Here is a 224177-nt window from a genome sequence, read left to right as displayed (position 1 = left end):
CGCGACGGTATCAATGGTCACCACCTGGCTGGTGGTGGCGCTGATATTCCCCGCGTCGTCAATCACCCGCAGCTGGTAGTTGTAGTCTCCGTCGGCCAGCGTGCGCCCATCAACGTAGGTCCAGCTCAGACCGCTGACGCTCACATCAGTCCAGGTCGCGCCACCGTCCAGGCTGATCTGCGCGTGGTCGCCGCTGCCCAGGGCCGCGCCGAGCGTCCCTTTCAGGCTAATCTGGTTGTCGCTGGTAATGAAGTCGCTGTCGGACAGGCCGGTATCCTGCGAGACGGAATCCACGGTAATGCTCGTCGCCGCAGGCTTCGTCAGATCGATTACCACGTCCTGGCTGTCCGTTGCCCCGACGTTGCCCGCGTTATCAATGACGCGCACCTGGTACGGGTACGTCCCGTCCGGCAGGGTGCGGCCATCGGTGTAACGCCAGGTGGTGCCGGTCACGGTCAGGTCAATCCAGGTTGAACCACCGTCCAGGCTGATCTGCGCCTTCTCGTTATTGCCGAGCTGCGCGGTCAGGGAACCGTTCACCACCACCTGGCTGTCGTTGGTGATGAAGTCATTCGCGCTGAGGCCGGTATCGTTTTGCAGGGAATCAATGCTGATCCCCATCGACGGCGCGGTGAGATCCACGGTAACGGTGTGGTTATCGCTGGCGCTATTGCCGATGGCGTTGCTCACCTGCGCGTTAATCACGTACGAATCGCCGTCCGCCAGCGCGGTCACGTCTGCGCTGCCGACCGTATAGCTCCAGGTGCCGTCATTTTGAACGGTAGCCGTGTAGGTTTTACCGTTAAGCGTAATGGTCACCGTCTGGCCCGCAGGCGCGTCGGTGGTGCCGCTGACAATTAGCGGCGTGCCGTGCTCGGCGGCGTTGACGATATCGTCCTGGGCAAAGGTGTTAATGACGATGGTCGGCACGTCGCCGTTCAGCGTCACGTCGTGTGTTGCGCTGCCCGGGTTACCCGCCTTATCGCTCACCGTAGCCGTAATGGTGTAATCCCCATCGCTCAGGCCGAGGAAGTCGCGGCCCGGCACGAAGACCGACCACGAACCGTCTGCTCCAACGGTCGCCTGATAGCTGTGCCCGTTGAAGGAGACGGTCACCGTCTGGCCCTGCTCCGCGGTGGTGGTCCCGCTAATAGTCTGCCCCGCCAGCTGCTCGGCGTTGTTGACGATATCGTCATCGGCCACGGTGCTGATGGTGACGGCTGGTGCGACGGTATCGACCGTTAAGGTATGGGTCGTCTGGCCGCTGTTACCGGCTTTATCGTTGACCACGGCGGTCACCGTCAGCGCACCCTGGCTCAGTGCGGCCAGGTCTGCCGCCGGAACGTCCAGCGTCCAGGTGCCATCGCTGCCGACAAGCGCAGTGTAGGTTTTTCCGCCCAGCGTGACGGTCACCGTCTGGCCTGCTTCCGCGCTGGAAGAGCCGTGTACGGTGAGCGGCTGCTGAGCTTCCGCCGCATTCAGCACGTCGTCGCCCGACAACGTGTTCACGCTAATCACCGGCGCGGTGGTGTCCACGCTGATGGTATGCGTCGCCGAGGCGCTGTTCCCGGCGCTGTCCTGCGCCGAAGCAGAAACCTGGTAGCTCGCGCCGTCGGCCAGGGTGCCCACGTCGGCGGCCGGTACGGTGGTTGTCCAGGAGCCATCGCTCTGGATAGTGGCCGTATAGCTCTTACCATTCAGGGTGATAGTGACCTGCGTACCGCTGGCGAACTGCGCGCTGGAGCCGTTGATGACCAGCGACGCGCCCGCTTCTGCCGCATTGATCACGTCATCGCCGCTGAGGGTGTTGACGGTCAGCGCGACCGATGCGGTATTTACCACCACGTCATGGGTCTGGGTGCTGCTGTTGCCCGCGCTGTCGGTGATTGTCGCGCTGAGGGTCACGGTGCCGTCGGTCAGGGCAGAAATGTCGCTGGCAGGAACGCCCACGCTCCATTTGCCACTGGCGTCAACGGTGGTGGTGTACTGATTCGAACCGATGGTGATAATCAGCTTATCGCCGACGCTGGCGCCGGTTGCGGTGCCGCTGACGATCTGCGCCTGCCCGTGCTCCACGCTGTTGATGACGTCATCACCCGCCACGACGTTAAAGCTGACGGTCGGCGGCGTGGTATCAAGCGTAATCGCTTTACCCGCGCTGCCCGGGTTACCCGCGGCGTCACTCACGCTCACCTGCACGGTGTAGCCGTTATCCGCCAGGGCGGACAGGTCTGTGCCCGGCACGTTAACGCTCCAGACGCCGCCCTGCTGAACCTGCGCGGTGTAGCTGTTCCCGCCGAAGGTTACGGTTACCGTCTGACCGACTTCCGCCGTGGTGGTGCCGGAAATGGCCACGCCCGCAGCCGCTTCGCTGCCGTTGATCACGTTGTCGCCTGCGACCGTGTCAATCGTCACGGTTGGCGCGGTGGCATCTACACTGTATTCGCGGCCCGCCGAAGCGCTGTTGCCGTGCGCGTTGGTGATGCTCACCTGCACGCTGGCGTCGCCGTCTTTCAGACCCGCAAGATCCGAGGAAGGCACGTTCGCCGTCCAGTTGCCGTCGGCATCGACTTTGGCGGTGTAAGACTTGCCGCCAAAGGTGATGGTAACGATCTGGTTCTCTTCCACATTGGATGTGCTGCCGGAAAGCACCAGATCCGCGCCTTTCTCCGCCGCATTAATCACGTCGTCGGTGGCGATGGCATCGATGCTGATTGCCACGGCTGCCAGATCGACGGTGACGTCGTGGCTGATGGAGACCGGATTGCCCGCCGCGCTCTGGCCCGCTACGGTGACGGTCATCGTGCCTGCGGCCAGAGCGCCCACGTCTGCCGCCGGGATCGCCGCGGTCCAGGAGCCGTCTGCCAGTACCGACGCGGCATAGGTCTTGCCATTCAGGGTCACGGTGAGCGTAGTGCCCGCCGCCAGCCCATCGCTTGAGCCAGTGACGATAAGATTCTGACCATGCTCAATGCTGTTGATCACGTCATCGCCCGCCACGGTATCCACGCGCAGCCCCGGCAGGCTGGCGTCGATAGTGATATCGCGCTCGCCCGTTCCCGAATTGCCATGGTCATTAGTGACGGTCGCTGACACCGTTAAATCGCCGTTGCCCAGCGCCGTCAGAACCGACTCAGGCACGTTCACGGACCAGGTCAGATCGCTCTGCACCGTCGCGTTGTAGCTGTTGCCGCCGATGGTCACCGTCACGGTGTTGCCCGCCTCAGCGTTCGTTACCCTGCCGCTGAGGGTCTGCCCCGCAGCCACTTCCGCCGCGTTAATCACGTTGTCGCCCGCCACTGTGTTGATGGTGACGGTTGGCAGCGCGGTGTCGACAAGCAGGTTCGCGGTATTGCTCACGCTGTTGCCCACGCCGTTGGTGGCGGTCGCGCTCAGGGTGTAGTTGGCTTCGCCCAGGCTCGCCAGATCCGCCGCCGGAACGGTCAGGCTCCAGGTGCCGTCTGCCGCAGTTGTCGCCGTGTAGTTTTTACCGTTCAGAATGACGGTCACCACGGTGCCTTCCGCCAGGTTGGCGCTGGTGCCGCTGACGCTCAGGTCCTGCCCTTTTTCTACCGCGTTCAGTACGTTGTCATCGCTGATGGCGTTAAAGCTGACCGACGGCAGACCGGTATCGACGGTCACATTATGCGTGCCGCTGCCGGTGTTGCCCGCCGCGTCGGTGACAGACGCAGTGACGGTCACGGTGCCGTCGCTGAGGCCTGAAATCACGCTGGCCGGGACGCCCACGCTCCAGTTACCCGCCGCGTCCAGCACGGTGGTGTAAGTCTGGCCGCCGATCGTGACGGTGACCTTATCGCCCGCCGCCGCGCCGGTGGCGGAGCCGCTGACGATCTGCGCCTGATTGTGTTCAGCCGCGTTAATCACATCGTCACCTGCAACGGTGTGGATGGTCACCCCAGGAACGGTCACATCCACCGTCAGAGTGTGATCAACCGATGCCGGGTTACCCGCCTTGTCGCGGACTGAGGCAGTGACCGTCACGCTGCCGTCGGTTAATCCTGCCAGATCCGCCGCCGGAACGTTCAGCGTCCAGCTGCCGTCCGCGCTCACGGTTGTGGTGAAATCTTTGCCGTTCAGCGACACGGTCAGCGTCTGGCCCGCTTCGGCGGTGCTGGTGCCGGAAATTGCCAGGTCTGACTGCGCTTCTGAGGCGTTGAGGATATCGTCTGTGGCAATCGTGTTGATGGTCACGGACGGCGCGGTAGCATCCACGCTGTACTCGTGGCCCGCAGACGCGCTGTTGCCGTTCACGTTGGTGACGCTCACCTGCACGCTGGCGTCGCCATCCTTCAGGCCAGCCAGATCCGCTGACGGCACGGTGTAAGTCCAGTTGCCGCTGTCGTCCACGGTGGTGGTGTAGATCCTGCCGTTCAGACTGATGGTCACGGTCTGCCCGGCTTCCACGTTGGTGGTCGCACCGGACAGCACCAGATCCGCGCCCTTCTCCGCCGCGTTAATCACGTCGTCGGTGGCAAGCACATTGATGCTGATGGCAACGGTAGCCAGATCCACGGTCACATCGTGGCTGATGGTGATCGGGTTACCCGCCGCGCTGTCGCCGGTAACGCTGATTTTCACGGTGCCTTCCGGCCACGCGCTCACGTCGGTGGACGGGATCGCCGCGCGCCAGGTGCCGTCTGCCAGTACCGTTGCCGCGTAATCTTTACCGTTGACGGTAACCGTCAGCGCCGTGCCCGGCGCCAGCCCGTCGCTGGAGCCTGAAACAATCAGGTTCTGCGCGTGCTCAATGGTGTTGATCACGTCATCACCTGCCACGGTATTCACGCGCAGGCCCGGCAGGTTAGCGTCGATAGCGATCTCGCGTTCGCCGGTGCCGGTGTTGCCGTGGCCGTTGGTGACGGTTGCCGTCACGCTCAGGCTGCCGTTGCCGAGTGCGGTCAGCACGTCAGACGGCACATTCACGGACCAGGACAGATTGTTCTGCACCGTTGCGGTGTAGCTGAGGCCGCCGATAGTCACGGTCACGGTGTTGCCCGCTTCGGCATTCGCCACGGTGCCGCTCAGGGTCTGACCTGCCGCCACTTCCGCCGCGTTGATGACGTTGTCGCCCGCCACGGTGTTGATGGTGACGGTTGGCAGCGCGGTGTCCACCAGCAGGTTCGCGGTGTTGCTCACGCTGTTGCCCACGCCGTTGGTGGCGGTCGCGTTCAGGGTGTAACTGGCCTGACCGAGACCGGCCAGATCCGCCGCCGGAACCGTCAGGCTCCAGGTGCCGTCTGCCGCAGTTGTCGCCGTGTAGTTTTTGCCGTTCAGAATTACGGTCACCACGGTGCCTTCCGTCAGGTTGGCGCTGGTGCCGCTGACGCTCAGGTCCTGCCCTTTTTCAACGGCGTTCAGGACGTTGTCATCACTGATGGCGTTGAAGCTGACCGACGGCAGACCGGTATCGACGGTCACATTATGCGTGCCGCTGCCAGTGTTGCCCGCCGCGTCGGTGACAGACGCAGTGACGGTCACGGTGCCGTCGCTGAGGCCTGAAATCACATTTGCCGGAACGCCCACGCTCCAGTTACCCGCCGCGTCCAGCACGGTGGTGTAAGTCTGGCCGCCGATCGTGACGGTGACCTTATCGCCCGCCGCCGCGCCGGTGGCGGAACCGCTGATAATCTGTGCCTGCTTGTGTTCAGCCACGTTAATCACATCGTCACCTGCCACGGTGTGAATGGTCACCGCAGGAACGGTCACATCCACCATCAGAGTGTGATCAACCGATGCGGGTTACCCGCCTTGTCGCTGACGGAGGCGGTGACCGTCACGCTGCCGTCGGTTAATCCTGCCAGATCCGCCGCCGGAACGTTCAGCGTCCAGCTGCCGTTCGCGCTGACGGTTGTGGTGTAATCTTTGCCGTTCAGCGACACGGTCACCGTCTGGCCTGCTTCGGCGGTGCTGGTGCCGGAGATTGCCAGGTCAGACTGCGCTTCTGAGGCATTCAGGATATCGTCTGTGGCAATCGTGTTGATGGTCACGGACGGCGCGGTAGCATCCACGCTGTACTCGCGTCCCGCAGACGCACTGTTGCCGTTCACGTTGGTGACGCTGACCTGCACGCTGGCATCACCGTCTTTCAGACCGGTCAGGTCCGCAGACGGCACCGTGGCGGTCCATTTACCCTCAGCGTCCACCGTGGCGGTGTAGCTCTTGCCGCCGAAGGTGATGGTGACGGTTTGATTTTCCTCCACGTTCGAGGTGGTGCCGGAGAGCACCAGATCCGCGCCCTTCTCGGCGGCGTTGATCACGTCATCGGTGGCAAGCGCATTGATGCTGATGGCGACGTTTGCCAGATCCACCGTCACATCATGGTTCATAGTCACCGGATTGCCCGCGCTGCTCTGGCCTTCAACGGTCACGGTGACCGTGCCTGCGGCAAGGGCACTCACGTCCGCAGAAGGGATCGCCGCGCTCCAGGTGCCGTCTGCCAGCACGGTGGCCGGATAGGTTTTGCCGTTTACGGTGACGGTCAGCGCCGTACCCGCCGTCAGGCCGTCGCTTGAACCCGTGATAACCAGATTTTGTCCGTGTTCGATGCTGTTAATCACGTCATCGCCCGCCACGGTGTCCACGCGCAGGCCCGGCAGATTCGCGTCGATAGTAATATCGCGCTCGCCGCTGCCGCTGTTGCCCACGCCATTCGTGACGCTGGCGGTCACGGTCAGATCGCCATTGCCCAGCGCGGTGAGCACGGATCCCGGTACGTCGACGGACCAGGTGAGATTGTCCTGTACGGTTGCGGTGTAGCTGTGGCCGCCCACAGACACGGTCACGGTGTTGCCCGCTTCGGCATTCACCACCTTACCGCTGATGGTCTGGCTGGTTGCCAGCTCCGCAGCGTTGATCACGTCGTCGCCCGCCACGGTGTTGATGATGACGCTAGGCAGAACGGATTCCACGTTCACGGTGTGCGAGGTGCTGGTGCTGTTGCCGACGCTGTCCGTCGCGGAGGCCGACACGGTGTAAAGCGCTTCACCCAGTTGCCCCACCTCGCTCGCCGGAACGGTTGTAGTCCATTGGCCATTGGTAGCTACCGTGGCGCTGTACGCTTTGCCGTTGAGCATCACGGTCACCACCGCGCCCGCCGCCAGCCCGGAAGCCGTACCTGTGATGGTCAGATCCTGAGTTTTCTCGGTGTTGTTGATCACATCGTCACCGGACACAGTGTCAATGGTCAGCACCGGCGCGGTGAGGTTGACTTCAACCTCGTGCGTTGTGCTGTTGCTGTTTCCGGCTTTATCGGTCAGCGCCGCGGTGATGGTGTGATCCCCTGCGGTCAGAGCACTCACGTCCGCCGCAGGCACGCCCACGTTCCACTTGCCGGAAGCGTCCAGGGTCGCCGTGTAATCTTTGTTATTGATGGTGACGGTCACCACGTCACCCGCCGCCGCACCGGTCACGGAACCGGTGACAATCAGCGCCTGCGCATGCTCGGCGCTGTTGATCACGTCGTCGTCGGAAACGGTGTTAATGGTCAGCTGTGGCACCGTGGTATCCACCAGCACATCGCGATCCGCCGAGGCCGGGTTACCCGCTTTATCCAGGACGGCTGCCGTGATGGTGTAATCGCCGTCGGAAATCGCGCCGACATCCGCAGACGGTACGGTGACGCTCCAGCTGCCATTCGCCTGCACGGTGGTGGTGTAATTCTCGCCGTTCAGGGTCACGGTCACGGTCTGGCCCGCTTCCGCATCAGAGACGCCGTTGATGACCAGATCCTGCTGCGCTTCGGCAGCATTGATGATGTTGTTGTCGCTGACGATTTCAATCGACACCGTCGGCGCGGTGGCATCCACGCTGTACTCGCGGCCCGCAGAGGCGCTGTTGCCGTTTACGTTGGTGACGCTGACCTGCACGCTGGTGTCGCCGTCTTTCAGTCCGCCCAAATCGGCAGACGGTACGGTCGCCGTCCAGTGGCCGCTGGCATCCACCGTCGCGCTATAGGTCTTACCGCCGAAAATGATAGTAACGGTCTGGTTTTCTTCCACGTTGGTGGTCGAGCCGGACAGCACCAGATCCGCACCCTTCTCGGCTGCGTTAATCACGTCGTCGGTAGCTACGGCGTCGATGCTGATGGCGACCGGCGCCAGATCCACCTTCACGTCATGGCTGATGGAAACCGGATTACCCGCCGCGCTCTGGCCGTCAACGGTCACGGTGACTATACCTGCGCTCAGCGCGCCGACGTCAGCCGCCGGAATAGCCGCCGTCCAGGTGCCGTCCGCCAGCACGGTTGCCGCGTAGGTTTTGCCGTTGACGGTGACCGTCAGCGCCGATCCGCTCGCCAGCCCGTCGCTGGAGCCGGTGATAATCAGGTTTTGAGTATGCTCGATGCTGTTGATCACATCGTCGCCTGCCACGGTATCCACGCGCAGGCCCGGCAGGCTGGCATCAATCGTGATGTCGCGCTCGCCGGTGCCGGTGTTGCCGTGGCCGTTGGTCACGCTCGCTGTTACGGTGAGATCGCCGTTACCGATAGCGGTTAAGACGTCAGACGCCACGTTAACCGACCAGCTCAGATCGTCCTGAACCGTCGCGGTATAGGTGTTGCCCCCGATACCGATCGTGACAGTGTCACCGCTCGCCGCGCCGCTCACTTTCCCGCTCAGGGTTTGTCCGGAAGCCACTTCCGCTGCGTTAATCACGTCGTCGGTGGCAACTGCATTAATGGTGACCTGCGGCAGCGCGCTGTCGACCAGCACGCTATGGCTGGTGTTCGCGCTATTACCCGCGGTATCGGTCACGCTGGCCGTCACGCTGTAGCTCGCTTCGCCCAGTGCCGAGACGTTTGCCGCCGGAACGGTGACGCTCCAGTTACCGCTGGCATCGGTGGTGGCGGCGTAACTGATACCGTTCAGGGTTACGGTGATGCGGGTCCCGTCCGGCTGGTTGCTGGTGCCGGAGACCAGCAGATCCTGACCTTTCTCGGTCGCGTTGATCACGTCGTCAACCGCCAGGGTAGTGATGGCAATCACCGGCGCGGTCAGGGAGACGTCAAACGCGTGCGTCGCGCTGGTGCTGTTGCCCGCTTTATCGGTGAGCGTGGCGGAGATCGTTTGATCGCCGTTAGCCAGCGCGCCCACGTCCGCCGCCGGAACGCCCACGCTCCAGTTACCGGCACCGTCCAGCATGGCGGTGTAGTCTTTGCCGTTCAGGGTCAGGGTTATCACATCGCCCGCCTGCGCGCCCGTCACCTTGCCGGTGACAATCAGCGCCTGGCCGTGCTCGGCAATATTAACAATGTCGTCGCCCGCCACAATGTTGAAGGTAATCTGCGGCACGGTAGTGTCGACCAGCACGGACGCCCCCGCGCTGGCCGGGTTGCCCGCTTTATCGGACACGGTCGCCGTGACCGCCGCGCTACCGTCTGCGATCCCCGCCAGATCCGCCGCCGGTACATCCAGCGTCCAGCTGCCGTTTGCCTGCACCTGGGCGGTGTACTGATTGCCGTTGAAGGTCACGGTGACCGTCTGGCCTGCTTCGGCAGTAGACGTCCCGCTCAGGGTCAGGTCCTGCGCCGCCTCTGCCGCATTTAGCATGTTGTCGCCGCTGATGGTGTTGATGGTGACCGCTGGCGCGGCGGTATCGACGCTGAATGCCTGCGAGGAAGAGGCCGCGTTGCCGTTCATGTTGGTTACGCTAACCTGTACGCTGGCGTCGCCATCCTTCAGGCCGCTCAGTTCGGCAGCCGGTACGGTGCAGGTCCAGTCGCCGTGGGCATCGACCATCGTGGTCCAGGTTTTACCCGCAAAGATAATGGTAACGGTCTGGCCCGCTTCAACGTTCGAGGAGGAGCCGGACAGCACTAGATCCTGGCCTTTTTCTGCCGCGTTCAGCACGTTGTCGTCCGTCACGCTGTTGATGCTTATCGCCACCGGGGCGAGATCGACATCCACCACGGTACCGATGTTCACCGGGTTGCCGGAGGTATCCTGCGCGCTGGCGCTGATGGTGAGCGCTCCATCCGCCCACCGGGAGACGTCCGCGGCCGGAACCGCAGCCTGCCAGGTGCCGTCCGCCAGTACCGAGGCGGAATAACTCTTGCCGTTGATGCTCACGGTGACGGTGCTACCCGCCGCCAGGTCGGTGCTGGTGCCGGAGATAACCAGGTTCTGCGCGTGTTCAATAACGTTAATGACGTCGTCACCAGCGACGGTATCAATGCGCAGGCCGGGCAACTGGGCGTCAATGGTGACATCCAGGGAAGACGATCCGGTATTACCGTGCGCGTTCGTCACGCTGGCCGAGACGGTCAGGTCGCCGTTGCCGAGCGCGGTTAACTGACTCTGGGTTAACGGCAGGCTCCAGGTGAGATCGTCCTGTACGGTAGCCGTGTATGTCTGCCCGCCGATGATAATGGTGACGGTATCGCCCGATGCCGCGTTCGATACTTTCCCGGTCAGGGTTTGCCCTGCGGCCACTTCCGCCGCGTTAACGATATTGTCGCCCGCGACGTTGTTGAGGGTAACAACCGGCAGCGAGCTGTCCACCAGCACATCGTGCGTGGCAGAGGCGCTGTTGCCCACATTATCGGTGACGCTCGCCGTCACGGTGTAATTGGCTTCACCCAGCGCGCTCACCGCAGAGGCGGGTACGGTAACGCTCCAGTTGCCACTGGCGTCGGTGGTGGCTGCATAGTTGATACCGTTCAGATTAACGGTGATGGTGGTTCCTTCCGGCTGGTTGCTGGTACCGGAAAGCAGCAGATCTTCGCCCTTCTCTGCCGCATTGATCACGTCATCCGCTGCCAGCGTATTAATACCGATTACAGGCGTGACTGTATTGACCACCACATCCACTGAACTGCTGCCGGTGTTGCCGGACCGATCGGTCACGGAGACGTTAATGGTCCAGGTGCCGTCCGTCAGCCCCTGAACGACGGACGCAGGCAGGCCGAGGCTCCAGTTGCCCGCCGCATCCACCACGGTGGTGTAGTCCACGTTATTGATGGTGATGATGACCAAATCACCCGCCGCCGCGCCGGTGACGGAGCCGCTCAGGATCTGCGCCTGTGAATGGGCCAGCTGGTTAACGGTGTTGGTGTCGGTGACGAAATCGTTGATGGTCACCTGCGGCACGGTGGCATCCACCAGCCCAACGCGGTCCGCGCTGCTGCTGTTGCCCGCCACGTCACTGACGGTGGCCGTGACGGTGACATTGCCATCGGTCAGCGCGCCAACGTCGGCGGCAGGCACGTTCAACTGCCAGCGACCGTCCGCCTGGACCGTGGTCTGGTAAGATTTACCGTTCAGCGTCACGGTGACCGTCTGGCCCGCTTCAGCGGTTGTGCTGCCGCTGAGCACCAGATCCTGCTGCGCTTCTGCCGCATTAATGATGTTGTCGTCGGTCAGGTTATCAAGCGTAATGGCTGGCGGCTGCGTATCGACGGTCACCACGCGTGAGGCGTCCGCGCTGTTGCCGTTGACGTTAGTCACGCTGACGCTCACCTGCGCCCGCCCGTCGATCAGCGTTTCCATCGCGCTCGCCGGAACGGTCAGGCGCCAGGAGCCGTCCTGCTGCACCTGTGCGGTAAAGGTTTGATCCGCGAATTTCACCACCACGGTCTGCCCGGCCTCTACGCCCTGCGTCTGACCGGAAAGCGTGACATCCGCGCCTTTTTCCGCCGCGTTGAGCATATCGTCAGTGGTTACGGTATCGATGGTGACGGCCACCGCGTTCAGGTCAAGCTCGATCGGGTGTTCAGCCGCCACGGTGTTGCCCCAGGCATCTTCCGCACTGACGCTGACGGTCATGCCTCCCGCCGTCCATGCCTGCAGGTCCGCTGACGGCACGCCAATCTGCCAGCTGCCGCTGGCGTTAACCGTGGTGACGTATTCAACATTATTGATGGTGACGGTGATCTGTGTGCCTTCGGCCAGATGAGTGCTGGAGCCGGTCACGGCCAGATCCTGCTGCTGTTCAATGGCGTTAATCACGTCATCGCCAGAGATCGTGTTCACGCGCAGGCCCGGCAGTTCGGCGTTGATGTTGATATCACGTTCGCCGGTGCCGGTGTTGCCGTGCGCATTCGTGACAGAGGCGCTGAAGGTTAACTCGCCGTCGCCAAACGCCTGAAGGTCGGCCGATGGGATGGTCACGCTCCATTTCAGGTCGCTGCCAACCGTCGCGGTGTAGCTCTTGCCGCCCACGGTGACAGAGACGGTATCGCCCGCCGCCGCGCCGGTGACGCGTCCGCTGAGGGTTTGGTCAACCGCCGCTTCGGCGTTATTGACCAGGTTATCCCCGGCAAAGGTGTTGAGGATCACCTGCGGCAGCGCGGTATCGACCAGCAGATTCGCCTCGGCGGAGCCGCTGTTACCCACGCTGTCGGTGCCGCTGACGCTCACGGTGTAAAGGGTATTCGCCAGATCCAGCACGTCGGAAACCGGCACCTGAACGGACCAGCTACCGTTCTCAACGGTGGCCTGATAGTTAACGTTGTTCAGCGTCACGGTGACAGCGCTGCCGTTCGGCAGATTACTGGTCCCGCTCAGGCTCAGGGGCTGCATGGCCTCCTGCGCATTCAGGACGTTATCCTGGCTGATGGGGGCAAGGGTGAATTCCGGCGGGTTGCCGCTGAGCGTAATGCCGTGCGTCGCGCTGCCGGTGTTGCCCGCCGCATCGGTCACGGAGACCGAAATGCTGTGGCTACCTTCACCCAGCGCGCCAATGACAGAGGCAGGCACGCCGACGCTCCAGCTGCCGTCCGCCTGGACGACACCAGTAAAGGTCTTGCCGCCAACGGTCACGGTGACAACGTCGCCCGCCGCCGCGCCGTTCGCCTGGCCGGAAATAATCTGCGCCTGCCCCTGCTCGCTGGTGTTCAGAATGTCGTCGCCCGCGACAGTGTTGATAGTGACCACTGGCGCTGCGGTATCGACCGTGAAATCGGCGGTGGTGGAGGCCCCGTTACCCGCTTTGTCGCTGACGTTTGCCGTCAGGGTGTGCTCGCCGTTAGCCATCGCCTGTACTTCACTGGCCGAAAGCGTAACGGACCAGGTGCCGTCGCTGCCCACGGTCGCCGTGTGATTTTTGCCGTTCAGCGTGACCGTCACAATCTGGCCCGCTTCCGCATCGGTTTTTCCGGTCAGCGTTAGCGGCTGATTATGTTCAGCCGCGTTGATGATGTTGTCCTGGGCGATCGTGTCGACAGAAATCGCTGGCGCAGCGGTATCGACGCCAATCGTCTGGCTGCCGGTCACGGTGTTGCCCGCCGCGTCTTTGCCGCTGACGTTGACCGTCCAGGTACCATCGCCCAGCGCCTGCGCGTCAGCAGCAGGCACCTTCACGCTCCATGCGCCGTTTGCCCCCACTTCTGCGGAATAGGTTTTACCGTTCAGCGTGACGGTAAGCGCCGCGCCCTGCGCCAGGTTTTTGCTGGTGCCGGACAGCGTAAAGCCAGCGGCCTGCTCGCTGGCGTTGATCACGTTATCGCCCGCCGTGGTGGCGAGCGTCACGCTGGTATCCGCTGTAGAAACGGTTACGGTAATACTGCCCGCAGAGGTCGTTTTACTGCCGTCGATCTGGACGACGGACCAGGTATGTTCCCCGTCCGCCTGGGTCGGAAGTGTTACCGTCCAGGTGCCGTCCTTTGCGACCATGGTGCTGGCGATTGTGCTGCCGCTGCTGTCTTTAACCTGAATGGTCGCGCCCGGCTGCCCGGTACCGCTGAAGGTTGGGGTGTTATCATCCGTGACCTCTTTTGCACTCAGCACCCCCTGCTTGTCACCCGCGTTATCCGTCAGCAAAAATGTTGGCGTGGCGCTTTCGACTTCTTTCGTATTATCAATAACTTTTGTTTTGGTCTCGCCGTCACCGCCGTGAGCCAGCAGTGCGCCAATCGCACCGCCTCCCAACGCCGCTCCGGCAATCCAGCCCCACGGCGCATCGCTTAAGACGCTTCCCTGCTCCAGAAAAGGTTCAATGCTGCTAATGGGTGCAGCCTGGGCGGTTAATTCGGTGGCGGCAACGCCTGATGCTTCCCCGGCATCGGCAAATGAAATATGCGTCAACTCCTGGTTATCGTTAAATACCAGTTCGGAATGATTATGGGTTTCCGTGTCTTCGACAAAATAATTATTGCAGCGGATCACGCTGCCATCTTTCATATAAATGAGGAGGTCATTCCCCTGGCGGACATAACGCACCACGTCCTGAGCAGAACCCTGAATTTCAATCACGCTCGGCGATGAAATAGAGACCGAGAGATTCCCTTCACCGGTTAATTTCGTTTTTTCTGCCGTTTTTCGAATGATAACATCAACAACTTTTGCGTTACTCATATTCTTCTCCTTGCAGGTGCGCGTATTCCTGTGGTTATGTCCACCAGAGGGATGTAACTATCCCTGGGAAAAACCACCCATTATTGTCTGACTTATTTCGCGCAGAAAGGCGCGCCTTTTTTAACTCAAATCAGGTAATTTCGCGGCAGCGTTTTTCTCTATTCCGATAAGCGGCATGAGATTATCCACCGCGGAGGCGTAATTAATCGCCGCGCTCCAGCCATCGTATTCAGCCATTATTTTCGCTGAGGTGGCAGACCAGACATCCTGCTCCACGCTGAGCAGATCGTTAATGCTGCGCTTGCTCAGGGTATATTCATTTTTGTAGACGTCGCGGGCGCGCAACGCATTTTCCAGCTGACGTTTTCCGGCCTCCATACGTCCTTGCGCCCCGGTCCAGTCGGCCTGTGCGACGGAGGCTTTTTGCAGGACATCAAAACGGGCCTGATCGACCTGAGACGATGCCATTGCCCTTGCGCCCTCGGCCTGACGGACGCGCGCCGAGACCGCGCCGCCCTGATAAAGCGGTGCATCAATATTGAGCTGGATCTGATCATCCCAGTACGCGCGATTATCAGACTCGTACCGGGTGCGGCCCCCTTTCAGGCTTAAGGTTGGCCAGTGCTGAGACTTCGCGGTTTCTACGCCGTACTGGGCTGAACGCTCCATGTTCTGCGCGGCCATCACCGTTGGGATCAGTGAATAATCAATTCGATTGAGAGAATCCGACTCCACGGCCAGACCTCCCGGAACCGGTGAATAGCGTTCAGCCTGTATGCCAGTTAATACCGCCAGCCGCGCGCGGGCGCTGTTCAGTGACGCATTGTACTGCTCTACCGTCGCCTGCATTCCGGCAATACGAGTGCGGGTCTGAAGCTCATCAGAGGTGGAGCTTACGCCTGCATCGGCGCGGAGTTTTGCCAGTTGCTCAACGTTTTTAAGCGCCTGCACGTTCTCTGTTGCCGCCTGTAGCAGATCGCTGTAGCGTTTCACTTCCACATAGCTGAGGGCCGTTTTTTCCGCGACGGCAGACATCGTGCTCATCAGCTGGTAGCGATAGCTGTCACGCTGAGCTGAAGACTGGCTGATGCTGTTATTGGTCTTGCCAAAATCGTACACAAGCTGCGTCAGGCTCAGCCCCCAGGCTGCGGAATTTCGCAACGAGCCGCTCGAATCGGTGGTCTGGCTGTGACCCGTACTCCCGTTCAGGGCTATTTGTGGCATCCAGCCACTACGCGCTTCGTCTATTTGTGCCTGGCCAATCCCCAGCTGTGCAGCCTGCTGACTCACCGACGGGTCGCGGTCAAGAGCGAAAAGAATACTTTCTTTCATCGTCATTGCCGCAACGGGAGATATCCCTACCAGACCGTTAGTTGCATGAGCCGCAGTCACCACCAGTGAAATTAAGGTCAGGGAAGCAGATAATCTGAGCATCCTGTTATTGCATTTCATCTTTATAATCCCCCCGGACTTCAGGTGATGGCTAAATAATTACCAGGAAGAGGTACAAATAATTCACCCTATTTTCCCCACTCCTGTTTGATAAATTCCGCCAATAGTCGCCCACACCCATTTCAATTGAGATGAGAGCCGTACAATCTCTTTTTTTCTTTTAAGAATTTACTTAAATATTTATTGATTCGCAGCATAACAAAATGTGATATGAGCGACCACATCCGTAATGTTAATGTGGTGTTACAAATAAGAAAAAAGATGGGGTTTCTGGACAAATGGCTATTAGATGCGTTTACGCTGAAACATATAAACCCTCTGTAATTTAAGGAAAATTCTGAAAGACCTTGATGTACATTTTTGCGTTTATTTCATCTCGAATCAGACACAAAGATTTTCAAAGAACTGTCAATTTAAGTCATTCGCTGATTAATATTAAATTATTTTACTTTAAAAAGAATATCTAATAGATATAAGCACCAATTTATATTTATAATCTGGTTTTATATTCTTATTCGAACTCCTTATTCGGTAGCTTTAACCAAATTTCTATGTAAAACATAGCGTTAACATCAGGTCTAAACGATACATACATGTTTTTGATGACTGATTAATGCTAATTCAATATTCACCTTATTAAACTGTTTTTGGACAACATCCCCCTCCTGTTACGATTCCCTTTCCTGTAAAATGCTGTAAACTGCATAGTATTGCGACATTTTGCAGGATACTGCACCCATGCATAAAACCGCCAGACAGAAATATGTACTTGAAATTATTACTGAACAAGGCCAGGCCAGCATCACTGAGCTGGCAGAAAAGTTGCAGGTTTCGGCGGATACCATCCGTCGCGATCTGACCGATCTGGAAAAACAGGGACTGGCGCAAAAAAACCATGGCGGCGCCATCGCGCTGAATCTCTCGACGATGAACCGAGTTAGCAGGAATACCTTACTGCCTGAAATCAAGCAGCGGCTGGGTAAACAGGTTGCGCAGTGCGTACCTGCGGGCTCGACGCTTTTTCTGGACGCCGGAAGCACACTTCTGGCCGTTGCCTCTTTCCTGCAGGGACCGCTCACCATAATCACCCCTTCTCTTGATATCGCCCAGCAGGTTAGCGATCGGGAAGATATCGATCTGATCCTGCTTGGTGGAAAGTGGGATCAGAAACAGCGCCTGTTTGCCGGAAGCGCCACCCTTTCGCTGCTCTCTCGCTACCGGGCGGATATCGCCATCCTTGGCGCATGCGCCATTCATGCCGAGCTCGGATTGAGCGCCAGTCAGGAGGCGGATGCCGAGGTGAAGCGTGCCATGCTGGCCGCAAGCCAGGCGCACTGGGTAGTCGCCGATCATCTGAAACTCAACCAGTGCGAACCTTATCTGGTTTCAGGGTTATCCCAGATTCATCAACTGTTTTTAGATCGTCCCTGGGCAGAGCTCGGGGACCATAGCGCCGTGCAGGTTACCGTTTGCGCGCATTAACGTGGAGAAGGTCATGAATAAAGTGAAGACAATGAATATTGCGCTGATCGGGTATGGTTTTGTGGGTAAGACGTTTCATGCCCCGCTGATCCAGTCCGTCGACGGCCTGAAGCTGGCGGTGGTCCCATCCCGGGATGAAGAAAAGGTCAAACGCGATCTGCCGGACATCCTCGTTGTTGCCACCCCTGAAGAGGCTATTCAGCACCCGGATATCGACCTGGTGGTTATCGCCTCCCCTAACGCGACCCATGCGCCGCTGGCCACCCTGGCGCTCAACGCCGGCAAGCACGTAGTGGTGGATAAGCCATTTACGCTGGATATGCAGGAAGCGCGAGATCTGATTGCGCTTGCGCAAGAAAAACAGCGCCTGCTCTCTGTCTTCCATAACCGCCGCTGGGACAGCGATTTTCTCGGCATTAAGCAGGTGATTGAGCAAGGCAGTATCGGCAAGGTAAAACACTTTGAATCGCATATCGATCGTTTCCGCCCGGAGGTTCGCGTGCGCTGGAGAGAGCAAAATGTTCCCGGCAGTGGCCTGTGGTTCGACTTAGGCCCGCACATGATTGACCAGACGCTACAGCTTTTTGGTCTGCCGCTGTCGGTACAGGGCAACATCGCCACCCTGCGTGACGGTGCGGAAATTAACGACTGGGCGCACGTGGTGCTGAACTATCCTGAACACAAAGTGGTCCTCCATTGCAGCATGCTGGTGGCAGGCGGCGTTGCCCGCTTTACCGTCCACGGCGATAAGGCCAGCGTGGTGAAAGCGCGCATCGATCAGCAGGAAGCCCAGCTTCTGGCAGGCGTCATTCCGGGTAGCGAAAGCTGGGGTGAGGACAGCGACGCTATGGTGCTGTTTAATGCCCAGGGTGAAGCCAGCGCTATCCCTGCGCCAAAAGGCGACCAGCGGCAGTACTATATAAACGTGCGCGATGCCCTGAACGGCAAGATTGACAATCCGGTCCATCCGGTGGAAGCCCTGGCGGTGATGGCGGTGCTGGAAGCGGCGGTAAAATCTTCAGAAACGGGTACAACTCAGGAACTGGACTTAACGGCGCAGGAGCGCGCGCAACTGCAATAAGCCGCAAAAAAAATGCCCTGCGGGTTGGCAGGGCATTATCGGTCACTGACGCTTTTTCGGCATCATGCGCAGCAGCGTATTGTCTTTCCAGAAATAGTGATGCATCAGCGCGGCAAAGGCGTGCAAACCAATCACAAAATACCCCAGATTCGCCAGCGTTACGTGCCACGCTTTTAGCGTATCCACCAGGTCAAAATTCCCCTCCGCCGCATGCGGCATCGTCAGGCCAAACGCAAACCAGTCATTTCCCCGGTTATACATCATCACCATGCCGATCAGCGGCAGCGCAATAAACAGCAGGTAGATAACCAGATGCCCCAGATGGGACAGCCCGGTGATCATCGCTTTTGGTTTCGGTTGAATGGGCGGAGCCGGGAATTTCAGGCGGATAAACAGGCGCGCCACCATCAGCACCAGGATGCTGATCCCGCAGGAAACGTGGATCATATTAATAAGCGGACGATCGGTTCGCGGGAACCAACCTCTGAATTCCATGGCGCAATAGGCCATAATCACTAACAGAAAAACCAGCCAGTGAATGCTGATTTGCAGACCCGTATATTTTGTGCGCATGTTGTTTCCCGATAAATAACAGTTATCGCGCCAACATAACCACCTTTCCTGAAAATGTGAACCCCCTTTTACGGAGGGCCGAGTATTCCCAGTTATTTGAAATCAGAAGCATTAACGTGCCTTCAGAATAACGGAGGGATTACAGGGATGTTACCTCCGCCCGTCCCCGATAAGCCGGAAGGAATAAGCTGAAGGGACCGCGAAGCGGCGATTTACCGCCGGGAGCCCGGGTCGCCAGGGTGGTGGCGACTGAGCCACCCTGGCACGTTCACCGGTCATTTTGTTACAGAGTAGCAAGGAACCTAAAGTGAACGGAATGACCACCAGAGCCCTATGTTCCCCTCACCCTAACCCTCTCCCCAAAGGGGCGAGGGAACTGCTCCGTGCACACATTATCTCGCATGGAGGGGGCTCCTGATTACGACTGCAAATAGACTACCTGCGTCTGCAAATACTCATTCAGTCCGTGTTTGCCATCCGCCCCGCCGATCCCGGATTTCCGCCAGCCCGCATGGAAGCCCTGCATCGCTTCAAAGTTTTCACGGTTAATGTAGGTCTCGCCGAACTTAAGCCCTTTAATGGCTTTCATGGCGACATTCAGATCCTGCGTATATACAGACGAGGTTAAACCGTAGTCGCTGTCGTTGGCCATTTTCAGGGCCTCTTCCAGGGTGTCGAAAGCCACTACCGGCAGTACCGGGCCAAAGGTCTCTTCGTGCATGATGGCCATGTCCTGATGTACGTCCAGCAGCAGCGTTGGGGGATAAAAATACCCTTTGCCCTCTGCCGCTTTACCGCCAAGGACCACTTTAGCCCCTTCCTGCACCGCGCGCGCCACCTTCTGCTCCACACGCTCCAGCGCGGCGGCGTTGATCAGCGGCCCCATGCCGATATCCGTTCGCTCAGCCGGATTGCCAAACTGGACGGCTTTCATTGCCTCGCCCAGACGATTCACAAAGCGGTCGTAGATCCCCTTCTGAACATAGACACGTTCCGCGCAGTTACACACCTGTCCGGTATTGATGACGCGTGAATCCACAATGGCCTTCACGGCCAGCTCGAGGTCGGCATCGTCCATCACGATGGCCGGGGCTTTACCACCCAGCTCCAGCCCCACTTTGGTGATGTTTTTCGCAGCCGCAGCCATGATCTTTTCACCCGCCCCGACGCTGCCGGTCATGCTGACCATCGCCACTTTCGGGTTCCCGGCCAGCTCCTGTCCGACGGTTTCACCGCGGCCCAGCACCAGGTTGAAGACGCCTTTCGGCAGGCCAATCTCGTCGACGATTTTGGCAAACGCAATGGCGTTGTTTGGGGTAAATTCGCTCGGTTTGATAACGATGGTGTTGCCGGTGATTAGCGCAGGAGCGAGCTTACGGGCAATCAGGAAGAAGGGAAAGTTCCACGGCAGAATGCCGGTGGTGACGCCAAGGGCGCGCTTAAACACCAGAATATTCTCGCCCGGACGGTCGCTCTGAATGATTTCCCCTTCATAACGGCGCGCCCACTCGGCCATATAGTCGATATAGTCAGCTGTAAAGTTAACTTCCACTTCCGCCAGCTGCTGGATCTTGCCCCCTTCGGCCACAATCAGCGCGCTGATTTCGCTGACGCGCTCGCGGATCCCGGCGGAAATTTTGCGTAGCCAGCTGGCGCGTTCAATGGCAGGCAGCGCCTCCCAGCCAGCCTGCGCGCGCTCTGCCGCGTCAATGGCCTTGCGGGCGTCCTCGGCGGTGCCGTCGGGAATACGGGAAATGACCTCTTCCGTGGCCGGATTGATCACGTCAATCCAGGCATCACCCTGCCAGGCAACAAACTGTCCATCAATATACATAGGATGTTGTACGGGTACTGTCATAACCTGCTCCTGTAATCACACTGTTTTTAACAAGTAAACTTAATGTTAAAAACTATAATTACCGGGGCAATTGCCTACTCTATGAGTCTGTTTTTGTGAGATATCTCATAAAAGAAACGGGTCAGCCCGTTTCAAAAATCACAAATCGGCAACAAAGGCTGCCCGTTTGCGTAAAAGATGGCGCAAACGGGCAAGAGCATTACAGCAGAGAACGGCTCACCAGCGCGTCGGTGAGAATGACGTCGTTTCGCAGGATCTGCCACGCGGCGTCCACGTCGGCAGGGATATCGACATGGGCAATGAAATCACGTCCCGCCGGACCGTAGCCGTTGATGTCGTCCCTGAGTCGCGGAAATTCACCCAGCACCAGCGACAGGTAACGTTCTACCGGCCATAACCCCTCGACCGGGCCGCTGAACGCCAGACCGTCGTCACTGTTTTGCAGCACGGGCGTCAGGCCGGGATGACTCATCCATGCGGGCGATGCAGCCTCGTCGCGGCAAACGCGGGCAAACGTAGCCATTGTGCGACGCTGCATCGTCGGGTCCTGCACTACCAGCACCCGGGCGGCGTTCAGTCCGGACTGTTTCATCAACGCCCGGCTGAAGCGGGCGTTTTCGCCACAGTTGGTCGACTGATCCTCAACGTGAAGATGCTCAGCCGGAATGTTCCAGAATTCACGGGCGATGTCGGCCAGAATAGCCGCCTCTGCCCGCCCGGTGGTGGGTATCCTGTTATAGCGGGGGTGCTTAGCAATCGCGGCGTAGAGGAAGGTCGTCGAGTGACCGATCCCGCCGCTGATGATCAGAGGAACCCCCTGTTCAGCCGCGATTTTACAGGCAGCATCAATCGCGGGGATCACCGCGTTACCCGCCAGAATCACCAGATCAACGGGCTGGTTGTCCTGATAGTCGTCCTGAGCAAGCCACGCCCCAACGGTATTCACGGCGTCGAGGGTTGTGCCAGGCAGACAGGGGAAAAGTGCCATTGTCATCGTTACCTCCTTACAGCATTAATCTTTAGAGTACTTCACACAACGGGGTTGAAAAGGAGATCACTCTGAAAGCCGAGGTGCTCATTACGCTGCATATTTGTCATTTTGATGAAATAACCAGAAACATCCAAAAACAATTGGGTTGCACCCTGAGTTTGTGCTTTTGATTATCTGCCCTTCAACACATCCTGCCACAACAGCGTGCTGAAAAAGCACCAGTTGCTGCTTAATCCATCGTGATCTGACCCGTTTTAGTTCTGGCTGACTTGCCAAACGTAACATCCAACCCTAAGTTGCTTAACAATTTCACAACCATTACACACCGACAGGTTGCACCTGAAGCGCGCCAGGTAACACCTCTATTATCATCCACGTGGCGGAGTTTTGAGTCATGACACAACATGAGAGCACGGCAACGGTATTACGGAAAAACAAAAAGGTATTAATTGCCAGTCTTACGGGAAGTTCTATTGAATGGTTTGATTATTTTCTCTATGGCACCGCTGCCGCGCTGGTGTTTAACAAGATTTTCTTTCCGATGGTCGACCCGGTAATCGGGCTGATCCTCTCCTATCTCTCCTTCTCGTTGACCTTTTTTATTCGCCCCATTGGCGGCGTTCTCTTTGCACATATCGGGGATCGTATCGGTCGCAAAAAAACGCTTGTCCTCACCCTTTCATTGATGGGAGGTGCAACCGTGATGATTGGCCTGCTGCCCACCTACGACATGATCGGGATGTGTGCGCCCGCGTTGCTGATCCTGATGCGTATTATTCAGGGGATGGGTATCGGCGGTGAATGGGGTGGCGCGCTACTGCTGGCTTACGAGTATGCGCCAGAAAAACGCAAAGGCTTCTTCGGCAGTATTCCGCAGGCGGGCGTTACCATCGGCATGTTGATGGCGACATTTATCGTCTCGCTAATGACGCTGTTCAGCGAAGAGGATTTTCTCTCCTGGGGCTGGCGCATTCCGTTCCTGCTCAGTTCCGTGCTGGTAATATTGGGGCTTTGGATCCGGAAAGATATTGACGAAACGCCTGATTTCCAGAAAGTGAAAAAATCCGGCCAGGTTGCGAAAGCTCCGCTGCGCGACACCATAAAACACCACTGGCGTGAAGTGCTAATTGCCGCCGGGCTTAAGGTTGTTGAGACAGCACCGTTCTATATTTTCTCCACGTTTGTGGTGAGCTACGCCACTACCACCCTGACCTATCAGAAATCCCAGGCGCTGGAGGCAGTAACTCTTGGCGCACTGGTCGCCACTATCATGATCCCGCTGATGGGGCTGCTCTCCGACAGGGTTGGCCGCCAGCGTATGTACGCCGTCAGTGTCTTCGTGCTCGGCCTGTTTATCGTGCCCTGGTTTATGCTGCTGAATACCGGTACCACCTGGGGAATTGTGCTCGCGACCGTTATCGCTTTTGGCGTACTGTGGGCACCGGTGACGGCAGTTCTCGGCACGCTCTGCTCTGAAATTTTCAGTGCCAACGTTCGCTACACCGGTATCACGCTGGGTTATCAACTTGGGGCCGCGCTGGCGGGCGGAACGGCACCGCTAATCGCTACCGGACTGCTGGCGAAATACGACGGCGACTGGGTACCCGTGGCCTGGTATCTGGGCGTGACGGTCGCTATCTCCCTCATTGCAATTTTTTGTGCCAGCCGCATCAACCGTGAACGCCACCTTCAGGCGCAGCCGGAACAGCGATAATATTATTGCGGCTCCGTTCGCGAGCCGCACTTTTTCTTCATCATTCCCTCTACATTTGATTAACATACAATATTCGTATTCACTTGAATTATGATTTGCGTCAGCCGTAGAATCATTAGCCCGCTCACAATTCAACATTTTTAAAGGTAAACCCCGTTATGCGCCTGCCCCAACGCGATCCTTATGCTCCTCGCGAGTGGCAGCCACACGAGAAACCCGCTCTGCTGGGTTCCCCTTCCACCCCGGAACATCCAACGTCGAAACGGATCGCCTATGGCGTGGTCGGCCTGCTGGTGTGTCTGACCGGGGCGCTGGGTAACGCGGTCGTCACCGCCAATCTGCAAAATCTGCAAGGCACCTTCGGCGCCTGGTCGACTGAAATCGCCTGGCTGCCTGCCGTCTATGTCATGACCAACGTCTCCATCAACCTGCTGCTGGTAAAGTTTCGCCAGCAGTACGGTTTGCGCGCGTTTACGGAAGGCTTCCTGGTGCTGTATGTGCTGGTCACCTTTTTCCACCTGTTTGTGAACGATCTCAGCTCGGCGCTGATGGTACGGGCGGCACACGGGATGGTCGCCGCCGCGCTCAGCTCGCTCGGCATTTATTACCAGATACAGGCCTGGCCCGCGAAGCACCGACTCAAGGCGCTGACCATCGGCATTACCGGTTCGTCGCTGGCGATACCGCTGGCGCGGCTGTTCTCCACCGAGCTGTTGCAGCTTGATGAGTGGCGTGGGCTGTACTTCTTCGAGCTGGGTTTGGCCCTGATCTCACTGGCCTGCGTGATGGTGCTGAAACTGCCCCCGGGCGATCGACGCAAAGTTTTCGAGAAGAAAGATTTCATCACCTTCTTTTTGCTTGCGCCCGGTATGGCGCTGTTGTGCGCGGTTCTGTCGCTAGGGCGTCTGGAATGGTGGTTTGAAACACCGTGGATCGGCTGGGCGTTGGCTCTCTCGCTGGTGCTAATTGTCTGTGCAATCGTTTTTGAACATAACCGCAGCAACCCGCTGCTCAATACCCGCTGGCTGTCCAGCGGCAGCATCGTACGCCTGGGTTTGATTATGCTGCTGATCCGCATCGTACTGGCGGAACAGAACACCGGCGTCATCGGCTGGCTGCAATATGCGGGCCTACAGAATGAACAGATGACCCATCTGGCGTGGTCTATTTTCGCCGGAATCGTCTGCGGTATCGTCACCAGCTGTCTGACGATCAAACCCACTAAGCTGGCCTGGCCGATTATCACCTCGCTGGCGCTGATGATTGTTGCTTCGCTGCTGGACAGCCAGTCCAACAACCTGACCCGGCCGGATCAGCTGATGTTCAGCCAGTTCCTGCTTGGTTTCGGCAGCGCTTTCTTCCTCGCCCCTGCGATGCTGGCCGCCATTGGCGGGGTGATCGCCGATCCACGCAATCTGGTCAGCTTTTCCGTAATGTTTGGCATGAGTCAGAACCTTGGTGGCCTGCTGGGTTCTGCAATCCTTGGTACCTTCCAGACCTGGCGCGAGAAGTACCATTCCAGCCTGCTGGCTGACCAGCTCACCACCCTCAACCCGCTGGTGAACGAACGCATTCAGCTTTACACCCAGATGTATAAAAGCCTGGTTGGCGACAGTTCCCTGTTGGGAACCCAGGCCATTATTCAGCTTCAGACGGTGACGACGCTTGAGGCAAACATTCTGGCTTACAACGATACTTATCTCCTGACGGCGAGCATTGCCACAGCCACGCTGGTCTGGATTTTATGGCGCTTGCTGCGCCTGCGCATCACCGCCCGTATGGCCCTTAAGAACGCCACTGGCAATAAGTAATGACTATTTTTCAGGAGAAGTTATGAGTCAGCAGGATGCCGCCAAAGAGCAGGCCAACACCCGCAAAAATGTACGCGTCGTTTCCATTTTCACCGCCGCGGCTATCGGCATTGTCGGGGTGCTGGTGATCCTTTATGCCTGGCAGTTGCCCCCGTTCACGCGTCATACCCAGTTTACTGATAACGCCTACGTGCGCGGCCAGACCACGTTCATCAGTCCGCAAGTCAACGGCTACATTACTGAGGTCCATGTTCAGGATTTTGTGCAGGTTAAAAAAGGCGACCTGCTGTTGCAGATTGATGACCGGATCTATCGCCAGCGCGTCCATCAGGCCGAGGCGCAGCTGGCAATGAAAATTGCTGCGCTGAACAACAACCTGCAACAGCGTAAAAGCGCGGAAGCGGTGATTGCCAAAAACGAAGCGGCACTGAAAAACGCCCGTGCCCAAAGTCTGAAAACCCAGGCGGATCTGAAACGCGTGAAGGATCTGACCGCAGACGGCTCCCTGTCCATTCGCGAGCGCGATGCGGCGCTGGCCAGTGCCGCCCAGGGGAGCGCCGATATCGACCAGGCGAAAGCAACGCTTGAGATGTCGCGCCAGGATCTACAAACGGTTATCGTCAATCGCGCTTCGCTGGAAGCGGACGTTCAAAATGCGAAAGCCGCGCTGGAGCTTGCGCAGATCGATCTGCAAAACACCCGCATTGTCGCGCCGCGTGACGGTCAGCTCGGGCAAATTGCGGTGCGTCTTGGAGCGTACGTCACCGCCGGGACGCACCTTACCACGCTGGTCCCGCCGCAGCACTGGGTGATCGCCAATATCAAAGAGACGCAGCTGGCGAATTTACGCGTCGGACAGCCAGTGAAATTCACCGTCGATGCCTTAAACGATAAAGCCTATCAGGGCCGCGTGGAGAGCATATCCCCGGCCACAGGCGTCGAGTTCAGCGCTATCACCCCGGATAACGCCACGGGCAACTTTGTTAAAATCGCCCAGCGCATCCCGGTACGCATTGAGGTACTCGGTGAGCCGGAGGCGTACCGGCTGCTGCGCCCTGGCATGTCGGTGCAGGTCACCATCGACACGCGGGAGGCGAAACAATGACGCTTCGCCCGATAGCCGGCCTGCTGATGATGGCTATCCTTGCGGGTTGCCAGTCGGTTGACGTTGAGCCCGCCACATCGTCCCTGCACATCCCGGCCCAGTGGCGCGCGACGTCGGGGCCAACCAGCCCGACAGAACAGCTCTGGTGGCGCAATTTCCACGACAGCAATCTGAACCGCTATGTGGATCAGGCGCTGAAGAACAACAGCGACGTGCTGATTGCCCGCGAGCGGATTAACGAGTATCAGGCCCGGGTGTACGCTGCCGACGGCAGCCTGTTCCCGTCGCTTGACGCGGGCGTGACCGGGACGCGCGCGCGCTCGCAGTCCGCCGCAACAGGCCTTCCGGTATACGGTACGTTGTACAAAGGCAGCCTGACCGCCAGCTACGACGTGGATATCTGGGGGGTAAACCGCAGCACCTCCCGTGCCGCCGAAGCGTCGCTGGAGGCACAAAAGGCGGCGGCCGCGGCGGCAGATCTCACGGTCGCATCGTCGGTGGCCTCCGGGTACGTCACTCTCCTGTCGCTGGATGAACAGCTTCGCGTTACCCAGTCCACGCTGAAATCGCGTGAAGAGGCGTTCAATCTTGCTAAACGACAGTTTGAGACGGGATACAGCTCTCGCCTTGAGCTGATGCAATCGGATTCTGAGCTGCGCGCCACCCGCGCTCAGGTTCCACTGCTTCAGCACCAGATTGCGCAGCAGGAGAATGCGCTCAGCCTGCTGCTGGGCAGCAACCCGGGTGACGTTGTGCGCGGTGAAAGCTTTGATGCCCTGATGCCGCTGAAACTGCCCTCCCAGTTGCCGTCGACGTTACTGAACCGGCGTCCGGATATCGTCCAGGCTGAACGTCAGCTGATTGCGGCGGACGCGACGCTGGCGGCATCGCGTGCCAGCCTGCTGCCGTCGATCAACCTCACGGCCACAGGATCGGTGCAGGATCGCACGCTGTCGGGATTGCTGGATAACCCCCTCCAGCTCTGGAGCGTGGGCGGCAGTATTCTTGCGCCGCTGCTGAACCGACAGGCGCTGAATGCACAGGTGGATATCTCCCAGTCTCAGCGTAATCAGGCGTTGTACAGCTACGAAAAAACCGTACGTAATGCGTTTGCCGAGGTGAATGACAGCCTTGATGCCATCACCCGTTATCAGGAACAGCTTAACGAGCTGCTGGCTCAGCAGGCGGTCGCGCAGGAGACGCTGCGGATAGCGCAAAACCGCTACCGCAACGGGTACTCTTCTTATCTGGATGTGCTCGATGCACAGCGCACGCTGTTCTCGGTGCAGACCAGCGTGGTACAGGTGAAAAACAACCTGCTGCTGGCGCAAATTGATTTGTATAAAGCGCTGGGCGGCGGTTGGGTCAGTGCGTGAAAACATGCCGGGTGGCGGCTACGCCTTACCCGGCCTACATTTCGCCTCTGGCGATACCCCCATGGCGCGCGCCCTGCCGCCGGACGGAAAGTTGATTACGCTAGAAGCGGACCCGACACATGCCGCAGTTGCACGACAAAATATTCATCTTGCGGGACTCGGCGATCGCATAGAACTGATTGCAGGCCCGGCGCTAAAGTCGCTCGAGAATTTCGGTGACGTCCCGCCCTTTGACCTGATCTTTATTGATGCCGATAAGCCAAACAATCCCGGCTACCTGGAGTGGGCGCTGCACTACTCTCGTCCCGGCACGGTAATAATCGGCGATAACGTGGTGCGCGACGGCGAGGTGGTTAACGGGCAAAGCGACGATGCACGCGTGCATGGGGTACGGAAGTTTATCGAGATGACTGGAGATAACCCACGCTTAACCGCCACCGCGCTGCAAACGGTGGGCGTTAAGGGGTGGGATGGGTTTACGCTAGCGATGGTGGAACGATAAAAAAGCCGGGTGGCGGCTACGCCTTACCCGGCCTGCATGTTCTCCCGTAGGCCCGGTAAGCGCAGCGCCACCGGGCAATGGTTTTAGCCGGAGATCTGCTCCATCGCCTGCAAGATACGCTTATCCGAAATGGGATACGGCGTACCGAGCTGCTGGGCGAAGAAGCTGACGCGCAGCTCCTCGATCATCCAGCGGATCTCCCGCACATCGTCATCATCGCGACGCGCTGGCGGCAGTTTGTTGAGCCACTGCTGCCACGCCTGCTGCACGTTTTCGACTTTCAGCATCTGCGCTCGATCGCGATGCGGATCGACCGCCATTTTCTCCAGACGCTTCTCAATCGCCTGCAAATAACGCAGCGTATCACCCAGACGCTTAAAGCCGTTGCCGGTGACAAAGCCGCGATACACCAGCCCCGCCATCTGCGCCTTCACGTCCGACAGACCCAGGGCCATGGTCATATCCACCCGCCCCTTCAGGCGCTTGTTGATATTGAACACGGCGGTGAGGATCTGCTCGACCTGTTTCGCAATCTCTACCACGGTATCGTTCAGCTCCGCGCGCACCTTTTCATGAAGCTGAGCAAAGCCCTCTTCCGTCCAGACCGGACCGCCCGCCTCGTGGATCAGTTTGTCCACACCGCAGGAGATGCAGTCGTCGATCAGATCCAGCACCTTACCGTACGGGTTAAAGTAGAGCCCCAGCTTGGCTTTGTTCGGCAGCTTCTCGTGCAGATACTTAATCGGCGACGGGATGTTAAGCAGCAGCAGGCGACGCAGCCCGCGCCACATCATCTGCTGTTGCTCCTGCGGATTGTCAAAGAGCTTAATCGCCACGCTGTCGCGCTCATCTACCAGCGCGGGCCAGGCTTTCACCTTGTAGTTCCCGCGCTTCTGCTCATAGCTTTCCGGAAGCTGACCAAAGCTCCAGATGTGCAGCCCGCTCTGCTCAATACCGTCATCGGCCACCGCAGAGAGCGTCTCCTGGACTTTACCTTTCAGCGCTTCTTTCAGCTCCGTCAGAGAACGGCCTTCGAGCAGCTTTTTGTTTTTATCGTCCACTACGCGGAATGTGATTTTCAGGTGATCGGGCACCTGATCCCAGTTCCAGTCGTCGCGGTCAATGGTGGTCCCGGTCATGCGTCGGAACTCACGCTCCAGTGCGTCCAGCAGCGACAGTTCCAGCGGCGTGACGCGGCCTAAAAACGCTTCGGCGTAGTTCGGCGCCGGTACAAAGTTGCGCCGCACTGGTTTAGGCAGGGATTTGATTAATGCAATGACAAGCTCGCGGCGCAGGCCGGGAATTTGCCACTCAAACCCGCTCTCATCCACCTGGTTTAACAGCGGCAGCGGAATGTGCACCGTCACGCCATCGGCGTCCGCGCCCGGCTCAAACTGATAGGTCAGACGCAGCTTCAGGTTGCCCTGATGCCAGAAGTTCGGGTAGTCGAGTTTGCTGACCGACTCCGCGCCCTCTTTGATCAGCATGCTCTTTTCAAAGTTGAGCAGGTCCGGGGTCTCTTTGCTGGCTTTCTTCCACCAGCTGTCGAAATGGCGCGCCGAGATCACATCGTGGCTGATGCGCTGGTCGTAAAACTCAAACAGCGTCTCGTTGTCCACTAGAATGTCGCGGCGGCGGGACTTGTGCTCAAGCTCTTCCACCTCGGCGCGCAGCTTGAGGTTTTCGCGGAAGAACGCATGGCGCGTCTGCCAGTCGCCTTCCACCAGCGCATGGCGGATAAACAGCTCGCGACTCAGCGCCGGGTCAATCTGGCTGTAGTTAACCTTACGCGCTGCAACCACCGGCAGGCCGTAAACGGTGACTTTTTCCGTCGCCATCACCGCGCCCTGCCCGCGCTCCCAGTGCGGCTCACTGTACGAGCGTTTCAGCAGGTGCTGCGCCACCGGCTCAACCCACTCTGGATCGATACGCGCGGCGATACGCCCCCACAGACGGCTGGTTTCCACCAGCTCGGCGACCATGGTCCACTTCGGCGGCTTCTTGAACAAACCGGAGCCCGGGAAGATGGAGAAACGCGCGTTGCGTGCGCCGGTAAATTCCTGTTTATCCGCATCCTTCATCCCGATATGAGACAGCATGCCGGTCAACAGGGCAATATGAATTTCGCGGTACTCCGCCGGTTCACTGTTCACCGGGATGCCCAGCTCTTTCACCACCTGGCGCAGTTGGGTGTAGATATCCTGCCACTCGCGCACGCGCAGGTAGTTGAGGAAATCCACCCGGCACTGACGGCGGAACTGATTCGAAGAGAGCGCTTTTTGCTGCTCGCCGAGGTAGTTCCACAGGTTGACGAATGCGAGGAAATCGGACTCTTTATCGTGGAAGCGACGGTGTTTTTCATCCGACGCCTGCTGTTTGTCCATCGGACGCTCGCGCGGATCCTGAATGGAGAGCGCCGAGGTGATGATCATCGCCTCGCGCACGCAGCCGTGTTTTTGCGCCTCCAGCACCATGCGCGCCAGCCGCGGGTCGACCGGCAGCTGGCTAAGCTGGCGGCCCAACGGCGTTAGCTTGTAGGCCGTCGCCTGCTCGTCGGTAGTAATGGCCCCCAGCTCTTCCAGCAGCCGCACCCCATCCTGAATATTGCGCTTATCCGGCGCTTCCACAAACGGGAAGGCGGCGATATCGCCCAGCCCCAGCGCGGTCATTTGCAGGATAACGGATGCCAGGTTGGTTCGCAGGATCTCCGGATCGGTAAACTCCGGGCGCGACAGGAAATCGTCTTCCGAATAGAGACGAATACAGATCCCTTCCGACACGCGGCCGCAACGGCCCTTACGCTGATTAGCTGACGCCTGCGAAACCGGCTCGATCGGCAGACGCTGAACTTTGGTTCTGTAGCTGTAGCGGCTGATGCGCGCCGTACCCGGGTCGATCACGTATTTAATGCCCGGTACGGTCAGCGAGGTTTCGGCCACGTTGGTCGCCAGCACGATGCGGCGCCCGCTGTGCGGCTGGAACACGCGGTTCTGCTCGCTGTTGGACAGGCGCGCGTACAGCGGCAGGATCTCGGTATGGCGCAGATCGCGCTTGCTGAGCGCATCGGCGGTATCGCGGATCTCACGCTCGCCGCTCATGAAGATCAGAATGTCGCCAGAACTCTCGTTGCCCAGCTCGTCGACGGCATCGAAGATGGCCTGAAGCTGGTCGCGCTCGGTATCGTCCGCCTTTTCAACAATCGGGCGATAGCGCACTTCAACCGGGTAGGTTCGGCCTGAGACTTCAATGATCGGCGCATTATTGAAATGTTTTGAGAAGCGCTCCGGGTCGATGGTCGCGGAGGTGATGATGATTTTCAGATCCGGACGCCGGGGCAGCAGCTCTTTCAGGTAGCCGAGCAGGAAGTCGATGTTCAGGCTGCGCTCGTGCGCTTCATCGATGATGATAGTGTCGTACTGCATCAGCAGACGATCCTGCTGGATTTCCGCCAGCAGGATACCGTCGGTCATCAGCTTAACCATGGTGTTATCGCTGACGTGGTCGCTGAATCGCACCTTGTAGCCGATGCAGCCGCCCGGCTCCGTTTGCAGCTCGTCGGCAATACGGTTCGCCACGGTGCGCGCCGCCAGACGACGCGGCTGGGTGTGACCGATCAACCCTTTCACCCCGCGGCCTAATTCCATGCAGATCTTCGGCAGCTGAGTGGTTTTACCTGAACCGGTTTCCCCCGCGACGATCACCACCTGGTGGTCGCGCACGGCCTCAAGAATGTCCTGTTTTTTCTGGCTGACGGGCAGGTTTTCCGGATAGGTAATCTCCGGGCGTGCGGCTTCACGCAGCACAACTTTCCCTGCCGCCTGTTCAATCTCTTTGGCCATCTCCTGGTAGATGGCCTGTTGTGCATCAGGATTTTTAACCTTCTTAACGCCGTGCAGACGGCGCGCAAACCGCTGTTTATCGCGCAGCATCAGCGAATCAAGCTGTTGCATCAGCATCGGGAAGGATAATTTCTGTTGTTCTGTCATAGCGTTAACGGGCAGTGCACTGCCGGATAAAATCTCTTTTTAATGATTGCTATAGAGTACCACATCAGCGCTTTTCGCGCCTTATTCAAAAAATTCGAACATAGGCTTCGATATATTGCGCTATCCCTGTGGCAGGATTGTGAATAAAGTGTCAACAAGCAACGGGGCACCCCCCTCAATCAAATACAAAACAGGAAATTCCCATGAGCAAAGTATTAGTGTTGAAATCCAGTATTCTGGCAGGGTATTCACAGTCTGGTCAGCTGGCTGACTATTTCGTTGAACAGTGGCGTGAACAGCACAGCGCGGATGAAATCACCGTGCGTGACCTGGCGGCAAACCCGATTCCTGTGCTGGACGGCGAGCTGGTTGGCGCGCTGCGTCCGAGCGATGCGCCTCTCACCCCACGTCAGCAGGAAGCCCTGGCGCTCTCCGACGAGCTGATTGCTGAGTTGCAGGCCCACGACGTTATCGTGATCAACGCCCCAATGTATAACTTCAACATTCCTACGCAGCTGAAGAACTACTTCGACCTGGTGGCGCGCGCTGGCGTAACCTTCCGTTACACCGAGAACGGCCCGGAAGGTCTGGTGAAAGGTAAACGCGCTATCGTCCTGACCAGCCGCGGCGGTATTCACAAAGATACCCCTACCGATCTGGTCGCACCGTACATGACGTTGTTCCTGGGCTTCATCGGCATTACCGACGTGAACTTCGTGTTCGCTGAAGGTATCGCTTACGGCCCGGAAGTGGCCACCAAAGCGCAGACCGACGCGAAAGCCGCTATCGACAGCCTGGTCGCAGCCTAAATTTTCCCCCTCTCACCGCCCGGTGGGAGGGTTTTTCTTTCCCCCGTATTTCGTTATCATCCGCACCCACTCTCCAGCCCGGCGGCCTGATGTCTGTCATAATCGATACGTTTATTGCACCCCCCTGTCACGACGACATTGAGATCCTCTGGCAGGACGAGCATCTGCTGCTGATCAACAAACCCTCTGGTCTGCTCAGCCTGTCCGGGAAAAATCCGCAAAACCGCGATTCCGTCCACCACCGTCTGGTGCAAACCTTTCCCGGCTGCACGCTGGTGCATCGTCTTGATTTTGGCACTTCGGGCCTGATGGTGATTGCACGTAACAAAGCGATTAACGCCGCGCTTTGCCACCAGTTCAGCCAGCGCGCCGTGACCAAGGTTTACACCGCCCTGTTGTGCGGACATGTGGAACAGGACGAAGGGACCGTGGATGCCCCGATTGCCAAAGATCCGGCGCTGTTTCCGCTGATGACGATCTGTGCGCGCACTGGTAAGCCCGCTCGCTCGCGCTATCGGGTGGTGGAACGTATTTACCAGGATACGATAATGCCGTTGACGCGGGTTGAGCTTACCCCGGAGACCGGGCGCACCCACCAGCTGCGCATTCACTGCCAGCAGTTAGGCCACCCTATTTTGGGGTGCGATCTGTATGGGGGTCTGGAATGGCCGGGGGCGGAAGAAACGCCCCGGCTGATGCTGCATGCAAGCGTTCTGAGTTTTATTCATCCGCTGAGCGGCGAGACCATGAATGCCCGTCACGCCGCGCCATTCTGAACGAGGTTTACCACATTAAATCGTCAGGGATTTTGAAGTCTGCGTACGGATCGTCTTCGTCCTGCTCTTCCTGACTCAGCGCGCTGTTTAGCACAATGCTGTCCGCATCGCGCTGGGCAATTTTATCCGCCACCACCGCCGGGATAATCGCGTAATCACAGTCGCCATTCGCGTTAATCACCAGTCGGGCAATCGCCAGACGACCGTTGATCAGCTGGGTTTGCGTCTGCTTATCGACGTCGATTTTTTTGATCAGGCTGCCATCGGTAAAGTTAAAGGTAATGTTGCCCTTCGCCACGGTGATGCGGTTCATCTCAATCAGCTGCTTCACCTGCGCCCTGAACTCTTTTGCCAGCACCGCCTGTTTTTGCTGTTCGCTCAGCTGCTTATCACGCTCCAGCTGGGCTTTCTTGTTCTCTTCAACAGCCTCTCTCGCCTCGCGAGCCTGGACGCGGGATTTTTTCGCCGTGCGCTGAACCTTCGCCATCTTTTTACTGCTGACTAAGCCCGCTTTCAGCATCTGCTCTTGTAGGGTGAGTTTTGTCATGATCGTTTAAACCGGTTGGAAATGTCGGGGGATTATACCTGAATCGCGCAGTTCATGAAGAACCCTCATGACGCAGTGAAATTAAGTCACTTCCCCTGCGCCAGTGGCTCAGGCATAAATTATGCATTGATAACGTTTAGGCAACATGAACTTAGGATGCATAACCAAATGAGTCAGGCTTTCACATTTACCCTTAAGCGCAGTTGCTTTGATGAAAATTATAACCCGTCAGAAAACACGCGCACCACCACCAACTTCGCCAACCTGGCGCGTGGCGAGAAGCGTCAGGAGAACCTGCGCAATACGCTGATGATGATCAACAACCGCTTTAACGCGCTGGCGAGCTGGGATAACCCGAAAGCCGACCGCTATGCCGTCGAGCTGGAGATTATTTCAGTCGATATGAATATCGGCGGCGATTTTACTTTCCCGGCCATCGAAATTCTGCAAACGACGATCGTGGATAAAAAGACCCACGAGCGCATCGAAGGCATCGTCGGGAATAACTTCTCATCCTATGTTCGTGACTATGATTTCAGCGTCCTGCTGCTGGAACATAATAAAGATCAGCCCCGTTTTACCCTCCCCGAGAATTTTGGCGAGCTGCACGGCAATATCTTTAAAAGCTTCATTCATTCTGCGGAATATCAGGCGAACTTTAAAAAAGCACCGGTGATCTGCCTGAGCGTCTCCAGCAAAGACACCTATCGTCGTACCGGTAACCACCACCCGGTGCTGGGGTATGAGTACCAGCCGGACGGCGAGTCGCTAACGGAACAGTACTTCGCGAAGATGGGCCTCAAGGTTCGCTATTTCATGCCGGAAAACAGCGTCGCGCCATTTGCCTTCTTCTTCACCGGCGATTTACTGCGTGATTACACCAATCTGGAACTGATCGGCACCATCAGCACCATGGAGACGTTCCAGAAGATCTATCGACCAGAAATTTACAATGCCAATTCCGCTGCGGGACAGTGCTATCAGCCCGACCTGAATCAGCAGGATCACTCATTAACAAAAATCGTCTATGACCGGGAAGAGCGCAGCCGGCTGGCCATTGAACAGGGTAAATATACCGAAGAGCGGTTCATCAAACCCTATAAAACCCTTCTTGAGCAGTGGTCTCATCACTTCACGCTTTAATTTAATACGAATAAAAGGTTCTTCTTATGAAAACATTGCTCCCGACATCGACGGCTGGCAGCCTGCCGAAACCCACCTGGCTTGCGCAGCCGGAAACGCTCTGGTCGCCGTGGAAACTCCAGGACGAGGAATTACTGGCAGGGAAACAGGATGCGCTGCGTTTGTCTCTGGATGAACAGATTCGCGCCGGGATTGATATCGTCAGCGACGGGGAACAAACCCGCCAGCATTTCGTCACCACCTTTATTGAACATCTCAGCGGCGTGGATTTTGAAAATCGTCAGACGGTGCGCATCCGTAACCGTTACGATGCCAGCGTGCCGACCGTGGTAGACGCGGTGGCGCGCCAGAAACCGGTGTTTGTAGACGACGCGAAATACCTGCGCCAGCTGACGGATAAGCCGATCAAGTGGGCGCTGCCCGGCCCGATGACCATGATCGACACGCTATACGATGCTCACTATAAAAGCCGCGAAAAGCTGGCCTGGGAGTTCGCTAAAATTCTCAATCAGGAAGCCCGCGAGCTGGAGGCGGCCGGCGTTGACATTATTCAGTTCGACGAACCTGCCTTTAACGTCTTTTTCGACGAAGTGAATGACTGGGGCATCGCCGCGCTGGAGCGCGCCATTGAAGGGCTGAAATGCGAAACCGCAGTACATATCTGCTACGGGTACGGCATCAAAGCCAATACGGACTGGAAAAAAACGCTCGGCTCCGAGTGGCGCCAGTATGAAGAGGCGTTTCCTAAGTTGCAGACCTCAAAGATCGATATCATCTCACTGGAGTGCCACAACTCGCGCGTGCCGATGGATCTACTGGAGCTGATCCGCGGTAAAAAAGTGATGGTCGGGGCAATTGATGTTGCCACCCAGACCATCGAAACGCCGGAAGAGGTTGCCGATACGCTGCGCAAGGCGTTGCAGTTTGTGGATGCAGACAAGCTCTATCCGTCCACTAACTGCGGCATGGCTCCCCTTTCCCGCCAGGTCGCCAATGGTAAGCTGAAGGCATTAAGCGCCGGGACTGACATTATCCGTCGCGAGCTTGCCCGCTAACCTTCAGGTTTGCCAGTACAGCGGCGTACCGAACCGCTCAATATAGTAGTCAATCACCGCCCTGACGTTCAGGGGCGGATGACGCGCGTTCGGGTAAATCGCCGCAATCGTCAGTGGCTCCGTATTAATAGAACACTCCATTTCCGGCAGCAGTGCCACCAGCTCACCGCTTTTGAGCCGTTCGCTCACCATCCAGTCCGGGAATAGCACAACGCCCATGCCGCCCAGCGCCGCAATCAGGAGCGTTTCCGCGTTATTGGAAGTCATCAGCGGTACGATGGGATAGTGAACCCACGCCTCGCCCGGCTGCCGGATTAGCCAGCGGTTAGGCCCGGACGAGCCGCGGTAAACCAGACAGTGGTGACGGCTGAGATCGTCCGGCCCCTCGGGTGCGCCATGTTTTTGCAGATAGTCCGGCGAGGCCGCCAGATGGTAGAACTGCTGACCGAACACCCGGGCGTGAAACGAGGAGTCCGTCAGCACGCCGATGCGGAAGATAACGTCCGCGGCGTCGCGGTGCGGATCGATAAAATCGTCGGTGAGGGTCAGTTCAATGGAGAGACGAGGATAACGCGCCAGAAGCCCCGGCAGGCCCGGCGCGATGTGCCGTTGTCCGAAAAAGACCGGGCCATTGATACGCAGCGTGCCCGACGGCTCGCAGGCGCGTTCATCCAGCTCGCGTCGCGCATCCTCCAGATTTCCGGCCATCGCCCGGGCATAGCGCACAAAAAGATGCCCGCTCTCTGTGGGCATAATCGCCCGCGTGTTGCGGTAGAAAAGCTGTTGCCCGAGGGCGTCCTCAAGCTGGTGGATCATGCGGGAAACCTGCGACGCAGAAATTCCTTCCCGCCTCGCCACCACGGAAAAATTCTGCGTTTCATAAACGTCGATGAAGATCAGCAGCGCGCGAATGCTGATATGTCCGGCATCCATCATTAATGCATTTCCTGCACAGGTGTTTCCTGCATTATGGCATTTTTCTCAATGATGTTCAGACGTAATCTTCTCCGCCTGGAAAAAGGAGAAAAAGCGTTATGCACATTATTTTAATTTTACTGGTGATTGCCGGCGGCATGGGGCTGTCCGTGGAAGCCGGGCTGCTGGGGCCGCTGGGCGCGGAGGTGGGCGACCTGTGGGCGGCGTTCAGCATATTTAGCGTGGGAACCGGGCTGACGTTTCTGCTGATGCTGTTTTTCAGCCCCCGCAACAGTCCCTCATTTTTTGCGCAGCCGTCATGGCACCTGCTGGGCGGCGTGCTCGGCCCGGTCTACGTCATCATTCTCACCATTGCCACGCCAGCGATCGGTATTGCTATGACGATGATCGGCATTCTGGCAGGCCAGGTCTTTAAAAGCCTGATTATTGACCACTATGGCCTGCTGGGTACGCCGCACCGCAGGATCGATACAAAACGCATTATTGCGCTGGGATTTATCATCGCCGCGCTCATTCTCGTGGCGCAGGGGTAACGTTATGACAGTGATTATGATTATTCTGGCGGTGATTGGCGGCGCGACACTGAGCATTCAGGCTGCCATTAACGGGCAATTAGGCAGCAGCGTGGGGGTATTCAAAAGCGCGTTTCTGACCTTTTCCGTCGGCGCGCTGGTAACCGCCCTGCTCATTTTCTTTTTTGAGCCGAAACAGGCGGTCAGCCTGATGGATGTGCCCAAGTGGCAGCTTCTGGGCGCCCTGTGCGGCGTGCCCTATATAGTGATTATGGTGCTCGCGGTGCAGCGTATCGGCACCGCCGTTGCCACGGTAGCGGTGATCCTGGGTCAGTTGGCCATGAGCATGCTGATTGATAACTTTGGCTGGCTGAACAATGAAGCCATTCCGTTTTCAGCGAGCCGTTTCGGGGCCGTGGTCTGCCTGAGTATCGCGCTCTTCTTCATCTACTCAAGCAGTAAACCTCAGCCCGAAGAGGATTAACCGCCCTCTTTGCGGGTAAAGAACAGCGTCACCGTGGCGACGGTGACGCCAAATTTCTTCATCTCGGTTTTATTGAATAGGCGGGTGCTGTCCTGCAAATACATCCAGTCATCAAAGTGCAGCAGCCAGGTTTTACCGTCCGCCTTCACGTTCATGCTGTAGCGCCAGTTAAGGGCGTTGCCCGAAACCTGACCTGTCGCGACACCTTCTATGTCACCCGCCGTGCCTTCGTAACGATCGTGGCTAATGCGGCGGATATGCCAGACGCGCTGCTGCTTCTCGCCGTCGTCATAGACAAAATGCTCGTTCAGCGTCAGCGTATCGCCGATGACATCTCCGGCGATCTCGACGTGAAAACGGCGGATCTGCTTACCGCTGCGGTCCTGCACCATCCCCCACGCCTCGGTTTTGCCCTGGAAGTAGTGGAAAATATCAAGCCTTGGCTGCTGCTGACGATACTCGGTCACTTCTGTGCTGCACCCGGCCACCAGCATTGTCAGTGTAAGCGCCATTAACAGGACTCGTTTCATTGTGGTCCTCCGATTAACTGCTGACGCAGTTCAGGATACTCGGTGCGGGGATCGAGCCAGATCGCCAGAAAGCGCGAGCTAAACGCTGCCGACTGGCGCGGCCCGAGGGGCGTAAATTTTTTCTGCGACGCCGTGGGGCGATACCAGAATTGCCCCTGACCGTTATTAACCACAAACGCGAGCTGCGTGCCGGGCGTGACGTCGGGCCAGAGCGCTTTTAGCATCCGCAGCCAGGCTTCAATCTGCGGCTCCTGCTGCAAAATGCCCTGCGCCTGCCACTGGTCGCGGGTCGCCTCGACCAGGTCGTCGCCATCGATATCCCGGGCATAGGTGATAATCAGCGCGTTATCGCTGTCTGTTCCTGTATAGCTGCCGTCGGGCGTCAGCAGTTGAGAGGTATAAACGGTAAACGGCCCCCAGGTGAGGGTGGCATCGCCTACCTTGCGCCAGCTCAGCCAGTCTGCCGCCTGCGCGTTACAGGCCATAACGGTTAGCGCGAGCGCGAGTAACAGATGTCTCATTGTTGTCTCCCCATCAGCAGGTGGAAAAACAGCATCAGCACCAGCCAGCCCGGGATCATCCAGCTGACGACGATAAAAGTCGGCTCCAGGAACGTGATGGCCCCCAGACGCTCGCCAAACAGGTAGGCCACCGGCCCGCCCAGGGTCGCCAGCGCTGTCAGCAGCCAGCCCGGCAAGGTGGTCGTGCGGGTCAGTTGCGTCCAGACGGTGGCAAACATCAGCCACAGCGCCACCATCCATAGCGGCATCAGAGACGTGCCAGTGAATGAAATCAACCCCGTCAGCGCCCAAAGGGCGTCCAGCATCGCGCCCGACGCCGCCAGCACAAGGGCGTATACCCGGTGTGATGGCGGTAACAGCAGCCAGGCAATCAGCGCCAGCGAGATCCAGATGACCAGCCCCTGCTCGCGAAACAGCACCACCAGCGTCCAGTAGAGATCAAACCCGATGGCCAGCAGAAAGACCTGCCCGTAGCGCTTCATACGCGTTCCGCAGTCAGTTGCACCACGCTGATGGTGCGGGCGTTAAACCCGGCTTCACAGTAGCCGAGGTAGTACAGCCACATCCTACGGAAACGGTCATCAAATCCGAGCTTTTCAATCTCCTGCCAGGCGTGAACGAAGCGCTGACGCCAGTGCGCCAGCGTGCGGGCGTAGTCCGGCCCCATATCGAAGAGGTTACGCACGACAAAATCGGTATGGCGGGTCATCAGTTCATTCATGGCGGTGATGCTGGGCAAAAAGCCGCCGGGGAAGATGTAGCGCTGAATAAAATCGACGCTTTTGCTGTAGTCGCGATAGCGCTGATCCTGAATGGTGATGGCCTGAATCGCCATCCGCCCGCCCGGACGCAGACGCGCCTGGCAGGTGCGGAAAAACGTTGGCAGGTAGCGTTGGCCGACGGCTTCAATCATCTCAACCGACACCAGCTTATCGTACACTCCGGTCAGATCGCGGTAGTCACAGAGCAGCACCTCAACGCGATCCTGTAAACCTGCCCGCGCGATCCGCGCGGTGGCCCAGTGGTACTGCTCCTGCGATAGCGTGGTAGTTGTTACCCGGCAGCCATAATGACGGGCGGCATATTCCGCCATCGCCCCCCAGCCGGTACCAATCTCCAGTAGATGATCGTTTGCGGTGAGCGCCAGTTGGTCGCACAGCCTGGCCATTTTTGCCTGCTGAGCCGCCGCCAGATCCTGCTCTTCCCCGGTAAACAGCGCGCTGGAGTAAAGGAGTTGTTCATCAAGGAAATGGGCGTAAAAGGCGTTGCCCAAATCGTAATGGGCGGCAATATTTTCCCGTGCCTGCGCGCGGGAGTTGCGCCGCATCCAGTGCCGTAGCCGCTCTACCGGTTTCCCGAGCAGGCGAAACCCTTTTTCCAGTTGCCCGAGGATCTGGCTATTGCGCGCTATCAGCTCCAGCAGCGGCGTCAGGTGGGCCGTCTCCCAGTCGCCATCTATCCACGCTTGTGCCGCGGCGAGGCTGCCCCCGGTTAAAATGCGCCAGTAGACACCCGGAGCGAGTACCTGCACCTCAGCGTGAAGCGCGGTGGAGGCGTCGCCGAACTGGAATGTCTGCGCGCCTTCACGCAGCGTCAGCGAGCCGCCGCGCAGCCCGTTCAGCAGGCGAAAAAGCAGCCATCGCGCGACGCGGACGTTGCGCGGGATATCGGGTTCAAGCGCAAAGACGGGATCGGTCATGAGCGTTCACTCCTGCTTAGGGGATGGTTATGCAGCGGCACGCGCTTCAGCCACAGCCTGAGCGCCTGCCAGTAAATAGCGAGAACGGTTTTGAGGGTCATCAACGGGATCCGCGCCAGCAGCGACCGCAGCGCTGCGCGCGTCAGCGGCTCCCGGCGCAGCGTCAGAGTGGCATCAAACACCTTCGTCTCCTGATGGTTTTCGATATGCATGCGCAGCGTGCTGGCCGGACTGTTGAAGCGCCAGTGGTAGACCATGTCCATCGGATTAAAGGGCGAGACGTGAAACGCTTTTTCCGTCGGCGGGGCGTCCCGCCCCGCTACCGCGTAGTAGTGTCGTTCATTCCACGGCGTGTTGCGGACTTCGGCGAGAACCCAGCGCAGGGTGTCTTCCCTGTCATAGCAGTAGTAAAAATTGACCGGGTTAAAATGAAAGCCGAAATAACGCAGTTGGGTTAGAAGCATGACCCGCCCCGCCGGGCGTTCGCCGGTCAGATTTTCCAGACGCTCAAGGACGCGCTCTTTGAGCGGCGTGCCCAGCGGGTAGTCCGCATCATAAAATGCCGCGGGCGCAACGCGGTTACGGCGCACACCGACGGAGGGCAGCGCGTCCAGCTCATCGAGATCGAGCCAGGCCATAAAGACGCTATAGGTAAAGTGGTGCGCTTTTGGCGAAAGACGGCGATGGCGCAATGTGCCGTGGTAAAGGCAGCTGTTCATCTCAGTTGCCCTCCCCGGCCGCGATGGCGTTTACCACATCCAGCGCACTGCGTACCCCATCTTCGTGGAAGCCGTTGTACCAGTACGCGCCGCAGAACCAGCTCCGCTGGCGACCGTTTATTTCTCCGCGTCGGGCCTGGGCTTGCCAGCTTTGCGGGTTAAAAAGCGGATGCTCATAGACAAAGCGGCGCAGCACATAGCGTTCTTCCACCGGCGTTTCCGGGTTGAGGGTGACGCAAAACAGCGGGCTACCCGGCGGCAGTCCCTGCAAGATATTCATGTTGTAGGTGACGCAGGCGCTGGCCCGATCCTGCTCGCTGAGGCGGTAGTTCCAGCTCGCCCACGCGCGCTTGCGCACCGGCAGCCAGCGCGGATCGCTGTGAAGCACCACCTCGTTACGCTGCCAGCCGATATCACCCAGCACCTCACGTTCAGCCTGCGTTGGGCTGGCGAGCATCGCCAGCGCCTGAGCGGAGTGGCAGGCGAAGATCACCTGATCAAAGTTATCTGTTACGCCCTCACGCGTTATATCAACCCCGCGAACGTGGCGAATAACCTGCTGCACCGGCGCATTGAGGTGCAGCGTCAGGCGATCGCCAAGCTTGTCCAGCATCGCGCGGATGTACTCCCGGGAGCCGCCCGGCACCACGTACCACTGCGGACGATGGGTAATGTCCAGCAGACCGTGGTTCTCGAAAAAGCGTAAAAAGAGCGGCAGCGGGAAGCGTTTCATCTCCTGTAGCGAGGATGACCAGATAGCCGCCCCCATTGGCAGAATGTAGTGACGGGCAAAAAAAGGCGTGAAGCGGTGCTGGTGCAGGAACGTCTCCAGCGTGGCGGACTCGCTGACGTCACCCCGGAGCGTCTGTCTCGCCAGCCGGTTAAAGCGCACGATCTCCTTCAGCAGCGTCCAGAAGGCAGGGTTTAACAGATTACGACGCTGGGCGAACAGCGACGTCAGCGTGTGGCCGTTGTACTCCAGCCCGCTCTGCGGGTTATGTACCGAAAAACTCATCTGCGTTTTTTGCCCGCTGATGCCCAGTTCGCTCAGCAGCCCCATGAAGCGCGGATAGGTGCGGTCGTTGTAGACAATAAAACCGGTGTCGATGGCAAAGTTGCCCTGCGGTGTGTCGACATCCACCGTTGCGGTATGACCGCCCGGCGTGGCCTGCGCTTCAAACAGCGTGACCTGATGATGTCCGGCGAGCCGCCAGGCACAGGTTAACCCGGCGATACCGCTGCCGATAATCGCGATCTTCATGGTCGCACCATCCTGCGCAGCAGTGCGCGCTGAAGTATATCGGGCAGACCGGAGAGCAGGCGCAGCGCCAGGCTAAACCCGGCGGGAAACGCGATATGATCCTTCCCTTTTGCCAGACCGCGACGAATGGCATGGACGGCGTCCTCCACGCTGACCCGGCCCGGCATCGGGAAATCATTTTTTCGGGTCAGCGGCGTGTCGACAAAACCAGGTGAAACGACCGTGACGGCGATCCCTTTCGGCTCCCAGTCGAGGCGCAGCGTGTCGGCAAACCAGGTTAACGCCGCTTTAGAGGCGCCATAGGCTTCGGCTCGCGGGAAGTGAAGCCAGTGCGCCATCGAACTGATCAGCACCACGCGGTTGCCGGATATCAGATGCGGCTGCAACGCCGCAAGGCAGTTTACCGGCCCCATAAAATTGGTGGTCATGACCCGCGCCACCAACGCGGCATCCACCTCGCCACGGTCGAGATACTCGCAGGTTCCGGCGCAAAGAATCACCGTGTCGGCAGCACAGTCCGCCAGCGCCTGGCGACAGGCGTCCCTGTCTGTCATATCGAACAGGCGCACCGTAATGTTGGGGCTGTGCTGATGCACGGCTGCCAGACGTTGCGCATCGCGCCCGCAGGCAATCACCCGGTAACCATCGTCGGCAAACGATTTCGCCAGCCCGGCCCCTATGCCCGAGCTTGCGCCGGTGATCAGAACCGTTTTCATGATTTCACTCTCCGCTTCACGCCGCGTACGGCCCAGCCGAGCACCGGAAGATGTTCGTAAATCATCTCTCCGGCATCGTAGTAATCCCGCTGGCGAACTATGCGATCGTCGCGCATGTCTACCACAGAGCAGCCCGGCAGCTGGCGCATTGCCCCCCGGGCAATACGCGGGTGCGACCAGTGCATCATCCAGGTAACAACAAAGCGATCGCCCTGCTGCAACGGTGCATCGACGGTAAAGCGGCACCGCTGGACGTTAGCCAGCAGGTGAGTGAAATAGCGCTGAATCGCGAACAACCCGCTGTGTTCGCCAAAGGGATCGATAAGCGTGGCATCGGCGCGATAAATCTTTGCCAGAGCCGAAGGTGGCTGGGTATCCAGCGTGGCGTAATAATCAACGAATCGACTGATGACGGACGGCAACGTGCTCATGGGTCACATCCTGGCTGTAAACAACGTAGCGAAATCGCATAATTAAAACTTACACAATTAGCGTTATTTGTCCAAGTTTGTGCAGATATATTTTTTATACCTCTTTTAATTCAGTATTTTAAAAACTTTCCCTGAGGTGCCAATTTGAGTCAAAAGCAGATTCTCACCGCCGTGCCGTTATTTTTTAGGGATAACCTTAAGGCAAAGGTGCCATTTATCTTCCAGACTTATCCTTTTAATTCATAAGGATGTCACGCGATGAAAAATTTACTGATGGCGCTCTTTTCCAGCCCGGAATCCTTGTTGCAGGTTATGAGTCACCAGGAAATTATCGAAGCCGTAGAGGATGGCGACCGCATCATCATCGATCAGGATGGAAACGCCTCGGTTAACTACAAAAGTAACGAGGTTCGGCAGGACTTTCTGCGCCATGTCAACGCGCTGAAGAGGGCCTGAAATGGGAACGGCAATATTCATGGTATTGATGGTATGCGGCTACTGGTACACCAGCCGCGATCTCTCAACCCGGTTCAAAATTAAGCGTTCATTCGGCTGGGATGTCTATTTCCTTGTGGCGCTGTATGGCTGCATTTTCGTTCTACAGGGCGTGATCGCCACCGGCCTGCTCTGGCTGCTGTTGTTCGCCCTCTCCGCCGCCGACAACACGTTCCATTTCACGTCCGCAAAATACGCCGACTGGCAAATTGATTTTATGAACTGGAGCTTTTTAGGGATTCAGGCTCCGGTCGTGGTGATGCTGGCCTTTGCGATCCTGTTTTGTCTCTATCGTTCTAACTGGGCCGGCAGCGCGCGGCTGGACGGCGAAGGCCGGAAAAAGCTCTACAAGCGGCTGGCGCAATCGAGCGGGATTGAACAACTGCTCTATCAGTGCATGGAGGAAGGTGAACTTGCGCACGTCACGCTGAAGTCGCGGCGGATTTATATTGGCATGATCCATACCGCCACGCTGGAGTATGAAAAAACCGCCAATATCGTGCTTATCCCGATGCTGAGCGGCTACCGCGACGGGGAGAACATGCAGCTGTGTATTGAGCACAACTACAGCAAATGGTACGCCGAGCATGAGGTTACGCTCGACTCAGAGCCAAAAAGCGCTATGGATTTCCGTAAGGTGATCATGCTTGATCAGATCGAGAGTATTTCGCTGTTCGATCCGGCAAGTGCCAGCGCGCTGGCGATGCGTGAATAAAAAAATGGCGCCTTATTTCTAAGGCGCCAGGATTATGTGGATGAAACCTGAACTTATGGCGTTACGATATTGAACCAGAAGTCAAATTTGTCCATGTAGCTCAGCATCTCTTCCAGCTTCGCCCCGTTTCCGCTCACCTTCACGTCACCTTTATCCATCGCCTGCTTCAGCGTCTCTTTCTTAAGGATGATGTTGTTCAGCGTGGTGCGGTCAAGCGCGATAGTTGCGTCGGCATCCTTCGCCTGCGCGTTGGCGGTATGGTTCAGCACGCCGTTTTCCAGCTCCAGCTTGTATTTGCCGCCATCCTTACCGAGATCGACATTGAAGACCGCCTTCGCGTTACCGGCCCGCACCCCGTTGATGTGCACACCCAGGTAGTCGAAGAACATTTCCGGGGTCATCGCTCGCACGGTATCCGGGCTGGCGGTGTTCGGCGTCGGCAGCTTCTTCACGCCATTACGCAGTTCTTGCGCGCCGGTCAGGTAGAAGTTACGCCAGGTGCCCGCTTCCGCCTGGTAACCTAACTGCTCAAGCGCGTCGGCTTCCAGATTACGGGCAGCCTGGTTGTTAGGATCGGCAAAGACCACTTTGCTGACCACCTGAGCAACCCAACGGTAATTACCCTGCTGATAATCCGCTTTGGCTTTCTGCATGATGGCATCAGCGCCGCCCATGTACTGCACGAACTTCTTCGCAGCCTGTTCAGGCGGCAGCTCGTCGAGGGTTGCCGGGTTGCCGTCGAACCAGCCGAGATAAAACACGTAAGTGGCTTTGACGTCGTGGCTAACGGAGCCGTAGTAACCGCGGCTTGCCCACTGTTTCTCGAGCGATTCCGGCAGCTTAAATTCTGCGGCGATCTCATCGCGAGTCAGGCCTTTGTTGGCCATACGCAGGGTCTGGTCGTTGATGTAGCGGTACATATCGCGCTGGCCTTTCATCAGCTTGACGATATTCTCGTTACCCCAGGTCGGCCAGTGGTGCTGCGCAATAATCACTTCCGCGTCCGCGCCCCAGCGCTCAATGGCGGCGTTAATGTACTTCGACCAGGCCAGCGGGTCGCGGATTTTCGCGCCGCGCAAGGAGTAGGTGTTGTGCAGAGTATGGGTCACGTCCTCTGCGGCCTCGATCATTTTCTTCTCTTTGACGTACCACAGCATCTCCGACGGAGCTTCTGAACCCGGCGCCATCATAAAGTCGTAGGTCAAGCCGTCGATCACTTCTTCCTGACCGGTATGGGTAATGTAGTCGGTCGGCGGGATGAGGGTGACAGTACCCGCAGAGGTGGTGGTGCCAAGGCCTGCACCCACCTGGCCTTTTGCATCCGGCTTCAGCAGGTTGCCGTACATATAGCTCGCACGGCGGCTCATCGCGTTTCCGGCCATAATGTTTTCGGAAACCGCCTCTTTCATAAAGCCATCCGGCGCGTAGATTTTCACTTTGCCAGACTTGACGTCAGCTTCGTCAACCACGCCGCGCAGGCCGCCATAGTGGTCAACGTGGCTGTGGGTGATCACCACAGCCACGACCGGTTTCTTGCCGCGGTTTGCATAGTAGAGATCCAGCGCTTCTTTCGCCGGTTCAGCGCTTAACAGCGGGTCAATAACGGTAATGCCCTTCTCGCCCTCAATGATGGTCATGTTGGAGAGATCGAGATTACGGATCTGATACACGCCGTCGGTGACCTTAAACAGCCCGCCAATGTTGATCAACTGTGACTGACGCCACAGACTCGGGTTTACCGTATCCGGGGCTTTTTCACCCTCTTTGACGAAATCATATTTCGCCGGGTTCCAGATAACGTTCCCCTGTTCGCCTTTGATCATGTTTTGCGGCAGCGGGGCGATAAAGCCTTTATGGGCATTTTCAAAGTCGGTTTTATCGGCAAACGGTAATTTGTTATACAGGGCGTTATTAGCCTGCTGGGTTGTAGGAGTGGCATCCTGCGGCTGTACTTCCGCAAACGCGGAAAGCGACAGCGACGTCAACACACCGGCCAGCGCCAGATGTTTAGCGATTATCGTTAATTTCATTAAATGGCCTCATAGATTAATTGCGCCGCCAGCGATATTTAATTGTGGCGGATAATTTTAATGCGAACTCATTGAGGACCATTCTAACCAGAATACCTTCCCTTCATAGTCCCATATGGGACTGGTTATTTATCGATTCGTAATCCGTGGGCTATTGCTGCTATACTCGCTACCATAGCAGACGTTGCGGGGAGAGGCTTAGCGTGAATTTTCAGGATATCCATACCTATTATCAGCAACTCAATATTGGGCAATTTTTTCCGCAAATGCTTTGTGAAGGCGAGGTCTTAACCGTTGCCGCAAATAAAAAACTCACCGTTGAACCTGGCTATATTTATTTCTGTACTGAAGGGTCGCTGACGATATTAATGCCTGATGATGGGCTGAATATTGGCAATACTATTGAGTATATGCCGATCGGTTTAATGGAAAGGTATTGTCCACTGGCGAAGTATGAATATCGCAGCAGTGCCAGGGTGAAACTGGTGAGAATATCCTGGGCCGACTTCGACCAGTTTTTTTTCCAGGGTGGGCCTGAGCGCATGCAGGCGCTGGCCACCATACTGACCTACATGTCGATATTCACCATCGACCTGCATAACGAACGCAGGCAGGTCACCAGCTACCAGACCATTAAACCCATGCTCTATCGCTATCTTTATCGGCAGGAAACCCACACGGGAGAGAATGAGGGTCTGGCGCTGTTTATCATCAAGCGCACTAACCTGTCGCGAACGCATGTCTTTCGCGTGCTGGCGGATCTTAAAGCCGGGGGCTATATCACCATGAAGCGCGGAAAGCTGGTGTCGATAGACCGTCCGCTGCCGGAGGCGTATTAAATTACGCCCCTGAAGCGAATGCTTCAGGGGCTGGCTGATTAACGCACCAGGTGCAGGAAGTGCAGATGTTTTTCATACTGGTCCAGGATATCGTTAATTAACTGCTCCTGGTTCCAGCCCATCACATCGTAATTTTGCCCACCTTCCTTGAGGTAGATTTCTGCCCGATAGTACCGGTGCTGTTCTGCCTGATTCTCATCATTCTCCATGGCCGCTAGCGCGAAGGTCGGCGAGTTATAGCCACGCAGCCTGACTTCATAAATGAAATTCAGCTCATTGCCTAAATCCACCTCAAGGCGAATACGATCGTCCGACGCGTCGCTGATATGGCTCTGCGTTCCCTGCTTATTCAGTTCATCCTGCACCAGCACCATGGCCGGTTTGATCACCTCTTCCATAAAGCGTTTCACCAGGGAGCGTTTAGGTAAGTAGGCGATGTTACGCAGTCTGCGCTGCCACGGAATGGGGTTACGGGCCGCTGTCGGCGCGATCGTGGCCATACTCAGGCTCTCGCGTTTGGTCAAATCGCGTCGGAGCGCCTTCAGCAACCCATAGATTGAGACCAGCAGGATCATCGAGAACGGTAGCGCGCTGGCGATAGTCACGGTTTGCAGCGCACTCAGTCCGCCCGCGAGCAGCAGCGCGATAGCGACTACGCCCATCAGCGCGGCCCAGAAGATGCGCTGCCAGACGGGGGTATTGGCCTCGCCGCCGGACGCGAGGGTATCCACCACCATCGCCCCGGAGTCGGCTGAGGTCACAAAGAAGACGATGACCATCGCCATGGCAATAAATGACAGCACGGAAGAGAACGGGAAATGCTCAAGGAAATTAAACAGCGCCAGCGCCACGTCCTGCTGGACGGTATTCGCCAGATCGGACGCTCCCTTGTTCATGATGAGGTAAATGGCGCTATTGCCGAACACCGTCATCCACATCAGGGTAAAGCCCGCCGGGACAAACAGCACGCCGGTGACGAACTCGCGGATGGTTCTGCCGCGGGACACACGGGCAATGAACATCCCGACAAACGGCGACCAAGACAGCCACCAGCCCCAGTACAGCAGCGTCCAGCCTCCCAGCCAGTTGCTGGATTTCGGTTCATAAGCGTACAGGTTAAACGTCTTGCTCACCAGCTCGGACAGGTATCCGCCGGTATTTTCCACAAAGGATTTCAGCAGGAGTACGGTTGGCCCCAGGCACAACACCAGCACCAGCAGCAGTACCGCCAGCCCCAGATTGAGCTCTGATAAAATGCGAATGCCTTTATCCAGACCGGACACCACAGAAATGGTCGCCAGCCCGGTAATCAGGACGATCAGGATCACCTGCACGGTATCGTTGATGGGCACGCCAAAAAGGTGGTTCAGCCCGGCATTGACCTGTAAAACGCCGTAACCTAACGAGGTCGCCACGCCAAATACGGTGCCGATTACCGCGAAGATATCCACCGCATGACCTATCGGGCCGTAAATACGGTCGCCGATAATCGGATAAAGCGCCGAACGAAGCGTCAAAGGCAGGCCGTGGCGGTAGCTGAAGAACGCCAGAATCAACGCAACGATGGCGTAGATAGCCCAGGCGTGCAGCCCCCAGTGGAAGAATGTCAGCCGCATGGCCTCTTTGGCCGCAGCGACCGTTTCAGGTGTCCCCACCGGCGGGGAAAGGTAGTGCATGACCGGCTCCGCCACGCCGAAGAACATCAGTCCGATCCCCATCCCCGCCGAGAACAGCATGGCGAACCAGGAGTGGTAGCTGAAGTCAGGCTGGGAGTGGTCGGGCCCGAGTTTAATATCGCCGTAGCGGGACAAGCCGAGGAACGTCACGCTCATTAAAATCAGCGCGACGGCAAGAATGTAAAACCAGCTGGCGTTGGTGAATATTTGCTGTTGCAGTAGCTTAAAGTTTTTATCGGCAACGTGAGGGAAAATCGCGGCAAAGGCGACAAGAAGGAAAATTAACAAAGCAGATGTGTAAAATACCGCTTTGTTAATCTGGCTTTTGGACTGCTTTGGGATAGTGTCGTTTTCACTCATATAGTGTCTTCCATAAACGCATTGACCGCTCTGAATGAGAGGCGTGATCTGCGTCAGGGTAACAAAATCCCTTTATGAATGCAGGTCTGAAACGTTCAATTATACACTATCCCCAAAGGGTATTTGTTGCGCGTTAACGCATCCCTATGCCATTGCATTATTTCGCAGGCAAGAAATGGTTAATTATCCCGGCCAGCCGACTTGGGCCGTAAGTTCTCATCGAATACCAGCCGTTTGCGTCCGGGCTCTTCTTCCCGCAGCGGCTCTACCTGATGCAGCGTCTGCTTACAGCGATCCACCAGCACCTGATACTCCCGCGTGCCCTGCTTTTTCCACTCTATTTCCTGCACGCTTAGCTCACGAATCGCTTTCGCCGGACTGCCAAGGATTAAGTGATTCGCAGGCATTTCCGCTTTGGCCTTCACAAACGCCGCCGCCCCGACGATGCTGTTTTCGCCGATCGTCGCCCCGTCCATCACCACCGCATTCATCCCCACCAGCGCATTACGGCGGATAATGCAGCCGTGCAGGATCGCGCTGTGGCCGATATGCCCGTCCTCTTCCACCACCGTGTCCTGCTCCGGAAAACCGTGCATCACGCAGTTATCCTGAATGTTCGCGCCGTCTTTCACCACGATCCGGCCAAAATCACCGCGCAGGCTGGCGTTGGGGCCTACGTAAACACCTTTGCCGAGGATCACGTCGCCAATCAGCACCGCGGTCGGGTGAACATAGCTCTCTTCAGGCACGACCGGCGTCAGACCATCAATTTGATAAACAGGCATACCCTCTCCTTATGTGATATTCAGACCACCAAAACGCTGGTGATAAAGCGTGCCGGGCGCGGGCAGCTCGCCGACGGAGGTTTCCCCCTTCTCACTGACAAACGCCAGGGCTCCCGCTGCCACGCGCTGGTAGATGTTAATGCACAGCTGTCGCGCGCTCTGTCCCGCCCAGTGCGCCGGGAGTAACTCCTCCGGCAACAGCGGATCTTTCAGCACCACGCGACGATAAAAATGAATGAGTAACAGCTGGATCTGAAAGCAGCGTTCCGGGGTTAAATCCTCGGGCGACGCCTCTTTCAGCAGCGGCAGCAGCGGACGGAACGAGTTGATAAACGTTTCGTACATCGCGTTTTGTTCGGTCAGCTGCCAGCACTCTTCCACGCGGGATCGTAATGCCGCGCGTGACAAAGCCAGCGGCGAATGAGCTTCAAAGAAAATGACGTTTTCCGCCACGCCCGCGTCATGCAACAGCGACTGCACGTCCGCGAGGTTCTGCGACGGCGAGGCCATCAGGCTCGGCGCCAGCGTGCCGAACCCTTGCCAGATGAGCTGTTTTTTCACGTCCGCGAGCGTGGTTTTATCCAGCCCCTCGGAAAGCAGCAGCAGCCATTTACCATCCCACGCCGGCAGTTCTGCACGGTAGATTTTATTTTCCGCGCGTCGGGTCAAACGCAGCCCCTTGTCGCTGAGACGGTAAAAGCTGCGGCGGCCAATGCGGGACACGTCCAGCCAGCCCTCTTTGTTGAGGCGAAACAGCGCGGTGCGCACAAAGCGCTCCCCGAATCCCATCCCTTCCAGCAGGGCCGCCAGACTGCCGAGCCAGATCTCTCCGCCGCGATGGGAAAGCGCGTCGCCATACAGCGAGGAGATAAGCGACGTTCCGCTGACGGGAACAGAGCTGACTGCGTGCTGGATAAAGGCATCAAGTTTATTCATGTGATTCATTCTGTTGTTATTTTTTTCCTGGATGAATCATAGCATACGAATCTGGGGTTTCCCCCTCACCCTAACCCTCTCCCAAAGGGAGAGGGAACTTAATATACCCTCTCCCTTTGGGCTGAGGGATCCCCAGTAATTTTTTTATGCAGAAGCAATAAAGTTGCTTTCTAAATGACTGAGGGCTGTCAGCGATGCCCTGGTCCGGCTGTAAATCGCTGAGGCGTTTCCTGCAGGCCGGGGCGAGGCGCAGGGATGCGCCGAGAGGGCGGCTTTACAGGGACGTTGCCTCCGCCCGTACCCGATAAGCCGGAAGGAATAAGCCGAGGGCACCGCGAAGCGGCGATTTACCGCCGGGAGCCCGGGTCGCCAGGGTGGTGGCGACTGAGCCACCCTGGCACGTTCACCGGTCATGTCGTTACAGAGTAGCAAGGAACATAAAGTGAACGGAATGACCACCACCGCCGTATGTTCCCCTCACCCTAACCCTCTCCCCGGAGGGGCGAGGGGATTGCTCAGTGCTCGCATTAATTTGTGGGGAACCCTCAGCCCTTTGGGAGAGGGCTGGAGTAAGGGAAATTCAACCGTTGGCTGCTACTTTACGCAAATCAAACACCCGGCAGGCTTTACCCTCGGATCGCGGTATGCTGCCGCAGTTAACGATCATCACATCGGTTGAAATCCCCACCATCGATTTAATCCGATGACGCAGCTGATGGCAGACCTGACAACGCTGTTCATGCGTCAGCGTTAAGCTACTCTGTTTCAGCTCGACCTTCACCGAAAGTGAATCAAGATGCCCGCGGCGGTTCACCTCCAGCTGATAGTGCGGCGAAAGATGTTCGAACTTGACGATCTCCTCTTCCAGCTGTGACGGGAAGACGTTAACGCCGCGAATGATGAGCATGTCGTCGCTGCGCCCGCTGATACGATCCATCCGGCGCATGGTGCGTGCGGTACCCGGCAGCAGGCGCGTCAGGTCGCGGGTGCGGTAGCGGATCACCGGCAGCGCCTCTTTGGTCAGCGTGGTGAACAGCAGTTCGCCCTGCTCGCCGTCGGCCAGCGGCGTGCCATCATTCGGGTTGACGATCTCCGGGTAGAAGTGATCTTCCCAGATGGTCGGGCCGTCAGCGGTTTCAAGACACTCCATCGCCACGCCCGGCCCCATCACCTCGGAGAGACCATAGATATCCAGCGCGGTAATGCCCAGCCGTTTCTCGATCTCGCGGCGCATCGCCTGCGTCCACGGCTCGGCGCCAAACACGCCGACGCGCAGGGAACAGGCGCTGGCATCACCGCCCATCTGACGCTCCAGCTCTTCGATCAGGTTCAGGCAGTAAGAGGGCGTCACCATGATCATATCCGGCTGGAAATCGCGGATCAGCTGCGCCTGCTTCTCCGTCTGGCCGCCGGACATCGGGATCACCGTCGCCCCCAGACGCTCTGCACCGTAGTGCGCCCCCAGCCCGCCGGTGAAGAGCCCGTAACCGTAGGCGACGTGAATTTTATCCTTCGCGCTGCCCCCGGCGGCGCGCAGGGAACGGGCGACGATATTGGCCCAGTTGTCGATATCATTCTGGGTATACCCCACCACGGTCGGCTTTCCGGTGGTGCCCGACGAGGCGTGAATACGCACCACCTGCTCCATCGGCACCGCAAAGGTATCGAACGGGTAGTTGTCGCGCAGATCCTGCTTGGTGGTGCACGGGAATTTTTGCAGGTCCGCCAGCTCGTTGAAATCGTCAGGGTGAACGCCCGCGGCATCAAACTTGCGTTTGTACATCGGAACGTTGTTGTAGGCGTGGTTCAGCGTCCACTTCAGGCGCGCGGTCTGCAACGCCTGCAATTCATCAATGGACGCGGTTTCGATCGGATCAAGCTTTGTTGTATTTATCATCGCAGGGTACTCACATTATTGTTCGCTCAAACACGCTCAAGGATCATGGCAATGCCCTGACCCACACCGATGCACATCGTACACAGCGCGTAGCGCCCGCCGCGTCGGTGCAATTCATTGCTCGCGGCCAGCGCCAGTCTGGCACCGCTCATTCCCAGCGGATGACCTAGCGCGATCGCTCCGCCGTTCGGGTTGACATGCTCCGCGTCATCCGGCAAGCCCAGCTGACGCAGCACCCCCAGCGCCTGTGCGGCGAAGGCTTCGTTAAGCTCAATGACGTCCATATCGGTGATACTGAGTCCGGCACGTTCCAGCACCTTACGGGTGGCGGGAACCGGGCCTAATCCCATCAGACGCGGCTCGACGCCCGCGGTCGACATGGCCACAATGCGGGTGCGCGGGGTTAACCCCTGGGCAAGCGCCATCGGCTCGCTGGCGATAATCAGCGCCGCCGCCCCGTCGTTGACGCCAGAGGCGTTCCCCGCCGTCACCACACCGTTCTTGCGAAACGGGGCTTTCAGCGCGGCAAGCTGTTCAAGGGTGGTTTCGGCGCGCGGATGCTCGTCTACGCTCACTTCCGTTACCGCGCCTTTTTTCCCCGTTACCTGTACCGGGATTATCTCCTGCGCCAGAACGCCATTCTGCTGCGCCAGCGCGGTGCGCTGCTGGCTGCGCAAGGCAAATGCGTCCTGATCGGCACGGCTTATATTTAACAATTCCGCTACATTCTCTGCCGTTTCCGGCATGCTGTCAGTTCCGTATTGCTGATGCATGAGCGGATTCACAAATCGCCAGCCGATGGTGGTATCGAAGATCTCCGCCTGACGCTGAAACGCCGCGGTGGCTTTACCCATCACGAACGGCGCACGGGACATGGATTCGACGCCACCGGCGATCAGCAGATCGCCATCCCCGGCCTTAATGGCGCGCGCCGCAAAGCCAAGGGCATCCAGACCGGAGCCGCACAGGCGGTTAATGGTGGTACCGGAAACGGTCTGCGGCAGACCGGCCAGCAGCGACGACATGCGCGCCACGTTGCGGTTATCCTCTCCGGCCTGATTTGCGCAGCCGAAGATCACGTCATCTATGCGCTCCAGATCGAGCTGCGGGTAACGCGCCAGCAGCGCACGCAGCGGAACGGCCCCTAAGTCATCGGCACGCAGGCTGGATAATCCTCCACCGTAGCGACCGACCGGGGTACGCACACCCTCACAAATAAATGCGTTACGCATCAGGCTTCTCCTGTCACACTGCCGCCGGTGCGGTGGGATTTCCCGCGAAAAAGAGCGACGGTTTTATGTTGTTGATTCTGAATTTCGATGTCGTAGACGCCGGTCAGTTTGCCCTGATGCTTCACCCGCGCGGTAGCGGTCAGCTTATCGCCAGCAAAGCCCGGACGCAGAAAATCGATGGCGCAGCCTGAGGCCACCGCCGCCAGCCCCTGACTGTTGCAGGCGTAGGCAAAGGCGGTATCGGCCAGCGAGAATAGCTGTCCGCCGTGGCAGGTTTTATGCCCGTTAAGCATCTGCGGGGTGATGGTCATGGTCACCACCGCGTAGCCCTCGCCCATCTCGATAATGTCCATCCCCATCGCCTGCGCGCAGGCGTCCCGTTCGTACATCGCGCGGGCGTTATGCCAGGCGTTATGACTCATAACTACTCTCCAGAAGCGCACGCTGGCGCAGCAGTGAACAGGGGCGATAACGTTCCTCGCCGTAGTGACGTTGCAGGTTCTCCAGCAGCGTTAACAGACGCTGCCAGCCAAGGCGCTCGCCCCAGGCGATGGGGCCGCAGGGATAGTTGACCCCTAAGCGCATGGCGGTATCGATGTCTTGCTCACTGGCGACCCCTTTTTGCAGGGCATCCAGCGCTTCGTTGGCAATCATCGCCACCGTGCGCCAGATCAGCAGGCCGGGGTAATCCGCAATCTGGACCACACGTTTCTCCTGGTGCTGCAACCAGTAAATGGCTTTCTGCGTGGCGGCGTGCGGGTTGCCGGGCGCGGCGGCTATAACGGCCACATCCCGCTCGATGCGGTCGACCACCACCACCGGACAGCCGTGGCGCAGCGCCAGCGACTGCGCGGTTTCACCCTGCGTTTCGATCAGCAACATATCGTCAATTTCCGTGACACCGTCACTTCTTCGCTGTGCGCGCATCGGGCTGAAGCTGTGGCTGACCGGGGCGAGCCAGCTGACGGCGGGTTTGTCCTCCTGCCAGCGGTAAACGCCCTGCCCGCTTTTCTTACCCAGACGCCCCGCCAGCACCAGCTCCTGCTGCACCAGCGACGGCAAAAAACGACGCTCCTGCCAGAAGGCGTTAAATACGGAGCAGGTCACGGCAAAGTTGACGTCCTGACCAATCATGTCCGTCAGCTCAAGCGGCCCCATCGGGAAACCCCCGCCGTCTCGCAGGGCGGCGTCGATCACCTCGGGCGCTGCCACCTGCTCTTCCAGCGCGCGCCAGGCTTCCGAGTAGAAAGGACGCGCTACGCGGTTGACGATAAACCCCGGCGTGGACTGGCAGCGTACCGGCTGCTTTCCCCAGCTCAGCGCCAGCTCGCACAGCGCATCGGCCACTTCGGGTGAGGTCGCCAGCCCGCTGACCACCTCCACCAGCTTCATCACCGGGGCAGGATTGAAGAAGTGCAGCCCGGCGACGCGTTCAGGGTGGTTTATCTCCGCCGCAATCGCGGTAACGGAAATGGACGAGGTATTGCTGGCGAGTAGCGTCTGCGGCGGGCAAACCTCTGCCAGCTGGGTAAACAGCGCCTTTTTCACGTCAAGCCGCTCGGAGGCCGCCTCGATCACCAGATCGGCTTTCGCCAGAGCACCGATATTCGTCACCGGCGTCAGGCGGGCGAGGATCTGTTCCCCGGCGTCGGCAGAGAGTTTTCCGCGCGCAACGCGAGAGGACAGCCGCTGGCGAATACCGTCGACGGCGCGGGAAATCGCCGCAGCGTCAATGTCGTACACCAGAACCGGATGACCGTGGCTGGCTGCCACTTCGGCAATCCCGGCGCCCATGGTGCCGCTGCCAATGACGGCGACCGTATGGATATTCACCATCTTATTTCCCCGTAAAGTTCGGCGCGCGTTTTGCCAGGAACGCGCTGACGCCTTCCCGGTAGTCGTCGCTGCGTCCGGCCAGACGTTGATAGTCGCGCTCCAGATCAAGCTGGGCGTCGAGGGTGTTGGTTTCGGCGGCATTGATTGCCTGCTTGATCAAGCCCAGGCCATAGGTCGGCTGCGAGGCAAAATGCAGCGCCATCCGCTGTGCGGTGGCGGAGAGCTGCTCGTCGTCCACCACCTGCCAGATCATTCCCCAGGCCTGTGCCTGCTCGGCGCTGAGCTTGTCGCCCAGCAATGCCAGCCCCATGGCGCGGGCGCGTCCGGTCACGCGCGGCAGCAGCCAGGTTCCGCCGCAGTCCGGTACCAGCCCGAGCTTGCTGAAGGCCATCACAAAGCTGGCTGAACGGCCCGCAATCACCATGTCACAGCCGAGGGCCAGCGTGGCTCCTGCCCCCGCCGCCACGCCGTTAACCGCGCAAATCACCGGCTTCGGCAGTTTTGCCAGGCGGCGCACCAGCGGGTTGTAAAAAGTCTCAACGGACATGCCCAGATCCGGCGCGGGGCCGGTCGGGTCCACGTTACGGTCGTTGAGATCCTGCCCGGCGCAGAAACCGCGTCCTGCCCCGGTGATCAGCAGGCAGCGGATAGCGTCATCGCGCTCGGCCTGCTTCAGGCATTCGGAAAGCTGCTGGTGCATGACGTCGTTAAAGCTGTTCAGGCGCTCCGGGCGGTTCAGCGTAATGGTCATTACGCCCTGCTCAACATGGCTCAGAATAAATTCCACAATTAGCGTCCTTTAAAGTCTGGGGTGCGTTTTTGTAAAAAGGCGTTGATACCTTCCCGGCGATCGTCGGTGGCCGCGAGTAGCGCAAACAACTGACGCTCCTGCGCCAGCCCGGCCTGAAGCGGCACTTCCTGCGACTGGCGAAGCGCCTGCTTCGCCGCCTGTAACGCCAGCGGCGAGTGGCGCGCCATCAGCCCCGCCTGCTTCAGGGCGTACTCCAGCGTCAGCGAGGCCGGGTAGACGTCGCTGACCAGCCCGGCGCTGTGCGCCTGAACCGCCGTGATGCTTTCGCCCGTCAGCACCATTTTGCTGGCCAGCGATTTGCCCACGCTACGGATTAGCCGCTGTGTGCCGCCTGCGCCCGGCATGATCCCGAGGGTGATTTCCGGCAGGCCAAAGCGGGCGTTATCACCGGCAATCACCACGTCGCAGAGCAGCGCCAGCTCACAGCCTGCCCCCAGCGCGTAGCCGTTCACGGCGGCAATCAGCGGTTTGGTGAAGGCGTTTATCCGCGCCCACAGCTGCGGGCGGATATCGTTCAGTGTGGCGGGCAGGTCTTTCTCCGCCATTTCGTTGAGATCGGCCCCGGCGGCAAAGCAGCGTTCGTTGCCGTAAATCACACAGACGGCGATCTCCGCATCCGCGGCGGCGGCTTCAAGCTGCTCCGCGATTTGCGTGAGCAGCGCATTGTTGAGCGCGTTGCGCGCCGCCGGACGGTTAAGCGTCAGCTGCAACACGCGGCCATGACGGGTGACAATCAGTTCGCTCATGCCATCCCCTTCGCATCAAAATCGACGATAACGTCAGCGGTTAACGGCAGCGCCTGACAGCTCAGCACATAGCCTGCGGCCAGCTCGTCCGGCTCCAGACTGTAGTTGGTCGCCATGTCCACCTTCCCGCGAAGCACTTTGCATTTGCAGGTGGCGCACACGCCGCCCTTGCAGGCGTAAGGCAGATCCGCCCCCTGACGCAGGGCCGCGTCAAGAATGCTCTCGTCGTCCGCCGTCAGGGTGATCTCCCTGTCGCGCCCGTCCTGACGGACGGTGACCTTCTGCCCGTCGGCTTGCACGCTGACTGTCCGTTTAACGGGGGTTCCCGGCGTGTTAAAGCGTTCAAGATGGATCGCTTTTTCCGGCATACCCAGCGCTTTCAGCGCCGCCTCAGCCTCGTCCATCATCGCCGACGGGCCGCAGATGAAGGCTTCATCGTACTGGCGGAAATTCACCAGCGTTTTTGCCAGCGCCTGGAGCTTTTCCCCGTCAATACGGCCATGGAGCAGATCGCTGTCGAGCGTCTCCTGGCTGAAGATGGAGATCAGCTGCAAACGCTGCGGGTATTTATCTTTCAGGTCCGCCAGCGCCCGGCGGAACATCATGCTCTGGCTGCTGCGGTTGCCGTAAATCAGGGTGAAGTGGCTGTGGGCTTCAGTGGCCAGCGTAGCGGACATAATCGCCAGCATCGGGGTGATCCCGGACCCGGCGGCAATCGCCAGATAGTGGCCTTCGCGTTCGGCCTGCGGCTGGTAGCCAAAATGCCCCTGGGGCACCATCACCTCCAGCGCCATGCCCGGTTTGATCTCGTCCCGGGCATAGCGGGAAAAACGTCCGCCCTCGATGGCTTTGACCGCCACGCTGATCTCACCGCACGCGGTGCTCCGGCAGATGGAGTAGCAGCGGCGCAGTTCATCCCCGCCAGGACTGGCTTTCAGGGTCAAATGCTGACCGGGACGGAAGCGGTACGCCTCCTGTAACGCCTGCGGCACCGCGAAGGTAATGGTCACCGCGTCGCGGGTTTCGGGTTCCACTTTTGCCACTGTTAATGAATGAAACGTTGTCATGGCAGCCTCAAATACATTTGAAATAGTCGAAGGGCTCACGGCAGGTATTGCAGCGGTAGAGCGCTTTGCAGGCCGTGGAACCAAATTCACTGATGAGCGAGGTATCGGTGCTCGCACAGCGCGGGCAGCTCACCTCCGCGGGAACGTGGGCATGGCAGCTATGGCCGACAGGCGGGCTGATGCCATATTCACGCAGGCGCCTGCGGGCATCGTCGGTCATCCAGTCGGTGGTCCAGGCGGGCTCCAGTTGCAGCACAATATGTACCGGGCTAAAGCCGTTCCCGGTCAGAGTTTCGCGGATCGCCCCCAGCAGATGCTCCGTTGCCGGACAGCCCGAATAGGTTGGCGTGAAGCCGATGATCCAGCCTTCCCCCTGCGCCTTCACGCTGCGCACCATGCCTAAGTCGGTGATGGTCAGCACCGGCACTTCCGGGTCGGGGATCTGGCTTAACAGCGCCCAAATCTGCGGGATTTGTGCAGGCGCGATGTCGACGAGGCGTTGCATGGCGTCCTCCTTTACCACTGCTGGCCGGGGTAAACGCGCTGGAGATACTGCATCTCTGCCAGCATCGGCCCGAGGTGTTCGGTATGTAGCCCCTTCTTACCGCCCGTGCGATACGCCACCTCTTCGGGCACGCGGAGGGTGGCTTCCGCCAGGCCAGCAAACACTTCGCGCTCCCACGGGTCCCGCAGGTCGCGCGGATCAACCGCCACGCCGTCATCAATTAGCGCCAGCTCGACCTCGTCAGCGTCGAACAGTTCAGCCGTAAAGCGCCACAGGCTATCCACCGCCTGCTGCATTTTTTGTGCGGAGGTTTCTGTTCCGTCCCCCAGCCGCACCAGCCAGCCGCGGCTAAAGCGCAGGTGATAGCGCGCCTCCTTAATGGCTTTTGCCGCGATGGCGGCAAGCTGACTGTCGCTGCTGTGGATCAGCCGCTCGTAGAGCGCCACGTTCCACGCATCCATCAGATACTGACGGGCAATGGTGTCGGCGAAGCTGCCGTTTGGCTGTTCCACCAGCAGCAAATTGCGGAACTGACGCTCATCGCGGCAATAGGCCAGGGTGTCTTCATCGCCCTTACCCTCCCGTTCAGCGGCGTAGGTCAGGAAATTGCGCGCCTGCCCGAGCAGATCAAGGCCGATATTGGCGAGCGCCAGGTCAATTTCCAGCTCCGGCGCATGGCCGCACCAGGCGCCCAGACGCTGTGAGAGCACCAGACCGTTGTCACCCAGACGCAGGGCATAAGCAGATACGTTGTTCATCCCCAACCTCACATATGCTCAATGCCATCAGGGATGGTGTAAAACGTCGGATGGCGGTAGACCTTGCTTTCCGCCGGATCGAAAAACTCCCCGCTCTCTTCCGGCTGGGAGGCGACGATTTCACTCGCCTTCACCACCCAGATGGAACAGCCTTCGCTGCGGCGGGTATAGGCATCGCGCGCGTTTTCCAGCGCCATGCGGTCGTCGGCAGCGTGAAGGCTGCCCACATGGCGGTGCGACAGCCCCTGCTTCGAACGGACAAAAACTTCGTATAACGGCCAGTAAACATTGCTCATGGTTGATTCCTCTTATGCGGCCTGGCGGGCGCGTTGTTTTTCCGCGTGGGCCAGAGCGGCTTCACGCACCCATGCGCCGTCGTCCCAGGCTTTACGTTTTGCGGCCAGACGTTCGTGGTTGCAGATCCCGCGCCCGTTGATCACCTCGTCAAATTCGTGCCAGTCGATTTCGCCGAAGCGGTAGTGGCCGCTCTCTTCATCGAAACGCAGGTCGGGATCCGGCACGGTCATGCCGAGCATCTCCACCTGAGGCACCGTGTTGTCCACGAAGCGCTGGCGAAGCTCATCGTTGCCAAAGCGTTTGATCTTCCAGGCGAGACTGCGGGCGCTGTTTGGGGAGTTGTCGTCGTTGGGTCCGAACATCATCAGCGCGGGCCACCAGAAACGGTTGATGGCGTCCTGCAACATTTGCCGCTGGGCTTCGCTGCCCTGCGCCAGCGCCATGCAGGCCTCAAAACCCTGACGCTGGTGGAAACTCTCTTCTTTACAGATTTTCACCATCGCCCGGGCATACGGGCCGTAAGACGTACGGCACAGCGCCACCTGGTTCACAATGGCCGCGCCGTCCACCAGCCAGCCAATGACGCCGATATCGGCCCAGCTCAGGGTCGGATAGTTGAAGATGGAGGAGTATTTCATCTTGCCGTCGAGCATCTTTTGATAGATGTCCTCCCGGGCGCAGCCCAGCGTTTCCGCCGCGCTGTAGAGGTACAGGCCGTGTCCGGCTTCGTCCTGCACCTTCGCCAGCAGAATGGCTTTCCGGCGCAGCGTCGGCGCGCGGGTGATCCAGTTTCCTTCCGGCAGCATGCCGACAATCTCAGAGTGGGCGTGCTGTCCAATCTGGCGGATCAGCGTCTTGCGATAGGCATCCGGCATCCAGTCCTGCGGCTCGATGGCCGTCTCCTGTGCGATGCGTTGCTCAAAGCGTTGTTCTTGCGTCACATAACCACCTTTGTGATTCGTTAAATCACCAAAAACAGCATAATGGTGAATCATTTGGTTTCTTAAAAGTTACACAAAGGTTAAATATAACCCCAAGAAGCGTTTGTTTATTTTGTGACGACGCTCGCAAGCCTTTTCATGAAAGGCCGATTATACAAGGCTTTCGGGTGGTCAGGCTAAGCAATAGAGATCACAACGTTAACAATTCATTAAAACTCAGCTTGCTTTTTATGATTCGCGGTCAAACTATTTATAGTGAAATCACGAAACACCTGGAGAGAAGAAATGCAGCAGTTAGCCAGCTTCTTGTCCGGCACCTGGCAATCAGGCCGGGGCCGCGAGCGCACCATCACCCACGCCATCAGCGGGGAAACGCTATTTGAAGTCACCAGCGAAGGGCTGGATATGGCGGCCGCGCGCCGTTACGCCATTGAACACGGCGGAGAAGCGCTCCGCGCAATGAGCTTTATCGAGCGCGCCGCCATGCTGAAGGCGGTGGCCAAACATCTGCTGAGCCAGAAGGATCGGTTTTATGCCCTGTCAGCCCAGACCGGCGCGACGAAGGCCGACAGCTGGGTGGATATTGAAGGCGGTATCGGCACCCTCTTCACCTACGCAAGCCTCGGCAGCCGTGAGCTGCCGGACGATACCCTGTGGCCGGAGGATGAGCTGATCCCGCTGTCGAAGGAAGGCGGCTTTGCGGCACGTCACGTGTTAACGTCGAAATCCGGCGTGGCGGTGCATATCAACGCGTTCAACTTCCCGTGCTGGGGGATGCTGGAAAAGCTCGCACCCACCTGGCTTGCCGGGATGCCCGCCATCATCAAGCCCGCCACCGCCACCGCGCAGGTGACTCAGGCAATGGTGAAAGCGATCGTCGAGAGCGGACTGGTGCCGGACGGCGCCATCAGCCTGATCTGTGGTGGCGCGGGCGATCTGCTGAACCAGCTCGACAGCCAGGACGTGGTGACGTTTACCGGGTCGGCCAGCACCGGGCATAGCCTGCGCGTACATCCGAATATCGTCGCGCATTCCATTCCGTTTACCATGGAAGCAGATTCCCTTAACTGCTGCGTGCTGGGTGAGGACGTGACGCCGGAGCAGCCGGAGTTTGCGCTGTTTATTCGCGAAGTAGTGCGCGAGATGACCGCCAAAGCCGGGCAAAAATGTACCGCCATCCGCCGCATCATCGTGCCGGAAGCGCAGGTTGAAGCCGTCAGCCAGGCGCTGATTGCGCGGCTGGAGAACGTGGTCGTCGGCGATCCGGCCCAGGAAGGGGTGAAGATGGGGGCTCTCGTCAACAGTGAGCAACGTGCTGACGTGCAGGAAAAAGTCGATCATCTGCTTGCCTCGGGCTGCCAGATCCGTCTGGGTGGTAAAGCCGATATGCAGGCGGCTGGCGCATTCTTCCCGCCCACCCTGCTGTTCTGCCCGCAGCCGGACGAAACTCCGGCCGTTCACGCCACCGAAGCCTTTGGCCCCGTCGCCACCCTGATGCCCTGCCGCAACAGTGAACACGCCATGCAGCTGGCGCGGGCGGGCGGCGGCAGCCTGGCGGGAACGCTGGTCACGGCAGATTCAAACGTGGCGCGGCAATTTATTGCCGGTGCCGCGCGCGCCCACGGACGCATTCAGATCCTCAACCAGGAATCCTCGAAAGAATCCACCGGCCACGGTTCACCGCTGCCGCAGCTGGTGCACGGCGGCCCGGGACGTGCGGGCGGCGGCGAGGAGCTGGGCGGCCTGCGTGCGGTGAAGCACTATCTCCAGCGCACGGCCATTCAGGGCAGCCCGTCCATGCTCGCCGCCATCGGCAAACAGTGGGTCCGTGGCGCGGAGGTGCTGGAAGATCGCGTTCATCCGTTCCGTAAATACTTCGAGGAGTTACAGCCGGGCGACAGCCTGCTGACCCCGCGTCGTACCATGACGGAAGCGGATATCGTGAATTTTGCCTGCCTGAGCGGGGATCATTTCTATGCCCATATGGACAAAATTGGCGCGGCGGAGTCGATTTTTGGCGAGCGCGTGGTACACGGTTATTTCCTGATTTCCGCCGCGGCGGGGCTGTTTGTCGATGCCGGGGTTGGGCCGGTCATTGCCAACTACGGCATGGAAAACCTGCGCTTTATCGAGCCGGTCAAGCCGGGCGATACCATTCAGGTGCGCCTGACCTGTAAACGTAAAACGCTGAAGAAACAGCGCACTGCCGAGGAAAAACCGACGGGCGTGGTGGAATGGGCGGTGGAGATCTTCAACCAGCATCAGCAGGCCGTGGCGCTTTACTCCATCCTGACGCTGGTGGCGCGCCAGCAGGGTGACTTTTAATCAAAGCAATGGCATTAACCTTGCTGCCTCGAGTGTTTGAGCGCATCAAAATAAACGGAAGGTAATACAGGGGCTGGTTGGCTTTGATTAATCGAACCATCCAGTCTGCCTGGTTTGGATAAGTTACAACCGGAAACACTAAGCAAATTGACCGTATAGTTAGCATAGTTATTATTTATCGCCGGGAATATTCCCGCGTTAAATTACATGGATGATTAACAGACTATGGCAATTCCTGTTTACCTTTTCTTGACTGACGATGGTGGTACAAAAATTACAGGCTCGGTGGATGTTTGTTACCGTGAGGGAAGCATTGAAGTCACTGGCTTTACACACAATCTTCGCCTCCCAACCGATCCATTGACCGGGAAAATTACCAGTAAACGTAACCATGCCCCAGTCGTATTTCAAAAAGAAATCGATTCCTCCTCCCCTTACCTGATGAAAGCGGTTGCGACTGGCCAAACCCTTAAAACGGCCGAGTTCAGGTGGTATCGCATTAATGACGCCGGACAGGAAGTAGAATATTACAATATGCGTCTCGATAATATTCGCGTCGTTTCCGTTACGCCATTGATGCATGACATTAAAGACCCGACGAAAGAAAAACATAATCATCTTGAAGTCGTGGAACTACGCTATGATAAAATAACATGGACATATTGCGATGGTAATATACAGTTTGCAGACTGTTGGGCTGAGCGTTAAATATGCGAAATCCTTCCTATTCAACACCCTATAATATTGCATCCTTTGCACCACCTGGCGTGGACGTCGTTAGCCACATGATAATAGCGCGATTTCATGGTGGCCCCTCATTAATGACCTACATATGGTTTTATCAAATGGTCAGAAACCATGGTCCCTGGGATTATAAACAAGGCCGTGCAGAGTATGCCAATTTTGGCAATTTTCATTACGGTGCCGTTGGTGCGGCAGCAGGCATTCCTGAGGGAATTCTGCTCCGGGGGGCAGGCACTGCACAGATTCTTGCCGGGACAAGCGATCCTGCCGAATTTGCAAAATTCCAGAACAATAATAATTACGGTGATGATTCAGTCGATCAGTTATGGATAAGGGCAGGAATAGATTATGCGCGACGTTCGGGTTTTTAACTGGCGAGCTGGAATTATTATCTTTAGTTTTCTCATATTCATTGCATACCCTTTCCGCGATCTTTTTACCGTGTATGAAAATTTGCAGGAAAAAATTAAGGTTAACGATCGTTTAACTCTTTACATCACCCAGGTTGAGACGGGCTCACTGTCTAAAAACAGGTCTCATATTTATCTCTTTGATGCGAAAAAAAGTCCGGAAGAATTCATGTCTAACATTAAGAATATCAATCCCGTCATGATCACCGATGATGATAAAGCTTCAGTGGCAATTAAAAATGGAGACATTTATCTTCGCGTTCGCGGTACGGTTTATTCGTTCACGACGGTAGGTTTCGATGTCTGCATTCATCTCGACAGTTCACCTTACTGAAGCACACTTTCACTTTCACGGGGTGTGATGCACCCCCGGTCTTTTTTTAACCTGGCAAGACTGACAAACAACCTGGCAGATGCAGGCAAACGCTTTTCGCGCGCGCCTGTCAGGATAAGGCTGACACAACACAATAAACACAACAAGATGAGGTCTGCGATGGGAAGCAATTCTTCTTTTTCTGCCCGTAGAACGGCACTGGCCATGGCCGTTGCGCTCTGTTGCGCCTGGCAATCCCCTGTTTACGCTCACGGCAGCGAGGCGCATATGGTCCCGATGGACAAAACGCTTCAGGCGTTTGGCGCGGACGTGCAGTGGGATGATTACGCCCAGATGTTCACCATCGCTAAAGACGGTGCCTTTGTGAAGGTCAAACCCGGCGCCAACACCGCCATCGTTAACGGCAAACCGCTGACGCTCCAGGTGCCCGTGGTGATGAAGAACAATAAGGCCTATATCCCGGAGACTTTTATCAACGATGTCTTTCAGTCCGGTCTTGATCAGACATTCCAGGTTGAAAAACGCCCCCACCCGTTAAACGCGCTGACCGCTGATGAAATCAACCAGGCCGTAGCCATTGTGAAAGCCTCTGCGGATTTTAAACCCAATACCCGGTTTACCCAGATTGCGCTGGCGGAGCCAGAAAAAGCCAAAGTCTGGGACTTCGTGCTTAACGGCACGGCGGTGGATGCGCCCCGCCAGGCCAATATCATTATGCTTGACGGCAAACGCATCATCGAAAGCCGGGTGGATCTGAAGGACAAAAAGATCCTCCGCTGGGAGCCGATCAAAGACGCGCACGGCATGGTGCTGCTGGATGACTTCAATACCGTGCAGCAGATCATCAATGAAAGCCCGGAGTTTGCCGCCGTGCTGAAAAAGCGCGGCATTACCGATCCGAAGAAAGTGATCACCACCCCGCTTACCGTCGGCTTTTTTGACGGCAAGGATGGGCTGAAACAGGAAGACCGCCTGCTGAAAGTGATCAGCTATCTCGACGTGGGCGACGGTAACTACTGGGCGCACCCGATCGAAAACCTGGTTGCGGTGGTGGATCTTGAGCAGAAGAAAATCCAGAAGATTGAGGAAGGCCCGGTCGTGCCGGTGCCGCTCACCCCGCGTCCTTATGATGGCCGTAACCGCGTTGAAACGGTGAAAAAACCGCTGGAGATTATCGAGCCGGAAGGCAAGAACTACACCATTACCGGGGATATGGTGCACTGGCAGAACTGGGATTTTCATCTGAGCCTGGACTCGCGCGTCGGCCCGATGATCTCCACCGTGACCTATAACGACAACGGCAAAAAGCGACAGGTGATGTATCAGGGATCGCTCGGCGGAATGATTGTGCCGTACGGCGACCCGGATATCGGCTGGTACTTTAAGGCCTACCTGGACTCCGGCGACTACGGCATGGGTACCCTGACCTCCCCGCTGGTGCGCGGCAAGGATGTTCCGTCTAACGCCGTGATGCTCAACGAAACCATCCCGGACTATACCGGTGCGCCAATGGAGATCCCCCGGGCGATCGCCATTTTCGAGCGTTACGCCGGGCCGGAGTATAAGCATCAGGAGTTAGGTAAACCCAACGTCAGCACCGAGCGCCGCGAGCTGGTGGTGCGCTGGGTCAGCACCGTGGGTAACTACGATTATATCTTCGACTGGGTATTCCACGAAAACGGCACCATCGGCATTGATGCAGGGGCCACGGGCATTGAAGCGGTGAAAGGCGTGCAGACGAAAACCATGCATGATGCCACCGCGAAGGATGACACCCGATACGGTACGCTGATCGACCATAATATTGTCGGCACCACCCACCAGCACATCTACAACTTCCGTCTGGATATGGACGTGGACGGCATCAACAACAAGCTGGTGGCCATGGATCCGGACGTCAAACCGAACACCGCTGGCGGACCGCGCACCAGCACCATGCAGGTGAATCAGTATGATATTGATACTGAACAGCAGGCGGCGCAAAAGTTTGATCCGGGCACCATCCGCCTGCTGAGCAACACCAGCAAAGAGAACCGCATGGGCAACCCGGTCTCGTATCAGATCATCCCTTACGCGGGGGGCACACACCCGGTGGCGACGGGCGCGAAGTTTGCCCCGGACGAGTGGATTTATCACCGCCTGAGCTTTATGGATAAACAGCTGTGGGTGACGCGTTACCATCCCGACGAGATGTACCCGGAGGGAAAATACCCGAACCGTTCCACGCACGATACGGGCCTAGGCCAGTACAGCAAAGATAACGAGTCGCTGAACGACCAGGATAACGTCATCTGGATGACCACCGGCACCACCCATGTCGCCCGCGCCGAGGAGTGGCCGATAATGCCGACGGAATGGGTGCACACGTTACTCAAGCCGTGGAACTTCTTTGACGAGACGCCAACGCTCGGCAAGAAAAAAGAGCAGAAATAACACGTTGACCGGGCACGATGCCCGGTTTTTCATTCGCTTTCTTGCTGAATACCACTCCCCGATTATAGTTAATGTTACTTCGCTTAATGCTTTTGCAACATCTGAAACATTTTGTAGATATCGAAGTATCCATGAACAACGCTATACATAACCGAGAGGTTTTAGGATGAAAGTCAATGAGATAGTAAGAAGCCTTGCGCTGGCCGGTTTTTTCATTTCCGCCAGTTCAGCCTGGGCCGCAGAAGCCCCTAAGGATGCAACCGCAGCAACTCAGCAGGCCAACAACGCACTCTTCAACCAGCTTCCTTTCTCTGATAACACCGATTTTACCAATGCCCACAAAGGGTTTATCGCCCCGCTACCTCAGGAAATTATCAAAGGGGAGCAAGGCAACACCGTCTGGGATCCACAGCAGTACGCCTTTATCAAGGAAGGCGATAAAGCGCCCGATTCGGTTAACCCGAGCTTATGGCGTCAGTCCCAGCTGATTAACATCAGCGGCCTGTTTGAAGTCACCGAGGGCGTGTACCAGATCCGTAACCTCGACCTGTCAAACATGACCATTATTGAAGGTAAAGAAGGCATTACCGTGGTCGACCCGCTGGTGTCGGCGGAGACGGCCAAAGTCGGGATGGATCTTTACTATAAAAATCGCGGCAAGAAACCTGTCGTCGCTGTTATTTACACCCACAGCCACGTTGACCACTATGGCGGCGTGCGCGGCGTGGTGGACGAAGCCGACGTGAAGTCCGGCAAGGTTAAAGTCTACGCGCCAGCCGGATTTATGGAGGCCGCCGTCGCGGAAAATATCATGGCGGGCAACGTCATGAGCCGCCGCGCCAGCTATATGTACGGCAACCTGCTGAAGCCGGATGCGAAAGGCCAGGTGGGTGCGGGGCTCGGCACCACCACCTCCGCCGGGACGGTGACCCTGATTGCCCCGACCAATATCATCGAGAAAGATGGTCAGAAAGAGGTGATCGATGGCCTGACCTATGATTTTATGCTCGCGCCGGGCTCCGAAGCGCCTTCTGAGATGCTCTGGTATATCGAAGAGAAAAAGCTGATCGAGTCTGCGGAAGATGTCACCCATACCCTTCACAACACCTACTCCCTGCGCGGTGCGAAAATTCGTGAACCGCTGCCATGGTCGAAATACATCAACCAGGCAATTGTACGCTGGGGTGATAAGGCCGAAGTTATCATGGCGCAGCACCACTGGCCGACCTGGGGCAACGAGAATGTGGTTAACCTGCTGAAAAGCCAGCGCGACCTCTACCGCTACATCAACGACCAGACCCTGCGCATGGCGAATGAAGGGCTGACGCGTGACGAGATCGCCGCCAACTTCAAGCTGCCGAACTCCCTGGCCAATACCTGGGCCAACCGAGGCTATTACGGTTCAGTCAGTCATGACGTCAAAGCCACCTACGTGCTCTATTTAGGCTGGTTTGACGGCAACCCCGCGACCCTGGATGAACTGCCGCCTGAAGAAGCCGCGAAGAAATTTGTGGAGTATATGGGAGGCGCGGATGCCATCCTGAGTAAAGCTAAAACCGATTTTGACCAGGGCAACTATCGCTGGGTGGCTCAGGTGGTCAGCAAAGTGGTATTCGCCGATCCAAACAACCAGGCCGCACGTAACCTTGAAGCGGATGCCCTGGAGCAGTTGGGTTATCAGGCTGAATCCGGCCCATGGCGTAACTTCTACCTGACCGGCGCGCAGGAGTTGCGTAACGGCGTGGTGAAAGGTCCCACCCCGAATACCGCCAGCCCGGATACCGTGCGCGCAATGACGCCAGAAATGTTCTTTGACTATCTGGCGGTGCATATCAACGGTGAAAAAGCAGCGGATGCAAAATCGGTGTTTAACATCGACCTCGGCAGCGACGGCGGCAAATACAAGCTGGAGCTGGAAAATGGCGTGCTGAACCACACGGCGAACGCCGAAGCGAAGGATGCTGACGCGACCGTGACCCTCAACCGCGATACGCTGAATAAAATCATCCTGAAAGAAGTGACGCTTAAACAGGCTCAGGATAATGGCGATATCAAAGTGACGGGCGATGCCGCAAAACTCGATGCCATGCTCGGTTACATGGATAAATTTGAATTCTGGTTTAACATTGTGACCCCGTAAAGGCATGCACTCGCGGGCGGTCTTTCCGCCCGCCACAGGGACATTCTCTCTCATGGAAAAAAGACACAACGCCACTCCGGAGCCCGCGATCTGGCCGACCCGTAACGCCATGGTTGTCCACGGGCTGGCCATGAACCTGCCGTGGCTCGCCTTCGTCAACGCGAGCTTTGCGCTCATGATCCTGCTGCGCAATTCCCTGTTCGGCCAAATTGATACCCTCTTACACGTCAGCCCACCTCTCACACAGATGATTGACGCTTCCATGCTGGGGGTAGTCATCCTTTCCGTGGCGCTGGTAATAATGGCCTGGCGCCACATCCGCGGCGTCAGCGCCGTGCTGTTAATGTGTAGCCTGCTATGGTCGATAAGTTGTTACTGGTTTATCAACGTGATACAGCTTCCTCATCCCTGGCCGATATTCGTTACCCTGCTGATGGCCGGTATGACCGCGCTCTATTTTCATCCGGTGGGGCTGGTGTGCTTTATCGCGCCGCTGTGGATCACCATGCCCGTTGCCAGCATGCTGCTGAATCAGGAGATGAACCTTCGCTTTGCCGGGCTGTGGGTGGTGTTCACGTTCATTCTCGTTTGCGGACGCTACATCCTCTTAAGCTGGTTTGAAGAGGCCTGGCGTCGCAACCAGCAGAATCAGCGTTTAATTTCGCGGCTGGATGCGCTGGCCCATCAGGATCCGCTGACGAAAACGGCCAACCGCCGGGCGATGGAGCTGGTGCTGGAAAACGCGGTGGAGCAAGGCAAACGCTTCACGGTCCTGATGCTGGATGTCGACTACTTCAAACTGTATAACGACACCTATGGTCACCAGGCGGGGGACGCGTGTCTCGCGCGGGTCGCGGAGGTGCTGAACTCCTCGGTGCGCACGCCAGAGGATGTGGTTTCGCGCTACGGTGGTGAGGAGTTCGTCGTGATCCTCTTTGACTGTGAAGAAAGCGTTGCTGAGAAAGTCGCCGCGCGGATCCAGGCTGGCCTGCGCACCGCAGCCATTGCGCACAGCGCGTCGAAGGTGAGTGAATGTGTGACGGTGAGTATGGGCATTGCAGGCTATACCCCAGGACTGGCCGGCCCGGAAATCATCGCCCGCGCCGATGCGGCGTTGTATCGGGCGAAGGAGTCCGGGCGGGATAGGTGGTCGCTGTAAGTTACGCCGGGTGGCGCTGCGCTTACCCGGCCTACAAAACCAACCTTTTCCTTGCTCCCGTAGGCCGGGTAAGGCGTAGCCGCCACCCGGCGTTTTTTTAATACCGCACACACCGACTTGGTTTCACACCAGCCGTCCAGCCAGTCGGGGCGGAAATCATTGCCCGCGCCGATGCGGCGCTGTACAGGGCGAAGGAGGCCGGGCGGAATCGGTGGTCGCTGTAAGTTACGCCGGGTAGCGCTGCGCTTACCCGGCCTACAAAACCAACTTTTTTCCTCGATCCCGTAGGCCGGGTAAGGCGTAGCCGCCACCCGGCGTTTTTTTAATACCGCACACACACCGACTTGGTTTCACACCAGCCGTCCAGCCAGTCGGGGCCGAAATCATCGCCCGCGCCGATGCGGCGCTGTACAGGGCGAAGGAGGCCGGGCGGAATCGGTGGTCGCTGTAAGTTACGCCGGGTGGCGCTGCGCTTACCCTGCCTACAAAACCAACCTTTTTCCTCGATCCCGTAGGCCGGGTAAGGCGTAGCCGCCACCCGGCGTTTTTTTAATACCGCACACACACCGACTTGGTTTCACACCAGCCATCCAGCCAGTCGGGGCCGAAATCGCGCCCGGTGCCAGACTGCTTCATGCCGCCGAACGGCAGGTTGGCATCTATCAGCGTGTGGCTGTTCACCCACACGGTTCCGGCTTGTAGCCTGTCGGTGTACTCCAGCGCTTTACTGATGTTCTGCGTCCAGACGCTGGCCGTTAAGCCGTATTCAGTGTCGTTCGCCAGCTGAAGCGCCTCTTCCCCGTCAGCTACACGGACCAGATTCACCACCGGCCCGAAGACCTCTTCACGCGTCAGTCGCAGATGATTATCCGGGTTGACCACCAGCGTTGGCGAAACGTAATAGCCTTTGCCGTCTGGCCCCCGGTTCCCGGCGATCAGCTCCGCATTGTGCGCCTTCGCCTCATCCAGAAACGCCTGGACCTTATCGCAGTGGGCGCGCGACACCAGCGGGTTGATAAACGCATCCGGCGACATGCCCGGCCCGACGCTCAGGGATTTCACGGCCTGTTCAAAGCCGCTGACCAGCGTGTCGAACAGCGGAGCTTCAATATATATACGTGAACTGGCCGCGCAGACCTGCCCCTGATTCAGGAAGCTGCCGGTCATCAGCCCTTCAATCACCCACGCCGGATCGGCATCTTTCAGCACGATGGCCGGGTTTTTGCCCCCCAGCTCCAGCGTCACGCCCGTTAGCGTATCCGCCGCCGCGCGGGCAATCTGCTTGCCCGTCGCCGTCGATCCGGTAAAGCTCACTTTGGCAATGCGCGGGTGCGAGGTCAGTGCCGCGCCACAGACGGCGCCACTGCCGGTCACCACGTTGAATACGCCATCCGGGATCCCCGCCTCGCTCGCCAGTTCCGCCACCCGTAACAGGGTGAGCGGCGTGGTTTCCGAGGGTTTGATCACTATGGAGCAACCTGCCGCCAGCGCGGGCATCACTTTCCACATGCCAATCATCAGCGGGAAGTTCCATGGCACAATCCCCGCCACGACCCCAACCGGCTCTTTACGCGTCCACGCCTGATAACGCGCGCCCTGCGGCAGTGGAATCGAGAGATCGAGGGTTTTACCGGCAATTTTGGTGGTCAGCCCTGCCGTGTAGCGCATCCAGTTCAGGGTGCAGCCCACCTCGAAGGCGCGGGAAATGTTAATCGATTTCCCCTGCTCCAGGGTTTCGAGCTGTGCCAGCTCTTCGCCATGCTGTTCCACCAGATCCGCAAACCGCAGCAGGATGCGTTCCCGCTCTGCCGGAAGCCGCCCGGCCCAGCTTCGGGCGACAAAGGCGCGCCAGCCAGACATCACCGCACGATCGACATCATCAACGCTGGCATCGGCGGTGGAGGCAATGACCTCTCCGGTCGCCGGGTTGTAGACGTTCAGACGCTTTTCGCTATCGGATGCCGCCTGACGCCCTTCGATCCACAGGCCGTGCTGGCGATCTAAAAACTGCTGCACGCCAGGCAGGACGGCGACGTGTGATTCGGACATAGGATACTCCTTCGTTATGCTTCGCAGGGTGTGTATGCAGTCTAAGAGGGGATTCGCATTCCTGCTTTTGTCTGTGTGACATTCGCTTTGCCAGCTGTGACAGGCTCCGCAAATCGTGATAATTCCCGCTTATATCGCTGTAACCGTTGAGTGTTCTTTCCTATAGTCAGCCTCGTAGCCCTGACAAAATGCAACATAAATGCAACAATGCGAAAACAGTGACGGTGCAGCGAGAACATCAATGGCATGTGCAAGCGAACAGGACAATTTTCAGCAGTGGCTGGCGCAAATTAACCAGGTTTGTGGGCGCTTTGCGGCACGTCCGTTAGAGGGGGCGTTTCTCGGCGAACTGGAAACCAGCTACACCCAAAGTCTGAAGCTGAGCACGGTGACCGCCGCAGGCGTTAACCTGTTTCGCACCCGTCAGGAGATCAAAAACGGCAACGATGCCTGGTTCTACACCGTCTTTCAGCTGGAAGGCAGCGCCGGAATCGAACAGGACGACCAGCGCGCGCTGCTGAAAGCCGGGGATATCACGCTGATTGATGCCTCCCGCCCGTGCTCCATTTACTGGCAGGAGCGTTCCCGCCAGATTTCGCTGCTGCTCCCGCGACAAATCATTGAGCAACACGCGCGTTTTCAGGAAGTGAGGTGCGCGCTGCCCCTCTCCCGCAGTCTGCCTACCGTACAGCTGAGCTACCGACTGTTACAGGAGAGCATGGGCAATACCGATCTCAGCGCCAGTGAAAGCGAAGCGGCGCTGGAGGCGATGGTGTGTCTGCTGCGTCCGGCCTTCCAGCAGCATGACGAGGTGCTGCCGCGCAAGGAGCGTCAGTTCCGCCACGTTCTGTCCCTGATTGACGATCATATTCAGTCGGAGGCGTTAAGACCGGAGTGGATAGCCTCAGAGAGCGGCATGTCCGTGCGTAGCTTGTACCGCATGTTTGCCGGGAAAGGGCTGGTGGTGGCGCAGTATATTAAGAACCGTCGCCTCGATTTATGCGCTCAGGCGCTGCGTTCCATCGGCGATGACGAAAAGCTGGCGGGCATTGGCTACAGCTGGGGCTTTACCGACCATAGCCATTTTTCCACCGCCTTTAAGCAGCGTTTCGGGGTTTCGCCGGGCGAATACCGTAAGCGTTACCGCTAGTTACTTTTTCAGCCATTTGCCGTTAATCCCCTTCACGTACTCACCCGGCTGCGCGCGGGCCACCAGCTTTTGCCCCGCCATTTTCGCCACCTCGTCGACGGGCAAATTATTGCTGTCAGCAAGCTGCTGGTAACTTTCCGTGCGTGCGGCGTTGATACGGTTCACCAGCGCCAGGGTTTCAGCGTCGTGCTGAACGGGCGCAAGATAGCCGCTCAGGGTTTCCCCTACGCGCCCCTGGGTGCGCGCATCGTTGAGCGTAAGCGTGGCGGCGTGAACGTTCATCCCCAGCGCCAGTAACATCAGAGCTAATCGTTTCATGGCATCCTCAGAACAGATCGCTGCGGGATTTCAGCAGGGCTTCGACGTCTTTATCCACCTTGATATGGATTTCATGCTCGATTTTCACGTTCATGTTGATGGTGATCGGCTCTTTGGGCGCCGCTACTTCAATGCGCGGCGTGCAGCCTGACAGCAGCGCGACGACGGCCACGGTGAGTACACCAGCCCTCTTTTTCATTGTTGTTCCTCACTTTCCTTGCCTGTCGAACCGCGGAGAAGGGGTATCGCCGCATGTTGCTCAAACCATGTTTGCAGATTGTCCCCAAAGCGCAGGCTGCGCCAGAGGGTAAAAATGTTCTCTTCATGGGTGTAATTCAGGTTAACGAAACTGCTTTTGCCCTCGACGCGGCTGGTGCCTTTAATGGCCGCCTGCATGGTTAACACACCCAGATTATCCACATTGAGTTTTGTCCACGACTGCGAAATTTCCATATAGCGGAGCCAGTTGATCGCCGCCCCGGCAACCACGTTGTCTTTCACAATGGCATCCGCCGTGTCTTGGTCGATGCGCAGCGTCATCGGCCCCGGGTTGGTCAGCCAGCCATCTTTAATGATCCATTTCTCATTGTCCAGCCAGAACGGCAGCGCGCCGCTCACCGGGCCGGACATGGCAAACTGCTTCGGATTTACCGCGCTTATCAGTTCGCTGGAGGAAATATTATCCACGCGCAGTAAAGCCGGATCGTGCTGCGGCATTCTCAACTGCTGCATGGTGATTTTCCCGCCGAGCGCTTCCACCTTCACGTTGGTGAGCAGGAGCGGGTTCGCTTCGGTCCAGGGATAATCGCCCTGAAGATCCGCGGTGAGATTTCGGGCTGTGACCAGGTTTTTCACCTCGTCGATTCGTAACGTTACCGGTCCGCGCGTGCCCAGTGACCAGGTGCCCTGGCTTAAGCGGAACGGCAGAACAAAATCAACGCCGTTGATTTCGTTATCCGGCATCCACGCGCTGCCCGCTTTCAGCACGCCGTGCCCCCCGGCCTCAAACCCCTGGTCGGGGGCCGCCGAGAAAGCCACCTGCGCGTACATTTCGCCGCCGCGCAGGGTCATTTTCCAGTCTGGCGGGATCAGCGGCTGGAACACTGTAAGAGACTGTTTTGGCCACCAGGCCTGACCGCGGAGGCGTTCGCCGTCCCAGCGTCCATTCACCTGGACCGGGCCGATGTCATCCGCATGAAGGTTCCCTTTAAACTGGAACACCGTCGGGTCTGTCCCGTCAACGCTGAAGGTCAAAACGGACGGCGGCAGCACGCTTCCGCCCGAAAAGCGCGTTTGGCCGGCATTGAGCGCGAGCGCACCGCTAAAGTTGGGGTTATCCGGGTCCCGCGACCAGCGCACCGGGTGATCCAGCACCAGGCGCGGTTTGCTGACCAGCATCGTGCCGTACTGCAATTTGTCGAACCCCGTGGAAAGATCGGTCAGTTCGATAACGTTGTCGCGCCACTCCCCGGTTCCCCGGACATCCCAGCGCGCGTTCATCGGCGTGAAGTTCCCTTTACCCCAGTAGCGCCACTGCCACAAACCGTTGTCCGGTAAAAAGTCGTTAGCCTGGCCGTCCAGATGCAGCTCAAAATTGCCCATCTCGTTTTCATGCGCCCGCAGAATGGCTTGCAGGCGGCCGTCCACGCCCTTTTGCGTGAGCTTCACGCCCGCCAGCGGCCAGCGGATCTCATCGATATCCAGCGAGTCAATGATGCGTCCGCGCGAGCGCAATAGTGCGCCGGGTTCAAACGTAAGCTGCGGATCGTAAAGGCTGCCGGTCAGCTTCGCCGGGAGTCTGGCATACAGGATCAGATCGTTTTGCTTGGCTTCCCCGCTCAGGTGCAGCGGCATAGCGCTGTTTTCCATACTGAGCGAGCCGGGACCGATATTCAGCACCGCGTTGCCCTTACCCGCGTCCCCCTGGGTCAGCACGTTGAGCCGCCCCGTGAAGGTGGCTTTCTCCAGCCCCTGCTGCCAGTTATCCACCTTCAGGCCGATGCGACCGCTCATCGGCATACCGGAGGCTGACCAGTTCCAGCGCCCGTCGCTGATGGTCAACTGCTGAGCGGTGATCTGCCACGGTAAATCGAGCAGCGGATCGGGGTTGTCCCGCGCCATAACCACCAGCTGGCCCTGATTATCCTCCCAGTCCAGATCGGCATCGACCAGCGAGGATAACTGTGGCACGTTAAAGGTCGCGACCGTATGCCCTTTCACCGGTACGCCGTCCGGCACCAGCGGCAGGGTAAATTCACCGACCAGCTTCACGGGCTGCGACTGGTCCGGCAGCTGCACATCGAACTGGCTGATGGAGAGCGTCTGGCCGCGCAACTGCCCCTTAATGCTCACCTGCTCGCCTTTATAGGTGATGTCCTGGCGGGCTGGCGTCAGTGAGGCATGCAGCTCACCCTCCCACTGCTGCCAGGGAGAAAGGGTAAAACGGTGGATGGTCAGCCAGGTGTTGGGCAGGATGGCCTGCCACTGCGCCAGCGTTTTCGGCGCCACCGTAGACGGCGCCGATTGCGGTAATTTGCTCAGGCAGACAGAGTTAAGTTCAAGTGCGTCAATATCCAGATCCCAGCGGCTGGGGTGTGACAGGGTCACGTTTTCCATGCGGGCAATTTCGCACTCTTCTACCAGATAACGGAGATCGGGGATGATCAGGGCGTGGCGCGTGAGCCGTGGGCTTTTTTCAAACGCGATGCGTGTTCCAACGGGAAGCCAGATCCCGGCGAGCGTGGGCACCCACTGGGCGAGCGTCATCAGCAGCGTCAGCGGCACAAGAAATAGCAGCAGTAATAGCGCGATTGCGGCTTTGTATTTACCCTTCATGGGCAGTTAATATCCTGATTTTGCGAAATAAATAAGCCGTTCTTGCCGCTCATTGTCGCATGTTTAGCCAGTCGGTTGAAGGTAATGCCATTTTTAAGAGTAGATGCTCTACAATAATTCATAGAACTTATTGATTTCAATGAATTTTGAAAAATTGTAAGATAATTTTAAACATGTTAACGTGGTTCCAAAATCACTGGAGAAAGTCTTATGAAACTCGCGGTATATAGCACAAAGCAGTACGACAAAAAGTATCTGCAACATGTTAACGAGACGTACGGTTTCGATCTTGAATTTTTCGACTTTCTGCTGACTGAAAAGACGGCTAAAACCGCCCACGGCTGCGAAGGCGTGTGTATCTTCGTTAACGATGACGGTAGCCGACCGGTACTGGAAGAGTTGAAAAAACAGGGCGTGAAATACATTGCCCTGCGCTGCGCGGGCTTTAACAACGTCGATCTCGATGCCGCCAAAGAGCTGGGTCTGAAGGTTGTTCGCGTTCCGGCCTATTCTCCGGAAGCCGTGGCAGAACATGCGGTCGGGATGATGATGTCGCTCAACCGTCGTATTCACCGTGCCTATCAGCGTACCCGTGATGCCAACTTCTCTCTGGAAGGGCTGACCGGCTTTACTATGTACGGTAAAACCGCAGGCGTGATCGGTACCGGCAAAATTGGTGTGGCCGCCCTACGCATCCTGAAAGGATTTGGCATGCGCCTGCTGGCGTTTGATCCGTACCCAAGCGCCGCTGCGCTGGAGCTGGGCGTGGAGTATGTCGATCTGAAAACGCTCTTCTCGCAGTCTGATGTTATCTCCCTGCACTGTCCGTTGACCCCGGAAAACTATCACCTGCTTAACCAGTCGGCGTTCGACCAGATGAAAGACGGCGTGATGATCATCAATACCAGCCGCGGCGGACTGATCGACTCTCAGGCCGCTATCGAAGCGTTGAAAACGCAAAAAATCGGCGCGTTGGGTATGGACGTGTATGAGAACGAACGCGATCTGTTCTTTGAGGATAAATCTAACGACGTGATTCAGGACGACGTGTTCCGTCGCCTGTCGGCCTGCCACAACGTGTTGTTCACCGGCCACCAGGCGTTTCTGACCGCCGAAGCGCTGATCAGTATTTCGGAAACCACGCTGGGGAATTTACAGCAGCTTGAAAAGGGCGAAGCGTGCCCTAACGCGATCGTTTAAGACCGTCAGGCCGGGTGGCGGTAACCTCTGCCCGGCCAATAATAAGCCCATCAGAAAAATAAGCACAGGTTAACTATTACGATGGGTAACGTTCATCGTAAATATAACAATCAAGGATATGACTGTTCCGGTGTGACCATATCAGAATGAGGCTCTGCTGAAGGCTGCGTGATTTGCTGCACTATCGTAACCAGTTGTTCAAAAACAGCTCTCATTTGCGTCGGGTAGGTTAAAGACAACCAGGTTGCCAGCACTGCTCCAGCCAAAAAGCCCAACTTCATACACCATCCCTAATAAATTCAGCGAGATACAAGCTTTAACGTATGTGTGGTGCCGGGTGCCTCCCGGTGAGTCGTTGGTCAGCCACCTTGACCCGCTACTGATTGCCTAAGCTACACGTGCTGTTTAGCCCCTCCGCACAGGGGGATTCACCACGCGAGAAAAATAACACAGTGCCCCGGCTGGTTTAGGGGATATTTCGTTTAAAAATAAATAATGACCATACAAAATTAATCTATAACTGTTTTCAGGAACCCTTCTACACTTTAAGCGGATATATCAGTAATAAGATTAATATAAGTCAGTTTTATTACGTCCCTAAATGCTGGGCTATTTACTTAGCCTTCACACATGTTGCCATTAGCAGAGGAGTCTGAAATATGGCATTCGTAACAACGAAAGATGGTGTCAGTATTTATTACAAAGACTGGGGTCCGAAGGATGCGCAGCCGATCGTTTTCCATCACGGCTGGCCGCTGAGCGCCGATGACTGGGATAACCAGATGCTCTTTTTCCTTGCAGAAGGCTTCCGCGTCATCGCCCTCGACCGTCGTGGTCATGGTCGTTCCGATCAGGTAAGTGAAGGTCATGATATGGATCATTATGCCTCCGACGCATCAGCCGTGGTCGAAAGCCTTGATTTGCGTAATGCCGTGCACGTCGGCCACTCCACCGGCGGAGGCCAGGTCGCCAGATACGTTGCGAAGTACGGCCAGCCTCAGGGGCGGGTGGCCAAAGCGGTACTGGTCAGCGCCGTTCCTCCGCTGATGGTAAAATCAGACACGAACCCCGGCGGTACGCCCATTGAGGTGTTCGACGGCTTCCGCCAGGCGCTGGCCGCTAACCGCGCCCAGTTTTACCTCGACGTCGCCAGCGGTCCTTTCTATGGATTTAACCGAGACGGAGCAGAGGTTTCGCAGGGAACAATCCAGAACTGGTGGCGTCAGGGTATGATCGGTAGCGCCAAAGCCCACTATGATGGCATTAAGGCATTTTCAGAAACCGACCAGACGGACGATCTCAAAGCCATCACGGTTCCCGTCCTGGTGTTGCAGGGTGATGACGATCAGGTCGTCCCGTATAAAAATGCCTCCCTTCTTCAGGATAAGCTGCTCGCAAACAGCGAGCTTAAAATCTATCCAGGCTTCCCGCATGGGATGCATACCACGCATGCAGATACCATAAATGCCGATATCCTGACGTTTATTCGCTCATAAAGACGTTGATTATCCATAAAACAACCGGGCACCACGCCCGGTTCTCTTTTGCGGCAAGAATTGAGCGACCATTTCAGGAAGAAACGCTTACAGGAGTTTGATTTTTACTTCATACCCCTCCAGGCCTGTCATGGCCTCACGAGCGATAAACTCAATTTCAGATACTTCCTGCCCTGTTTTTTTTCGTAATTCTGCAATTTTTTTGGCTATAAGCGCTGAAATTTCTTCCTCTGCCTTTTGCGTCATTGCGTCAACTTTCATATTTACCTCTTGCGGCCGTTTACTGTTTCCAGTATCTAACTGGTTTTAACCATAACCCTATGTAAAGCGTAGACTATCTGCGTTACGTATGCTGCCTTCACCTTGAGATGAGCAGCAGATGGGGCCATTGCATTTAAATATGCATTTAGATTGCATTATTTGAATAAGCTGTTATTGTGCCAACGCCTTAGAGCACATAAACATAAGAAAAGATTTGACTCAAACTCGCCCCGCACCAGGGGCATTTTTTTTGCTCCCTATAAGCAAAAACCCGCCATGAGCGGGTTTCTGCGTTATTCGGAAAGATTATTTGAAGACTTCTGCTACGGCCTGGAAGTTAGGGCCATGCTCTCGAGCAGCGATGATGACATAGTATTTCCCGCCCTTCTCATCTGCCAGTTTCGAGAGTTTTTGATGAAGATCTGAAGGTGAAGAAATTTGTCCACCTGAAGCCCCTACAGATACATTGCCCAGGTATTCAAGTTTGAAGTGGTGCGCTTCATCTTTGGAAATCATATCTGCCGCAGATGCGCCAAAGCTTGCAACTGTTAAAGCCAATACACTCCCTAATAGTGCTTTTTTCATATCATTCCTCCTGTTAATAAATCTATCTATTTAACATTAGCATCAAATATGGGAATGATCCGTGCCAATGTCGTAGAGAGACTGAGCGATAAGCGTCGCCTGTTGAGCATTATTACCTGCCCTCTCTGACGCAACCTGCGATTACAGCAGGTTCATCTACTATACTGACCTGTGCAGTTAGCATTTATCTGCCCGGTTGCGCGTAAGGTAACCGAAACTTACCTGTACCATGACCATCAGGAGAACAATATGCACACGAGTAAAACCCTGAAAAGGCTGCTAGCCGTATCAGCAGTTGCAGCAATGTTCAGCACCGTTGGCGTACAAGCCCAGACGACAAGCGCCGCGCAAACTAACGCTGCGGGCCAGGCTCAACCGGACGCCAGACTCAGCTCCGGCGACGAGAAAGCGTTAAAGGACATGGCGCAGGCCAATATCAACGAAGTCGCCGCCGCCAGGCTCGCCCTGGACAAGGCCCAGACCAGTGAAGTGAAAACATTCGCCCAGAAAATGGTCGACGACCACGGCGCCGCCCTGACCAAAGTGCAGGCCGTTGCCCAGAAAAAGGGCGTAGAGCTGCCGACCGAGCCAGACGCCGCCCATAAAGCCCTGAACTCAAGGCTTGAAAACCAGCGCGGTGACGCTTTTGACAAAATGTATATGGAATATGCTGGCGTGAAGGACCACGAGAAGGTGCTGTCGAAGCTTAAGAGCGACGCCAGTAAAATCGACGATCCGGATGTGAAGGCTCTGGCCAACGAGCACACGCCAGTCGTTGAGCAGCATCTGAAGTCCGCCGAGCAGATGTCAACGCGTGCTGGCGCATCAGCCGATAAATAAGCGCGTCGGTGAAACGACTACTGCAAAATAAAGTGGGGCCCGCAGGCCCCACGCTTATTTCACCTTCCTGATGAATTATTCCGGCAACGCGTAGACAACCACCTGATCGCCTACCTGATCCTTCAGGATCGTGTTCCCGCCAGCCACGAAGGCCACATACTGCCGACCCTTATATTCATACACGGACGGGTTCGCTACCGCTGGCGCTTCTGCCTGATCGGACCACAGCTCTTCACCGCTCTCTACCGAGTAGGCACGCACTTTGGCATCCATTGAAGCACCGATGAAGATCACGCCACCCGCCGTCACTGCCGGGCCACCAATGGTAGGCGAACCCCAGCTTTCCGGCATGAAGAAGCCATACTGCTGTGAGGCGCCAACCGGACGACGCCATTTCACATCGCCCGTGTGCATGTCTATCGCCACGATTTCACCAAACGGCGGTTGCCAGCACGGCATGCCCAGCCAGTTGCTCGCCACCAGCAGACGCATACCGTACGGGGCGCCTTCCTGTGGGGCAAAGCCGCTTTCGTTGCCGGAGTCTTTGTCCGCGTTATCGTAATCCTCACGGCTGTAGAGCTTCACGTACTGAACGATATGCGAGGTGTTGACGATGGCGATCTGTTTTTGCGGATCGAACGCCACCCCGCCCCACTGCACGCCGCCGGCGCTATCGGGATAGGTGAGCGTGCCTTCGCCTTTGGTGGTAGGCGGAGTATACATTCCCTCATAGGTCAGGTTATCCCACAGGCGAGAGCACTGGCCGCCACCGACGATATCCGCCAGCTTCCAGATTTCCGGCTTTTTCGACTGGTCGAGTAGCGGCGCAGGTTTGGTCGGGAACGGCTGTGTAGGCGAGAGAACTTCGCCCTGGACCGAACCATCACCCTGCGGAACCGGACGCTCTTCGATTGGCCAGACGTCCTCCCCGGTCAGGCGGTTAACCACAAACAGGAAGCCCTGCTTGGTGGCCTGAACCAGCGCCGGGATCTGCTTGCCGTCTACGGTGATATCCATCAGCGTCGGGGCAGAGTTGATGTCGTAATCCCAGACGTCGTGGTGTACCCACTGACGGGACCAGACCACTTTACCGGTGTTGATGTCCAGCGCGGTGGTGGAGGTGCCAAGCGGAATTGCGTCGACGCGGTTGCCGCCCCAATAGTTGGGAGACGGCGATGAGACCGGGAGATAGACCAGCCCATTGGCCTCATCGGCGGACATGTGCGTCCAGACGTTGGCGGTACCGGTACGCTTGCGGATCTCTGCCGGTATCGCCTCAAAGGTCCATTCAAGCTTGCCGGTCTGGGCGTTGACAGAAAATACGGTACCCGGAGGCGCTTCGGCATAGGCCCAGTCTTTCCCGGCCCAACCCACCAGCAGATGGTTGCCGACGACGGTTGGCGGTTGCAGGACAGAGAGCGGATACTTGGCGTTAACGGTGTTCCACTGGTTCAGATCCAGCACCCCGTTGTCCGCAAAGCCGCTGCACGGTTTGCCTGAATCGGCGTCCAGCGCAAAGAGCTTGCCGTCAACGGTGCCCATATAGACCATCTTCTGGCACGCCTCTCCCTTCACCGGATTTTTGGCCTGCCAGTAGGAAACGCCGCGGTTTTTCAGCACCGGCTGGGTCAGTGCCTTGCGCGACGATTTGGTGTCATAGTGCCACTTCTCTTTACCCGTGCCCGGATCCAGCGCAATCAGGCGATCGAAAGGGGTGCCGATGTAGAGCGTGTCGTTAGCGAAAATGGGCGTTGCGGACCACACGGTCGCTGGCGTATCACCTTTACCATCCGAGACGTCGCCGGTATGGAACTCCCAGACTTTCGTTAATTTACTGACGTTATCCGCCGTGATCTGGGTAAGCGGGCTGTATTTCTGCGCGTTAAGCTGGCCGTGGAAGCTGTCCCAGGTTGGCGTGCCGGGCACCAGCGGCGTCGCTGGCTGGCTGGCCGAGGCGACTTTCTTTCCGTCACCGCTACCGGTTGAGGCATCGTCTGTGGTTTTTGTGGTTCCAGGCGCCTGCTGATCGGCCGCATCAATATTCAGTGATTCCTGGGTCCCCTGAGAGGCCTCAGCGGCTTTATCCTGCGCCTGCAGCGCGAACGGGGTGACCAGCAGCGCCAGCGCCGTCATGCTGACTTTTATGAAGGGATAATGCTTATCGTTATGCACGGGCGGCTCCTCAGGTTCTGACGGAATGGTTGTATCGGGTGGAATGGCTGCTCAGCATAATCAGACCAATCAGGCCGACCACCATGGCTGCCGTTATGATGTACTGGTGCAGCAGCGCGGCGGCAAAACCAATACCCGCCAACACCACCAGGGTGACAATAATCAGGAAAACACGCGCCCCGCGCCCCGATGCCGTACGTAACACAAAGATCAGTATCGCCAGCACCGCGCTGGCAATGGCCACGCCCAGTGCGCCAATGGTGCCTGTGACGCCGGTAAGCGGCGTCCACCAGGCGTATAGCGCCACCGCGAAGCCTATAACCGCGGCCAACAGCAGCAAAATAGTGCCGACGCGCGAAGATTGAGAATGCAACATACCAGGAATCCCCCTCTAAAAAATGCAAAATGGACCAACATTAAGGCGTTTTCGTGGATATATGTCCCTGCTGTTCGCGCGTGCAATGGCTATTAAAACAACGCGACGTGAAAAACGGCGGCATATTTCCCTAAACGTAACTGAGTATAGAAGAGGATTTTTTAAAGGGGCGTTTATCCGGCGAGTACCCTTCCTCACGTTGAGCCCATAAGGCAGTGTGTTTCGCTAAAAACGCACGGGCGAGGTTTATTGTCTGCTTTGAGCGAGGGACAAACGCTGGGGTGTAAAAAAAAATCGCCAGATGGGGTAGTAAAGGCTAGATTTAATTCAGGCATAACTGGTATGACCACATAAATAAGGCTCTATGAATGCGTTCAGTCATAATACCCGTAAATGAAGGTGGATTTCTGGCAGCCACAATTTGGGAAAGAAGCGATGCCAAAGCGATAGTGCTCCTTCATCCGGCAACGGCGGTTGTACAGGGGTTTTATAAGGGATTCGCAGAATATCTTTTTAACAGAGGATTCAACGTCCTCACATACGATTATCGCGGCACCGGCCTCTCTAAATCCGGGCTGGTCCGTACTTACCGCGTTTCTATGTCTGACTGGATCGACCAGGACGTCGGATGTATAACCGCCTGGGCTAAAGCACATTTTCCAGAGCTTAGCCTGTTGGCGGTAGGACACAGTGTGGGCGGGCATGCCGTTCTGCTTTCAACAGCCACCCACGCCCTGCAAGCTGCGGTCATTGTAGCCTCACATGCCGGGGTGACGAGCACCATCAAACGCACTACAGAAAAGGTGCGTGTCTGGTGCGTATTGCGTGTTCTGGCTCCGATTCTGTGTCGTATTTTCGGTTACATGCCTGCCAGGCGCCTGGGGCTGGGTGAAGATTTACCGGCGCCAGTCATGCTTCAATGGGGGCGCTGGAGCGCAATGCCTGGTTATTTCTACGATGATCCACACTGGAATGCACGCCAGCGGGCAAGTGAGATCACCCTACCCGTGCTGGTAATGGGATTTGATGACGATCCCTGGGCTAACCGTGAAGCTATTACGCGGCTGATGGAGCCGGTGCAACAAGCAAAAATAGAACGCTGCGAGATACGGCACGCAGAGTTTGGTCTTTCGTCCATTGGGCATATGGGATTTTTTCGTACACGATGTGCGGAGAAATTATGGCCCGTCGTCGGTCAATGGCTGGAGAGTCAGTGCCCGGATTGAACGACGCGTGAACATGACCTTTCTGAGTATTCAACATATTAAAACCTGCCGGCATAAAAATTTGGAAATTTAACGGAAATGGTTAAGCTTCTTAGACACATGCTTAAGGGATAGTCAGGAAATGATTGTTAACTGTATGGTCTACCGTTCAGGCCACCCCGCCGAAACCGTAGATATTGAGGATATCAGTGAAGTCATCCAGGATACCGATGCGTTTATCTGGCTGGGGCTTTGGCAGCCTGAACCTGCGTTTATGTACAAAGTCCAGGAGGAGTTCGGTCTGCACGATCTGGCCGTTGAGGATGCGCTTAATGCACATCAGCGGCCTAAAATAGAGCGTTATGGCAGCTCGGCATTTATCGTTGTAAAAACCGTCAGTGGACAGGACGACAATATTGAGTTTGGCGAAACGCATTTGTTTGTGGGCCGAAACTTCCTCATTACGGTGCGCCATGGTGCTTCAGTGAGCTATGCACCTATACGCGCCCGTGCTGCTGAGGCCCCGGACATGCTTTCGTACGGTCCGGCTTATCCTCTTTACTGTATTCTGGATTTTATTGTTGACAGTTATGCAGAGCTGACTGCGCGCCTCAACACCAAAATTGGTGATATAGAAGCGACACTTTTTCACAGTGAATTTGACCGTGAAGCTATTCAGGACGTGTATTCCCTCCGCCGTAATCTACTCGGGCTTCGCAACGCCGCTCAGCCAGTAGAAGAAATCTGTACAGAGCTTATCCGCATTCATGAAGAACTTATTCCAAAACCCCTCAGGGCGTATTTCAGAGATATTCAGGATCACGCAAGCCATGTAGTAACGGATGTAAATGACATGCGTGAGCTGCTAAGCAGCGCGATGCACGTTAACCTGGCACTGGTTTCAGTGCAGCAAAACGAAGTCGTGAAGAAACTGGCCGGTTGGGGGGCCATCCTCGTGATCCCGACGGTAGTCTTTAGCATGTATGGTATGAACTTCGAACATATGCCGGAACTGAAGACGCTCTTTGGCTATCCGGCTACGGTCGCTGTCACGCTGGGAGCCTGTGTATTACTGTGGCTTCGGCTCAAACGCTCTCGCTGGCTTTGATTGATAAGCGATCTGATAGTTTTTGGTGTCGTGAAGTACAGTAAAGCCTCACGCTTATGTCGATTATGCCACGACACCATACCCTATCCGTTATTTCCCCTGCATATGTCGGTACATTCCTGTTCACCGGGACCCGGTTGCTCAATCCGGGATCGCCCGCTCCACCGTTTATAAAATCCTGAAAAACGAGGCTATCACAGGGCAAGGTCACTCGTTATTCTAAATTATCAAACCACATCGATAATTATTATATTTGTTTATGATTCATTGAGCTCAGATGTGAATTTATATTGACGGACGTAAACATTATTTTTTCACACAAGGATGGTTAATATGAAAAGGGTTTTTATGACGGCTGCATTAACGGGTTTATTTGTCAGTAATAATCCGTATGCAGGAGAAAGCTATCTGGTCTATAACCCACATAATATTGCGGTATTTGAAGTGCGTTTCTTTAATGTTGGCGACGGCCCCTTTATGCCGGACTGGCCGAATGCGTCTGTGTCAACCTGGGATCTTGGCCAGCAACAAAAAGAAAAAATACTCGATGCTATGCATTACTGGGCTGAGGTTATTACCCCCAGCCCAGGGCAACTGCCTGCCATTATCAATGTGGGGACGTTTAACGACGAGAATGCCGCAGGTTCCAGCGATTCAGTTACCGACGGCATTATAAGTCTGACGCAGTTGCAAGGCGCATTGAACGGTATTGATACCGGAGAGCTGACCTTTGGCTCCCACGCCCAGTTCATCATGGGCAAACTGGATTTTGATAACGTTCCCTATGTGCCCGCGCAATTGCCGCGCACTGGAAGGCCGATCTGGTCAGCGTCGCTGTTCATGAGCTGGCCCATGGACTGGGAATATCCAATATGGTTACCGATCTGCAAGGAAGTGGCACATTCACGCCTGCTTTTGATACCGTGCCTTTTGGCTCCTGGACCAGCCATCTGCGCGATGACCGTGGCAATCCTGCCCGGCCAGGGCAAGTAATATTGTGTAATGGATGCAATAACAGATGGGATCCACAAGGCTTTGATGTACGGCTTGATAAAGGCTATTTCACCGGCAGGCATGTGGATGAAGTCCTTGCAGGCGCCATGCCTGGCGTGCCGGTGAAAATGTTAGCAGACGACGGCTCGGTCGATGATAACTACATGAGCCATATCGAGCTGAAAAACAGCATGATGAGCCATCAGAACTACCGCAATTACACCACGTTTATGGAAGCGGAACTGGCGTTGCTGCAGGATATGGGATATCAGATTGACCGGCGTAACTTTTTCGGTTTTTCGCTATATGGCAACGGGCAAACGCTCGTTAACCGCAATGGCTATTTTCAGCGTAATCAGCAGGCGGATGGCTATCTGGCTGGTCAATACAATACCGCTAATCTGGGAGTTGGCCTGCATGTGTATGGCAGTAATAACCATATCTTTCAACAAGCGGACCTGTTGACGTCAGGGGCTGGCGGCGCGGGCATCCGTATAGATGGGCAAAATAACACCCTGAGCATCGATCCCGGTGTACGGATATACGCCGATGGCGTTAATGGCCGTGGGGTGATGTTTGCCTACGGTAAACAGCACAGCCTTATTCAACGTGGCGACGTTCAGGCACTGGGAGCCAGTGGCGTCGGTATCAGTTTTGAATTTGGCAATAACCTCCTGGGTAACGAGGTGGACTATCGTGGATCCTGGCTTCATATCGTGGACGGCTATTACGATGCGTTATTACCCGAGTTGCAGGGAGCGCTGGTAGACAATGCCGACATCAGCGGACGGGTTGCCGGTAAAGGCGCGGCGATTTATATATCACCGAACGCGCTGGTCGGTAATATAAATATATTAACGGGTGCCCGGCTGGAGGGTGATATTTATTCGGACTACGCCCAGCGGGATGACTATGGCCAACAGCGGTTAACGCTTCTTACCTTCGGTCGGAAGGCAAATGCGTACGGGCAAGCGACGGAAGCTGCCGATGCTGATTTCAGCTTTACGTACCGCGGAAACATTGAAGGTATCAATAATCTGGCACTGGACGCGCACGGAGGGAAAACCTCGCTTAACGGCGATTTTCAGATTTACAGCATGACTATCGCGCCAGGTGCCAGCCTGTCCGGCAACGCCAGCTATACGCTTAATGAGGAAGGCCGCTTTGTAAATAACGGGATCCTTGCGCCGGGTAATTCACTTGGGCAAATCAATATATCCGGTGCTTATCAACAGGGGAATACCGGGCAGTTGTTGTTGGAAGTCGACGGGCGCGGCAGGCATGATACTCTGCGAGTGGACGGTCACGCACAATTTGACGGTCAACTGACGTTTGCGCCGCAGCCGGACTGGTACGCAACAAACTGGCGTCTGAATACGCAAGATTTGCTAAAAACGGACGCTTCCGACGGCAATTTCAGTGCGGTGAACAGCGTGCTCCGTTCACCCACGCTAACGCTGCAAACAACGCCACAGGGAAAGAATGGCTGGCAGCTCTCAATGCTGCGCGCTTCAAACGCATACAGCAGGTATGCGCAGGACGCTAATGCGCGGCAGGTAGGGCAAGCGCTGGATAAAATTGTGGCGGAAGCTAAGTCGGATATACAACCGCTGTACCGTACTCTGGATTTCTCAGCCACTGATGGCGGGAGTATCAGCAATGCCTTGCCGCAACTTTCTGCGGGCGCCTACAGCGCCATGTTCGCAAGTTCCCTGCAGCGTGAACAGCAGATAGCGCGGATCGTTGGCGGGCCAAATCCTGTGGTTATGCCGAAGCAACTGACGGAAGGCGAATGGCGCAGCTTTGCCATACCCTTTGGCGGCGGCTTCTGGCAACAGCGTCAGGGTGACAGTGTAGGGTACGACGCCAGCAGTTATGGCATTGTATTCGGTGCTGAAAAACAAAACGATGAGAATCACAACTGGATTTATGGCTTTCATGGTGCGGTCAGCGGTCAGTCGGTGACGGTGAAATCACCAGAAACCGCAACCGGGAAAACCACTGCTTTCGATCTGGGTGTTCATGCTCGTTACGGCGCTGAAAGGCCCGAAGGAATGTATTTATTCGGCACTGGCCGATTGGGTATTGAAGACAGCTGGCTGGACAGAAACATTAATGTAGAAACTTACGGAGCAAGCTACCATGCCACCTGGACCGGATTGTCAGGTTCTGTTACGGCCGGCGGAGGCTATCGATGGGCGCTGAATAATAATGTGAACGCCGGACCGGTAACGTCATTGAATTACACCACATTACATCGTCCCGGCGTGAAGGAAAGCGGCAATGACGGCAGCCGACTGATGCTGGGTTCGCAGACCTTCGATTCTCTGAGATCAAGTATCGGGGTGAATGGTAACTGGAATGTACCCCTCGCTTCAGGGGCATCGTTCGCAGCTGAGCTGCAGCTCACCTGGGATCATGAACTGCTTGATGGCAACGTAGTGCAACAAGCCTCTTTCGCCAACTATCGAAGCACAGGGTTTAGTTCCAGGAATCAGGTGACTGGTCGTGACACTCTGGGTGTTAAGGCAGGTATGAGCTATAAAATCAACGCTGATGTCGAATTGGGCATCGGGGTTGAAAGCGAAATGTTTCGTTCTGGCTATGACTCGATTGCAGGTACTCTTTCAGCCACATGGCGTTTCTGATGCCTGAGGACGAGAAAATAATAGGACTGGCCCTATCCCCGGCGTTGCCGGGGTATTCCTGAAGGCTTTTGATATCAAAAATGGCTTGTGTCGCCCTGGCCATGCTCACCTGAACCTCTAACCCGCTTAAGCTGGATCTCTTCACCACGTTGCCAGGCATCCGCTCCCTTAGCAACTGGGTGCGCCACAATATCCTTACGTTCTTCTTTGATGGCTTGCGTGCTCACGTCAAAGCGTCGATCTCTGTCCGCCAGAAGTTTAGGGTCTAACTGCCCTTCCCCGGTAAAGCCCATCATCAGTGCCGGAATGCCGAGCGGCAGCTTTTTATCGCGGTCGGTGTGCCAGGTATGCCAGGTCTTGCCGTAGGTATTCACAATTTTGCTCATCAATGCTTTGTCAGCCACTGCAGGTAAACCTGGAGCAATCAGGCTGCCGGATTTCACTTCATATTGATGGCTGTGCCACAATTTTTTTTCTTCCGGCGGCAGTGTGTTAAACAAACGCTCACTAATGATGTACTCAACGCCCATTAAACGGGCATCTTTGGTGTTACCGTCGTAGATCACCGCCTGCATCACGTCTTCATTCAACACGGTTACATAATGATGGGCTTCCATCTGGCCATTTTTATCCCCGCTATAAAAATGGAAACCGTCAAGGTAGGCACTCATTGCATCAATGGGCGGACGGGACTGGATAAGCTGAGCACCGGCTTCAAGCGTGCTCGTCCCGACGGAGGTTTTTACACCCGGAAGAGGCGTATTTGAAGGGGTATTGTTCGCGCCACAACCCACTAACGTCAGGCTCGACAATAATAAAAGCGATAATGGTTTCATTGACCCTCCCTGTAAAAGTCACTTTACTGAAAGTAGTACATTCGCGCAGACACGCCAGGAGAGTTTTTATTAAACCATCCGGCAAACTGGCGTACGTTCCGTTTAAGAACACCATTTAAATACTGGCAGAAAGAGCATCAGAGATTTTTCAGCCGCGAAGGCCATTTTTCTGAAGATATGGAGTTGATCGCAGAAGAGTTTGAAGTGGTTGAGATCCTGTAGGACAAAGTAAAGGGGCTGGCGTTTGATCAATTGCCATTTATATCAATGTCCGCTTCTGGCACAAAACAGCCATTAACATTCATCGAATTCTCAGTAAATCTGAATACCGGGTCGTATACCGCGGCGAAAGCATTTCACGCTTCATCTGCCATTGCTGCTGTATGCCCTGCCCGGCAAAATAAAGCGTACCCTTTCCATCTTTCGCGTTCAGACGATCCAGCACTTCCATCAGCTTTTCACTTCCGGCACGCGGCGCGCTATTGTCAAACAAATTGAGCTGGGCAACGCCCTGGCTGAAGAAGTCCCCGAGCATAATGCCGGCTTTCTGGTAGCGGTGGCCCTCCTTCCAGATTTTGTCGAGGCACTTTACCGCGGCGTTGATAATGTCGCGGGAGTCCTGAGTGGGTGTGAGAAGCGTCATTGAGGCACTGTTGCCGTAATAGGGTTCGTTCAGAGCGAACGGAGAGGTCTTTACGAACGCCGAGATAAAGCGGCAATACTGGTGCTCGCCACGTAACTTCTCAGCGCCACGGGCCGCATAGCTGCATATAGCCTGGCGCACCTGCTCGTATTCTGTCACGCGCTCACCGAATGACCGACTACAGACGATCTCCTGCTTTGTCGGTGCAAACTCTTCCAGATCGAGGCACGGCTCGCCGCGCAGCTCCCGGACCGTTCGCTCCAGCACTACATTGAAGTGCTTGCGGATAATCCACGTGCTCTGCTCTGAGAGATCCAGCGCCGTTTTGATACCCATCGCATTGAGCTTCTTGCTGATGCGCCTGCCCACGCCCCATACGTCCTCTACAGGCACGATAGCCAACAACCGGCGCTGGCGGTCGATATTGGATAAATCAACCACCCCACCCGTCTGCTGCTGCCATTTCTTCGCCGCGTGATTTGCCAGCTTCGCCAGCGTCTTCGTCTGGGCTATGCCAACGCCGACCTTCAGGTGCGTACGCTTCAAAACCGTTTCGCGGATCTCCTTGCCAAAATCAGTCAGGTCCCGGCAATTACGAACCCCGGTGAGATCACAAAAGGCCTCATCAATGGAATATATTTCGACGCGAGGGCTTATTTCTTCCAGCGTGGTCATTACCCGGCTGGACATGTCAGCGTAAAGTTCGTAGTTACTGCTGAAGCAAACCACGCCGGCGCGCCGGAACAGGTCTTTCTGCTTAAAGTATGGCGCCCCCATGGTAACGCCAGCGGCTTTGGCCTCTGCGCTGCGCGCTATCACGCAACCGTCGTTATTTGAGAGGACAACCACCGGTCGGCCTCTCAAATCTGGCCTGAATACCGTCTCGCATGATGCATAGAATGAATTCACATCACAGAGCGCAAACATATCAGCTGGCCGATTTAACAATAAAAGTGACCACACCAAAAACGTCCAGCGTGTCTTCACTGCCAACGATAATCGGTGAATAAGCGCTGTTCATCGGATTGAGTTGAACATTAGGCCGCAGTTGCAGGCGCTTAACGGTGAATTCCCCTTCCACCGCGGCGATGACGATATCGCCGTGCTCAGCCGTTCGGGAACTATCGACCACCAGTAAATCGCCGTCGCTTATTCCCCCTTCAATCATTGAATCACCCGCGGCTTTAACGAAATACGTCGAGCTGGAGTGGGCAACCAGAAGTTCATTAAGATCAATGCGCTGCTCCACATAATCGGCAGCCGGGCTTGGGAATCCGCACTGAACTAAATCGCTGAAAAGTGGAAGCGCGATAATCTCACGCAGTTCTGTAGGTCTGATAAATTCCATTACGCATACCTCTAATACTGTTTTTATATACAGTAGTTTTGTTTTGAAGCACGCGCAAGGCAGCTGAACCGTAGCGACTGTTTAAACCTTCACCGTTTCGTTTGTAAGTTTCTCTCTGGCTTCAAATTATGGTTTTTGTAAATTTTACGATTAAACGCTTCGACTGCTCGTTTTAAAGGCTAAATGAATAGATTGTCATCAACATAAACAAGGTGAAGGGCGGCATGGCATTTCTTTAGCCGGAATGCCGTTTGACTGTACCCATATACAGTAGTATTTTTACGTGCAGACAGAATCGCACAATTAATATTCATAGGGAAAAAATAATGTTTGTTGAACTGGTTTATGACAAGCGAAACGTACAGGGGCTGGAGGGAGCCAGGGAGATAATTCTGGCTGAACTGACAAAACGTGTGCACCGGATTTTTCCTGATGCCAGCGTGACGGTTAAGCCAATGCAGGCGAATGGCCTGAATAGCGATGCCAGCAAAAGCGACCGGGAAAAGCTGAACCGTATGCTTGAGGAAATGTTTGAAGAGTCGGACATGTGGCTGACGCAAGAGTAACAAGGTTAACAAATACCAGCCCACCGGGGAAAAACCGGGCGCAATGCCCGGTTCTGTTTTCAGCCAGTAATGCCTTTAATCACTCACCCGCGGTTCTCCAGCATCGGTTCATTTCTCGGATCGTGCCCGCAAGATAAAAACGCCTCCCGGAATTTCTGCCCATTTTCTCGCGTTATCTTGTACAAAATACAGCTTTTGCATGTCGATCAAGTCACTTATCCCTGCCCTATACTTTGAGTATGACATCCGACTGGAGGTTTCTATGTGTGGACGCTTTGCACAAGCCCAAACCCGTGAAGAATACCTGGCCTACCTTGCCGACGAAGGCGATCGCGACATCGCGTATGACCCGGCCCCCATTGGCCGGTACAACGTCGCGCCCGGTACCAAAGTCCTGCTGCTGAGCGAACGCGACGAACTACTGCACCTCGATCCGGTGTTCTGGGGCTACGCACCTGGATGGTGGGACAAAGCACCACTGATTAACGCACGTGTAGAAACCGCGGCCACCAGCAGAATGTTTAAACCTCTGTGGCAACATGGCCGGGCGATCTGTTTTGCCGATGGATGGTTCGAATGGAAGAAGTCAGGTGACAAGAAACAACCCTACTTCATCCACCGGGACGACGGTCAGCCAATCTTTATGGCGGCGATCGGAAGCACACCGTTTGAGCGCGGCGATGAAGCCGAGGGATTTCTGATTGTGACGTCTGCGGCTGATAAAGGCCTCGTCGACATTCATGACCGCAGGCCACTGGTTTTGTCACCAGAAGCGGCACGCGAGTGGATGCGCCAGCATGTTGGCGGGAAAGAAGCTGAAGAGATAGCTTCAGATGGTGCAGTGCCCACCGATAAGTTCGTCTGGCATGCGGTAACGCGTACAGTAGGAAATGTAAAAAACCAGGGGAGGAATTTGATAGAGCAAATAGAAATCAAATCTGAACTTAGTTAGACCTGCACTTTTTAGATGGGATAATAAAACCCTTCCCTCTATTGAAGTCAAAACCTTTGACAGCTTCTGTCATTTTACGAGACAAATTATTTCCTTGCTGTAAATCAAATTCGACGACACAGGAAAAATTTGGATTGGCTAATCTAATCTGTATGGCCTCCCAGATGGCTAAAATAAGATTTGCTTAAAAGATCTACACGTGCCTTAATGATGCGGTTGGTTCGATGCAATGTGAATCTGACTTTTCCAAAGTAGTCCTCATAACCAGGTGCTATCTCTGATATCCCCTCCTCTTGAGTCCATACGTATGCCATCATGCGTTTCTTTTCATGAACTTGTAACTTTTAAGTGTTCAAGTGGAGTTTTTATGTCATCAAAAATGATAGGTCTTGTTAAGTGGTTTAACGATGATAAGGGCTTTGGCTTCATCTCCCCACTCGATGGAAGTAAAGATATCCTTGTTCACTCTTCCTCTCTACAGGGAGAGACATTCAAAACTCTTTTTGAAGGCCAAAAAGTTAAATTTGCTGTCATTGCCGGTACCAAAGGTCCGACAGCTGCAAATGTTACGCTTTGCGATAAATAACCCCCCTCAATGACCGCTTAAGCTTCTGTGAATTAAATAATCAGAAGCGTCATTTATCGTTTGCGAATATCATTACAACAGGCCAGCATATTTACAGCACCGTCAAATTTGCTGACCGATGTGATGAAATGCAGGACTGCTGCATGAATAGTCTCAAAGCAGAAACTAACTGCTTATAAAATATTAAAGTGCGTAAGAGGTTAGGCAGCCTCCAAAAGCATCACTTCTTAGTTATTATATGAGATTTTTTAGTAATGTTGAGGGGATTTGAACAACGCGTTGCAGTAAGGGCAAACCAGTTGAGCTCCCTTTTGTACACGATTGTAACTATGCTCCGAGTCTCTTGTGCAGTTTGGACAAGGGCATTTGACTAAATAATTTCGGCGGAATTGCGTGTTTTTACGTGCAGACATAAGCTTCTCCAGTACAAATGGACTGCTACAGTACACGTTAAGGCAGAATATTGCTTGTTTTAATTTCGAAAGAGGTAACTAAACGTCAATAAATCAACCCCTTTCGAACAACCCCGGGCCATAAAACCCCCTGAAATACATGGTGATACATGAAAAAAGTAATTATTTTCTTTAATAGTAAACCAGGTAAAGTAATCACCGTACTTAAGGGCGTGACATCAATACGCGAACAATACCCTAATGGAGAAGGGATAAACCTTCCGATAATGTCAGCCGGTTTTCCCTCTTTAACAGGTGACCATGAAGTTGTCTATGTTGCATCAGATCGAGAGCTTACATCTCAGGGAATATTAGATGCAGCCAGGAAGTATCTATAAGCTTCAATATCTTCTACCAACACTGCAGATAACCTTTAGTAACAAGCATTATTAAAACAATTAGGAATTATCAGTATTGCCTACCTGGCGTAGGCTTTTTTTTTCATTTAGCAGACGATACATTCCTGTCTAATGTCATATATTTTTTAGGACTCGGAACATTTTTTGATTCAAACAGTCTAAAAGATATACTCACAAAGGGGGCCTTTATGACAACGCTTATCATCTCTACTATCGTGGCAATGGTACTGGCATTGATGATTTTAAGTCTGATCAAGATCGGGATCAGCGTATCGAACAATCCTGATGAACTGTAATGTATTCAAGTTTCCATAACCTCTTTATTTACTGGGCAGCCTATTCACCTTTCCTCGCAGGCAGCGCCACTCCAGCCCCGGGTACGTTCCACAATTAATTCCCTCTCCATTGGCGCAGCAGGAAGCTGCCCAGTCGTTCGCCCTGATATATAGGGTCAGCCATAAGAAAGTTATCCTGCAAATTTCGCAGAATTTAAGGATTCATTTTGGGGAGGAATTTGGAGGAGTTTCGGGGAAGAAAAAATCGAACAAAAAACCGGGCATCGCGCCCGGTTCTGTTTCCACACTAAAAAGCCCTTAAACACTCAATCCACGATTCTCCAGCATCGGTTCGATCCTCGGATCGTGCCCGCGCCAGTTCCGGTAAAGTTCAGCTAAATCAGTGCTGTTGCCGCGCGACAAAATCGCCTCGCGGAATGTCTGTCCGTTTTCGCGTGTCAAACCGCCCTGCTCGACAAACCACTGATAGCCATCGTCCGCCAGCATCTGCGTCCAGAGATAGGCGTAATAGCCCGCCGCGTAGCCGCCGCCGAAGATATGGGCAAAATAGCTGCTGCGATAGCGCGGCGGTACGGCTGGAAGATCCAGCCCTTCTTTTTTCAACGCGGCGGCTTCAAAGGTTTCCACGTCTTCAACGGGCTCCTGAATGCCGTGCCAGTTCATATCCAGCAGCGCGGCGCTCAGCAGTTCCGTCATGTCATAACCCTTATTAAACTGGGTCGCATTGAGCATTTTTTCCCGCAGCGCATCCGGCATCGGCTCGCCGGTTTGATAATGACGGGCAAAGTGCGCAAACACCTGCGGATGGCTGGCCCAGTGTTCATTGATCTGCGACGGGAATTCAACGAAATCACGCGGCGTGTTGGTGCCTGAAAGCGTGGCATAGCGCTGGCTGGCAAACAGGCCATGCAGTGTATGGCCAAACTCGTGGAACAGGGTAATCACATCATCCCAGGAGATCAGCGCGGTCTGCCCGTTCGCTGGTTTTTGATAGTTGCAGACGTTATAAATCACCGGACGCGCGGCAAACTCGTAAGACTGCTCAACAAAATTCCCCATCCACGCCCCGCCCGCTTTGGAATCACGCGCGAAAAAGTCGCCGTAGAACAGCGCCATGCCTTCACCCGTGTGGTCGAAAATCTCCCACACGCGAACGTCCGGGTGATAAACCGGAATATCGAAACGCTCGACAAAACGGATACCGAACAGCTGCGTGGCGGTCCAGAATACGCCATCTTCCAGCACGGTATTGAGCGCAAAATAGGGTTTAATCTGCGACTCATCCAGCGCGTATTTCGCTGAACGCACGCGTTCGGCATAAAACGCCCAGTCCCAGGCCTGCACCGTAAAACCGCCCTGCTCGTCGTCAATGACCTTCTGAATATCCGCCTGCTCCAGCGCGGCCCTGCTGCGCGCCGCAGGAACTATCCCGCGCATGAATTCGAGCGCGGCATCCGGCGTTTTCGCCATCTGATCGGCAATGCTCCAGCTGGCATAGTTGTCAAAGCCGAGCAGCTGCGCCTGTCTTGCCCGCAACGCGGTAAGCCGAAGGATCAGGTCGCGCGTATCGTTTTCGTCGCCTTTTTGAGTGCGTTCCCAGCCCGCGCTAAACAACTTTTTACGGGTCTCGCGCAGAGACAGCGCCGCCAGCGCGGGCTGTTGCGTGGTATTCAGAAGCGGGATCAGCCAGCGATCCGTCAGCCTTTTTTCTGCGGCAGCATGAGCCGCGGCAGCCATCTCCTCCGTACTGAGTCCGTCAAGCTGGTGAACATCATCCACCACCAGCCCTCCCGCCTTATTCGCCGCCAGCAGGCGCTGGTTGAACTGGCTGGTCAGGGTGGCGGCTTCGGTATTCAGGGCTTTCAGCTCGGCTTTTTCATCGGCGTTCAGACGCGCGCCCGCAAGAACAAAGTGCTGATACGTCTCCTCCGTCAGTCGGCGGGATTCGGCATCCAGCGTGTCGCGATCCTGCCAGACGGCTTCCACGCGGGCGAAAAGCGTATCGTTTAGCCAGATATCGTTCGCCAGTCCGGCCAGTTCGGTGGAGAACTGCTCGTCCAGTGCCTGAAGATAATCGTTGGTGTGTGCGGACGTCATGGCGAAGAACACGCTGCTGACGCGCGACAGCATGGCCCCGCTCATTTCCAGCGCCAGCACGGTGTTGTTGAAGTCCGGCGCGGCGCTCTGCGCGATAATCGCGTCAATGTCTGCACGCTTGAGGCGTATTGCTTCATCAAACGCCGGGCGATAGTGGCTGTCTTCTATCACATCAAAACGCGGAGCCTGATAAGGCAGCAGGCTAACGTCAAAGAAAGGGTTGTTGACCGACATCGTTTACTCCTGAGCACGGTATTTTTCACCAGAGTAGGCCAGCCTGCTCCGGCCTGCAATGGCGTCATACAAATGTTGCCTTAACGACCCGCCCGAGAGCGTGCTATGGTAGTACAACACAAAAAGCGTTGAGGAACAGTGAGATGATTATATTAGTTACCGGGGCGACAGCAGGTTTTGGTGAAAGCATCACGCGTCGCTTCGTCGCCAACGGACATAAGGTGATTGCAACGGGTCGTCGTCAGGAGCGTCTCCAGGAGCTGAAAGACGAGCTGGGCGACAGCATCCTGACCGCACAGCTGGACGTGCGCAACCGCGCCGCCATTGAAGAGATGATTGCCAACCTGCCTGCCGAATGGCGTGAAATCGACGTGCTGGTCAATAACGCTGGCCTGGCGCTGGGCATGGAGCCTGCCCACAAAGCCAGCGTGGAAGACTGGGAGAACATGATCGACACCAACAACAAAGGCCTGGTGTACATGACCCGCGCCGTGCTGCCGGGCATGGTTGAACGTAACCGTGGTCATATCATTAATATCGGTTCCACCGCAGGCAGCTGGCCTTACGCGGGCGGCAACGTCTATGGCGCAACCAAGGCCTTTGTACGCCAGTTCAGCCTGAACCTGCGCACCGACCTGCACGGTACCGCGATCCGCGTGACCGATGTTGAGCCGGGTCTGGTCGGTGGAACGGAATTCTCCAACGTGCGTTTCAAAGGCGATGACGCGAAAGCGGATAAAACCTATGAAAATGCGAATGCGCTGACGCCGGAAGATATCACCGAAACCGTCTGGTGGGTCGCGACGCTGCCGAAGCATGTCAACATCAACACGGTTGAGATGATGCCCGTCAGCCAGACCTATGCCGGACTCAGCGTGCATCGCGGGTAATTCACCCTTCCCGGCCTGCGGGCCGGGTATGTGATGACGGTTAAAAGAATGGTAGTATGTTCAGGTTAACTCTCTGAGAAATCACAACCCATGGCCGCTGAATCGCAACTTAATCCTACCCAGCCTGTAAATCAGCAAATTTATCGCATCTTACGCCGTGATATCGTTCGCTGCCTGATCCCACCGGGAACGCCACTCTCAGAAAAAGAGGTTTCGGTACGTTTTGACGTTTCCCGTCAGCCCGTGCGCGAGGCGTTTATTAAGCTCGCAGAAAACGGCCTTATCCAGATCCGCCCTCAGCGCGGCAGCTATGTAAATAAAATTTCGCTTTCGCAGGTACGGAATGGCTGTTTTGTTCGCCAGGCCATTGAGTGCGCCGTTGTGCGTCGCGCCGCGTCGCTCATCAACGATAACCAGTGCTACCTGCTGGAGCAAAACCTGCATCAGCAACGCATTGCCATCGACCGCAAACAGTTAAACGACTTTTTCCAGCTGGACGACGAGTTTCACCAGAAACTGGCGCAGATCGCCGAGTGCCAGCTCGCGTGGGATACCGTCGAAAACATCAAAGCTACCATAGACCGCGTGCGCTACATGAGCCTCGACCATGTTTCTCCGCCAGAGATGTTGCTGCGCCAGCATCACGATATTTTCAGCGCACTGGAAAAACGCGACGTGGAAGCCGTAGATAAAGCGATGACGCTTCACCTTCAGGAAATTAGCGAGTCAGTTCAGTTAATTCGTCAGGAAAACCGCGAGTGGTTTAGCGAAGAATAAAGCTTCGCCGCCCCCTTTCGGTTGCGGCGAAGTGATTAGCGGACCACTAATACCGGAATAGTGGCGTAGCGCAGGATAGTTTCAGCATTCGAGCCCAGCAGATGTGTTGTCATGCTCGGGTTTCTTGATCCAATAACAATAACGTCATATTTCCCCTCTTTGCTGAGCTGGATGATTTCATCGCGTACGTTGCCGAAACGTACTTCACAATCAATATTTTCTGGGGACACATCAAAGAGCCGTTTCAGTGCCTTCATCTTCTTATCCGACTCGGCGGTCATATACTCTTCGAACTTCTTAATATCGGCATTGAACCCCCGCAGTAACGAACGGCTGCTGTTAGGGAGAATGTTGACCAGGGTGATCGTCGCGCCTTCCGATTTCGCGAGGTTGACCGCGTGGCGTACCGCTTTATCGCTTAGATCCATTTCAAACACGTCAACAGGCATCAAAATTTTCTTATACATAAGCCTGACTCCTTTTCCGATGAAGGGTTATTTTCTGCCTCCAGAATGGCATTGTGGATATAAACAAAGCCTAAACACTTGCGTCTGGAAACTATCAATTAAGGAAAATAACTGTCCGCTTTGTAAAGCGGTGTCCTGAACCGTCAACGCCATCAGGAAATAAGAAAAAAGTGTGAGCTTGATCAAAAGCAAATAATTTCGTTTAAGAGAGGCGTATTAATAGTGCCCCGTGAACGGCAGCCGTTGAATTAGCGCCGTAACGGATAAGTGCGAGAGGAGAAAATACCATGATGACATACGACCGTAACCGAAATGCAATCACCACTGGCAGCCGCGTCATGATTAGCGGCACAGGTCAGTTCGGCGTGATTAAAGCGATCCACAGCGACGGCCTTAATGCCGAGCAGGTGCGTCGTGGTAAAACGGTTGAAGTGGAAGGATGCGAAGGTAAGTTCGAACCGATTGAGCTGATTCGCCTGGGGATGCACTAAGCTGTGCCCCGACATGCCGCCGCGAACGGCGGCATGTCAAAGCGTTAAAGCCGGGCTGCGTACTCAGCAACCGTGGCCTTCGCGCCTTTTTGCAGCAACGTTTGATAGGCCTGCATGACGGCAGCCACGAATACCGTGTCCTTCGGCAGCTCGTTACCGAAAATAGCCTCAATGCCCAACAGCGCGCTAACGCGGCTTTCACCTTCAGCGCTACCGTTTACCGCCGCCTGAATCACCGCCAGCTGCGGATCGCTCACCTCAATCGCGTTACCCTGCTCATCCACACCGCCGACATAACGCATCCAGCCCGCCACGCCGAGGGCCAGCAGCGGGAAGGGTTTCTGGTGGACAAGGTGCCAGCGCACGGAATCGAGCATGCGCTGCGGCAATTTCTGGCTACCGTCCATGGCGATTTGCCAGGTGCGGTGACGCAGGGCCGGATTGCTGTAACGCGCAATCAGCTGGTCGGCATAACGACCCAAATCCACGCCCCGCACTTTCAACGTCGGCGCCTGCTCTATCAGCATCAGCGCATGCGCGGCTGCGCGATAATGTTCATCTTCCATGCAGTCGTTAATGTGCTGATAACCGGCAAGATAGCCGAGATAGGCCAGGAACGAGTGGCTGCCGTTAAGCATTCGCAGCTTCATCTCTTCAAACGGAATGACATCAGAAACCAGCTCCGCACCGGCCTTTTCCCACTGGGGGCGTCCGGCAACAAAATTATCTTCCACCACCCACTGGCGGAACGGCTCGCAGGCGACACCTGCCGGATCGCGTACGCCAGTCAGCTGTTCGATTTTATCCAGCGTATCAGCCGTGACGGCGGGCACAATGCGGTCCACCATGGTTGACGGGAAGGTGACGTTCGCTTCGATCCAGTCCGCCAGATCGCCGTCTACGGCGCGCGCGTAGGCACAGGTCACATTGCGCATCACGTGGCCGTTTTCCGGCATGTTATCGCATGACATCACGCTGAATACCGGTAGCCCCGCCGCCTTGCGACGCGCCAGCGCCTCAACCACCACGCCCGGCGCAGATTTAGGCTGATGCGGGTTTTGCAGGTCTGCAACGATTAACGGATGATCGAACATCAGTTGTCCGGTTGCCGGGGAGTGGCAATATCCTTTCTCGGTGATGGTCAGGGAAACAATGGCGACCTGCGGCTCGCACAGCGCCGCCAGCACGGTTTCCAGCCCGTCGATCTGCGCATGCAGCGCGTTTTTGACGACGCCGACCACGCGCGCCGTCCACGCATCGGCAGACATCTCTGCCACGGTATAAAGGTTATCCTGTGCCTTCAGATCGGCGATCTGCTGTTCGCCGCCAATCAGGTTAACTTCGCAGTAACCCCAGTCGCTGCCCTGTTCTGCGGCGAGTATATCGGTGTACACCGCCTGGTGCGCACGGTGAAACGCGCCAAACCCTAAATGAACAATGCGTGCGTTGAGGCTGTCGCGATCGTATTGAGGATGCGTTGCCTTCGCCTGTAATAACCGGTTTTCCATGATTGAGACTCGTTAATTAATGAAAGCTGTGATCCACTGCCGCTTCCTTTTAAGAGCGGCAGCGCCTGCTGACTACACCAACTAGAATGGCAGTCGGAGTCAAAAAACGCTGCCATTAACCATACTGATACATCGTTTTCAGATCTTGATTTACATTAACTTTTCGCCATGTGGTGTGACATCAGTAAAAAGTTGTGTGACAGGTAACGCAAGATGTAAACCACTAGCGGCGTGAAGAGAGCGCGCCGTAGGCTACCGATTCCTTATGAGGAGCCTCCGCAGCATCTTCGGCTTCACTCAAATCGCGGTCGCGCACTTCCGGCATCAGCAACGCGGAGATCAGCCCAATCAGCGAGTACGCCACCAGCATCACCACAATCGGCCACCAGGACCCGGTCATGTTGCAGAAGATCCCCGCCAGCACCGGACCAAAGCCTACAGCTACCAGCCCGCCCGCCTCTTTCGAAATAGCCATGCGGGTAAAGCGGTTCCGCGAACCAAACATCTCTGCCATGGTGATGTTTTCCAGCGCGAACAGCCCGAGCACCGCAAAGTTATGAATAACGATGATAGAGAGCATAATCACGCCCGGCGCGTAACTCTTATCGACGATAATCGACAGCATCGGGTAAGCCAGAATAATGGCTGAAATGTTAAGGAGGATATACGGCAGACGGCGCCCCACTTTATCGGACAGCCAGCCCAGCAGCGGGATGGAGAGGAAGCCGAGAATCGAACTGATCATCAGCGCATCGGTTGGGATCGCCTTATCAAACAACAGCGTCTGCACCAGATATCCGGCAAGGAAAGTCTGAATCAAACCTGAGTTGCCGGCCTGACCAAAGCGCAGCCCCGTCGCCAGCCAGAACGATTTGCTCTTAAACATCGCGCCTAATGAGATATCCTGCGCAGCAACCGGCGCAATGGTTTCAGCGTCGTTAACCTTCTCAAACACCGGGCTCTCTTTAAGGTTCATACGCAGCCAGATGGCGAAGATCATCACCACCACGCTGGCGAGGAACGGCACGCGCCAGCCCCAGGCAATAAGTTCTTCACGATCGAGGGCAAAGAACATCACGGCCCAGATCGCCGTGGCGCTCAGCGTCCCGCAGTTGGTTCCCATGGCCACCAGCGAGGAGATGATGCCGCGTTTACCCTTCGGCGCGTACTCCGCCAGCATGGTACCTGCGCCGGAGATTTCTGCCCCCGCGCCCAGCCCCTGAATAATACGCAGCGTCACCAGCAGCACCGGTGCGAAAATCCCGATCTGCGCGTAGGTTGGCAGGACGCCGATTAAGGTGGTGCAGATCCCCATCATGGTGATGGTGATAAACAGCACCTTTTTGCGGCCAATTCTGTCGCCCATTCTGCCGAAGATAAATGCCCCGACGATACGCGCGATGTAGCCTGCCCCATAGGTCCCCATCGCCAGGATCAACGCCATGGCCGCGGACTGTTCAGGGAAGAAGATTTCATGGAATACCAGCGCGGCGCCAAGGGAGTAGAGCTGGAAATCCATAATATCCAGCACTTAAAGAAGGTTCTGAGTTGAGGTGAGTTAAAAGCAGGTCTCAAACAAAGCATTAGCGCAAGATGAATCACTACCTTCAGAGGTTTTGAGTTGTTTTGCGCTAATTTTTTGCCCCATACATGCCCCATCAAACCACCCTGTCGTCTTCGATCACGCTGTTGATGAAGAACGTCACCCGCCCCATCACCTCAACCTCTTCCGCAGCCTCCCCCTCGATCGCTTCGCCATCATCCGTGATTAACGCCCGACCCATGACCCGGGCAAACTGAGTTCGACCGCCGGACAGAATCAGCAGAACCTGATTCTGTACCAGTCTGGTGCACGGCTCGATAACCGCAAAGCCAGACGAGGTTTCGAGGATGCGGCTGTCCATGCCGATCCCGCAGATAATTTCCGGAGATAAACGCGGTGCTACGAAATCAGCCGCCGGTGAAGGAAATCCCATCAGTGCACCCTCCCCATGTTACGCAAGATCCAGTAACGGTTATCACTGCCGTCCGTCGTCTTATCAGCAAAATCTGGCTGGTATCTCTCAATCCATGCGTTAGCGTCTGCCTGGCTGAAATGCCAGTTCTTCTCGCGCAAATTATTGATGAATTTGTTCGTTTTGAGACAAAGGTAACCCTTTGGATTTTGCTCTATAGAGGCTAAAAAAGCTGCGTGAATATCATATTGACGAGGCATAGCAGCACCCACACTTGCTTATTGACTGTATGCATATGGGTCTTCCCCGATCATGGTGGGAAGGCTCAGAACGCCATATTCAGCTTTCCGTAGTGGAACATCACCCCCAGTTTAAAGCGCTCCCGGTTTCGGTATCCCCTGGCTTTTATCCTCAGCAGCCTGATCTTGCTGTTAAGTGCCTCCGCATTTCCGTTTGAGACACTGTGTCGCATCGCATTCAGGATCCCGTACAGCCTTTTTCCTATCGTTTTCGCGGCATTTTTCATCATGGGAACGTCACTGTTAGCCGCCAGCGCCAACCATCTCTGCCAGTCACTCCGTCTTTCCTCGCTCCATGGCCTGTTCCAGATATCCTTTGCCAGCTCTTTCAGCGCCCAGCACTGGCTCGTCAGCTTCATCTGTGCACGCAGCCACATCAGCTTTTCCTGCCGGGATTCGGTCATCCACTTATCGCTGTACTGCCACAGGAAGCGGGTTCCTTTTGCCTGGTGTCGGCTTTCAACAGGGAGGTGCGGATGTTCATTCTGACGGGTTTTATCAACTACCTCGCCCAGTTGCTTCGCCACATGGAAGCGGTCAAAGGCGATTTTCTCAACCGCACTGGGTAAGTGGATACGCGCTGCTCTTATATAGCCCGCGTTCATGTCCATTGAGAGCGTTTTGATAGCCAGCAACTGCCCATCAGTGAGCGTGCGAAGATAGCCGGCAAGACTCTCTGTGCCGCGATCATCCGTTAAGGCCAGCGCCCGACCATCGCGATCGGAGATCACCGTTATGTAACGATGTCCTTTTTTAAAGGCGACCTCATCCACATTCATATGACGGGCGGATAATGGCTTTTTTATCCGGGCAAGACCTCGCTTAACTGCCCGGGTCATAATGCCGTCAACCGCATTCCAACTGAGCTTAAGTTGCTTCCTGACAGCATCAACGGTGCTGATTTTCAGCCATGAGAGAACGAACGATTCGAATAGCAACGTATACCGGCTTCCGGGGCCAGCCCACGGAACAGGCAACGTCAGGCAGCCATGCTCCGGACACATAATTCGTGGAACATCGGCTTCAACAATAGTGGTGAACTGGCAGGTATCAAGATGGCGCCATTTACGATGACGGTGATCGTGAACAGAACAGGATTTACCGCAGGTCGGACAGGCTAGCCGGGTGTTTTCAGCGATCTCAATAGTGACAGTAACAGAACCGGCATTTTCATCGAGAGAAAGGGACTTTACCTGCCACGGATCGGACAGGTTGAGAATATGAGCGTAGAGGGACTTTTCGTCCATGGCGGTGACCTCTGGCGATTAAATACACCATTATCATGCCTTCAGCCACCACAACAAGGGAAGACCCATGCATATACAGTAGTATTTTTGTATCAACAGATCAAGTCAGCAAGGATGGAGAGTGATGTTCGTTGAGCTGGTTTATGACAAGAGAAATGTTGAAGGGCTCGAAGGGGCCAGAGAAATCATTCTGGACGAGCTGACGAAGCGGGTGCACCAGATTTTCCCTGATGCCGAAGTGAAGGTGAAGCCGATGCAGGCGAACGGCCTGAACAGCGATGCCAGCAAAATCGATCGGGAAAAACTGAACCGCTTGCTGGAGGAGATGTTTGAAGAGTCCGATATGTGGCTGGTTTCTGAGTTCCCGACCGTTCGCCAGGTTGGCCTGTAGATATTGTTCGGGTAATATTCCCGACGTTTGCTCGGGCATGAACACTGAGCAATCAGCCGCCGCTCATTCTTACACAAAATGGGCGGCGGTTTTTTACGAGCCCTGTTCCTGCTTTAAAGCCTCTTCCGTTTGTTTCTGATTCCAGATGCTGTCAACTGGCATTTCTACACGAACGCTGACGAACTGGTGAGCCGGGATGTCAACCGGCTCACCATCTGCCAATCCATCACGCTCATTCCTGGCAAATGCTGGCGCATCAGGGTGAGTTCGGTGGTAGGTTTTCACCAGCACAGAACCATCCGCGCTAACCTCATAATCCAGCCATATGAGCGGTTGCTTATTCCTGTCTGTGGGGATTTCAAATCCTCCGTCGATACCGCCCCAGGCAGCGTCTGAATTGAGTGCTTTACAGCCTTCAATAAGATATTGCCCGACATCCAGACGAGTCACCGTGACGCCTTCTGATTCGTCGTTAGTTTCATACTTACCATCAGTGAAGATTTTGACGACCGGGGATGCCTGCTTTATAAAGCCATTGCTATCCACGACTGTGTTTTTATCATCGTATAATATCCTGCTGTGATTCCATCCAGTTGCTGCTGCACCACCAAAAATACGAACTTTGCCAGATGACTGAAAAGGCATTGAAAAAAGGCTATACGTATCACCTGTCCGGGCAAATATTGTCGGTGAATAGTTCCATATATTCCATGGCTCTGGTATCTGTGCATTATTTCGAAGAACTGTAAGCCCATATCCTGTCAATCCAGTAAGAAGATCATCCTGGCTCGTTGTGTTGAATATTAATGCCCCATCCGGACGACCAAGCCCAAACATGCCGGGCTGCATGACATTGTCGCTCGTTGTTCCTGTGTTTTTTGTTGCAGAGCTTCCCAAACCGAGGTTTGTGCGAGCGTCTGCATCATTCGTTGCGCCGGTTCCGCCGTCTGCGACAGCAAGCGCACCGTTGCTCCCTTTCTGTGCCAGTTTACCAATGCCAGGGATAGTTACGGCGGTGCCGTTGATGGTAACGGTGATATTCTGGTTTGCTGAGGTCGTGGCGAACGTCTCCCACGCGCCGATGTTCTCGTCGTACTCGTTGATCAGCTGAGACATGCTCTGCGCCAGGCCGTCGACCGAGAGACTATCAGTAACAAGAATGCCGTACTTCTGGCCGCTCAGCGCCGGAGACGCGGCGGGTGTAATCGTCAATGACGTCGCACTGTTAATGGCGGTGATCTGAAACATCTGTACCGGGTTAGAAAGAACAAACAACGTCTGGCCAACCCGAATCTGGCTGGCTGGCGCCGTCCAGTTCGTACCGGTGCCGGTGGCTGTATTTCCGTTAATGTCGATGGTGCCAGTGTTATAAAGCATATTTTCTCCAGGCAATAAAAACCCCGCCTAGGCGAGGTTTGCATTCAAAGTCGTGAGTTATTTACATGTCGTGCTTGTGAATGTGTTCGCACTTACCCAACGCCAGTTGAAGGGATATCCGGCCCGGTATTGAGTCTGGTTGTTTTGTTTTCGAACGCCGTAAATCATAACGTTATTCTCATGGTCACCCATATATGCCGTGCCGCTGCAAATAGGTTCCTGTTTCTCAAGTACACCAGCACAACCAGACAGCATTAAAGCGATCGCCATGCTGATAATTAGCCTTTTCATTTTGAAAGTATCCAGAGGAATTCAGTAGGTTCGAAGATATCAATACAAAATCGATGGGTATAATTGATTATGTAGATCAATTATTTGTTATTGATCGCTCAAAACGATCAATCAGTCATAGGCTGCGGTGTTGATGGCCGTCAATGCTATTCCTGTGGTTGTCCCTCCCGCTGCAGAACCAGTAGCTGTTGTCGAAGGCGCGGCATTTATCCTGGTCGACGAACCGTTAAAGCGGCAGCCTGCATAGGCTGTTATATTCACGATTGTTGGAGGCCTGGTATTGTTGTTCTGTACGATTTGTGAGCCCAGAATTGCAGGTGCTACCGCATAACTACCCTGCAACGTAACATCAATGTTAATCCCTCCCGTTGAGGCTCCTGGTGTTCCGACAGTAACGAGGTCAGTAAGCACGCGGCTTTCGTTTGTCAGTACCAGCTTTCCGGCTTCATCCCAGACAGCAAATCCCCAGTCGGGCAACGTTTGTGGAAAGATGGCAAAGATGTACGCCGTCAGAGTGTGTGACTGACCATAAGCGTTGCTTGAACCAACAAGAATGTTTCCTCCTGACCGGGTTGCCCCGACTGTAGTGGGCTGGGCTGTATCACTCGTTTTGCAAAAAACCATCGCCGGATAAGAAGCATCCAGAGCTACCGTCGCAGAAGCACCGTGGTATGCCCCATTTGCCACTGAGTTAACCACTACCTTTCTGTACAGACAAAACGGCGTTGACTGAGGAGTAATAAACGGATTTCCACTTTCCAGCGCAATCAGTGCGCCATAATCTGCCATTATGCATTCTCCACGAAAACCACCAACTCACATTCCGAAGCGGGATAATTTCCAATGCCAACTTCGCTGGCAGTGCTGAGAGTGATGGTGTTCCCGTTAGCGATAATGCGTCGGCCCACCGAGACCGCGCCTTTATCAAGGGACACCGCAAATCCGACTTTCATCCCTGCCGGAATGGTAAAGGACCAACTTCCCGAAGTTTGACCTTCGGAAAGCTGAACACGCCCTACCACTGATACGGGTTTGATACCGTAGTTGTTGGGGTTGCCGTTGGCGTCCCAGGTCTGAATACCCCAGGCCATTAAAATACTCCTGTAAGTTTGCCTATCTGAACACGGAGCCTGTTAGCATCCCGAATGCTGATGGTGACGTTAGTCTGCTTCATGCCTCCGGAACTGTCGCTCCCGTAGTTCTGCATCGTTCCGTCTTTACCCCAGCGCCAGCCAGCGCTTCCGGCAACATAATTATTAGACTGCAGAGAATCCGTAATTTTGCCGAACTGGATACTCGCATCACGGAAGAACGCATCATTGATGAATGTCTGCCCGTTCTGGATAACAAATGGCAAAGAAACAGTGCTGCCAGCTTGGGAGGTAACAGCGAACCGGTCAGCCAGGAAGATTACCTGCGACTGCATCCCTGATGGCGTATTCTCCACCCCGATCCCCATTCCTGCAGCGTAATACTGGCCATTACTCGTTACCCCAACCTTGATGTTGTACATCGCGCTGAGTTGGCCGTTTACGTTCGCTATCGCCTGAGCGTTAGTTGTGATGGCTGAGGTATGCCCATTAACCGTGGCTGTTATGCCGTTTATCTGAGTGGCCGTAGCCTGCTGGTAGTTGGAGAACGTCTGATTCAGGCTGTTGATGGATGCCTTGTTGCCGTTCACGTCAGTCTGCAAACTCAGCAGCGAACGCGCCGTTGCCTCCTTCTCGTTGACGATCACCTCATCAATGCGGTCCAGCTGCGCGCTGTTACCGGCGACCGATGCCGACAGCGTTTTGCGCGCGGCCACCTGCGCCAGGTTGCCCTGAATAATCGCGATGGCGGAGTTCTTCACTCCTCCCGTCATACCGTCCACAGACACGCTGATGTTATCGATGCGCTGGCTCAAGGCGGTATCAGCCGTCGCCACTGTCTGCTCAAGCTCAGAGAGGGAAGACGACACTTCACCGACTGTGCTCGACAGGTTTGTAACGCTGGTCTGAACCTTCCCGATATCCTGGGCGTTTTTGGCGATTTCCTGCGCCTGTTGCGCCAGTTCGTCGTTGGCCTGTTTGATGTCGTTTGCCATGTCAGCAATTTTTTCATTGCTGTCCACCGCGTTCTCGATCAGGTCTTTGAACGTATCGGAGCCTTTCATGTCCTCCAGGATTGCATCGGTGATATCGCTAAAGTCATCCGTTGGCTTTCCTGAAGCCTCAACAAAATCAGAAACCCCGAACGCGTTGCGTGTCCGGACATAAACGTAATAGACGTGGTCAAACTTGAGCTTTTGAATGGTCCACTGGTTCCCCCTTCCGAGGAATTGAGTTTTGTTCTCAATATCATCGGTTAATGGGATTGGCGTCTCGCCAGCGTACCAGAACTCAAAAGAGGTATCTGATGTTGCCGTTACAGACATAACTGGCACCAGAGTGGCCTGTAATGGTCCGGGTATCCACTGAACGGAGTTAGGAGCCTTTGGCGCGCCTATAATAAGACTCACCTGAGTTTCGGCGCCTTTCATCCCGTTTTCATTGCGCCCACGAACGCCAAGCGTGTAGCTACCGGCAGCAAGGCCGTAAAAATCATAACGGAACTGGTCTGTTTCGTACTGAGATACCAGCTTCCCATCAGCACTGTAGATGTACAGCTCAAACACCAGCTTTTTAGTAGTGGTTGCCGTCTCCCACGTTGCTGTAACCTGGACGGTCTCGGTGTTTGTGTTCAGGATTCGCAGGTTTTCCACGTTAGGCACGCGGTAGCCGTTCAGCGTATCGCTGGGAACTTCAAACACTGCACCCTCGTCAACGATGGCCTGTTTGTTGGGGTCGTGCAATGAGGCCGTTATGCTGTATACGGAGTTGTTTTCCGTTTCGGCGACGCTCAGTATCCGGAAAAGGCGAATCGCAACGCTTGCGGTTGAAATGGCAAATACAGTTCCCGCCCTCACCCATTCAGGTTCGTTTTTGAGTGTGACGTTGTTTCCGTTAACGCCATCAATCTCATAGCGAGAGAACTTTCCGTCCCTCCCCATAATCGACATAGTGGAGCCGTCCGTTACTACCGAGGAATCAACCGCGTCAACCGTTATCACCCTCCCGGAATGAGAAACAATTCTCCCCCCGAGGCGAGTTCCTGCGTAGTCATTATCCATGACCTCAACGATATCACCCGGCGTGAAGTGGATAGCATCGCGTGCCATCTGGAAAGACAGTCTGCTGCTTTCACGCTTTGCTGTTTCCAGCAGCCATTTACCTGCCCGCCATGCCTGTCCGCGAGAGGTGCAGCCAAACGCCTCCAGAGTGGTTTCGTTGTAGTTCCCTTTGGCTATCATCTCATCGTCGGAAACGTACTCTTTCACCTGCTCCCACCCGTTATCCGGATCGGTCCATGACACCACCACTGCATTGTATTTCTCAGAGCGCTTCACCGAGCTGCGCTTGAATTCCCCGTCAACTACGTTAGCGTTAGTGATGGTGGCGATCGCGTCCTGAGGCGCGTCCAGCATGACGGTGAGACGCATCCCGTCCCACAGCGCTATGCCACGGAACATGCCTGCAATCTTGTCCAGAATGTCACGCGCGCTGGCCTGCTCTGTGATGTAAGCGTTAAGCGTCATGCGTGGCTCTTTGCCACCGTACCCATCATCAACAAGCTGATCGCAATACTGAGACAGAATATACAGCGCGCCGTCATCCACATCGATGTATCCGGCACGTTTAGCCAGTCCGAAGCGGGTATTCTTCGCCAGCTCTCTGAACAACCATGCCGGGTTGTTAGTCCATGCCTGCTTAAATCCACCCAGCCATAAACCGGAGTAGGTGCGTGCTATCGGATCATAGTTGTCTGGTACAGACACAATCAGTCCGCGAAGATGGTAGGTGCGGCTTGGAGTGTCAGTGTACTGGTCGCGGTCAATAACGGCTCCAGCGATGGCTGAAAATGGATAGCTCAGATTGTCGTCGGTGATTTCACTGTAGCTATTCCAGGTAGTGCCGTTGGACAGCAAATCGCTGCTGCTGTCCGGTGTAATGCGGCGAACGCGAATATCAAACGGCTTGATATCTGGAGCATCAATAAGATGGGCCTCAAGATATTCGCCTGATATCTTCCCGGTGATGGTCACGGTCTTTTCAATAACCCAGCCTGAAGCGCCAGTTCTGCTCTCCAACACCAGAGTGACGGACGTGTTTTTCTGATTGCCTTTGGTGTCCTGCTCGACCAGTCCGGTCACACCAACGTTAAACCGCACCCGGGTAACGTCCTGATCGGTTATGGTGCGAACCAGCGGAGTATCATAGGTTACTTCGGTGTTTACGATGGTGGTCGCTTCAATAGCAGAGAAGCCATTAATGGGGGATTGCGTTTCAGAGCCGGGGCGCCAGGCGACGCTGACACCATTTACGCTGACACTGCCTGTCGCATCAGTTACGGGAGTCTTATTGAGCTTGAACGATGACAGGTGTTCCTGATCAACGGGCCCATAGATAGGCCCTTCACTGATGAGATCCAGCACCCGGTAAAATTGCTTTGACTTGAGGTTATCGTCGAGGAGTTTGGGGGTTGATGCTTTGCCGCCGCCTGAAGACATAATGCCACCTTAGCTAATAGATTCCGTCCAGTCCTGGTTGTTGCTTGTGTCGATGCCGAGTGAAATAACGTTCGAGCCGACCTCCATTTCTCCAAGGAGGAGTGGCACCGCCCGGCCCTGGCCTACCCGGTTCTCAGCACTGGTAAAAGAGTTGTTTGTGAGCGTATTGGTCTCAGCGGCTTCTGCGGAGGTTTTGGTTTTCATGTTGCGTGACATGTAGACCGAGTAAGCTACCGAAGCCACGCTGACAGCCACCGCAATCCATGCGGCCGCAGCAGCAGAAATGGCCCCCTCCACCACCGGCACGAACAGAACCACTGAGCCATCTTTAAGGTGGCGGTCCAGATGCCATTGCATCGCTGATTCCTCAACATCCTCGCCCGCCACCCGCACCCGCAGCTTTGTATTGAGAAAGGCTTTTTTGAATTCGAAATCCTGCGCCAGCAGAAGGCGTAAACCCTGCGCGGGAGTATCAACATTCAGGGATATCTGGCGGTAAAATCGGCGTAAATTGCCTGCAAATTTAAAGATGAGCACTGTTCGTGTCTCCAGATTGAATGCGTCTGCTTGATGTATGCCGGTCGCATTTGTTCTCGTCTGCTGAGGTGTCCGGCATGGTCATGGTGAAGCACCAGGTTGTCATGAAGGAGAATCATTGCGTGGCAAGGGTCAGCGCCGGGGAATGGTTGCCTGATGATGACGTCACCAGGTTGCGCTTCGCCAGGCGATACCTGGCGGAAACCATTGAGCGGCATGTTGTTCAGATAGAGATTTTCACCTCGTAACCACCACCCGTTAGTTCTCTCAAAATCAGGAAGGTTAATACCGCACAGGTGATACGCATCCCTGAAAAGGGTGTAGCAGTCCATGACGCTATGTTCGAACCTGCGCCCCAGCAGGAATGGTACGGGCCTGAATTTCAGAATTCTGCCACCGCACGCCAGCCACCACGGAAGCCCTGTAACCTCTTGCACCTGACGATCAGCGCCAGACAGGAACGGTACGTTTTGTGGGTGCGAGTGAAAGACCGCCATCACCTCTCCTGCTTCCTCGGCTGCCAGCCAGTCATCATCACTGATGCGGAAATGCTTACCTGGATCGGGGTGCACGTTTCGACAGCGGAACAGCCGATCGCCATCAAGGATTAATCCGCACACTTCATCCTGCGACGATGCCGCATAATCGAGTAATTCTTGCATCAGGAAACCTTCTGAGAGCCGGGGAAGCTGCTGATTGGCATTGGTTCCGGTCGCGGATAACGGAAGCGGCAGCCGCTCCGCCGGTGAGAGCACTTGTCTTTCGCCGGATCCGTGGTTGGATTGTCGCGCTCATCTGCAACAGGAGGCCCGTCATATCCGCACCCGACGCCGCGATACTGCCACTGGCACACGTCGGCGAGAATGGTACGAGCCGGGATAATGGCGTTGTCGCAGTCAATCGGTGTCGCCAACGTGTAGGTCACCTGCTCGAACGTCTCTTCCGTCATCTCCTCAACAACGTAGCGGGAAACTGCTTCCTGCGTCGGATCGGCATCAGGGTTGCCGTTCGGAAAATTCACCGCGTCCAGGTATTTCACAGGAACCTGTCTTCGGGTGATGACCACTCCCAGCATGTCATCAAAGTCATGGTTGATACCCGTCAATAAGCCGGTAACGTTCGCCACCGCCATTGACGGGCGGGCATATGTACCTTCGTTCTTTGACTCGAATCCTTCCACTGCTATCGGGTACGCCTGGTACTGGTTACCTTTCCAGATAACATTGCCGTAATAGCCGTTTGTGCCGGAATGGAACCGGATAAGGTCGCCACCAAAGGGTTGTAGGTCAGCTTCAAACAAATCGATGAATGCACCAACTCCGGCGTCAACGCTCTCGATGATTAGTTCTGCTGGTATGTCTCGCATATTGCGCCCATAAAAAAAGGCCGCCCGTAGGCAGCCCTCTAAATTAGTCGTGGTTTCTGGTAATTACAGGCCGGGAAGGTCGCTATCCTCCGCTTTCTTTCACGCCCTTGCTAAAGAGCGGCACCTGCATCTCTCCAGAATCCCACTCGGTTATTGTAAGCCAAATAGATTACCTTGGCACCTGTTCAAATGTGGCCGTAAGTTCATAAAGCGGCCCTGTCTTTGTCATGCTCCATGAGCGGCAGACAAACAGCTTCCTCACTCCCGTATCGGATGGCGTCCAGTAGAAAGATTCAACCGCACCTCTCGCCTTGAGGAATGCCTCAGCATCCTTCGCAGGGTTACTGCGGCACGCTCCGCTGACGCCGCGAAAGGTGAGCGAGTATTTATCCATCAGTGGATTGATACCCTTCACCTGTCGCTGTTCGTAACCGTCACCGAGCTTAACAACGGCTACGTTTGGGGTACGTTCAACCTGGTAAGCTCGCTGTGGTGTCCATGTGAATGTTTCTGGCATTATTTCCTCCGAAGCAAGCCGTTAGGACGCTGCTGGTCAATCATCATTTTCATCATGTCGGTGTTCCATGCCTTTCGCAGCCTTGCGATATCATCGTCGCCAATACCTCCTGTGGTGTTTATCGTGAGGTTCATTACAGGATTAAACGACCTACCCCCTCCGGCCTTGTCAGCAGGAATAATCTTCCCTGACTGGTTCGGGATGAATGCCTGCTGCCCACCTGTAGTCTGGAAGATTTCAGAACGACCATCCTCGTTGATGCGATAGGCGTTACCAGCAGAAACCGTACCGCCGTAGCGACGACCGCCACTCATGGTGACACTTGCAATATTCGAAAGCAGGGAAGCACCGGCCGAGGCGATGGCTGCGTAGTTCGCCATTTTTTGTGCTGGCGTAAGAGCAGTCGGATCGGCCATGGCTTGCATAATCGCCGTGTTAAGACTCAGGGTTGATTGCGCTATCGCGAATGCTTTTGCAGCAGCGAACATGGCAACATATGCACCACTGCTCTTTCCAGACGTGCTTTCGATAATTGACGCCAGGCTGTCAAAGCCCTGCGATGCCGAGCCGAGAATGGAACCTATCGCCTCAGTTTGTGCATTGGCCTCATCTACAGCAATTTTCCTCCTGGCGTTTGCTGCCTGCTCCTGAATGGCCGTCTTGGCATCTTCGTAAAGCTGTGTATTTTCCTTGTCTATGGTCTGATACTTAGCAAGTGCCGCTAACTTCTGCTGCTCCTGCAAATCAATAAGAGCCGTTGGATTTTGCACTGCGCCCGTTACGGCGTCAGGGGTGGTCACGTTTGCAACGATCTCCTGCTGTGCAAACTTTTTACCTTGCTCTGCCTGCTGCCGCATCTTCACCGCATTGGCTGCGTCCCATTCAGCGGCAGCATATTTTCTTATTTCATCAATTTGCCCAGCCGTAGCGCTTTTATTAAGAGACTGCTCAGCCCTTAGCATGGCCTGTTCGCGTGACAAATCCTGTGTTGCCCCGGCAGCAGTTTCTGCGCGCTGCTTATAATCAGCAATTTTCTGGGCGTTGGCCTCCATCTGAGTGGCTGCGCTTTTTCCCTGCTGTTCATTCTGCTGCTGCGCTTTGCGCCGTGCCTCCTCAGCTTCCTGTAGATCGTAATTCTCTGCAGACAGACGCTCAGCAGACGCGATCTGATTAGGGTTGTCAGTAACCTTAGATGCCGCCATTCTGGCTTTTGCCACTGCCCGCTGGCGTTCATCCTGTATTTTCAGAAGCTCGTTCTGCTCTTCAAGGTTCAGGATTACTTTATCGCCATCTGCAGTTGGAGGGGCGATCTGTAATGACTTGGGGTTGAAATTCTGCCCGGCCTGATTGGCCCGGTTAATCTCATCTGCAGTATTACCGAAGGCTTTCGCAACAGCTCCTTGAACTCTCTCCAGAGTGGTGCCTTTTTCAATGAGTTGATCATGCACACCCATCGATGAAAGCATATTATTAGTAAGCAAACGGTTCGCTTCTGAGGCAGTATTTTCTGTTCTAGCAAGCTTATCCTTTTTGTTGGCGAGATCCCGAATCTTCCCGTTCAGTTCATCTGAAACCTCAGCCTGCCGTTGGCTGAACTCTGCTCCCTGCCCCATTGAATCCGCATAAGCTTGGGCGGCTGGAGTAAAGCTCTTGTAGCGATTTTGAAGCGATGCGATATCCGACTCTAAATCAGCTATTTCATCTTTTTGCGCCCGGATTGACACATTGGCATCAGCAATGGTTCCTCGCAGTTGAGTGTTGCTCAATGATTTTAAAGATGAGTTGAGCTTGTCTAAACCATCAGCAAAGGCAATTGCCTCTTGTTTGGCTTGCTGAGCTTTCTGCCAAAAATAGAATATGGCTCCAGCCGCAATCATGGCTGCACCAGCAGGACCACCAATAAGGGAAAGAGCACCTCTCGCCAAGGCGGCTGCAGCTGAAGCCGCGCGTGATGCCACTGCTGATGCCTCTTGCGATGCGATAAATCTACCATTGGCTGCTGTTGCGACGCCAGTGGCATTAGCCAAGGCGATTCTTGCAGCGGAAACCTTAGCTTCTGCAGATGCAATTGCAGCTGCCCGGGATTGAGAGGCAGTAGCCTCGGCAGCCGCAAGTCGCGTAGTTAATGCAGCAGATGCCTGCTGCAGCTGAGCCATGCGAGTTACAGCCTGAATCCGGCCTTGTTCGGTAATTTGAGCGCGTAAACGCTGAGCCTCAAGCGCTTTCTCAGAGTTAATTTGCGCAAGCTGCGTTCGGATGGTTTGCGCTTCCGCAGTCGCTAGTCTGACCTCTTCTACGGAAGAAGCAGCAGTTGCTTTAAGAGTGTTTAATCTGGCCTGAGCAAGATTGAGATCAGAGGTTGCTGCGTTCTTACTAGACTGAGCAGAGCGTAATTGCGCAGCAGCTTGAGCTTCAGCAGCTGAGGTAGTTACTACTGCTGCTTTGGCAGCAGCAATTTGCGAGGCAGTGTTACGAACTTGCGCAGTAGTAGCCATAATCAGAGCGCCAATATATCGACTTCCCATTACAGCAGCGACTGCGGTCAAAGCCATGCTCAGACCTGAAATATTATTGCTTGCTGTGATTATGGCGTCATTGAAGATAGCAACACCCGCTTTCACAGAAGAGCTCTCTCCAATAAATTTAGTAATATTATTGCCAGCAACTTGCATTGCTTGGCTGATTGTTGTCGTAGTTTTGGCGAATTCAGCTCCAATGGTTGCTCCCTGGGATAGCAGGCCATTCACAACAACATCGGTAGTAAGCTTACCTTCAGCGGCTAACTGGCGCATCTGGCCAATTGTCACGCCCATTGAATCCGCAAGAGCGACAATTAGACGATTACCCTGCTCGTTTACAGAGTTGAATTCTTCCCCGCGTAATGCACCAGACGCCAAGCCTTGAGATAGCTGAATAATCGCGTTCTCTGCTTCTTCAGCGGTAGCACCTGAAACCACAAAACCTTGGTTGATTATCGTTGTGAGTTTTACAAGGTCCTGCGCACTCGTGCCGTACTGGCGGGTTGCACGCTCCAGTCGGGCATAGAGAGAGGCAGTAGCCTCCAGGCTAGAACGCGTTTGCTGAGTAATGTTGAATACCCGCTCTGTAACGTCCACCAACTCTTCATTTGGCCGCAGCGCATTCGCTAATTTGTTGTTCAGTTCGGTCCATGCATCGGCATATTGCGACACTTGGTTAACAGAAAGGATCGCCATTACAGCCGCGGCAATTTTACTCAATTCGCCCAGAGAAGAAGAAAGTGATTGCGCCGCATCATCAGCTGCGTCAAAACCATCCTGCATATTGTCGGTGGCTTTGACCACCTCCTTATCAGCACGCAGCAACTGTGCCGTATCGGCCTTAATCACATATTCAATATCGCCGACGTTCTGGGTCATTTCAATTTCTCCAGGCAATAAAAAACCCCGCCGGAGCGAGGTCTTGGGGGTAAGATGAGTCTTACTATTTTAATAAACCGAACATAAAAAGAATGAACATCAGCAAAATACCAGCGCCTATCCACTGGCCAATTGCATGACCTGTCGCCTCGCTTGATGCGGCTTGAGCGTTGAGTTTGGTAGTTTCATCATTTATTGCTGATGCTGAGGCTAGCATCTCTTCAGCGAGCGTTTCAAAAAGCACAACTTGTGCTTCTACCGGAGCTTCAGAAAAAAAGTCACTAACCTGATCTTGTAAATCTAAGGATGCGGTATGTATGTTCCCCCCATCAGCGATCACTTGCTGAATTTTCTGGTTCCGTATTTCAACAAGCGCCCTTATTCTGCTTCTGTTTGATTTATATGTTTTTTCTTCCGAGCCACTAACTGTGAAATAGTCATTGATAGCGCCCGGTATGTCGATATGCATATCCCTATCCCCATCAGTAAAAGATGGTCAAATCCTACCACCAGTTGACGGAGAGGTCAGCAGGGATCTGGCGACGACAGAACAGTTACAGATCACTTGGTGACTAAAGCAATGAATAATGGAACGAGTATTGCCGATACTAAAAGGCCAACCAGCCACTTTTGGTTGTCGTCAATCTTATCAATGAACCGCTTTTCCATTGATGATAGGTTTTGGTTGATGCTTTTCAGCTCAGATTCAATGCCTCTGATGTTTCGCTCTCGCAGTTCGTCTGTGGCTTCAAGTCTTGCAAGTCTCTCGCGTGTGTACATATCGCCTCCGTCACCGCCGCTACCGCCACCACCATGTTTTGGGAAGTCTACAACGTGAATATTGTCATCCATCTTGCTATTCATTAGTCCCTTTCCCTGAATCTGAAAGCTTCTGCTCCACCCATTTCAATACCGGCCACGTTGCAAAATGCATCGAATAAGCACAGTTTTTGCATATCAATCGATACTCATATTTCACCAATGAGTATGGTGGCCCTTCTGTGTCGAGTTTGACTGGTATGGCATAAGTGCTGCTTTCGCACCCTTCAGGCCCTACAGTCATCGAACTGGCGTTAGGGATAGAAATATCATCACTACCACAAATTGGACATATGACTGTTTTGACGCCGCGTTCGAAAAGATATTCAGAGAATAGCTCTGGAGTGACTTTCTCCAGTCGTCGCTGAAGTGTCAGTTGAAGCTGCATTTGGCGCTGCTTTTCATCTTCCACGTTGATTCACCACGAAATGTATTTCCGTAAATTTATCACGCGGAACATCGCTATATAAACTGATCATCCATCCATGGCGAAGACAAAACCCGCAGTTAAGCGGGTTTGGATGTGCGCTTCAATCAGGCAGATTTGGTTGGAAGGTCGTTACGAATCTCTGGCTTCTTGTCGCAGGTAGTGCTGGAGAAATTGTTCTTTGATACCCACTGCCAGTTGAACGGATAGCCAGCGCGATACTGGGTCTGGTTGGCTACGTTACGGATACCATAAATCTGCACGATGGTATTCTGTCCACCTAACATCGCCACGCCCTCGCATATTGGTTCCTGCTTTTCCAAAATTCCTGAACAACCAACAAGAAGCCAAGCACAGATCGCAATAATTGGTAGTTTTTTCATTCCTTTATCCCTCTACGCCATTTTAGGCATTATCCTATAGCCATAGACTAAATGAGTAAACGACAACCACCCCCTCAATCTTTGTGGTTTTCAAATGCTCTATCACCGATTTTCCGCGCCATTGCGGATCTCTGATGGCCGTCAGTTTTCTGGCGGCTTCTTTTTCTCAGTAAATACCCGGCAAATGCATCTGCACCTCATCAGCAACGCGATCACGCGCTGCATGGAGTAGCTTTTTGCGTCCGCCAACTCCCCACCGGGCCATCTGGCTGGCGCACTGACTGATCGCTTTGGTTTCGGTGTTAATAACGTGGTCGATTTTGTTGAGACTGGACATGGCATCGAACCCGCGACGCATCAGCATTTGAAATGTCTCATAGACTTTGATTTCAAAAAGTGAATTGAGCCAGGCTGCATAGCGTATAGCGATAAGCTCAAGCCCCCAGGAACCCTGAAGTGGGCCACCCTTAATGGTCATAACCGATGCGATTTTCTTCGCATCGCTCAGGGCTTGCACGAACCGCCTTACTTGCTTGGTTTTGAGAAACTCACCTGGTCGCTGTGATTCAGTGGCTTTACCTTCAGCCACAGCCGCTGTATGGAGATCAAGGAGATTAATGCGGTCCGTTCCGTTGCGCGTCGATAGCCAGCATTTGCTCGGCCCAGTCCATAACCTCGTCGTATTTCTCCTGAGTCGGCACTTTTGCTTTTTCCTTCTGCGGGAACTTGGCATTCATGGCGGCGCGGAAGCTGGTCATTGTCATGTTCCAGGCATCAGACTCGCTCATTCCGAGGTGAGCAACAGCGGTGTAGACGAATGACCGTACATCGAATTTGTCGCTGTACTCGCCCTTCTTGCTCTCGAACTCTTCTGGCGGCTGATCCCCCATCACGCCATGCAAAATCAGATGCCGCGCCAGCTGGATAACGTCTTCAACTGGCAACAAGCCAGGCTTAAACAGGAGGCGCCCCGCCGTAGTCACCGAGTAGGAGCCGATGATTTCAGCAATGTCGCCTTCAGAACAGTGTTTGACTACACTAGCTGCGGCCGCTGCCATATCCGCAAAGCAGCGTGCATTAGCCGCTTTCAGAATCTGGGGGTCCGCAATTCTGTGCTTTGGGTAATGGCCTGCATGAACTTTCACGAAAGCATCAACAATCTGTTCAGGCGTTCCGATCCGGGACATAGCCAGGAATGAAGGGTTGAGGAATATCTCTTTGCCGCCAGCGCGAATGACGGCCTGGCCGATATCGGTGATTGCTTTCATGGAAAATCTCAATAAAAGGGAGGCTTAGCCTCCCATGGTTCTAGGCTGCGTTTACGGTCACAGTAGCTGAGCTGGAGGTCACTGAACCGGCGGTTGAGGATGTTACCTGGCAGGAGTAAGAACCCGCGTCACCAGTAACGACGCTCGCCTTCGTGTATGTAGCGTTTGTTGCGCCGGTGATGTCAGTGCCGCCCTTCTTCCACTGATAGGTCAGAGTGGAACCATCAGAGACATTTGCCGCCACTGACAGGTTTAGTGCATCACCAACCGTGAGCGTGCGGTTCTGCGGCTGCGTAGTGATAGTGATTACGGCGCCGACATCACGTACATCCACCTGGCCCGCGCTTGACGCCTCAATAGACCATGTGGCCACGTCATCATGAGGGGCTTCATCTTCCCACGAAGTCACCATAAACGGGCCTTCGGTAATGTCGTTTGGAGAGATGATTTTCAGCCAGACATACGGCTGATTGCTGGTCTCTGCCGGCGGGTTGTAAACGTGACGCTTCAGCGCGTTCTGCGCATAGACATCTTCTTTTCGGGTTACGCCATCTCCAGAGAACGAGATGTTTTTGTAGGTTACGAGATTTTCCTGCGTGTACGCCGCGCTCATATCAGCAGTAGCGTCTGCGGTATCCCATTCGGCGGAAACAGTCTTCCCGCGCATCATGCCAAGGCGCTTATAGTCACCGTTGGCGGGTTGTGATTCGGGGCAGCCAATCGCGTAGTAAACGACGACATCACGCCCTGTGAAAGCACCAGCTTCACATGCCATGTCTTTATCTCCGTGTTATCGGGAAATGATGGTTTGAAAGGAAATATCGAAGAGGTAACGACCTTCTTCGGTCTGGATGGCGGTGATACCGCCGATTGGCTGCATCGAGATGATGCATTCAGTCTTGTAGTCGTCGATCATCGCCTGGCGTATTGCATCAGCGCGGTCTTCAACTTCGTTGATGTCACTGTCGTTCTGTCCTGACAAAACAAGGATACGGAAAAAGTCGCGCGTAATGGCTTCCTCAGGCTTGCCACCGCCGTTTTGCTGGATGACAAGGTATCTTTCCCCTTCAGTACCTTCCAGCTCGTTCCAGAAGCGTTTCTGGACGCGGTAGCCGACATCAAACCCGTGAGACTGTAACCACGCTCTCAGCGCGTCATACACTTCGCTGCGCGTCATACTTTGTACCCTTGTTTGATGATGGCCTTAATCTCGTTGAGACCGTCACGCTCAAAGCCTTTGGTCAGGAACCCCGGCTCGGCATCGGGATCCCAGTAATTCCCCTTCCCGGTGCCGCCGCCGAATTCTTTTCCAGCGCGAGTTCTTCCGAAGTGTTCACGCGGCTGACCTTTTAGCTTACCGGACATACCGTGAACGGCGGCAGCGTATGCAGCCGTGTACCCGACCTTTCCCTGCATCCCGCCGGGCATTGGGTCAAGCTTTCTGTACTGGCTGTTGATAAGCGTGGATGTGTCAATGGGAGTAAGTAGCGCAGCGTGAGACGATCCGACAATCATGACCTCAGTCAGCACTCTTTCTGTGCGTGGCCCGGCAATTTCTGCCAGCACCTTGCGGGTGTTCATTTGAACACGCTTGATACCTTTTACGGGCATGATCGCCTCACGTCAGAATTTTGTAGTCCGGCTCCTCGCCGAATGGTGACATATCCCATTCCGTCACCGCCTTGATGACGTTTGCACCAGCTTTCAGCGGATCGGCCTGTGCCGTTGTGTCACCTCTGGCGATATACCAGTCACGCTTCGGCATGGTCGCATCGATGCCATTGCGCTTCAGCTCAGTGAAGAAAATCAGGTTCGTGGTGAACTCTTTCCCGCTGGCATCTACCGCAACCTCATTGTTTGCCGTCCAGGTGCAGTCAATCAGGTAGGGGGTTCCGGTTGTCCAGGTGCTGTTCCAGTCGTCGTAGACTCGCGGGTAAACAGTGGCAACATTGGTATAGCTCCATGCAGCTGTTTCAGACACCGTTATCCTCCCACCGGATCACCTCCGGATTCTCCGCCGCAACCTTCCGGCACAGCAGATACCAGTCACCGTTGCTTTTGACGTATCCGGTAACGCGTTTACCACTGTCGGTCATCACCCAGACTTTGACAAAAGGCTCCGGCAGCCGCTTCTTAACCGATATCCAGGCCATTACCGACCCCCGCCACACATGCATCCACCCCTGGCAATCCATATGCCAGCAAAAGCTGTATTGGTCGGGTCTGGAGGAATCAGACTGGTAGCGCAACCATACTTATCCAGTCCCCTTAGAAGCCCCAGAGAGGCCTTCCATCGGTCAGCAAAAGACTGATAACGGAATGACCGCGATGCGCCGTTAGGCGCTGTCTGAGAGCTGATGTATTTGTCTCCCTGCCCCAGCGCCATTAAGCCCAACAGGTAAGACTGAATTAGCAGCGCTGTAGCCGGAGAGTAATGAGCATCAAGGCATTCCTGAATACTGTTAGCTTGCTCTACTAGCGCCTCTAAGATGAAATCAGGCAGCGTGATACCGACTGACTTCAGATATTCCCTGGCCTGTTCTGTGGTAATCATGCGAGCCTCTTAATAAGCCCTCCGCAGAGGGCATAAAAAAACCGCCTTAGCGGCGGCTGTTATTCAGCAGGGAAAAGCTTTTCAAGCTCGCCTTTCGGCAACAGCTCGCCAAGCTTTTCAGCACCCAGATTGCCTTTGTACTCAATACCCAGTTCGGTCAGCCGCGCCTGGATAACCTCTTTTCGGGATTTCACATCCGTGCCAGCCTCTGGTGTCGCCGGAGTTAGCGCAGCGTCAGAGAGTTTCATAACATGAGGCTTCAGCGCAGGATGCAGTTTCTCAATTTCAACCACATCACCGACCTTCACTCCATGCCACGCCCTGGTTACCTGGTATTTAGCCATGCTGTTCTCCTTATGCCAAATTCGCGCCGTACAGCACGCCAGAACGACCTTCGTCATCACGTTTAATCTGCAAACCTTCAGCAGACATGATCTGGAAGTTGTAGTTGCTCTGAGGCATAGGACGCGGCAGCGGAACAACACCAACGGCCATGCCAACAAGCGGGGAGATCACATCTTTGCGGCGCTCATAAGCCAGGAACTCATTACCGCTCAGCGCATAAGTCTGGCGGATGTCTTTCACCGGAATAAACTTGCGAATAGCATCCAGCACAGAACCGCTGATGATCGCGTTTGTACCGTCACCCACCTCAATAGTGTATGGCTTGGAGAGGTTCGCCATGATTTCAGGAGACAGCCACAAAACGTCATAGGCCGTAACCTGGTTGGCGCGGGCAGTCACACCAAATGCACCGGTTGGACCGAAGAATGCCAGCGCCTGCGCCGGGGTTGCAGTGGTCAGGTTGATGTTAGCGCCACCTGCGCCAGAGCCAAGGTTGATTTTGGCGGTGTTGCGGTGGTTGCGAAGGCCCTGTGCCGGGTAGTTCTGAACCTGAATGGTCGGATTACCATCCAGATAACCAGTTACTCGGCGTTTATGGAACTTACGGTTTTTTGCTGTCTGCGAATCCAGAACCAGATCAATGCCGACGGTGTTCAGTCCTGCGGCAAGACGCCAGTTAACACCGAAGCCAGCGGTATAAATCGGAACTGGGTCACCATCGCTACCGTAATCAGTGTGGTCAAAGGAATACGGCGCCTGACCGTCAAGACTCACAGAGACATCATCAGCAATATCGCCAATCGTGTTGTAAAGTTTGGCAGTCTTGCCGATCGGCAGAACGGTCTGCACAGCCATCAGGTCGTTGACAATTTCCATGCCGATCACCTGATCGCGAGACTGGACGGTTTCGCGGTCAATTTCAGCCCAGAACTCACGACCCAGCCCATCACCTGCCAGCGCATTGGCCGCCAGCGTTTCTGCATCCATCGCGCCACGGTACTGGTTAACCATGATGTTATGCGCGGTGTCCCAGATGTTGCGCTGCGCCCACAGAGAGTTCCAGTGAAGGCGCAGGCGGCTATTCGTGGCAAGCGTTTCTTTAGTGAAGTACATTCATATTCTCCTTTTACTCGCCGCCGCCAGTTGCCGGGGCTACAGTACCTACGCGGAAGCGCACGCGGATAAAGTCGGTAGCGCCGGCAGCGATGGTTGCATCGTCCTGGCTGTAGCCAAGAACGGTGTCGGTGTCAGAGTCGGCAATCGCCCCCTGACCATTTGCGCCCAACTTGATCGGGGTGTCTTTGGCGTAAGTTCCCGCAGGACACAGGATTGCCAGTTCTCGGCCTTCTTCCACGTAGTTACCAGATGTGGAGTGACCAGCAGGGATAGAGTCAGTAATACCAAGCCCTTCGCTGAATGCTGGGTCGAGAACATACAGGCGACCAACTGTTGCTGCGGCTACTGCAAACTCATCGTCACCGTTGATGGTAACGAAAGTTCCCGGCAATGACGCGGCTGCCACTTTACGGGTTTCGGTCTTGTACAGAGACTGACCGTCGATATTAACGCGACGATAACGTGCCATTAGTCTGGCTCCTTATTTGAAATATTCGTCAGGGTTCGGCGCACCGGTTTCTTTCTGCTGTTGCGCAGAGTTGGTGCCCAGCGGTGCGGCTTCGCCCAGCGACTTGAACATCGCATCCAGAGCTTCGCCAGACAGGGCGTTAGCCACAATATCGCCGTGAACTTTTGCCACCGCTTCACGCTTCGATTTCTCTTCGGCGCGAGAGTTGGCAGTCAGGGTTTCTGTCAGATTGTCCTGGTTGGCCTGTAGCGCGTCAACCTTCTCCGCGAGAGGCTTGATAGCCTTTTCGGTATTGGTGGCGACGGCCTCGCTAACCATGCTGCCGATTTGTTCCAGTTCTTCTTTGGTTAAAGGCATGTCGCCCTCCGTTTTGTGGTTTGGTGCAGGCTGTTCCTGCGGTGTGAAAAATGATTTGAGCTTGTTGACGACGGCAACCCATGAACTCTGGCGCTGAACCTCTGTCCCGGTATCGTCAAAGACAATCTTTCCGCCCTCAGATTTGTATCCGTAAACCTTCGGATCGCCATTGTTGAGGATGATTACGGCCTGTGAGTCAGTGAAATCAGCCACCCAGGCGTATTCTTTCTCGCCGGGAGCGAATTTATCTTTCGCAGCCTTCTCCAGTCGGCGCTCGCGCTCGCGATATGTTTCTCCCACCAGAGCGCCGGAATTAGCCTTCAGTGGCGTGGCAAGGTCAGCATTCACCATCATCCCTACCCCCTGCTCTGGCGTGGCCGCGCCAACCTCATCCAGAAGGATGGCGTCATGGTCCATCGCGTGAATTTTCGCAACCCATGAAGCCCCCTGAGCTTTTTGCTCATCGTTCGCTTCAAGCTCCTCCAGGAATACGGCAACGCTGGTATGGATTGGCGGAACATCCTCGCCTTTCTCCAGCGCTTCAAGACGCTCAAGGAGGCGCTTTCCGTCATCCGTGCGCTTTGCCACTTCTGTGTCGATCCACTTCTCGACGTAGACGCGGTTGCCGGACTTCTTGACGTTTTTGTTCCATGCCCCGACGTAACCCACATTCAGCCCTTCAGGACTAAAAGCAGAAACAAACTGACCGTTGACCTGTGGGTGTCCAAGCGGTGCCAGCGTCCCCTCCAGGCCGCTGTAGTGCTGGTCAATCTCACTGGCCGGATACAGGCCGCCGTTCATGACCACGTTCGCCGGAAGGGTGTAGGAAGGAACAACCCAGTGCTCGCGTCCGTTGTGCTGTTCGCGCCGGATGGCCTTACTGTTCACCTTCGAGGTGACATTAACTTGCATTGGCATGAGTTAACCCTTAGCCCATTGGTAGCCACGGGCTTTCATTGTGTTAAATGTTTTCTGAGCTTTTTCGATGATGGTGTCGCTTAACGGCTTGCCGCTTTCATCGACCATCACCGCGATTGTGGAGCATTTACAGTTCACGCTGTTTGCATCCTTAGCCCACCACTCCCGCTGCTCTTCTGCGGTATACAGATGGGCGTGACGCGCGGCATGGGTGCTTCGTGTCGTCGGGCTGAGCGCTGATATGTGCATCTGCTTTGTACGGATGCCATATTGCTCCCTGGCTTCGTCGTCCTCGTCCAGGCGCCCACGGCGCAGCGCGGTGGTAATCTCCGTCCGGGCAATACGATTAGCCCGACGAGACTCAATTCCCGTCTGCTCAGTGATGCGTTTCGCTATTTCCAGCGGGTTCTGTCCGCGCCCAAGCCCATCGGTCAGTATCCTCGCCATGTCGGCTTTCACAGTGGCGCTGAGGTTCTTCATTTCCTCGAAGGTACGCGCCCGAACCAGAATCAGCCTGCGCCGGTACGGCTCACTCAGGAGGATTGTCGATATGCTTTCCTGTCCTGCCGCGTACACGGCAGACTGCTGTGACAGATTGGCGAACTCCTGCGCCGTGCCGCGTTGATACGCCGGGTTGACGTAATCAGCCCAGAACCAGAACCCCGTCTCGTTATCTGCACCCAAAATCTCATCCACCAGCAATGAGGCATTGCTGAGTAGCATTGATAACTGTGTGGAATCGAGGTCGAAGGTATAACGCTGGTTTACTGATGGTGATGCAGGAATGCGGTCGAGAATGTCCTTGTAGGCTTTGCCAATGCGTTTCATTCGCCTGGCGAACTCGTTCATTGCGCCGCGCTCAAGGCGGTCAGCGCCTGTCGGATCTTTAAGGTTTCCGGGTAGTATCGGTGACTTCGCTTTCTTCTTCTTCGTCATCATCTACCTCTGGAAGTGGTTCGGGTGAACCCTCATACCCGGCCGCTACACGAATCTCTTCACCAGTAAACACCTGCTCGCCTGTCGCCAGCGATGCGCTGTTTATTTGCGACATCTTCTGCGCGGCATCCAGTTTTTCCGATGAACTTTGTTCGTTCAGGTCATCCCAGATAACCGTTTTCTTTGCCACAGCATCAATGACACCAAGCTCAATCAATTTGTCGCACAGATCTTCAATGTCGAATGACAAGTCCTCTCGCCGGGACTGGCAGCGCGTGTTGAAGTATTTCTGGTCTTCGGTGCTGGCCCGCTCACCAGTCTGCATGCCAACAAGTATTTTTGTCGGTATATCAAGTGCGGCAGCAGCGGTTTGCAGGTTAACGTTATAGGTTGGAGAGGGATCGGATACAGCAGCCACAATCGGAGCGACATTGGCCCCTTGGGTAATAAGAACTGAGTCGTTTCCGATATTCATTTCACGGGCTACTTTATCGTAGATTTCGTTCAGTTCGCTGTAATCAACCCCGTATGCCCTGGCTATTTCATCCAGTTTCGCCTCTTTATCAAAATTAATACTCAACTGGCGTGCTGCGTTCTTCAGGAATGACTCGCCTGAACCACCTTCCACCTTCTCCAGACTCACAAAGGCGTTATAGGCGGGCTCGAGAAAGCCAATAGCATCGTCGGCATAATCACCCAGAATGAAAATGCGGTCGGGATGGATGTCAACGCGCCGGGTCGAGCCATTAGGCAACCTCTCGGTGTACTGCCACATCTTCGGCTGCCCGTAGGCCCTGGAGTTCAGACCGGTGTCCCACTCCTTAACTTTCACTGAGCCAGCCCATGCGACTGTTATTTTTTCAAGCCCTCGCCCTTTCGTTGCCTGCTGATTCCATGCTTTACCATCGCGGATATGAAGCAGGATGGCAGAATAGCGCCCAACCAGACGGCGCAGGTCAGCGTCAGCAAACGATCGCCAGAAGCGATGAGTAAACACAGGAAGAAGACTTCTTTCCCACGCGGTAATGTCGCGAGTTTCGTCCTCCTCTTCCCCCTCGATAATCTCTGGGCTGGTATGCCAGCAAGCGGAAATGATTTTGTTTATCGCTCCGTGGGCGATGCCGCCGCGTCGATATAAGTTGTACAGATCGCCGAAGGTTAATTCTTCTTTGAAGCCGTATTCGCACCACGCTGAATTACGCTTGGCGTCCAGCCCCATCGAAGGGTTAAGCAGCCCCATACGGGCGCGAGCAAGCCTGGCATCGTTAATCGCGTGATTAACCGCCATCTGTAGCTGTTTGTTCATGTCGTGTCCGTCAGATTAAAGCAGGCGCTTAGGTATCATCATGCCAACCCCCTGCTGTTTACGTTTGATATGTCCATCAAGGGAATAGCGGACTGCGTCCCAGGTATGCTCATCCCCGTCAGCCAGTTTCGGCAACACCTCACCGGTGATGCGGTCCGTTTTGTACGACCACATGCGGGCCTCGCGTGCCACATTCATACAGCGTGGATGGATAATGATTTCGTCGAAGCCGCGAAGGTGTGCTATCCCATCCTCAACGCTACCCTGCCACTTCTCAGCAGCTGAGATATTGAAGCCCTGCCGCTTGAGATAACTGATCGTCTCGGGTCGCGCGGAGTCGGCCTTGATGGGCCAGTCACGCGAACCGGGAATTGTGTCGTACAACTCTGGCATGTGGTCGAGCTCTGTCTGCTGCCCGTATGCCTCGTACTCAATGTACAGCCGGTTATGCAGGATGAACGAGCGCACCAGAGTGTTCGGGTCTTTAGCGAAACCGAAGTCGGCTCCGAAGAACAGGCGATCGGCCTCTTTCCATAGTTCGTCTGAGAACTCAGCGATCCGGTATTTTCCTGCCAGCACCTGCTTATCGGAGTTTTCGAGGTAAGCGCCTTCCCACACCCATGCGTATGTCGCCGGGTCTAGGCGGCGCTGATCATTCTGTCGCTCACCTTCCAGCACGTCGGGGAACCACGGGTTATCCGTATAGTTCATCTCAACGGTTATGCAGTCGTCACCAGCCTCTTTGCGGAAACGCTTATCCGTGGCGCTACCGTCGCGCTCCGGATTCCACGTCACCCAGATCTCTGAACCTTCCTCGCGAACTGTCGGGCTCAGCTTCTGCCAGGCTATTTCGCTGACTGATTCAGCCTCGTCGACCCAGCACAGCAGAATGCGCGCTTTCGACTTGATGCTGTCGAGGTTATGCCGCAGACCGCAGAACACGTAGTTAACGCTCTTGTCGATGGTGCGGATGTACTTTTCGCCGATATCAAAGTTGGAAGCCAGCCATGGAACAGACAGGATCGCCTGTTTCACCTCCTGCATACTCGACTCTTCCAGCGAGTTCATGAACTCACGCGCGCAGAGCACCACGCCGCTTTCACCGTTCATCATCGACTGATACGCCTTTACTGCAGTCATCAGTGCGAATGTGCGCGTCTTGGCGCTGCCACGTCCACCGTGCGAGCACCGGTAACGCTTATTCACGGCGGTGAATAGTGGTGCAAGCTTCGCTGGGATCGGAAGTTGAACGGCTTCACTCATGCTTTCGGCTCAACAGGTAGTAACTGGATGATTGTCGGCTGCGGAGTCATAGTTCCGTCTGAAGATTTGTGGTCGATTTCCTGGCTGACTTTGTCTCCGTACTTTTTCGGGTTCATGCGAGCCAAGGCCCATTTTCGCGTGTCGATGCGAAGACGTGCTTTGGCTACTGCGGCAGCCTCTTCATTCACACCGTCAGCGATATCGAACATATCTTCGAAAATCGCATCAGCGCGTGTCTCAGTGGCTTTCGCGTATTGGTCGCGAAACTCTGCATGTTGTGCCAACCAGCGGAATACCGTCGCCTTGTTAGGCATCCCTGGTCGGTCACAAACTTTGCGCAGGCTTTCCCCATCGGCAAGCAGTGAACAGATGTCAGCAGCCACCTCTGGTAGATAATCAGAAGGGCGGCCAGTCTTTGGTTTGGTCGCCATAGTTTCGTTACTCCGCTGTTTGTTCTGCTGCCTGCTCGGTCTGCTCTTCAGGTACTGGCGTGAACTCCACGCGCTTCACATCGGCCGGAGCAAAGTAAAGCCACTGTCCCGTCTCCGTCGCCAGCGGCACAAAGCCGTTAACCAGCTCAGGCTGACGTCGTGACATCTTGCCCGTGTACTCGCCGCCGTCATTCGTAGTCAGTTTGATGATGTAGATATCAGACATTGAGAGCCTCTTTATCCGCGCGAAGGGATATTCGCATTATTATCCGCTATAGGGGATAACGTCATTGCGATGGGTTGCCCCATGGGGATGGCAATAAAAAACCGCCCGGAGGCGGTTAAATCAAATCTTCAGCTTATTTCTAATGTGTTCTTTCATGATTAGCATATGCTCTTCTAAATCTATTGAGGACTGGTTAATAATCCTTGAGCTTTCTTCGACATCGGTGATTAAACCCCTACGGTAATTTTCGTAGAGTTCATTGCATTTTTTCATCTCAGACTGAATCAATCCAATGCGCGGGGTAAGCTCATAAAAATAGATGTGCAACAAGGATTCTAAACGATCAAAAACTCCAGGGCCGAGCGATATAGTATTGATGTAATCATTGAATCCATCCCACTCACGCTGGCTCTTGATATACCTTATCTGAGCCATTTGGATCAGAAACAGCATCTTCTCCCAGCGACAGCAGAGAGTGTATAACTCCTCACCTTTATCCCTGACAACTTTCGAAGATTCCTTACTCGCCTCATATTGGACTTGTTTCTGCCATCTTTCATCGGCGAAATGATTGGCAAGAAGCGCCCCGCCAAATGCACCAACAAGCCCTACGATTGGCGTAATAATATCTCGCCATGGGAAGGATATAACTGAGGTTGATAGTGATCCGGACATTAACCCTCCTTATCAAGAGAGATAATGTTACACCATTTAACTATTCCATTTACGGTTTAAAATAGTTACCAGCCAAAAGTTCTGGTTGCGTCACCTGCATGATGTGCTCATGCTCGAGTTCCAGAACTCGCTTCTCTTTCTTCCGCTCGTTCATCAAACGGCTGCCGATCGTTCCCTTCAGCTTTGAGCGCGTTTCTTTGATGGCGTAGCGATGCTGCAATTCTTCACCCATCGCCATGCGCCGGTTTAGCTGCTCGCCCATCCAGTTGAAGGCATTGATGTAACACTCCTTCACTGCGGCAGCTGTTTTGCCAGTGAACCCCATCACGAGCATCATGCATCCGTCACGGGTGATGTTATACATAGGCTGAACATCGCCATTTTTATCAATGAAATCAATGGGCGCAAAATTGCGCTGGGTGAAGTCATCGGAGCATTTCAGGTTACGTATGGCACGCAAAACGTCTTTGTGTCGCTTGCCAAAGTAATTCGCCACCTTGAGTGATGTGGTGATTATCTTGTTGTCGAGGGTCGTGACCATTTCGCGGAAGTCGAAGGCCGGAATAACTGACGGATTATTCATAGCGTCTTTACCTTTTAGAAAGTGAGCCTGTCTCACAGAAAAGCCGCCCGAGAGAGGTCGCCACCTATAACGGCATTTCTCAGGCTCGCTTACTGAAAGGCTCTCGTTGATGTGCGCGTGAGATGCGCATGAAAAAGCCCCGCTATTGCGAGGCTCTATGTTTGTTTTTTGGCTAACAGTCAGCGTCTGGACGGGCTACGGCACGACATGCCCACATGCAGGCTTCCTGCATTTTGGTGCGCGCAATGGCGAGACAGCGGGCAGCTTCGTTTGCTTCAGCTGAGTGGTTGCCGGTAGCAGATAACTCATCGTTGACATGCTCACGTTCTGTATCAAGTAAATTACAGAAGTGTCGGCTGACACCCTTCAGGCGATTCATACGCTCAATATCACCAGGCGATAAGGTTCGATAGCCTTTAACGGTAGTGCCGTCCTGCGGTTTAGCTTCGCTCATATTTTTTTCTCTGTTGGTTTCTGACAGTTCGCCTGCCACGCTTTGTTATGCGCCAGGATGTCTTTCTTCGTCTGGCGGTCCATAACGTCGATATCGTGATCGGTCAGGTAGATCGGCTTTACCCAGTCACAGGCGGTATCAACCACCACCGGGACGCTTCCACGTGTCACGCAGCTCGCGATCAACATCGTCATCAGGCATGCGGTTAACATTCTGCTGTACATTACTGGCCTCTTTCGTTGCTTCTACCCGGCGTTCGGCTACTGACTCAATGGCTGCGGCCTTTTCTTCTGTGCGCTGCCGGTCTGCTTTTTCTTCAGCCTGTTCACGCCCGCGGAAACGGCCCACACCAAACGCACCAAGCACCATCAGGATCGCAACCCCGATTGCCGCCAGTACAGATTTAAGTGTCGTCATAGGCTCACCCGCTCGCGCATCCAGCCATAAACGAATGACTCGTTAGCCGGACGCTGTTCTGCCAGCTCAAGATAACGCTGGCCCTGGCTACAGTTCAGTGCGCGAAGCAATACGATTTCCCCTTCTCCGCCTCGTTTCGCCAGGAAGGACTTCAGCGCGCTGATGCTACGCGGCCCGATCTGGCCATCGGCGATCAGATCCGGATAGAACTGCTGCTGGTTATTGAAAACGTTCAGCCAGCGCTGGAACCATTTAACCTGCACCGATGGCCCCATGTTCACACCGCTATCGCAAAGTTCGGCGGCAATGGAAGGGGATACTTCTGCCACCTGGTCAAAGCGCGGGCCATACCAGTAATCAGACTCCAGGATCGCCAGAGCCTGCTCACGTGTAAGGTTTCGCATATCACCGGTATAACCATGCGCGCGGGCAGTTGCCTGAGTAATTCCCCAGTTCGTTGGTCCGCCCTTATCATTCGGGTGATCAACATAACCACCCTCTTTGCCGAGGATGGTGTTAAAGATATCGTCTTTGGTCATGGCTATTCCGTAATGACGACCTTCGCCAGGTTCCCGCGCGCCAGCCACACCGCCATGCAGATGACGGAGTTAAGCAGCAGATCGCCGAGGTTAACCTGAACGTAGTGGCCGAGCAGAATGTTGAAGGCGTTGAATCCGGCGGAAAGGATGACCAGATAGGCCAGCACCGCGACACTCAGGCGATGACGCTTTCCCTCTTTCCGGAAAAACATCAGCCTGACCATAATTAAAAGGCAAACTATGGCGTTTGCATCCATCAGAAGAAGCTGCCATGTCATTTATCTTCCTCCCCCAGCCCCGGCATCTTCCCGCTTTTGGATTTGCGGAGAATACGCAGCAGGACTGCCACGGAAATGGAAGCAGTGACAATTGCACCGACAGCTGGCGATACCTCAATGCTGGCCGGTGGCTTCATCAGGCTTAACGGCGTGTTGATGATTCCGGCCATGATTTTCGCCATGGGTACGGAGAAGAACACGCCACTGATAAACGATATCAGCGCAAAGATAGCCTGCTTCCAGAGTTGATGGGGATCTGAGGTCAGAACGTATAGCGCCGTTCCGGCGAGTGATCCGAGCATCACTGCTGGAGTCGCCTCCGGAAACAGCGTGGCAAAGGTTACACCGACTGATGACGATGTAAGACCAACGCCTACGATAGTGAAGGTCTCAGACATATTTATTCCGTGTGTAGTTGGTTCAGGCCCTCAGGACGATTTAACAAGAAGGCATGTCGAGGATGGTTCCCGGGGCCTGGAATAAAAAACCTGGCGACAAGCCAGGAAGATGAGGGTAAGGCAATGTCGGCTCTCTTGCCGTAAATACCCTGGCTGGGTTTGGCTCACCTGGCTGGATTCGAACCAGCGACAAACCGCTTAGAAGGCGGTTGCTCTTTCCTCTGAGCTACAGGCAAATAAAAAGCCCAGAGCCGTTATGCAGATATTAACAATTGTCTGCGAACGGGGCTGGGCTTGATGTTTATATGCGGTTCTATGGCTGAGCCTCCGACTTGACGCATCCCAAGTCCTCATAACGGCTTATCTCAGCTAGCCTACACGTCTTTCCGTAGTGTCAGCAGACCTCTCAGCCTGCGATGGTTGGAGTCCCAGACGAACCGTCGAAGTTACCAACTAGGCGGTATCAATGGTGAGCACCGCCTCTGTTATCTCACCACTCCGCTCTTTCGCCTTTGACGTCCGAGCATACCTGAAAATATACACTTCTATTTCGCCAAATCAAGTTATTTGAGAAATATTTTTCATTTAAGCAGCAATTATAGAAATCTCATTCTCCATTTCGCGCTTCATTGCATAGAAAAATTCTGCTTCGAATACTTTTTCACACCAGACAACCCGGCGGCGGCAAGCCTGGATATCTAATCCGGTGATCAGGTGCATCTTCCTGGCTATATCTTGCGTGCAGTTGCGTTCGCAGTATCGTTTAATGGCGTAATCGCGGACTGGGCTTTCACGGTGGAATAACTTGACCATCACCTTTTCAACGAACGCTGCATCATCTGATTCTTTGGCGAGAGCGATGATGTTGCTGGTAGAGGATTGAGGGATGACCAGTTCGCGAGCTTTCTTATAGAGTTCCTCACCTCTCAGCGCCCCACCCTCGTCGCTATAAAGCCAGTTGACCATTCTCTCGATGTGTCCACCCATATCAGGATTCCATTGAGTCCGGATCATCAGGCGGCCAATAACGTTAACAGCGCCAGCTGGTGAGTCATCGCCGCGATTAATTCTGCCCCACACTGACATCATGTACTGCACCCAGGCTCGTTGCTTGGTTGTGATGGTCTTCTTAGGATGCTTCCAGACACGCCGGAAATGGGCGTCATCGACAAAGTTAACCATGGTGTAAATTGGTGTGAGCTTTCTCATGCTGCTTCCTTCTGAGGTTGTTTGGTCTGGCTGTGCTTTGCTACAGGCGGCAGATTGGCGCGCTTAACGCTTTCGGCCTGATACCGCAGGAAATCGGCATGGTTCATGCGGACTCCTTCTGCTTTGGTCCGCGATATTCACCATACAGAGGTGCTCTTCCTCTTGGCCTGGTATGCCTGTGGGTTACTTTGGGAGAAAAAAGCGCATCCTCTACATTCATTCCATTTTTTAGTCGACGCTTGATGGATGTTTCTGATACTGAAACGCGAGGATCCCTTGACCATTCTGTGGCGGTTTTCGTTTCGCCATTGAAAGTTATGGCTGTGCGTCCTTTTTTTGTGTGCTCAGGGATATGCACTCGAGAGCGCATGACATTACACGCCCGGCAAAGCACCCTAAGGTTTGAGTCCGCATTGTTATCGACAACCTCATCGATGTGATCAATATGCGCGGTTTTCCATGTGACCTTCTTGCCGCATTTTTCGCATGGTGGAAGTGTTTCTCCATAGCGGTCGTAAACAACTTTTCGGTGCTCATATACGCAACCATTCGCCATTGATAGTGGGTGATCAGGAATTTTGAGCATTTGATATCCCTTCGCATTTTTATGCCTGAATTTCCCTTTACCGTTTTTTGTGAGTTCGTAGGTCCCGTAGCGCATCATTCGGAAGTAGTGCATTTGACAGACACCCTTCCCTGGGTAGTGTTTGCATTCACGATCACAACCTTCAACTTTGCATTTCATGCTGCACTCTCCTGTAATTTTTGACGGCGCTTCATCAGTGCATTGGCCCTGCGGGAAAAAATTGCTTTCACGCGCTTCAGGTAGGTAACGTCAAACCGACGTGGGGCATTGTCAGCTTCGAGCCGCTCTACGCGCTCAAGGCCGATGCGATCAATCAGGCGGATCCGGTACTCAACAGCATTACCGCTCAACTGCCGGTTACAGCGGGTGCAAGCGGAGTGGACGTTAAACACGTTGAATTTGAGATGCGATGCAGCGCCGCGCGAACGGTAATGGCTGGCGTCAATGGCGCTGCCTGTCAGGTAATTGCTCTTGCCGATGAGTGGATTGCCGCAGCTGACGCATTCTTTTCCCTCGTCCCGGATCCGTATGTAGCGGTTGAAGGCCGATTGGGCCTCTTTATCCCACTGAGCTTTAGTCTTGAATGACTCGCGCTTGGCCTTGCGACGCTGGCGTCCTGCCTTCTCTTCGGTGCGCTGGCGCTGCGCCGCCTTCTGCTTAGCGGCTTCACGGGCTTTTGCGGTCTGTTCTTTGCCGATCGCGCTGGCGCACTCGAAGCTGCAAACTATCTGCCCCTCGCGTTGCGGGTGGAACCACTGGCGACAGGCTTTATGGGCGCACTTGCGGCGCTGTAACTTAGCCATGCGCTCTCCTCGCCGCGAGACGCAGCCATTTCTGATCCACCAGGCGGGCGGTGTAGCCTTTCAGTGTCGTGATGTCGGACGGCTTAACCGCTGGTTTGCGCTGACGGCGAGTCGGAACGCGGAAGATTTCATTGGTGATGACGCGGGAAAGTGGAGTAGACATCAGGCCTCCTGCTTATCGCGCAGCTGCTGGTATTCACAGTTGGATGTGGAAGAGCAATAACTCCACTGCATCCCCCTGTGCTCACCCTGCTTTCCGTTGATCGACGCGTGGACTAACGCCGGGTTGCATCCGTACTTCTTGGTCGATTGCATTGATGGAAACCAGTATCCAAACCCATCTCTCTCTGCAATTACAGGCATTTTATTCTTGTTGGATAGCCCGGTTTCATTGGCGTGCTTCATGTTCATGGCATGCGTGCACCACTCAAGATTCTCTGGCAGATTGTTGTGCTTATTTCCATCGATGTGGTTAACGTGCGGGTAGTTATTAGGATTTGGCACAAACGCGAGCGCCACGAACCGATGTAGCATTTCGTGTTTATTAGAAAGTGATACCCTGATGTATTGGGATGATGTGCATCCCTTAAGAATCCGCCCAGCGATAGTCCTAGTGGTCCACGTCTTCTTATCGCGCCCGCACGTAGTAACTTTGCGAGACAAACTACGGACGCGAGCAAGAGAGCTAACCTCAAACCGGCCTTCATACCCCGGCACCGGCTTCCAAATTTCATTCTCAAACATGATCGTGTCCTTTTTCGTGATATTCGGAGTTGGCGGGGATCCGCAATTTGATACCGCGTTCAGCACACCAGACTTCAATGCGGCGCAGGTAGAAGGTCATCTCTTCGGTGTCGAGAAGCTTGGTGGACTTCACCATCTTGGTTTCACCAAGAACGGTTACGGGCTTGGCGGGGCAGAACATATCCTTCAGAAACTCATGAAGGTCTTCCTCGGTTAACTTGTTTTCGGAGTGGTGGTTGACGGCAGATGCAACGTCGCCATACCACATCCAGAGAAGGGCATTTTGGGAGAGACTGCGCTTGTCCTTCCAGGGCTTGATAATGAGGCGATAGCAGTCGCCAGATTCCAGCAATGGCTGAATCTGCTGGCCAATGGCCGCGAAGTTACCGCGATGGAGTTTGATGCCGTCTACTGGCAGCGTCATGCGGCCTCCTTAACGGAAACCGCGGAATGCAGAAAATCGCAGGTGCATTTCTGCATCTGTGACAAGGTGAGGAGTTCATATTGTGGTCGCATTTAAGTCCCCTTAAATGCGCAGAAGTCGCTAACGGTTGTTCAGGCCGTCAGCACAGATAGTATGGACGGTTGATTCAACAAAATCAACGCGAGAAAAAGGCCTCCGGAGAGGCCCTGGCTGTCGATATGGGGATTCCCATATCGCTTGTATGGCAGTTACACCAAATCGGGCAATTTGAAGCCTGCCATGTCTTCCGCCCGGATTGGAGGCGATAGGCAGTCAGCAAACACCAGGGTGCCATCGAGCAAAATCACGAAACCCCACCCCATAAACAGGTTGGCACTACACCAGTCAGCCTTTAGGGGCACATCTGGCATCTTGTCTGGAAAGACTGGGTAATGCTCAGCCAGCCACTCCATTGCGTCGCAGCGATTGAGAGTATATTTGTCGTACATCATGCCTCCTGCTGCGGTGCTGCTGGCAGCGGCATCCAGTGGGTTGGCTTGCAGTAGCAATCAAAGCCGTGTCCGTGTGCTGACCCGCCAACGTACGTTGCCATCTTGATTAATGGATCATTACTTTCCGGCGCGTCTGGACGGTACGCCAACACTTGTTCCCCTGCGGAAGGCATCCGCTCAACGCAAGCCACCCAACCATCCGGAATCACCGGAGAGTTGAGTTGTTCGGAATTACCGAACGACTGAAGCATGGCGGCGCGATAGGCGTTCCAGCCAACAGCTTTTCCGTGTTCAAACGCGCTGTCAAAGTCATCATCCATTTCCATCGCAGCGGGCACAGATACCTGCGCTGGAGGGGCGGCGTAGACCGGTACGTAAACATTAACATCGGTGTCGGCACCAGGCTGTTCTTCAAGCGTAAATACACGACCTGTAAACCTGTTCATGTAGCCCACAGCCTCCGCTTCGAGCGATGCCAGCGCCAGCTTCATCGCCGCCAGCGCCATGGCCGCATCTTCGTTTACTGCGCCTGGCGTCGCATCGCGCTCTTCTTCAAGCTCCGCGATAGTCTTCAGGAGCCATTCTTTGGTAAGTGTGCTCATGCTGCGCTTCCTTCTGTATTGTTAACTATTACGCCGTCATAAACCTCTTTGAGGTGTCCGCGCAGGTCCATCCGGCGCAGTGCGCTGTACATGTAATCGCATTCTGCCTGTTTGTTAGCCTGAAACGGCTTATGGTCTCGCGAACACCACATAGCGTTCCCCGGCCAGCCGTGAACTTTGTATACGCGGCCGTTTCTGACGTGCAAGAGACCCCATCCTGGCGGCAAATCAGAAACCTCGATAAAACCGGGCTCAGCCATGAAAAAGCGCCAGTCTCCCATGCCCTGACTTGGCATTCTCCTGAAGGGCTTTTTCTTATCGGCAAAAAAATCAGCTCGCGAACACTTAACCTCAATCAGGCAGGAGGCAAGATTACGGAAGCCGATCGCATCCGGCTGCTCACCAGTGGCAACAGCAGCGACAAAGCGATCGTGAAACGCCACCTTAAAACCGTTGTTTTTCAGAAAACGGCAAGCTATCTGGCAAAGTTCATCGTGTGTTAAAGCCATATCACTCTCCTTTACCGGCTGCGGCGACGTTGACTCCAGCATCGTGCAGTGCCTCAAGCACCTGATGCTGCTTGTAAACCATTTCCGTGTGATACGGCTCATCGAAATCGACGCGATGCAACATGCTATAGCGCTGTGGAAGTAAAACCTCCCGCGCCTCCAGCTCAGCAATCCGCTTGCGTGCCGCTGTGAGTTCAGCCATGTGCTCACGGAGGCTGTAAGTTGCTGCTTCCAGCTTGTCCCAATCAGGATTGAAGTTTGCCAGCTGCGCGAGCTGGTCTTTCAGGAAGCTGATGCTCTTGTCTTTGGCTTCCAGCTCATCCAGCAGCGCCAGCACGGTGGCGGGGTCACATAACCTGAAGAACAGCTCATCCTCCAGGCTGTTATCACCAACAAACCCATAATCATCATGGTTGTCGGTTGAAAGAACCAGTGCTCCATCAGTGCCTCTACAGGTGTATTTGATGCTTCCATCTACGCGATCGCCAATACGACCCGGTGTCGCATTCTCCGCCGCTTCACGCAGCTCCTGTTTGTTGATGTTGCTCATTGGGCGGCCTCCCCGACACGTTTATTCCATGCAGCAATCGCCATGTTGATTTTGTTCGCTCCAACCATCTGAGCAGACTGCGCGTCGCAAGAATGGCAGCGAACAATTGCCGACTGGTAAGGGCAATCCTCTTCGTACTGCGCGAATGCCTCTACGTCTTTACTTCCGCAGAACGGGCAAGGTTTGATTTGAGTGCTCATTGTGCGGCCCCTTCAAATTGGTAAGAAATTTTAATTCCCAGCTTTTTAGCCATGGCATGCTCAGCGACAGCACCATCCGACTCTTGCCACCCATGCAGCATGTGAATGGCGTCTGCGCAGCGAAGCATAGCCAGGCAGATGTCCATATACTCACGCTGAGATAAACCATCCGGGAGCGTGGCCGGATTTAATGCCACATGACCACCTGATAACATCTGCTGTGCTACTGCGTTAAACATCGGACGGTTGTAGTTTTCGTAACCCGTCATTGGTCCTGCGATGTAAATTTTCATACCCCTACCCTCCCCCAAACCATCAATACCCTTCTCATCGCCGGACTGTTGCGGCATTCCTGGCAGATCACGTTTGCCTCTGTACGCTGCACCAGCTTCGAATTTCCCTTTGGCATGGCCGGTATGGTTTCCGGTGCGTATTTCATGCCGTAGCTGGTCAGACGATACAGCCGCTGGCCGTGCTTACCTTCGAACTCGATCAGGCCGTCTGCAAACAACGTACTTAACGGGCCGGAAATCTTTTTGGTGGTCATGCCGATCATGCTGGCAATACGAGCACTGTTCAGGCCCGGGTTATTACGCAGGGCTGCAAGAATCTTCCCACGAATGGTTATGGTCATCAGAATCCCCCTTTCTTTTTCGGCTGCTGCTCACGCCCGCGGCGTTCTGCGGCGGCGGCCTGCTGATCTGTGTCGTAAATTGCCCCGTTGTTCTGATTGCAATAAACCGTTCCGGTACTGCCGTGGCGGTTGAGTCGCAGGATTAACTCGGTTTCTCCCGGCGGCACGCTGTCATCGAAAGCACCTTCCCGGTGGATACCAACCCAGTAGTCGCAGTCCTGCTCAATCTGCCCTGTGTCGCGGGAATCGCTCGGCAACGGGCGTTTATTCACTCGCTTCTCCAGTTCTCGGTTCAACTGGGTCAGCAGCACGACGACGCAGCCAAGCTCTTTGGCGAGGTTCTTCAACCCTTTGGTGATCATCCCGTAGGCCAGGTCATTACGGTCGGCTTTTTCGGCGGTCATCAGAGTCAGGTAGTCAACCAGAATCATTCCTACGCAGCCCTTCTCGCGCTTGATTCGGCGGCTTTCGCTAACGATGTGCGCCAGTGACAGGCCAGGAGTATCGTCGATGTACAGCATGTCGATTTCACTCAATCGCCCGGCGGTGGCGATCGCCTTCTTAAAGTCGCCGTCGTAATCGCCCTGGTACTGGTCATCGGCGTCATCCGTGGCTGGCATGTAAAAAATGCTCGGGTTAACTCCAGACTTCTGACCAACCAGTTTTTCGAGGATCTGGTCGCCTGGCATTTCCAGGCTGAACATCAGCGCTGGCTTTTTCTCACGAACCGCGCAGTTGATCGCCATCTGCCCGTACAGGGTTGTCTTGCCCATCTTTGGCCTTGCGCCAATCACGAACAGAGAGCCTTTAACCAGACCTTTCGGCGCCAGCAGTCGGTCGAGTGACGGGATACCGGTACTCATGCCGCGCTGTTCGCCTGAAGGGTCAAAGCGTTTCTCCAGATCTGCTACCCAGTCATCCATAACCTCGCCAAACGATCTCAACCCACGGCGACTACCGGTTTTTGAATGGTCTGCGAGCTGGGTGAAAATACCCTGAATGGCCTCGTACTTCTGCGTAGCGCTCATGCCGTTACGGGAATACAGCAGCTCAGTAGCTTCGGTCAGGCGGCTGATACCGTAGCGCTCCATTGCGGCTTCCCGGACTGACGCAGCGTATGCCACGATGTTTGCAGCGCTGGGAGTGTTTTTGGCGATCTCCGCAAGGTAAGCAAAGCCACCTACCTGCTCAGCGATCCCTTTGCCTTCGAGCGCGTCGAACAATGTCAGACCATCGACTGGCTTGTTGTCGCGGAACATCTGGCGCATCTCGGCAAAGATCAGCTGGTGAGGTCGGCTGTAGAACGACTCAGGCTTGAGCATCGCAAGAACCTTCTGGACTCGCTCGCTGTTGTCATCATCCAGCAGCAGGCCACCGATAACGCTCTGCTCTGCTTCGAGGTTTTGTGGTACAGCCATGAAATCAGCGGTCATCACGATCCCCCTCGCGCACTTCGATGTAGAGCTTTTCGGTCAGGAACTTATCGAATTTCATGCGGCGCCAGGTCTTCCCTGATTTCTGGTCTGGTCGGTCTTCAAGCATCCAGCGGCAGTTCTGAGCGATGTAACGCAGATAACTTCTGAAACCGTCCATGTCCATCGGCTTGCCGTCCAGGTTGCGGGCAATCTTGTTAGCCTTACCCCAGAAGGTGCGGATCAGATTGCGTCGCTCATCAGTGAGGCATCTCCACCCACGGGCTTCAGGCAGTTCGTCTTTCAGGCATTGCCATACTTCATCGCATGACAAACGGGACTTTTTCTCTTCAGCTGGTTTCTGGTCATTTGCGACATACTTACTACCGTTAGGTAGTAAGTTATTTAATATATTGTTATCTGTGGACACTGGCTGGACACCGGCTGGACACTCCACCTCCACAGGCATTGGTACTACTGCGTTTGCGCTGGACACCGGCTGGACATCGGCTGGACAAAAATTTGACTGATATTCGTCATATTTGACCACTTTTAGAACAGTAAAACGGTTGTTCGATTTGGTGGTGATCATGCCCAGATTCTGGAATTTACGGAGCAGTGATTTAACGCGATCAGCGGTCAAACCCGTTTCCATTGCCAGCGTGTTACGCCCGGTGATGAACTCGCCGCGCTCGCAGATCACATCGCCAACATCAGTCGATACCAGTGTCTGTTCGTGATTAGCGCGCAGGAGCAAGTGAACCCATAAATGAGCCGCCTCAGCGTCCTTGTAGAACGGCACATCCATAATTTTACGGTGCAGCAAGGCAAACCCCTTACCGTCATTCGTGCGCGGTTTCTGGAGCCTTCTGGCCTCTCTGGCTTCGGCTAAATTGGATACGTTACCCACGGCCACTCTCCTTACGTTTCAGTTCTTCCAGGATGGCGCGCATCTTCTCTGCCACAATCGGATTAACCGAGCGGATGAAGCGGTCGCGGGTTATGTTTTTATGTACAGCGGTATGGTAATAGCGTGGATTTTTTGCCATTATTCCTCCTGCAATGAGTGCACACGATTTGCATCTGAAGGCCATTTCTGTTCGCGCAGACTGGCTTTCGCCATTTTTGAAACTTCCCATCACATAACCCCCAGCATCGACGTCACCATCGTCATCAGCGGGCCTACCTGCTCAGGCATAAGGCGAAACAGCGACGCTATACCCTCGCTTACCTCTTTCAGCTTTTGATGCTCTGGAGCGTCCAGGAGCACGGCCTGTTTAGCTTCAGCGCACTCTTTCATCGCAGAGGCGATCAGCGACATGGTGTCGTTCTGCGGCGCCAGGCGGTTTCGATACTCCAGCGGCAGGACGGCCATGATTGCCGGTGCCAGCTGGCGAATGTTGTTGGTCGCATATTCGGTATCGCCGTCCATCCAGCGGAACACCTTCTGCATCTGGCGGTGTGAGTCAGTCGGGATATCCAGTCCGGTTCCGCCGGTTGCCCGCCACTCTTCAACAATCAGAGCGGCGACAAATTCACGGCTGCGACAATCAGCTGCCCAGGCACGAACAGCTGCGCGGATCCCATCGATGTTTAACGCCGTGGAATCAGGCTCCCGGCGATTCTGGTAAATCATCGCCGTTGGCGAAAATTTGTTACCTTGTTGATACGCAAGTGAATGCATTGCTTTCCCTTTCGTGGTTAGGGCCGCCGATTAGGCGGCATGGTTCTCTGGGTGTGGAAACAGGTCGGGAAGATCAGGTCGAATTTCGTGTGCCTTAATCTCGCCACCAGTAGCGTTTACGATGGCTGTTACTTTTTCCGGAGATACGGAGCCACCGTTAAGCCACTTGTGAACCGCTGGCTGGCTAACGCCGCAAATATCTGCGAGTCGCTTCTGGCTGCCAACGATTTCTAAAGCTCGTTGAATAACTTTGTTCATGGATTTTACCTATCCGATTACTGGATTAATGAAAAGATAACCCAAGTTATGGGTATTGTCCATAACCTTTGTTATTTTACTCTACATAACCTCGGTTATATATTGATAAGATGAAAACATTTGCAGAACGACTGAACGCGGCTATGTCGGCCGCTGACATATCTCAAGGACAGTTGGCTGATAAAGTCGGTATATCCCAGCCTGCAATTCAAAAGATGACGTCAGGTAAAACGAGCGGCAGCCGTAAGATGGTCGAGCTAGCTCATGCTCTGGGTGTAAGGCCGGAATGGCTTAGTTCTGGAGTGGGGGAAATGCGGATTGATGGTAATGTGCCATCGGCGGCCCAACCGGTCTCGGAAACAATTGATGTCTTTCGGGTTGATGTTTTAGACCTGAAAGTAAGCGCTGGTCCGGGGTCTTTTATGATTTCTGAATTTGTTGAGGTCCTGCATGCTATTGAGTTCACAACTGAGCATGCCAGATCTCTTTTCGGGAACCGCACTCAAAATGATGTGAAGGTGATGACCGTAGACGGTGACAGCATGTGCCCAACGATTCAGTCGGGAGATCGCCTGTTCTTTGACGTTTCGGTGAGGAACTTCAAGGTTGACGGAGTATACGCATTTGTCTTCGGGCAGCACTTCCATGTCAAGCGCCTGCAGATGCAGGGCCTGCAGTTAGCCGTGCTTTCAGATAATCCGGCTTACAAAGATTGGTATGTGACAGAAGAAAATCAGGACCAGCTATACATCATGGGTAAAGCGCTTATTCACGAATCGATAGCTTACAACAAACTGTAACAGTGGCCGGAAGAGACGTTTGGTTAAGGATGGCGAATTTTTCATACAAAACAATTACACTGTATAAAAATTCAGATTAATAAACCCCACTCCTTGACATTTACATTTTTATCTATTTTTTGAGTTGCCTAAAATCACCTATAGGGTAAACTTCACTTAAGCTCCTATATGAGAGCTTCTGAGGAGATACAAAATGAAAACCTTACGTTGCATGGCCTACCAGCAGAACGGCGTTTACGTAGCTGCGTGTTTAGACCTGTCATTGGCAGCGCAAGCAGATACCATGCAGGACGCCGTAAAAAAACTGGACGAACAGATTAAAGACTTTTTCACTGAAGCACTATCAGAACCGGAATATGCAAAACAATTACTTAGCCGTAAAGCACCGCTATCTATGTGGCTAAAGTATTGGGTGATCGCCTTTCAGGTCTTTGTCAGAAAACGAGGTGAAGCAAAGCTCTTTGCTGAACCTTGTGATGCTCATGCTTAGGACTGCATTACATGTTCTTGAAAAAGCTTACCCCTTTGAAATACGACGAGGTAATCAGAGGGCTTAAGAAAATGGGGTTTGAAATGAAACCCAAAACAGGAACCTCTCACGAACAATGGGTTCTCAAGAACAGCAAAGGGAAATGGGTGGTTACAGTTGATAAGCATCACGCCCCATTTTCCAGAGATTTGATAAAATCCATGGCTAAACAAGCCGGGCTGAAAGATCGCCACTTTCACGCATTATGCAGAGGTGACGCTACGCTTGAAGATATAGGATTTCAAATCACCAGCTAAAACCCGGCCACAGTGCCGGGTTTTTTATTGCCCTTTCCGCACTATCTCCGCTGCATCCCTGTTCACGCCCTTCCCTATCACGTTTCCTGTTTCCTTCCGGTACTGCTTCAGCTTGTCGATGATGTTTTGCTGGGTCATGGGTAAATCAGCCAGTGACAATTCCATCACCGCCCGCCCCATCGCCTGAATTTTCATGCTTATACGCTCTTCATCCAGAACCATGCACATCCCTCCTGCTGTTTTTTTAAGCATAGCACTCATGATTTACAAAAATAAATTCATTTAGTTATCATTAATTTATAACTTATGTGATTGATATTATAAATTAGGTTATTGCCATCACTCATAACTAAGGTTATCTTTAATCCATCGAAACGAAACATCGACAGCTGAGCGAAGTTAGCCAGCGGCGGACAGCAAGTCGCCTGCTTTTTAACAACATGCAGATTTACAGCGTCAATGACCTGTTAAGACCCCTACACGTAAACGTGCTGTATCACCGGGTGCGATCCGGTCGGTGAGAGAGTATCCCCGCGCGAGAGCGAGAACGGCGTGAGAACGGGCAACACTGGCAGAGAGTTGGCGCTGACCAATACAGGGAATGTTTTGGGGTGTGGTGAAACAGGTCATAGATCCGCAGGCACTGAAAAGTTATTGGGGCTGGCAGCGCTGCCGCTTGATGGCTTGTTGGTGGTGCTGTGATTGATCAACACAGCGAAAAGACCAGCGGAACTTGGGGTTCGATTCCTCATTCACCACACCGACCAAAACATTTCTCCCGCATCAGCGGGTAACTACAGAGGGTAAGGCGATGGGATGGGGTGGAATTACAACAACGCGGTTCGATGAGGTCTCAACTTTTGCTGAGAAATCCGGAAAGTGTGATGTATGCGGTAAAGCATGCAAAAGACGGGAAAAGTTTTATCAAACGCTAAATCCATTCAATAAAAACCCGGATGGCTCCGTAAAAACGCATCAGGAAATCAGGAAGGAAATTGAGCCTAAGGCCATTGAGTGGAAATTAAAACCAGTCAGACATGCAAAGTGCGAATGACCCGCTCCGGCGGGTTTTTTATCGGCCATACATAGGCAGATTTTCGAGTCTGCCCATTTATGACAACCGGCGGCCATCCGCCGCCCATTGAAACACTGAATAAATGCGTTGAAGTCTTGTATTAACCGTTCCGTTCGCCGCGATAAGGCCAAGAGGATTTATGACAATTGATTTTGAAGTGAATGCTACAGGTATTGATGTTTCAACAAGTGGTTACCGTGACCACGTAAATTTAGAAGTCCGCGGCGTGGAGCTCTCAGATCTTATCTCTGAAATTGAAGGGAAAGCGCTCTTTCATGAAATCGATCTTGATGACTACATAGACTGGGCTGAGGCCGCTGGGCATACCGATGACATTCTGGATCGCCTTGACGCTGATGAAGTAATTGAGTGGCTTCGCAGGAAAGGTCATCTGGAGGCTGAGTCATGACAGTCACCCACAACGGCAAGCAGTACACAGCCAAAAAGCTCAACGATAACGAGTGGCAGCTGACGTCGGTATCGGCACCACGGGAAAAACTGGTGCTGAACCGCTGGCAGATGCATATCGCTGGCCTCCTGAAACAGGTTGAGGTGAAGGTATGGCCGTAATCGTCGAATGCATTGAGACTAATGGCGACTGGACTGTCGGCCATCGTTACGCCGGGGAATTGGTCTCTGGCGGATTCTTGGCTCTGAAAGATGATGATGCTGAAGATGATTTCGAATGGACCGCTGATTCTCGACAGGAATATGACCGGGAAACAGATGAGTTCGAAACCATCTGGTTTTTACCGGGCATAGAAGGTGTTTCGTTCAGGGAGATTGAATGATGGTCAATCACTACGGCACCACCCCGCTCATTCGCCAGTGCGTAACGCCCGGCATGATGGCAATGCATGAAGGCCGCACCTATCGCGTCTCAGCGGTCATTCAGGAGCGCAAATGGGTGTATCTGCACACCGATGCAGAAATCATCCGCCTCAGTGACTGCGTGATTGACGTTCTTCTGGACGGTCACGGAAACCCTATCCAGCACTAACCACCCTATTCAACCGATCGGCCTGGCTCAATGCGGGCGGGATCTGCACATCCAAATTTCAGGAGTTCAGCCATGAACGCATTCCTCACTTACGACCGAATCGAAGATCGGTGCTGGGTTGAGCAGCAGCTCACCGACGAAAAAGAGAAGTGGATCGACGACCGGGCGCGGGAAATCATCGACATGATGCCAAAAGAGCCCTCCGGCCTATTCCACTTCACGGTCCCGATTGACTCCAGCCCATACGAAGGACTTCGCAGCGATAAAGCTGGCGAAGCCTACAACGATTTCATTTCGGCAGTTGCTTACGCCCAGGCGGAATACGACTGGGACCACCGTACCGGCTGCCCGTTTTAATTTTTGAGGGATTTAACAATGAGTACTGCACTTTCCACCATGGCCGGGAAACTGGCCGCACGTCTCGGCATGGATGCCGGTACAGACCTGATGAATACGCTGAAGAATACAGCATTCAAAGGCGGCAACGTCACGGACGAGCAATTCACAGCCCTGCTGATCGTCGCCAACCAGTACGGCCTGAACCCATGGACCAAAGAGATTTACGCATTCCCAGATAAAGGCGGGATTGTACCGGTCGTCGGCGTTGATGGATGGGCTCGCATTATCAACGAACATCCTCAGTTTGACGGCATGGAGTTCTATTACGACAAAGAGGAAGGCGCGTGCACCTGCAAGATTTACCGCAAAGACCGCAAGCACCCGACAATCGTCACCGAGTACATGGGCGAGTGCAAACGCAGCACTCAGCCATGGCAGTCCCACCCTACCCGCATGCTTCGCCACAAGACGCTGATCCAGTGCGCGCGTCTGGCCTTTGGTTTCGCTGGCATCTTCGACCAGGACGAGGCCGAGCGAGTGATTGAAGGAACAACGGCAGAGGTTCATGCAGGCCATGAATCAGATAGCCGTCGTCCGGACCTGATCGCAAAAGGCGAGTCTGCCGCGCGCCTTGGAACCGTTAAGTATCAGGAGTTCTGGGTGGCGCTGAGCGCTGAAGAGAAGCAGGTAATTGGCGCAGTTGAGAAGCGACGCATGTATGACATGAGTCTTGCTGTCGACAACGCCGAACCTGTCAATGTCGCAGATGCGGAGGCTGAATAATGGAGCAACGCACCCCTGAATGGTTTGCTGCGCGCTGCGGCAAGGTCACAGCCAGTCGACTGGCTGATGTCATGGCCCGGACTAAGTCGGGCTACTCCACCAGCCGCCAGAACTACATGGCCGAGCTGATTTGCCAACGACTGACCGGGAAGCTGGAGGAAGGTTTTTCGAATGCCGCGATGATGCGCGGCACTGAACTTGAGCCAGTGGCGCGCGAAATGTACGCGCTGAATGAGTTCGATGCAGAAATCACTGAAGTTGGACTCATTGATCACCCAAACATACCCGGATTCGCAGCCAGCCCGGACGGACTTGTTAACGACGACGGGCTTATCGAAATCAAATGCCCCAACACCTGGACCCATCTTGAAACGCTGAAAACTGGCGATCCAAAGCGCCAGTACATGCTGCAAATGCATGCACAGATGATGTGTACCGGGCGGAAATGGTGTGATTTCGTTAGTTTCGATGATCGCCTGCCGCCTGACCTCGCCTATTTCAAGAAGCGCATCCATTTCGATGAAGCGCTGGCGCGCGAAATTGAATCTGAGGTTAAGAGCTTCCTTGCAGATCTGGAGTCGGAAATTCAGAAAATCACAGAGCGTGCAGCATGAAACGCACACCCTTTTACCGCCGTCCCGGGCGAACCGGGCAATTCTCCGGCCTACGTGAACGCGTTATCTGGATGATTCAGACGCGCGGCCGCCCGGTAACCGGTAGCGAAATCGCTGAGAAGTTTGGCGTAACGCTGATTGAGTTTAACCGGGTCGCCAACGGCATTACCCGCGGCTCAGGACAGATAGCGCAGATCGTTGAGTCGGAAAAGTGGATCAACGAGGACGGCATCTGCGACCGGACATTTAGTCTGGCCAGCAAGCCAAAGGTCGTAACGCCGCAGGGTAAATCGCGGCTGTTCACCCGGCGCGCCATAGAGCAATCGCAGGAAGGCAGACGGCAGGAGTGCATAGCTCGTGCCGCCCGCCGTAGCCGCCTGATTGCTCAGGGCCTCTACATCGACGAAATGGAGTCAGTGCTATGAAAGCGTGGTCACTCGAAGAGCTGGCGCTGCTGTGGCGATACTCAAACGCCGAAGTCGCAGAGATTACCGGCCGCAGCATTGAAGAGGTCGGAGATAAGCGCCTGCAAACGAATATTGAACGTAATGGCTGGGATGTTAACGATCCGGAGCGGGAGGATGTATGACCGAAAAATACTCTCTTATCTACGCTGATCCTCCCTGGTCTTACGGCAACACCATCAGCAACGGCGCTGCCGCCGATCACTACTCCACCATGAAGCTCATCGACATCAAGCGCCTGCCAGTGTGGGAACTTGCCGCCGAAAACTCGGTGCTGGCGATGTGGTACACCGGCACGCATAACCAGGAGGCTATCGAACTGGCCGAGGCCTGGGGATTTACAGTTCGCACGATGAAGGGCTTTACCTGGGTGAAGCTGAATCAGAACGCCGAGTTGCGCATCAACAAGGCGCTGGCCGAGGGTGGAGTCACCGACTTTTACGACTTCCTCTATCTGCTTAACGCCGAGACGCGCATGAACGGCGGCAATCACACCCGGGCCAATACAGAAGACCTGTTGATTGCCACCCGCGGCGCCGGGCTGGAACGAAAGCACGCAGGGATTAAGCAGGTGGTATACAGCCCGCTCGGCGCGCACAGCGAAAAGCCGTGGGAAGTTCGGCACCGGCTGGAGTTGCTTTACGGTGATGTGCCGCGCATTGAGCTGTTCAGCCGCAGCGCGGCGCCAGGCTGGGATGCTTGGGGGAATGAAGTTGATGGCGATGTGAAGCTTGTTCCGGGGAGATATGAAAATGCCGAGTAGAAACTGCCCTGAATTAACTGCCGAAATGGTTAGAGAGCTTCTGGAATATGACCCCACAACAGGGCTGCTGACCTGGAAGACTTGTCGCAAAAAAGTCCAGAAAGGTAGTGTTGCTGGCTCGGTTTGTGGGAACGGTAGAAAGCTTTACGTCAAAGTTAGGATTGGCCGCCTCTATCGCGCGCATCGTCTCATTTGGCTGATAGTGACAGGTGAATGGCCAAAGTATCACATCGATCATGTTGATAATGACGGCACGAACAACCGATGGTCCAATTTGCGTTTGGCTACGCTAAATCAGAACCAGCACAACCGAGAGTTAAGCAGAGCGAATTTAACGGGATATAAAGGCGTCTCTCGGGCCAATAACTTATCAAAACCATACCGTGCAAATATCACAATAGGCCGTGAGCGCCGCCACCTTGGCTACTACCGTTCGGCTGAAGAGGCCGCTCATGCTTACGACGAATCTGCTCGCGAGCTATTCGGCGAATATGCGCGACTTAACTTTCCGCATGAAAACGAGTTAGCCGCCAGAAAATTGCTGCCCGGCTGCGCCATCGACGTCGTGAAAACGGAGGCCGCATGACGCCAGCGAATGAAAACGCCGTCCGCGCCGCCTGCCGCCGGTGCACCGAAGAAATCCAGCAGGCCATGCGCAAGAAGCCAAAACCTAACTGGAACGAAACGGTGCCTCCCATCATCAACAAGCATCACAAGAAATTGAAGCTCTGGGAGTTAGCCTTCTGGAGTTTGTCGTATAAACAGGGCGGCTTAATCGCCGCTTCGGAGTTGAATCGTGAAAGTTTATATTGCCGGACCGATGAGCGGCCTACCTAATTTTAACCGTGCCGCTTTTAACCATGCGCATTTTCATCTCTGGTCGAAAGGCCATATTGTTCTGAATCCCGCCCGTCTACCAGATGGATTAACCCAGGCCGAGTACATGGACATCTGCCTGTCTATGCTTCGCTGTGCTGATGCTATCTACATGCTTGAAGGCTGGGAGCACTCCGCTGGTGCCCGAGCGGAGAATGCGTTGGCCGAGAAGCTTGAAATGGAAATTATCTTCCAGGAAGAGGAACGCGCCGCATGAACCGAGCCGCACCCGTTGATTTGAGGAAAAGCCTCGAAATTGCCAACCACCTGGCGCACATCGGGATTCGCTTCGTGCCGATCCCGGTGGCGACAGAGGAAGAGTTCCAGACGCTGGCCGCCGAGCTATCTCGACGGCTTGAGCAGATGGCTGTCGAAGCCGAGAAAAATGAAGGCGGTGCAGCATGAAGGCACTAATCACCCGGGAGCTTAAGGCTCCCTTTTTATTGCTGGCGTTCACCTTCAACCGAATTAACCGACAGTTCCGGGAGTACCCATGAAACGAGCATCAATATTTTTAGCTGCCATGGCCGGCACGCTGGCTTCGATTAAACCGTACAGCATCGCAGAAATTTCCCCTTCCCTATATACCGGAAATAGCTACCCGGTTAGTGGTGGGAAGACTGGCATTGCCGCGGCACGCAGAGCCGCCAAGAAACGCAGGAGAGCACGAAATGGCTGACATCATCGATACCGCAGCAGAGATTGAAGAGCTTCAGCGTAACGCTGCCCTTTCCGCTCACCGCATCGACCGTAACGCCGTATCAGCAGAGCACTGCGAAGAATGCGGAGAGGATATCCCAGATCCGCGGCGCGCTGCCGTTCCCGGCTGCCAGACATGCGCCAGTTGCCAGTCTGATTTGGAACTTATCCGTAAGCAAAGGGGGTTGTGATGTGTGATATGCCTGCAGTCTTTGGTCAGGAGCAGCGAAAGGCCCGCAAAGAGCATAAGTGCTGCGAGTGTGGAGCCATAGTTAAGCCTGGCGAGCATTACACGTATTCGCACGGCGTCTGGGATGGAAGCGGACAGAGTTTCAAGCAATGCCTCGACTGTGCAGAGGTATCGAGCGCCGCAGCCGCATTTGTCGATGATCCGGAAGATGGCCCTGCATTTACCGGTTTGCGTGAATGGTTCATGGGTTATTCATGTCGAGAGTTTAACGGTGACGAGCTTGTTAAAAGTTTCTCCACCGAACTGAATGTAGACGAAAACAAAATACGCAATGTGTTGCGAATGGTGCCTGTCAATGTTCCAGCTAATTCAACGGGGTCAGATTTACGCTGACCAGCACGGTTGGCCCGTCATCATCCACAGCTGCACATCACAGATAGTCCGCTACTGGCGACAGGGCCGGATCAACACAGCTTCAATCGACCGATTCAACAATGACTTTGAGCACCTCGATCACCGTGAGGCGACGCAGATACGCGCCGAACTGGAGACGAGCGAGCACATTAAATTGCTGCGCGCCCAGCGTGCGGCGTAAGGAGAACTATGAGCACCATTCAGGACATCCGAAACCAGCTATCAACTCTGGTCACCGAGGCGCACAAGGTTGCATGCGCCCTCGATATCGGTGACGAGCGAACCGAGGCTTTCGAGCTATACGAAGCGCTTCGTCGACTTCAGCGCCAGGGTGCCTCCGGGGAGATTCTCTCAGCAACCAACCCGCTTCTCGCCTCGCCATATTACGACGAGGACTGGGAGGAAGATGAAGACGACTGACGCAACTGATAGCCAGTTATGAGCTGGCTATTGGTTGCGAAAGCACTGCCACGTTATCCCCCTTTCAGCCCTCCATTGCGAGGGCTTCTTTTTGACTGGAGAAAACCATGAGCGACATTATTCATCTGGTACCAAACAAATGGGTTTCTGAGGAGTTGCTGATTGCGCTGACTGGCCTGACAAAGAACGCGATTAAGTCAGCCCGCACCCTGTCATGGATGGAGGGGCGCGAGTACAAGCACTACTCCGGCGACTGCCAGCCGAAGGATAACTCCCCTATCCTTTATAACCGACACGAGGTCGATAACTGGGTGGAGCGTCAGCGCCCGGCGATCCCCCGCCAGAAATCTGATTAAATAGCCATACCTTTAACAGCGAGGAAAAGGCATGTCTAAATATCCAACCGGGGTTGAGAACCACGGCGGCACATTGCGGCTGTGGTTTATCTATAAAGGGGTCAGGGTCAGGGAAGGCCTTGGCGTTCCGGATACACCAAAGAACAGGAAGGTTGCTGGCGAGCTTCGCACATCAATATGCTATGCGATCAAGACCGGCACCTTCATCTACTCGGCGCAGTTTCCTAATTCGAAAAATTTGCAGCGTTTCGGGGAGGCCAGGCAAGAGGTGACTATCGGTGAGTTATCCGGGAGGTGGCTTGCACTGAAGGAAATGGAGGTGGCTGAGTCATCACTCAACACTTACGGGCGAGTTATTGCTAACGTCATGGCTATCCTGGGGCCAGGCACGCTGCTCTCCTCAATAACCAAAGAGAGCATTCTGGAGATTCGAAAAGAATTGCTGACCGGTTATCAGGTCATGAAGAAGGGCCATAAAACTGCGAAGAAGGGTCGTTCATCGGTCACGGTGAACAACTACATGACCGTGTGGTTCGGTATTTTCCAGTTTGCAGTTGAAAATGGCTATATCTCAAGGTCACCTATGACTGGTGTCGCGCCTCTGCGAGAGTCCCGCCCCGATCCAGACCCCATCACAAGAGAAGAATTCCCTCGCCTGATTGTCGCCTGCCACCATCAGCAGAGCAAAAATCTTTGGGCTATCGCCGTTTACACCGGATTGCGGCCGGGTGAACTGTGCGGACTGGCCTGGGAGGATGTGGACTTAAAGGCAGGGACTATCACTGTCAGAAGGAGCCTGACTCAGAAAGGGATATTCACGCTACCGAAAACTAATGCCGGTACTAACCGGGTTGTGCATCTGATCGGACCGGCTCATGAGGCATTTAAAAGCCAGTATGAAATGACGCGCCTCTCTCAGGAGCATACCGTGCCGGTAAAATTGAGGGAGTACGGAAAGAAAGAAATGAACAAGTGCACGTTTGTCTTCCTGCCATCACTTACAGCCAGGGCCGGGAATTACGGAAAGCACTTCTCTATTAACTCAATCGGGAACTCGTGGGATGCCGCGATGAAAAGAGCCGGCCTTCGCCACCGAAAATCTTACCAGTCGAGACACACCTATGCCTGCTGGTCACTTTCTGCCGGGGCTAACCCAAACTTCATTGCTAACCAAATGGGCCACGCAGATGCTCAGATGGTTTTTCAGGTTTACGGTAAGTGGATGGAGGAGAACAATCTGGATCAGATAGCAATGCTGAGTTCTAAATTAAGTGATTTTGCCCCAACCATGCCCCAAAGAAACAGACCTGCTGCATAATATCCATATATATCCTCTACATAACCCACTTAGCGCTGGAAATCCATAAACTCCAGGGCGGTGCCCAGCCAGCCGGGTACGGCGGCTTTCACCAGGTCTGACGTACTTCTTTGAGGTTGTGCTTGAGTCATAATGGCTATCTCTGCAAGGTAAGATGCGTACCACTGAGAGCCTGTCTTCGCAGGCTCTTAACCGCGTGAATTATTATTGGTCGAACGTGAGCAAGACTTTGCAGCACTGCCGCTGGTCTTTTTCAAACAGTTCGATGGCGTCTGTAACGTGGTGATAGTCAAATGTATGGGTGACCAGTTTTTCAGGGTCGATCAGCCCTTTTTCCAGCCAGTCAATGACAACCGGGAATTTGTTGGCATTCAGGCGCGAAGAGAAGATCGACAGCTCTTTGCCGGTGATCCCCTGCTGCACGATCTGGCTCGGGTCGCTGGAGAAGCCCATCAGCACGATGCGCGCTGCCGGAGACGCCAGCGTAATCGCTTCCTGCAAAATGGACGGATGACAGGCAGCATCGATGATTAACGTCGGCTTGATGCCTTTTTCATCCAGCGCGGCCTGTAACGAATGCTCGCTGTTGTTGAAGACCCAGTCTGCGCCGCTGCGTTGCGCCATCCCCAGCCGCTCATCAATGCGATCCACCACGATGACCTGCTTCACCTTGTAAACGCCCTTCAGCGCCCGCACGGTGACCAGCCCCATCGGGCCTGCGCCGTAGATCAGCGCCACGTCCTGTTCGGTGGGTTTCGCCTGCCCCGTCACGTTGGCGGCAATGGTGAAGGGTTCAACCATCACCGCGTGTTTGTCAGGGATCGCATCCGGAATGTGCCAGGCATTTTTCGCCGGCACGACGGCGTATTCGCTGAAGCCGCCGTCACGGTGGACGCCCAGCACCACCAGCGAGGTACAAACGTTCGGTTTTCCGACGGAACACGGGTAGCAGTGCCCGCAGCTGATCACCGGATCAACAGACACGCGCTGGCCCAGTCGGGTGCTCTCCACGCCTTCGCCAACCGCGTCTATTTCGCCAAAGAACTCGTGACCGATTACCCGCGGGTATTTCGCAAACGGGTTATGCCCGCGATAGATATGGCTGTCTGAACCGCAGATACCGGCGAGTTTAATTCTGACGCGGACGTCGCCTGCGCCCGGCAACGGGAGAGGACGCTCCTCAATCACCAGCGCATTCGGCTGTTGGATCACTACGCTTTTCATTATTCGCTCCTCGTTTACCAGTTCCAGAGGGTGCCGTCTTCCAGACGGGCCACCGGCAGACAGGCCGGTTCGTACGGGTATTTCGCTGCCAGCTTCTCATCAAACTCAATGCCCAGCCCTGGCTTGTCGCCCGGGTGCATATAGCCGTTATCGAAGCGCCAGCTGTGCGGGAACACTTCCAGCATCTGCTCTGAATACCCCATATACTCCTGCACGCCAAAGTTCGGTACCCACAGGTCAAAATGCAGTGCCGCGGCGTGGCAAATCGGCGACAGATCCGACGGGCCGTGTGAGCCGGTGCGCACCTGGTAGAGTGAGGCAAAGTCAGCAATGCGACGCATCCCGGTGATGCCGCCCGCATGGGTTATGGTGGCGCGAATATAGTCAATGAGCTGCTCTTCAATCAGCTGCTTGCAGTCCCAGATGCTGTTGAACACTTCCCCCACCGCAATGGGCGTGACGGTGTGCTGGCGGATCAGGCGGAAACACTCCTGGTTTTCAGCGGGAGTCGGATCTTCCATCCAGAACAGGCGGTACTCTTCAATACTTTTGCCGAACCGCGCCGCTTCGATGGGCGTCAGACGGTGGTGCATGTCGTGAAGGAGATGTTCACTGAAACCGAACTGGCTGCGCACTGCGTCGAACAGTTTGGGCGTGAAGTCGAGGTATTTCTCGGTGGACCACAGCTGCTCTTCCGGCCAGGCGCCCTTGGTCGCAGGCTCATACGCCAGCCCTTTGCCTTTAGCCATGCCGTAGGTGGTTTTCATTCCCGGCACGCCGCACTGCACGCGAATTGCCTTGAAGCCCATCTCTTTATGACGGGCATAATCTTCCAGCACGTCGTCAATGGTGTGCCCGGTGGTGTGACAATAAACCATCACCCCTTCCCGGGAAGCCCCGCCCAGAAGCTGATAGAGCTGCATGTTCGCGGCTTTCGCCTTAATGTCCCATAGCGCCATATCCACGGCAGAAATCGCTGACATGGTGACCGGACCACGACGCCAGTAAGCGCCTTTATAGAAGAACTGCCAGATATCTTCGATGCGGTGCGCATCGCGGCCAATCAGCTGAGGGCACAGGTGATCTTTCAGGTAAGAGGCAACGGAAAGTTCGCGTCCGTTCAGCGTGGCATCACCCAGGCCGACAATGCCTTCATCGGTCGTAATTTTAAGGGTGACAAAGTTACGCCCCGGGCAGGTGACAAATACTTCAGCCCCGACAATCTTCATAATCCATTTCCTTACATCGCTCGTTGTGATGCAGGAAATTTACGCAACTACACTACTACCATACAAGTATAATGATCGTAAAATCAGCGGGCGATCACACTATAAGGACGCTTATGCGCGTCCCCAACCGGCCACGATGATCAACATGCCGCACAGGGCAATCAGCGCGCCTGCCCAGTCATACAGGCTTAGCCTGACGCCATCGACAACGCGCAGCCACAGCAGCGCGGTACAGACGTACACTCCGCCGTAGGCCGCATATACCCTCCCGCTGGCGGCCGGATGCAGGGTGAGCAGCCAGACAAAAAGGACCAGGGACACACCCGCCGGGATCAGCAGCAGCGCGGAAGCGCCCCGCTTTAGCCAGAGCCACGGCAAAAAGCATCCGATGATTTCACACAGCGCGGTCGCGAAAAAAAGCAGCGTCGTTTTGAACATTTTTCTCGTTTCGTGAGGATTGATTTAGACATCATACGCGATAATGCTCTCATCGTTCCCATACCTGCCGCGCGGGTATGACACCCTTTCGGATTGGTGTAGAATCCAACGGGGTAATCCGATTGTCTGCACCCGTTTAAAGGAAACGCTATGACTACATTAAGCAAACGCCTTTGTCTGACAGCCGCACTGGCGCTGTCCTCGTTCGCCTTCACCGCAACGGCATCAGCCGAAACCAGCAAACTCATCATTGAGTCTGGTGACAGCGCGCAAAGCCGCCAGAACGCCGCCATGGACAAAGAACAATGGAATGACACCCGCAGCCTGCGTCAGAAAGTGAATAAGCGCGTGGAAAAAGAGTGGGATAAAGAAGACGTCGCGTTTGATGCCCGCGACAAATGCCAGCAAAGTGCCAACGTCAACGCTTACTGGGAGCCTAACACCCTGCGCTGTCTGGATCGTCGCACTGGCCGCACGGTAGCACCGTAATGTCGACGCCGTGTGACGTAAAGCTCCGTCCGCTGGAGCGCGAAGATTTACGCTTTGTCCACCAGCTCGACAACAATGCCAGCGTGATGCGCTACTGGTTTGAAGAGCCTTACGAGGCCTTCGTCGAGCTGTCCGATCTCTACGATAAGCATATCCACGATCAGAGTGAACGCCGGTTTGTGGTGGAGTGCGAAGGTGAGAAAGCCGGGCTGGTTGAACTGGTTGAGATCAACCATGTTCACCGTCGGGCGGAATTTCAGATCATTATTTCACCGGAGCACCAGGGGAAAGGTCTTGCGTCGCGGGCGGCAAAGCTGGCGATGGATTATGGGTTTAACGTCCTGAATCTCTACAAGCTTTACCTCATCGTCGATAAAGAGAACGAAAAAGCGATTCATATCTACCGTAAGCTCGGCTTTATGGTGGAAGGTGAACTGATCCATGAGTTCTTTATTAATGGCGAATACCGTAACACCATCCGCATGTGCATTTTCCAGCATCAGCATCTGGCCGGGCATAAATCTTCCTCCGCCAACCTGCTTAAACCCACCGCGCAGTAACCTGCGCGGTTTTATTCTTAATAATATTCAATGCTGTTTTTGATGGTGTACTTGCGCTCAATGGCAGGTTTAACGCTGTCATCGACGATAACCAGCTCGCAGCTCACCGGGTTGTTGTGGCGATCGTAATCGCAACTCTGCTTTACATTGCCCATCGGTTTATCGTTCAACAGGCTTACCGCCGTATAATCCATGCGCTTACGCAGATCTTTCGACGGCATCGATTTGACCGATAAACGCTGGTCGCCGGAGACCGTGGTTTTACCGAGCGGGTAGCCGTCGGTATCATACTGGTACTTCACTTCCATCTCTTTGCTGTGCGCGGCAACCACAAACCCGTTATCGTCGGTGTCCCATGTCAGGCCGGCAGACGGCAGTTCCGCCAGCTGACATTTTCCCTGCAACTTCACCTTCTGCTGCTGGGTTTCCGCATCGACGTAGTAGTTAGCATCCAGCACCAGCGCAACGCCCGTGTTAGCCTCCAGATCGTGCAGTTCAAGGGTATCGAAACACCCCTCCGACGACATCGTTCCGGTCACGCGTTTAGAGACTTCACCCTTATCGTTCAACAGCGTCTGGGTAAAATCTTTCACCGGCCCGCACAGAGGGTCAAAGTCAAACTCGTTCGAAAAGCTCGCCATCTCCGGCGTAAATGACAGCGGCGCGGTGTTGTTGTCACATCCCACCAGTACCGTTGCCAGTAGCGTTATCGCTGCGTATTTATTCACATCATTTACCGTTCAGAGAGAGATACAATCATATTAGCAAATACAGCAACTTACATAACAGCACTTCATTTGACTCTTTACGCTGTATAAATCCGTCGTTTGCATTGACGAGACCTGCCAAAGTGGCTACTTTGGGCGCGGAAGATTCCACATTATTATAAAATTAGATTCTTAACTTTTCAGGTTAACATCATGATTTACGACTGTTTTTTGTACTATGACGAAGATATGTTGCTCGACATCAGATTACATACGCTCGCTGATGTCGTTGACCGTTTTGTCATTGTAGAAGCAACACACTCTTTTACGGGCATACCGCGAGAATTACATTTCGATATTACGAAGTTTGCCAAATTCAGAGACAAAATTATTTACGTGCCTTTTGACGCGCAGCCTATTTTAAACAGTGCTGACAATAACCAGGTTGATGCCTGGGCAAATGAAGCAGCGCTTCGCAACTCCATTATGAATGGGTTAAAAGACGCGGCAGACGACGATCTGATTCTGGTGTCAGACGTTGATGAAATTTTCTCTCCCGAGACGGTCAGGGCCATTAATCCACGCGCGCTCTGCACGACTATTCATCAAAACGTGTTCAACTATCAGTTTAATCTTCAGGTTCACAACATGGATGGTACGCCGAGAAAATGTACCTTGCCCCGCGCGACGTCCTATTACAACCTTAAGCATTTCTTCCACGGTGAGCCTGAATCTTTCAGAAACTGGAAGCGGACACGCAAAGATAAAAACTGGTCATGGTTTAAATGGAACTGGCTAAAAATCAATAATAAGGTTGTGAAAGATGGCGGCTGGCATTTCTCCTGGGTAATGACCCCAGAAAGAATTTCCGAAAAAATGTCTACCATTTCTCATACCGAATACGATCTGCCGGAATTTAATAACCCGGAACATATTATGAAGGTTATCACCAACGCCGAAGATATCTGGGGACGAGACCGAAAACTGGTCAGGCAAGAGGTATCAAAACGCACCCTGCCTTCTTATCTGGTAGACAATCAGCACCATTATTCGCAATTTATTTTATGACGCAGGCGGGGCTCCAGGACAATTCAGAAAGAGAGACACAAAAACAAAAGCTTACCCTAACCCTGCTATGCTTACAGTCTACACAGTGAAAAGGAGCTACAGATGAAACGGTTACCCTGGATTACCGCCCTGCTGTTAATGAGTGCTTCACCTGCTATTCTTGCGGCCCCGGACTCCTGCGAGCGCGTGAAAAGCGACATTCAGCAGAAGATTATCAACAACGGCGTACCGGAGTCTGGCTTTACCCTGAACATCGTGCCGAACGATCAGGCCGACCAGCCGGATGCGCAGGTCGTTGGGCATTGCGCCAACGATACTTTCAAAATTTTGTACACTCGTACCAGTAGCGGAAACTACCCGGTAAGCGGTGCAGGTACGCAGGAGAATGCACCCGCTGAGCCGCAATGATTTTCCCACTCAATTCCCCTGAGTTGACGAGGATTAATATTTAATACCTCTAAATAAGTAACACTCCCCCCATCATTAGCCCGGTTGTAGTCACGGGTGAAAATAATTATTAACAATGATGGGGTGAGTTATGTCCGAAGTTGAACATCACGACGGGATAAGCCGTCGAACTCTGGTTAAATCTACTGCCATAGGATCTCTGGCGCTTGCCGCCGGTGGGATCGCATTGCCTTTTGGTCTGAAAAGCGCCGCCGCCGCAGTGCAGACCGCTATTCAGCCAGCGGAAGATAAAGTCGTCTGGGGCGCCTGCTCGGTAAACTGCGGTAGCCGCTGCGCGCTGCGTCTGCACGTTCGCGATGACGAAGTCTATTGGGTTGAAACGGATAATACCGGCGAGGATGTTTACGGCAACCATCAGGTTCGCGCCTGCCTGCGAGGCCGTTCAATTCGCCGTCGCATTAATCATCCAGACCGTCTGAACTATCCGATGAAACGCGTGGGCAAACGCGGAGAAGGCAAGTTTGAACGTATCACCTGGGAAGAAGCGCTGGACACCATCGCCGCGAGCCTGAAAAGCGTGGTCGAAAAATACGGCAACGAAGCGGTCTACATTAACTACTCCTCCGGAATTGTCGGCGGCAATATCACCCGCTCCTCCCCTTACGCCTCGCTGGTGGCACGCCTGATGAACTGCTACGGCGGCTTCCTCAGCCACTACAGCACCGCGCAGATCGCCTGCGCAATGCCCTACACCTACGGCAGCAACGACGGCAACAGTACATCAGATATCGAAAACACCAAACTGGTGGTGATGTTCGGCAATAATCCGGCAGAAACGCGCATGAGCGGCGGCGGGATCACTTACTACCTTGAACAGGCACGTGAACGGTCTAACGCACGGATGATCGTTATCGATCCGCGCTACACCGACACCGCCGCAGGCCGCGAAGACGAGTGGATCCCGATTCGTCCGGGCACCGATGCCGCACTGGTGGCAGGTATTGCGTGGGTGCTGATTAATGAAAACCTCGTCGATCAGCCCTTCCTCGATAAATACTGCGTAGGTTATGACGAAAAAACCCTGCCGGAAGGCGCACCTGCTAATGGTCATTACAAAGCCTATATTCTCGGCCAGGGTGATGACAAAACCGCGAAAACTCCGGAGTGGGCGTCGCGCATTACAGGCATTCCTGCCGATCGCATTATTAAGCTGGCCCGTGAAATCGGTTCGGCAAAACCGGCCTACATTTGCCAGGGTTGGGGCCCGCAGCGTCAGGCCAACGGCGAGCAGACATCCCGCGCCATCGCCATGCTGCCGATCCTGACCGGCAACGTCGGCATTAACGGCGGCAACAGCGGCGCGCGCGAATCGACCTACACCATCACCATCGAACGTATGCCGCTGCCGGAAAATCCTGTGAAAACGCAAATCTCCTGCTTCAGCTGGACGGATGCCATCGTGCGTGGACCGGAGATGACCGCCCTGCGCGACGGCGTACGCGGTAAGGATAAGCTGGATGTGCCGATCAAATTCATCTGGAACTATGCGGGTAATACCATCATCAACCAGCACTCTGATATCAACAAAACTCACGACATTTTGCAGGATGAGAGTAAGTGCGAAACGATCGTCGTTATCGACAACTTCATGACCTCGTCCGCGAAGTATGCCGATATTGTCCTGCCGGACCTGATGACCGTTGAGCAGGAAGATATCATCCCCAACGATTACGCCGGCAACATGGGATACCTGATTTTCCTCCAGCCGGTAACCGCCCCGAAGTTTGAGCGCAAACCCATCTACTGGATCATGAGCGAAGTAGCGAAACGTCTCGGACCGGATGTCTATCAGAAATTCACCGAAGGCCGTACGCAGGAGCAGTGGCTGCGCTACCTTTACGCCAAAATGGTTGCCAAAGATCCGCTGCTGCCGTCCTACGACGCGCTGAAAAAAATGGGTATTTATAAGCGCAAAGATCCAAATGGACATTTTGTGGCCTATAAAAAATTCCGTGACGATCCGGATGCCAATCCGCTGAAAACCCCGTCGGGGAAAATCGAGATCTACTCCAGCAAGCTGGCGGATATTGCGGCAACCTGGGAACTGCAAAAAGACGAAACCATCACCCCGCTGCCAGTCTATACCTCAACCTTTGAAGGCTGGGACGCGCCCGAGCGCAGCAAATTCCCGCTGCAACTGTTCGGTTTCCACTTTAAAGCCCGTACCCACTCCAGCTACGGCAACGTGGATGTGCTCCAGGCCGCCTGTCGCCAGGAGGTGTGGCTTAACCCTGTAGACGCCGAGAAGCGCGGCATTAAAAACGGTGACACGGTGCGCGTGTTTAACGATCGCGGCGAAGTGCGCATTGCCGCCAAAGTCACCCCGCGCATCATGCCTGGTGTGAGCGCGATGGGCCAGGGCGCCTGGCATGACGCCAACATGAACGGCGATCGTGTCGATCACGGCTCCTGCATCAATACCCTGACCACACACCGCCCGTCACCGCTGGCGAAAGGCAATCCGCAGCACACGAACCTGGTGCAGATCGAGAAGGCATAAGGATTAACCGATGACAACCCAGTATGGATTTTTTATTGATTCCAGCCGCTGCACCGGGTGTAAAACCTGCGAGCTGGCCTGCAAGGATTATAAAGACCTGACCCCGGACGTCAGCTTCCGTCGTATTTATGAATACGCGGGCGGCGACTGGCAGGAGGATAACGGCGTCTGGCATCAGAACGTCTTCGCCTATTACCTGTCGATTGCCTGCAACCACTGCGAAGATCCGGCCTGCACCAAGGTCTGCCCGAGCGGGGCAATGCACAAGCGCGACGACGGTTTTGTGGTGGTGAACGAGGATGTCTGCATCGGCTGTCGCTACTGCCACATGGCCTGCCCGTACGGCGCGCCGCAGTATAACGCGGCTAAAGGCCACATGACCAAGTGCGACGGCTGCCACAGCCGCGTGGCGGACGGCAAAAAGCCCATCTGCGTCGAGTCCTGCCCGCTGCGCGCGCTGGACTTTGGCCCGATTGAAGAGCTGCGCAAAAAACACGGCCAGCTTGCTGCGGTCGCGCCGCTGCCGTCTGCGCACTTCACGAAGCCGAGTATTGTGATTAAACCTAACGCCAACAGCCGTCCGACGGGTGACACCACCGGCTACCTGGCAAACCCGAAGGAGGTGTGAGATGGGAAGTGGATGGCATGAATGGCCGCTGGTGATCTTCACCGTTTTCGGGCAGTGCGTGGCTGGCGCATTAATCGTGATGGGCTTCGCCTGGCTGAATGAAGGTGATGACAAGGCCAGAATACGCATCGTGCGCAGCCTGTTTTTTCTCTGGCTGGTAATGGGTATTGGGTTTATGGCCTCGGTACTGCATCTTGGCTCCCCGCTGCGCGCCTTCAACTCGCTTAACCGCGTGGGAGCGTCAGCGCTGAGTAATGAGATCGCGGCGGGTTCGATCTTCTTTGCCGTGGGCGGTTTCTGGTGGCTGGTGTCGGTTATCGGTAAAATGCCCCCAGCTCTGGGCAAAATCTGGCTGGTTGTCAGCCAGCTCCTGGGTGTCGTTTTTGTCTGGGCGATGACCCGGGTCTATCAGATCGATACCGTTCCGACCTGGTATACGGGCTACACCACGTTGGCCTTCTTCCTGACGATGGCTCTTACTGGCCCGATGCTGGCCGCGCTGCTTCTGCGGGTCGCAAACGTGACATACAAAGGTACCCTTGCCGCGTCTGTCAGCGTACTGGCACTCATCGCCTGCGTGGCGGTCGTCGTGTTGCAAAGCAATACGCTGGGGACGATCCAGAGTTCTATCCAGCAGGCTAACGCCCTGCTGCCGGATTATGGTTCGCTTCAGGTATGGCGCATCGCGCTGCTGGCGGCGGGTTTAGGCTGCTGGATCTGTCCACTTATTCGTCGTCAGGAACCGAAAACGCTCGGCCTGTTTGCAGGTTTCGTGCTGGTGGCTGTGGGTGAAATGATTGGCCGTGGGCTATTTTATGGTTTGCATATGACCGCTGGGTTAGCAATTGCAGGTTAACACAGGTGCGCGGGCTACCCCCGCGCACAAATAAGGAAAGTTGTAATGAATGACGTCTCACACCGCGAATCGTTCGCGTTCAGCGCCCGGGTACTGGGCGCGCTGTTTTATTTTGCCCCTGACAGCGAGCAGACCGCACCGCTGGTGAGTGCCCTGACCGCAGGTGACTGGATGCAGGACTGGCCGCTGGCGCAGGAAAGCCTGCAGCCCGTGGCCAGTATGTTTAAGAACCCGTCGGACGAAGCGTTGAAAGACGCCTGGCAGCGTCTGTTTATTGGCCCGTATGCCCTGCCCGCCCCCCCGTGGGGCTCCGTCTGGCTCGATCGCGAGTCCGTGCTGTTTGGCGATTCGACCCTTGCATTGCGCCAGTGGATGCGTGAAAACCATATCGCCTTTGAGATGCAGCAGAATGAGCCGGAAGATCACTTCGGAACGTTGCTGATGCTGGCGGCATGGCTTGCCGAGAACGGTCGCGACACAGAACGCGACCAGCTTATGGCCTGGCATCTGCTGCCGTGGAGCACGCGTTTCCTTAGCGTATTCGTTGAAAACGCGGCCCATCCGTTCTACACGGCGCTGGGTAAACTTGCCCAGCTGACGCTGGCAGAATGGCAGTCCACTTTGCTGATCCCGATTGCAGAAAAAACGCTGTACCGATAACAGCTCCTGGCTTGTACATCCGTTGTGTAAGCCAGGTTCGGACATTTTTGCTGCAACGCAGATCCGGAACTGCTATACTGTATATAATTACAGTACTGGAGGTGCAAAATGGCTGTTGAAACAAAATTCGTGGTCGTAAGAAAAGGTGAAGAGAAAATGACTTTTGCCAGTAAGAAAGAGGCTGACGCTCACGACAAACTGCTCGACATGGCAGAAGCGTTCACCGACTGGCTGCTGCAAAGCGGAATGCAGATGGATGAAACGCAGGCGGAAAACCTTGGTCTGTATCTTGCCGAGCAGAAAGAGTCCGTGCAGCATATCCTGCGTACCAGCAAGCTTCCCGAGCTCAATGCTGCAACGGATAAAACAGCGCCAGAGGCGGATAGCAGCAAAAAAATCCGGGCCGTCAAAGCCGCCTGATCGTCAGAACGACTCATCACCTGTCCTGCTGCCGCGGGCCGGAAACGGCTCGCGGCTTAATAGTGCGGTAAATTATCACACAACTCTTGCAACTCGTTGATTAGTCTGGCCACATGGAAACCATCACAGACAGAATGATGAACCTGAACGGCGAAAGGCAACAAGACTTTTCCATCCTGGTTAAAGTATTTTCCAAACGTGAACATGGGCGCAAAAAAGTTCTGCATGTTAGCCACGTTGATATTAAAACTGGTAAAACTGACCCACGGAATATCCGATATGAAGAATATATTTTCCCGGTACTCTTCTTTGGGCCAGTAGGCAAGATTATCACCATAGAGAGAAACGTCTTCTGCATAAACGTTCTGAAAGTGATGAATATTCCCGTCGAAGTGACTCCATAATGATGAAAACGTCTCCGTCTCTTTATGGAAAAGGGTATAGCTGGGATGCACCTCATTCCATATTACAAGCTCATTATTCTTCATAGCCATACGGAACTCAGAATGGCGGTTAACGACTGTCGAAATAAGGGAAATAATCGAAGGATAAAATTTCCAGCCAACCTGTTTGATATGCTTCAGCAGCGCAGTGATATCCAGCTGAACCGTTTGGTTAATCGTGCATTGAGCAAAGCTCTGAAAGACTTCAAAATGTTCTTTCCTTGCCCAACTCGATAAGTCTACAGCCGTATATTCTGGCGTTATTTTTGTCATTTCTTTGCCTTAATTAAGCAGCGCTATATAAAATAGTAGCGTACCACAAACCCAGGAGCTGTATAGACCGTCGAGCAGAGGCTGCCTTAAATTTTCAACGTATCAATAACCGCTCTCAGCGCCGGGGACACGTTGCGGTGCGGAAAATAGAGGTAAAGCCCTTCCATCCGCAGGCTGTAGCGCTGTAAGACGCGTATAAGCGTGCCACGCTCCAGATCGTCAGACACCAGCTCAACCGGGACATAGGCCAGCCCGAGTTCCAGCCGGGCCGCTTCGGCCTCCATGTAGCTGTCGGAAAAGGCCCATTGCCCCTCAGGCCGGTGCGTAACTCGTTTCCCGTCCTGAACAAGCTCCCATTGATAGTGGTTACCGTCTGCAAACTGGTAGGCAATGCAGGGATGAGCATCCAGATCGGCGGGCGTCTGCGGGAAACCATAGCGCCGAAAATGCGCCGGGGCGGCAACCACAGCCATCTCCATATCGGGCGTGATGCGCACCGCAATCATTCCTTGTCCCACCTCCGGTCCCAGCCGGACGCCCGCGTCGAATCGCTCCGCAATGATATCCACGAACCGGCTCTCATTCATCAATTCCAGACGGATATCCGGGTAACGCTGTTTGAAGATAGCGAGCTTTGGCAGAAGACATTTCTCGATGGCGTGCTGGCTGGCATTAATGCGCACCGTGCCGGACGGCGTCTGGCGGTAATGCGCCAGTCTGGTCAACCCGGTATCAAGCGCATCAAAGGCGGAACCGGCGGTCTGGTAAAGCTGTTCCCCGGCGTGTGTCAGCGACAGCTTGCGCGTAGTACGCACCAGAAGCTGAACGCCCAGCCGCTCTTCCAGCTCGCGAACCGATCGGCTGATGCCGGATTGCGCCAGCCCGAGCCGCTGTGCGGCTGCCGTAAAGCTTCCCTCCCGCACCACCTGGATAAAGAGATACAGCTCATTATAGTTTTCCCGCTTCGCCATCATGCCTCGTCAATTCATAACAAAATGATATTAATCCTAGCAGCTTCAGGCCTCTAATCAGCACTATTTCTGCTAACTATAATGGCCTCATTACAACAACACACGGTACCTCTTATGAAAACATTCACCCAAAAACTGTCCGTTGCGCTGCTGTTATGCGCATCATTAAGTGGAGTGACAACAATGAGTTATGCAGAAACGCTAAATCCTAACGCCCCCGTTTCGATGGTGACAACCTGGGATAAAACCTTCGCCGAGAGCAATAAAGTCAACCACCGCAAAGTGACGTTCCAGAACCGGTACGGGATCACCCTGGTGGGCGATCTGTACATTCCCAGGAACAACGGCGACCATAAACTGGCGGCGATAGCTGTCAGTGGGCCGTTCGGCGCGGTTAAAGAACAATCCAGCGGTCTGTACGCCCAGACTCTGGCTGAGCAGGGGTTCGTGGCCCTGGCCTTCGACCCATCCTACACGGGGGAAAGTGGCGGCCAGCCGCGTAACGTTGCCTCCCCTGACATCAACACCGAAGACTTTAGCGCCGCTGTGGATTTCCTGGGGTTACAGAAAGAAGTCGACCGTAACCGTATCGGCATTCTTGGTATCTGCGGCTGGGGCGGTATGGCGCTGAACGCGGCATCCATGGATACCCGCGTGAAGGCGGTCGCCACCAGCGTAATGTACGATATGAGCCGCGCGATGGGTCACGGCGTGGGCAACGGGAAAGATCGCTATTCAGCGGCCGATCGTCGGGCCGTATTGCAGTATCTGAACGCGCAGCGCTGGAAAGATGCTGAAAGCGGCACTTTCGCCCATGGCGGCCACGATATTAATGTCGATGAGAATGGCAAGGTGACGGCGGCCGAGCGCATTCTGCCGGAAGCACTGCCCACCGATCCGCATCCGGTACTGAAAGAGTTCTATGATTACTACCGTATGCCGCGCGGTTTCCATGCCCGTTCCGTAAACTCCACCGGCGCGTGGACTGCGACCATGCCGTTATCCTTTATGAATATGCCGCTGCTGAGCTATGCCGGGGAGATCACTATCCCAACGCTGATTGTGACCGGTGAAAACGCACACTCTCGTTATTTTGCGGAGGATGCGTTCAAGGCCGTCGGCAGCAAAGAGAAAGAGCTGGTGATTGTTCCCGGTGCAAACCATGTTGATCTCTATGATAACGTCGAAGGAAAAATCCCGTTCGCGCAGTTTGAGCAGTTCTTCAAAACCAGTCTGAAATAACACTCTAAGCCCCCGGAAATCACGGGGGCATCTCTTCTCATCGTCGTGAATGACACCTATGTCTACACTGAATCAAATCCCATCCCGCTACAGCGAGCATGCACACTGGGACGGTATTTTTGCCCGTCAGTCTGCTCGTGGTATCAGCAATAAGGCATTATATTAACAGGGTTATTTTATTTAATTACAAAACCTCGAATACCTCCCGTTGAAATAATAATTAAGCAATATCCTGGTCAGTCGGCGACATCGCTTTGTTAGCTTGAGAAGTCAGGCAAAGCTCAAACTGGAGGTATTCTTTGCTGATTAAATTAAAGAAAGAACGAACGCATCTGGAGGATCGTCGTCTTGCACTCTGGCTGGCGACCTCCGCGGGACTGCTGAATGCCATTGCGCTGGGCGCGTTCGGCTTTTTCCCCTCTCATATGACGGGTAATACATCGCAGTTATCCAGCGAAGTTTCCTCCACCGATCTCAGTGATATTCTTTTTTTTGGCGCCATTATTCTGTCGTTTGTCACTGGCGCCATTGTTGCGCGGATTATTGTTATCTGGGGAATTATCCATAACGTCAGGCTGATATTCAGCCAGGTTTTATTTGTTGAAGGGCTATTACTTGCCGGGGTATCCCTTTATGAAATGTATTTTCACTCCTTCGCCACGAATAAAGAGATTATTCTTTTCCTGTGCGGTTTGATGGGAATTCATAACTCCACCTCAACTCAGCTTTCCGGCGGTCGGGTGAGATCCACGCACATTACCGGTACGCTGACCGATGCCGGCATTTCGCTGGCCTCCGTCATGGTCGCCATGCTGCGCCGGGATTATTCCAAAGACACGGCCGCGCAAAAGAGCCAGCTCAAAACCCATTTAACCACCCTTTTCTCGTTTATTACCGGCGGGATTGCGGGGCTGATCCTCTTCAGAGAGTTTGGATTCCACGCGATGCTGGCACTGGGCCTGATGCTGGTGTTTATCGCTGCCTTTTCAATCGTTCGTATCTCGTGGCGCGTTCGAAAGGTACGCGCCGCGCTTAGTCGATAGGGTGATCAGCACGCCTCAAGTGACGTTGTCACTTGAGGCGTGCTTCTTTAAGACTATTCTGCCTTCCCACTGACAGCCCTTACGCCATAAGGCTTAACTCAGGTTGTCACTAATTTCATAGGGTTACTGTTTTACCCCCTTTGCTGGAACCCTTCCGTTTCGCTTGCTATAGGTGAAGTACCCCTGCCGAAACATGGCATAACAACAGGCAACCGCAACAGGTGGTTGCTATAACGCATGCGCACAGGGAGACACACCGCAATGCACCCATTACTTAAACGTTCGCTGCTTTTTGTCGGCGCGATTATCGTGGTCCTCGCTCTCCTCACCTGGGGAATTGGACTGGAGACAATTAAGGCGCGCCAGGTTGACCTGCTCTACCTCGGTCAACAACACCTGATTCTGGTCTTTTCATCAATGTTCTTTGCCCTGCTGGTGGGCATTCCAAGCGGTATTCTGCTGAGCCGTCCAGCGGCACGGGGTATCGCCGAATACGTGATGCAAATCTTTAACGTGGGCAACACCCTGCCGCCGCTGGCCGTTCTGGCGCTGGCGATGGTGGTGATTGGCATCGGTGATAAACCGGCCATTATCGCCCTCTTTCTCGCTTCTTTGCTGCCAATTGTGCGTAACACCTATGCCGGGCTGTGCTCTGTTCCCGCGTCGTTGCTGGAAGCGGCAAACGGCATCGGCATGACCAAATGGCAGCGCCTGCATCAGGTCGAAATTCCTAACGCCTGGCCGGTGATGCTTTCCGGTATTCGCATTGCCACTGCGATTAACGTCGGTACCGCACCGCTGGCATTCCTGATTGGCGCCAGCAGCTACGGCGAGCTGATTTTCCCGGGGATCTATCTGAATGACTTCCCGACGCTGATCCTGGGCGCGGCGGCCACCGCCCTGTTCGCCCTGATTCTGGATACGCTGCTGGCGGCACTGGGTCGACTACTGAGCCCGCATCTCGCGCGATAATTATAACAAGGAGCTTCTATGAGACTGTTTTCCGGCCTGACGGCGCTGTGCGCCGCCGCGCTCTTCACCAGCCAGGCGCTCGCCGCGCCGCTGATCCTGGCAACAAAGAGCTTTACCGAGCAGCACATTCTCTCGGCCATGACCGTACAGTATCTGCAAAAGAAAGGATTTCAGGTGCAGCCGCAGACTAATATTGCGACGGTGATTTCCCGTAACGCGATGATTAACAAGCAGATTGATATGACCTGGGAGTACACCGGCACGTCGCTGATCATCTTCAACCATATCAACAAACGCATGTCGCCGCAGGAGTCATACGAGACGGTGAAACGCCTCGACGCAAAGCACGGTCTGGTGTGGCTTAAACCTGCCGATATGAACAATACCTATGCCTTTGCCATGCAGCGCAAGCGCGCCGAGGCTGAACATATCAATACCATGTCTGAGATGGTGGCAAAGATTGAGCAGATCCGTAAAACCGATCCGGATAACAACTGGCTGCTGGGCCTTGACCTGGAATTTGCCGGGCGTAGCGACGGGATGAAACCGTTGCAGGCGGCCTACAACATGGAGCTGGACCGCCCGCAGATCCGCCAGATGGATCCGGGGCTGGTCTATAACGCGGTGCGCGACGGGTTTGTCGATGCCGGGCTGATCTACACCACCGACGGGCGCGTGAAGGGCTTCGATCTTAAAGTGCTGGAAGACGATAAAGGCTTCTTCCCGAGTTACGCCGTGACGCCAGTTGTTCGAAAAGACACGCTGGAGGCTAACCCGGGGCTGGAGGAGGCGCTGAACACCCTCTCAGCCCAGCTCAACAACGACGTTATCACCGAACTGAATAAGAAGGTGGATATCGACCATCAGTCACCGCAGCAGGTCGCCCGTGATTTCCTGCGTAGCAAACAGTTGCTGTAGGAGGCGCTATGGAGACGATTCACTATATTCTCGACAACTGGGACTATCTCTTAACCCTGACGCTGCAACACCTCTGGCTGGTGGCACTCGCCGTGGGCCTGGCGATTGTTATTGGCGTGCCGCTGGGTATTTTAATTGTCCGCCATAAATGGCTGGCAACGCCGGTGCTGGGGATTGCCACCATTGTGCTCACCATCCCGTCAATTGCGCTTTTCGGCCTGATGATCCCGCTCTTTTCGCTGATCGGTCAGGGCATTGGCGCCCTGCCCGCGATTACGGCGGTGTTCCTCTATTCACTGCTGCCGATTGTGCGCAACACCCACACGGCGCTCGACAGCCTGCCACCCGGCCTGCGCGAAGCGGGACGCGGCATCGGCATGACCTTCTGGCAGCGTCTGCGCTGGGTGGAGATCCCGATGGCGCTGCCGGTCATTTTTGGCGGCATACGCACCGCCGTGGTGATGAACATCGGCGTCATGGCGATTGCTGCCGTGATTGGCGCGGGCGGTCTGGGCCTGCTGCTGCTTAACGGTATTGGCGGGAGTGATATTCGTATGTTAATTGCGGGCGCGCTGATGATTTGTCTTTTAGCGATTGTGCTCGACTGGTTGCTGCACCGTTTGCAGGTGGTACTGACTCCGAAGGGGATTCGATAATGATAAAACTGGAAAACCTCACCAAACAATTTTCACAGAAGCACGGCCAGACGTTTAAGGCCGTCGACAACGTCAACCTGAACGTGCCTGAAGGGGAAATGTGCGTCCTGCTCGGCCCGTCCGGCTGCGGGAAAACCACTACCCTGAAGATGATTAACCGTCTCATTACGCCAAGCAGCGGGACGATCCTGATTAACGGCGAAGACACCAGCGGGATGGACACCGTGACCCTGCGCCGCAACATTGGCTACGTGATCCAGCAGATTGGCCTGTTCCCGAACATGACTATCGAAGAGAACATTACCGTCGTGCCGCGCATGCTGGGCTGGGACAAAGCGCGCTGTAAATCCCGTGCCGAGGAGCTGATGGATATGGTGGCAATGGATCCACATAAATTCCTTCACCGCTATCCGCGCGAAATGTCCGGCGGTCAGCAGCAGCGTATCGGCGTCATCCGCGCGCTGGCAGCGGATCCTCCGGTCCTGCTGATGGATGAACCGTTCGGCGCGGTCGACCCGATTAACCGTGAGGTGATCCAGAACCAGTTCCTGGAGATGCAGCGCAAGCTGAAAAAGACCGTGATGCTGGTGAGCCACGATATTGACGAAGCGCTGAAGCTGGGCGACCGTATTGCCGTCTTCCGTCAGGGACGTATCGTTCAGTGCGCCAGCCCGGACGAGCTGCTGGCGAAACCCGCCAATGAGTTTGTCGGCTCGTTTGTTGGTCAGGACCGGACGTTGAAACGCCTGCTGCTGGTATCCGCGGGCGACGTCACCGACCAGCAGCCGACGATTACGGTACGCGAATCGACGCCGCTGCCAGAGGCCTTCGCCACCATGGATGACAACGATATTCGCGCCATTACCGTGGTTGATGATCTCGGCAAACCGCTGGGCTTTGTGAAGCGCCGCGAAGCGCGTAATGCCAGCGGCAGCTGCGGTGATATTCTGCATCCGTTCCGCATGACAGGTAAGGCCGAGGATAACCTGCGCGTGGTGCTTTCTCGCCTGTATGAGAGCAACACCAGCTGGATGCCGATTGTGGACGAGGACGGACGCTATAACGGCGAGATATCCCAGGATTATATTGCGGAGTATTTGAGTTCCGGGCGTACGCGCCGGGCATTGAATATTCATAGCGAGAGTTAAGCATTCAGGCCGGGTACTGCCCGGCCTTTTTCCGCACGCATACCTTTTGCTAACCTCACGTTTTCCCGCCACAATATCGTATCGTCCCCGTTAATCACGACTTCATGCAACGTCTTCACGCATACCCCGACATCCGCGCGATGTTTCGCCGTCTCCTGATTGCTACCGTCACCGGCGTGCTGGCAGCGCTGGCCGTTGCGGTGTTCCGCCACAGCATGTATCTGCTGGAGTGGTTGTTTCTCAGCAACGAAAGCGGAAGCCTGGTGAACGCCGCTGCCGCGTTATCGCCCTGGCGGCGGGCGCTGACGCCTGCGCTGGGTGGTCTGGCCGCGGGAGTGCTGCTGTGGGGATGGCAGCGCATGACGGCACAACGTCCCCACGCCCCGACCGATTATATGGAGGCGCTGGAGACGGGTGATGGCCAGTTTGATTACGGCGCCAGCCTGGTGAAATCCCTCGCCTCGTTGCTGGTGGTCGCCAGCGGCAGCGCCATCGGCCGGGAAGGCGCCATGATCCTGCTTGCCGCCCTCGCTGCCTCCTTTTTTGCACAACGTTGTACGCCGAAATCCGAATGGAAACTGTGGATCGCCTGCGGTGCCGCCGCCGGGATGGCCAGCGCCTATCATGCGCCGCTGGCGGGCAGCCTGTTTATCGCAGAGATCCTGTTTGGCACACTTATGCTGGCCTCCCTCGGCCCGGTGATGATTGCCGCTGTGGTGGCTCTGCTGACCACGCGCCTGTTAAGTCCCGGCGCGAATACACTTTATGATGTCCATCTCAGCGAGATGCTTACGGCGGTGGATTATTTCCTGATCGTTGGCGTGGGTCTGCTGGCTGGGCTGTGCGGCCCGCTTTTGATGTGGCTAATGGCTTTCAGCCATTCTCTGTTTCTGCGTCTCAAACTTTCACCGCCGTGGCAGCTGGCACTGGGGGGGCTGATCGTCGGGCTGCTGTCGCTGCTGACGCCGAAGGTATGGGGGAATGGCTACAGCGTGGTTCAGGCGTTTTTGCAGTCGCCGCCGCTGCTGTCGGTAATTGCCGGCGTCTTTATCTGCAAGCTCCTGGCGGTGCTGGCAAGCAGCGGGTCCGGCGCACCGGGAGGCGTGTTTACGCCAACCTTGTTCGTTGGTATGGCAACGGGAATGCTGTTTGCGCAGATCTTTGCGCTGTGGTTTCCTGGCTCTGAGACGGCGATCCTGCTTGGGCTGGCGGGTATGGCGACGCTGCTCGCCGCCACAACGCATGCGCCAATCATGTCGGCCTTGATGGTATGTGAGATGACCGGGCAGTATTTTTTACTTCCCGGTTTGCTGGTTGCCTGTGTTGTGGCGTCGGTATTGTCGAGAACGCTACGCCACGACTCGATCTACGGCCAGCATACCGCCGAAAGCCGAGAGATCGATATAGTGCGCTAATTCGCGCTGCTCGGCGCGGGGCAGATAAGGCAGTTCGCCTACCAACGGGCCAGGCAGCTTTTTGCTCAGCACGTCGATGATTTCTGCGTAGTGCGCAAGGCCCGGGTTAATACGGTTCGCCACCCAACCAATCAGTGGCAGGCCGTCATTAGCGATAGCCTGCGCCGTCAGCAAGGCATGGTTGATGCACCCTTCCTGAATGCCCACGACCATAATCACCGGCAGCTGCTCCTGCACCACCCACTCGGAAAGGGGACGTAAATCGTTCATCAGGCTGCGCCAGCCACCGGTCCCTTCAACGACAACGTGGTCAACCTTTTCACTCAGATTTGCCAGGCCGTCAGAGAGCAGACTGTAGTTGATAAGCCCACTGTGAGCGACGCTGCTTTCCTCTTCGCTTAACGCGATGGGATTGACGGCATCATAAGGCAGTTCCAGAGACGAGACGCTTTGCAGAACCAGGGCGTCCTTATTGCGCAGCCCTTCTGGCGTCTCTTTACTGCCTTTTGCTACCGGCTTGTATCCTGCAACGCGTTTACCGCTTGCCGCCAGGGCCTGAAGTAACGCGCGGGATACGACGGTCTTCCCGACAGACGTATCCGTACCAGTAATAAAGAAACGCTTAAGCATGACTCATTCCACCTCTTGGGTATGCTTCAAAAAATATAAACCAGGTAAATAATTCAGTGGGGAAAGTCTACGGGAAGCGTGCGCTACCCGGCTTGAGATAGCGCAATTTTTCGTACATCTATGGAAAAGAGTTAGCCCTGAAGCAAACGAATCAGTAACGAGCCGTTGTACATCGCATCTTTTACCAGCGCGGCGCCAGCCATCGTACCCTGGTTGGAAAATTGCGTACTTTCGACCACGATGTTTTTACTGTACGCGGGAAGCGCCTGCTGGTTGATGCAGGCGGAAATTGCCGGAAAGAGGATATCCGCCGCCTGGCTGAGCGGGGAGCCGATCAGTATTTTTTGCGGGTTAAACAGGTTCACCATAATGGCCAGAATGCGCCCGACATTATTGCCCACGCCGGTAATGATGTCCTTCGCCAGCAGATCGCCCTGCCTTGCCGCAGTGCACAATGCCTCGACGCTCAACGGTTGACCGTGCAGCGTGGAGCTCATTGACTGGCTGAGCCGCACCTGCGCCAGCTCCAGCACGCTTTCGACGCTGGCAATCGTCTCCAGACAACCATGATTACCGCAGTAGCAGCGTTTTCCGTACGGATCGACCTGCGTATGGCCAATCTCCACCAGGCTACTGCTGCCAGCATGCAACAGACGCCCGTCGGTGATCACACCTGCGCCAACGTTATGATCAATCACCACCTGAATTACGTCGCGCGCGCCCCGGGAAGCGCCAAATAACGCCTCAGCCATCGTCCAGGCGCTGATATCATGCTGAATGTAGACCGGCACACCGGTGTGGTTTTCCAGCACGTCGCCCAGCGGCATCTCTTTGACGTTTTCATAAAACGGCATGCGGTGCACAATGCCATTTTCGGTATCAATAATTCCCGGCAGGGTGATCGCAATCGCCGTTAAACGTTCAAGGCGCTGCTGGTGACGAATAAAGAACTGGTCGATGTGGGTCAGAATGGCATCGAGGAGTGGTTGCTCTGCATCGAGCGGGAGTTCCAGCCGGTCTTCCACCACCAGCTTGCTGCTGAGGTCGCGCAGCGCGAGGAAGATTTCCCCGCGGCTAATTCGCAGCGACAGGTAGTGCCAGGCTTCCGTTTCCACCACCAGCCCTACCGCCGGACGGCCACGGCTTCCCGGCTCCTGAATTTCTGTCTCCTGAACCAGATGGGCTTCCAGCATTTCGCGGACAATCTTGGTAATACTGGCGGGTGCCAGTTGTGCCAGGCGCGAAAGATCGATACGCGAAACCGGACCCAGCTGATCAATCAGGCGATAAACGGCGCCCGCGTTGGTCTGCTTGATCTGATCGATATGCCCTGGCTGACTATCAGCAACCACCTCGTACTCCCTTATTTTCGAGCTTCGAAATAAACTGAGGGCTATGGTGAAGCACTTCAATGGCTGACGTCAAATTTTTACTTAGCCATGTGATTTACTGCACATTTTCGCCCGCTTTTCCCTATAAATAACGCCCGTGAGAAGCGGTAATTAATTGTTCTTTGAAACGCTGTGCCGCATGGCTCTGTTCATGATGTTTAGACCACACCAGCCACATCTCCGAGACCGCATCCTGCTCGGCAATATTCACCCAGCGCATTTCCGGCAGTTGTACCCGTTTAAACGAGGCCGGAAGAATCGACACGCCAAGTCCTGCGGCAACGAGACCAATGATCGTCATGGCTTCCCCCACTTCCTGCGCGATAGTCGGGACAAGGCCATATCGCCGCATCAGACCAAGAATATCGTCATACAATCCGGTACCCACCTGTGGGTCAAAAAAGACAAAGGGTTCTTTCGCCAGTTCAGCCAGCGTGACGCTATGCTGCGCGGCGAGCGGGTGATCCCGGGGGATCATCGCCATCAGCGGTTCGCGGAGGATCACCTGCCACGCCAGGGTATCAGGCAACTGCGTGTTACGCATTAGCCCCAGGTCGAGCGATCCTTCATTAAGCGGCGATATTTGCTCCCGGGTATTTATTTCGCGCGTCTGAATATGCACATCCGGAAAGTTACTGCGAAACGAGGATAGCGTTTGTGAAACAGCGCTGATGAAGGGGGCCGACGAGGTAAACCCGATGCGCAGCTCTCCCGTCTCCCCGAGATGAAGCCGTTCCGCTCTGGCGGCGGCGTCCACCACCATACTCAGGATCTGTCGGCTATCGGCGAGAAACTGTTTTCCCGCCGCCGTCAGGCTCACGCTGCGGTTGGTTCGCGCCAGCAGACGCGCCCCAACCTGCTGCTCAAGGATCTGGATCTGTTGGCTCAGCGGTGGCTGGGAGATATTCAGCCTTGCCGCAGCACGACCAAAATGGAGCTCTTCGGCGACGGCGACAAAATAGCGCAGATGGCGCAGCTCGATATTCATATTTTTAAAGTATCATTTGAGATTATTAATATATTAGACAGAATATTTACATTTTCCTACCCTAATCTTGTGGTCATACCCGTCACCAGAAACCACGGGGAAGTTTAAGCAAGGATTATGTGTGAGCCGTACAACGACCGTTGATATCGCGCCGGCCAGCGACATTGATGATTTACCCGCAGTACCGCAGCCGGTTCAGTTTATAAAACGTGGTACCCCCCAGTTTATGCGCGTCACGCTGGCGCTCTTCTCAGCGGGTCTCGCCACTTTCGCCCTGCTCTACTGCGTTCAGCCGATCCTGCCGGTCCTGTCGCATGAATTTGGCGTGTCGCCAGCCAGCAGCAGTATTTCGCTCTCCATTTCAACCGGGATGCTGGCGATCGGTCTGCTGTTCACCGGGCCACTTTCAGATGCCATCGGGCGTAAGCAGGTCATGGTAACGGCGTTAATGCTGGCCTCCGTGTGTACCTTGCTGTCCACCATGATGACCAGCTGGCACGGCATTCTGGTCATGCGCGCGCTGATTGGGTTATCCCTCAGCGGCGTGGCGGCGGTCGGGATGACCTATCTCAGCGAGGAGATCCACCCGAGTTTCGTGGCCTTCTCCATGGGGCTGTACATTAGCGGGAACTCTATCGGCGGGATGAGCGGACGCCTGCTCAGCGGTGTGTTTACCGATTTCTTTAACTGGCGCATTGCGCTGGCCGTAATCGGCTGCTTCGCCCTCGCTTCGGCGCTGATGTTCTGGAAAATCCTGCCGGAATCGCGCCATTTCCGCCCGACTTCCCTGCGTCCGAAAACACTGTTTATCAACTTCCGTCTGCACTGGCGCGACAAAGGTTTGCCGCGACTATTTCTGATGGGATTCCTGCTGATGGGGTCATTTGTCACGCTGTTTAACTATATTGGCTACCGGCTGATGCTTTCACCGTGGCATCTTAGCCAGGCATTGGTGGGTTTGCTCTCTGTGGCGTATCTCACCGGGACGTGGAGTTCGCCAAAAGCGGGCGCCATGACTGCGCGCTTCGGCCGTGGTCCGGTGATGCTGGTGTCCACAGCCGTGATGCTGTTCGGGCTGCTGATGACGCTTGTCTCTTCCCTGTGGCTGATTTTTGCCGGAATGCTGCTCTTCTCTGCGGGATTCTTTGCCGCGCATTCCGTTGCCAGCAGCTGGATTGGCCCACGCGCGCGCCGCGCTAAAGGTCAGGCTTCGTCACTGTATCTGTTCAGTTACTATCTTGGTTCCAGCATAGCCGGTACGCTCGGCGGGGTGTTCTGGCATAACTACGGCTGGAACGGCGTGGGCGGATTTATCGCGCTGATGCTGTGCGCGGCACTGCTGGTGGGCGCGAGCCTGCATAAACGACTGCATTAACATTCAGCCCTCTTCGTGTTTAAATCGAGCCGATGCTAATTTTTGTCATCGGCTGATTCAGACACGAGGACTTCATGAAAAACAATAACTATCAACAACTCACCCGCACCTTCCAGCGTCTCTCCCGCTTCTCTCACCTCTCCTCCATCGCCAGCTGGGACATGTTTACCATGATGCCGCCCGGCGGCAGCGCCGCGCGCGGTGAAGCGCTGGCGGAGATGAGCGTCCTGCAACATCAGATCCTGACCGATAAAAAAGTGGGTGAATGGCTGGCGGCGGCAGCAGAAGAAGATCTGAACGACGTTGAGCAGGCCAACCTGCGTGAAATGACGCGCCACTACCAGCAGGCCACTTTACTGCCGGAATCGCTGGTGGAGGCCAAATCGCTGGCGGGCAGCAGGTGTGAACACGCCTGGCGTACTCAGCGTCCGGCCAACGACTGGCAGGGCTTTTCAGCCAACCTGAAAGAGGTGGTGAAGCTCAGTCGTGAAGAGGCCCGCCTGCGCGCCGAGGCTAAAGGCTGCACGCCTTACGACGCGCTGCTGGATATCTTTGAACCCGACATGACCAGCGCTCGCCTGGATGTGCTGTTCGGCGATCTGAAGTCCTGGCTGCCGGAGCTGCTGGCAAAGGTTGTGGAAAAACAGGCTCAACGATCGTTCGTTCCGCCACAGGGTCCCTTCCCCACCGCCACCCAGCGCGAGCTGGGCCTGGAAGCGATGAAAATGCTTGGCTTCGATTTTAACGGCGGTCGTCTGGACGTTAGCGCCCACCCGTTCTGCGGCGGCGTTCCGGAAGATGTGCGTATCACCACGCGTTACGATGAAGATGAACTGCTCAGCGCGCTTTTCGGTGTGATCCACGAAACCGGACATGCCCGCTACGAGCAAAACCTTCCGCGAGCGTGGGCCGGCCAGCCCGTTGCGTTGGCGCGCTCTACGGCGATCCATGAATCCCAAAGTCTGTTCTTTGAAATGCAGCTGGGCCGCAGTGAAGCTTTCCTGAAGCAACTGCTTCCGGCGGTCCATGCCCGTTTCGGCAGCCAGGCGGCATTCGGTGAAGAGAATTTTATTGCCTGGAACCAGCGCGTGAAGCCGGGCTACATCCGCGTTGACGCGGATGAAGTGAGCTATCCGGCGCATGTGGTGCTGCGCTATGAGATCGAGCGCGCGCTGATCAATGGCGAAATTGAAGTGGATGATATCCCCGCGTTATGGGATGAGAAAATGCAGGCCTGGCTTGGATTATCCACCAAAGATAACTACCGCAACGGCTGTATGCAGGACATCCACTGGACCGACGGCGGTTTTGGCTACTTCCCGTCTTACACGCTGGGGGCAATGTATGCGGCACAGCTGTTTCATGCCGCCAAAACTGCGCTGCCCGGGTTGCAGGCATCCATTGCCGGGGGCGATTTCTCGGCGCTGTTTGACTGGCTGCGTCAGAATATCTGGCAGCACGGCAGCCGTTTCAGCACGTCGCAGCTCATCACCCAGGCCACAGGTGAAGATCTGAATATCCGCTACTTCCGCGAACACCTGACGTCCCGCTACCTGTAAACGAACGCGCCGGGGGCCACCCCGGCGTTGTACATATGGTTACACGCCGATACCAATCACTCACGGAAACCCCGAATTTACAGGGATATAGTTATTTCAACGGCCCCGCAGTGGGGTTAAATGAAAAACCAAATTCGAGGGTATGAAAATGAAAAAAGTATTAGCTCTGGTTGTTGCCGCTGCTATGGGTCTTTCTTCCGCTGCATTCGCGGCTGAAACTACCGCCACCGCAGCGCCTGCGGCATCCACCGCTGCTCCGGCCAAAACGGTTCACCATAAAAAACATCACAAAGCGGCTAAACCAGCGGCAGCACAGAAAGCGCAGGCCGCGAAAAAGCACCACAAAAAAGCGGCAAAACCTGCGGTAGAGCAGAAAGCCCAGGCGGCTAAAAAGCATCACAAAAAAGCGGCAAAACACGAAGCGGCTAAACCTGCTGCACAGCCAGCAGCGTAAGAGTACAAGCTTAACCGTGCCCTTCGGGGCACGTTGGTAAACCGGCGCTGAACGGGATTGCGGTCAGCGCCGGTTTTTTATCCGGAGGGCGTATGCTGCGGCGCTATCGGTTTGAGTTCATTCTTATCCTGCTAATTTTATGCGCGCTCATCGCCAGCCACTTTTATCTTTCCTGAATGTAGCACGCTGATTTTACTCCCACTTTCTCGCCGTCGCGTCTATAGTATTTTCATAGGGTTCACTTTTAATAATCATAATTACCCCCACCAGAGTGTGATATGCGTAAATCTGTTGTGTTGTTACTGGGAACGTTTAGCCTTTTTGCAGGCTTTTCACATGCGGATGAGGGCGACGATGACGCCATCAGCGCCAAAGAGATAAAGACGCTGTTTTTTGGTCATGACGATCGTACGCGTGTCACCGATCCTACCGAAGCGCCCTGGGATGCCATCGGGCAACTGGAAACCGCCAGCGGCAATCTATGTACCGCAACTCTCATAACGCCACGCCTTGCGCTGACGGCGGGTCATTGCCTGTTAATGCCGCCCGAAGGCAAACCGGATAAAGCGATCGCCCTGCGCTTTGTCTCGCAGAAAGGGATTTGGCGCTACGAAATTCACGGTATTGAGGGGCGGGTGGATCCGTCGCTCGGGAAACGCCTGAAACCGGATGGCGATGGCTGGATTGTGCCGCCCGGGGCGGCCTCCTGGGATTTCGGTCTGATCGTTTTACGTTACCCGCCGTCCGGGATCGCTCCGCTACCGCTCTTTAATGGTGACAAAGACGCGCTCACCGCCGCCCTGAAAGCCGCCGATCGAAAAGTGACGCAGTCAGGCTACCCTGTTGATCACCTCGATTCGCTGTACACCCATACGGACTGCGTGGTGACGGGCTGGGCGCAAAACAGCGTGCTTTCGCATCAGTGCGATACGCTACCGGGTGATAGCGGATCGCCCCTGATGTTAAAAACCGTTAACGGCTGGCAACTGATTGGCGTTCAGAGTTCTGCTCCGGCAGCGAAAGACCGCTGGCGCGCCGATAACCGAGCGTTAGCGGTGACCGGTTTTCGCGACCGGCTGGAAGCCCTGGCGCAGCAGTAGGTCACTCAGGCCAGTTTAATCATGATCATGCCAGCGAGCAGTAATACCAGCCCTATCCAGCCTTTATGGTTTAAACGCTGCCCGAACATAATCCAGCCTGCCGCCAGGGTGGCGGCAATACCGAAGCCGCCCCACAGCGCGTAGGCCACGGAAAGATCGATGCCTTTCACCGCCTGCGACAGGGCGCTAAACGCCCCCAGAACCGCGGCAATCGATAACAGGCCGTAGGCTTTGCGACGAAAGCCGTCGGAGAACTTCAAAAAGACGTTCGCAATAATTTCCAGAACGATGGCGAAAGCCAGCCAGGCCGCGTGGATCCATTCAAACTGCTGCATGGGTCTGCTCCTTCTGCTGTTTGGCTGGTTTGCGCGTACCCGATTTAATCAGCACGATACCTGCGACCAGGGTCGTCAGCCCGGCAATTTTCATTGTCGTCAGGGTTTCATCAAATATCATGACGCTGAACAGCGTGATCAATAAAATACCAACACCTTCCCACAAAGCGTATGCCACGCCCAGCGCGATTTTTTTAACCGCGAAAGAGAGGAATATATAGGAAAGTGTAATCATGACCAGCATCAAAATAAATCCGGTGTTGCCGTCACTCACGCTCGCCCATTTCATCGACAAGGTGCCGGTAATTTCAGCAACGATAGCCAGAGCTAATAAAATCCAGTAAAACATGTTTTTCTCCTGCTTGAGAATATAATCCATCGAGGCTCGCTGCGAACAGCAAACCAAAAAAGTGGGAATTAAATCAGTTAGCTAAGCGCATAGCGCCAGCTCAGGCAGAAGACGTGACTATAGCGCGGAACGCCAGTGTTGTTCACCGGAAAGCGTGCAGAGGGAGGTAGAAAACAGAGCAGAGTTGTTTGAAAAATACGTCCTGAACAAATTGTCCATAAAATTACAATTATCCGCGGTGTTGCTTCTCGTCTTTGCGGATGAAAATTGTCCTCAGTAGTTGAACACGCCTGATTTGTATCATAAGCCAGGAATTTACTCAAAGCCTTTTCATTTCTTTACCCAGTCTGTTTGATTTTGGTTAGTTTTTTTAATCCGCTTTCCCCTCTATTATAAATAAAAAACTGTTCAGGAACGTCCATGGCCAAACCCATTATCACCCTCAACGGGCTTAAGATCGTCATCATGCTGGGCATGCTGGTGATCATTCTGACCGGCGTTCGTTTTGCGGCCGATATCATCGTGCCTTTTATCCTGGCGCTTTTTATCGCGGTGATCCTTAATCCACTGGTGCAGCGAATGGTGCGGCTACGCATCCCGCGTGTGCTGGCGATAAGCCTGCTTATCAGTATTATTATCGTTGCGATGGTGCTGTTAGTCGCCTATCTGGGAACCTCCCTGAACGAGCTGGCGCGGACGCTGCCGACATACCGCTCTTCCCTGGCGACCCCGCTGCTGCAAATTGAACCCTGGCTGCAACGCGCGGGTATCGAAGTCTCGGTTGAGGAACTGCTTAAATACATTGATCCGAATGCCGCCATGACGATTGTCACCAGCCTGCTGGCACAGCTCTCCAACGCCATGACCTCGATTTTCCTGCTGTTCCTGACGGTTGTGTTTATGCTGCTGGAAGTTCCACAGCTGCCTGCAAAACTCCAGCACATCATGGTGCGTCCGGTAGAGGGAATGGGTGCTATTCAGCGCGCGCTCGACAGCGTTTCACGCTATCTGGTGCTGAAAACGGCCATCAGCCTGGTGACGGGATTAGTGGTTTGGGGGATGCTTGCCGCGCTGGATGTGCGTTTTGCCTTCGTCTGGGGGCTGCTGGCCTTTGCGCTCAACTATATTCCTAACATTGGCTCCGTGCTGGCGGCGATCCCCCCTATCCTTCAGGTGCTGGTTTTCAGCGGTTTGTATGATGCCCTGATTCTGCTGGCAGGCTATCTGGTGATTAACCTTGTCTTCGGGAACATTCTCGAACCACGGATAATGGGACGCGGGCTGGGGCTTTCAACTCTTGTTGTGTTCCTGTCCCTGATTTTCTGGGGCTGGCTGCTCGGGCCTGTCGGCATGCTGCTCTCCGTTCCGCTGACAATTATTGTCAAAATTGGCCTGGAGCAGACCGCGGGTGGACAAAGTATCGCTGTACTGCTGAGCGACATGAGCCATAAGGCCGATTAATTGTCCATCGACAGCATAGGCTTGCCCGTTCTTCCCGCTTCGCGGTAGTTGCCCACTGCCCGCTGCCATTCCGACAGCGGGTAGAGGGTAACATCGCTGCACTGGCTGGCGCGCAGTTTAGGCCAAATGCGCCGAAACTCCGCCTGCCACGCCTCAGCGCTCAGCGCGTCCAGATAGTTACGAATGTGAAACCACGCCACGCGCGGCAACGGCCGCTGCTGCCGGAAGGTCTGCCCGGAGAGTAGCCCGTAGCAGACAAAGGTACCGGTTTCGGGCATCACGCTCAGGATCGCCTCCGCCAGGCTGCCGCCCGTGGCGTCGTACACCACCTCCGCTTGCGCGGCGGCAGCGTTGACGGCGGCCGTATCATCTTGCGCAATCGGGACGATCCCCATTTCAGCCAGACGTTGAGCGTGCACGGGCGAGCGATGGATCCCGTAAACCGCCTCTGCACCCGCCTGGCGTGCCCATTGCCCGAGCAGAACGGCGCAGTCAGAACCGGCAGCGGTGAGCAGCACCGTTTTCCCGATCGGAGGATAGCGGTCCAGCATCATCTGAGCGGCAAGCGGGTTGATATACGCCCGCGCGGCAAGAAGCGAGTCGATGTCGTCCGGGACGGGAACCGCATACGCCACCGGGCAGTCGACATAGCGCTGCCAGGTTCCCTGCCCCCGTAACGGCAGAACCCGCTTGCCCAGCAGCGCCGGGTAAGCGGCGGGCGTTTCGGTCACTATTCCGACCCCTTCATAACCGGCTATTGCGGGCAGCGGCGTGCGATGGCGATATGCCCCGGTGATGGGGATGAGATCGGAGGCGTTCACCGGAGAAAAAAGCATGCGCACACGTATCTCTCCCGGCTGTCGCGGTGACAATGGTGTGGTTTCCGCTTGCAGTACCGATTCAGGCTCACCAAACCGGCGATACCAGAGGGCCAGATTACGCATTGCGATCGCGCCATCCCATTTCCGGTGCGACATGTTTCAGGATGGACTCGATCACATGTGCGTTGTATTCCACACCCAGCTGATTCGGCACGGTAAGCAACAGCGTATCCGCTTCCGCGATCGCTTCATCCTTTTTCAACTGTTCAATCAGCTTGTCTGGCTCTGCGGCATAGCTGCGTCCGAAAATGGCCCGCGTTTTCTCATCCAGATAGCCAACGCTGTCGCTCTCATTGCGGCTTGAACCGAAATACATCCGGTCGCGATCGTCCATCAGGGCAAAAATACTGCGGCTGACCGAAACGCGTGGCTGACGGGTATGCCCTGCCTCGGCCCAGGCCTGTCGGTAGGCACGGATCTGTTTTGCCTGCTGAATATGGAACGGCTCGCCGGTTTCATCATCTTTCAGCGTTGAGCTTTGCAGGTTCATCCCCAGTTTTGCCGCCCATACTGCCGTTGCATTGGAGCCAGCCCCCCACCAGATACGATCGCGTAAGCCCTCTGAATGCGGCTCCAGACGCAACAATCCCGGCGGGTTTGGGAACATCGGCTGTGGGTTAGGCTTCGCAAACCCTTCACCGCGTAATACATCAAGCAGTACCTCAGTGTGGCGGCGCGCCATATCAGATTCGTTTTCCCCGTCCTGCGGCACGTAACCAAAATAACGCCAACCATCTATCACCTGCTCCGGGGAGCCCCGGCTGATACCAAGCTGTAATCGCCCGCCGGAGATGAGATCTGCCGCGCCAGCATCTTCCGCCATATACAGCGGATTCTCGTACCGCATGTCGATCACGCCCGTACCGATTTCGATGCGTTTGGTTTTCGCGCCTATCGCAGCCAGCAAGGGGAATGGCGAACTGAGCTGGCGGGCAAAGTGGTGCACGCGGAAATAAGCCCCGTCCGCGCCCAGCTCTTCAGCGGCGACAGCCAGATCGATGGACTGTAGCAGCGTGTCAGCTGCGGTTTGCGTGCCGGACTGGGAGGACGGCGTCCAGTGACCAAACGACAAAAATCCGATCTTTTTCATAGTGGAGTATCCTGATAAAGCATTGCGTTATCCCTACTCTACGCATTAACCGATGAGAATAAATGGTGATTATTTAACGGAATGCTTCAAATAAACTGACAGAAATACGCAAATCGCACGCTGCCTTCCCGCAGAGGAGGCATTCTCCTGGCATCTCAAAATGGGATATAGTGTGAACTATTCTCTTTTTTAACAGGTAACATCAGCAATGGCTCTGATCCCCAAAAACTACGCACGGCTGGAAAGCGGCTACCGTGAAAAAGCGCTAAAAATTTACCCGTGGGTCTGTGGACGCTGCTCGCGGGAGTTTGTGTATTCGAATCTTCGTGAACTCACGGTCCACCATATCGACCACGATCACACCAATAATCCGGAAGATGGCAGTAACTGGGAGTTGTTGTGCCTGTTTTGCCATGACCACGAACACTCAAAGTACACCGAAGCGGATCAGTATGGCACCACCGTTGTCGCAGGTGAGGATGCGCAAAAAGACGTGGGTGTCGCCACGTTTAACCCCTTTGCCGATCTCAAGGCGATGATGAACAAGAAGAAGTAATATCGGCGGCTTTACTGCCCATACCTGCCGTATGGGCAGTCAGAAAGATAAAGGTAATGTATTCCAGTCACAGATTGAACAAGGAGACGGCCTTAATATCGGCTTCAGGATTCACGCGTTTTACAGCCTCTAAAAACGCAGCAAAGTTTTGATTAAACACCGTCAGATTATTATAAAATTGCACCTGTTTTTCACGGGTTCCCTCAAGATAGCTCACAGACCAGATCCGCCTGTTATTTACCACTGTCGAGCCCGGCTTAATTTTTACGATAGCGGCCAGCTCAATTTTACGGGTGACGCTATTTATGACCTCGTATAAATACTGCTCATCATAAAAGTAGGTTTTACCTGACGATCCGCCAAACCAGGAAGGATGGGTAGAGATTTTTTTCATTCCCCGGCTGTCGGCAACGATGCGCTTTGGATGCCGAATACGCCTGATGAAAAAGCGCATCAGCATAATCAGTGCCGTGAAAGACAGCACCACGAAAAGAAAATTAATGCTCTCCCGCATATTTCATTACCTGCCACGCATAACTCAAAGTGGCGAAGTATAGCGTAGCCCTGTAGCTCAGGGAACGTACGCGATGCAATCGCAGATGGAACGGGAAATGCTCTTACCTCGCCACGCAACATGATGTGCGGATCTCCTCACGGTTAAGTGATATTAACAATTGCTGCTAAGTTGTAAGTTTCTCCTTGCCGGACAGGACAAATCAGTTATCGTGCCAGGCAACTTTTTCAGCAATAAAAAACAGTGGGATGCGCTATGGCGATTTTTGATGGTCACAATGACCTGTTGCTTAATTTATGGCTTCACCATCGCCAGGATCCGGTAACGGCCTTCTTCTCCGGCATTGAGAACGGACACCTCGATTATCCGCGCATGCAGCAAGGCGGATTTTCCGGCGGGCTGTTCGCGCTGTTCGTGCCGCCGCAGGAGTATATCGCCCGCATGGCGCCGCACTACGCCAGCGAGCCGTGGCAACCGATCGACATTCTCTGGCAGCAGTTGACGATCCTCAAGCAGCTTGTCGCACACTCCGATGGGCGGGCGCGATTGTGCCTGAGCGCGGCAGATATCGAACGCTGCCGTCAGGATAAGGTGCTGGCGATGGTGGCGCATATTGAGGGTGCGGGCGGTTTTGACGGCGAGGGTGGCGATCTACAGGCTTTCTATGCCGCTGGCGTGCGCAGCATTGGGCCTTTCTGGAACATTGCTAACCGTTTTGGCACCGGCGTTAACGGGGCGTTTCCCGGCAGCCCGGACAGCGGCCCAGGGCTTACCGCAGAGGGTATCGCCCTCATTAAGCACGCTAACGCCCTGAACATGCTGATTGACGTTTCTCACATGAATGAAAAGGCGTTCTGGGATACTGCTCGTCATTCCTCTTCACCGCTGGTCGCCACCCATTCCAACGCCCATGCGCTGTGCCCGCAACCGCGTAATCTGACCGATCGGCAACTGCTGGCTATCCGCGACAGCGGCGGCGTGGCAGGGGTCAATTTCGGCAACGCCTTTCTGCGCGCCGACGGTAAACGCGATAGCGATACCCCGCTGAGCACAATCGTTCGCCATATCGACTATCTTATTAACATCATGGGCGAAGATCATGTTGCGCTGGGCTCCGATTTTGACGGCATCACGTTACCTGATGATTTGCATGATGTGAGTGGTTTACCGCGGCTAATCAGCGCGTTGCGTGACAGCGGCTATGATCAATTTGTGCTGAATAAGCTGCTGTGGGGCAACTGGCAAAAGGTATTGCAAAATGTTTGGCAACAATAGGTTACGTTGTAAACATTACGTTAATTCCTTACATCTTTCGGGTTGAGCTTTGCCCCACTGTGACGCATTATTTGATGACCATCACAAAACTGGCACAAACAATGGTGTTGGTGCTGCATTTTTAAAGAGGAAAAAACGATGTGGAAGAAACCTGCTTTTATTGATTTACGTCTTGGCCTGGAAGTGACGCTGTACATTTCCAACCGCTAATCGCTCAGCCCGCCATCCGTGCGGGCATTTTTGTTTTACTACCTGGCCTATCTTCATGTTTATTAAAGTCCTCGGTTCCGCCGCCGGCGGCGGTTTCCCTCAGTGGAACTGTAATTGCGCCAACTGTCAGGGTTTGCGCAACGGTACCCTTCAGGCGACCCCCCGCACCCAGTCGTCGATCATCGTCAGCGATAACGGCGAAGAGTGGATACTGTGTAACGCCTCGCCCGATATCAGCCAGCAGATTGCCCATACGCCAGAACTGAATAAGAAAGAGGTTCTGCGCGGCACGCATATTGGCGGCATTATTCTCACCGACAGCCAGATTGACCACACCACCGGGCTACTCAGCCTGCGCGAGGGGTGTCCGCATCAGGTATGGTGTACGCCAGAGGTGCATGAAGATCTTTCCAGCGGATTCCCGATTTTTACCATGCTCCGGCACTGGAACGGCGGCCTGGTTCATCATCCGATTGCGCCGCTCACCGCCTTTAGCGTGGAAGCCTGCCCTGATTTGCAGTTTACCGCTGTACCCATCGCCAGTAACGCACCGCCCTATTCGCCGTGGCGCGACCGCCCGCTGCCGGGGCATAACGTGGCGCTGTTTATCGAAAACCGCCGCAACGGTCAGACGCTGTTCTACGCGCCGGGTCTCGGTGAACCCGATGCCGCCATCCTGCCGTGGCTTAAAAAATCGGACTGTCTGCTGATTGACGGCACCGTCTGGCAGGACGATGAACTGCAGGCCGCTGGCGTCGGGCGCAATACCGGCCGCGACATGGGCCATCTGGCGCTCGGCGATGAACACGGCATGATGGCGCTGCTGGCCTCACTGCCGGCAAAGCGCAAGATTCTGATTCACATTAATAACACTAACCCGATCCTTAACGAGCAGTCGCCGCAGCGTCACGCCCTCACGCAGCAGGGAATTGAAGTGAGCTGGGACGGGATGACCATCACGCTTCAGGACTAACTATGCACATTCGTGAAACGCTCTCGCCGCAAGAGTTTGAACACGCCCTCCGGGCGAAAGGCGTCTACTATCATATTCACCATCCGTACCATATCGCGATGCATAACGGCGAGGCCAGCCGCGAGCAGATCCAGGGCTGGGTGGCGAACCGGTTTTACTACCAGACGACGATCCCGCTGAAAGATGCGGCCATTATGGCGAACTGCCCGGATCCGCACACGCGTCGAAAATGGGTGCAGCGGATCCTCGATCACGACGGCAGCAACGGTCATGACGGCGGGATCGAAGCCTGGCTACAGCTGGGCGAAGCCGTAGGGCTTAGCCGCGACGACTTAATCAGCGAACGCCACGTGCTGCCCGGCGTCCGTTTCGCCGTGGACGCTTACGTTAACTTCGCCCGCCGCGCCAACTGGCAGGAGGCGGCATGCAGTTCGCTCACCGAACTGTTTGCCCCGCAAATTCATCAGTCGCGTCTCGACAGCTGGCCGCAGCACTATCCGTGGATCAAAGAGGAAGGCTATTTTTATTTTCGCAGCCGCCTCAGCCAGGCCAGCCGCGACGTTGAACACGGTCTGGAGCTGGCGAAGAGTTACTGCGATAGCGCAGAAAAGCAGAATCGGATGCTGGAGATCCTTCAGTTCAAACTCGATATCCTGTGGTCGATGCTCGACGCGATGACCATGGCCTACGCGCTACAGCGTCCGCCTTATCACACGGTCACTGACAAAGCGGCCTGGCACACAACCCGACTGGTATAAGCATGCAAAAAAACTCCATCGTCGCCTTTCGTCGCGGCTATCGCCTGCAATGGGAAGCCGCTCAGGACAGCCATGTCATCCTTTATCCGGAAGGCATGGCTAAACTCAATGAGACCGCGGCCGCAATCCTCGAACTGGTCGATGGCCAACGCGACGCGGCGGCCATCATTGCCATACTCAACGAACGGTTCCCGGAAGCCGGCGGCGTGGATGACGACGTCGTAGAATTCCTGCAAATCGCTTATCAACAGAAGTGGATTATTTTCCGTGAGCCAGAATAAACCCGCCGTCAACCCACCGCTGTGGCTGCTGGCGGAGCTGACCTATCGCTGTCCGCTACAGTGTCCTTACTGCTCTAACCCGCTGGACTTTGCCCGGCAGGATCAGGAGCTGACCACTGAACAGTGGATTGAGGTTTTCCGCCAGGCGCGGGCGATGGGCAGCGTGCAGATAGGTTTTTCCGGCGGCGAACCGTTGACGCGTAAAGATCTGCCGGAGCTGATCCGCGCCGCCCGCGATCTCGGTTTTTATACCAACCTGATCACCTCGGGAATTGGCCTGACGGAAAGCAAGCTCGACGCGTTCAGCGAGGCCGGTCTGGACCATATCCAGATTAGCTTCCAGGCTAGCGATGAAGTGCTCAACGCCGCGCTGGCGGGGAATAAAAAAGCCTTCCAGCAGAAGCTGGCGATGGCCAAAGCGGTCAAAGCGCGCGATTACCCGATGGTGCTGAATTTCGTCCTGCACCGGCACAACATCGACCAGATCGATAAAATCATCGAGCTGTGCATCGAACTGGACGCCGACGACGTCGAACTTGCCACCTGCCAGTTCTACGGTTGGGCGTTCCTTAATCGTCAGGGCCTTTTGCCGACGCGAGAACAGATCGCCCGCGCGGAACGCGTGGTTGCCGACTATCGGCAAAAAATGGCCGCCAGCGGCAATCTGACCAACCTGCTGTTCGTCACCCCTGATTATTACGAAGAGCGACCAAAAGGCTGTATGGGCGGCTGGGGGTCGATTTTCCTCAGCGTGACCCCGGAAGGCACGGCGCTGCCCTGCCACAGCGCGCGCCAGCTACCGGTGGAGTTCCCCTCGGTGCTTGATCAGAGTCTGGAATCCATCTGGTATGACTCTTTCGGCTTCAATCGCTATCGCGGGTTTGACTGGATGCCGGAGCCGTGCCGCTCCTGCGATGAAAAGGAGAAGGACTTCGGCGGCTGCCGCTGCCAGGCCTTTATGCTCACCGGGAATGCTGATAACGCCGATCCGGTGTGCAGCAAATCGCCGCATCATCATAAAATTCTGGACGCGCGACGCGAAGCAGCCTGTAGCGATATGAAAATCGGCCAGCTTCAGTTCCGCAACCGTACCCGTTCGCAGCTTATCTATAAAACCCGGGAACTGTAGCGATAATGACCACCCGCATCGTGGAGCTGGCAGGCGGTTTACGCGCAACGCTGGTGCATCAGTCGCAGGCGACACGCGCGGCGGCGCTGGCGCGCGTGAGTGCCGGAAGCCATCACGAGCCACCGCGCTTCGCCGGTCTTGCGCATTTACTTGAGCACCTGCTGTTCCGCGGTAGCCAGCGCTATCAGGGCGACGATCGACTCATGGCCTGGGTCCAGCGTCAGGGCGGTAGCGTCAATGCCACCACGCTGGCTCGCCACAGCGCATTTTTCTTCGATGTGGCCGCCGATAACCTGTCCGACGGCGTCGCACGACTGCGGGATATGTTGCAGGCGCCGCTGCTTTCATGCGATGACATACAGCGCGAAGTGGCGGTCATTGATGCGGAAAACCGGCTCATCCAGCAGCATGATTCCGCCAGGCGCGAAGCGGCGGCACGCCACGCGATGGAAGAACCCACAGTTTTTCGCCGTTTTCAGGTAGGTAGCCAGGATTCTCTGGGGCAGGACACGGGATCGCTGCAAACCGCGTTGCGCGACTTTCATCGGCGCTATTATGTGGACGGACATCTGCAATTGTGGCTGCAAGGGCCGCAAACGCTGGATGCGCTGGCCGAGCTTGCCCATACGTTTGCGTCCGGTTTTGCTTCTGGTGGCATTCCTGAAACTGCTCCCCCGTTGCGTCTTAGCGCTGAAGCAGATTTTCAGCTGGCAGTGACGGAGCGACCCGCACTGTGGCGTTGTCCGTTGACTCGAAAAAGTGACAACGTCACCTTATTTCGGGAGTTTTTACTGGACGACGCCCCCGGAAGCCTGATTGCCGGGCTGCGGGCGCGAGGGCTGGCAGAAGATGTCACACTGAACTGGCTTTATCAGGATAACGATAACGGATGGCTGGCGCTAACGGTTGATAGCGAACGACCTGAGGAGATTGACCCGCATATTACCCACTGGCTACGGGCGCTACAGCAAACGACGGATGAGCAGCAGCGGCATTATTATCGGCTGGCACAGCAGCGTTTTAGCGCCCTGCCGACGCTGGAGCAGCTGCGCCAGCGGGCGTTCGGTTTTGCGCCCGGTGCGGCGCCCGTAAGTTTTTCCGCCTTTTGTGCCGATTTACTGGCGGCGCCCACCTCGTATCTGGCCTGCAAAAAAATTGAAACCGCTGAAATTATCGCCAGCCAGAGGTTTGCTCTGCCGCTTAGCCATTGGCGTCGCCAGCCGGTTGCAGATGATAGCCCCATCGCGTTTTCCTTCTACCCGCAGACTGCCAGGTATGTTACGCCAGCCCCGACGTCAGAAGCCGCTCCGCTGCTGCATTTGTCGGCGCAGACACAACCGCCAACGCTGATCCTGCGCAGGCCTTTTTATTCGTGCCTGGAACGGGCGCAGGGGGTGGCGATGGGCAAACAGTTACGCCCTCTCCTTGCTGAACTGCGCCATATTGACGGCAGCGGCGAGTGGCAAACGGTTGACGGTAGCTGGCAGCTCACCCTGCGGCTTCCTGACGCCGTAGCTACGGCGGAACACATCATCGGGGCGATAATCGATCGCCTCTCCCACCCCGCCCCGGCTCTTACGCCAGTGCCAGAAGGCATTGCCATCCGTGAGCTGCTTCAGCAATTGCCTGAACGTCTGGCATCGGATCCGCCACGGGACGGCTGGCTGGCGGCGCTAGTTGGCGGCAGCGTCGCACACGCGCACGGGTTAGCCCGGCAGCTTGGCCTGCTCCGGGCGCCGGTTAACGCTAAGCCGACGCCATTAAGCGGTTGTCCCGGCGGGATCGAACACATTCCGCACGCCAGCGCGGATTCGGCGCTGCTGGTGTTTATTCCCCTGCCGCCGGGCGCGTCGCTCGCCGCGCTGCGGCTGCTGGCATTATGCTGCGAACCGCAATTTTTCCAGCGCCTGCGCGTGGAACAGCAGATTGGCTACGTGGTCAGCTGTCGTTATCAGCGTATTGCCGATCGCGATGGCCTGCTGCTGGCGTTACAGTCGCCTGACCGCTCTCCCGTGAACCTGTTGGGTTGCTGCAAACAATTTTTGCGTGAGCTGACGCTGTGCGATGAGACGGCGTTCAGCGTATTGCGACAGCAGCTGGCGATGCAAATCCGGTCACCGATGAATGCCAGCGCCACGGCAGTAGCCGCCCTGCGCCAGCGCTATGGTTTACCGGTGTTAACGCCGCAGGCTGTTGATGCCCTGCAACATGACGAGATAATCGCACTATGGCGCGAGATGACTCGCCATCGCCGTCGCTGGCGGGTGCTTTTCACGGGCTGACCGGACCCGCCGCTTTCTTCATATCCGTGGTTTTTAGTCAAAAAAAAGCCCCGTACTTCGACGGGGCCAGGTTGCTTATTTCGCTGTTATTTATCCAGCGCGTAGGCAATCACGTAGTCACCACGATCCGGCGACTGGCGTGCACCGCCAGCAGAGATCAGAATGTACTGTTTGCCGGTTTTCGGTGATACATAGCTGATAGGTCCGCCCTGGCTACCCACCGGAAGACGCGCTTTCCACACTTCTTCCCCCGTAGAGGAATCAAAGGCGCGCAGGTAGTAATCCTGGGTTCCCGCAATGAAGACCAGACCGCCCTGCGTGGCCAGCGTACCGCCCAGCGTCGGCATACCGACAGGCATTGGCATACGCATTTTTACCCCAAACGGACCGGTATCCTGTACGGTACCGACCGGCACCTGCCAGACGATTTTCTGCGTTTTCAGGTCAATGGCGGAGAGAGAGCCAAACGGTGGTTTCTGGCACGGAATGCCCAGCGGTGACATGAAACGGTTTTTGTTGACCGAATACGGCGTTCCTTTCATCGGAACGGCGCCCATCCCGGCGTTCACGGCTTCACCGCCCGTGTTTGCCACCGCGCTCTGCGGATCTTGCTTAATCAGCTGAACCCACAGGCCCAGACGCATGTCATTGACGAAGATATACTGGTTGTTCGGATCGGTGGACAAACTGCCCCAGTTCATTCCCCCCAGCGAGCCCGGGAAGCTCAGGGAAATATCGGTTCCCGGCATCGTGTACAGACCGTCATAACGCATTGATTTGAAGCTGATACGACAGGCCAGCTGGTCAAACGGCGTCGCCCCCCACATATCCGATTCTTTCAGGGTTTCTGCGCCAATCTGCGGCATCCCCACAGAGCGAGGCTGCGTTGCCGGGTACTGTTCACGTGGAATATCCGCTGGTTTTACCGGAACCTCTTTCACTTCAGTGAGCGGTTTACCCGTCAGGCGATCGAGAACGTAAATTTGCCCCGCTTTAGTGCCCACTACCACCGCGGGCTTGTTGCCCTCTTTCGTTGGGAAATCAACCAGGCTCGGCTGCATCGGGATATCGAAATCCCAGAGGTCGTTATGCACGGTCTGGTATACCCACTTCTCTTTCCCGGTAGTCGCATCCAGCGCGAGGATTGAGGTGGCGTATTTGTGATCTTCCGGAATACGGTCAGCGCCCCACAGGTCGACAGAGGAACTTCCCATCGGGATAAACACGGTATTCATCGACGCATCCCAGGACATAGGGGCCCAGGAGTTTGCGGAGCTGCGTTTGTAGTGTTCGCCCGGCTTCAGAACATAGTTCGGATCCGGATTACGCGGATCGAACGCCCAGCGCAGCTGGCCGGTGATCACGTCATAACCACGTATTACGCCGCCCGGCATATCGGTGCTGACGTTATCCGCAACGCGGCCGCCAACCACGACCGTGGTACCCGCCAGCGTCGGGGCCGACGTCAACACATAGGTTGGATCTGACGCGTCGCCCATTCCTTCATGCAGGTTAACGCTGCCGTTAGTACCGAAGTCCGGGCAGAATTTGCCGTTATCGGCGTCTAACGCGATCAGCTTACCGTCAATGGTATTCATCAGGATACGGCGCTGGCATGCCGCGCCCGGTGCGACCTGCGCTGGCAGAACCGGTGTGGAGCCGGCTACCGTTGGCTGTGCCAGCGGTTTGGTGGCATCAAAGTACGCCAGGCCACGGCAGCGCATCCAGATGGCAGACTTAGCGTTGATTTCCGCTTTCCAGATTTCTTTCCCGCTATCGGCATCCACGGCGATCACGTTGTTATGCGGCGTACAGAGGAAGACACGATCGCCTACCTGTAGCGGCGTTTGCTGATCTTCTGCGCCATTGCCATCCGGACTTTGCGGAATATCACCGGTATGGTAGGTCCAGACCGGTTTCAGGTTTTTCACGTTGTCACGGGTTATCTGGTCCAGCGCCACAAAGCGACTACCGCCAGCCGTATTACCGTAGTGATCCCAGTTCTGCTGTTTCGCCTCTTCTTTTACCGGCACCAGCGGGCGCTTTTCGCCGCTAAACGGCACGGTCGGATGGGGTTGAAACATCTGAACAAAGGTGACGCCCATGCCGATAATAAGGACCGCGCAGACCGCCATCGCCCCTTTCGTGGAGGACGGTTTTCCTTCACGCTTACGCAATGCAGGCCAGGTGGCTGCTGCCAGCACCATCAGCCCGGCGGGTACCATTAATCGGGAAACCAGCGGCCAGAAGTCGGGTCCGGCATCGAAAAATGCCCAAATCAGGGTGCCAAGAAACACCAGAGCAAACAGCCCTACGGCAGAGGATTTGCGGCGGAAAAACTGAATTGCAGAGAGCAGCGTGAAAACCCCGGCAATGAGAAAGTACCAACTCCCCCCCAGGGAAGCCAGTTTAAAACCGCCGATGGCAAAAAACAGCCCCGTCACAAGAAGTACCACACCCACCAGCAGGCACCACGGGCCTAACCAGCCCAATGGGCGGGGATTATTGTCTGACATAAAAATGAATCTCCTGATTACTTTATATAAAGCAGGGTCTTATTAACTGCCACGATGTTAAAACCCTGCACAACACTAATTGTTCGTATGCGAAGCATAAATTAAAAAGAGAACGTAGACAAAATCTATTATGTCGGAAGAAATGAAAACCAGCGCAATTGCATGGGTTTAACAGGGTTAAAATAGCGAATATCGCTAACTACGTCACCGATGCTGGAATATATGACCAGCCGGAAGTTGCTTAAAGGATTAAAATCAGGATTCCCCCAAGGCCGGTCTTATAGCGTCAGATTTTTACAGCTGAGCCTTCAAACAGAAGATTTAATTAAGCAATAACCATGAATAAGCACAGGGATAAACCTGAGTTAAGTTTCAGGAAGAAATTATCAATAATTTTAGAGCGTCTGGTGCGTTGAACATTCCGTCATTATCAGCACTGAAAATGTGACTTTCCGCATCAAAGCGGACTCACAGCGTGACAATACAAACACTATCAAATCACTTAATGAAGTCTTGAATCGCAGAAAATCCAAACAGCAATTCACTGTGCCTTCACTACACATTGACTTTACACCAAGACTAGCGCATATTTTACAGCACAAATTAACAAGACAATTTTTGGAGGACGTTTTCTATGCCAGCCCGTGATTATCCCGACAAGCGTGTTGCTCGCGGTGTAGCAAAGGAGGCCGATCTCAGGATGTTAAGTGCGCGCATCGATCCAGCGCTGATGGAATACATCCGCATTACTGCGTATGAAACACGGAAAAGTAAGCAGGAAATCGTGGCGGAAGCGTTAGCACTTCACCGCCAAAGGAATCAGATTGCGTCATAAACACCAAAAGCCCGAAAAATCCCCCGGGCTTTTGCTGCTGTCTGGATTATTTCACCAGCGTATTTAACGTCTCCAGCGCCTCAGGCGGCAATACCAGATCGGCTGCCGCCAGGTTTTCACGCAGATGCGCCACCGAAGAAGTACCCGGGATCAAGAGGATATTTGGCGAGCGTTGCAGCAGCCATGCCAGCGCCACCTGCATAGGCGTCGCATCCAGTGAATCCGCCACCGCCTGTAGCCCGGAAGATTGCAATGGCGTGAAACCACCCAGTGGGAAGAACGGCACCCAGGCAATCCCCTGCTGCGCCAGCGAATCTACCAGCGCATCGTCACCGCGATTCACCACGTTGTACATGTTCTGTACGCATACCACGGAAACCATCTTCTGCGCTTCAGCCACCTGCGAAGCGGTGACGTTGCTCAGCCCAATATGGCGAACCAGCCCCTGTTGTTGCAGCTCCGCGAGGGTGCTTAGCGGCGCGGCAATCGAGCCTTCCGCTGGTCCGTGGGCGCTAAACATGATCCGCAGGTTAACCACGTCCAGCACATCTCGCTTCAGGTTGCGCAGGTTGTCATGCACCGCCTGCGTCAGCTCCTGGGCGGAAAACGCCGGCAGCCAGGAGGCGTCCTCGCTGCGTCGGGCTCCAATCTTAGTCACAATCGTAAGGTCGTCCCGGTACGGATGAAGCGCCTCGCAAATAAGCTGGTTGGTCACATGGGGGCCGTAAAAATCGCTGGTATCAATGTGATTTACCCCCGACTCTACCGCTTCACGCAACACCGCCAGCGCCGCATTTTTGTCTTTTGGCGGACCAAAAACGCCAGGTCCGGCAAGCTGCATCGCGCCATAGCCAAACCGTTTAACCGTACGCGTTCCGAGCGTGAATGTTCCGCATTTATCTATGCTGCTCATGCTGACCTTCCTCATTAAAATGATCCGGGTTTACAACAGGTTCCGCAACGAAACCATTAGTTAAGCAATAGTAAAATTAAAGTTTAAATTGGCTACGACGATAGTATTGATGTAACCCTGCCTCTTCTATTACGGATGACCGCCATGCTGAAAAATCTGCACGTGATTACCGGTATTATCTTTGCCCTCACCATATTCTGTCTGCTGCAAGTTGTCACGGGAGGGTTGTTCTACTCTGCCGTTAACAACGATCGTCACAACTTTCAGAACTCCGGGTTGCTCAATGCCCAGCAGGAGAGCCTGAGCGACAGTGTGAACACCCTGGTGAAAACGCGCGTTACCGTCACCCGCGTGGCGATCCGCCACCTGAAAAACCAGCGCGACCCGGCCTCTCTCGCAGCGATCAACACGCTGCTGGGCACCGCCAATGGTTCGCTGGCCAAAGCCGAAGACTATTACAAAAACTGGCAGGCGATTCCGCAGGTGAAGGGGCAAAATGCCGCGCTCACCGAAGAGATGCAGAAAGCCTGGAAGAACATGCACGAGGTAATGCGCTTGTCCATTGCGTACTTGCGCGCCGATAACTATCAGGCCTATGGCGACCTGGACGCCCAGCAGGCGCAGGATGAGATGGAGGCGGTCTATACCCGCTGGCGCGCGGAAAACAACGTCCTGCTGAAAGCCGCCGCCGAAGAGAACCAGAACAGCTTTACCCAGATGCAGTGGACGCTGGCGGCGATCTTCCTGGCCGTTATCGCCGTGCTGGTGGTGATCTGGCAGGGTTTACAGCACCTGCTCCTGAGACCGCTCAACGCCATCATGAACCATATTCGCACCATCGCGAGCGGCGATCTGACGCAAAACGTCGCGATTACCGGGCGCAACGAAATGGGCCAGCTGGCCGCCGGTCTGCATGAGATGCAACAGTCGCTGGTCAGCACCGTCAGCGCCGTGCGCGGCAGCACAGATTCTATCTACACGGGCGCAGGAGAAATTGCCGCCGGGAGTAACGACCTTTCCGCCCGAACCGAGCAGCAGGCAGCCTCGCTGGAAGAGACCGCCGCCAGCATGGAAGAGCTGACGGCCACGGTGAAACAGAACTCGGATAACGCTCGTCAGGCGACGCTGCTGGCAAAGAATGCGTCTGAAACCGCCGCACGCGGCGGCCAGGTGGTGAATAATGTAGTGCGTACCATGAATGACATTGCCGACAGTTCTCAGCAAATTGCGCATATCACCGGCGTTATCGATAGCATTGCCTTCCAGACCAACATTCTGGCGCTCAACGCGGCGGTTGAAGCCGCCCGTGCCGGCGAACAAGGCCGCGGCTTTGCGGTGGTGGCAGGCGAAGTACGGACGCTGGCCAGCCGCAGCGCGCAGGCGGCAAAAGAGATCAAAGGGCTTATTGAAAACTCCGTCAGCCGGGTGAATACCGGCTCGGAACAGGTGAGCGAGGCGGGTGCGACCATGAAAGAGATCGTCGCGGCCGTGACACGCGTAACCGATATTATGGCTGAAATCTCGTCGGCGTCTGACGAGCAAAGCCGCGGTATTGAACAGGTCAGCCTGGCGGTCTCGCAGATGGACAGCGTAACGCAGCAAAACGCCGCGCTGGTACAGGAGTCGGCAACGGCGGCGGCGGCGCTGGAAGATCAGTCTGAACAGCTGCGCCAGGCCGTGGCGGCATTCCGGCTGAACATGCAGGAAAACACCGCTCCGCGGCCAAAAAATACAAAAGCACCGCAACTGTTGCGTCTCGCCACGGTCAGTGCCTCAGGTGACACAAACTGGGAGACGTTCTAGGCCTTACCGTTAACGGCTGTGCTTGGCGTGACGTTCCCAGTTCTCCTGTTTCGCCTCATCGGATTTTCGGAGTGAAACATAACATGCCCCGCTGCCGCCGTGATGCGGCAGCGCCACGCAGAAAGCCTGCACGTCCTCGAACTCGGTTAACCAGCGGGCAAGATAACTGCGCACCACGTTCGGGTGCGAATTCTGCTCGCGGCCCTTCCCGTGAATGATAATCAGGTTACGTAAACCGTCGCGGCTGGCCTGGCGAATGAAGGCGTACAGCATCTGGCGGCAGCGTTCGGCGGGCTGACGCAACAGATTTAAGCTGGCCTGTCGGGCGTATTTACCCGAGCGCAGCTTGTCAATAACGCCCTGCTGAACGCCCTCGCGCTGGAACATCAGCGGCTCTTCAAGCGGCAAGAGTTCCAGGAAACCCAGTGTGAGAAAGTTGTCGAGCTGCTCGGTATCGATCTCCTGGCGAACCCGGGTATTACGGCTTTGCTGCCAGTGGATATCGGTGCAGCGTTTCAGGGGCTGGACATCCTCCATGGCGTCAAGAAAAAGTGATTTGTCGTCAGGGTTCATGGAAATCCTCCGGGCACATCGGGGCTTGTACTATACCTGCACCGGGCAGGGGCCTCAATAACCCTTACCGCAAGGGGCAAGATAAATATTAATCTGATGAATATATATAGCTACCATTAAAGTTATTTAAATATTACTTAACTAAAACCACAGCAGAGTTAAAATAAGTGATTTGCGTTGAAATTTTGTAAAACCAATGACGTGCCGCCTTTCTTTTTTCAGGAAAGATGTTATACCTAAATATACCTGCCTCATGGATATAATACCCAGGATTTGCGAAAGGACGCACTGCTGTGTGTACTGTAGGGTCTGTCTGATGTCGGACAGGCTCTATTTTTTCTTTGGCAATTTCACGATAAAACTATTTTTCTCGCATCCCTTCTGAATTGTGTAATTAATGATTCAGCCAGGGGCGTCTGGCGTGCATCACGGCGCTGAATTAAATAATAGGCCGCTCTGGGAAGTGTTTCCACAACCGGCAGCATGACCAGCCGGTGCGCCAGCAGCGGGTCGCAGCCCAACTCCTGCGGCAGCACGCTCAGGAAGTCACTTTGTGCGACAAGGCTAATACAGGACGAAAAGGTTTCGCAAACGACGCCAATACGCGGTATCTGCGAGCGATGATGAAATATATCCTCAAGCTGCTTATAATAACTTCCCCGCGGCGTTGGCATTGTCCAGTTATAATGAAGAAGTTCATTAATAGAGGTAGCCCCCAACGCCGGATGTCCTTCCCGACAAAATACCGCAAAAGGTTTCTCAAAGAGTTTTTCAAACGTAAATTCGTGATCGTAAGGCCCCTGATAATAGGTGTTGATGGTAAAGTCCAGCTCACCCTGGCGTAATTCATTGATCATTGATACCAGCTGACCTTCCATAATCCGCACCTTGATCTGAGGATGCTGCGCATGAAAACGGGAGATAACGGCGGGCATCAGGCTGCGCGCCACGCTGGCACCCATCCCAATATTGATCTGCCCGGTCAGCTCCCCCTGACGCTGACGGATATCATCCTGCGCTGCGCGAAGCTCTTCCAGAATCAAATTAGCGCGGTGATAAAACCCTTCCCCGCACTCGGTCAGGGCGACACCTTTACTCCGGCGCACAAACAGCTGTGCCGCCATGCCCTCTTCCAGCTCTTTAATGGATTTAGTCAGCGCGGGCTGCGAAAGATTCAGCACCCGGCTGGCTCCGCGAATACTGCCCTGACGCGCCACTTCGACAAAAGCCCGAATTTGATGAAATTTAATCTGAAATGACATAACCCGACCGATAACCGTTGTTTATCAGAGTAAAGAAACTGTCATCTACTTTAATGGAATCGGATGTGCGAGGGTAATTCCTGAACGGTTAAAACTGTGAAAAATCGCTTAGTGATAAGTAAAAACTATCACAGCGTGAAGCAGTTCACATATTTTAATGATGACAGGAAAAGATATGAACGCACTGGCGCAGTACATCCACACATTAGCCCCCCAACTGAGCGCATGGCGTCGCGATTTTCACCATTTCGCGGAATCCGGCTGGGTGGAGTTTCGCACTGCCGCGAAAGTCTCGGAGATCCTGGACTCGCTGGGTTACGAGCTGGCGATGGGTCGCGATGTCGTGGATGCCGAAAGCCGGATGGGGTTGCCCGATGACGCAACCCTGGCGCAGGAATTTGCCCGCGCCCGCGCGCAAGGCGCACCGGAAAAATGGCTCGCGCCGTTCGAAGGCGGGTTCACCGGCATTGTCGCGACCCTGAATACCGGTCGCCCCGGCCCGACGCTGGCCTTTCGCGTGGACATGGATGCGCTTGATCTGAGCGAAGCGCATGACGACAGCCACCGGCCGTACCGCGACGGTTTTGCCTCCTGTAACCCGGGCATGATGCACGCCTGCGCGCATGACGGCCACACCACCATTGGTCTGGGGCTGGCGCAGGTGCTTAAGCAGCATGAAGCCCAGCTCAACGGCACCATCAAACTGATCTTCCAGCCTGCCGAAGAGGGTACGCGCGGCGCCCGCGCTATGGTCGCTGCAGGGGCGCTGGACGACGTGGACTACTTTACCGCCATTCATATTGGAACCGGCGTTCCGGAAGGGACGGTGATCTGCGGCAGCGATAACTTCATGGCGACCACTAAATTTGACGTGCGCTTTACCGGCGTTGCCGCACACGCTGGCGGTAAACCGGAAGAGGGCCGTAACGCCCTGCTCGCGGCGGCCCAGGCCGCTATCGCGCTGCATGGCATCGCGCCCCACAGCGAAGGCGCGTCCCGGGTTAACGTCGGAGTCATGCAGGCGGGCAGCGGACGCAACGTGGTTCCGGCTAATGCGTTACTTAAGGTTGAAACCCGCGGCGAAAGCGAGGCCATTAATCAGTATGTCTTCGATCGCGCGCAGGCGGTGATTACCGGCGCGGCAGCGCTCTACGGCGTAACAGCCGGGATAAACCTGATGGGGGCGGCGACCTCCAGTGCCCCCTCCCCGGCCTGGGTCGATTATCTGCGCGAACAGGCAAGCCAGGTGCACGGCGTGACTCATGCCATTAATAAGGTCAAAGCGCCTGCGGGCTCCGAAGATGCCACGCTAATGATGGCCCGCGTGCAGCAGAACGGCGGCATGGCCTCGTATATGGTCTTCGGCACCGAACTGAGCGCCGGACATCACAACGAAAAATTCGATTTTGATGAGCAGGTGATGAACGTTGCCATCGAAACACTGGCGCGAACTGCGCTTAATTTCCCGTGGACGCGAGGTGTGTAATGCAGGAGAACTACGCTTTTATCGCTGATGCCATCGACACGCGATGTCAGACGTTTACCGATATTGCCGACGACATCTGGGATCATCCCGAAACGCGCTTTGAAGAGTTCTGGTCCGCCGAACGGCTTGCCAGCGCGCTGGAAGCCGAGGGCTTTACCCTGATGCGGGAAGCCGGAGGCATTCCCAACGCCTTTATTGCCAGCTACGGCAGCGGCAAGCCCGTTATCGCCCTTCTGGGCGAATACGACGCCCTGGCCGGGTTGAGCCAGCAGGCGCACTGCGCGACGGCGCAATCCGCCACCCCGGGGGCTAACGGCCATGGCTGCGGGCATAACCTGTTGGGTACTGCTGCCTTTGCCGGTGCGGTGGCGGTGAAAAGCTGGCTGGAACAGCACGGCGGCAGCGGAACGGTACGATTTTACGGCTGCCCCGGCGAGGAAGGCGGCTCTGGTAAAACCTTTATGGTGCGTGAAGGATTATTTGACGACGTGGACGCTGCCGTGACCTGGCATCCGGAAGCCTTTGCCGGGATGTTTAACGTCAGCACACTGGCCAATATTCAGGCCGCCTGGCGGTTTAAGGGGATCGCCGCCCATGCCGCAAACTCCCCACATCTGGGACGTAGCGCGCTGGATGCCGTGACGTTGATGACCACCGGCACAAACTTCCTCAACGAACACATCATTGAAAAAGCGCGCGTTCATTACGCCATCACCGATACCGGCGGAATTTCGCCTAACGTGGTGCAGGCTCAGGCAGAAGTGCTGTACCTGATCCGCGCTCCGGAGATGGCCGATGCGCAGCAGATCTACGCGCGCATCGAGAAAATCGCCCAGGGCGCGGCGATGATGACCGAAACCACTGTCGAGTGTCGCTTTGATAAAGCCTGCTCCAGCTATCTGCCGAACCGTACGCTCGAAGCGGCCATGTACCGCGCATTGCAGCATTACGGCACGCCGGACTGGACGGAAGAAGAACGCGAATTTGCCCGTGAAATCCGCGCCACGCTCACGGCAAACGACCTGCAAAACAGCCTGAAAAACATTGCCGCAACGGGAGCCGAAGAGGGAAAAGCCTTTGCCCGACGCCATCACGAAACGCTACTGGTGGATGAAGTTGCCCCTTACGCCATCACCGATAACGTGCTGGCAGGCTCCACCGACGTGGGGGATGTCAGCTGGAAGATGCCTGTCGCACAGTGCTTTAGCCCCTGTTTTACCGTCGGCACCCCGCTGCATACCTGGCAATTGGTGGCGCAGGGGCGTACCTCTATTGCCCATAAAGGCATGCTGCTGGCCGGAAAAGTGATGGGGGCGACCGCGCTGCATCTGCTTCAGGATGCCGACCTGCTGCGAAAATGTCGGGAAGAATTCGAACAACACATAACAGAAAAACCGTACGAGTGTCCGATCCCGCAGGACGTGACACCGTCACCTTTAAAATAAAAAAACACAACACAACACAACAACAGTCCCGAGGAACGCCCATGAGTATGTCATCCATACCTTCGCATTCCCCATCCGGTAAGCTCTATGGCTGGGTTGAAAGGATCGGTAATAAAGTGCCGCACCCTTTCCTGCTTTTTATCTATTTAATTGTCATCCTGATGGTCGCGACAGCCGTGCTGTCCGCCTTTGATGTGAGCGTGCGCAGCCCGGCCGACGGCAGCATGGTGGCCGTAAAAAATCTGCTCAGCGTGGAGGGGTTGCACTGGTTTTTGCCGAACGTGATTAAAAACTTCAGCGGTTTTGCGCCGCTGGGCGCCATCCTGGCGCTGGTGTTAGGCGCGGGTCTGGCCGAACGCGTGGGTCTGCTGCCCGCGCTGATGGTGAAAATGGCCTCGCACGTCAGCGCGCGTTATGCCAGCTATATGGTGCTGTTTATTGCCTTCTTCAGCCATATCTCGTCCGACGCGGCGCTGGTGATCATGCCGCCGATGGGGGCGCTGATTTTCCTTGCCGTTGGCCGTCATCCTGTTGCGGGCCTGCTGTCGGCGATCGCGGGCGTCGGCTGTGGGTTTACTGCTAACCTGCTTATCGTGACCACCGATGTGCTGCTCTCCGGCATCAGCACGGAGGCAGCAAGCACCATCGATGCGGCCATGCACGTCAGCGTGATCGACAACTGGTACTTTATGGCCAGTTCGGTGATTGTCCTAACGATTGTCGGGGGGCTGATTACCGATAAGATCGTTGAGCCGCGCCTGGGTAAATGGGAAGGCCGGAGCGATGAAAAGCTGGAGACGCTGAGCAAAGAGCAGCAGTTCGGCCTGCGCGTCGCTGGGATCGTCTCGCTGGCATTCATTGCGGCTGTGGCGCTGATGGTGGTGCCGGAGAATGGCGTGTTGCGCGATCCGATCAAACACACCGTACTTCCCTCGCCGTTTATTCAGGGTATTGTGCCGCTGATAATTCTCTTCTTCTTCGTCGTTTCGCTCGCCTACGGCATCGCTACCGGTAAAATCCGCCGTCAGGGAGATCTGCCGCACCTGATGATCGAGCCGATGAAGGAGATGGCGGGTTTTATCGTGATGGTGTTCCCGCTGGCGCAGTTTGTGGCCATGTTTAACTGGAGCAACATGGGCAAGTTTATGGCCGTGAGCCTGACGGACGCGCTGGAGGCGGCGGGGTTGAGCGGGGTTCCGGCGTTTGTCGGCCTGGCGCTGCTGTCGTCCCTGCTGTGCATGTTTATTGCCAGCGGGTCGGCCATCTGGTCGATTCTGGCCCCCATTTTTGTCCCCATGTTTATGATGCTCGGCTTTCATCCGGCATTCGCCCAGATCCTGTTCCGTGTCGCCGATTCTTCGGTGATCCCGCTGGCGCCCGTGTCACCCTTCGTTCCGCTGTTTTTAGGCTTCCTGCAACGCTACAGACCGGAGGCTAAGCTGGGTACCTACTATTCGCTGGTCTTGCCCTATCCGCTTATCTTCTTAGGGGTATGGCTGGTGATGCTGGTGGCGTGGTATCTTGTCGGCCTGCCGATTGGACCGGGTATTTACCCGAGGCTGAACTAAGGAATACTGATGCTGAGATTACTCGAAGACAAGATTGCGACACCGCTGGGGCCGCTGTGGGTTATCGCGGATGAAGCGTTCAATCTTCGCGCTGTTGAGTGGGAAGAGCACAGCGACCGGATGGTTGAGCTGCTCAACATTCATTATCGCGCCGAGGGTTACGAGCGTATTACAGCCCGTAATCCTGGCGGGCTGAGCGATAAACTGGCGGCCTACTTCGAGGGCGATCTCAGCATTATTAATACCCTGCCAACCGCCACGGCGGGTACCCCTTTTCAGCGTGAGGTGTGGCAGGCGCTGCGTAACATTCCCTGCGGGCAGGTGATGCACTACGGTCAGCTGGCAGAGCAGCTTGGCCGTGCCGGCGCGGCGCGCGCAGTCGGTGCGGCGAATGGCTCAAATCCCGTCAGCATTGTGGTGCCTTGCCATCGCGTGATCGGGCGCAACGGCACCCTCACCGGCTATGCCCGGGGAGTACAGCGTAAAGAGTGGCTGCTGCGTCACGAAGGGTATTTTCTGCTGTAATTCCCAGGCTTTTTGTGCTTAATTTTCTTCCTGTTAGGCTAATAATCCTTAATCATTCTGTGGAATTTCAAGGAGATGGCAGCTCGCTGCCGTCTCTTGTCTTTATTGGGGGTTTGCCAGACTTACGTCCTTACCAAAAAGATGTTAAAATTGACCAATATCAATTAAGGCTTGAGCAAACCTATGATCCCGGAAAAGCGAATTATACGACGCATTCAGTCTGGCGGTTGTGCTATCCATTGCCAGGATTGCAGCATCAGCCAGCTCTGTATCCCGTTTACTCTGAATGAGCATGAACTCGATCAGCTTGACAATATCATCGAGCGCAAAAAGCCTATTCAGAAAGGGCAGACGCTGTTTAAAGCGGGAGACGAACTGAAATCGCTCTATGCTATCCGTTCTGGCACCATCAAAAGCTACACCATTACCGAACAGGGCGACGAGCAGATCACTGGCTTCCATCTGGCGGGCGATTTAGTCGGCTTTGACGCCATCGGCAGTGGCCATCACCCGAGTTTTGCTCAGGCGCTGGAAACCTCTATGGTTTGTGAAATCCCGTTTGAAACGCTGGACGATCTGTCCGGTAAGATGCCGAACCTGCGTCAGCAGATGATGCGTCTGATGAGCGGTGAGATCAAAGGCGATCAGGATATGATCCTGCTGCTTTCCAAAAAGAATGCCGAAGAGCGTCTGGCCGCCTTTATCTATAACCTCTCCCGCCGTTTCGCGGAACGTGGCTTCTCCCCACGCGAATTCCGTCTGACCATGACGCGTGGCGATATTGGTAACTATCTGGGCCTGACCGTGGAAACCATCAGCCGTCTGCTGGGTCGTTTCCAGAAGAGCGGAATGCTGGCGGTTAAAGGTAAGTACATCACCATTGAAAACGGTGAAGCCCTGGCCATTCTGGCGGGTCACTCACGTAACGTGGCATAACTCTCCCGGATATCTTATGCCAGGCCGATAAATTTTCATGATTATTGATCTGGCAAAAACTTCCCCCCTGTTTCATTCAAGATATATAGGTTACTCTTTTACTTACAGACTGTGGTGACAGTAGTAAGGAGACCTGTATGGCAAAGTATCAAAATATGCTGGTGGCTATCGATCCGAATCAGGACGATCAGCCAGCATTACGACGTGCTGTGTATTTACATCAACGGATTGGTGGCAAAATTAAAGCCTTTTTGCCGATTTATGACTTCTCATACGAGATGACCACCCTTCTGTCGCCTGACGAGCGCACCGCTATGCGTCAGGGAGTGATCAGCCAGCGTACCGCGTGGATCCGCGAGCAGGCGAAGTATTATCTGGAAGCGGGCGTACCTATCGATATCAAGGTGGTCTGGCACAACCGTCCTTTCGAAGCCATTATTCAGGAAGTGGTGGCCGGTGGGCATGACCTGCTGCTGAAAATGGCGCACCAGCATGACAAACTGGAATCCGTGATTTTCACCCCGACCGACTGGCACCTGCTGCGCAAATGCCCTTGTCCGGTATGGATGGTGAAAGATCAGCCGTGGCCTGAGGGCGGGAAAGCCGTCGTGGCGGTCAATCTGGCCAGCGAAGAGGATTATCACAATTCGCTGAACGAGAAACTGGTGAAGGAGACCCTTCAGCTTGCCGACCAGGTTAACCATACCGAAGTCCATCTGGTGGGAGCCTATCCGGTTACGCCAATCAATATCGCCATCGAGCTGCCTGAATTTGACCCGAGCGTGTATAACGATGCGATTCGCGGTCAGCATCTGCTAGCCATGAAAGCGCTGCGCCAGAAATTCAGTATCGATGAGAACATGACCCACGTAGAAAAAGGGTTACCGGAAGAGGTTATTCCGGATCTGGCGGAGCATTTGCAGGCCGGGATTGTGGTGCTGGGCACCATTGGCCGGACCGGTATTTCTGCCGCGTTCCTGGGTAATACCGCCGAGCAGGTGATCGACCATCTTCGCTGCGACCTTCTGGTTATCAAGCCGGATCAGTATCAGACGCCGGTTGAACTGGACGATGAGGAAGACGATTGACCCCAAAATGAAAGCCCGCCGGTAACGGCGGGCTTTTTTTATTGCGCTTCGCTCAACCGTTGCGCCGGTGCCTCGTCGCCAGCATTCATCCAGGGCGCGTGCAGAACCATGCTCGGCAGCGCCAGCTTGATCTCTTGCTGGTTCAGCCCCTCCAGAATACGAATATTGATCTCCTGCTGAATATCCATGTACTTGTTGTAATCAGCCGTATTAACAATATGGACCACCTCGAAGGTCAGGCGATCGCGATCGAAGCCCAGGAAATGGGCGCGGTCAAACTTCGTTTCCCCGACGTCGGTAATGATCTGTTTGACCATATCACCCACTGAACGCAGTTTTTCCGGCGCCGTGTCGCTGGCGACCCCGAAGGTAAAGACGATCCGGCGCGTTTGCATCCGCTTGTAGTTATGCAGCGTCTGTTGCAGCAGGATGGCGTTCCCACAGACAATTTGCTCCCCGCTCAGGCTACGGATACGGGTGGTTTTCAGGCCGATGTGCTCTACCGTCCCGGCGACATCGTTAAACACCACAAAATCGCCGATTTCGAACGGCTTATCAAAACCGATGGAGAGCGATGCAAACACGTCGCTCAGGATCGTTTGCACCGCGAGGGCGATAGCAATACCCCCTACCCCAAGGCTGGCAACCAGAGCAGTGATGTTGACGCCCGCGTTAGCAAGGATAGACAGCAGCATCACTGACCAGACAATGGCACGGAGGATAAGCCCCGTGATCACCAGCGTCACCGGGTTTTTATGGCTTCCCGGCGCCAGCATGACGTGACGAAGCCACGACACCACCCCCTGATCCATCCACAGCGCCACCTGGATAGCGAAGACCAGGAACCAGGCGTGGCTCACGGTACCAAAGAGATGATCCGGTAAGTCGACGAAACGCAGGCTGAACAGCAGCGCCACGACAAAAAGCAGGAAGCGGCTGGTGCGGTTAAGCATATCCGTCAGGATAAAACGCATCCGGTTGGTGGTGGGATGCTTGTCGCCCCAGGTGGTGATCCCTTTCTTAACAAAGGCGATCAGGCGCGTCAGCAGCCAGTACACCAGCAGAGTTACAAAGACTACCGTGGCGACGCCAATCCAGAATGATGGCGTCATCATCAGCGCGATGATGTCAAAGCGGGACAGAAATTGCATTACACCTCCTCGTATTACACAAAGGGTAAAGTATAGACAGAGGAGAATGGCTGACCGCAGAAATAAGAAAACCGCCCCCAGGGGCGGTTTGACAGGATGAAGCGGAATTAAAGAGATTTCAGAATCGCATCCACGCTGGCCTTGGCGTCGCCAAACAGCATGTGGGTGTTATCTTTAAAGAACAGCGGGTTCTGCACGCCAGCATAGCCGGTGTTCATAGAGCGTTTGAAGACAATGACGTTCTGCGCCTTCCACACTTCGAGAACAGGCATACCCGCAATCGGGCTGCGCGGATCGTCCTGCGCCGCCGGGTTAACGGTGTCGTTAGCGCCAATCACCAGCACGGTGTCGGTGTCGGCGAAATCATCGTTGATCTCGTCCATTTCCAGCACGATGTCGTAAGGCACCTTCGCTTCCGCCAGCAGCACGTTCATGTGGCCTGGCAGACGTCCCGCCACCGGGTGAATACCAAAGCGAACCTTGATACCGCGAGCGCGCAGTTTCTCGGTGATTTCCGCCACCGGATACTGCGCCTGCGCCACCGCCATGCCATAGCCCGGGGTGATGATAACGGAATGCGAGTTTTTCAGCATCTCTGCGGTGTCTTCCGCACTGATTTCACGGTGTTCACCCACTTCCTCATCAGAACCGGTTGATGAACCGTCAGAACCGAAGCCACCCGCGATGACGCTGATAAACGAGCGGTTCATCGCCTTACACATGATGTAAGACAGGATCGCACCGGAAGAACCGACCAGCGCACCGGTGACAATCAGCAGGTCGTTGCTCAGCATAAAGCCTGCTGCTGCCGCTGCCCAACCGGAGTAGGAGTTCAGCATGGAGACGACTACCGGCATATCTGCCCCGCCGATAGACGCCACCAGATGCCAGCCGAAGGCTAGCGCGATGATGGTCATCACCAGTAACGCCAGCACCTGCAAGCCTACGCTTTCGGTACGCACGAAGACCACCAGCAGCACAAAGGAAACGACCAGCGCCGCCAGATTCAGCTTGTGGCGGTTAGGCAGCATCAGCGGTTTGGAAGAGATCTTCCCGCGCAGTTTGCCGAACGCCACGATTGAGCCGGTGAAGGTCACCGCGCCAATGAAGATGCCGAGGAACACTTCGGTCAGGTGGATGTTCACCAGAATCGGTTCCAGACCCGGTTCGTGGTACAGATAGCTGTTGAAGCCCACCAGCACCGCGGCCAGACCCACGAAGCTGTGCAGAATAGCAACCAGCTCCGGCATCTCGGTCATTTCAACGCGTTTCGCCAGACGAATACCAATCGCACCACCGATGATCATCGCCACCAGGATCCACGCCACGTTGCCAGTGTCCGGCCCAAAGATGGTGGCAATCAGCGCAATCGCCATCCCGGCGATACCAAAGTTATTTCCCTGCTGAGACGTTTCGTGTTTGGAAAGCCCCGCCAGACTGAAAATAAACAGGATTGCAGCAACAATGTATGCGGCTGTAACTAATCCTCCAGACATATGCTACCCCTTAGCCTTTACGAAACATTTTCAGCATGCGCTGAGTCACGGTGAAACCACCGAAAATATTGATACTGGCGATCAGCACTGCAATGAAGCTCAGGAAGCTGATCCAGCCGCCATGACCAATTTGCAGCAATGCCCCAACCACGATAATCCCGGAGATGGCATTGGTAACCGACATCAGCGGGGTATGCAGCGCATGGGAAACGTTCCACACGACGTAGTAACCCACCACGCATGAGAGCGCGAAGACGGTGAAGTGGCCAAGGAACTCTTTTGGCGCGACGTCCGCCAGCCAGCCAAACAGGATAATGACCAGCGCCATGATGGCGTATTTGCGCCACGGCGACGCAGGTTTCGCTGGTTCTGCAGGCTCAGGCGCCGCTTTCGGCGCAGCCTGAGGCTGAGCGGAAACCTGTATCGGCGGTGCAGGCCAGGTGATTTCCCCTTCACGCACCACGGTCACGCCGCGCACCACCACATCATCAAAATCAACGGTGATGTTGCCGTCTTTCTCTTTGCAGAGCAGCTTCAGCAGATTAACGAGGTTCGTGCCGTACAGCTGAGAGGACTGGGTTGGCAGACGTCCTGGCAGGTCGGTATAACCGATCACCTTCACGCCGTTCGCGGTCGTCGTGACCTGATTTGGCACGGTATACTCACAGTTACCGCCGTTTTGCGCCGCCAGATCGACAATCACGCTGCCCGGCTGCATGGAATCCACCATCTCACGGGTGATCAGCTTCGGCGCCGGTTTACCCGGAATAAGCGCGGTGGTGACAATGATGTCCACCTCTTTTGCCTGCGCCGCAAAGAGCGCCATTTCCGCCTTAATAAAGGCTTCAGACATGACCTTCGCGTAACCATCACCGCTGCCCGCTTCTTCCTTGAAGTCCAGCTCAAGGAATTCGGCGCCCATACTCTGCACCTGCTCCTTCACTTCCGGCCGGGTATCAAACGCACGAACAATAGCGCCCAGGCTGTTTGCGGCCCCAATAGCGGCAAGACCTGCCACACCGGCACCAATTACCATCACCTTCGCGGGTGGTACTTTGCCTGCGGCCGTAATTTGACCGGTAAAGAAGCGACCAAACTCATGAGCAGCTTCGACAATGGCGCGATAGCCGGCAATGTTTGCCATAGAACTCAGCGCATCCAGAGACTGCGCGCGCGAAATACGCGGCACGGAATCCATCGCCATCACGGTGACACCGCGTGCCGCCAGCTTCTCCATCAGCACCGGGTTTTGGGCTGGCCAGACAAAGCTCACAAGCGTCGTGCCCGCGTTCAGCAGTTCAATTTCACTCTCTTCCGGTGCGTTTACCTTCAGAATAATGGGTGATTGCCAGACCTCAGCACCGTCCACTACGTCCGCGCCAGCCTGAATAAAGGCCTCGTCATCGAAACTCGCCAGTTTGCCCGCGCCGCTTTCAATCGCGACGGTAAAACCCAGTTTAAGCAGTTGCTCCACCGTTTTTGGTGTTGCCGCTACGCGGGTTTCATTGGCTAACCGTTCTTTTGGTACCCCAATACGCATAGTTTTCCCTTCCATCGGTTTGTGATGATGGTTTGTCGATAATTGCCCGCGGTTCGTATCAATTTTCACCATCGCGATAACGACGGAGAATGATTAACCCCGGAAAATAAAACAGTAACAAACTTTCTATAACCTACTGAAAATAGCGCCCGTGATCTACCGCCAGAAAACACTATTTCTTATTTTATCTGTGAAAAATAAGCGATCGGGGTCACTGACAGAGATATTTACCTTAAATTCGCCTTCAGGACCGATAAATCGCGCAAGCGAAGCGGTAAAAACATGATATAGCGCCATAAAAGAACAACTCATTAACATTAAATTAACTTGTAAAAGTCATATGCTTAATCAGTTTTTCTTGTGAAACGCCTGTTTTTTCCACATATCACAAAATGTTATCGAATCAGGTCCTTTGCTGAGCACAGGCTGTGAAAAATGCCGCAGACAGCGACGGGTGTTAAATGCCATAATCGGGACCGTCTCAAATTAACAACAACACCAGTACATGGTTTGCGCAAGGCGAAGGATTATTTTTATGAAGCTTAAGAACACACTCCTGGCGTCCGCACTTCTTTCCGCGACCGCCCTGTCAGCGAATGCTGCGACAGAGTTGACGCCGGAGCAAGCGGCAGCGTTAAAACCTTTTGACCATACGGTCATTGTGGGTCGGTATAATTCCATTGGCGATGCCGTCGCCGCCGCATCAAAAGCCGCCGATAAAAACGGCGCTGCCTCGTTTTACGTTGTTGACCAGTCCGATCAGGGCAACAGCGGTAACCAGCGCGTGACTGTTGCGCTGTACAAAGAGAATGCCCCAAAGGCAGATGAACAGAAAAACCGCGTGATTAACGGCATTGTTGAACTGCCGAAAGATCAGGCTGTTCAGCTGGAACCGTATGACACCGTGACCGTTCAGGGCTTCTACCGCAGCCAGCCTGAAGTTAACGATGCCATCACCAAAGCCGCGAGAGAAAAAGGCGCTTACGCGTTTTATATCGTGCGTCAGGTTGATGCCAACCAGGGCGGAAACCAGCGCATTACCGCCTTCATCTATAAGCAAGATGCGAAAAAACGCGTAGTGCAAAGCCCGGATGCGATTCCAGCGGATTCAGAAGCCGGTCGTGCTGCGTTAGCAAAAGGCGGTGAAGAAGCGAAGAAAGTTGAAATTCCGGGCGTAGCAACGTCTGCGGCACCAAGCGCAGAAGTGGGTCGTTTCTTTGAAACCCAATCCACCAAAGGCGGTCGTTATACCGTTACGTTACCAGACGGCACGAAAATTGAAGAGCTGAACAAAGCCACTGCCGCGCAGATGGTGCCGTTCGACAGCATCAAGTTTACGGGCAACTATGGCAACATGACAGAAATCTCCTATCAGGTGGCGAAGCGTGCTGCGAAGAAAGGCGCGAAGTATTACCACATCACCCGCCAGTGGCAGGAACGTGGCAACAACCTGACCATCAGTGCTGATCTGTACAAGTAACAAAACGGTTTCATAAAGGCGGCGCAGTGCCGCCTTTTTTGTTACTTTTTTTCTGATTTCTGCCCCATGTCATTGCATGCATCCGTCACACTCCGTAAAATCCCGCGCCTTAGCGTGATCCACCATTTTTATGCGCCTTAGCGAAATAATTATTCTGGATTTGGACTTTTCATAACAGGAAGCCAATGGAAAAGAAACTTGGCCTGAGTGCGTTAACTGCACTTGTATTGAGCTCAATGCTGGGCGCGGGCGTATTCAGTTTGCCGCAGAACATGGCGGCCGTCGCCAGCCCGGCCGCATTACTGATTGGCTGGGGCATCACCGGCGTCGGGATTTTGCTGCTGGCGTTCGCCATGCTGCTGCTGACGCGTATCCGACCGGATCTGGACGGCGGAATATTCACTTACGCCCGTGAAGGTTTTGGCGAGCTGATTGGCTTCTGCTCCGCCTGGGGCTACTGGCTGTGCGCGGTGATCGCCAACGTCTCCTATCTGGTTATCGTCTTCTCGGCGCTCAGTTTCTTTACCGATACGCCCGAACTGCGCCTGTTTGGTGACGGCAATACCTGGCAGTCCATCGTCGGCGCCTCGGTGCTGCTGTGGATTGTTCACTGGTTGATTATGCGCGGCGTTCAGACCGCGGCCAGCATTAACCTGGTGGCGACGCTGGCCAAGCTGGTGCCGCTTGGCCTGTTCGTCGTGCTGGCCTTCCTCGCCTTCCGTCTCGATGTCTTTACGCTCGATTTCAGCGGTATTGCGTTGGGCGTTCCCGTCTGGGAGCAGGTGAAAAATACCATGCTGATTACCCTGTGGGTGTTCATCGGTGTTGAAGGTGCCGTCGTGGTCTCTGCCCGCGCGCGTAACAAACGCGACGTGGGACGCGCCACGCTGCTGGCCGTCCTGGCGGCGCTGGGCGTTTATCTGCTGGTGACGCTGCTGTCGCTCGGTGTGGTGGCCCGCCCTGAACTGGCGGAGATGCGTAATCCGTCCATGGCCGGGCTGATGGTGAAAATGCTCGGTCCCTGGGGTGATGTGGTTATCGCGGCAGGTTTGATTGTCTCCGTCTGCGGCGCGTACCTGAGCTGGACCATTATGGCGGCGGAAGTTCCGTTCCTGGCCGCCACGCACAAAGCGTTCCCGCGCCTGTTTGCCCGTCAGAATAAAAACAGTGCGCCATCGGCCTCTCTGTGGCTCACCAACGTCAGCGTGCAGGTCTGTCTGGTGCTGATCTGGCTCACAGGTTCGGACTATAACACGCTGCTGACCATCGCCTCCGAGATGATTCTGGTACCCTATTTCTTAGTGGGCGCATATCTGTTAAAAATTGCGACCCGCCCGGCACACTATGCGGTAGGCGTAGGTGCCTGTATTTACGGTCTATGGTTATTGTATGCTTCCGGCCCGATGCATCTGCTGCTGTCCGTGGTGCTCTACGCGCCAGGCCTGCTGGTATTTATCTACGCTCGCCGTACGCATCAGCTTGATAATGCTCTTAAGCGCCGCGAAATGGCGTTGATAGGTTTGCTGTTAGTCGCTGCCGTACCGGCAACGTGGATGTTAATGGGATAGCGCCGCCTGTCCCATTGTTGAACTGAAAAGGAGATTACGATGGGACACACGCAGCAACGCCCAATATTGATCACTGGCGCAGGCCGTCGCATCGGCCTCGCCCTCGCCCATCACTTTCTCAATCTTCGCCATCCGGTTATCGTCAGTTACCGCACGGAATATCCCTCCATTGAAGGGCTACGACATGCCGGAGCCGTCTGCATTCAGGCGGATTTCTCCACGGATGAAGGTATTCTTGCTTTCGCGGAAAAAGTGAAATCGACCACCCCCGGGCTGCGGGCGGTTATTCACAACGCCAGTACCTGGCTTCCTGAAAAAGCAGGACATTCGCTCAGCGAAACGCTCGCCTGCATGATGCAGATCCACGTTAATGCGCCTTATCTGCTCAACCATGCCCTACAGGATCTGCTACGCGGACACGGCCATGCCGCAGGCGACATTATCCATTTCACCGATTACGTGGTGGAGCGAGGCAGCGATAAACACATCGCCTACGCGGCCAGCAAAGCCGCGCTGGATAATATGACTCGCTCGTTCGCGCGCAAGCTGGCCCCCGAGGTAAAAGTCAACGCGATTGCCCCGGCGATGATTTTATTTAACGAGGGCGATGATGCCGAGTATCGTCAGCAGGCGCTTAACAAGTCGTTGATGAAAATTGCGCCCGGCGAGAAAGAGGTGATCGACCTGATCGATTATCTGCTGACCAGCTGTTACGTCACGGGAAGGACGTTTGCCGTGGACGGTGGCCGCCCGCTGCGCTAGTGAAAGCGGCTCCAGAAGAAGATGAGCACCCAGGCGCTGAGGCTCCAGCAGACCACCGCCCCGCCCAGCGCCAGGGGCAGACGCAGAAAACCGGTGAAGTACCACAGCGACAGCAGATAGATGAAATACGGGATGATTGACCACATCCCGAATACAATGGTGGCACGCAGCGCCTCTATACCCCGCTCAGAGGCCACAATATAGTGCGCAATTAACGCAAAGGTGGGAAACAGCGGGATAAGCCCGGCAATGTAGTAGTTCTTCGTTTTAGCCAACACCCCAATCAGCAGCACGACCAGCGCACCCAGCGCGGCTTTGATCAACAGCCCCATTCTTTTCCCTTAACAATCAAATAACATTCCCGTGCAGGATAACGGAACTCCGGCTAATTATGAAAGATTAATGGAAGGTTAAGGTTGTGCGGTGTATGTTGACGTTTTTCGCGATGACAGACGTAGTATGAATAAGATTGTTTATGTTGAAGATGAACCCGAAGTGGGTCAATTGATCGCCGCTTATCTGGGTAAACATGATATTGAAGTGGTTGTCGAACCTCGTGGCGATCGCGCTGAAGACGTCGTCACCCGCGAAAATCCGGACCTGGTGTTGCTGGACATTATGCTGCCCGGAAAAGATGGCATGACGCTTTGCCGGGATCTGCGCGCGAAGTGGGACGGCCCGATCGTGCTGCTGACCTCTCTCGACAGCGATATGAATCATATTCTGTCCCTTGAGATGGGCGCGAATGACTACATCCTGAAAACCACGCCGCCGGCGGTCCTGCTTGCCCGTTTGCGCCTTCATCTGCGTCAGCGTGCCAGCGCTGAGCATGAAGCGCCTGCGCCCTCTTTAACGCCGCATAAGGCGATGCGGTTCGGCACGCTTTCTATCGACCCGGTCAACCGACAGGTTATGCTTTCCGGGGAGCTAATTGCGCTCTCAACCGCAGATTTTGACCTGCTGTGGGAGCTGGCAACTCATGCCGGGCAAATTATGGACCGGGATGCATTGCTGAAAAATCTGCGCGGCGTAAGTTACGACGGAATGGATCGTAGCGTTGATGTGGCGATTTCTCGCCTGCGAAAAAAACTGCAGGACAGCGCCACCGAGCCCTACCGCATTAAAACCGTACGTAATAAGGGCTACCTGTTTGCCCCGCACGCATGGGAAACCTGAAAAAAAACTACACAGTAAATTTCGAAAAATAACTTGCGATGCATCAGGAATGTTATCGGTATACGTCGTAAGTTTTCGATTATATGCATCGTTAGTCATGAAATATCCCTTGATCACATTCCTCTTACCTGTTCAATTTCGATGTGCATTTTTCGCGTAAACAAAAGTAGCTCTAATGTATTTCATTGCTATAGTACAATATATATTCAGCAGTTCAGGAACCATTATCGATCAAAAATCCGTCACTTAAATGCACATTGTGTTAAAAATGAACTTTACAATTGACTAAATTATTATCTTATCCTTATGAAAACAAAGGGGATATAGTTAGCATATAAATAATATCGATCTTTTTCAATAGCTTACGCGTTTGCAGAAATCTAATTCTCATGCTAAACCTTATACTCTCTCAATTATTTAATGAACGAGGTATAGCAATGTCATGGAGAGTCATTAGCTCGGTAATTTGTCCTAACACGGGGATCGTTTATTCAAGCATCTTGGGACTCAAGTTCTTGAAACTCATCATTTGGTATGAAAGCGATGTTTATTTGTACCCCGGCGATAGGATATATCCGACAAAGAATGGCGTCTTCATTAATGGTGTTTTCAAGCCAATATCGATATACAACATCTCCCCTTACAACGAGATGTTATGGAGTGAAATTAAAAACAAGATGGCCTGCCCATACAATCGAAACCAGGAAGAGGAGATATGTACCTACGCGGTGCATTGCAACGCGCGTAAGTGTCCGCATGGGTTTGCCACGAATCCACTGATTGTCAGCACAGTCAAATCCAGACATTAACGAATGTTGGTAATGTTCAGGTTACAAAGATAAGTATCTTTGTCGCACCGTTTGCGCCGGATACCTCTCACTGGTAAACACCATAAATAAAGCCACCCGCAGGTGGCCTTTGTCATTGTTATTCTGATTCACAAATACTCTCAATCGCAAATAAACTCGTATAGCGAAGCGTAAACGGATTACCCGGGCATTGATGGAATAAAGCGATGCCGTGTTTTATTACCTTTCGACGATTACCCCTTTTCAACGCATCATGCCTGACTTGCGCCCATAGCGACCCTGCTGGTAAAAGACGTGTAGTGAAGCCCCTGTTTCGGTGAAATTAATGAAGAAGCTGTTTGTTCAGTTTTATTTACTGCTGTTTGTCTGCTTTCTGGTGATGACCATGCTGGTCGGGCTGGTCTATAAGTTCACCGCAGAGCGTGCGGGCAGACAATCCCTGGACGATCTGATGAAAAGCTCGCTCTACCTGATGCGTAGCGAGCTGCGCGAAATTCCTCCGCATGACTGGGCACGTACGTTAAAAGAGCTGGATCTGAATCTGTCGTTTGATCTGCGTATCGAACCCCTGAAGGATTTTGATTTAGCGCCGCCGGCGATGCAGCGTTTGCGCGATGGAGTCATCGTCGCCCTGGACGAGAAATATACCTTCATTCAGCGTATTCCGCGCAGCCACTATGTCCTTGCCGTCGGGCCAGTGCCCTATCTCTATTACCTGCACCAGATGCGCCTGCTGGATCTCGCCCTGCTGGGCTTTATTGCCATCTCGCTCGCTTTCCCTGTGTTCATCTGGATGCGACCGCACTGGCAGGACATGCTGAAACTGGAATCCGCCGCACAGCGTTTTGGGGAGGGTCATTTAACTGAACGCATACATTTCGACAGTGGTTCCAGTTTTGACCGTCTCGGTATTGCCTTTAACCAGATGGCCGATAACATCAACGCCCTGATTGCCAGCAAGAAGCAGCTTATCGACGGCATTGCGCATGAACTGCGCACTCCGCTGGTACGCCTGCGTTATCGCCTGGAGATGAGCGAGAACCTCACCGCCGCGGAATCGCAGGCCCTCAATCGGGATATTGGCCAGCTTGAAGCGCTGATTGAAGAGCTGCTGACCTATGCCCGCCTCGATCGGCCTCAGACGGAGTTGCACCTCAGTACGCCGGATCTTCCCGTCTGGCTACAGACGCATATTAACGATGTGCAGAGCGTTAACCCTCAGCGAAAACTGCTGACAGCCATTACCCCCGGCGCGTACGGCGCGCTGGACATGCGCCTGATGGAACGCGTGCTGGATAATCTGATGAACAACGCCATGCGCTACAGCGAAACCACGCTGCGCATAGGTTTAGATTTGCAGAGGAGCCAGGCAATTCTGTGCGTGGAAGACGATGGCCCCGGTATTGAGCCAGCGGAGCGTGAAAAAGTTTTCGAGCCGTTTGTGCGCCTCGACCCCAGCCGCGACCGTGCTACCGGCGGCTGTGGTCTGGGGCTGGCTATTGTCCGTTCTATTGCCCAGGCAATGGGCGGTTCGGTTTGCTGCGAAGCGAGCGAGCTGGGCGGGGCCCGGTTCGTCTTTAGCTGGCCGATCTATCACAACATTCCTCTTCCCGTACCTGCCTGACCTAAACCGCACGCTGGCCTGACCCGGCGTGTTGTGCTATATCAGTAGTATGTTGTAACTAATTAAGGGCTATTATGGCGACTTACGATCTCATCGAAAGGCTTAACACCACATTTCGGGAAATAGAGCAGGCGTTACTGACCCTGACGGCGCAACTACAGGGCTGCCGCCTGCTGGCCGCCCGCGTCTTTTCCCTGCCCGAGGTGGCGAAAGGCGCGGAACACGACCCGCTGAACACCATTGAGGTAACGCAGCATATCGGTAAAGTGGCGCTGGAACTAACGTTGCAGCACTATCGCCGCCTTTTCATCCAGCAGCAGTCCGAAAATCGCAGCAGTAAGGCCGCCGTTCGCCTGCCCGGCGTCATCTGTCTGCAAACGGATACCGCAACGCGTGAAGCCATTGAGGCGCAAATTACGCATATTAATACACTGAAAGCCGCCTTCGAGAAAATCGTGACCGTTGAGTCCGGGCTGGCACCGGCTGCCCGTTTTGAATGGGTGCATCGCCAGCTTCCGGGGCTGATCACCCTGAATGCTTACCGCACGCTGACGGTACTGCGCCACCCCGCCACGCTGCGCTTCGGCTGGGCCAACAAGCACATCATTAAAAACTTCACGCGCGACGAGATCCTGGCTCAGCTGGAGAAAAGCCTGAAGTCGCCGCGAACGGTCGCCCCGTGGTCGCGGGAACAGTGGATTGAACGGCTGGAGCAGGAGTACCACAGCATTGCCTCCCTGCCGGCTGATACCCGTCTTAAAATAAAGCGTCCGGTGAAGGTGCAGCCTATCGCTCGTGTCTGGTATGCGGGACAGCAAAAGCAGGTGCAATACGCCTGCCCGACACCGCTGATTGCGCTCTACGATGCCGATCAGGGAGCGGTGGTGCCGGATATCGGAGAACTGCTGAACTACGATGCTGAAAACGTTCAGCATCGCTATAAACCCCAGGCGCAGCCGCTACAGCTGATTATCCCGCGG

236 protein-coding genes, 1 tRNA gene and 5 pseudogenes (2 of these 242 running past the window's edge) are annotated in these 224177 nt (G+C 55.1%); 109 read left to right on the top strand and 133 right to left on the bottom strand.

Annotated elements, in window-relative coordinates; all coding sequences use genetic code 11:
* Positions 1–14312: pseudogene (locus tag L2Y28_RS10490) on the bottom strand (Ig-like domain-containing protein); it reaches 3693 nt to the left of the window's first position.
* Between the two features lie 120 nt (positions 14313–14432).
* Positions 14433–15746 (bottom strand): TolC family outer membrane protein, encoded by a 1314-nt coding sequence (locus L2Y28_RS10485; RefSeq protein ID WP_223861947.1) that lies wholly within the window; start codon positions 15744–15746, stop codon positions 14433–14435.
* Between the two features lie 756 nt (positions 15747–16502).
* On the opposite strand from L2Y28_RS10485, the gene L2Y28_RS10480 reads away from it, so the two are divergent.
* Positions 16503–17246 carry a DeoR/GlpR family DNA-binding transcription regulator gene (locus L2Y28_RS10480; protein WP_022648061.1) on the top strand — a complete coding sequence of 248 codons (744 nt, stop codon included), beginning with the start codon at positions 16503–16505 and terminating at the stop codon, positions 17244–17246.
* Positions 17247–17259: 13 nt separating this feature from the next.
* Positions 17260–18327 (top strand): oxidoreductase, encoded by a 1068-nt coding sequence (locus L2Y28_RS10475; RefSeq protein ID WP_236919590.1) that lies wholly within the window; start codon positions 17260–17262, stop codon positions 18325–18327.
* A gap of 42 nt (positions 18328–18369) precedes the next feature.
* Here the strand turns inward: L2Y28_RS10475 and cybB are convergent, their stop codons facing one another.
* From cybB to L2Y28_RS10460, 3 genes are all read right to left on the bottom strand, one after another.
* Positions 18370–18900 (bottom strand): cytochrome b561, encoded by a 531-nt coding sequence (gene cybB, locus L2Y28_RS10470; RefSeq protein WP_022648059.1) that lies wholly within the window; start codon positions 18898–18900, stop codon positions 18370–18372.
* A 418-nt stretch (positions 18901–19318) separates the two neighbouring features.
* Positions 19319–20758: an aldehyde dehydrogenase gene (gene aldA / locus L2Y28_RS10465; protein ID WP_022648058.1), complete on the bottom strand. Its 1440-nt coding sequence runs from the start codon at positions 20756–20758 to the stop codon at positions 19319–19321.
* A 199-nt stretch (positions 20759–20957) separates the two neighbouring features.
* On the bottom strand, positions 20958–21752 hold the full coding sequence (locus L2Y28_RS10460) for a YdcF family protein (protein ID WP_022648057.1): 795 nt from the start codon (positions 21750–21752) through the stop codon (positions 20958–20960).
* Between the two features lie 391 nt (positions 21753–22143).
* On the opposite strand from L2Y28_RS10460, the gene L2Y28_RS10455 reads away from it, so the two are divergent.
* From L2Y28_RS10455 to L2Y28_RS10435, 5 genes and pseudogenes are all read left to right on the top strand, one after another.
* A complete protein-coding gene (locus L2Y28_RS10455) occupies positions 22144–23463 on the top strand; it encodes an MFS transporter (RefSeq protein ID WP_022648056.1) in 1320 nt (439 codons plus the stop codon).
* 158 nt (positions 23464–23621) lie between these two features.
* Positions 23622–25274 carry an MFS transporter gene (locus L2Y28_RS10450; RefSeq protein WP_022648055.1) on the top strand — a complete coding sequence of 551 codons (1653 nt, stop codon included), beginning with the start codon at positions 23622–23624 and terminating at the stop codon, positions 25272–25274.
* A gap of 22 nt (positions 25275–25296) precedes the next feature.
* Positions 25297–26379 carry an HlyD family secretion protein gene (locus tag L2Y28_RS10445; protein ID WP_022648054.1) on the top strand — a complete coding sequence of 361 codons (1083 nt, stop codon included), beginning with the start codon at positions 25297–25299 and terminating at the stop codon, positions 26377–26379.
* On the top strand, positions 26376–27755 hold the full coding sequence (locus L2Y28_RS10440) for an efflux transporter outer membrane subunit (RefSeq protein ID WP_022648053.1): 1380 nt from the start codon (positions 26376–26378) through the stop codon (positions 27753–27755). Before L2Y28_RS10445 ends, L2Y28_RS10440 begins: the two co-directional genes overlap by 4 nt.
* 61 nt (positions 27756–27816) lie before the next feature.
* A pseudogene (locus L2Y28_RS10435) lies at positions 27817–28257 on the top strand (O-methyltransferase); the annotation flags it as partial.
* A gap of 83 nt (positions 28258–28340) precedes the next feature.
* Here L2Y28_RS10435 and hrpA read toward each other — a convergent pair.
* Positions 28341–32243, bottom strand: coding sequence for an ATP-dependent RNA helicase HrpA (gene hrpA / locus L2Y28_RS10430; RefSeq protein ID WP_022648051.1), 3903 nt, complete (start codon positions 32241–32243; stop codon positions 28341–28343).
* A 203-nt stretch (positions 32244–32446) separates the two neighbouring features.
* Here hrpA and azoR point away from each other — a divergent pair, with 203 nt between their 5' ends.
* On the top strand, positions 32447–33052 hold the full coding sequence (azoR, locus tag L2Y28_RS10425) for an FMN-dependent NADH-azoreductase (RefSeq protein ID WP_022648050.1): 606 nt from the start codon (positions 32447–32449) through the stop codon (positions 33050–33052).
* Between the two features lie 89 nt (positions 33053–33141).
* Positions 33142–33828: an RluA family pseudouridine synthase gene (locus L2Y28_RS10420; RefSeq protein ID WP_022648049.1), complete on the top strand. Its 687-nt coding sequence runs from the start codon at positions 33142–33144 to the stop codon at positions 33826–33828.
* Between the two features lie 7 nt (positions 33829–33835).
* Here the strand turns inward: L2Y28_RS10420 and L2Y28_RS10415 are convergent, their stop codons facing one another.
* Entirely contained in the window at positions 33836–34375 is a 540-nt protein-coding gene (locus L2Y28_RS10415; protein WP_022648048.1) for a DUF2058 domain-containing protein, read from the bottom strand.
* A gap of 168 nt (positions 34376–34543) precedes the next feature.
* On the opposite strand from L2Y28_RS10415, the gene L2Y28_RS10410 reads away from it, so the two are divergent.
* On the top strand, positions 34544–35518 hold the full coding sequence (locus L2Y28_RS10410; protein WP_022648047.1) for a DUF1852 domain-containing protein: 975 nt from the start codon (positions 34544–34546) through the stop codon (positions 35516–35518).
* Positions 35519–35544: 26 nt separating this feature from the next.
* Positions 35545–36573: a methionine synthase gene (locus tag L2Y28_RS10405; RefSeq protein ID WP_022648046.1), complete on the top strand. Its 1029-nt coding sequence runs from the start codon at positions 35545–35547 to the stop codon at positions 36571–36573.
* 3 nt (positions 36574–36576) lie between these two features.
* Here L2Y28_RS10405 and L2Y28_RS10400 read toward each other — a convergent pair whose 3' ends face one another.
* The gene (locus L2Y28_RS10400; protein WP_022648045.1) at positions 36577–37509 is read right to left on the bottom strand and encodes a LysR family transcriptional regulator; all 933 of its coding nucleotides are present in this window, start codon (positions 37507–37509) and stop codon (positions 36577–36579) included.
* 98 nt (positions 37510–37607) lie between these two features.
* Between L2Y28_RS10400 and L2Y28_RS10395 the strand changes: the two genes are divergently transcribed.
* Together L2Y28_RS10395 and L2Y28_RS10390 are read left to right on the top strand one after the other, a co-directional pair.
* The gene (locus L2Y28_RS10395) at positions 37608–38042 is read left to right on the top strand and encodes a DMT family transporter (protein WP_003857304.1); all 435 of its coding nucleotides are present in this window, start codon (positions 37608–37610) and stop codon (positions 38040–38042) included.
* Positions 38043–38046: 4 nt separating this feature from the next.
* Positions 38047–38505 carry a DMT family transporter gene (locus L2Y28_RS10390; RefSeq protein ID WP_022648044.1) on the top strand — a complete coding sequence of 153 codons (459 nt, stop codon included), beginning with the start codon at positions 38047–38049 and terminating at the stop codon, positions 38503–38505.
* On the opposite strand, the gene L2Y28_RS10385 is transcribed toward L2Y28_RS10390, so the two are convergent.
* From L2Y28_RS10385 to L2Y28_RS10350, 8 genes are read right to left on the bottom strand one after another with little or no spacing between them, the layout of a single operon-like run.
* Positions 38502–39035, bottom strand: a complete 534-nt coding sequence (locus L2Y28_RS10385) for a DUF3833 domain-containing protein (RefSeq protein ID WP_022648043.1) — start codon at positions 39033–39035, stop codon at positions 38502–38504. The genes L2Y28_RS10390 and L2Y28_RS10385 overlap by 4 nt on opposite strands.
* Complete coding sequence (locus L2Y28_RS10380; protein WP_022648042.1) at positions 39032–39556, bottom strand: hypothetical protein; 525 nt, start codon at positions 39554–39556, stop codon at positions 39032–39034. The genes L2Y28_RS10385 and L2Y28_RS10380 overlap by 4 nt, the downstream gene beginning before the upstream one ends.
* Entirely contained in the window at positions 39553–40038 is a 486-nt protein-coding gene (locus L2Y28_RS10375; protein ID WP_022648041.1) for a DUF2878 domain-containing protein, read from the bottom strand. Before L2Y28_RS10375 ends, L2Y28_RS10380 begins: the two co-directional genes overlap by 4 nt.
* Entirely contained in the window at positions 40035–41255 is a 1221-nt protein-coding gene (locus L2Y28_RS10370) for a cyclopropane-fatty-acyl-phospholipid synthase family protein (RefSeq protein ID WP_022648040.1), read from the bottom strand. The genes L2Y28_RS10375 and L2Y28_RS10370 overlap by 4 nt, the downstream gene beginning before the upstream one ends.
* A complete protein-coding gene (locus L2Y28_RS10365) occupies positions 41252–41974 on the bottom strand; it encodes a DUF1365 domain-containing protein (RefSeq protein ID WP_022648039.1) in 723 nt (240 codons plus the stop codon). Before L2Y28_RS10365 ends, L2Y28_RS10370 begins: the two co-directional genes overlap by 4 nt.
* Before the next feature lies 1 nt (position 41975).
* Positions 41976–43235 carry an NAD(P)/FAD-dependent oxidoreductase gene (locus L2Y28_RS10360; protein ID WP_022648038.1) on the bottom strand — a complete coding sequence of 420 codons (1260 nt, stop codon included), beginning with the start codon at positions 43233–43235 and terminating at the stop codon, positions 41976–41978.
* On the bottom strand, positions 43232–43951 hold the full coding sequence (locus L2Y28_RS10355) for an SDR family NAD(P)-dependent oxidoreductase (protein ID WP_022648037.1): 720 nt from the start codon (positions 43949–43951) through the stop codon (positions 43232–43234). Before L2Y28_RS10355 ends, L2Y28_RS10360 begins: the two co-directional genes overlap by 4 nt.
* Complete coding sequence (locus L2Y28_RS10350) at positions 43948–44382, bottom strand: nuclear transport factor 2 family protein (RefSeq protein WP_022648036.1); 435 nt, start codon at positions 44380–44382, stop codon at positions 43948–43950. Before L2Y28_RS10350 ends, L2Y28_RS10355 begins: the two co-directional genes overlap by 4 nt.
* A gap of 258 nt (positions 44383–44640) precedes the next feature.
* Here L2Y28_RS10350 and L2Y28_RS10345 point away from each other — a divergent pair, with 258 nt between their 5' ends.
* On the top strand, positions 44641–44838 hold the full coding sequence (locus L2Y28_RS10345; RefSeq protein WP_022648035.1) for a hypothetical protein: 198 nt from the start codon (positions 44641–44643) through the stop codon (positions 44836–44838).
* 1 nt (position 44839) lies between these two features.
* Positions 44840–45592 (top strand): hypothetical protein, encoded by a 753-nt coding sequence (locus tag L2Y28_RS10340; protein ID WP_022648034.1) that lies wholly within the window; start codon positions 44840–44842, stop codon positions 45590–45592.
* A 53-nt stretch (positions 45593–45645) separates the two neighbouring features.
* On the opposite strand, the gene L2Y28_RS10335 is transcribed toward L2Y28_RS10340, so the two are convergent.
* Positions 45646–47622 (bottom strand): alkyl/aryl-sulfatase, encoded by a 1977-nt coding sequence (locus L2Y28_RS10335; protein ID WP_022648033.1) that lies wholly within the window; start codon positions 47620–47622, stop codon positions 45646–45648.
* A 203-nt stretch (positions 47623–47825) separates the two neighbouring features.
* On the opposite strand from L2Y28_RS10335, the gene L2Y28_RS10330 reads away from it, so the two are divergent.
* On the top strand, positions 47826–48461 hold the full coding sequence (locus L2Y28_RS10330) for a helix-turn-helix domain-containing protein (protein WP_022648032.1): 636 nt from the start codon (positions 47826–47828) through the stop codon (positions 48459–48461).
* Between the two features lie 38 nt (positions 48462–48499).
* On the opposite strand, the gene L2Y28_RS10325 is transcribed toward L2Y28_RS10330, so the two are convergent.
* The 14 genes from L2Y28_RS10325 to paaA all read right to left on the bottom strand — a co-directional run bounded on the left by L2Y28_RS10325 (position 48500) and on the right by paaA (position 62308).
* Positions 48500–50497, bottom strand: coding sequence for a choline BCCT transporter BetT (locus tag L2Y28_RS10325; RefSeq protein ID WP_022648031.1), 1998 nt, complete (start codon positions 50495–50497; stop codon positions 48500–48502).
* A gap of 179 nt (positions 50498–50676) precedes the next feature.
* Complete coding sequence (paaY, locus tag L2Y28_RS10320) at positions 50677–51282, bottom strand: phenylacetic acid degradation protein PaaY (RefSeq protein WP_022648030.1); 606 nt, start codon at positions 51280–51282, stop codon at positions 50677–50679.
* Positions 51283–51291: 9 nt separating this feature from the next.
* A complete protein-coding gene (gene paaX / locus L2Y28_RS10315) occupies positions 51292–52227 on the bottom strand; it encodes a phenylacetic acid degradation operon negative regulatory protein PaaX (protein ID WP_032622213.1) in 936 nt (311 codons plus the stop codon).
* Positions 52228–52798: 571 nt separating this feature from the next.
* Positions 52799–54115 (bottom strand): phenylacetate--CoA ligase PaaK, encoded by a 1317-nt coding sequence (gene paaK / locus L2Y28_RS10310; protein ID WP_022648028.1) that lies wholly within the window; start codon positions 54113–54115, stop codon positions 52799–52801.
* Positions 54116–54141: 26 nt separating this feature from the next.
* Positions 54142–55347 carry a 3-oxoadipyl-CoA thiolase gene (pcaF, locus tag L2Y28_RS10305; protein ID WP_022648027.1) on the bottom strand — a complete coding sequence of 402 codons (1206 nt, stop codon included), beginning with the start codon at positions 55345–55347 and terminating at the stop codon, positions 54142–54144.
* Positions 55347–55769, bottom strand: a complete 423-nt coding sequence (gene paaI, locus L2Y28_RS10300) for a hydroxyphenylacetyl-CoA thioesterase PaaI (protein ID WP_022648026.1) — start codon at positions 55767–55769, stop codon at positions 55347–55349. The genes pcaF and paaI overlap by 1 nt, the downstream gene beginning before the upstream one ends.
* A complete protein-coding gene (paaH, locus tag L2Y28_RS10295) occupies positions 55759–57183 on the bottom strand; it encodes a 3-hydroxyacyl-CoA dehydrogenase PaaH (RefSeq protein WP_022648025.1) in 1425 nt (474 codons plus the stop codon). Before paaH ends, paaI begins: the two co-directional genes overlap by 11 nt.
* 1 nt (position 57184) lies before the next feature.
* Positions 57185–57973, bottom strand: a complete 789-nt coding sequence (gene paaG / locus L2Y28_RS10290; protein ID WP_087878439.1) for a 2-(1,2-epoxy-1,2-dihydrophenyl)acetyl-CoA isomerase PaaG — start codon at positions 57971–57973, stop codon at positions 57185–57187.
* On the bottom strand, positions 57973–58740 hold the full coding sequence (paaF, locus tag L2Y28_RS10285) for a 2,3-dehydroadipyl-CoA hydratase PaaF (RefSeq protein WP_022648023.1): 768 nt from the start codon (positions 58738–58740) through the stop codon (positions 57973–57975). The genes paaG and paaF overlap by 1 nt, the downstream gene beginning before the upstream one ends.
* Positions 58737–59807: a 1,2-phenylacetyl-CoA epoxidase subunit PaaE gene (gene paaE / locus L2Y28_RS10280; protein ID WP_022648022.1), complete on the bottom strand. Its 1071-nt coding sequence runs from the start codon at positions 59805–59807 to the stop codon at positions 58737–58739. Before paaE ends, paaF begins: the two co-directional genes overlap by 4 nt.
* 7 nt (positions 59808–59814) lie before the next feature.
* Entirely contained in the window at positions 59815–60312 is a 498-nt protein-coding gene (paaD, locus tag L2Y28_RS10275; RefSeq protein WP_022648021.1) for a 1,2-phenylacetyl-CoA epoxidase subunit PaaD, read from the bottom strand.
* A gap of 11 nt (positions 60313–60323) precedes the next feature.
* Positions 60324–61070 carry a 1,2-phenylacetyl-CoA epoxidase subunit PaaC gene (paaC, locus tag L2Y28_RS10270; RefSeq protein WP_022648020.1) on the bottom strand — a complete coding sequence of 249 codons (747 nt, stop codon included), beginning with the start codon at positions 61068–61070 and terminating at the stop codon, positions 60324–60326.
* Positions 61071–61078: 8 nt separating this feature from the next.
* Positions 61079–61366 (bottom strand): 1,2-phenylacetyl-CoA epoxidase subunit PaaB, encoded by a 288-nt coding sequence (gene paaB / locus L2Y28_RS10265; RefSeq protein ID WP_003857353.1) that lies wholly within the window; start codon positions 61364–61366, stop codon positions 61079–61081.
* A 12-nt stretch (positions 61367–61378) separates the two neighbouring features.
* Positions 61379–62308 carry a 1,2-phenylacetyl-CoA epoxidase subunit PaaA gene (gene paaA, locus L2Y28_RS10260; RefSeq protein ID WP_022648019.1) on the bottom strand — a complete coding sequence of 310 codons (930 nt, stop codon included), beginning with the start codon at positions 62306–62308 and terminating at the stop codon, positions 61379–61381.
* Positions 62309–62593: 285 nt separating this feature from the next.
* Here paaA and paaZ point away from each other — a divergent pair, with 285 nt between their 5' ends.
* The 7 genes from paaZ (at position 62594) to L2Y28_RS10225 (ending at position 71853) form a co-directional block, all read left to right on the top strand.
* On the top strand, positions 62594–64633 hold the full coding sequence (gene paaZ, locus L2Y28_RS10255) for a phenylacetic acid degradation bifunctional protein PaaZ (RefSeq protein ID WP_022648018.1): 2040 nt from the start codon (positions 62594–62596) through the stop codon (positions 64631–64633).
* Positions 64634–64858: 225 nt separating this feature from the next.
* Complete coding sequence (locus L2Y28_RS10250) at positions 64859–65341, top strand: Hcp family type VI secretion system effector (RefSeq protein ID WP_022648017.1); 483 nt, start codon at positions 64859–64861, stop codon at positions 65339–65341.
* Positions 65342–65454: 113 nt separating this feature from the next.
* Positions 65455–65748, top strand: a complete 294-nt coding sequence (locus L2Y28_RS10245; protein WP_226860873.1) for a polymorphic toxin type 44 domain-containing protein — start codon at positions 65455–65457, stop codon at positions 65746–65748.
* Positions 65726–66121, top strand: coding sequence for a hypothetical protein (locus tag L2Y28_RS10240; RefSeq protein WP_022648016.1), 396 nt, complete (start codon positions 65726–65728; stop codon positions 66119–66121). The genes L2Y28_RS10245 and L2Y28_RS10240 overlap by 23 nt, the downstream gene beginning before the upstream one ends.
* Before the next feature lie 159 nt (positions 66122–66280).
* The gene (gene tynA / locus L2Y28_RS10235; RefSeq protein ID WP_022648015.1) at positions 66281–68554 is read left to right on the top strand and encodes a primary-amine oxidase; all 2274 of its coding nucleotides are present in this window, start codon (positions 66281–66283) and stop codon (positions 68552–68554) included.
* 166 nt (positions 68555–68720) lie between these two features.
* Positions 68721–70694 (top strand): alkyl/aryl-sulfatase, encoded by a 1974-nt coding sequence (locus L2Y28_RS10230; protein ID WP_022648014.1) that lies wholly within the window; start codon positions 68721–68723, stop codon positions 70692–70694.
* A 52-nt stretch (positions 70695–70746) separates the two neighbouring features.
* A complete protein-coding gene (locus L2Y28_RS10225; RefSeq protein ID WP_022648013.1) occupies positions 70747–71853 on the top strand; it encodes a GGDEF domain-containing protein in 1107 nt (368 codons plus the stop codon).
* 322 nt (positions 71854–72175) lie between these two features.
* On the opposite strand, the pseudogene L2Y28_RS25570 reads toward L2Y28_RS10225, so the two are convergent.
* A pseudogene (locus tag L2Y28_RS25570) lies at positions 72176–72238 on the bottom strand (hypothetical protein); the annotation flags it as partial.
* Between the two features lie 164 nt (positions 72239–72402).
* Positions 72403–73902 (bottom strand): aldehyde dehydrogenase family protein, encoded by a 1500-nt coding sequence (locus tag L2Y28_RS10220; protein WP_022648012.1) that lies wholly within the window; start codon positions 73900–73902, stop codon positions 72403–72405.
* Positions 73903–74143: 241 nt separating this feature from the next.
* On the opposite strand from L2Y28_RS10220, the gene feaR reads away from it, so the two are divergent.
* Entirely contained in the window at positions 74144–75052 is a 909-nt protein-coding gene (gene feaR / locus L2Y28_RS10215) for a transcriptional regulator FeaR (RefSeq protein ID WP_022648011.1), read from the top strand.
* Here the strand turns inward: feaR and L2Y28_RS10210 are convergent, their stop codons facing one another.
* Genes L2Y28_RS10210 through L2Y28_RS10200 form a run of 3 tightly spaced genes read right to left on the bottom strand, consistent with a single transcriptional unit; the run spans position 75053 to position 78205 of the window.
* Complete coding sequence (locus tag L2Y28_RS10210) at positions 75053–75370, bottom strand: YdbL family protein (protein ID WP_022648010.1); 318 nt, start codon at positions 75368–75370, stop codon at positions 75053–75055. It abuts the gene before it with no gap.
* Between the two features lie 7 nt (positions 75371–75377).
* Complete coding sequence (locus L2Y28_RS10205) at positions 75378–75569, bottom strand: YnbE family lipoprotein (RefSeq protein ID WP_003857369.1); 192 nt, start codon at positions 75567–75569, stop codon at positions 75378–75380.
* Positions 75566–78205, bottom strand: coding sequence for a YdbH family protein (locus L2Y28_RS10200; RefSeq protein ID WP_022648009.1), 2640 nt, complete (start codon positions 78203–78205; stop codon positions 75566–75568). The genes L2Y28_RS10205 and L2Y28_RS10200 overlap by 4 nt, the downstream gene beginning before the upstream one ends.
* 210 nt (positions 78206–78415) lie before the next feature.
* Between L2Y28_RS10200 and L2Y28_RS10195 the strand changes: the two genes are divergently transcribed.
* Both L2Y28_RS10195 and L2Y28_RS10190 read left to right on the top strand, forming a co-directional pair.
* Positions 78416–79405: a 2-hydroxyacid dehydrogenase gene (locus L2Y28_RS10195; protein ID WP_022648008.1), complete on the top strand. Its 990-nt coding sequence runs from the start codon at positions 78416–78418 to the stop codon at positions 79403–79405.
* A gap of 659 nt (positions 79406–80064) precedes the next feature.
* Positions 80065–80901 carry an alpha/beta fold hydrolase gene (locus tag L2Y28_RS10190; protein WP_022648007.1) on the top strand — a complete coding sequence of 279 codons (837 nt, stop codon included), beginning with the start codon at positions 80065–80067 and terminating at the stop codon, positions 80899–80901.
* Between the two features lie 87 nt (positions 80902–80988).
* Here the strand turns inward: L2Y28_RS10190 and L2Y28_RS10185 are convergent, their stop codons facing one another.
* Together L2Y28_RS10185 and L2Y28_RS10180 are read right to left on the bottom strand one after the other, a co-directional pair.
* Positions 80989–81162 carry a GnsA/GnsB family addiction module toxin gene (locus tag L2Y28_RS10185; RefSeq protein WP_022648006.1) on the bottom strand — a complete coding sequence of 58 codons (174 nt, stop codon included), beginning with the start codon at positions 81160–81162 and terminating at the stop codon, positions 80989–80991.
* A gap of 306 nt (positions 81163–81468) precedes the next feature.
* Positions 81469–81747 carry a DUF1471 domain-containing protein gene (locus L2Y28_RS10180; protein ID WP_003857380.1) on the bottom strand — a complete coding sequence of 93 codons (279 nt, stop codon included), beginning with the start codon at positions 81745–81747 and terminating at the stop codon, positions 81469–81471.
* A 249-nt stretch (positions 81748–81996) separates the two neighbouring features.
* Between L2Y28_RS10180 and L2Y28_RS10175 the strand changes: the two genes are divergently transcribed.
* Positions 81997–82587, top strand: coding sequence for a DUF4142 domain-containing protein (locus L2Y28_RS10175; protein ID WP_022648005.1), 591 nt, complete (start codon positions 81997–81999; stop codon positions 82585–82587).
* Between the two features lie 75 nt (positions 82588–82662).
* Here the strand turns inward: L2Y28_RS10175 and L2Y28_RS10170 are convergent, their stop codons facing one another.
* Together L2Y28_RS10170 and L2Y28_RS10165 are read right to left on the bottom strand one after the other, a co-directional pair.
* Positions 82663–84759: a pyrroloquinoline quinone-dependent dehydrogenase gene (locus L2Y28_RS10170; RefSeq protein WP_022648004.1), complete on the bottom strand. Its 2097-nt coding sequence runs from the start codon at positions 84757–84759 to the stop codon at positions 82663–82665.
* 10 nt (positions 84760–84769) lie between these two features.
* Entirely contained in the window at positions 84770–85135 is a 366-nt protein-coding gene (locus tag L2Y28_RS10165; protein WP_022648003.1) for a hypothetical protein, read from the bottom strand.
* Positions 85136–85503: 368 nt separating this feature from the next.
* Between L2Y28_RS10165 and L2Y28_RS10160 the strand changes: the two genes are divergently transcribed.
* The 4 genes from L2Y28_RS10160 to L2Y28_RS25565 all read left to right on the top strand — a co-directional run bounded on the left by L2Y28_RS10160 (position 85504) and on the right by L2Y28_RS25565 (position 91089).
* Positions 85504–86361 (top strand): alpha/beta fold hydrolase, encoded by an 858-nt coding sequence (locus L2Y28_RS10160; protein ID WP_022648002.1) that lies wholly within the window; start codon positions 85504–85506, stop codon positions 86359–86361.
* 121 nt (positions 86362–86482) lie between these two features.
* Positions 86483–87448, top strand: a complete 966-nt coding sequence (locus tag L2Y28_RS10155) for a magnesium and cobalt transport protein CorA (RefSeq protein WP_022648001.1) — start codon at positions 86483–86485, stop codon at positions 87446–87448.
* A gap of 333 nt (positions 87449–87781) precedes the next feature.
* Positions 87782–88441 carry a hypothetical protein gene (locus L2Y28_RS10150; RefSeq protein WP_022648000.1) on the top strand — a complete coding sequence of 220 codons (660 nt, stop codon included), beginning with the start codon at positions 87782–87784 and terminating at the stop codon, positions 88439–88441.
* Positions 88442–88548: 107 nt separating this feature from the next.
* A complete protein-coding gene (locus tag L2Y28_RS25565; protein ID WP_309446431.1) occupies positions 88549–91089 on the top strand; it encodes an autotransporter outer membrane beta-barrel domain-containing protein in 2541 nt (846 codons plus the stop codon).
* A gap of 74 nt (positions 91090–91163) precedes the next feature.
* Here L2Y28_RS25565 and L2Y28_RS10140 read toward each other — a convergent pair whose 3' ends face one another.
* Positions 91164–91925, bottom strand: a complete 762-nt coding sequence (locus L2Y28_RS10140; protein WP_022647998.1) for an OBAP family protein — start codon at positions 91923–91925, stop codon at positions 91164–91166.
* Positions 91926–92042: 117 nt separating this feature from the next.
* Between L2Y28_RS10140 and L2Y28_RS10135 the strand changes: the two are divergent.
* Positions 92043–92147: pseudogene (locus tag L2Y28_RS10135) on the top strand (ASCH domain-containing protein); the annotation flags it as partial.
* A gap of 79 nt (positions 92148–92226) precedes the next feature.
* Here the strand turns inward: L2Y28_RS10135 and L2Y28_RS10130 are convergent.
* Together L2Y28_RS10130 and L2Y28_RS10125 are read right to left on the bottom strand one after the other, a co-directional pair.
* Positions 92227–93495, bottom strand: coding sequence for a Y-family DNA polymerase (locus tag L2Y28_RS10130; protein ID WP_032622206.1), 1269 nt, complete (start codon positions 93493–93495; stop codon positions 92227–92229).
* Between the two features lies 1 nt (position 93496).
* Entirely contained in the window at positions 93497–93916 is a 420-nt protein-coding gene (locus L2Y28_RS10125) for a translesion error-prone DNA polymerase V autoproteolytic subunit (RefSeq protein WP_236919589.1), read from the bottom strand.
* Between the two features lie 326 nt (positions 93917–94242).
* Between L2Y28_RS10125 and L2Y28_RS10120 the strand changes: the two genes are divergently transcribed.
* The 3 genes from L2Y28_RS10120 to L2Y28_RS10110 all read left to right on the top strand — a co-directional run bounded on the left by L2Y28_RS10120 (position 94243) and on the right by L2Y28_RS10110 (position 96020).
* The gene (locus tag L2Y28_RS10120; RefSeq protein WP_006808847.1) at positions 94243–94482 is read left to right on the top strand and encodes a DinI family protein; all 240 of its coding nucleotides are present in this window, start codon (positions 94243–94245) and stop codon (positions 94480–94482) included.
* 262 nt (positions 94483–94744) lie between these two features.
* Positions 94745–95434, top strand: a complete 690-nt coding sequence (locus tag L2Y28_RS10115; RefSeq protein WP_022647995.1) for an SOS response-associated peptidase — start codon at positions 94745–94747, stop codon at positions 95432–95434.
* Positions 95435–95801: 367 nt separating this feature from the next.
* On the top strand, positions 95802–96020 hold the full coding sequence (locus L2Y28_RS10110) for a cold shock domain-containing protein (RefSeq protein ID WP_022647994.1): 219 nt from the start codon (positions 95802–95804) through the stop codon (positions 96018–96020).
* 248 nt (positions 96021–96268) lie between these two features.
* Here the strand turns inward: L2Y28_RS10110 and L2Y28_RS10105 are convergent, their stop codons facing one another.
* Positions 96269–96433 (bottom strand): YnfU family zinc-binding protein, encoded by a 165-nt coding sequence (locus L2Y28_RS10105; RefSeq protein ID WP_213083702.1) that lies wholly within the window; start codon positions 96431–96433, stop codon positions 96269–96271.
* A 149-nt stretch (positions 96434–96582) separates the two neighbouring features.
* Between L2Y28_RS10105 and L2Y28_RS10100 the strand changes: the two genes are divergently transcribed.
* Together L2Y28_RS10100 and L2Y28_RS25525 are read left to right on the top strand one after the other, a co-directional pair.
* On the top strand, positions 96583–96810 hold the full coding sequence (locus tag L2Y28_RS10100; RefSeq protein WP_071785206.1) for a hypothetical protein: 228 nt from the start codon (positions 96583–96585) through the stop codon (positions 96808–96810).
* Positions 96811–97019: 209 nt separating this feature from the next.
* Positions 97020–97127 carry a YnaM/YnfT family protein gene (locus tag L2Y28_RS25525; RefSeq protein ID WP_022647993.1) on the top strand — a complete coding sequence of 36 codons (108 nt, stop codon included), beginning with the start codon at positions 97020–97022 and terminating at the stop codon, positions 97125–97127.
* 297 nt (positions 97128–97424) lie between these two features.
* Here L2Y28_RS25525 and dcp read toward each other — a convergent pair whose 3' ends face one another.
* Positions 97425–99458 carry a peptidyl-dipeptidase Dcp gene (gene dcp / locus L2Y28_RS10095; protein WP_022647992.1) on the bottom strand — a complete coding sequence of 678 codons (2034 nt, stop codon included), beginning with the start codon at positions 99456–99458 and terminating at the stop codon, positions 97425–97427.
* A 143-nt stretch (positions 99459–99601) separates the two neighbouring features.
* Between dcp and ydfG the strand changes: the two genes are divergently transcribed.
* A complete protein-coding gene (ydfG, locus tag L2Y28_RS10090; RefSeq protein ID WP_022647991.1) occupies positions 99602–100348 on the top strand; it encodes a bifunctional NADP-dependent 3-hydroxy acid dehydrogenase/3-hydroxypropionate dehydrogenase YdfG in 747 nt (248 codons plus the stop codon).
* 90 nt (positions 100349–100438) lie between these two features.
* On the top strand, positions 100439–101125 hold the full coding sequence (locus tag L2Y28_RS10085; protein WP_003857403.1) for a GntR family transcriptional regulator: 687 nt from the start codon (positions 100439–100441) through the stop codon (positions 101123–101125).
* 35 nt (positions 101126–101160) lie between these two features.
* Here the strand turns inward: L2Y28_RS10085 and L2Y28_RS10080 are convergent, their stop codons facing one another.
* Positions 101161–101592, bottom strand: a complete 432-nt coding sequence (locus L2Y28_RS10080; protein WP_022647990.1) for a universal stress protein — start codon at positions 101590–101592, stop codon at positions 101161–101163.
* A 287-nt stretch (positions 101593–101879) separates the two neighbouring features.
* Here L2Y28_RS10080 and ydfZ point away from each other — a divergent pair, with 287 nt between their 5' ends.
* Positions 101880–102083, top strand: a complete 204-nt coding sequence (gene ydfZ, locus L2Y28_RS10075) for a putative selenium delivery protein YdfZ (RefSeq protein ID WP_003857405.1) — start codon at positions 101880–101882, stop codon at positions 102081–102083.
* 44 nt (positions 102084–102127) lie between these two features.
* Here ydfZ and L2Y28_RS10070 read toward each other — a convergent pair whose 3' ends face one another.
* From L2Y28_RS10070 to L2Y28_RS10050, 5 genes and pseudogenes are all read right to left on the bottom strand, one after another.
* Entirely contained in the window at positions 102128–103591 is a 1464-nt protein-coding gene (locus L2Y28_RS10070; RefSeq protein WP_022647989.1) for a mannitol dehydrogenase family protein, read from the bottom strand.
* A gap of 223 nt (positions 103592–103814) precedes the next feature.
* Positions 103815–105119 (bottom strand): annotated as a pseudogene (locus L2Y28_RS10065) (MFS transporter); the annotation flags it as partial.
* A gap of 130 nt (positions 105120–105249) precedes the next feature.
* Positions 105250–105567 carry a hypothetical protein gene (locus L2Y28_RS10060; RefSeq protein WP_045265504.1) on the bottom strand — a complete coding sequence of 106 codons (318 nt, stop codon included), beginning with the start codon at positions 105565–105567 and terminating at the stop codon, positions 105250–105252.
* Positions 105567–105806 carry a hypothetical protein gene (locus L2Y28_RS10055; protein WP_045265503.1) on the bottom strand — a complete coding sequence of 80 codons (240 nt, stop codon included), beginning with the start codon at positions 105804–105806 and terminating at the stop codon, positions 105567–105569. Before L2Y28_RS10055 ends, L2Y28_RS10060 begins: the two co-directional genes overlap by 1 nt.
* Positions 105807–105871: 65 nt before the next feature.
* A complete protein-coding gene (locus tag L2Y28_RS10050) occupies positions 105872–107092 on the bottom strand; it encodes an ISL3-like element ISKox3 family transposase (RefSeq protein ID WP_000343760.1) in 1221 nt (406 codons plus the stop codon).
* A gap of 124 nt (positions 107093–107216) precedes the next feature.
* On the opposite strand from L2Y28_RS10050, the gene L2Y28_RS10045 reads away from it, so the two are divergent.
* Positions 107217–107483: a DinI family protein gene (locus L2Y28_RS10045; RefSeq protein ID WP_045265502.1), complete on the top strand. Its 267-nt coding sequence runs from the start codon at positions 107217–107219 to the stop codon at positions 107481–107483.
* Positions 107484–107576: 93 nt separating this feature from the next.
* On the opposite strand, the gene L2Y28_RS10040 is transcribed toward L2Y28_RS10045, so the two are convergent.
* The 59 genes from L2Y28_RS10040 to L2Y28_RS09750 all read right to left on the bottom strand — a co-directional run bounded on the left by L2Y28_RS10040 (position 107577) and on the right by L2Y28_RS09750 (position 145825).
* The gene (locus L2Y28_RS10040) at positions 107577–108860 is read right to left on the bottom strand and encodes a phage tail protein (RefSeq protein ID WP_236919588.1); all 1284 of its coding nucleotides are present in this window, start codon (positions 108858–108860) and stop codon (positions 107577–107579) included.
* A 57-nt stretch (positions 108861–108917) separates the two neighbouring features.
* A complete protein-coding gene (locus L2Y28_RS10035; RefSeq protein ID WP_032622490.1) occupies positions 108918–109151 on the bottom strand; it encodes a cor protein in 234 nt (77 codons plus the stop codon).
* 111 nt (positions 109152–109262) lie between these two features.
* Entirely contained in the window at positions 109263–109940 is a 678-nt protein-coding gene (locus L2Y28_RS10030; protein ID WP_032622491.1) for a hypothetical protein, read from the bottom strand.
* The gene (locus L2Y28_RS10025; protein WP_022648877.1) at positions 109940–110242 is read right to left on the bottom strand and encodes a hypothetical protein; all 303 of its coding nucleotides are present in this window, start codon (positions 110240–110242) and stop codon (positions 109940–109942) included. Before L2Y28_RS10025 ends, L2Y28_RS10030 begins: the two co-directional genes overlap by 1 nt.
* Entirely contained in the window at positions 110242–113739 is a 3498-nt protein-coding gene (locus tag L2Y28_RS10020) for a host specificity protein J (RefSeq protein ID WP_113652437.1), read from the bottom strand. Before L2Y28_RS10020 ends, L2Y28_RS10025 begins: the two co-directional genes overlap by 1 nt.
* Before the next feature lie 9 nt (positions 113740–113748).
* The gene (locus L2Y28_RS10015) at positions 113749–114276 is read right to left on the bottom strand and encodes a tail assembly protein (RefSeq protein WP_022651027.1); all 528 of its coding nucleotides are present in this window, start codon (positions 114274–114276) and stop codon (positions 113749–113751) included.
* The gene (locus tag L2Y28_RS10010; protein ID WP_071994346.1) at positions 114219–114938 is read right to left on the bottom strand and encodes a C40 family peptidase; all 720 of its coding nucleotides are present in this window, start codon (positions 114936–114938) and stop codon (positions 114219–114221) included. Before L2Y28_RS10010 ends, L2Y28_RS10015 begins: the two co-directional genes overlap by 58 nt.
* A complete protein-coding gene (locus L2Y28_RS10005; RefSeq protein WP_063256121.1) occupies positions 114938–115642 on the bottom strand; it encodes a phage minor tail protein L in 705 nt (234 codons plus the stop codon). Before L2Y28_RS10005 ends, L2Y28_RS10010 begins: the two co-directional genes overlap by 1 nt.
* A gap of 169 nt (positions 115643–115811) precedes the next feature.
* Positions 115812–116159: a phage tail protein gene (locus tag L2Y28_RS10000; RefSeq protein WP_113652438.1), complete on the bottom strand. Its 348-nt coding sequence runs from the start codon at positions 116157–116159 to the stop codon at positions 115812–115814.
* Positions 116159–119557 (bottom strand): tape measure protein, encoded by a 3399-nt coding sequence (locus L2Y28_RS09995; protein WP_126523561.1) that lies wholly within the window; start codon positions 119555–119557, stop codon positions 116159–116161. The genes L2Y28_RS10000 and L2Y28_RS09995 overlap by 1 nt, the downstream gene beginning before the upstream one ends.
* Before the next feature lie 64 nt (positions 119558–119621).
* Positions 119622–120026: a hypothetical protein gene (locus tag L2Y28_RS09990; RefSeq protein ID WP_042889550.1), complete on the bottom strand. Its 405-nt coding sequence runs from the start codon at positions 120024–120026 to the stop codon at positions 119622–119624.
* Positions 120027–120118: 92 nt separating this feature from the next.
* Positions 120119–120421 carry a hypothetical protein gene (locus L2Y28_RS09985; RefSeq protein ID WP_016062812.1) on the bottom strand — a complete coding sequence of 101 codons (303 nt, stop codon included), beginning with the start codon at positions 120419–120421 and terminating at the stop codon, positions 120119–120121.
* The gene (locus L2Y28_RS09980) at positions 120414–120788 is read right to left on the bottom strand and encodes a hypothetical protein (protein WP_042889549.1); all 375 of its coding nucleotides are present in this window, start codon (positions 120786–120788) and stop codon (positions 120414–120416) included. The genes L2Y28_RS09985 and L2Y28_RS09980 overlap by 8 nt, the downstream gene beginning before the upstream one ends.
* Before the next feature lie 122 nt (positions 120789–120910).
* The gene (locus tag L2Y28_RS09975) at positions 120911–121186 is read right to left on the bottom strand and encodes a cor protein (RefSeq protein WP_113652440.1); all 276 of its coding nucleotides are present in this window, start codon (positions 121184–121186) and stop codon (positions 120911–120913) included.
* A 166-nt stretch (positions 121187–121352) separates the two neighbouring features.
* Positions 121353–121805: a KilA-N domain-containing protein gene (locus tag L2Y28_RS09970; protein ID WP_126523563.1), complete on the bottom strand. Its 453-nt coding sequence runs from the start codon at positions 121803–121805 to the stop codon at positions 121353–121355.
* The gene (locus L2Y28_RS09965; RefSeq protein WP_113652441.1) at positions 121801–122454 is read right to left on the bottom strand and encodes a DUF6246 family protein; all 654 of its coding nucleotides are present in this window, start codon (positions 122452–122454) and stop codon (positions 121801–121803) included. The genes L2Y28_RS09970 and L2Y28_RS09965 overlap by 5 nt, the downstream gene beginning before the upstream one ends.
* Before the next feature lie 40 nt (positions 122455–122494).
* Positions 122495–123229, bottom strand: coding sequence for a phage tail tube protein (locus L2Y28_RS09960; RefSeq protein ID WP_045265490.1), 735 nt, complete (start codon positions 123227–123229; stop codon positions 122495–122497).
* Positions 123230–123244: 15 nt separating this feature from the next.
* Complete coding sequence (locus L2Y28_RS09955) at positions 123245–123631, bottom strand: hypothetical protein (RefSeq protein ID WP_023306061.1); 387 nt, start codon at positions 123629–123631, stop codon at positions 123245–123247.
* On the bottom strand, positions 123628–124065 hold the full coding sequence (locus L2Y28_RS09950) for a hypothetical protein (RefSeq protein ID WP_045265488.1): 438 nt from the start codon (positions 124063–124065) through the stop codon (positions 123628–123630). Before L2Y28_RS09950 ends, L2Y28_RS09955 begins: the two co-directional genes overlap by 4 nt.
* Positions 124066–124072: 7 nt before the next feature.
* Complete coding sequence (locus tag L2Y28_RS09945) at positions 124073–124435, bottom strand: hypothetical protein (RefSeq protein ID WP_022651014.1); 363 nt, start codon at positions 124433–124435, stop codon at positions 124073–124075.
* On the bottom strand, positions 124428–124607 hold the full coding sequence (locus tag L2Y28_RS09940; protein WP_017384998.1) for a DUF551 domain-containing protein: 180 nt from the start codon (positions 124605–124607) through the stop codon (positions 124428–124430). The genes L2Y28_RS09945 and L2Y28_RS09940 overlap by 8 nt, the downstream gene beginning before the upstream one ends.
* Positions 124607–125008, bottom strand: coding sequence for a hypothetical protein (locus L2Y28_RS09935; RefSeq protein ID WP_042889543.1), 402 nt, complete (start codon positions 125006–125008; stop codon positions 124607–124609). Before L2Y28_RS09935 ends, L2Y28_RS09940 begins: the two co-directional genes overlap by 1 nt.
* Before the next feature lie 59 nt (positions 125009–125067).
* Positions 125068–125352 carry a hypothetical protein gene (locus L2Y28_RS09930; RefSeq protein ID WP_042889542.1) on the bottom strand — a complete coding sequence of 95 codons (285 nt, stop codon included), beginning with the start codon at positions 125350–125352 and terminating at the stop codon, positions 125068–125070.
* Between the two features lie 10 nt (positions 125353–125362).
* Positions 125363–126466 carry a major capsid protein gene (locus L2Y28_RS09925; protein WP_045265487.1) on the bottom strand — a complete coding sequence of 368 codons (1104 nt, stop codon included), beginning with the start codon at positions 126464–126466 and terminating at the stop codon, positions 125363–125365.
* A gap of 13 nt (positions 126467–126479) precedes the next feature.
* Positions 126480–126938: a hypothetical protein gene (locus tag L2Y28_RS09920; protein WP_042889540.1), complete on the bottom strand. Its 459-nt coding sequence runs from the start codon at positions 126936–126938 to the stop codon at positions 126480–126482.
* Positions 126939–126950: 12 nt separating this feature from the next.
* A complete protein-coding gene (locus tag L2Y28_RS09915; protein WP_045265486.1) occupies positions 126951–128213 on the bottom strand; it encodes a hypothetical protein in 1263 nt (420 codons plus the stop codon).
* Positions 128214–128216: 3 nt separating this feature from the next.
* Positions 128217–129149, bottom strand: coding sequence for a phage minor head protein (locus tag L2Y28_RS09910; RefSeq protein WP_113652443.1), 933 nt, complete (start codon positions 129147–129149; stop codon positions 128217–128219).
* On the bottom strand, positions 129100–130455 hold the full coding sequence (locus L2Y28_RS09905) for an anti-CBASS protein Acb1 family protein (protein WP_023306057.1): 1356 nt from the start codon (positions 130453–130455) through the stop codon (positions 129100–129102). Before L2Y28_RS09905 ends, L2Y28_RS09910 begins: the two co-directional genes overlap by 50 nt.
* Before the next feature lie 15 nt (positions 130456–130470).
* Positions 130471–131718, bottom strand: a complete 1248-nt coding sequence (locus L2Y28_RS09900; RefSeq protein WP_088401784.1) for a PBSX family phage terminase large subunit — start codon at positions 131716–131718, stop codon at positions 130471–130473.
* Positions 131715–132149 carry a hypothetical protein gene (locus L2Y28_RS09895; RefSeq protein WP_045281509.1) on the bottom strand — a complete coding sequence of 145 codons (435 nt, stop codon included), beginning with the start codon at positions 132147–132149 and terminating at the stop codon, positions 131715–131717. The genes L2Y28_RS09900 and L2Y28_RS09895 overlap by 4 nt, the downstream gene beginning before the upstream one ends.
* A 7-nt stretch (positions 132150–132156) precedes the next feature.
* Positions 132157–132375 (bottom strand): hypothetical protein, encoded by a 219-nt coding sequence (locus L2Y28_RS09890; RefSeq protein ID WP_088401783.1) that lies wholly within the window; start codon positions 132373–132375, stop codon positions 132157–132159.
* A 120-nt stretch (positions 132376–132495) separates the two neighbouring features.
* Positions 132496–133050, bottom strand: coding sequence for a hypothetical protein (locus L2Y28_RS09885; protein WP_045332074.1), 555 nt, complete (start codon positions 133048–133050; stop codon positions 132496–132498).
* Positions 133051–133099: 49 nt separating this feature from the next.
* The gene (locus L2Y28_RS09880; protein WP_236919587.1) at positions 133100–133633 is read right to left on the bottom strand and encodes a Rha family transcriptional regulator; all 534 of its coding nucleotides are present in this window, start codon (positions 133631–133633) and stop codon (positions 133100–133102) included.
* A gap of 172 nt (positions 133634–133805) precedes the next feature.
* Complete coding sequence (locus L2Y28_RS09875) at positions 133806–134087, bottom strand: hypothetical protein (RefSeq protein WP_088401781.1); 282 nt, start codon at positions 134085–134087, stop codon at positions 133806–133808.
* On the bottom strand, positions 134084–134275 hold the full coding sequence (locus L2Y28_RS09870) for a hypothetical protein (protein ID WP_102752849.1): 192 nt from the start codon (positions 134273–134275) through the stop codon (positions 134084–134086). The genes L2Y28_RS09875 and L2Y28_RS09870 overlap by 4 nt, the downstream gene beginning before the upstream one ends.
* Positions 134226–134504 carry a hypothetical protein gene (locus tag L2Y28_RS09865; RefSeq protein ID WP_032105111.1) on the bottom strand — a complete coding sequence of 93 codons (279 nt, stop codon included), beginning with the start codon at positions 134502–134504 and terminating at the stop codon, positions 134226–134228. The genes L2Y28_RS09870 and L2Y28_RS09865 overlap by 50 nt, the downstream gene beginning before the upstream one ends.
* Entirely contained in the window at positions 134501–135043 is a 543-nt protein-coding gene (locus tag L2Y28_RS09860; protein WP_088401779.1) for a glycoside hydrolase family 108 protein, read from the bottom strand. The genes L2Y28_RS09865 and L2Y28_RS09860 overlap by 4 nt, the downstream gene beginning before the upstream one ends.
* A 2-nt stretch (positions 135044–135045) precedes the next feature.
* Entirely contained in the window at positions 135046–135321 is a 276-nt protein-coding gene (locus tag L2Y28_RS09855) for a phage holin family protein (protein ID WP_236919586.1), read from the bottom strand.
* On the bottom strand, positions 135318–135719 hold the full coding sequence (locus L2Y28_RS09850; protein WP_001514183.1) for a putative holin: 402 nt from the start codon (positions 135717–135719) through the stop codon (positions 135318–135320). Before L2Y28_RS09850 ends, L2Y28_RS09855 begins: the two co-directional genes overlap by 4 nt.
* Positions 135720–135879: 160 nt before the next feature.
* Positions 135880–135955 (bottom strand) — tRNA-Arg (locus L2Y28_RS09845).
* A 349-nt stretch (positions 135956–136304) separates the two neighbouring features.
* Entirely contained in the window at positions 136305–136928 is a 624-nt protein-coding gene (locus tag L2Y28_RS09840) for a hypothetical protein (RefSeq protein WP_047716523.1), read from the bottom strand.
* Entirely contained in the window at positions 136925–137035 is a 111-nt protein-coding gene (locus L2Y28_RS09835; RefSeq protein ID WP_088401778.1) for a hypothetical protein, read from the bottom strand. The genes L2Y28_RS09840 and L2Y28_RS09835 overlap by 4 nt, the downstream gene beginning before the upstream one ends.
* Positions 137032–137673, bottom strand: coding sequence for an HNH endonuclease signature motif containing protein (locus tag L2Y28_RS09830; protein WP_045336325.1), 642 nt, complete (start codon positions 137671–137673; stop codon positions 137032–137034). The genes L2Y28_RS09835 and L2Y28_RS09830 overlap by 4 nt, the downstream gene beginning before the upstream one ends.
* Positions 137670–138317, bottom strand: coding sequence for a recombination protein NinG (locus tag L2Y28_RS09825; protein WP_088401777.1), 648 nt, complete (start codon positions 138315–138317; stop codon positions 137670–137672). The genes L2Y28_RS09830 and L2Y28_RS09825 overlap by 4 nt, the downstream gene beginning before the upstream one ends.
* Positions 138310–138480 (bottom strand): NinE family protein, encoded by a 171-nt coding sequence (locus L2Y28_RS09820; RefSeq protein ID WP_088401776.1) that lies wholly within the window; start codon positions 138478–138480, stop codon positions 138310–138312. Before L2Y28_RS09820 ends, L2Y28_RS09825 begins: the two co-directional genes overlap by 8 nt.
* On the bottom strand, positions 138480–139061 hold the full coding sequence (locus tag L2Y28_RS09815) for an NUMOD4 domain-containing protein (RefSeq protein ID WP_051479461.1): 582 nt from the start codon (positions 139059–139061) through the stop codon (positions 138480–138482). The genes L2Y28_RS09820 and L2Y28_RS09815 overlap by 1 nt, the downstream gene beginning before the upstream one ends.
* Complete coding sequence (locus L2Y28_RS09810) at positions 139054–139485, bottom strand: recombination protein NinB (RefSeq protein WP_088401775.1); 432 nt, start codon at positions 139483–139485, stop codon at positions 139054–139056. Before L2Y28_RS09810 ends, L2Y28_RS09815 begins: the two co-directional genes overlap by 8 nt.
* 248 nt (positions 139486–139733) lie before the next feature.
* Positions 139734–139976 carry a hypothetical protein gene (locus L2Y28_RS09805; RefSeq protein ID WP_125387033.1) on the bottom strand — a complete coding sequence of 81 codons (243 nt, stop codon included), beginning with the start codon at positions 139974–139976 and terminating at the stop codon, positions 139734–139736.
* Complete coding sequence (locus L2Y28_RS09800) at positions 139973–140578, bottom strand: DUF551 domain-containing protein (RefSeq protein ID WP_174411768.1); 606 nt, start codon at positions 140576–140578, stop codon at positions 139973–139975. The genes L2Y28_RS09805 and L2Y28_RS09800 overlap by 4 nt, the downstream gene beginning before the upstream one ends.
* Positions 140575–141087: a hypothetical protein gene (locus tag L2Y28_RS09795; RefSeq protein ID WP_088401774.1), complete on the bottom strand. Its 513-nt coding sequence runs from the start codon at positions 141085–141087 to the stop codon at positions 140575–140577. Before L2Y28_RS09795 ends, L2Y28_RS09800 begins: the two co-directional genes overlap by 4 nt.
* Position 141088: 1 nt before the next feature.
* Positions 141089–141637: an ead/Ea22-like family protein gene (locus tag L2Y28_RS09790; RefSeq protein ID WP_088401773.1), complete on the bottom strand. Its 549-nt coding sequence runs from the start codon at positions 141635–141637 to the stop codon at positions 141089–141091.
* Positions 141634–141837 carry a Lar family restriction alleviation protein gene (locus tag L2Y28_RS09785; protein ID WP_022651090.1) on the bottom strand — a complete coding sequence of 68 codons (204 nt, stop codon included), beginning with the start codon at positions 141835–141837 and terminating at the stop codon, positions 141634–141636. The genes L2Y28_RS09790 and L2Y28_RS09785 overlap by 4 nt, the downstream gene beginning before the upstream one ends.
* Positions 141834–142130, bottom strand: coding sequence for a DUF4406 domain-containing protein (locus L2Y28_RS09780; RefSeq protein ID WP_032668708.1), 297 nt, complete (start codon positions 142128–142130; stop codon positions 141834–141836). The genes L2Y28_RS09785 and L2Y28_RS09780 overlap by 4 nt, the downstream gene beginning before the upstream one ends.
* Positions 142127–142471: a winged helix-turn-helix domain-containing protein gene (locus L2Y28_RS09775; protein WP_126523560.1), complete on the bottom strand. Its 345-nt coding sequence runs from the start codon at positions 142469–142471 to the stop codon at positions 142127–142129. The genes L2Y28_RS09780 and L2Y28_RS09775 overlap by 4 nt, the downstream gene beginning before the upstream one ends.
* Complete coding sequence (locus L2Y28_RS09770; protein ID WP_088401771.1) at positions 142471–143904, bottom strand: DnaB-like helicase C-terminal domain-containing protein; 1434 nt, start codon at positions 143902–143904, stop codon at positions 142471–142473. The genes L2Y28_RS09775 and L2Y28_RS09770 overlap by 1 nt, the downstream gene beginning before the upstream one ends.
* The gene (locus L2Y28_RS09765) at positions 143894–144793 is read right to left on the bottom strand and encodes a DNA replication protein (protein ID WP_088401770.1); all 900 of its coding nucleotides are present in this window, start codon (positions 144791–144793) and stop codon (positions 143894–143896) included. The genes L2Y28_RS09770 and L2Y28_RS09765 overlap by 11 nt, the downstream gene beginning before the upstream one ends.
* Positions 144786–144932 (bottom strand): hypothetical protein, encoded by a 147-nt coding sequence (locus tag L2Y28_RS09760; protein ID WP_015571544.1) that lies wholly within the window; start codon positions 144930–144932, stop codon positions 144786–144788. Before L2Y28_RS09760 ends, L2Y28_RS09765 begins: the two co-directional genes overlap by 8 nt.
* An 89-nt stretch (positions 144933–145021) precedes the next feature.
* Positions 145022–145567 carry a toxin YdaT family protein gene (locus L2Y28_RS09755; protein ID WP_045265469.1) on the bottom strand — a complete coding sequence of 182 codons (546 nt, stop codon included), beginning with the start codon at positions 145565–145567 and terminating at the stop codon, positions 145022–145024.
* A 30-nt stretch (positions 145568–145597) separates the two neighbouring features.
* Positions 145598–145825, bottom strand: coding sequence for a helix-turn-helix domain-containing protein (locus L2Y28_RS09750; protein WP_016042179.1), 228 nt, complete (start codon positions 145823–145825; stop codon positions 145598–145600).
* A gap of 110 nt (positions 145826–145935) precedes the next feature.
* On the opposite strand from L2Y28_RS09750, the gene L2Y28_RS09745 reads away from it, so the two are divergent.
* The 3 genes from L2Y28_RS09745 to L2Y28_RS09735 all read left to right on the top strand — a co-directional run bounded on the left by L2Y28_RS09745 (position 145936) and on the right by L2Y28_RS09735 (position 147411).
* Complete coding sequence (locus L2Y28_RS09745; RefSeq protein ID WP_016042178.1) at positions 145936–146625, top strand: helix-turn-helix transcriptional regulator; 690 nt, start codon at positions 145936–145938, stop codon at positions 146623–146625.
* A 193-nt stretch (positions 146626–146818) separates the two neighbouring features.
* Positions 146819–147115, top strand: coding sequence for a DUF1902 domain-containing protein (locus L2Y28_RS09740; protein ID WP_045265468.1), 297 nt, complete (start codon positions 146819–146821; stop codon positions 147113–147115).
* Between the two features lie 11 nt (positions 147116–147126).
* Positions 147127–147411, top strand: a complete 285-nt coding sequence (locus tag L2Y28_RS09735) for a type II toxin-antitoxin system HicA family toxin (protein ID WP_045265467.1) — start codon at positions 147127–147129, stop codon at positions 147409–147411.
* Between the two features lie 24 nt (positions 147412–147435).
* Here the strand turns inward: L2Y28_RS09735 and L2Y28_RS09730 are convergent, their stop codons facing one another.
* Positions 147436–147633, bottom strand: coding sequence for a hypothetical protein (locus L2Y28_RS09730; protein WP_026080591.1), 198 nt, complete (start codon positions 147631–147633; stop codon positions 147436–147438).
* A gap of 992 nt (positions 147634–148625) precedes the next feature.
* Here L2Y28_RS09730 and L2Y28_RS09725 point away from each other — a divergent pair.
* The 20 genes from L2Y28_RS09725 (at position 148626) to L2Y28_RS09630 (ending at position 156722) form a co-directional block, all read left to right on the top strand.
* Positions 148626–148895, top strand: coding sequence for a hypothetical protein (locus tag L2Y28_RS09725; protein WP_088401769.1), 270 nt, complete (start codon positions 148626–148628; stop codon positions 148893–148895).
* Positions 148892–149056: a hypothetical protein gene (locus L2Y28_RS09720; RefSeq protein WP_163382736.1), complete on the top strand. Its 165-nt coding sequence runs from the start codon at positions 148892–148894 to the stop codon at positions 149054–149056. The genes L2Y28_RS09725 and L2Y28_RS09720 overlap by 4 nt, the downstream gene beginning before the upstream one ends.
* Positions 149047–149277 (top strand): hypothetical protein, encoded by a 231-nt coding sequence (locus L2Y28_RS09715; protein WP_088401768.1) that lies wholly within the window; start codon positions 149047–149049, stop codon positions 149275–149277. The genes L2Y28_RS09720 and L2Y28_RS09715 overlap by 10 nt, the downstream gene beginning before the upstream one ends.
* Positions 149277–149486, top strand: coding sequence for a cell division protein FtsZ (locus tag L2Y28_RS09710; protein WP_044866643.1), 210 nt, complete (start codon positions 149277–149279; stop codon positions 149484–149486). Before L2Y28_RS09715 ends, L2Y28_RS09710 begins: the two co-directional genes overlap by 1 nt.
* 72 nt (positions 149487–149558) lie before the next feature.
* Positions 149559–149843 (top strand): host nuclease inhibitor GamL, encoded by a 285-nt coding sequence (gene gamL, locus L2Y28_RS09705; RefSeq protein WP_088401767.1) that lies wholly within the window; start codon positions 149559–149561, stop codon positions 149841–149843.
* Positions 149844–149861: 18 nt separating this feature from the next.
* Positions 149862–150608 carry a phage recombination protein Bet gene (gene bet / locus L2Y28_RS09700; RefSeq protein ID WP_088401766.1) on the top strand — a complete coding sequence of 249 codons (747 nt, stop codon included), beginning with the start codon at positions 149862–149864 and terminating at the stop codon, positions 150606–150608.
* Positions 150608–151222, top strand: coding sequence for a lambda exonuclease family protein (locus L2Y28_RS09695; protein ID WP_174411769.1), 615 nt, complete (start codon positions 150608–150610; stop codon positions 151220–151222). The genes bet and L2Y28_RS09695 overlap by 1 nt, the downstream gene beginning before the upstream one ends.
* The gene (locus L2Y28_RS09690) at positions 151219–151647 is read left to right on the top strand and encodes a hypothetical protein (protein WP_042889505.1); all 429 of its coding nucleotides are present in this window, start codon (positions 151219–151221) and stop codon (positions 151645–151647) included. Before L2Y28_RS09695 ends, L2Y28_RS09690 begins: the two co-directional genes overlap by 4 nt.
* Positions 151644–151811: a hypothetical protein gene (locus L2Y28_RS09685; protein WP_163382735.1), complete on the top strand. Its 168-nt coding sequence runs from the start codon at positions 151644–151646 to the stop codon at positions 151809–151811. The genes L2Y28_RS09690 and L2Y28_RS09685 overlap by 4 nt, the downstream gene beginning before the upstream one ends.
* Positions 151808–152449 (top strand): MT-A70 family methyltransferase, encoded by a 642-nt coding sequence (locus L2Y28_RS09680; RefSeq protein ID WP_042889504.1) that lies wholly within the window; start codon positions 151808–151810, stop codon positions 152447–152449. The genes L2Y28_RS09685 and L2Y28_RS09680 overlap by 4 nt, the downstream gene beginning before the upstream one ends.
* On the top strand, positions 152433–153035 hold the full coding sequence (locus L2Y28_RS09675; protein WP_051479458.1) for an HNH endonuclease: 603 nt from the start codon (positions 152433–152435) through the stop codon (positions 153033–153035). The genes L2Y28_RS09680 and L2Y28_RS09675 overlap by 17 nt, the downstream gene beginning before the upstream one ends.
* Positions 153032–153286: a hypothetical protein gene (locus L2Y28_RS09670; RefSeq protein WP_162184457.1), complete on the top strand. Its 255-nt coding sequence runs from the start codon at positions 153032–153034 to the stop codon at positions 153284–153286. The genes L2Y28_RS09675 and L2Y28_RS09670 overlap by 4 nt, the downstream gene beginning before the upstream one ends.
* A complete protein-coding gene (locus L2Y28_RS09665) occupies positions 153246–153542 on the top strand; it encodes a DUF4406 domain-containing protein (RefSeq protein ID WP_042889503.1) in 297 nt (98 codons plus the stop codon). Before L2Y28_RS09670 ends, L2Y28_RS09665 begins: the two co-directional genes overlap by 41 nt.
* Positions 153539–153730: a DUF1382 family protein gene (locus L2Y28_RS09660; RefSeq protein ID WP_042889502.1), complete on the top strand. Its 192-nt coding sequence runs from the start codon at positions 153539–153541 to the stop codon at positions 153728–153730. Before L2Y28_RS09665 ends, L2Y28_RS09660 begins: the two co-directional genes overlap by 4 nt.
* Positions 153731–153996: 266 nt before the next feature.
* A complete protein-coding gene (locus L2Y28_RS09655; RefSeq protein WP_045265465.1) occupies positions 153997–154215 on the top strand; it encodes a TraR/DksA family transcriptional regulator in 219 nt (72 codons plus the stop codon).
* Positions 154215–154607, top strand: coding sequence for a hypothetical protein (locus L2Y28_RS09650; protein ID WP_126510787.1), 393 nt, complete (start codon positions 154215–154217; stop codon positions 154605–154607). Before L2Y28_RS09655 ends, L2Y28_RS09650 begins: the two co-directional genes overlap by 1 nt.
* The gene (locus tag L2Y28_RS09645; protein ID WP_045265464.1) at positions 154570–154809 is read left to right on the top strand and encodes a DUF4222 domain-containing protein; all 240 of its coding nucleotides are present in this window, start codon (positions 154570–154572) and stop codon (positions 154807–154809) included. The genes L2Y28_RS09650 and L2Y28_RS09645 overlap by 38 nt, the downstream gene beginning before the upstream one ends.
* 8 nt (positions 154810–154817) lie before the next feature.
* On the top strand, positions 154818–155048 hold the full coding sequence (locus L2Y28_RS09640) for a hypothetical protein (protein WP_045265463.1): 231 nt from the start codon (positions 154818–154820) through the stop codon (positions 155046–155048).
* Between the two features lie 107 nt (positions 155049–155155).
* Positions 155156–155404 carry an excisionase family protein gene (locus L2Y28_RS09635; RefSeq protein WP_045265462.1) on the top strand — a complete coding sequence of 83 codons (249 nt, stop codon included), beginning with the start codon at positions 155156–155158 and terminating at the stop codon, positions 155402–155404.
* A gap of 31 nt (positions 155405–155435) precedes the next feature.
* A complete protein-coding gene (locus L2Y28_RS09630) occupies positions 155436–156722 on the top strand; it encodes a site-specific integrase (protein ID WP_045265461.1) in 1287 nt (428 codons plus the stop codon).
* A gap of 204 nt (positions 156723–156926) precedes the next feature.
* Here L2Y28_RS09630 and L2Y28_RS09625 read toward each other — a convergent pair whose 3' ends face one another.
* From L2Y28_RS09625 to L2Y28_RS09615, 3 genes are all read right to left on the bottom strand, one after another.
* Complete coding sequence (locus L2Y28_RS09625) at positions 156927–157946, bottom strand: Zn-dependent oxidoreductase (protein ID WP_022647987.1); 1020 nt, start codon at positions 157944–157946, stop codon at positions 156927–156929.
* A gap of 14 nt (positions 157947–157960) precedes the next feature.
* Complete coding sequence (gene manD / locus L2Y28_RS09620; RefSeq protein WP_236919585.1) at positions 157961–159175, bottom strand: D-mannonate dehydratase ManD; 1215 nt, start codon at positions 159173–159175, stop codon at positions 157961–157963.
* A 111-nt stretch (positions 159176–159286) separates the two neighbouring features.
* Positions 159287–159613 carry a YnfA family protein gene (locus L2Y28_RS09615; RefSeq protein ID WP_022647985.1) on the bottom strand — a complete coding sequence of 109 codons (327 nt, stop codon included), beginning with the start codon at positions 159611–159613 and terminating at the stop codon, positions 159287–159289.
* A 150-nt stretch (positions 159614–159763) separates the two neighbouring features.
* On the opposite strand from L2Y28_RS09615, the gene L2Y28_RS09610 reads away from it, so the two are divergent.
* Both L2Y28_RS09610 and speG read left to right on the top strand, forming a co-directional pair.
* Positions 159764–160102 (top strand): DUF1283 family protein, encoded by a 339-nt coding sequence (locus L2Y28_RS09610; protein ID WP_022647984.1) that lies wholly within the window; start codon positions 159764–159766, stop codon positions 160100–160102.
* Complete coding sequence (gene speG, locus L2Y28_RS09605; RefSeq protein ID WP_022647983.1) at positions 160102–160662, top strand: spermidine N1-acetyltransferase; 561 nt, start codon at positions 160102–160104, stop codon at positions 160660–160662. The genes L2Y28_RS09610 and speG overlap by 1 nt, the downstream gene beginning before the upstream one ends.
* A gap of 17 nt (positions 160663–160679) precedes the next feature.
* Here the strand turns inward: speG and L2Y28_RS09600 are convergent, their stop codons facing one another.
* A complete protein-coding gene (locus tag L2Y28_RS09600; protein ID WP_022647982.1) occupies positions 160680–161390 on the bottom strand; it encodes a YnfC family lipoprotein in 711 nt (236 codons plus the stop codon).
* A 192-nt stretch (positions 161391–161582) separates the two neighbouring features.
* Here L2Y28_RS09600 and L2Y28_RS09595 point away from each other — a divergent pair, with 192 nt between their 5' ends.
* The 7 genes from L2Y28_RS09595 to L2Y28_RS09565 all read left to right on the top strand — a co-directional run bounded on the left by L2Y28_RS09595 (position 161583) and on the right by L2Y28_RS09565 (position 167969).
* Positions 161583–162437 (top strand): beta-1,4-mannosyl-glycoprotein beta-1,4-N-acetylglucosaminyltransferase, encoded by an 855-nt coding sequence (locus L2Y28_RS09595; RefSeq protein WP_022647981.1) that lies wholly within the window; start codon positions 161583–161585, stop codon positions 162435–162437.
* A gap of 102 nt (positions 162438–162539) precedes the next feature.
* A complete protein-coding gene (locus tag L2Y28_RS09590) occupies positions 162540–162845 on the top strand; it encodes a DUF1161 domain-containing protein (RefSeq protein WP_006808860.1) in 306 nt (101 codons plus the stop codon).
* Between the two features lie 130 nt (positions 162846–162975).
* The gene (ynfE, locus tag L2Y28_RS09585) at positions 162976–165405 is read left to right on the top strand and encodes a selenate/tellurate reductase subunit YnfE (protein WP_022647980.1); all 2430 of its coding nucleotides are present in this window, start codon (positions 162976–162978) and stop codon (positions 165403–165405) included.
* 10 nt (positions 165406–165415) lie between these two features.
* A complete protein-coding gene (locus L2Y28_RS09580; protein ID WP_022647979.1) occupies positions 165416–166033 on the top strand; it encodes a DMSO/selenate family reductase complex B subunit in 618 nt (205 codons plus the stop codon).
* 1 nt (position 166034) lies between these two features.
* Positions 166035–166889 carry a dimethyl sulfoxide reductase anchor subunit family protein gene (locus L2Y28_RS09575; protein WP_022647978.1) on the top strand — a complete coding sequence of 285 codons (855 nt, stop codon included), beginning with the start codon at positions 166035–166037 and terminating at the stop codon, positions 166887–166889.
* A 45-nt stretch (positions 166890–166934) separates the two neighbouring features.
* Positions 166935–167549 (top strand): Tat proofreading chaperone DmsD, encoded by a 615-nt coding sequence (gene dmsD / locus L2Y28_RS09570; protein WP_022647977.1) that lies wholly within the window; start codon positions 166935–166937, stop codon positions 167547–167549.
* Positions 167550–167657: 108 nt separating this feature from the next.
* Positions 167658–167969 (top strand): YebG family protein, encoded by a 312-nt coding sequence (locus tag L2Y28_RS09565; protein ID WP_022647976.1) that lies wholly within the window; start codon positions 167658–167660, stop codon positions 167967–167969.
* 56 nt (positions 167970–168025) lie between these two features.
* Here L2Y28_RS09565 and catA read toward each other — a convergent pair whose 3' ends face one another.
* Both catA and L2Y28_RS09555 read right to left on the bottom strand, forming a co-directional pair.
* On the bottom strand, positions 168026–168685 hold the full coding sequence (gene catA / locus L2Y28_RS09560) for a type A chloramphenicol O-acetyltransferase (RefSeq protein WP_022647975.1): 660 nt from the start codon (positions 168683–168685) through the stop codon (positions 168026–168028).
* An 86-nt stretch (positions 168686–168771) separates the two neighbouring features.
* Positions 168772–169656 (bottom strand): LysR family transcriptional regulator, encoded by an 885-nt coding sequence (locus tag L2Y28_RS09555; protein ID WP_023330137.1) that lies wholly within the window; start codon positions 169654–169656, stop codon positions 168772–168774.
* A 114-nt stretch (positions 169657–169770) separates the two neighbouring features.
* Here L2Y28_RS09555 and L2Y28_RS09550 point away from each other — a divergent pair, with 114 nt between their 5' ends.
* The 7 genes from L2Y28_RS09550 (at position 169771) to clcB (ending at position 177050) form a co-directional block, all read left to right on the top strand.
* A complete protein-coding gene (locus L2Y28_RS09550; RefSeq protein WP_071785205.1) occupies positions 169771–170898 on the top strand; it encodes an alpha/beta hydrolase in 1128 nt (375 codons plus the stop codon).
* 299 nt (positions 170899–171197) lie between these two features.
* Positions 171198–171941, top strand: coding sequence for a YoaK family protein (locus L2Y28_RS09545; protein WP_022647972.1), 744 nt, complete (start codon positions 171198–171200; stop codon positions 171939–171941).
* Between the two features lie 261 nt (positions 171942–172202).
* On the top strand, positions 172203–172913 hold the full coding sequence (gene osmY, locus L2Y28_RS09540) for an osmoprotectant ABC transporter permease OsmY (RefSeq protein ID WP_022647971.1): 711 nt from the start codon (positions 172203–172205) through the stop codon (positions 172911–172913).
* Positions 172914–172931: 18 nt separating this feature from the next.
* Entirely contained in the window at positions 172932–173831 is a 900-nt protein-coding gene (osmX, locus tag L2Y28_RS09535) for an osmoprotectant ABC transporter substrate-binding protein OsmX (RefSeq protein WP_017694085.1), read from the top strand.
* 8 nt (positions 173832–173839) lie between these two features.
* Positions 173840–174487, top strand: a complete 648-nt coding sequence (gene osmW / locus L2Y28_RS09530; RefSeq protein WP_022647970.1) for an osmoprotectant ABC transporter permease OsmW — start codon at positions 173840–173842, stop codon at positions 174485–174487.
* On the top strand, positions 174487–175635 hold the full coding sequence (gene osmV, locus L2Y28_RS09525) for an osmoprotectant ABC transporter ATP-binding protein OsmV (protein WP_022647969.1): 1149 nt from the start codon (positions 174487–174489) through the stop codon (positions 175633–175635). The genes osmW and osmV overlap by 1 nt, the downstream gene beginning before the upstream one ends.
* A gap of 104 nt (positions 175636–175739) precedes the next feature.
* Positions 175740–177050, top strand: a complete 1311-nt coding sequence (gene clcB, locus L2Y28_RS09520) for a voltage-gated ClC-type chloride channel ClcB (RefSeq protein ID WP_023330136.1) — start codon at positions 175740–175742, stop codon at positions 177048–177050.
* On the opposite strand, the gene bioD is transcribed toward clcB, so the two are convergent.
* The 3 genes from bioD to L2Y28_RS09505 all read right to left on the bottom strand — a co-directional run bounded on the left by bioD (position 176985) and on the right by L2Y28_RS09505 (position 180059).
* On the bottom strand, positions 176985–177680 hold the full coding sequence (gene bioD, locus L2Y28_RS09515; RefSeq protein WP_015570628.1) for a dethiobiotin synthase: 696 nt from the start codon (positions 177678–177680) through the stop codon (positions 176985–176987). The genes clcB and bioD overlap by 66 nt on opposite strands.
* Positions 177681–177811: 131 nt before the next feature.
* A complete protein-coding gene (gene mlc / locus L2Y28_RS09510; RefSeq protein ID WP_022647966.1) occupies positions 177812–179032 on the bottom strand; it encodes a sugar metabolism global transcriptional regulator Mlc in 1221 nt (406 codons plus the stop codon).
* Between the two features lie 121 nt (positions 179033–179153).
* Positions 179154–180059, bottom strand: coding sequence for a LysR family transcriptional regulator (locus L2Y28_RS09505; RefSeq protein WP_022647965.1), 906 nt, complete (start codon positions 180057–180059; stop codon positions 179154–179156).
* Positions 180060–180180: 121 nt separating this feature from the next.
* On the opposite strand from L2Y28_RS09505, the gene L2Y28_RS09500 reads away from it, so the two are divergent.
* The 5 genes from L2Y28_RS09500 to L2Y28_RS09485 all read left to right on the top strand — a co-directional run bounded on the left by L2Y28_RS09500 (position 180181) and on the right by L2Y28_RS09485 (position 184547).
* Positions 180181–181434: an MFS transporter gene (locus L2Y28_RS09500; protein ID WP_022647964.1), complete on the top strand. Its 1254-nt coding sequence runs from the start codon at positions 180181–180183 to the stop codon at positions 181432–181434.
* A gap of 74 nt (positions 181435–181508) precedes the next feature.
* Positions 181509–182993: a carboxypeptidase M32 gene (locus L2Y28_RS09495; RefSeq protein ID WP_022647963.1), complete on the top strand. Its 1485-nt coding sequence runs from the start codon at positions 181509–181511 to the stop codon at positions 182991–182993.
* Between the two features lie 148 nt (positions 182994–183141).
* Positions 183142–183447, top strand: coding sequence for an acid resistance repetitive basic protein Asr (gene asr, locus L2Y28_RS09490; protein ID WP_022647962.1), 306 nt, complete (start codon positions 183142–183144; stop codon positions 183445–183447).
* Between the two features lie 92 nt (positions 183448–183539).
* Positions 183540–183623: a hypothetical protein gene (locus L2Y28_RS25560; protein WP_057979992.1), complete on the top strand. Its 84-nt coding sequence runs from the start codon at positions 183540–183542 to the stop codon at positions 183621–183623.
* 102 nt (positions 183624–183725) lie between these two features.
* Positions 183726–184547: a serine protease gene (locus L2Y28_RS09485; RefSeq protein WP_022647961.1), complete on the top strand. Its 822-nt coding sequence runs from the start codon at positions 183726–183728 to the stop codon at positions 184545–184547.
* A gap of 5 nt (positions 184548–184552) precedes the next feature.
* Here L2Y28_RS09485 and mdtI read toward each other — a convergent pair whose 3' ends face one another.
* Both mdtI and mdtJ read right to left on the bottom strand, forming a co-directional pair.
* The gene (gene mdtI, locus L2Y28_RS09480) at positions 184553–184882 is read right to left on the bottom strand and encodes a multidrug/spermidine efflux SMR transporter subunit MdtI (RefSeq protein WP_022647960.1); all 330 of its coding nucleotides are present in this window, start codon (positions 184880–184882) and stop codon (positions 184553–184555) included.
* Entirely contained in the window at positions 184869–185231 is a 363-nt protein-coding gene (gene mdtJ / locus L2Y28_RS09475) for a multidrug/spermidine efflux SMR transporter subunit MdtJ (protein ID WP_032622197.1), read from the bottom strand. Before mdtJ ends, mdtI begins: the two co-directional genes overlap by 14 nt.
* Before the next feature lie 420 nt (positions 185232–185651).
* Between mdtJ and L2Y28_RS09470 the strand changes: the two genes are divergently transcribed.
* On the top strand, positions 185652–186692 hold the full coding sequence (locus L2Y28_RS09470; protein WP_003857467.1) for an AI-2E family transporter: 1041 nt from the start codon (positions 185652–185654) through the stop codon (positions 186690–186692).
* Here L2Y28_RS09470 and L2Y28_RS09465 read toward each other — a convergent pair.
* Positions 186689–187636: a zinc-dependent alcohol dehydrogenase family protein gene (locus L2Y28_RS09465; RefSeq protein WP_032622195.1), complete on the bottom strand. Its 948-nt coding sequence runs from the start codon at positions 187634–187636 to the stop codon at positions 186689–186691. The genes L2Y28_RS09470 and L2Y28_RS09465 overlap by 4 nt on opposite strands.
* Positions 187629–188663, bottom strand: coding sequence for an LLM class flavin-dependent oxidoreductase (locus tag L2Y28_RS09460; protein WP_022647957.1), 1035 nt, complete (start codon positions 188661–188663; stop codon positions 187629–187631). Before L2Y28_RS09460 ends, L2Y28_RS09465 begins: the two co-directional genes overlap by 8 nt.
* 208 nt (positions 188664–188871) lie before the next feature.
* Between L2Y28_RS09460 and yajD the strand changes: the two genes are divergently transcribed.
* Entirely contained in the window at positions 188872–189219 is a 348-nt protein-coding gene (gene yajD, locus L2Y28_RS09455; RefSeq protein ID WP_006808895.1) for an HNH nuclease YajD, read from the top strand.
* A gap of 67 nt (positions 189220–189286) precedes the next feature.
* On the opposite strand, the gene L2Y28_RS09450 is transcribed toward yajD, so the two are convergent.
* Positions 189287–189733 carry a hypothetical protein gene (locus tag L2Y28_RS09450; protein WP_022647956.1) on the bottom strand — a complete coding sequence of 149 codons (447 nt, stop codon included), beginning with the start codon at positions 189731–189733 and terminating at the stop codon, positions 189287–189289.
* 255 nt (positions 189734–189988) lie between these two features.
* Here L2Y28_RS09450 and L2Y28_RS09445 point away from each other — a divergent pair, with 255 nt between their 5' ends.
* The 7 genes from L2Y28_RS09445 (at position 189989) to pqqF (ending at position 196641) form a co-directional block, all read left to right on the top strand.
* Positions 189989–191008 (top strand): dipeptidase, encoded by a 1020-nt coding sequence (locus tag L2Y28_RS09445; RefSeq protein WP_022647955.1) that lies wholly within the window; start codon positions 189989–189991, stop codon positions 191006–191008.
* Positions 191009–191146: 138 nt separating this feature from the next.
* Positions 191147–191218 (top strand): pyrroloquinoline quinone precursor peptide PqqA, encoded by a 72-nt coding sequence (gene pqqA / locus L2Y28_RS09440; protein WP_002905689.1) that lies wholly within the window; start codon positions 191147–191149, stop codon positions 191216–191218.
* A 55-nt stretch (positions 191219–191273) separates the two neighbouring features.
* Positions 191274–192191 (top strand): pyrroloquinoline quinone biosynthesis protein PqqB, encoded by a 918-nt coding sequence (pqqB, locus tag L2Y28_RS09435; protein WP_022647954.1) that lies wholly within the window; start codon positions 191274–191276, stop codon positions 192189–192191.
* 2 nt (positions 192192–192193) lie between these two features.
* Positions 192194–192949: a pyrroloquinoline-quinone synthase PqqC gene (gene pqqC / locus L2Y28_RS09430; RefSeq protein ID WP_022647953.1), complete on the top strand. Its 756-nt coding sequence runs from the start codon at positions 192194–192196 to the stop codon at positions 192947–192949.
* Between the two features lie 2 nt (positions 192950–192951).
* A complete protein-coding gene (gene pqqD, locus L2Y28_RS09425; protein WP_003857508.1) occupies positions 192952–193230 on the top strand; it encodes a pyrroloquinoline quinone biosynthesis peptide chaperone PqqD in 279 nt (92 codons plus the stop codon).
* Entirely contained in the window at positions 193217–194359 is a 1143-nt protein-coding gene (gene pqqE, locus L2Y28_RS09420) for a pyrroloquinoline quinone biosynthesis protein PqqE (protein ID WP_022647952.1), read from the top strand. Before pqqD ends, pqqE begins: the two co-directional genes overlap by 14 nt.
* Before the next feature lie 5 nt (positions 194360–194364).
* Positions 194365–196641 (top strand): pyrroloquinoline quinone biosynthesis protein PqqF, encoded by a 2277-nt coding sequence (pqqF, locus tag L2Y28_RS09415; protein ID WP_236919584.1) that lies wholly within the window; start codon positions 194365–194367, stop codon positions 196639–196641.
* Positions 196642–196727: 86 nt separating this feature from the next.
* Here the strand turns inward: pqqF and L2Y28_RS09410 are convergent, their stop codons facing one another.
* Positions 196728–199157, bottom strand: coding sequence for a glucose/quinate/shikimate family membrane-bound PQQ-dependent dehydrogenase (locus tag L2Y28_RS09410; RefSeq protein WP_022647950.1), 2430 nt, complete (start codon positions 199155–199157; stop codon positions 196728–196730).
* A 634-nt stretch (positions 199158–199791) separates the two neighbouring features.
* On the opposite strand from L2Y28_RS09410, the gene L2Y28_RS09405 reads away from it, so the two are divergent.
* Positions 199792–199992 (top strand): hypothetical protein, encoded by a 201-nt coding sequence (locus L2Y28_RS09405; RefSeq protein ID WP_022647949.1) that lies wholly within the window; start codon positions 199792–199794, stop codon positions 199990–199992.
* Between the two features lie 46 nt (positions 199993–200038).
* On the opposite strand, the gene L2Y28_RS09400 is transcribed toward L2Y28_RS09405, so the two are convergent.
* On the bottom strand, positions 200039–200905 hold the full coding sequence (locus L2Y28_RS09400) for an aldo/keto reductase family oxidoreductase (protein ID WP_022647948.1): 867 nt from the start codon (positions 200903–200905) through the stop codon (positions 200039–200041).
* Between the two features lie 144 nt (positions 200906–201049).
* Here L2Y28_RS09400 and L2Y28_RS09395 point away from each other — a divergent pair, with 144 nt between their 5' ends.
* The gene (locus L2Y28_RS09395) at positions 201050–202708 is read left to right on the top strand and encodes a methyl-accepting chemotaxis protein (protein WP_023330135.1); all 1659 of its coding nucleotides are present in this window, start codon (positions 201050–201052) and stop codon (positions 202706–202708) included.
* A 9-nt stretch (positions 202709–202717) separates the two neighbouring features.
* On the opposite strand, the gene smrA is transcribed toward L2Y28_RS09395, so the two are convergent.
* Positions 202718–203281 (bottom strand): DNA endonuclease SmrA, encoded by a 564-nt coding sequence (gene smrA / locus L2Y28_RS09390; protein WP_022647946.1) that lies wholly within the window; start codon positions 203279–203281, stop codon positions 202718–202720.
* A 350-nt stretch (positions 203282–203631) separates the two neighbouring features.
* On the bottom strand, positions 203632–204543 hold the full coding sequence (locus L2Y28_RS09385; protein WP_022647945.1) for a LysR family transcriptional regulator: 912 nt from the start codon (positions 204541–204543) through the stop codon (positions 203632–203634).
* Between the two features lie 175 nt (positions 204544–204718).
* Here L2Y28_RS09385 and L2Y28_RS09380 point away from each other — a divergent pair, with 175 nt between their 5' ends.
* From L2Y28_RS09380 to uspE, 6 genes are all read left to right on the top strand, one after another.
* On the top strand, positions 204719–206029 hold the full coding sequence (locus L2Y28_RS09380) for a M20 family metallo-hydrolase (RefSeq protein ID WP_022647944.1): 1311 nt from the start codon (positions 204719–204721) through the stop codon (positions 206027–206029).
* A complete protein-coding gene (locus L2Y28_RS09375; protein WP_022647943.1) occupies positions 206029–207474 on the top strand; it encodes a M20 family metallopeptidase in 1446 nt (481 codons plus the stop codon). Before L2Y28_RS09380 ends, L2Y28_RS09375 begins: the two co-directional genes overlap by 1 nt.
* Before the next feature lie 41 nt (positions 207475–207515).
* Positions 207516–209042 carry a p-aminobenzoyl-glutamate transporter gene (abgT, locus tag L2Y28_RS09370; RefSeq protein ID WP_022647942.1) on the top strand — a complete coding sequence of 509 codons (1527 nt, stop codon included), beginning with the start codon at positions 207516–207518 and terminating at the stop codon, positions 209040–209042.
* Between the two features lie 9 nt (positions 209043–209051).
* Positions 209052–209567 (top strand): methylated-DNA--[protein]-cysteine S-methyltransferase, encoded by a 516-nt coding sequence (gene ogt, locus L2Y28_RS09365; RefSeq protein WP_022647941.1) that lies wholly within the window; start codon positions 209052–209054, stop codon positions 209565–209567.
* 183 nt (positions 209568–209750) lie between these two features.
* The gene (gene fnr / locus L2Y28_RS09360) at positions 209751–210503 is read left to right on the top strand and encodes a fumarate/nitrate reduction transcriptional regulator Fnr (protein WP_000611906.1); all 753 of its coding nucleotides are present in this window, start codon (positions 209751–209753) and stop codon (positions 210501–210503) included.
* A gap of 137 nt (positions 210504–210640) precedes the next feature.
* The gene (uspE, locus tag L2Y28_RS09355) at positions 210641–211591 is read left to right on the top strand and encodes a universal stress protein UspE (RefSeq protein WP_003857535.1); all 951 of its coding nucleotides are present in this window, start codon (positions 210641–210643) and stop codon (positions 211589–211591) included.
* A gap of 38 nt (positions 211592–211629) precedes the next feature.
* Here uspE and L2Y28_RS09350 read toward each other — a convergent pair whose 3' ends face one another.
* From L2Y28_RS09350 to pntA, 3 genes are all read right to left on the bottom strand, one after another.
* Positions 211630–212742: a mechanosensitive ion channel family protein gene (locus L2Y28_RS09350; RefSeq protein ID WP_022647940.1), complete on the bottom strand. Its 1113-nt coding sequence runs from the start codon at positions 212740–212742 to the stop codon at positions 211630–211632.
* 107 nt (positions 212743–212849) lie between these two features.
* Positions 212850–214238 carry a Re/Si-specific NAD(P)(+) transhydrogenase subunit beta gene (gene pntB / locus L2Y28_RS09345; RefSeq protein ID WP_022647939.1) on the bottom strand — a complete coding sequence of 463 codons (1389 nt, stop codon included), beginning with the start codon at positions 214236–214238 and terminating at the stop codon, positions 212850–212852.
* Positions 214239–214248: 10 nt separating this feature from the next.
* Positions 214249–215778, bottom strand: a complete 1530-nt coding sequence (pntA, locus tag L2Y28_RS09340) for a Re/Si-specific NAD(P)(+) transhydrogenase subunit alpha (RefSeq protein ID WP_022647938.1) — start codon at positions 215776–215778, stop codon at positions 214249–214251.
* 535 nt (positions 215779–216313) lie between these two features.
* On the opposite strand from pntA, the gene ydgH reads away from it, so the two are divergent.
* From ydgH to folM, 3 genes are all read left to right on the top strand, one after another.
* Positions 216314–217258: a DUF1471 family protein YdgH gene (gene ydgH / locus L2Y28_RS09335; RefSeq protein ID WP_022647937.1), complete on the top strand. Its 945-nt coding sequence runs from the start codon at positions 216314–216316 to the stop codon at positions 217256–217258.
* Positions 217259–217443: 185 nt separating this feature from the next.
* On the top strand, positions 217444–218826 hold the full coding sequence (locus L2Y28_RS09330) for an amino acid permease (protein WP_022647936.1): 1383 nt from the start codon (positions 217444–217446) through the stop codon (positions 218824–218826).
* Positions 218827–218865: 39 nt separating this feature from the next.
* The gene (gene folM / locus L2Y28_RS09325) at positions 218866–219588 is read left to right on the top strand and encodes a dihydromonapterin reductase (RefSeq protein WP_022647935.1); all 723 of its coding nucleotides are present in this window, start codon (positions 218866–218868) and stop codon (positions 219586–219588) included.
* On the opposite strand, the gene L2Y28_RS09320 is transcribed toward folM, so the two are convergent.
* The gene (locus tag L2Y28_RS09320; protein ID WP_022647934.1) at positions 219585–219920 is read right to left on the bottom strand and encodes a GlpM family protein; all 336 of its coding nucleotides are present in this window, start codon (positions 219918–219920) and stop codon (positions 219585–219587) included. The two genes, folM and L2Y28_RS09320, sit on opposite strands and share 4 nt — an antisense overlap.
* Before the next feature lie 127 nt (positions 219921–220047).
* On the opposite strand from L2Y28_RS09320, the gene rstA reads away from it, so the two are divergent.
* The 4 genes from rstA to tus all read left to right on the top strand — a co-directional run.
* The gene (rstA, locus tag L2Y28_RS09315) at positions 220048–220764 is read left to right on the top strand and encodes a two-component system response regulator RstA (protein WP_032623343.1); all 717 of its coding nucleotides are present in this window, start codon (positions 220048–220050) and stop codon (positions 220762–220764) included.
* Positions 220765–221153: 389 nt separating this feature from the next.
* Positions 221154–221573, top strand: a complete 420-nt coding sequence (gene iraM, locus L2Y28_RS09310; protein ID WP_048966459.1) for an anti-adapter protein IraM — start codon at positions 221154–221156, stop codon at positions 221571–221573.
* A 325-nt stretch (positions 221574–221898) separates the two neighbouring features.
* Positions 221899–223197 carry a two-component system sensor histidine kinase RstB gene (gene rstB, locus L2Y28_RS09305; RefSeq protein WP_022647931.1) on the top strand — a complete coding sequence of 433 codons (1299 nt, stop codon included), beginning with the start codon at positions 221899–221901 and terminating at the stop codon, positions 223195–223197.
* Positions 223198–223271: 74 nt separating this feature from the next.
* Positions 223272–224177: the 5' portion of a DNA replication terminus site-binding protein gene (gene tus / locus L2Y28_RS09300; RefSeq protein ID WP_022647930.1), read on the top strand. 24 nt of this gene lie beyond the right edge of the window; only the first 906 of its 930 coding nucleotides appear in the window; it begins with the start codon at positions 223272–223274; its stop codon lies beyond the right edge, outside the window.

Origin of the sequence: Enterobacter sp. JH25, assembly GCF_021725435.1 — a bacterium.
In the GTDB taxonomy this organism is placed as follows: Bacteria; Pseudomonadota; Gammaproteobacteria; order Enterobacterales; family Enterobacteriaceae; genus Enterobacter; species Enterobacter intestinihominis.
The sequence above is the reverse complement of the archived record's forward strand: the minus strand, read 5'-3'. Positions and strand labels throughout refer to the sequence as shown.

What these genes read in the sequence shown, in the direction of transcription:
- hrpA (WP_022648051.1), bottom strand. Translation starts at nt 32,243, where the DNA reads ATGACAGAACAACAGAAATTATCCTTCCCGATGCTGATGCAACAGCTT.
- L2Y28_RS09810 (WP_088401775.1), bottom strand. Translation starts at nt 139,485, where the DNA reads ATGACGCTGCCAGTAGACGGCATCAAACTCCATCGCGGTAACTTCGCG.
- ogt (WP_022647941.1), top strand. Translation starts at nt 209,052, where the DNA reads ATGCTGAGATTACTCGAAGACAAGATTGCGACACCGCTGGGGCCGCTG.
- L2Y28_RS10185 (WP_022648006.1), bottom strand. Translation starts at nt 81,162, where the DNA reads ATGAAAGTTGACGCAATGACGCAAAAGGCAGAGGAAGAAATTTCAGCG.
- L2Y28_RS09870 (WP_102752849.1), bottom strand. Translation starts at nt 134,275, where the DNA reads ATGTTGATCGCGAGCTGCGTGACACGTGGAAGCGTCCCGGTGGTGGTT.
- L2Y28_RS10400 (WP_022648045.1), bottom strand. Translation starts at nt 37,509, where the DNA reads ATGATGGATGCCGGACATATCAGCATTCGCGCGCTGCTGATCTTCATC.
- L2Y28_RS09955 (WP_023306061.1), bottom strand. Translation starts at nt 123,631, where the DNA reads ATGACGCGCAGCGAAGTGTATGACGCGCTGAGAGCGTGGTTACAGTCT.
- L2Y28_RS09940 (WP_017384998.1), bottom strand. Translation starts at nt 124,607, where the DNA reads ATGGCCTGGATATCGGTTAAGAAGCGGCTGCCGGAGCCTTTTGTCAAA.
- L2Y28_RS09660 (WP_042889502.1), top strand. Translation starts at nt 153,539, where the DNA reads ATGAACCGAGCCGCACCCGTTGATTTGAGGAAAAGCCTCGAAATTGCC.
- L2Y28_RS09460 (WP_022647957.1), bottom strand. Translation starts at nt 188,663, where the DNA reads ATGAAAAAGATCGGATTTTTGTCGTTTGGTCACTGGACGCCGTCCTCC.
- L2Y28_RS09350 (WP_022647940.1), bottom strand. Translation starts at nt 212,742, where the DNA reads ATGCAATTTCTGTCCCGCTTTGACATCATCGCGCTGATGATGACGCCA.
- L2Y28_RS09715 (WP_088401768.1), top strand. Translation starts at nt 149,047, where the DNA reads ATGGCCGTAATCGTCGAATGCATTGAGACTAATGGCGACTGGACTGTC.
- L2Y28_RS09505 (WP_022647965.1), bottom strand. Translation starts at nt 180,059, where the DNA reads ATGAATATCGAGCTGCGCCATCTGCGCTATTTTGTCGCCGTCGCCGAA.
- pqqC (WP_022647953.1), top strand. Translation starts at nt 192,194, where the DNA reads ATGCACATTCGTGAAACGCTCTCGCCGCAAGAGTTTGAACACGCCCTC.
- L2Y28_RS09900 (WP_088401784.1), bottom strand. Translation starts at nt 131,718, where the DNA reads ATGAGTGAAGCCGTTCAACTTCCGATCCCAGCGAAGCTTGCACCACTA.
- L2Y28_RS09935 (WP_042889543.1), bottom strand. Translation starts at nt 125,008, where the DNA reads ATGATTACCACAGAACAGGCCAGGGAATATCTGAAGTCAGTCGGTATC.
- L2Y28_RS09865 (WP_032105111.1), bottom strand. Translation starts at nt 134,504, where the DNA reads ATGACGACACTTAAATCTGTACTGGCGGCAATCGGGGTTGCGATCCTG.
- L2Y28_RS09770 (WP_088401771.1), bottom strand. Translation starts at nt 143,904, where the DNA reads ATGACCGCTGATTTCATGGCTGTACCACAAAACCTCGAAGCAGAGCAG.
- L2Y28_RS09895 (WP_045281509.1), bottom strand. Translation starts at nt 132,149, where the DNA reads ATGGCGACCAAACCAAAGACTGGCCGCCCTTCTGATTATCTACCAGAG.
- paaZ (WP_022648018.1), top strand. Translation starts at nt 62,594, where the DNA reads ATGCAGCAGTTAGCCAGCTTCTTGTCCGGCACCTGGCAATCAGGCCGG.
- L2Y28_RS09785 (WP_022651090.1), bottom strand. Translation starts at nt 141,837, where the DNA reads ATGAGCACTCAAATCAAACCTTGCCCGTTCTGCGGAAGTAAAGACGTA.
- L2Y28_RS09915 (WP_045265486.1), bottom strand. Translation starts at nt 128,213, where the DNA reads ATGCCAATGCAAGTTAATGTCACCTCGAAGGTGAACAGTAAGGCCATC.
- L2Y28_RS10190 (WP_022648007.1), top strand. Translation starts at nt 80,065, where the DNA reads ATGGCATTCGTAACAACGAAAGATGGTGTCAGTATTTATTACAAAGAC.
- L2Y28_RS10100 (WP_071785206.1), top strand. Translation starts at nt 96,583, where the DNA reads ATGAAAAAAGTAATTATTTTCTTTAATAGTAAACCAGGTAAAGTAATC.
- L2Y28_RS09380 (WP_022647944.1), top strand. Translation starts at nt 204,719, where the DNA reads ATGAACGCACTGGCGCAGTACATCCACACATTAGCCCCCCAACTGAGC.
- L2Y28_RS10355 (WP_022648037.1), bottom strand. Translation starts at nt 43,951, where the DNA reads ATGAAAACGGTTCTGATCACCGGCGCAAGCTCGGGCATAGGGGCCGGG.
- L2Y28_RS09760 (WP_015571544.1), bottom strand. Translation starts at nt 144,932, where the DNA reads ATGGCAAAAAATCCACGCTATTACCATACCGCTGTACATAAAAACATA.
- paaY (WP_022648030.1), bottom strand. Translation starts at nt 51,282, where the DNA reads ATGCCTGTTTATCAAATTGATGGTCTGACGCCGGTCGTGCCTGAAGAG.
- osmY (WP_022647971.1), top strand. Translation starts at nt 172,203, where the DNA reads ATGCACCCATTACTTAAACGTTCGCTGCTTTTTGTCGGCGCGATTATC.
- L2Y28_RS10420 (WP_022648049.1), top strand. Translation starts at nt 33,142, where the DNA reads ATGTCTGTCATAATCGATACGTTTATTGCACCCCCCTGTCACGACGAC.
- L2Y28_RS09410 (WP_022647950.1), bottom strand. Translation starts at nt 199,157, where the DNA reads ATGTCAGACAATAATCCCCGCCCATTGGGCTGGTTAGGCCCGTGGTGC.
- L2Y28_RS10370 (WP_022648040.1), bottom strand. Translation starts at nt 41,255, where the DNA reads ATGACCGATCCCGTCTTTGCGCTTGAACCCGATATCCCGCGCAACGTC.
- L2Y28_RS10205 (WP_003857369.1), bottom strand. Translation starts at nt 75,569, where the DNA reads ATGAAAAAGAGGGCTGGTGTACTCACCGTGGCCGTCGTCGCGCTGCTG.
- iraM (WP_048966459.1), top strand. Translation starts at nt 221,154, where the DNA reads ATGCTAAACCTTATACTCTCTCAATTATTTAATGAACGAGGTATAGCA.
- paaF (WP_022648023.1), bottom strand. Translation starts at nt 58,740, where the DNA reads ATGAGCGAACTGATTGTCACCCGTCATGGCCGCGTGTTGCAGCTGACG.
- osmV (WP_022647969.1), top strand. Translation starts at nt 174,487, where the DNA reads ATGATAAAACTGGAAAACCTCACCAAACAATTTTCACAGAAGCACGGC.
- L2Y28_RS09610 (WP_022647984.1), top strand. Translation starts at nt 159,764, where the DNA reads ATGACTACATTAAGCAAACGCCTTTGTCTGACAGCCGCACTGGCGCTG.
- L2Y28_RS09470 (WP_003857467.1), top strand. Translation starts at nt 185,652, where the DNA reads ATGGCCAAACCCATTATCACCCTCAACGGGCTTAAGATCGTCATCATG.
- L2Y28_RS10080 (WP_022647990.1), bottom strand. Translation starts at nt 101,592, where the DNA reads ATGTATAAGAAAATTTTGATGCCTGTTGACGTGTTTGAAATGGATCTA.
- speG (WP_022647983.1), top strand. Translation starts at nt 160,102, where the DNA reads ATGTCGACGCCGTGTGACGTAAAGCTCCGTCCGCTGGAGCGCGAAGAT.
- rstA (WP_032623343.1), top strand. Translation starts at nt 220,048, where the DNA reads ATGAATAAGATTGTTTATGTTGAAGATGAACCCGAAGTGGGTCAATTG.
- L2Y28_RS10105 (WP_213083702.1), bottom strand. Translation starts at nt 96,433, where the DNA reads ATGTCTGCACGTAAAAACACGCAATTCCGCCGAAATTATTTAGTCAAA.
- abgT (WP_022647942.1), top strand. Translation starts at nt 207,516, where the DNA reads ATGAGTATGTCATCCATACCTTCGCATTCCCCATCCGGTAAGCTCTAT.
- paaH (WP_022648025.1), bottom strand. Translation starts at nt 57,183, where the DNA reads ATGGTGAATATCCATACGGTCGCCGTCATTGGCAGCGGCACCATGGGC.
- L2Y28_RS10375 (WP_022648041.1), bottom strand. Translation starts at nt 40,038, where the DNA reads ATGAAGCGCTACGGGCAGGTCTTTCTGCTGGCCATCGGGTTTGATCTC.
- L2Y28_RS10440 (WP_022648053.1), top strand. Translation starts at nt 26,376, where the DNA reads ATGACGCTTCGCCCGATAGCCGGCCTGCTGATGATGGCTATCCTTGCG.
- paaB (WP_003857353.1), bottom strand. Translation starts at nt 61,366, where the DNA reads ATGAGCAATGTTTACTGGCCGTTATACGAAGTTTTTGTCCGTTCGAAG.
- ydgH (WP_022647937.1), top strand. Translation starts at nt 216,314, where the DNA reads ATGAAGCTTAAGAACACACTCCTGGCGTCCGCACTTCTTTCCGCGACC.
- L2Y28_RS09625 (WP_022647987.1), bottom strand. Translation starts at nt 157,946, where the DNA reads ATGAAAAGCGTAGTGATCCAACAGCCGAATGCGCTGGTGATTGAGGAG.
- L2Y28_RS10220 (WP_022648012.1), bottom strand. Translation starts at nt 73,902, where the DNA reads ATGTCCGAATCACACGTCGCCGTCCTGCCTGGCGTGCAGCAGTTTTTA.
- L2Y28_RS09595 (WP_022647981.1), top strand. Translation starts at nt 161,583, where the DNA reads ATGATTTACGACTGTTTTTTGTACTATGACGAAGATATGTTGCTCGAC.
- L2Y28_RS09565 (WP_022647976.1), top strand. Translation starts at nt 167,658, where the DNA reads ATGGCTGTTGAAACAAAATTCGTGGTCGTAAGAAAAGGTGAAGAGAAA.
- L2Y28_RS10160 (WP_022648002.1), top strand. Translation starts at nt 85,504, where the DNA reads ATGCGTTCAGTCATAATACCCGTAAATGAAGGTGGATTTCTGGCAGCC.
- L2Y28_RS09840 (WP_047716523.1), bottom strand. Translation starts at nt 136,928, where the DNA reads ATGAGAAAGCTCACACCAATTTACACCATGGTTAACTTTGTCGATGAC.
- pntB (WP_022647939.1), bottom strand. Translation starts at nt 214,238, where the DNA reads ATGTCTGGAGGATTAGTTACAGCCGCATACATTGTTGCTGCAATCCTG.
- L2Y28_RS10350 (WP_022648036.1), bottom strand. Translation starts at nt 44,382, where the DNA reads ATGAGCACGTTGCCGTCCGTCATCAGTCGATTCGTTGATTATTACGCC.
- L2Y28_RS10115 (WP_022647995.1), top strand. Translation starts at nt 94,745, where the DNA reads ATGTGTGGACGCTTTGCACAAGCCCAAACCCGTGAAGAATACCTGGCC.
- L2Y28_RS10010 (WP_071994346.1), bottom strand. Translation starts at nt 114,938, where the DNA reads ATGCAAGAATTACTCGATTATGCGGCATCGTCGCAGGATGAAGTGTGC.
- L2Y28_RS10445 (WP_022648054.1), top strand. Translation starts at nt 25,297, where the DNA reads ATGAGTCAGCAGGATGCCGCCAAAGAGCAGGCCAACACCCGCAAAAAT.
- L2Y28_RS09800 (WP_174411768.1), bottom strand. Translation starts at nt 140,578, where the DNA reads ATGAGCACACTTACCAAAGAATGGCTCCTGAAGACTATCGCGGAGCTT.
- gamL (WP_088401767.1), top strand. Translation starts at nt 149,559, where the DNA reads ATGAACGCATTCCTCACTTACGACCGAATCGAAGATCGGTGCTGGGTT.
- L2Y28_RS10040 (WP_236919588.1), bottom strand. Translation starts at nt 108,860, where the DNA reads ATGCTTTATAACACTGGCACCATCGACATTAACGGAAATACAGCCACC.
- aldA (WP_022648058.1), bottom strand. Translation starts at nt 20,758, where the DNA reads ATGACAGTACCCGTACAACATCCTATGTATATTGATGGACAGTTTGTT.
- L2Y28_RS09405 (WP_022647949.1), top strand. Translation starts at nt 199,792, where the DNA reads ATGCCAGCCCGTGATTATCCCGACAAGCGTGTTGCTCGCGGTGTAGCA.
- L2Y28_RS09885 (WP_045332074.1), bottom strand. Translation starts at nt 133,050, where the DNA reads ATGTCCGGATCACTATCAACCTCAGTTATATCCTTCCCATGGCGAGAT.
- L2Y28_RS09445 (WP_022647955.1), top strand. Translation starts at nt 189,989, where the DNA reads ATGGCGATTTTTGATGGTCACAATGACCTGTTGCTTAATTTATGGCTT.
- bioD (WP_015570628.1), bottom strand. Translation starts at nt 177,680, where the DNA reads ATGCTTAAGCGTTTCTTTATTACTGGTACGGATACGTCTGTCGGGAAG.
- paaD (WP_022648021.1), bottom strand. Translation starts at nt 60,312, where the DNA reads ATGCAACGCCTCGTCGACATCGCGCCTGCACAAATCCCGCAGATTTGG.
- L2Y28_RS09580 (WP_022647979.1), top strand. Translation starts at nt 165,416, where the DNA reads ATGACAACCCAGTATGGATTTTTTATTGATTCCAGCCGCTGCACCGGG.
- L2Y28_RS10250 (WP_022648017.1), top strand. Translation starts at nt 64,859, where the DNA reads ATGGCAATTCCTGTTTACCTTTTCTTGACTGACGATGGTGGTACAAAA.
- pcaF (WP_022648027.1), bottom strand. Translation starts at nt 55,347, where the DNA reads ATGCGTAACGCATTTATTTGTGAGGGTGTGCGTACCCCGGTCGGTCGC.
- L2Y28_RS10365 (WP_022648039.1), bottom strand. Translation starts at nt 41,974, where the DNA reads ATGAACAGCTGCCTTTACCACGGCACATTGCGCCATCGCCGTCTTTCG.
- L2Y28_RS10460 (WP_022648057.1), bottom strand. Translation starts at nt 21,752, where the DNA reads ATGACAATGGCACTTTTCCCCTGTCTGCCTGGCACAACCCTCGACGCC.
- L2Y28_RS10455 (WP_022648056.1), top strand. Translation starts at nt 22,144, where the DNA reads ATGACACAACATGAGAGCACGGCAACGGTATTACGGAAAAACAAAAAG.
- L2Y28_RS09860 (WP_088401779.1), bottom strand. Translation starts at nt 135,043, where the DNA reads ATGACCAAAGACGATATCTTTAACACCATCCTCGGCAAAGAGGGTGGT.
- mdtJ (WP_032622197.1), bottom strand. Translation starts at nt 185,231, where the DNA reads ATGTTTTACTGGATTTTATTAGCTCTGGCTATCGTTGCTGAAATTACC.
- L2Y28_RS09855 (WP_236919586.1), bottom strand. Translation starts at nt 135,321, where the DNA reads ATGACATGGCAGCTTCTTCTGATGGATGCAAACGCCATAGTTTGCCTT.
- L2Y28_RS10200 (WP_022648009.1), bottom strand. Translation starts at nt 78,205, where the DNA reads ATGAAGGGTAAATACAAAGCCGCAATCGCGCTATTACTGCTGCTATTT.
- L2Y28_RS09400 (WP_022647948.1), bottom strand. Translation starts at nt 200,905, where the DNA reads ATGAGCAGCATAGATAAATGCGGAACATTCACGCTCGGAACGCGTACG.
- L2Y28_RS09670 (WP_162184457.1), top strand. Translation starts at nt 153,032, where the DNA reads ATGACGCCAGCGAATGAAAACGCCGTCCGCGCCGCCTGCCGCCGGTGC.
- L2Y28_RS09985 (WP_016062812.1), bottom strand. Translation starts at nt 120,421, where the DNA reads ATGAATAGCAAGATGGATGACAATATTCACGTTGTAGACTTCCCAAAA.
- L2Y28_RS10475 (WP_236919590.1), top strand. Translation starts at nt 17,260, where the DNA reads ATGAATAAAGTGAAGACAATGAATATTGCGCTGATCGGGTATGGTTTT.
- L2Y28_RS09755 (WP_045265469.1), bottom strand. Translation starts at nt 145,567, where the DNA reads ATGCATTCACTTGCGTATCAACAAGGTAACAAATTTTCGCCAACGGCG.
- L2Y28_RS09495 (WP_022647963.1), top strand. Translation starts at nt 181,509, where the DNA reads ATGAAAAACAATAACTATCAACAACTCACCCGCACCTTCCAGCGTCTC.
- L2Y28_RS09775 (WP_126523560.1), bottom strand. Translation starts at nt 142,471, where the DNA reads ATGACCATAACCATTCGTGGGAAGATTCTTGCAGCCCTGCGTAATAAC.
- L2Y28_RS09450 (WP_022647956.1), bottom strand. Translation starts at nt 189,733, where the DNA reads ATGCGGGAGAGCATTAATTTTCTTTTCGTGGTGCTGTCTTTCACGGCA.
- L2Y28_RS10390 (WP_022648044.1), top strand. Translation starts at nt 38,047, where the DNA reads ATGACAGTGATTATGATTATTCTGGCGGTGATTGGCGGCGCGACACTG.
- L2Y28_RS10245 (WP_226860873.1), top strand. Translation starts at nt 65,455, where the DNA reads ATGACCTACATATGGTTTTATCAAATGGTCAGAAACCATGGTCCCTGG.
- L2Y28_RS10125 (WP_236919589.1), bottom strand. Translation starts at nt 93,916, where the DNA reads ATGGAATTTATCAGACCTACAGAACTGCGTGAGATTATCGCGCTTCCA.
- L2Y28_RS09645 (WP_045265464.1), top strand. Translation starts at nt 154,570, where the DNA reads ATGTTCCAGCTAATTCAACGGGGTCAGATTTACGCTGACCAGCACGGT.
- L2Y28_RS10110 (WP_022647994.1), top strand. Translation starts at nt 95,802, where the DNA reads ATGTCATCAAAAATGATAGGTCTTGTTAAGTGGTTTAACGATGATAAG.
- L2Y28_RS09875 (WP_088401781.1), bottom strand. Translation starts at nt 134,087, where the DNA reads ATGAGCGAAGCTAAACCGCAGGACGGCACTACCGTTAAAGGCTATCGA.
- osmW (WP_022647970.1), top strand. Translation starts at nt 173,840, where the DNA reads ATGGAGACGATTCACTATATTCTCGACAACTGGGACTATCTCTTAACC.
- L2Y28_RS09685 (WP_163382735.1), top strand. Translation starts at nt 151,644, where the DNA reads ATGAAAGCGTGGTCACTCGAAGAGCTGGCGCTGCTGTGGCGATACTCA.
- L2Y28_RS09965 (WP_113652441.1), bottom strand. Translation starts at nt 122,454, where the DNA reads ATGAAAGCAATCACCGATATCGGCCAGGCCGTCATTCGCGCTGGCGGC.
- L2Y28_RS09825 (WP_088401777.1), bottom strand. Translation starts at nt 138,317, where the DNA reads ATGGCTAAGTTACAGCGCCGCAAGTGCGCCCATAAAGCCTGTCGCCAG.
- L2Y28_RS10405 (WP_022648046.1), top strand. Translation starts at nt 35,545, where the DNA reads ATGAAAACATTGCTCCCGACATCGACGGCTGGCAGCCTGCCGAAACCC.
- L2Y28_RS10035 (WP_032622490.1), bottom strand. Translation starts at nt 109,151, where the DNA reads ATGAAAAGGCTAATTATCAGCATGGCGATCGCTTTAATGCTGTCTGGT.
- L2Y28_RS10335 (WP_022648033.1), bottom strand. Translation starts at nt 47,622, where the DNA reads ATGAAATTAACGATAATCGCTAAACATCTGGCGCTGGCCGGTGTGTTG.
- L2Y28_RS09745 (WP_016042178.1), top strand. Translation starts at nt 145,936, where the DNA reads ATGAAAACATTTGCAGAACGACTGAACGCGGCTATGTCGGCCGCTGAC.
- L2Y28_RS10180 (WP_003857380.1), bottom strand. Translation starts at nt 81,747, where the DNA reads ATGAAAAAAGCACTATTAGGGAGTGTATTGGCTTTAACAGTTGCAAGC.
- L2Y28_RS10060 (WP_045265504.1), bottom strand. Translation starts at nt 105,567, where the DNA reads ATGGGATTTCCTTCACCGGCGGCTGATTTCGTAGCACCGCGTTTATCT.
- yajD (WP_006808895.1), top strand. Translation starts at nt 188,872, where the DNA reads ATGGCTCTGATCCCCAAAAACTACGCACGGCTGGAAAGCGGCTACCGT.
- L2Y28_RS09655 (WP_045265465.1), top strand. Translation starts at nt 153,997, where the DNA reads ATGGCTGACATCATCGATACCGCAGCAGAGATTGAAGAGCTTCAGCGT.
- L2Y28_RS09735 (WP_045265467.1), top strand. Translation starts at nt 147,127, where the DNA reads ATGTTCTTGAAAAAGCTTACCCCTTTGAAATACGACGAGGTAATCAGA.
- L2Y28_RS09805 (WP_125387033.1), bottom strand. Translation starts at nt 139,976, where the DNA reads ATGATGTACGACAAATATACTCTCAATCGCTGCGACGCAATGGAGTGG.
- L2Y28_RS10155 (WP_022648001.1), top strand. Translation starts at nt 86,483, where the DNA reads ATGATTGTTAACTGTATGGTCTACCGTTCAGGCCACCCCGCCGAAACC.
- uspE (WP_003857535.1), top strand. Translation starts at nt 210,641, where the DNA reads ATGGCAAAGTATCAAAATATGCTGGTGGCTATCGATCCGAATCAGGAC.
- L2Y28_RS09740 (WP_045265468.1), top strand. Translation starts at nt 146,819, where the DNA reads ATGAAAACCTTACGTTGCATGGCCTACCAGCAGAACGGCGTTTACGTA.
- L2Y28_RS09990 (WP_042889550.1), bottom strand. Translation starts at nt 120,026, where the DNA reads ATGCATATCGACATACCGGGCGCTATCAATGACTATTTCACAGTTAGT.
- L2Y28_RS10325 (WP_022648031.1), bottom strand. Translation starts at nt 50,497, where the DNA reads ATGAGTGAAAACGACACTATCCCAAAGCAGTCCAAAAGCCAGATTAAC.
- pqqB (WP_022647954.1), top strand. Translation starts at nt 191,274, where the DNA reads ATGTTTATTAAAGTCCTCGGTTCCGCCGCCGGCGGCGGTTTCCCTCAG.
- azoR (WP_022648050.1), top strand. Translation starts at nt 32,447, where the DNA reads ATGAGCAAAGTATTAGTGTTGAAATCCAGTATTCTGGCAGGGTATTCA.
- L2Y28_RS09950 (WP_045265488.1), bottom strand. Translation starts at nt 124,065, where the DNA reads ATGCCCGTAAAAGGTATCAAGCGTGTTCAAATGAACACCCGCAAGGTG.
- L2Y28_RS25560 (WP_057979992.1), top strand. Translation starts at nt 183,540, where the DNA reads ATGCTGCGGCGCTATCGGTTTGAGTTCATTCTTATCCTGCTAATTTTA.
- L2Y28_RS09815 (WP_051479461.1), bottom strand. Translation starts at nt 139,061, where the DNA reads ATGTTTGAGAATGAAATTTGGAAGCCGGTGCCGGGGTATGAAGGCCGG.
- L2Y28_RS09635 (WP_045265462.1), top strand. Translation starts at nt 155,156, where the DNA reads ATGAGCGACATTATTCATCTGGTACCAAACAAATGGGTTTCTGAGGAG.
- L2Y28_RS09650 (WP_126510787.1), top strand. Translation starts at nt 154,215, where the DNA reads ATGTGTGATATGCCTGCAGTCTTTGGTCAGGAGCAGCGAAAGGCCCGC.
- ydfZ (WP_003857405.1), top strand. Translation starts at nt 101,880, where the DNA reads ATGATGACATACGACCGTAACCGAAATGCAATCACCACTGGCAGCCGC.
- cybB (WP_022648059.1), bottom strand. Translation starts at nt 18,900, where the DNA reads ATGCGCACAAAATATACGGGTCTGCAAATCAGCATTCACTGGCTGGTT.
- L2Y28_RS10345 (WP_022648035.1), top strand. Translation starts at nt 44,641, where the DNA reads ATGAAAAATTTACTGATGGCGCTCTTTTCCAGCCCGGAATCCTTGTTG.
- ydfG (WP_022647991.1), top strand. Translation starts at nt 99,602, where the DNA reads ATGATTATATTAGTTACCGGGGCGACAGCAGGTTTTGGTGAAAGCATC.
- L2Y28_RS09555 (WP_023330137.1), bottom strand. Translation starts at nt 169,656, where the DNA reads ATGGCGAAGCGGGAAAACTATAATGAGCTGTATCTCTTTATCCAGGTG.
- ynfE (WP_022647980.1), top strand. Translation starts at nt 162,976, where the DNA reads ATGTCCGAAGTTGAACATCACGACGGGATAAGCCGTCGAACTCTGGTT.
- L2Y28_RS09550 (WP_071785205.1), top strand. Translation starts at nt 169,771, where the DNA reads ATGAAAACATTCACCCAAAAACTGTCCGTTGCGCTGCTGTTATGCGCA.
- L2Y28_RS10000 (WP_113652438.1), bottom strand. Translation starts at nt 116,159, where the DNA reads ATGCCAGAAACATTCACATGGACACCACAGCGAGCTTACCAGGTTGAA.
- L2Y28_RS10045 (WP_045265502.1), top strand. Translation starts at nt 107,217, where the DNA reads ATGTTCGTTGAGCTGGTTTATGACAAGAGAAATGTTGAAGGGCTCGAA.
- osmX (WP_017694085.1), top strand. Translation starts at nt 172,932, where the DNA reads ATGAGACTGTTTTCCGGCCTGACGGCGCTGTGCGCCGCCGCGCTCTTC.
- folM (WP_022647935.1), top strand. Translation starts at nt 218,866, where the DNA reads ATGGGACACACGCAGCAACGCCCAATATTGATCACTGGCGCAGGCCGT.
- L2Y28_RS09960 (WP_045265490.1), bottom strand. Translation starts at nt 123,229, where the DNA reads ATGGCATGTGAAGCTGGTGCTTTCACAGGGCGTGATGTCGTCGTTTAC.
- L2Y28_RS10085 (WP_003857403.1), top strand. Translation starts at nt 100,439, where the DNA reads ATGGCCGCTGAATCGCAACTTAATCCTACCCAGCCTGTAAATCAGCAA.
- feaR (WP_022648011.1), top strand. Translation starts at nt 74,144, where the DNA reads ATGGCATGTGCAAGCGAACAGGACAATTTTCAGCAGTGGCTGGCGCAA.
- pntA (WP_022647938.1), bottom strand. Translation starts at nt 215,778, where the DNA reads ATGCGTATTGGGGTACCAAAAGAACGGTTAGCCAATGAAACCCGCGTA.
- L2Y28_RS10230 (WP_022648014.1), top strand. Translation starts at nt 68,721, where the DNA reads ATGAAAGTCAATGAGATAGTAAGAAGCCTTGCGCTGGCCGGTTTTTTC.
- L2Y28_RS10120 (WP_006808847.1), top strand. Translation starts at nt 94,243, where the DNA reads ATGTTTGTTGAACTGGTTTATGACAAGCGAAACGTACAGGGGCTGGAG.
- L2Y28_RS09890 (WP_088401783.1), bottom strand. Translation starts at nt 132,375, where the DNA reads ATGTCTGATATCTACATCATCAAACTGACTACGAATGACGGCGGCGAG.
- catA (WP_022647975.1), bottom strand. Translation starts at nt 168,685, where the DNA reads ATGACAAAAATAACGCCAGAATATACGGCTGTAGACTTATCGAGTTGG.
- L2Y28_RS09590 (WP_006808860.1), top strand. Translation starts at nt 162,540, where the DNA reads ATGAAACGGTTACCCTGGATTACCGCCCTGCTGTTAATGAGTGCTTCA.
- L2Y28_RS25525 (WP_022647993.1), top strand. Translation starts at nt 97,020, where the DNA reads ATGACAACGCTTATCATCTCTACTATCGTGGCAATGGTACTGGCATTG.
- L2Y28_RS09720 (WP_163382736.1), top strand. Translation starts at nt 148,892, where the DNA reads ATGACAGTCACCCACAACGGCAAGCAGTACACAGCCAAAAAGCTCAAC.
- paaI (WP_022648026.1), bottom strand. Translation starts at nt 55,769, where the DNA reads ATGAGTCATAACGCCTGGCATAACGCCCGCGCGATGTACGAACGGGAC.
- L2Y28_RS10385 (WP_022648043.1), bottom strand. Translation starts at nt 39,035, where the DNA reads ATGAAACGAGTCCTGTTAATGGCGCTTACACTGACAATGCTGGTGGCC.
- L2Y28_RS09385 (WP_022647945.1), bottom strand. Translation starts at nt 204,543, where the DNA reads ATGTCATTTCAGATTAAATTTCATCAAATTCGGGCTTTTGTCGAAGTG.
- L2Y28_RS09750 (WP_016042179.1), bottom strand. Translation starts at nt 145,825, where the DNA reads ATGAACAAAGTTATTCAACGAGCTTTAGAAATCGTTGGCAGCCAGAAG.
- paaX (WP_032622213.1), bottom strand. Translation starts at nt 52,227, where the DNA reads ATGAATCACATGAATAAACTTGATGCCTTTATCCAGCACGCAGTCAGC.
- L2Y28_RS09725 (WP_088401769.1), top strand. Translation starts at nt 148,626, where the DNA reads ATGACAATTGATTTTGAAGTGAATGCTACAGGTATTGATGTTTCAACA.
- L2Y28_RS09820 (WP_088401776.1), bottom strand. Translation starts at nt 138,480, where the DNA reads ATGTCTACTCCACTTTCCCGCGTCATCACCAATGAAATCTTCCGCGTT.
- L2Y28_RS09630 (WP_045265461.1), top strand. Translation starts at nt 155,436, where the DNA reads ATGTCTAAATATCCAACCGGGGTTGAGAACCACGGCGGCACATTGCGG.
- L2Y28_RS09690 (WP_042889505.1), top strand. Translation starts at nt 151,219, where the DNA reads ATGAAACGCACACCCTTTTACCGCCGTCCCGGGCGAACCGGGCAATTC.
- L2Y28_RS10055 (WP_045265503.1), bottom strand. Translation starts at nt 105,806, where the DNA reads ATGCCTCGTCAATATGATATTCACGCAGCTTTTTTAGCCTCTATAGAG.
- smrA (WP_022647946.1), bottom strand. Translation starts at nt 203,281, where the DNA reads ATGAACCCTGACGACAAATCACTTTTTCTTGACGCCATGGAGGATGTC.
- L2Y28_RS09675 (WP_051479458.1), top strand. Translation starts at nt 152,433, where the DNA reads ATGAAAATGCCGAGTAGAAACTGCCCTGAATTAACTGCCGAAATGGTT.
- L2Y28_RS10050 (WP_000343760.1), bottom strand. Translation starts at nt 107,092, where the DNA reads ATGGACGAAAAGTCCCTCTACGCTCATATTCTCAACCTGTCCGATCCG.
- L2Y28_RS09615 (WP_022647985.1), bottom strand. Translation starts at nt 159,613, where the DNA reads ATGTTCAAAACGACGCTGCTTTTTTTCGCGACCGCGCTGTGTGAAATC.
- L2Y28_RS10225 (WP_022648013.1), top strand. Translation starts at nt 70,747, where the DNA reads ATGGAAAAAAGACACAACGCCACTCCGGAGCCCGCGATCTGGCCGACC.
- L2Y28_RS09695 (WP_174411769.1), top strand. Translation starts at nt 150,608, where the DNA reads ATGGAGCAACGCACCCCTGAATGGTTTGCTGCGCGCTGCGGCAAGGTC.
- L2Y28_RS09930 (WP_042889542.1), bottom strand. Translation starts at nt 125,352, where the DNA reads ATGGCTAAATACCAGGTAACCAGGGCGTGGCATGGAGTGAAGGTCGGT.
- L2Y28_RS09395 (WP_023330135.1), top strand. Translation starts at nt 201,050, where the DNA reads ATGCTGAAAAATCTGCACGTGATTACCGGTATTATCTTTGCCCTCACC.
- fnr (WP_000611906.1), top strand. Translation starts at nt 209,751, where the DNA reads ATGATCCCGGAAAAGCGAATTATACGACGCATTCAGTCTGGCGGTTGT.
- L2Y28_RS10020 (WP_113652437.1), bottom strand. Translation starts at nt 113,739, where the DNA reads ATGTCTTCAGGCGGCGGCAAAGCATCAACCCCCAAACTCCTCGACGAT.
- paaC (WP_022648020.1), bottom strand. Translation starts at nt 61,070, where the DNA reads ATGAACAACGTATCTGCTTATGCCCTGCGTCTGGGTGACAACGGTCTG.
- L2Y28_RS10380 (WP_022648042.1), bottom strand. Translation starts at nt 39,556, where the DNA reads ATGAGACATCTGTTACTCGCGCTCGCGCTAACCGTTATGGCCTGTAAC.
- manD (WP_236919585.1), bottom strand. Translation starts at nt 159,175, where the DNA reads ATGAAGATTGTCGGGGCTGAAGTATTTGTCACCTGCCCGGGGCGTAAC.
- L2Y28_RS09910 (WP_113652443.1), bottom strand. Translation starts at nt 129,149, where the DNA reads ATGACGAAGAAGAAGAAAGCGAAGTCACCGATACTACCCGGAAACCTT.
- clcB (WP_023330136.1), top strand. Translation starts at nt 175,740, where the DNA reads ATGCAACGTCTTCACGCATACCCCGACATCCGCGCGATGTTTCGCCGT.
- L2Y28_RS09465 (WP_032622195.1), bottom strand. Translation starts at nt 187,636, where the DNA reads ATGCGTAATCTGGCCCTCTGGTATCGCCGGTTTGGTGAGCCTGAATCG.
- L2Y28_RS09850 (WP_001514183.1), bottom strand. Translation starts at nt 135,719, where the DNA reads ATGTCTGAGACCTTCACTATCGTAGGCGTTGGTCTTACATCGTCATCA.
- L2Y28_RS10485 (WP_223861947.1), bottom strand. Translation starts at nt 15,746, where the DNA reads ATGCTCAGATTATCTGCTTCCCTGACCTTAATTTCACTGGTGGTGACT.
- L2Y28_RS09790 (WP_088401773.1), bottom strand. Translation starts at nt 141,637, where the DNA reads ATGAGCAACATCAACAAACAGGAGCTGCGTGAAGCGGCGGAGAATGCG.
- L2Y28_RS09330 (WP_022647936.1), top strand. Translation starts at nt 217,444, where the DNA reads ATGGAAAAGAAACTTGGCCTGAGTGCGTTAACTGCACTTGTATTGAGC.
- L2Y28_RS09835 (WP_088401778.1), bottom strand. Translation starts at nt 137,035, where the DNA reads ATGAACCATGCCGATTTCCTGCGGTATCAGGCCGAAAGCGTTAAGCGC.
- pqqD (WP_003857508.1), top strand. Translation starts at nt 192,952, where the DNA reads ATGCAAAAAAACTCCATCGTCGCCTTTCGTCGCGGCTATCGCCTGCAA.
- mdtI (WP_022647960.1), bottom strand. Translation starts at nt 184,882, where the DNA reads ATGCAGCAGTTTGAATGGATCCACGCGGCCTGGCTGGCTTTCGCCATC.
- paaE (WP_022648022.1), bottom strand. Translation starts at nt 59,807, where the DNA reads ATGACAACGTTTCATTCATTAACAGTGGCAAAAGTGGAACCCGAAACC.
- L2Y28_RS10030 (WP_032622491.1), bottom strand. Translation starts at nt 109,940, where the DNA reads ATGGCAGATTATGGCGCACTGATTGCGCTGGAAAGTGGAAATCCGTTT.
- L2Y28_RS10140 (WP_022647998.1), bottom strand. Translation starts at nt 91,925, where the DNA reads ATGAAACCATTATCGCTTTTATTATTGTCGAGCCTGACGTTAGTGGGT.
- dcp (WP_022647992.1), bottom strand. Translation starts at nt 99,458, where the DNA reads ATGTCGGTCAACAACCCTTTCTTTGACGTTAGCCTGCTGCCTTATCAG.
- L2Y28_RS10210 (WP_022648010.1), bottom strand. Translation starts at nt 75,370, where the DNA reads ATGAAACGATTAGCTCTGATGTTACTGGCGCTGGGGATGAACGTTCAC.
- L2Y28_RS10480 (WP_022648061.1), top strand. Translation starts at nt 16,503, where the DNA reads ATGCATAAAACCGCCAGACAGAAATATGTACTTGAAATTATTACTGAA.
- L2Y28_RS10175 (WP_022648005.1), top strand. Translation starts at nt 81,997, where the DNA reads ATGCACACGAGTAAAACCCTGAAAAGGCTGCTAGCCGTATCAGCAGTT.
- pqqF (WP_236919584.1), top strand. Translation starts at nt 194,365, where the DNA reads ATGACCACCCGCATCGTGGAGCTGGCAGGCGGTTTACGCGCAACGCTG.
- L2Y28_RS10150 (WP_022648000.1), top strand. Translation starts at nt 87,782, where the DNA reads ATGAAAAGGGTTTTTATGACGGCTGCATTAACGGGTTTATTTGTCAGT.
- L2Y28_RS25565 (WP_309446431.1), top strand. Translation starts at nt 88,549, where the DNA reads ATGCCTGGCGTGCCGGTGAAAATGTTAGCAGACGACGGCTCGGTCGAT.
- paaK (WP_022648028.1), bottom strand. Translation starts at nt 54,115, where the DNA reads ATGATAAATACAACAAAGCTTGATCCGATCGAAACCGCGTCCATTGAT.
- bet (WP_088401766.1), top strand. Translation starts at nt 149,862, where the DNA reads ATGAGTACTGCACTTTCCACCATGGCCGGGAAACTGGCCGCACGTCTC.
- L2Y28_RS09780 (WP_032668708.1), bottom strand. Translation starts at nt 142,130, where the DNA reads ATGAAAATTTACATCGCAGGACCAATGACGGGTTACGAAAACTACAAC.
- L2Y28_RS10165 (WP_022648003.1), bottom strand. Translation starts at nt 85,135, where the DNA reads ATGTTGCATTCTCAATCTTCGCGCGTCGGCACTATTTTGCTGCTGTTG.
- dmsD (WP_022647977.1), top strand. Translation starts at nt 166,935, where the DNA reads ATGAATGACGTCTCACACCGCGAATCGTTCGCGTTCAGCGCCCGGGTA.
- L2Y28_RS10025 (WP_022648877.1), bottom strand. Translation starts at nt 110,242, where the DNA reads ATGGCCTGGGGTATTCAGACCTGGGACGCCAACGGCAACCCCAACAAC.
- L2Y28_RS09795 (WP_088401774.1), bottom strand. Translation starts at nt 141,087, where the DNA reads ATGGCTTTAACACACGATGAACTTTGCCAGATAGCTTGCCGTTTTCTG.
- L2Y28_RS09640 (WP_045265463.1), top strand. Translation starts at nt 154,818, where the DNA reads ATGAGCACCATTCAGGACATCCGAAACCAGCTATCAACTCTGGTCACC.
- L2Y28_RS09995 (WP_126523561.1), bottom strand. Translation starts at nt 119,557, where the DNA reads ATGACCCAGAACGTCGGCGATATTGAATATGTGATTAAGGCCGATACG.
- L2Y28_RS09575 (WP_022647978.1), top strand. Translation starts at nt 166,035, where the DNA reads ATGGGAAGTGGATGGCATGAATGGCCGCTGGTGATCTTCACCGTTTTC.
- L2Y28_RS10005 (WP_063256121.1), bottom strand. Translation starts at nt 115,642, where the DNA reads ATGCGAGACATACCAGCAGAACTAATCATCGAGAGCGTTGACGCCGGA.
- L2Y28_RS10070 (WP_022647989.1), bottom strand. Translation starts at nt 103,591, where the DNA reads ATGGAAAACCGGTTATTACAGGCGAAGGCAACGCATCCTCAATACGAT.
- L2Y28_RS09320 (WP_022647934.1), bottom strand. Translation starts at nt 219,920, where the DNA reads ATGGGGCTGTTGATCAAAGCCGCGCTGGGTGCGCTGGTCGTGCTGCTG.
- L2Y28_RS09730 (WP_026080591.1), bottom strand. Translation starts at nt 147,633, where the DNA reads ATGGTTCTGGATGAAGAGCGTATAAGCATGAAAATTCAGGCGATGGGG.
- L2Y28_RS10450 (WP_022648055.1), top strand. Translation starts at nt 23,622, where the DNA reads ATGCGCCTGCCCCAACGCGATCCTTATGCTCCTCGCGAGTGGCAGCCA.
- L2Y28_RS09975 (WP_113652440.1), bottom strand. Translation starts at nt 121,186, where the DNA reads ATGAAAAAACTACCAATTATTGCGATCTGTGCTTGGCTTCTTGTTGGT.
- L2Y28_RS09485 (WP_022647961.1), top strand. Translation starts at nt 183,726, where the DNA reads ATGCGTAAATCTGTTGTGTTGTTACTGGGAACGTTTAGCCTTTTTGCA.
- rstB (WP_022647931.1), top strand. Translation starts at nt 221,899, where the DNA reads ATGAAGAAGCTGTTTGTTCAGTTTTATTTACTGCTGTTTGTCTGCTTT.
- L2Y28_RS10340 (WP_022648034.1), top strand. Translation starts at nt 44,840, where the DNA reads ATGGGAACGGCAATATTCATGGTATTGATGGTATGCGGCTACTGGTAC.
- L2Y28_RS10415 (WP_022648048.1), bottom strand. Translation starts at nt 34,375, where the DNA reads ATGACAAAACTCACCCTACAAGAGCAGATGCTGAAAGCGGGCTTAGTC.
- L2Y28_RS10410 (WP_022648047.1), top strand. Translation starts at nt 34,544, where the DNA reads ATGAGTCAGGCTTTCACATTTACCCTTAAGCGCAGTTGCTTTGATGAA.
- L2Y28_RS10195 (WP_022648008.1), top strand. Translation starts at nt 78,416, where the DNA reads ATGAAACTCGCGGTATATAGCACAAAGCAGTACGACAAAAAGTATCTG.
- L2Y28_RS10240 (WP_022648016.1), top strand. Translation starts at nt 65,726, where the DNA reads ATGCGCGACGTTCGGGTTTTTAACTGGCGAGCTGGAATTATTATCTTT.
- L2Y28_RS09680 (WP_042889504.1), top strand. Translation starts at nt 151,808, where the DNA reads ATGACCGAAAAATACTCTCTTATCTACGCTGATCCTCCCTGGTCTTAC.
- L2Y28_RS09830 (WP_045336325.1), bottom strand. Translation starts at nt 137,673, where the DNA reads ATGAAATGCAAAGTTGAAGGTTGTGATCGTGAATGCAAACACTACCCA.
- L2Y28_RS10395 (WP_003857304.1), top strand. Translation starts at nt 37,608, where the DNA reads ATGCACATTATTTTAATTTTACTGGTGATTGCCGGCGGCATGGGGCTG.
- tynA (WP_022648015.1), top strand. Translation starts at nt 66,281, where the DNA reads ATGGGAAGCAATTCTTCTTTTTCTGCCCGTAGAACGGCACTGGCCATG.
- asr (WP_022647962.1), top strand. Translation starts at nt 183,142, where the DNA reads ATGAAAAAAGTATTAGCTCTGGTTGTTGCCGCTGCTATGGGTCTTTCT.
- L2Y28_RS10360 (WP_022648038.1), bottom strand. Translation starts at nt 43,235, where the DNA reads ATGAAGATCGCGATTATCGGCAGCGGTATCGCCGGGTTAACCTGTGCC.
- L2Y28_RS09920 (WP_042889540.1), bottom strand. Translation starts at nt 126,938, where the DNA reads ATGGCACGTTATCGTCGCGTTAATATCGACGGTCAGTCTCTGTACAAG.
- L2Y28_RS09880 (WP_236919587.1), bottom strand. Translation starts at nt 133,633, where the DNA reads ATGAATAATCCGTCAGTTATTCCGGCCTTCGACTTCCGCGAAATGGTC.
- L2Y28_RS09710 (WP_044866643.1), top strand. Translation starts at nt 149,277, where the DNA reads ATGGTCAATCACTACGGCACCACCCCGCTCATTCGCCAGTGCGTAACG.
- L2Y28_RS09905 (WP_023306057.1), bottom strand. Translation starts at nt 130,455, where the DNA reads ATGAACAAACAGCTACAGATGGCGGTTAATCACGCGATTAACGATGCC.
- L2Y28_RS09375 (WP_022647943.1), top strand. Translation starts at nt 206,029, where the DNA reads ATGCAGGAGAACTACGCTTTTATCGCTGATGCCATCGACACGCGATGT.
- L2Y28_RS09925 (WP_045265487.1), bottom strand. Translation starts at nt 126,466, where the DNA reads ATGTACTTCACTAAAGAAACGCTTGCCACGAATAGCCGCCTGCGCCTT.
- L2Y28_RS10130 (WP_032622206.1), bottom strand. Translation starts at nt 93,495, where the DNA reads ATGTTTGCGCTCTGTGATGTGAATTCATTCTATGCATCATGCGAGACG.